We start from the raw sequence: 230,686 nt of genomic DNA on the forward strand, positions 1-230,686 counted from the left end.
AAATTAACCTTTGTATTGCCTTCCTAGTAAGTACACTTCACGACTTCTCGCCCTTGAAGCATCTGGTTTACGAGTAATGACACTAGCAAATTCTGACTTCATCGATTTCAAATAATCATCGAATCCTTCTCCTTGAAAAACCTTTACAAGAAAGTTTCCTCCAGGACGTAATACTATTGTTGCCATTTCAAGCGCCAACTCGACAAGGTACATAGCTTGTGGTTGATCTGATGCAGTATTACCACTCATATTGGGGGCCATATCTGAAATTACAAGATCAGCTTTCATATCTCCTATTTCAGATAGAATCTCTTCGTATACGTCTTGCTCAGTAAAATCCCCCTGTACAAAGCGCACGCCAGGCAAAGGAGCCATTTCCAAAATGTCTGACGCGACAATAGTACCATTATCACCAATTAATTTCGCGGCGACTTGAGACCACCCTCCTGGAGCCGCACCAAGGTCAACGACTTTCATTCCCGGTTTGATCAACTTATCTTTTTCATTAATTTCCAACAACTTGAAACTCGCACGGGAGCGATAGCCATCTTGCTGGGATTTCTTTACATATTGATCGTCGAAATGCTCTTTCATCCAACGTTCACTACTTTTTGATCTTGCCACTATTTCATAATACCTAAATTAGTTTATATTCCGCTATAATATCCCGTAACCTCGAAAGCCTCCAATAAAGAGGATCAACTAATATGAGAAATTTTAACTATGAGTTTAACAAACGTACAAAAAAAGCAATATCGCTTAATTGGCCATGCTCTTAATCCAGTTGTAATGATTGCTGGTAATGGCTTAACAGAAAATGTCTTAACTGAAATCGACCGAGCTTTAGAAGACCACGAACTAATTAAGGTACGTTATAGCATAGCCGACCGAGAAATGCGTGATGAATTGATTGCTGAAACAAGCAAAATCATGAAATGTGAAATTGTTCAAACCATTGGTAAAGTGGCTCTTCTGTATCGAGCGGCGTTAAAAGCCAATCCAAAGCTGTCTAATCTACTAAGATAGTAGATTAAGCTTAGAAATCCCTGAAGACCTTGTTTTCTAAAAACAAGGTTTTTTTATCCGCCTCCCTAAACTCGTTACCTAACCGACCGTTAACCTTGTATCCTCCTATCAAGTAGGCATCGCGTTATGATCTTCATTGACCCCTTGAGCAAACTGCATACCCGAAAAGAGTTAAAACATTCGCTCCGTCACAATAATGGGAAAAATACACAAATAAGCAGAGACAAAGTTGATCTAAGTGACGACGCTAATTATCTTAATGAATTTAGCCTATCATCAGACGGAGTTTACTCTCTCACGGCCGAAATGAGCTGCACAGTACTCATTCTTCAAGCGGCAATTAAGGCTATATGCGGGAAAGAGCTACTGATACGATCCATTCAGGAAATCAACCTACCCTCAAAAGAATGGCAATTAATCGTCCAACCTCCACCTATTGAAAAAAAGAGTACGGAAGCACTCTATTCCGATAAACACCCAGAAAAAGACTCTGACCCATTTAGCTATAAATTGCTGATTCCTGTGCTAAGTAAGGACGATAAACGACATGAGTTTCAATTAGCTTTAGGGTGCAACCGGTTGTTTGCCAAAAAACATGATTGGCCCATTCCGCCAAAAAAAATCACGGCCGACTCCGTCTCTGCCCCATACTCCTCTCATTTTATTGCGCAATTGGCGGCGTCCATAATATTTGAGTTTGACGACGATGGCGAACCGGATCAATTAAAAGAATTACAACCCAATACCTACAGCAACAACAAGCGATCCACTTCAACGAACGAATTTGAAACCGCAGGGCTACGGATTTGGCTGGAGACACAAAACAACATGACATTATATATTTTAGGGGACACTAATTTGGGCGCTATTTTTGTGGACAACATTGCGCCTCAACCGCAAGAGACACACAAAGAAGAAAACACGATAGCAAAGCACACTACTGCTCATCATTTAGATATTGAAGTATAAATTCATTTCTACAGGGGAGTAGATCGTTTTTTTCGACACATAAAAAAACCTTAAAATAAAAATATTTTAAGGTTTATGCTTACATAGAGACTAAGAGAAAGTCTAAATACTGAAACTCGCACCACAACCACACGTAGTGGTCGCATTCGGGTTTTGAACCGTAAAACGAGACCCTTCTAAATTTTCTTTATAGTCCACTTCAGACCCTACCAAATACTGAAAGCTCAACGGATCAACAACCATAATCACACCGTCTTTAGTTACTGTCGTATCATCTTCTTGGAACGCATCATCAAATGTAAAGCCGTATTGAAACCCAGAACAACCACCACCAGTTACATAGACACGCAACATAAGCTTGTCGTTTTCTTCTTCTTCAATTAAAGCCTTGAGTTTTGCCGCCGCAGCAGAGGTAAACTCAAAAGGCTCAGCTGATTGCACATCACTCATTTCTACTACCACAATCGTTACCTAATCCGTTTTACTAGAATAAGCCAATCTTATCCTAGTAATTTAGTCAAGTATAGAGTCTGCAGCCAATATCAGAAATAGATACATCAATTCCTAGTGCTCGCGGGTTGCCCTAAAGCGCACATCAGGCCATTTTTCTTCAGCCATCATTAGATTTACCCGAGTCGGAGCGAGATACGTTAAATGCCCGCCACCATCAATCGCTAAGTTGTCATAACATTTACGTTTAAACTCTTCGAACTTTTTAGGGTCATCGCACTCAACCCAACGAGCCGTATTGACATTAACGGCTTCGTAAATGCATTCGACCTTGTATTCATCCTTCAAACGATAAGACACAACTTCAAACTGCAGTTGACCCACAGCCCCGACAATAAGCTCATTATTGCGTTGTGGCATAAACAGCTGAGTAGACCCTTCTTCAGAAAGTTGCTGCAGACCTTTCTGCAACGCTTTCATCTTTAATGGGTCCGTTAAACGAACACGACGATAAAGCTCCGGCGCAAAATGTGGAATTCCCGTAAACTTTAAATCTTCACCTTCGGTGAAAGTGTCACCTATTTGGATCGTACCGTGATTATGCAATCCAATAATATCACCAGACCACGCCTCATCAACACTGTCTCGGTCTCCTGCTGTAAAAGAAACCGCATCGGTGACTTTTACATCTTTACCTAAACGGTTATGGCGCATTTTCATGCCTTTACGATAAGAACCTGAACAAATTCGCATAAAGGCCACTCGATCTCGATGCTTCGGATCCATATTGGCTTGAATTTTGAAAATGAAACCAGAAAAAGACTCTTCTCTTGACTCAACATGGCGAGTCAAGGTGTCTCGCCCCATTGGGGAAGGAGCCCATTCAACAAAACCGTCTAACATCTCACGGATGCCAAAATTTGATAAGGCGGTACCAAAAAAGACAGGAGTAATACGACCCGCCAAATACTCATCTAGATCAAACTCATGACTGGCACCCCGTACTAACTCGATTTCATCAACAAAATCGTCGTATAAGTCCCCTAAATGTTCACGCGCTTCGTCTGTATCCAGTCCATTAATCTGAATATCATCCGTCAGAGTGTGACCACGACCTCGGACAAAGACATGTATCGTGTCTGTATAAAGGTTATAGACCCCTTTAAAAAAGTCACTCATGCCTATTGGCCATGTAATAGGTGCCGCTTTAATCTTTAATACTTCTTCTACCTCATCCAATAAATCAATAGGATCTCGAATATCTCGGTCCATCTTGTTAATGAAGGTCAGAATTGGCGTATCACGTAAACGACATACATCCATCAATTTGATGGTTCGATCCTCTACACCCTTCGCCCCGTCAATCACCATCAATACCGAGTCTACCGCTGTTAAGGTTCTATAGGTATCTTCCGAAAAGTCTTCGTGTCCGGGTGTATCCAATAAGTTAACAATTCGATCTTTATAAGGAAACTGCATCACAGAAGACGTAATGGAAATTCCCCGCTGCTGTTCCATTGTCATCCAGTCAGATGTCGCGTGCTTATCCCCTTTACGACCTTTTACCGAGCCAGCGGTTTGAATTAACTGACCGAGCAACAACAGTTTTTCGGTAATAGTGGTTTTACCCGCATCAGGGTGAGAAATGATAGCGAAGGTACGTCGTTGTTCGACTTCCTTTAAAAACTCGGCATTAGACATGAATAGGTATCTTCTGTTGATCAGGGTGGCTTCTCAGCGCAACCTTCTAGTATTAAATTTGAATAATGCTATTTTCGCCGATCTTGAGGAGATACACAATCTAAGTCTGAATCAAACAAGCGATTTGTTTTTTTGACGGTAGGACAGAACAAAAAAAACCACTTTCTAAAAAAACGGCGCTAACCTCTAATATAGGTTAACGCCGTTTAAATTTCGACTACATCATCAATGCCTTAAGAATTGAACTACCATTTAAACTGATTTACTTGCTCGGTCAACTGAGAAGACAAAAGCATCAGCTCTTTGCTCGTTTCCATTATTTCTTTAGTGCTTTGCCCTGTTGCATCAGAGATATCACTAATTTCTAATGTTTGCTTACTGATATCTTTTGATGCTTCTGACTGCTGCTGTGTTGCATTGGCAATCTCAACATTCATACTTACAATTTTATTAACGGAATCACTGACAGCATTTAATGAATCCGTCACCTCTAGGTTTTTTGTCACAATGCTTTTCGCCTGCTGAGATCCTTTGTTCATTGATTCTGTGGCTTCTTTTACCTTCACCACCAGAGATTGAATCATGGTTTCAATTTCAACAGTCGAGTTTTGAGTATTCTGAGCTAGAGTTCTGACTTCATCCGCCACTACAGAAAAACCACGCCCTTCATCTCCCGCTCTTGCGGCTTCAATTGCCGCATTCAATGCGAGTAAGTTTGTTTGGTCCGCTATACTTTTAATAACATCTAGAATATTAACTATGTTGGCCGTGCCTTCCTGAACCTCATCAATTAACCGCTTTGACCCTTCTATATTTTCAGACAAGTCGTCCACATAATTAACAGCATCACGCACAGATAAGGAACACTCATCCACCAGTTTTTTAGACACATCAGATGCTTCAGATACAGCGGCCGTATTATTTGAAACGTCCTCGATAGAAGACGACATCTCGATCATAGCCGTAGCAACTTGATCCGTAGCATTATGTTGCCTAATCATATTTTGATTAGTTTGTTCTGTAATAACAGCTAATTTTTCAGATGATAGGTTTTGTTTTATCGCCGACTCTGCAATATGCTCTATCATAGCTTTTAACTTACTAACCATATCTTGCATTGACTGCTGTAGGAGACCCAGTTCATTATGCTGAGTTACTGATATCGATGTTGTCAAATCGCCACTGGCAACGAGTTGAGCCGCTTTCGAAGATTTTACAATAGGTTGGCTGATGCTTTTGGCAATCAAAAGAGCGCACAAGATAATCGCAAGCATAACACCAATTACCAGAACGATAGAGATCTTGATTAATTGATTCGCTGCTGCAAACGCCTCAGACTCATCAATTTCGGCAATAACAGCCCAGCTAAATTCCCCTACTTTTATTGTCGTAAAAGAAGACAACACAGAATTGCCATTGTAATCTGTAATGAGGCGATTATCCGATTCACCTTCAAAAGCCCATTTTACGGCATCAGTATCTACTGCATTCTTGTCAGCAAATGAAGCGATCACAGAGTGATTCTTAGGATCAAGAAAGGAGTCAGAGCGCATTAATTTATCTTCTCCAACTAAGTAGGTTTCACCAGACTCTCCCATACCGTCTCGTTGCTGCATAAGAGCATTTACTTTATCCAAAGGAAACTGTAACGCAACATACCCTATGTGCTCGCCATTCCCAGCAAGCATTTTTGCCATCATAAACCCAGCTGGCTCATTGTTCGATGGCGGATAAGGTGTAAAATCACTTACCACAACCGCCGCAGAGGAGGCTTTTTTTGCTTTCGTAAAAGCCTCCCCCATACTGGTTCCGGCCAATGCGGATGACGGTATGTTTATTCCTAGATCAGACTCTTTCGCTGCCGTAAAAATAATATCCCCATTCAAATTAATAAAGAAAAGGTCATACCAATGATTGATTTTATTTACCTCTATAAAGCGCGTAGCGTGCTTTTTTTCCGCTACTAGCCACCCTTTTCCAGAAAGACCAGATTGAGTAAAAGCGGCATCAAAGTCTAGAAAGCTTTCAAGGGCATATGGATCATTTTGCAAAACCATCAAGCTGGATTTTAAAGAGGAGAGGTAATTAGACAATTCTAATTTTTTGATTTCTCGAATCGATTCCAGTTGATTGTAGGCTTTTTCTTCAAACGCTTTACTGGAAATATTAAGATTGATAAAGGCAAAAACTAACAAAGGAATAAGGGACAGCGCTAAAAAAGCAACAATTAACTTTTGATTTAATTTCGTAAACTAAGGCATCATACGTGCACTCCAGCTTCAAGAGAAATAATAACCACAACATTCATTGGGTTAATTTCAGAAAAATAGTACAAATAAGTAACTGAAACTGCACCACAGAAAACCGGAAAATTACAAAAGGACACAAAAAGGACACAAAAACCCCAAAATAAAATAGGTAATGTATACATAATACAAAAAACAGAATAAATTAACAGGATAACATGCAAGTTTTTAATAAAAAAACAGAGACTGTCTCCGTTTTAATTCAATAAAAGACTATTTTTTTAACGCTTTTTCTCTGCTATTTTAGCACCTCCTCATAAAGGGCACTTTAAGCAAGAAGGAAGAGAGGCATGTTTTGGACTCTTAAGGCACACTTTTAAACGGTAAAACGTGCCTTAAGAAAGGAGAAGGTCTGACTATTTCCAAATCGCTTTATAGTACTCGCGATAGTTATTGTCTGGATCAAACGTATCTTGCTCACCACCGTTGAATTTTATATTTTCTGGAGTAACAAGATAAACTGGGGTAGAAAAACCACTGTCTTTCACACCAGAGAAAGCACGATTCAGCTCATCAATAATTTGCCATCCATGGAGATTTAAAGGCTCAGGTACCGTTCCGGTTTGATTAAAGTTAGTACGAATACGCGCATACGCTGATTGACTGCCATCTCCGGCGGATAGATTGCGCGGTAGCTGCTCCATTGGTAAGCCAGAAGAGTTCAAAGACGAACCAATATAATCAAAATACAAGTCGTTAATCCCTAACGAATGCGTCCATTTGCCTTGATTACGTTGCAATAAAGAGGTTGTTAACTGCGGCATACGAGTAGAGGTATCCGAAAGCGGCGTGTCTTCTACTGAAATTAATGTGCAGCCAGCGCATTTTTCAATGAGTTTAGCCATGGCATCGGATTTGGCAATCGCGACTTCATAGGCTGAATCCGTAAAAATGACCACCCCTGCTTTACCATCTGATTCAGCAATGGCTGCTAACGCCGCTATTTCTGCAACGTCATCAGCATCGGTTGTAATGTTAGTAAACATATTTTTCTCTGGGATTGGCCCTGGCTTAGGAGCAGAATGCCAGCCGACAATCTTAATACCCAAAGAGGTTGCGGTCTCTAACGCGGCGGATTGTTCTTTAACATCAAATCCACCTAAAACGATACCATCTGGTTTCAGTGCCATGGCTTGATTAAATACGGACGTACGACCAGAAACGGTTCCTTGTCCATCTAAAACGCGCACATTCCAACCAATAAACGCCGCCGCTTCTTCAACACCATTACTTACACCCAATACCCCGCCATTTCTCATGTCCGATGCTAAAAAAACCACGGTTTTATTTGTAACCGCTTTAGGCCCAGTAGTTGGACCATCCCATTCACTGTTATGAATGGTTGCCGCTTTTACTTTTGCTTTAGCCATAGCGACAAAGTCATCGGCCTCAGAAGCATAACTAGACGCCGCCATTAAAACAGACAGAGAAATCGCACTGTATTTCAGAACCGACATATACTTTTTCATCACAACCTCATGTATTTTTTATCATTTTAAAACAGATGAATTTCACCCTTACGCTTAGGTATTTTAAGCGGTGCTAACTATCCTCTTGTTTGAGGAGCCTTTTTATTTTACCGCCTCTACGTTGCGCATATCCGGCAATACCAATTGATATCAATAAGGTTGCACCATTAAATAAAGGCTCAATATAAAAAGCCCCTCCGAGCTGCTGAATACCAGAGATCCCAACCGCTAAAATTGCTACCCCAATAATGGTGCCCAACACATTAACTCGACCGGGGCGAATGGTAGTCGACCCAAGAAATGCACCCACTAAGGCAGGCAATAAAAACTCTAAACCAACGTTAGCTTGCCCAATACGCAACTTAGCGGCCAAAATAACACCGGCTAATGCCGTCAATAGTCCAGAGGTAATAAAGGCGCCAATAACGTATTTACGTGATGGAATACCATTGAGATCAGCCGCTCTAGGGTTCGCACCTATCGCATACAAACAACGCCCTAAAGGCAACCTTTCAGTAACAACCCAAAGTAAAACAGCAATTCCTAGCACATAAAAGGCCGGGGCGGGCAAACCAAAAATAAATGAATTTGAAATAGCATAAAAATCCGCTTCAAGAGATCCAATTACCTGACGACCACCAGTATACCAAAGCGCTACAGAATAAATGACAGTACCCGTACCAAGGGTTGCTATAAAAGAATCAATTTTGGCCATTTCAACCAGCAGCCCATTTAAAAGCCCGAATACCATGCCACAAATCAAAACCACACAAACCGCCATTTGCCAACTCATGCCAAACTTTGTTTGCAGACTAATAGCCAGAATATGCCAAAGCACAATGCCATAACCAACCGTTAGGTCTATTTTACCCGTCAACATAGGCACCATTGCCGCTAATGCTAAAATTGCAATAATGGATTTGTCACTTAGAATGGATCTCAAATTCAATAAAGTTGGAAATGTTTCCGGCAGCAATACGGAAAAAAACACAATTAACAACAGAGTTAATATTGGCAAACCATACACAGGGAGAAAACGGCCAATATGCGATAAGAGGCCACTTTTTAACTGCGATTTATCATTATAATCAGGCTCTAGTGCCGTCGATTTAATTGAAGTACTCATTCTATGCTCTCTATTAATTATTTTTTTTACCATGTCGCCAATAAGAAATGAAAACGCATGGTTAGCGACCATCAGCCGAAGCGGCTTTCAACATATTGGCAAACGTAATTTCATCAGACGTCAGTTCTTTGTGAATCTTCCCTTTACTAAAGACATAACAGCGATTACAAATTTTCTCTACTTCCTCAAAATCCGTTGAAACGATAATGACTGTGAGTCCTTTTCGCACAGCTTCTTTCAATAAATCATAAATTTCAGACTTTGCTCCAACATCGACACCTGCTGTTGGCTCGTCCAGTATTAATATTTTTTTGTTTAAATTTAACCAACGAGCCACAATCACTTTTTGTTGATTGCCACCACTGAGATTCTCAACGGCTTGTTGAGGATCATTTGGGCGCACATCAAATCGTTCAATCAGATCCATTGAGTACGATTTTTCCTTTTGGAGAGCATTCATAGAAAAAAAAGACGCTAGACCTAAAAGAGGATTAAGGAAGAGGTTTTCTTGAACTGACATAGACATCGCCAAGTTTTCAGATCGCTCTCCAGCGACATAACCAATCCCGGCCTTAATCGCATCGAGTGGCGACTCTAATGACAATGTTTCGCCTTCGAGGAGCAATTCTCCAGCGAAAGCAGGGTAATCACCGAAAAGCGTTTTTCCAACTTCACCTTGACCGCCACCACGCAAGCCGATTAAACCAAGAATTTCCCCTTTTTTAACGTTAAAAGAAATTGGGCCAATATGGCCCGCTTCAAATTGTGTGGCTTGTAGAATTATGGGCGCCGTTTGATTAACCTGTAGACGCTTAAATGCTTTCTGTTCTGCGCCGACAATCATTTCTACTAACTCTTTCTCCTGCACTCCCTGAGTATCACACTTCTCTACCAGAAAACCGTCTCTCATAATAACCATGCTATCAGAAATCTCCATGACTTCGTCGAGCCGATGAGATACATAAATCATTCCGACGCCTTGTTTTCGAAGGTCTCTAATAACTTCAAATAAACGCGCTACATCAGAGGCAGGGAGGCTGGCCGTAGGCTCATCTAAAACGAGTATTTTGGCCTTACAATAAACGGCTCTAGCAATGGCTATCAAAGATTGCTCAGAGCGAGATAAACGGAAAACACGAGTACGTGGATCAATGTCTGCCTTGACCATCGCTAAAGCGTCGGCCGCTCTTGCATTTGTTGCCTTCCAGTCAATTAAACCGACTCTTTTACAATACCCCATAGACAGTGCCATATTTTCCGCAACGGTCATCCAATCCACGAGCCCTAAATCTTGGTGAATAAAGGCGATTTCGTGATTCTGACGCGCTTTCTTGCTAAGAGAATCGCCTTGATAACGAATTCCCCCTGAATCTTCTTGATAAACGCCTGCCAATATTTTGATTAACGTCGATTTTCCTGCACCATTTTCACCTAAAAGTGCCACCACAGAATGCGAGCCTACATTAAAGGAAACGTCATTCACGGCAATGGTATTACCAAATTTCTTAGTAATATTACGAAACTGTAGTAATGTTTCGTCTGACTCTATCGGCTCACTTTTGATCGCCATAGAAAACCCCAATAATATTATGTTGATGAGTTCAAAATATAGATAACTTACTAAAGCACCGGCTTATTAGTGAAGAAGTACTTTTCAGGTCGGCCAGTGCTGATCAATACTCAATACCGCCAACTTGATTCTCAGTATCAACATACCTTTATATGTTGGGGATTTCACTGAAAGCGTCACAGCATTCAGCTTGCTCCAGTTCATACACCTGAATAGTTCATTCCATAAAAATAGCGGCGCCTTGCCGCTATCGACCCAATCGATTGCAACGAAGCGTTAAACAACGCTCATTTCGATCATGACTAAGTGAATAAAACTAAGTTACGCCATATGATACCCTAACCCTATAGCGGGATAGTACCTAACCTGAGCGTTATCATTCTATTAACACGCTCTTACGTATGTTTATACTGTTTGGTTTATCTGTATATAAAAATTAATTAATATTTGTGTTTCTGACTTATTTTAGTAAACCAGAAAAATAGTATTAATCTTCTAGAAGTATCAAGGAATGACCATGTGATTACATCACATTCAAGTGTGATATTAGATACGAAAAAGCCCATCTTTCAGCTCAAACTGCAAGATGGGCTTTTTCACCTAAAAGGCGAAATTAACCTGCGGGATGTTTAGACAAGTCCATTGAGTCTTCACCCATTTCTTTCCACTTACGCAGTTCTTCTTCACTGGCCTTTGGAGAGAATAAACCAAACTGAGCATATAAGATGCCCAACACAGGAGAGATCCAGCAAGCAAAAGCTAGAGGAATGTACATTAAGTTTTCAATATTCCCTTCAGCAATTCCTAGCCCTAATGCACTGATAACAAAAGCGCCACCCGCATTCCATGGGATTAATGGTGAAATCAGTGTTCCACCTTCTTCAATGGCACGCGAAAGGTTCAGCGTTGAATATTTCATACCACGATAAACGGGCGCATACATACGACCAGGCAAGGCAATAGATAAGTACGGATCGCCTGCCACTAGGTTTGTCGAAATAGAAGTACAAACCGCGGCGGTTTGGACACCTTTGAAACTTTTAACCTTAGACATAATTGACGCAATGATTGTTTCTAAACAACCCGTTCTTTCGAGTGCGCCACCAAAACCGAGGGCAATTAGTACAAGTGAAATAGTCCACATCATAGACTGAATACCACCACGATTTAGCAGACTGTCAATTTCAGATACACCAGTACTGATTGAGTAACCACTGTTCGCATACGTTAGTACATCATGCACACCGCTGCCTTGAGTGATCATAGCGGTTACACCACCAGCAATGACGCCGGCAAATAGTGAAGGAATTGGTGGCATACGTTTAACAGCGAGAAGAATAACCAATAACGCTGGCAATAATAACCAAGCCGATATTGTAAAATTATCTTGTAGTGTTGTTGTTATTGTATTGATTTTAGAAAATGAAACATCGTCACTGGCAATGAAACTAAAGCCAGCAAGAAGATACACAACAAACGCGATCAACATAGAAGGGACCGTTGTCGGTAACATATTCTTGATATGGGAGAAAACATCCGTACCCGTTACCGCAGGCGCTAAGTTAGTGGTATCAGACAAAGGCGAAATTTTATCACCGAAAAAGGCACCCGATACAACCGCTCCAGCCGTCCAATACATCGGAATATCGAAACCGGCGCCAATTCCCATCAAGGCTAAACCTACCGTACCAACCGTACCCCAAGATGTTCCAAGAGATAAAGAAACCACCGCACACAATACCATAGCCGCGGCTAAAAATATTTCAGGAGAGAGTATGGTTAGACCATAATAAATTAAGGTAGGAACGGTACCACTTGCAATCCAGACACCAACAATCATACCCACACAAATTAATACGGAGACAGATGGTAATGAGATATGAATAACGTGGAAAATACCCTCTTCAATGTCTTTCCACTTAAAACCTAACTTGATACCAACAAGAGACGTAATGGCCAAACCAATGGCTAGAGGAACATGTGGAGTGAAATCTCCGAAATAAAAAATTTGTACGCCTAATACAAATAATGTGAGTACAACTGGGACCAATGCCAAGGTTAGGCTTGGTCTACTGGTCTCGCTTATTCTCTTCGTTTCTGTCATTTTTTTTCCTTAGATGATGGCTCTTAAAAAGCATGACGGCAACGATCGTCATATTAAGAGATTCGCTCATTTATTAAATGAAATTGGTAAAACAACCCCATGTATTATCACAAACACCGAATACCTAGGCTGTTTTAGCAATACGCTTAATTCACCTTTATAGTTCTAACAGGATGCACCGAAGAGGTCTCAAACAGGTCGTAATAGATTGTATAAACATTGTGAATACTTAGAACGCGCCACAAAATGAGCGCAAAGAAAGGAAGGTACAAACAAAAAAAGGCAAAACAGAAAAGAGATGCTGCCCTGCCATTAAAACAAAGATCGCCCGATTTTAACGGGGTTATCCTCAGTGGTAACGCAATAACAGCCGTGCTTTCAGTAAATTTCAAAAAAAAGTAACTCGCTACAAAAATAAAGGCGCTCGTTAATGATTTTTAACACTCTGCGCCTGCTCGAAAGAATTGATTAATTTTTAACGATTGCTTATAAAATAGGCTCTGGTTAGACTCAGTGATAAATAAAAACAACATTTCATTTACAAGATAGTTACAACATTAATAAACTGTTGCCAATCTGATTGAAAGCAGCGGTTATGTTTTCTATATTTACTTGCTATAGTCGAATTGCCTACAAAACTCATACATAAGAAAATAAAGGTTACATGCAAGAGCTTACCTTAGATGCCAAAATACTCGTTGTAGATGACTCTATCATTACAAGAGAAACACTCGTTAGCTACTTTGAACAGGAGGGCTATCAAGTCACCGCTGTTGAAACGGCTGAAGAGGCAGAGAAGATATTACAACACAAGCAATTTGACCTTATTCTACTTGACATACGACTTCCTGGAAAAGATGGCTTAACCCTCACAAGAGAGCTACGGACTCAGTCTGAAATTGGCATTATCCTTGTTACCGGTAAGCAGGACGATATTGACCGTATTATTGGTTTGGAATGTGGCGCTGATGAATACGTTGTAAAACCCTTCAACCCACGTGAAATACTGGCTCGTTGCAAAAACTTAATTCGGCGTGTTAAGAAAATTCGTAAGAATAGTAAAAATGTGGCGCAACCAATATTACGTGATGTTGGAACTTGGCAATTAGATAACGCACGTCGCGCTTTACAGCAAGAAAACACAGACTCCATACAACTTACCGAAGGTGAATTTCAATTACTTTCTACCTTTATTGACCATGCAGAATCGCCGCTAACCCGAGATCAGTTAATGAACAGGTTGAAAAATCGAGCCTGGAATGCAACGGACAGAAGCATTGATGTTCTTGTTGGTCGAATTAGACGAAAATTGGCGCAAGACCCGCACTGTCCAAACCTGATCATTACCGTTCATGGTATCGGCTACCTGTACTCACCTAACAATACTGAGCGTTTTGTCGAGTGAATGTCTCCATTTCAGCTAAACACCTTTTAATCGGTCTACTACTAATAGGTTCTTTTTGCTCTTATACACATGCGAATGAACGGCCTACTATTACGGTTTGTGGTAGTCCAGCCTACCCCCCTATCTCTTGGATAGAGGAAGGTCATATTATTGGTTTAGCTCCCATGTTAGTCGAGAGCATGATCACGTCATTAGGCTACCCAATCAATACTGAGCAAGACAGTAACTGGAGTCGTTGTTTAAAAGAAGTCGAGCTTGGTAATATTGATATGGTTGTCGCCGCCTATCAAACAGAACGACGCAAAGAGTTTATGCAGTATCTAGCCGAGCCCATTGTCATCGAGCCCATTACGCTCTATTACAATAAGAAGAACCCAATTCCATCCGTTCAATGGGAAGACTTAAAAGGGCTCAAAGTAGGCATCCTTTTTAGCGACAGTTTTGGAGACATTGTCGATCAAAAAATACGCGAATATTTACGCATTGAATTTGTCTCTACAGGCGTTCAAAACATTCAAAAACTCGCCATACAACGCATTGATCTTATGCCTTTAGGGGCCATTGGAGGCGTTTTACAAGTTAAGAAATTAGGCTTTGAAAATGAAATTACAAGCTTACCCACACCCATTGTCTCTGATTATTGGCATGTTGGCATCTCAAAACGATCCCCTTTGATAAAGCACGTAGATCAACTGAATAACGCATTGATAGCCCTGAAGAAAGCGCAGGCTGTCGAGCTCGGCATCGATAAATTCACCAAACGTTATATTAATAGTGACCTCAGCCGTAAACCTACCGAGACGGCACCTTAACCTGGGGGTTCACCTATGAAAATCAAGCTATCTACTTTATGCAACTTTTCACTTTTTGGTATAAGGCACTCTCACCCCCTAGCCGCTCGAATTTTACTTACTCTACTTTTGTTTAGCACTCTACTGGCTATCTTTTTAACGTCGATACAGGTTTACAGTGATTATCGTAAAGAAACGGCCAATTTAACCCGCCAAACCGATTACATAGCCTCTTCACATTTAGATGGCATTCGCAAAAGTTTATGGGATCTAAATCATGAACAAATTAAACTACAGCTAAAAGGCATACTCAACTTTTCAAATGTCGAAACCGTCTCTTTGCATTCCAACCACTGGGACGCAGACATTGTTGTTGGTAACACGAAAGTATTAGAAAAAGAAAATTCTTCCGGTACCGTATTCCCTATTTATTATCCGAATAGAGGACAGCAGGACAGATTACTAGGGCAACTGACGGTTTATTATGACTTACAAGCAATCAAAACAGGGCTATTTCACAAAGCCATTCAGATTGGGTTATATCAAGTATTGATGGTCCTCATTACGGGATTAATGTTACTGGTCATTGTGCACTTGATGGTAACTCGCCACCTTGAATTTATGGCGCTTTATACTCGTCAGGTCAGTACAGGAAACTTAACAAAACCTTTGGAGTTGCCTTTTAGAAAATCTAACAGCAGTACCCCACCTGACGAAATTGATGAAGTGGTTTACTCCATAAATCAAATGAGACAAGCTATTTTGGAAGACATTTCCCACAGAGATAAGATCCAAGAAGAATTACGCTATCACCGTGACCAATTGCAAAAACGCATTCAAAAACGTACTCAAAGCCTGCAAAACGCCAAAGAAAAAGCCGAAATGGCGAACCAAGCCAAGAGTCAATTTCTCGCTACCATGAGTCATGAAATCAAAACGCCGTTAAACGGTATTTTAGGGATGGTTGAATTATTAAGTAGGGATACAAAACTGACTCAAGACCACCTCAAAAAACTCGATTCAATATACCAATCTGGCGAAGCCCTACTTTCTATATTAAACGGGCTATTAGATTACGCCCGCTTAGAAGAAAAATCGTATTCACCTGAAATCAGCCTGTTTTCAGTGAAGAATGTCGTACAATCAAGTTGCTTACTCTTCTCAGCCAAAGCGGAACAACAAGGTAGCGTAATTCATTATGATCTAGACGAAAAACTTGCCTATAACTATTTAGGAAGTGACAGTTCACTTCGTCAAATTCTCGCCAATCTTATCTCAAACGCCATTAAATTTACCCAAGATGGTCTTATTACCATTACGGTCAAAGTCGATAAACAGCGGGCTGAAGAGAGCATCGAACACATTTATATTGAAGTAAAAGATACTGGTATTGGCATTGCTGAGTCTTATTTAGAAAGAGTGTTTGAGCGTTTTAGTCAAGCCGATGATAGCATTACCCGAGTATATGGTGGCACCGGCCTAGGCTTGGCTATCACCAAAGGCTTAGTTGAAGCTATGAAAGGCAAAATTGGCGTTAGAAACAATGAAGATAAAGGCTGCTTATTCTGGTTTAACATCCCTTTGCAACCAAAAGAAAAAACCGCCGTAGATAACCAAAAGGAAGATTCGTTAAGTAGCCAATCGAGATTGGCCTCTCGCCCATTAAACATTTTAATCGTTGAAGATACGCCTATAAACGTGGAAATAATGATGGAGCTGATGACAACGGACGGCCATAACGTAGATCTGGCCGAAGACGGTCAAGTCGCGATCACGATGGGAGAAAATAAGCGTTACGACCTTATTTTATTGGATATACATTTACCAAAATTTAGTGGTTATGACGTGGCTAATCATATAAAAAACACACCTTCAATAAACAAAGAAACGCCAATAGTGGCATTGACCGCCAATGTAAATTCAAATAGTCTAAAAAAATGTTTGTCCGCAGGCATGTCTGCCGTCGTTCCTAAACCCTTTAATATGGCGCTTTTCTATCAAGTGATTGAAAAACACGTTTTCCAACAAGAAGACAATGAGTGCTTGTCTTTTCCTATTAAAGACAAGCAACTTTCTTTAATAGATGACCCACTGTTGCAGTCACACAAAACCGCTCTTGGAGCACAACGACTCACTAGACTGATTAATTTATTTAAAGAAAACAGCCTATTGTCTATTGCGCAACTGCAGACTGAATTGGCTAATCAAGACAGTTACGAAATTGGGGAAGAAGCCCACCGTTTCGCCAGCAATGCCGAGTCTATTGGCGCTATTATAGTGGCCGAAAAACTCAGAGAGATTGAATTGGCCTGCGAATCCAATCAAGCCATACCGGAAGTAGCGTCATTAATTGTCGATCTTTTGGAAGTGCACCGAGTAACACTTGATAAATTAGAGGATTACACGAACTAATTAACGCTTTAAAGCTAAGCCTGACCAACGTTCCCAGCGAGATCGCTTTACTTATCCATTTTACAGACGATCGCGTTTTTCATTTAGTCAATAATGCTAATGACACTTCATTTACCTTTTATTATTTTACGAGACACTGTATGCGTTTATTTTTTCACGCACTTTTTTTATTGTCGCTGCTTTCAGTACCTACCCTATTCTCATTACCTATCTATGCATTTGAAAAAGAAGACATCATTATCGTCTCTGGTGACCGTAATTACCCACCCTACGAGTTTATAAATGAAGATGGAGAACCGGATGGGTATAACACCGAACTAACACGGGCTATTGCTGAAGTAATGAGCATGGAGGTGGTTATTAAATTGGGGGACTGGAATCAAAAGCGTTTAAAGCTAGAAGACGGAACGGTGGATGTATTACAAGGTATCGCTCAGTCAAAACAACGCAGCAAAACGTACCAGTTCTCACCACCCCATGCCATCATTCACCAATCTATTTTCACCCGTAAAGGTAATCCTAAAATCACTCAATTTTCGGATCTAAAAGGAAAAGAAATTATTGTTCAAAAAAGCGGGGTTGCTCATGATTATTTACGGCAAGAGGGCGCCACCTCTCCCCTTATTTTGGTTGATACCCATGCGGCCGCCTTACGTTTATTAGCTTCAGGCAAGCACGATTACGCTATTGTGGCTAATTTACCCGGCATGTATGTAGGCCGAGAATTGGCGCTGTCAAACATCATCCCTGTCGGTAAGCCTTTTGGGGCCCAGCATTATGGGTATGCTGTCTTAAAAGGTAATGACGAGTTACTTGCACAGTTTAGCGAGGGTTTGGCCATACTTATTAATACAGGGCGCCAGCAAGCCATCTATGACAAGTGGTTAGGCCCTTTAGAAAACGCTGGCACATTGTGGAAAACCATAGGGCAAATCACGGCCGTTATTTCCATTTTATTATGTGTCATTCTTGGTGGCATCGTGATTTGGAATAGAATGCTGACCCAACAAGTTAACCGCCGAACTGAAGAATTAAAACTGCAACAACAGCAACTTGTACAAGCAGACAAAATGACCTCTCTTGGCATATTAGTCGCAGGAGTGGCTCATGAAATAAACAACCCAATCAGTTTGTTATTACTCAATTTGCCCGTCATAAAAGAGACCTACCAAGACATCGAAGAAATACTAGAAGAACATTATCAAGTTCATGGAGAATTCTATGTGGGTGGTCTGGAATACAGCCGTATGCGTGAAGAGTTACCTTTAATGCTAGATGATATGCAAGCAGGCACGTCCAGAGTGCGACGCATCGTAGATGATTTAAGGGATTTTTCTCGGCACGAGCCAGGTCGTCAGGATGATGCGGTAGATCTAAACAACGTTGTTTCCACCGCGGTTAGATTAGTGGACAATATCATTAAAAAACACAGTGATTGTGTTGAGATTGATTACGCCAGTGACCTCCCAACCTTTAAGGGGAATGCGCAACGCATAGAGCAAGTTATTATCAATTTAATTGTCAATGCTTGCCAAGCACTAGCGAATAAAAATAAAGGCATTAGTATAAAAACGTCTTATAATCAAAAAGATGAACTGCTGCAATTCATTATTATTGACAGTGGATGCGGCATAGAGCTCGATAACTTATCACGCCTAAGTGACCCTTTTTTCACAACTCGACGAGAACAAGGTGGAACAGGGCTGGGGCTATCAGTATCAGCACGAATAGTTGAGGAACACAAAGGTCGTTTAACTTATCAATCTTCTTTGGGCATAGGCACTCAAGCCACACTGTCTCTTCCTGTTACTAAGGCAACCAATGAACGCTAATCGCAACCCAAGCTTCGGCATTTTATTAATTGATGATGAACCCCCCTTTTTACGTAGTTTAAGTATTGCATTAGAGCGTGGTGCCGGCTTTAACCATATTTATCGCTGCGAAGACAGTCGCGACGCCATGGAGATCATTGAACAAGAACCAATTGGTCTGGTCTTGTTGGATTTAACTATGCCACACCTTTCCGGAGAGGAATTGCTGCAGAAAATTGTCCAAGAGCACCCAGAAGTGGGTGTTATTATTGTCAGCGGATTAAATCAATTAGAAACTGCCGTCCAATGCATTCGCCTCGGTGCCTACGATTATTTTGTCAAAACAACAGAAGAAGATCGTTTAATTAAAGGCATTTGTCGCGCGGTACATATGCAGGAAATGCGACAAGAAAATCAGGAAATGCGCAAACGCTTTTTATCCGATACCTTGGAGCGACCAGACGTTTTTGCGAATATTATTACGCAAAATAAGGGCATGCGTTCCGTTTTCCAATATCTTGAATCCGTATCAAATAGCAGCCAACCCGTGTTAATTTGTGGTGAAAGCGGCGTTGGTAAAGAACAAATAGCTCAAGCTATTCATACATTAAGTAATCGTTCAGGTAATCTTATTAGTGTTAATGTGGCGGGCTTAGATGATAATGTCTTTGCCGATACGTTATTTGGTCACAGTAAAGGCGCCTTTACTGGTGCCGATAAAGCCAGATCTGGCATGATTGAACAAGCCACCAATGGCACACTATTTTTAGATGAGATTGGCGACCTCAGCCTTACGTCACAAGTCAAACTGTTAAGACTCTTGCAAGAAGGAGAATACTACCCTTTAGGCAGCGATCGCCCAAAACGAATACGCGCTCGCGTTATTGTGGCAACGCATCAAAATCTAGAAAAAAAACTTAAAACAGGCGAATTTCGAAAAGACCTCTATTACCGTTTACGTATCCACCAAGTTGAGATTCCTTCTCTACGACACCGAAAAGATGATATCCCTTTACTGCTTGAGTATTTCTTAACGGAGGCTTCTGCTGAATTGGGAAAAAATAAACCCACCATTCCTAAGGAGCTCGTTCCCCTACTAGCCAACTATTCTTTTCCTGGAAACATAAGAGAATTAAAAGCGCTGGCCTACGATGCCATAAGTCAACACCAATCGAAGATTTTGTCCATGGAGGTATTCCGTCGTGTTATCGACCCAAGTAAACAAATTGACATTGCTGACGCCGATAAAACCACGTTGTTTAAAAGTGACCAACCACTTCCGACGTTGCAAGAAGTCGGCGATTTATTAATCGAAGCGGCGATGGACAGAGCCCAAGGAAATCAATCTCTCGCTTCTCGTTTATTAGGTATATCTCAACCCGCTCTTAGCAAACGGCTAAAAAAGAAGCTAAACGAACCCCTATAACTTTTGGCACGTCATAACTATAGTAATAGTTACTTATCTTATTGAAAAATAACTACTTTAAATTAATTGCACACCATTTTCTATTCCTTTTGTTATACCCATTCAACCTCTTAAGAATAAAGTAAAACCTTATTATTCAATAACTTAAATCCAATAACAACTCTGGCACTACTATTGCTATGTTAATACTCAACTTACGTACCAAAACAAGTAGTAGCGTACTGGAATGAATTCAAAACGTACTGACAGGGGACACTCTGCAGTACGTTTTGAACCTCAGACATAGAGTTCAACATCAAAAACGTCAAGGTTAATGTCAGCCTATAACCTAGGTTTTCAGACAATCTTCAAAAAATAAAACTAAAAAATAGAAAAAAGGAAATCGTTCATGACCAATGAAACAAAAACCAATTTTTGGAGTGGTCTCGCGCTCTGGAAAAAAATCTTAATCGGTATGGTACTCGGCGTCATTGTTGGCTCTATCATGGGGCCAAGCGCTGAAATACTAAAGCCGATTGGCACTCTTTTCATCAATGCCATTAAAATGCTCATCGTACCACTGGTGTTTTGCTCTCTAATTGTGGGCATAACCTCCATGAAAGATACCAGCAAAATGGGAAGAATTGGTCTGAAAGCCATTGTTTTGTATCTAGGGACAACCGCGGTGGCCATCACTATTGGATTGACGTTAGCCAATATTTTTCTCCCTGGCGTAGGCTTAAACATGACGATAACGGACCCAAATGCCGTTGGTAAAGAAGCGCCGGCGTTAGTTCAAACCTTGCTAAACATGATCCCAAAAAACCCAATTAATGCTTTGGCTTCTGGTAATATTTTACAAATTATCATCTTTGCTTTGGGTCTAGGCATTGCACTCACACTATGTGGTGAAAAAGGCGAGCCAGCCATCAAGGTGTTTGAAAGTTTAGCTGAGGCCATGTACAAGCTAACTGAAATCGTTATGAAGCTTGCGCCTTACGGGGTATTCGGCTTAATGGCTTGGGTGGCTGGTAAGTACGGTATGGACATTCTATTACCTCTAATCAAAGTTATCACAGCGGTATATATTGGTTGTTTATTGCATGTATTGGTTTTCTATACTGGCATGATCAGCGTTATTGGCCGTTTAAATCCAATCATCTATCTAAAAGGTTTGATTAACCCCGCCGCGGTTGCATTCACAACGACAAGCAGCTCCGGCACATTACCGGCTACGATTAAGGCATCGCGCGAAGAGATGGGTGTCTCCAAAGGCATTTCCAGCTTTGTTTTGCCTCTTGGAGCAACCATCAATATGGATGGTACGGCCTTGTATCAAGGAGTGTGTGCTTTGTTCATTGCTCAGGCATTCGGTATTGATTTAGAGTTCTCCGACTATATTGTCATTATCCTTACCTCAACTCTTGCTTCTGTCGGTACAGCTGGCGTACCAGGAGCAGGATTAATTATGCTGTCTCTTGTTTTAACGACCGTAGGCTTGCCGCTAGAAGGTTTGGCTATCGTGGCTGGTATTGACCGTATTTTAGATATGGCCCGAACCAGCGTGAACGTTTGCGGTGACTTGATGGTTACTGTACTGGTGGGTAAAAGTGAAAATGAATTAGATGAGTCTATTTATAATAAAACAGCTTAATAAATAGACTTTGACACTCTAACACGACCCCCCCCTATTGCTCAAAACGCAATAGGGGATTTTTTAATTCATTAAGCTTATGGTACTCACCGCTAGCAGGGCACCCTTAACCAAATTGGTTCTCGCCTGTAAACAATAAGCTCGCTCCTCATTCTTGATTAAATCGCGTACTCAACGTACCGTTAGCCTACTTTAATTAGCTTAATGTTTTTCGTAGGAGACAATGAATGACCTATTTTGTCGGCGCTTATGCTTCTTCACCATCAGGTGAATCATGGAACCCCGAATTAGAAGCGGAATTTTATTCCAAGCTCAAACAAGAACCGAATATAAAAGGTTTAGAGCACCCTTTTCTTGGTTCTTTACATCCTTATGACGACACTTGGTTCCTCGAAAACATAGACCCTACCTGGAACTTCGTTTTTACCTGCATTCCAGGCACAATGAATGAACTGGGGAAAAACCCAGAGTTTGGACTCGCCTCCACCTCCGAGTCAGGTCGTTTGGCCGCACTGGCGTTTCTAGAAAAAGCCAGAGTTGCCATAAAACAGCTTAATTCTCATCTAGGTAGGCAAGCCGTAACCGCTATTCAAATACACTCTGCACCAAAGCAACCGGAGGGAACCTCCTCAAAGTCGGCTTTTCAAACTTCGTTGGACGCGCTTTTAGCGTGGGACTGGGATGGTGCAAAAGTGGTTGTTGAGCATTGTGATACTCTCCTAGATGAGCACCCACCTGCAAAAGGCTTCTTATCGCTTGCAGAAGAAGCCAGCGCCATAATAACCGCAAACCGTACCGCTCACAGGAATAATCTCAAAAACAGTGTGGGAATGGTGATTAATTGGGGAAGATCCGTTATTGAAACACGCCACCCTGAAGGCGCAATACAGCATATACACTACCTTAATGAAAAAAGATTACTCTGCGGTATTATGTTCTCTGGTGTTTCAGATAAAGAGTCAGAATTCGGCGTATGGCAAGACTCTCATATGCCACCAACGGCCGCGACCGAGCACGCTAAAGGCGAGTCTGACTCACTGATGTCAGCCGAAGAAATCCATAAATGTTTACGAACCGCAAAGGCCAAAGAAAACAAAGAACTTATTTTAGGTATTAAATTAGGCATTCGCCCTAGCGCAGCGTCGATTGAAGATCGCATTGCTTATAACGCAAATGCACTCTCCATTTTAGATGATTTTTTTACTAAATAACTTATTAGAGACCTTTAGAGGATAAAAGCGGTATAAGGGCTTAATTTATACACAAAAACAGGCGAACCTAATTAAAAAACAGCAACACGCGTTTTTGTGGATAGTTTGCAAAAACGAAGAGTAGAGATCGACTGGCGACCCTATTTGGTCACATCATAGCCATATAAAGGGTCTAATTTAGACGACACAAGGGAGGGTAAAGCCTTTGATGCCATATTAATCATGTTTAAGCGTATACGGCCTAACGCTCCCCCTTTCATGTGGTATAAATCCGCATTGTCTCGAGACATAGCTTGGACTTTACTGGCTCGAGGTAAGCGTACAAGCGTATACCGTTTTAACGCGTGCTGGACACGCTGTTGATCTTGCATATTGGTGGAAGACAGCTCTTTCGCTAAGACATAAGCATCTTCTAAGGCCATGGCAGCCCCTTGTGCCATAAAAGGCAACATTGGGTGGCAAGCATCACCTAATAACACCACCCGCTTTAAGTGCCACTTAGCTAATGGTTCGCGACCAAAAAGCCCCCATAAGAAAGTTTCCTCTACCGATTCTAATAATTGAGTCACTTCAGGATGCCAACCAGAAAAGGCGCGCTTTAAATGCTCCGCATCGCCTTGGGTATTCCAAGATTCAGAAGCCCATTCTTTTCGCTCTTCAACGGCCACAAAGTTAATGAGCTTCCCTCCACGTAAATAGTAGGTGACTAAATGACGTCCAGGTCCAACCCAAACCGTTGCATCCGGTTTAATCAGATGCGGTGGCAACTTATCCGTGGGGACAACGCCTCTCCAGGCCACTTGCCCGGTAAAAACAGGGGCGTTTACATCATGGTTAAAATCGTCAACGGTTTGCAGTTGAGCAAGTACGTTCGAACGTATTCCATCAGCACCAATCAGAAGGGACGCCGAATCAGTCGTACCATCTTCCAAAGTAATCCTTACCTGATGATCGTCTTGGGTGAAACTGATTAACCTCGAATTAAGTCGTATATCAACACCAATGTCAGTCGCTGCATCCAAAAGAAGTGCATGTAAATCCGCTCGATGCAAATGTAAATAAGGCGATTGATAGCGCTGTTCTGCGACTTTTCCTAATTCTGCCTTTAAAAAATACGAGCCTTTTTGGTAGTGTCTCAGTACCGCATTTTGTGGCACAAAAGCCACCTTGTTTACCTGTTCACTAAGTCCTAATGCTTCTAAGACTTTCATTGCATTTGGGCTCATTTGCAGTCCGGCACCTACTTCACCTAATTGAGATGACTGTTCAAATACCTGCACGGAAAACCCTCGCTGAGCGAAGGACAAAGCCGCACACAAGCCACCAATACCGGCACCCGCAATTACAATCTTTTGTTTCATTAATGGACCTTTTTGTTAAAAAACAGTGAAGATAACGCAAGGAAATATAAACGATACCTACAATAAAAGAATGTTTCGGATCAAAAAAAATTCATTTTTTTTGATCCGAAACATTCTTATGATACGTATTTTCAAGGCATGTAGATTAGCGAAAGCATGGTTTACAACCTATCATTATAAGAGAATAAATCATTTTTAAGAGCACTGAAGTGCACTCTTTCCTAGTTAATCAAAGGTAATTTATGAACAGTCCAAAGCCTAATAACGATCCTAATGATCTTTTTATCTACAAAGTCTTACTTGCACAAGCCCCCATGCTTTTTGTAAGTGGATTAGTTGGAGAAAAGTTATTCATTTTTTCCAGTATATGTGCGTTGGCCACACTACTGCTTACACAAATAAGCTATAGCATGTTTAAAAACACCACAACATTTAGCTTTATTGCCGCATTTTTGATGATGCTCACTTCGGCCGCGTTAATACAATCTCAAATGGGAATGATAGAAGCCCACTTTCATATCTTTGTCACCATGGTTGTTTTTCTAGTGTATCAAAAATGGCAGCCGCTCGTTATTAGCTTGATTACCGTGGCCATACATCATGTTGCCTTTATGATATTACAAAGCAACCATGTGTCTATCGGCGATATGCCAATTATGTTGTTGCCTTACGCTGATCATAGTATGGCCGTTGTTATGGTTCATGCTGCCTTTGCGGCTATGGAGACTGGCACTTTGATCTTTATGGCTCAGCAGATGCGCCAAAGTTCATCCGCAAATAGTAACATAGCGAACGCCATACAAAAGATTTCTGCAGACAATGATTTAACGGTCCGCATCAAAGACCCTAAAACAGAAATTGAATCTGTATTTAATACCTTCATTCTGCAGTTATCGGCCTTGTTTAAAGATTATCAAAACATAGCATTTAAATTGACAGAGGCCAGCCATGTGGTTTTCTCTATTGGGGAGCAAGCAAACCTAAAATCCCAAGAAAGCATTGTGGCGTCCCATAAAATGGCTAATACAGCCAACGATATTACTGAAATTATGAACGACGTATCCGTCAGTATTCATCAAACGTCACTGGAAGCCGCAGAGGTAGAAACGTCTACATTAAATGACAGTACACAAGCCCTTAAAATCATGGATGATATGCAATCTTTGGAAAAGGATACCATTAGTATTGCCGCCTCGTTAAATGAACTCACTACTGATGTTGGCTCAATAACAACACTACTTCAGTCGATCAGAGGCATATCAGAGCAAACTAATTTATTGGCCTTGAATGCCGCTATCGAAGCCGCTAGAGCTGGGGAGACAGGACGCGGGTTTGCCGTTGTCGCAGATGAAGTTCGCACGCTTGCAAAACGTTCGAGTGAATCCACAGACGAAATAGAAAAGGTCCTTGATAGATTAAATTTAAGTGCCAAAAAAACAGTGGAATCAATGGAGTCTGGTAAACACAGAACATCCTCTAATGTACTCAACACCAAATCCATATCAGATGGGCTAGTCGAACGCTCACAACAAGTCAGTAAAGTAGCCCATCAGAGTCAAAAAGCATCTCAAGAGACCAAAGATCAAGAAACCTCTCTTAAGACAATCTCTGATCAGCTCAGAGAAAATGCCGAAGCAACAAATGCTATGGCCTTAACCATGGAAAAATTGGCCCAAACGTCTAAAGATATTCTATTAGTAACAGAAGAATACCAACATAAGTCCGCTGTCTATAAAGTCTAACGAGCTCGTTTAGGAAGGTGAATGCCGCTCACCTTCCTATTGTTTACTCGATCCCATTTGTTAAATGTGCTACTTTCCTGCCCCTTTTGCAAAAAGTCGTTAGTTACTGATTATCGGCTGTACTTTTTAGGAACCCAAACATGATCACTGGTTTAGACTACGGGACCTCTAACTGCGCTCTTTCAGCCCGTCAAAAAAACTCAGCCGAGGGCTCTAAGATCGCCCTAGTACCACTAGAAAATAGCAAACATTTTATTCCTTCAACGCTTTATGCACTTGAAAGGGAGCTTATTGTTGAGTCTGTTGCGAAGAACATACAAAGAAAGGAAACCCAGCAACATTTTATCAACCATCGCCGTAATCAATTAGCACAAGCTAATCGTGTTCGTTTAACCCATGATATTGCCACCAATGAGCAAGCTTTATTTTTTGGCCGAGAGGCCTTTTCACACTATTTAGAGCAGCCGGATGAAGGCTATTTTGTTAAATCCCCCAAATCCTTCCTCGGAAGCAGTGGCTTTCGCCCACAGTTTATTGAATTTTTCGAAGACATTGTTACCGCGATGATGCAGAACATAAAAGACAAAGCGGAAGCGCATTTGGGTGCGGCCTTAACCAACACCGTTATTGGCCGTCCAGTTAATTTCCAAGGCATCAACTCTGAAAACAGTAATGCTCAAGCTCTGTCTATCCTAACAACAGCGGCCAAGCGTGCAGGATACAAAGAAGTCGAATTCCTCTATGAGCCCATTGCCGCCGGGTTTGCCTTTGAAGAACAGTTAACACAAGACAAAACGGTACTGGTTATCGATATTGGTGGCGGTACGTCGGACTGTGCCATGGTGAGAATGGGACCAAGCTATCGTAAGAAAACAGATCGTTCAGAGGATTTTTTAAGCCATACGGGTGAACGAGTTGGTGGTAATGACTTAGACATACAACTCGCAGGAAAAAACTTTATGCCATTATTTGGCATGGAGTCGGAACTGAAAAATGGTTTACCTATGCCGACACAGATTTTTTGGAATGCCGTCACAACGAACGATGTCAGTGCTCAGGCTCACTTTAACAGTTTGCCCACCGAGATGAGTTTAGAGCAAATGTTACGAGATACAAAGGAGCCTAAATTACTCAATCGGCTACGGCTTTTACGTGATAATAAGCAAAACTTCCAACTGGTTCGCGATGCAGAACAATGCAAAATTGCCCTATCTAATGCATTGAACAACCAAGTGGATCTCAGTTACATAGAAAAAGACTTGTTTTGTACGGTATCAAGAGACGACTACCAAAAAGCCATTCAACCACCTTTGTCAAAAATGATGTCCTTAATGACTCAAGCCGTAAAAGACGCGGGGGAAACACCGGATGTGGTCTTTGTTACTGGAGGATCGGCTCAATCTCCTATTATACGCGATGCCATTAAGCAGACATTGGGTGATGTAGACATTTTAGATGGTGATCATTTTGGCAGTGTGGCGGCCGGTTTGGGGGTCTGGGCTGAGCGCATTTTTGCCTAATATGAAAAGAAGTGGCGCTAATGACAAAAAAAGCGAAGTCTACAACCTTTGTTGTAGACTTCGGGAAGGTTGAGTCCTAAAGCGAAATCCTAGAAAAAAAATACCGCTATCCAAGTATAAAGGCAGAGTAAAACACTGATAAACACCGCCGCAGATCCCGTGTCTTTTGCTAACCCTGACAAGGGATGAAAATCAAGTCCAATACGATCAACCGTTGCTTCAATCGCCGTATTAACTAATTCCATTAACAGTACCAACATCAATGAAAAGATAAGAAAAATCCTCTCAAGTTTGGCAACATCCGCAATCAGTGCAATAGGAACCAGTATCAAAGCTAAAATCACCTCTTGCCTAAAAGCCGCTTCGTATAAAACATTATGTCGCAACCCTTTCCAGGAATACCCAGCCGCAAATAAGATTCGCTTAAGACCCGTGTGTTTCGTTATTTTCATGCGTTGAATACCTTAAACTAGGAATAAAAGATCTGATACGAGTGAGACGCTCAGAATTCAGCAAGAGAGCAATGCTGTAAGCCATAAGCCAAGAAAAAATCATGCTCACTAAAGTGTGACTTAAAAAGTGGTGACCAATCAGCATTTTATAGCCCCCCATCAGCCAACCGATCGTTAAAGCACACCCTATGGCTTGAATACGTCCTTTTCTCGTCCTCGCGAGAAAAAAGAGTGACACTAAAGCAAACCCGCCACTGGCATGAGCGGCCGGAAAACAGCGTTGCGCTTGAGTTGGTTTTACCCCTTCAGGATAAGCCTCAAATACAACCACATATGGCACGTTCCCACCATAGTTTGTTAACTGATAAGGACAGGCTACATTACTGATATCTTTAGCAAAAGCGACAGCTAATGGGATGAATACCAAGGATAAAAAGACAACCATTAAGCCAGTAAATCTTACTTTTACCCAAGTTTTATTTCTAAAAAACAACAATAAAATCAATATGGTAAGTGCAAAAAGCACCAAAGACGCTTTCACTCCATCATAAAACACCAAATGCGCAATACTGGTTTTGTCTAGTATCAGAACCCAATGCTTCTCTGAAAAATTATATAAGGCATTCTGCACAACGACATCAAGCGATGTTGTTTCAAATATCATCATGGTTAACAATAATAAAAGAAGCGTGTAGATCACTGGTTTTATAGAAAGGGTCATGGTTAGCCTTCCCCGCCACTGAGCTTGATTAAAGCGGTTTCAGACGCTGGAGGCAGTGTCGTTTCTAAATGGAAAAAGGTCAGCAAGGTATCAAATAACGCATCGTGAGAATTAGCTTGCTGCGCCAGTATCTGTGTTTTCTCTAAATCTAGAGACGTCAACTGACCTGTCCACAACAACATTGGCACATGCGTTTGTGTCTCTGGAGCAAACGCATAGGGTAAGCCGTGTAGATAAACACCCGCTTCCCCTAAGGATTCGCCATGATCGCTCACATACAACATGCTGGTATCAAAAGTGGCATTGGCTTTCAATAATTCAATCACCTTTGACAAAAAATAATCGGTATAACGAATGCTGTTATCGTAAGAGTTCATCACTTCTTGGTTTGAGCATTGAGCCAATTCTGGAGTATTACAAGTAGGCTGAAAGTGAGTAAACTCTTCTGGATAGCGTTTAAAGTAAGCAGGGCCATGACTGCCCATTTGATGCAGAACAATCATAATATCGCCCGATTCTTGATCGATATACTCTTGTAAACCGTCAAGCATACCAAGGTCTCGACACTCTATGTCGCATTGAGTATTCACATCATTGGAATGGAAATCTTGATAAGTCACTCGTAATGCTGCGCCTTTTGAGTCTGAATTATTATCTCGCCATAAAACACTGACATCAGCCTCTTGCAGCAAATCCAACACATTTTCCGTTCTTCTCGTGGTTTTTACATCAAGGCCTTCTCTACCTTGATAAGCAAACATGCAAGGAACCGAAACGGCTGTAGAGGTTCCACAAGAAGAAATGTTAGGGAAATTAATTAATCCTGGTTCTTTGGCGGTAAACTCATTGGTTAAACGATCATAACCATTTAAGGAAAAATGATCAGCACGGGCCGTTTCACCAACAACCATAATAACTAAGCGTCGGTTGTTCCAACGGCTGTCAGGTATTTTTGCTGTTGCTTTTGTATTTAATAAAATGAGTTCTTTGCTTTCTGGCGTTTTGAACATGTCACTAACATAGCGAATACTGGCATAAATGGGATAACTTGGGTTTACGTAATAACGAACGGATTTATGCTCTCTAAAGAAGCTGGCAAACTGCGTACTGTTTGACACTATGCTCAACCCTGAAATAACAAAGGCTAAGAGAGCTAATAAGGCTAAACGAAGAACTTTTTGTAGTCTGCCTTCTTTTTTTACAGTAACGATCAAGATAAACAAGCTAGGTAATACCGCAAAAAACAGTAGCCTTAGTAGCAGACCCGAAGTAACCATATCAAAGGCTTCCGCTGTATTGGTTTCGAGTGTGTTGCGTATCATATCCGAATCAATAACAGTGCCAAAGGTATCGGTAAAATAAGCGGACAATGTAGCGACAAAAATAAAGCCGATGCTGACTATTTTGACGGGAATGACTAAACTAAAAAGGGTCATTAATAAGACTAAAAGCGCAAATAAAAGCACACTTACCGAGGTGATAAATCCAAGGTTATCACCAAGAGAGTATAAGGCTGTCACCTTAGTGAAAAAAACCACATTCGCCGTGATAGCAATAAACAAAGCGACGATAATCAGCACCGCGTAACGCGGTAAATTTAGTTTAGGTAATGTCATTTTATGAGTCATTTTCTGTGTGACCACTCAGTTCATTGAAAGTGCAGCAAATGTACTGAAAACACAGTTAAACCCCTGTTAGGTAAATGTTAAGAAAGTGTTAAATGAAAAATAACGGTAAACTAAACTCGCTAAACGGATTGACGTAGCCCTAAATAGACCAAAGACTCGATAAACATGGGAGAGTGTGTTGCGAATATTAATTGTCGAAGATAACCAGGATATTTTGGAAAATATCTATGAGTATTTTGAACCTCTTGGCTATACCCTGGACAGCGCATTAAATGGGTTGAACGGGTTATCACTGGCGATAGAAAACAGTTACGATGTGATCATATTGGATATTATGTTGCCACGACTCGATGGGCTTCAATTATGCCAACGATTGCGTCAAGAACTTATGTTAAACACGCCTATTATTATGCTAACGGCAAAAGATACCATTGAGGATAAAGTAAAAGGACTCAGGCATGGTGCCGATGACTACTTAATAAAACCCTTCTCTCTTATCGAGTTAGAAGCGCGTTTACAAGCATTAAGTCGACGGGGTTCTAATGCCTATTCAAAGCCACCTTTGACTCTAGGAACCCTGGAATTTGATCCTCAAACATTAGCGTTAACACGAGAAAGCACTCCGCTCCAACTTAAACCCATTGGTTATAAAATCTTAGCCATCTTGATGAAAGACTCACCAAAAGTCTTTACCAGAAAAGAATTGGAATACAAACTTTGGGGAGACTCACCGCCTGATAGTGATGCTTTAAGAACACACATTCATACCATGCGCCAAGTGATCGATAAACCTTTCAGTACCCAAATGATTAAAACCGTCCAAGGTATTGGCTATTGCATGGTATCGACAAATGAGTAAATCCTTAACATTAAAAAATCGAATTTCCTTATCCTATATAAGTTTATCCATTCTAATTTGTATGGTCTTTATTACCATTTTTCGCTTTTCAGAAAGCGTTATTGAAGAATATCTAATCTATCCGCAACTGACTTTTGAGCTCGAGCGATTTATCCACAGTCAAGACAGTACGACTATTGTGCCCCCAGGTATGTCTTTTTACAGTGAAGACAAGATACCTGAGCCATTAAAACAGCTTCAACCACAAAAAAATCTTCAAGAAATGCAAATAGAAGGCAAAGAAGTCTCCATTGTTGTGTCTAAATTCAACAATCAAATTTTCATGGTAGTGGATAATGAATCCATTTTTGAAGGTCTAGAGGAAGCCATTGCCACAACGTTGATGTTAGCGTCTTTCTTTTCAATTCTAATCGCTTGGCTGTTTAGTAAATTCTCGACTCAATCCGTGATCGCCCCACTTTCGCTCATGGTAAAAGAGATAGAAAGCGATTCGGAAAGACTTCATTTTTCGATTACTTCTACGGATGAAATTGGCACTCTGGCACGTGCGATTGAAGAGAGAAACGCCAGACTACAAGATTTTTTAGAACGTGAACGTGTTTTTAGCAGTGATACCAGCCATGAGCTAAGAACGCCTCTGACGGTCATTTTAGGGGCAACAGAAGTACTTTCAGCCAATTTAGCCGATCAACCTAAATTACTTAAAACGGTGAACCGGATCAGGAGAACCACTCTCGATACTACTGAGCAAGTCTCTGCACTCTTGTTACTTTCTCGATCCCCCGAACGATTACTCTTTTCCAAGATAGACGTAAGCACGCTTATTAAAGAACAAGTTAATCAATGTGAACCGCTTTTAAAAAACAAACCAGTCTCGCTGATTACAGACATTCAAGAGGCCGTAGAAATACACTCTCAAGCAGAGCTTATTAGCATAGTATTAAGAAATTTATTGAGAAACGCGTGTCAACATACAGAGCAAGGTAACATTACAATCAGGTTAACCAAAAACACGCTAATTGTTGAAGACACTGGCCGTGGCATAGGTGCCGAAAACCAAGCGCTGCTTTTTAATCGAAGCCGCAACGCGAACAGTCAAACAGGATACGGTTTTGGCCTCAGTATCGTTAAACGCATTATCGATCAACTAAACTGGAACATTCAGTTCGACACGCCAGATCAAGGTGGCAGCCGCTTTATTGTGTTTTTCCATGATTCAAACAAATTACCGTTATAAAAAAGCAAGACAATCTGGGTAATACTGGTCGAAAGTAGAGCAATCAGGTATGCTGCACGCCCACTAAGAAGCAAATGCCATTGGTGGATTATTATTCTTCCTTTGATATGAGATTACCCTATGAGTTTTGCCTCTTTGGGCTTAAGTGCCCCCCTCCTAAAAGCCATTGAAAAACAAGGGTATACTACCCCCACTCCAATTCAACAACAGGCGATCCCGGCTGTTTTAGAAGGACGAGATGTGATGGCCGCTGCACAGACAGGGACAGGCAAAACGGCGGGCTTTACATTGCCTCTCCTAGAACGGCTTGCTAACAAGGCGCCGGTAGAGGGCAACCAAGTACGTTGCTTAGTATTAACCCCCACGCGCGAATTAGCCGCTCAAGTCAGTGAAAGCATTGCCACTTATGGAGCAAACTTACCCCTTCGTTCGGCCGTTGTTTTCGGTGGCGTTAAGATTAATCCTCAGATAGCATTAATGCGTCGAGGTGTGGATATTTTGGTGGCCACACCTGGTCGTCTGTTAGATTTGTACAATCAAAATGCCGTAAAATTTAACAATCTCGAAATACTCGTCTTGGATGAAGCCGACCGTATGCTCGACATGGGTTTTATTAACGACATCAAAAAAGTCTTAAAAGTCTTGCCAAAGAAACGTCAAAATTTACTTTTCTCAGCCACCTTTTCAGACGACATTCGTACTTTGGCCAAAGGCTTGGTAAATGACCCTGTCGAGATTTCAGTAACACCAAGAAACGCCACAGCAAACACAGTCAAGCAATGGATTCATTGCGTAGACAAAAAAGAAAAAGGCGACCTACTCGTTCAGCTTATTAAAGACAATAAGTGGCATCAAGTGCTGGTATTTACACGCACAAAACATGGTGCCAACAAGCTCACAAAACAGCTTAACGAAGCCGGCATCACCGCCGCCGCTATTCATGGTAACAAGAGTCAGGGAGCTCGCACTAAGGCTTTGGCCGAATTCAAACAAAACGTGACTCGTATTCTTGTGGCAACCGATATTGCGGCCCGCGGTTTGGATATCGAACAATTACCGCAGGTGGTTAACTTTGATTTACCGAATGTAGCAGAAGATTATGTGCATCGTATTGGCCGTACTGGCCGTGCTGGAGCAAGTGGTCATGCGGTATCACTCGTTGCGGCCGATGAGGTAGATCAGTTAATTGCCATTGAGCGTCTCATTCAGAAAGTATTAGAGCGCCGTCACATCGATGGTTTCGAAGCCAATCACATGGTTCCTATTACGACTTTAGATTCACGCCCGATGAAGGCAAAGAAACCCAGTCGCGGTGGACAGAATAACGTGTCAGCCCCTGTCTCTCGTAACAAAGGTCGAGGCCGTGGAGGCAATGGCAGCAACCTTCCAAGAGCCAATAAGTCAGAAAATAAAGGTGGCAAAGAGAATCGCTCACCAGCCAAGCCAGCCGTCTCTGCAACCAAAGACGGTCTTCGTAGCCAACCTATGTCACCGAGACGACGACCAGCAAACAAAGCCAGTTAATCTGCAATAAAAAACATCATCTCGTCTTTAAGTAAGCACAAAAAAACGTCAGCTGCGTCCTTCAGGTCTGACGTTTTTAGTGCTTTTACGTCTTATACAGAAACCCTCATTCAAGACTCTAAGGCCATTTTTACAGCATGATGAGCATGGATAGCGGTTGTATCATACAGAGGAATGGTCGTATGCTCTTGCTGTATTAATAACGCAATTTCAGTACAGCCCAAAATAATAGCTTGCGCGCCTTGATCGGATAAATCTTGGATCACCTCTAAATACACCTTGCGAGACAGCTCATTAATTTTCCCTAAGCACAGCTCTTGGTAAATAATCTCATGTACTGAGTCTCTTTGAATTTGGTTTGGCACCACTAGATCAATACCGTATTTTTGCTGCATCCTACCTTTATAAAAGGCCTCTTCCATTGTAAAACGAGTGCCCAACAAGCCCACTTTATCAACACCTGCTTGCTTCAGCTGAGTGGCGGTAGCATCAACAATATGAATCACAGGAAGACGAACAGCCGCCTGAATTTCAGTATAGAGTTTATGCATGGTATTGGTACAAATTAGAATAAAATCCACTCCAGCCACTTCAAGCCGACGCGCCGCATCGATTAAAATGGCCGCCGCTTCATCCCATTGATGAGTACGCTGTAACACTTCTATTTCAGCAAAGTCCACACTGTAAAGGCAGATCTTAGCGGAATGAAGCCCACCCAGTGCCGACTTCACACCCTGATTAAGCAAACTGTAATAACTCGCAGTGGACTCCCAGCTCATTCCACCAATAAGACCAATCGTTTTCATTTCTGCTTCCTCTATCCTGCCGTATTTAGTGTCATAAAGAATGATAAAGAGTATAAATCTCAGACAGCCGAAAAATAGAGACACCCAAGAGAATTAAAAACATACAGATTGTCTGCCCACGAGGCTCTATTAGAGAAGCACGGCTTCCAAATCAACGTATTCCAGCATTACTCCGCCCAAAACCATTCCCCCGTTTCTTCAATCAACAGATTGTCTTTCTGTTTAACAATAAACGTACCCGCTTCGTACACATAATAGTTAAAATCGTCTTTTTCAAAGTAGTAACCTAAAAAACGACATGGTGTCACACCGTCTTTACAAGGCTGATGCAGACTTTCACCTACTAGAGCTAAACGGTAGCCTGATCGCTTTGAAAGCCCTTCAAAGTGGGCATGATTACAGCTCACGTTACCTTCTTCACAACGAGTTTCAACTCGAATACGGTAATTTTCTGTCTCAAGCACATCCGCACTCAAAAGCACAGGTAGCCCAAAGGCGCACAATCCCAGTAAATATTTCATAATCAATCGTCTTTTATAAGAAAAAACACAAAGCCCACACAAAAATTAGCTATAATTGTCGATTATACGATCAACGTAAACATAAAAATGCAACGACAGGGTTCAAATGATAAACAGTATTAATATTCTTTTTGAGATTCCTCAAAACGCCAATCAATTTGTCTACGGAACCCTTGACCCATTAATGGTCATTATTTCAATTCTTATGTCTATTTTTGCGTCCTATGTCGGATTCAATGTGGCCCGCCTAGCCGAATTAACTAAGTCTTCTCAACGTCGTCATTTTTTACTGTTTTCTGGCAGTCTAGCGTTAGCTGTCGGTGTTTGGTCTATGCATTTTATTGGGATGCTAGCCTTCAACCTCGGAACTCATGTGCATTACGACCCTGTTATCACGGTTGTTTCTTTTATACCGGCTTTAATGGCGTCCTGGATTACTCTTAATATCCTAATGGAAAATAAAATTAAGCGTAACACCTTGCTGATTGGTGGAATATTGGTTGGTTCAGGAATAGGGTCTATGCATTATATCGGCATGGCGGCCATGGAAATGATGATGACTCTTCATTATGACCTAACTATTTTTTGTGTATCCATAGTAGTGGCCGTTGTATTAGCGATGCTCTCTCTTTGGATACGCTTTGGTTTGGATAGATTAAATTTTTGTCATTTCACGCCGACTCACACTATGATTATAGCCAGTATCGTGATGGGTATCGCCATTTCCGGTATGCATTATACTGGTATGTACGCCGCTCGTTTCACTATTCCCGATGGGATGGAACTTCTTCCGCCTGATAACCGTGTTTCATTACTTTTAGGGTTAGGCATTGCCGTTATAACATCCGTTGTCATTGGCTTTGTTAGTATGATGAACATGATGTTTCGTTATCAAGATATTTCTCTTGAAGCAAAAGCCAATGAAAGCCACTTAAAAGCCATCACAAATACCTCTATTGATGGTGTTATGACACTCAATTCCCAGGGGGCTATTTTAGATACAAACCATGTGATGAGCTCATTATTTGGTTGGTCAAAAGAAGAATTTTTAAGCAAAAACATTTCTGACATAGTACCCACTCTTTTCCCCAAAAACGATAATAATGAGTTAATCACGCCTCTCACTGAAGCAAAAAATATCATTATGAGCCAAGAGTATGATGTTATGGCCACTCAAAAAAGTGGCCATAACATAGACATACGCTTAGTCATTAGTCATGTAGTGATACGCGGAACAGATACGTATGTAGCCTTTTTGGCGGACATAAGTGAACGCACTAAAATGCAATCCGAGTTACAAGCAAACGAGGAAAAATTTCGCTCTCTTGTCAGTAACCTACCAGGAATCGTTTTTCGTTGTAAGAATACCCGCAATAACCAGATGTTGTTCATCAGTGACGCCATTGAAAAAGTGACTGGATATGAATCTAAAGAGTTTATCTCGTCTAATTTTCGTCATAAGTTCATTGATTTATTGCATCCTGATGATGCCGATTGTTTTTTAAAAAAAATAATTAAAGACGCCCAAGCTTACTCTCTTGAATATCGAATTATCACTAAGGATGGGGAAGTGAAGTGGTTACTAGAGCACAGCCGAAAAGTAAAAAAGAAAGACTCTAATGACTTTTATATTGACGGCTTCATCATGGACATATCTGAACGCAAACTAATGGAACAAGAGCTTCGGTTTTCTAAAGAACAAGCGGAACAAGCCGCCGCATCACGATCTGCATTTTTAGCCAATATGAGCCATGAAATCCGTACGCCAATGAATGCCATTATTGGGTTTAGTGACTTTTTGTTAGATGGTGACACCAATTTGGAAAAGCAGCATGAATACGTGCAAACCATTAACAAATCCGCTCGTTCGCTTTTGCACTTATTAAACGATGTTCTCGATAGTGCCAAGTTAGATAAGGGTAAAATGGATCTAGAATGGAAAACCTTTTCTTTAATTGAAGAAATAGATACCGTGATTTCAACTCTCTGGCTACAGGCCCACAATAAAGGTTTACATATTGACTTAAAACTCGATAAAAACCTGGCCCCTTACTATTGGGGAGCGCCTGATAGAATCCGACAAATTCTAACCAACATTATAGGAAACTCAATTAAATTCACTGAAAAAGGCGAAGTGTCATTAAAGGTTGAGGTGAAAAGCACTGACGACCATATTATTTTCGCCATCAAAGATTCAGGCATTGGGATGTCACCAGAGCAGGTAAATCGTATCTTTGACGCCTTTACCCAAGCTGACGCGTCTATGAATCGAAAATTTGGTGGTACGGGGTTAGGCACCACCATTAGTAAACAATTGATCGAACTTATGGGCGGTTCAATAAATGTCTCAAGTCAATTAGGCGTCGGTTCCGAGTTTATTTTATCCATCCCACTTAAACCATCGGAAAAAACCCTTTCGATAGATAAAAAAGTAACCATTTCATTACCCCCATTAAAGGTTTTGGTGGTTGATGATATACAACAAAATATAGACCTACTGCGCATTTTATTAGAACGAGACGGCCATACGGTAACCACCGCTTCAAATGGAAAAGAGGCATTAGTTCAAATGGATCTAACTGAACCACAACTTGTCCTGATGGACATTCAAATGCCGATTATGGATGGGTTAACAACCGCAAAAACAAGACGACAAAAAGAAGCCACTGAAGGCTTAACTCAGATTCCTATTATTGCCCTGACAGCAGGCGTTTTAACAAAGGACAAAGACGAAGCCTACAAAGCTGGAATGAATGGATTTAGCCATAAACCCGTTGATTTCGCACTCTTAAAATACGAAATGGCTGATGTACTAGGAATTGATTATTCGCAAGTCGTTGAACCCACACACGAGAAGTCACTCGACAATGTCTTGATTGATGAAGAAAAAGGCATTCTTCTTTGGGGAGACAAAGAGCGCTATTACGGAGAATTAGAGGCTTTTGTCACGACCCAGTCCAACGCTATAGAGAGTATAAAATTATTCATACATGAAGAGATACCTGATTGGCCGAAAATCATGCAAATAGCACACTCCTTAAAAGGCGTCTCAGGTAATTTAGCTCTACCATCGCTAATGAATCTGTTTTCCAAGTTAGAAACGCGTTGTAAAGAGCAAAAATTTAATGACTTAGAGAGCACTCATTCTTTGCTGATGAATCAACTGGAAAAACTTGCAGAGAATGTTCACTCTTACAAAAATAATCCGAAACCACATTCTCATGAGAACAATACGAATGTGAATCAAGATAATAATGAGGACTTTTTGATGGTTATAGAGTCATTATTAGAATTAATATCTCACAATGAATATAATGATCAACTATTAAACGATTTAGCTGAATCCGCCCCGATTGGTCAAGAAAAGAACATAAAGATAGTAATGAGCGCTATTGATGACTTTGAATTTGCAGCGGCGGCAGACAAACTTAAAGAAATAAAAGAGTATTATGTCAAACAGTAAACTCATTCACTCATCTAGCATTCCAGATGGGACACCGAAAATACTCATTGTAGATGATGAGCCTACAAACCTGCGCGTTCTTAGGCACATATTGAATGATGATTACCGCTTATTTTTCGCCAAAAATGGTGTTGAAGCATTGCGCCTTGTTGAGTCTGAGAAACCCAATTTAATCTTGCTCGATGTGATGATGCCTGAAATGACTGGGTATGATGTCTGCGCTTATTTGAAGCAATCGAATGATACAAAACACATCCCTATTATTTTTGTTTCCGCTCTCAATGAAGAATCAGATGAAGAAAAAGGCTTTGAACTTGGTGCTGTGGATTACATCACTAAACCGGTCGCACCAGCCCTAGTCAAAGCACGTGTAAAAACGCATTTATCGCTTGTTCAATCCGATGAATTAAAACGCACTCGATTACAAGTCATTCAACGTTTAGGAAAAGCGTCTGAATATAAAGATAATGAAACGGGCCAACACGTTATTCGCATGAGCCTCTATGCAAAAGAACTGTCGCTTGAATTCGGCTTATCGAAATTTCAGGCCGATAAAATACTCAATGCATCACCTATGCATGATATTGGAAAGATAGGCATTCCTGACCACATTTTGTTAAAGCCAGGTAAACTGACAGTAGAAGAATTTGAGGTGATGAAACAGCACCCTCATATTGGTGAAGCGATTCTTGGAGAGTCGGATTCTGAGCTCATTGAATTAGCAAAGTCGATTGCTATTAGCCACCATGAGAAATGGGACGGCACAGGCTACCCCTATGGATTATCTGGTGAAGATATTCCCCTTGAAGGGCGTATCGTTGCTATCGCCGATGTATTTGATGCACTTACAACCGTTCGACCATATAAGCGAGCCTGGACAGTGAAGGAAGCAACCGATTATATTTACTCTCAAAGTGGCAAGCACTTCGACCCAAATTTAGTTGAATGCCTTCCCCGTGTTCTAGACACTTTTATGACTATTATGGAGGAGTGGGGAGAGGATTCATAAAACCCATTTAGAAAGCCCTCTGTTGTTGACTAGAATGACGCATAAAGCCTTACAATACCTGATGCGGCCGACATATCACCCACAATCCAAATCTGTTCAAAGGAATGACTTTCAGGTACATCAATATGATGTTGTAATGCTACGATTTGGTCTGATGTCCAAGCAGGATGGGCATTTCTAATGACCAGCCATACGCGTTCACTTTGATATTGCTTTTTAGCCTTATTAGCCAAAATACGGTTCAACGCGCTTAATAATCGATCGTCAGCAGGAATACTGTCTAACGCTTTTAATGATTCACGAGTGCTGTCTGTCAGCTCTCTCCCTAAGATCATCATGGCTTCGGCTTCACTACCGTATAGATGGGCTATTTCTAGATCTAAACGGCGGCCTTCATATTCACAAGAAACATCAGGACGAATCGGTCTATTATGCCAAATATGGCGAATTTCCTTCCCTGTATCGTGCTCATAACAACGCATAAACAGCTTAGCCGCCTCATGTTCTAAACGAATTTTTTCAGCTTCGCTACCGGATAGAGTCACTTTATACTTCCCCTTTCAGTCACTTAGTTTGGATCTAGCCACACACTTTAAACCTAGCACTGCCAAGGATTAACATGACAATCGATTCTTCCGAGCTGAAGGCATTACCTCAATTAATGCATCACTCAGTATTCATTCATTTACAGCACGGTTTATACATAGTGCTATGGTACTCGCACTGGTTTTGAAATGGCTCTTCCTGTTGCATCAAAGAAAGGGTTTGGCTTGCTTTTACCTAACACTTTCCATATAAGTAATTTTCGCATCATACGAAAAAAAATGCGCTTTTCTGACAACTTACCTGCCATCGCTTTTGGCAAAGGTTGTTCTAAACCTGTTTCAAACACATTGCCCATAATAGGGCCAATAATGGCATTTACATCCTGATCGTCTGCAATAAAAGAAGGCAATAAACCCACTAAAGGAATCTTAGCACTCGCCGTATTGCCAATCGGTGTATTACAACAATTTGTGTACCAACGATATGCCCCTTTATCGGTTAACTTTAAGGATTTAACTTGATCAATGCCTTGTTCAATAGTGACGTACGCTGGCGCTATTTGAAAAATATCGCTGCCACCAAATGCGTTTAATAAATCTGAGTTCAAGTGATGTGCGAATTTTTGACAACTTTGGCAATAGCACACCAACCGATTGCCTTTCCTCAGATTAATGCCATGAACCCGCCCGGTCACTTTTCCACATCCACATTGCAATAATAGTTCTTTCATATTTTACTCGCTGTTTAGTAAGTGAATTTTTTATCGACTATTAATACTTACTGTTAGATCCAAAGTCTTACTCTAGATGCAGAGTTCATTAAGCAAAGACAGCCGCAAAATTCTGTAACTCAGCAAGATGACTTGGTTTATTTTTTAAAATAATGTCTTCATGGATTTTTAAAATCACACACTTAAGCATGTCTGTATTATTTTTGAAGCCATGCTCTTTAGACAAAGACGCCATCTCATTCAGGCTGCTCTGACTTACTTTCATGGAAAGCCTCTTAGAAGATCGTGCTTTCGCAAAATCGTAATGCAATAGGCTTGATAGATTCTTCACACCGTAACGCTGTGAATTTAAAGCATGTAAATAGTATAGGATCAACGCTTTGCCAAAACTCTCTGGTAAAGCGGGATTAATCCGATGAGAAGCAAACAATAAAATGTCTAAATAATGAGCCGGTAAGCGGACATCCACAGAGTATCGAGACGCATCATAGTCCGATTTTATTTTCACCGCGGTTTGAGCGGGCACATTCAATGCTTTATCACAGCTATTACACACAGCCACTAATACTTTTTTACTGACTTGATCCCCCAAGCGAACATCTTTTAGTTTATAGCTTGCTTGAGAAAAACCACAATTAGAACACTCTACCTCTTGTTGATCATCTTCTTTCACTATCTTCACAGTTCAGCTCCATTAAAATGATTAAAAAGTTTGTCTCGCTATCGGTTTAAAATGGCCATGTTAACCGACTAAAACGACTGTGTTTCTATTCACTTACAAACCGCCAGAAGCATCAATAAAAGTACCGGTCACAAATGAGGATTTCTCACTGGCTAACCATAATATCGCTTCCGCGATTTCAATCGCTTGTCCCCCTCTTTGTAACGGTATGTTCGATTTTAGCCGATCGACTCTATCCGCCTCCCCACCACTAGCATGCATGTCTGTGTAAATTAACCCAGGTCGAACAGCATTCACTCGAATACCATCGGCGGCTACTTCCATGGCCAAACCTCGGGTCATAGAGTCCATCGCCCCTTTCGAGGCCGCGTAATCAATATATTCGTTAGGAGAACCCGTTTGCGCGGCTTTAGAAGACACATTCACAATAGAGCCTCCTTTTCCACCTAGCGACTGAGACATCCGCTTTATGGCCTGTTGTGAACATAAAAAACTGCTCATAACATTGGTTCGTAATACATCCAGAAAGCGCGCCTCTGAAATTCCATCAAAACGTGATTGAGTCCGCAAAATACCGGCGTTATTTACTAATACCGTTAAAGCACCCCACTTTTGGTCTACCTGATCGAATAGGCGCTCAACATCACTTGAATTGGAAACATCGGCTTGTACTGTAAGACACTCACCACCAGCGTCTCGTATCGATTGCTTAACCTGATCCGCGGCTGTTCTATTTGAATGATAATTAATACATACAGCGTACCCATTCTGTGCAAACAATTTTGCCGTGGCCGCACCAATACCTCGACTACCACCCGTAATAACAACCACTTTTTGATCTTTCATAGACCAATTCCTTCCTTTTATGTAGATAGCATTTTGTAGATGAATTTAATTACTTCGCAAAATACACAACCTGATATATGATGCGCGTCATCCATTTCTCTAGTGACAACCCAATATGTCTTTTAATGCGTTATATACCGATTTATCAAGTTATTATGATCTGATGTGTGCAGACATTGATTATCACCAACAAAGCATCAGTATTAAAAGACTGCACTCACTCTTTGGCAACAAAGGTAATCGACATCTCGACCTTGCCTGCGGAACAGGTCCACATGTAAAGTATTTTTCTGACTTTGATTATCAAAGCAGTGGATTAGATATTAATCAACCCATGCTTGATATTGCAACTCTACGTTGCCCACAATCTCACTTTAGCTTACAAGACATGTGCCACTTTAAAACAGAAGCACCGCTAGACCTAATTACCTGCTTTCTTTATTCGATTCATTACAGTGGCAATACACTGAGATTAAAAGAGTGCATTGAAAACACTCATGCGGCTCTGACGGCAGGAGGCGTATTTTGCTTTAATGCCGTTGATAAAGACAAAATTGATAATCTATCTTTTGTAAAGCATAGTGTGCAACAAGGCGAAGACTTTTTTACCTTTGCTTCAAAGTGGTATTACAAGGGAGAAGGTGATGCACAAACATTAGATGTGAGAATAGAAAAAACCAACCAGGGTCAAACTCAATATTGGCAAGACTCCCACCCTATGGTTGCCATTAGTTTTGAGCAACTAACGACGTTATTAGCGCCCTATTTCGACGTGCAAATTTTTGAACATGACTACGAAAAAATCATTCCTTGGAATGGGGGTTCTGGCAATGCCATTTTTACCTGTATCAAACGATAACGCGCTTTCTACAATTGGCGGGTTGAAACCACTGGATGCCGAAGGCGCGTTTAGGCCGTTTAATTCGTTATTTCGTTATTTCGTTATTTCGTTATGATATCAAGGTGACATGCTTTACTGACGCATCAAAAAATTTCGCTCTTACTTTTTCATAATCATCGTGACTAAAGAAATCATTCGACCGATCTTCAGAAGGAAAAGCCAAAACAAAAACGCGATTAATGGGTGTTCCAGATTCATTCATTAAGGTGTCCGATACCTTAAAATCATAACGAAAAAAACCACCGTATTCTTTTAATAACGCACTTATTCCGTCACGATATTGCTGATACAAGGCGTTATCAGACACAAACAGACCAACACAATGCTCGAACATAATCTCTTTCCTTTTAAGTTCCATTTTACGATTAACTATGGCGAATCAAAATAGACCCAACCAGGATTCACTTCGTTACAATACCGGTTAAAATTGCCTATCAAATACCGTCACATTTTCGGGAATTTGAAACCAGTCTTGTTTTTCACTAACCCAAATATGAACGGTTGGCTGGATAATACTGGTATCGGATAAATTCGACGGTTTTAACTTAATTTTCTCAGGTTCAGCCGGATTAAAATGGTATATACGGTTACCGCACGTTGGGCAAAATTTAGCTGAACTCACATTGCCGCTATCAGATGATCGACTCCATTCTTGCATCTCGCCTTCAAACTCAATGGTATTGGCATCCACCATCGCCGTGAGACTAAAGGCACTGGTCGAAAGCTTTTGACACGCTTTGCAATGACAAGCGGCAATTAAGTTTGGCGCGGACAAAAGAGTGTATTTAACACCGCCACATTGACAAGATCCACTTATAGGGTATGGCATTTTCTTCTCCTATTTTATTCTTAGTTTACATAATTCGTTCCATAAAAACACTGTTTGGATCTAACGTGTAATCGGCAAAAGGACCACAATAAGTAAATCCATTTTTTAGATATAGACTGCGCGCAGGTTTAAAAAAATCCATTGAACCTGTTTCCAAACTCAATTTTTTATATTGTCTTTGTTGTGCCACATTCAGAACATAAGCAAGCAAATGTGAAGCCACGCCTTGATTACGCGCTTTTTCACTGGTTCTCATTGACTTCAGTTCGGCGTGATCTGAATCAAGCTCCTTCATCGCGATACAACCAACGACGTTACCATCAATTTCGGCGGCCCAAAAGGAAATAGAGTGATGCTTAAGGGATTCTGGATCAAGGGCGTGCACGCTTTCGGCAGGCGATGTCGCGTACATGTCAGCCAGATGTTCGTCTAATAGTGCTAATACCCCACCGTTTTCTAAATTATCAAGAGAAATAGACAACACGTTATGTATCTCCTTAAAATCACAGCTATCTAGTTTTGTTTAGTAGGAGTAAAACCTGTTAGATCCAAAGGATAAGACTGTCCTAGCCAACTGGCTCCTTGCGTATGATCTACATAATCATCCCCCGTTAATGGGTGCAAAAAGACATCGATGTCACCACGATTCAACATCAACCAAGGGATAAAATCACCAAACGTCTCGGCGGCAAAAGAAAGCTGACAACTCCATAATGGATGAGGACCAACAGGACGTTGATGAAAACGGCCTACTTTTATAGGAAATGTCTCTAACGCGGCCTCAGCTATCTTCATTGCCGCTCCCATACTAGTGGCATCATTAAAATAAAGGTGAGCATGATAAGCCACAATATTACTACTCGGTATTGAAGACATAAATACTTTCTCTGTTACTCATTCGTAAATAGGTAATACGTTATTCAATCAGAATACCCTATTCAGCCCTCTTATTTAAGACACTTTAATCAGCTCTTCTTTGCCAGAGGCAATGTCTTCAATTAACACCGCATCTTGATTACAAAAAGGTTGAGTGTTCAAACACGTTGGCGGTAACGCTTCTTCTTGAATGGGTTCAACTTTCGTTAACTCAGCTACGTGATACTGCAAGACAACCACCGCCAACAGGCCAAACACAACAGTCCCCACGGCTTGTCCGTAGAGCACACCAACAGCACCGAACCAGTCAGATCCTAAATAGACAAAAGGTAGGGTACCGATCGTCGCTCTTCCTATACTTAAGACAGTCGAATAAAGCGGTTTACCTAAATTATTAAAAGAGGTATTGGCGACAAATATAGCCCCATTAAAAATATACGAGATAGCAATATAAGTACAAAAAGCACGTACTATGAGGGTAGCATCTCCCTGCAACCCAAACCCTTGAATAATATAGTCTTGTAATAGGTACAATAAAATACAGACCAGTACGGTATAAACCGTCGTCACTATAAAAGAGTTTCTTAAGGTCTCTTTTACTCTGTCTACTCGTTCGGCGCCTAGGTTTTGCCCTAAAATCGGTCCCACGGCCCCAGATAATGCAAAAATCACCGCAAAACAAACAGGAATTAATCGACCAATCACCGCAAATCCTGCAACGAAGTCTTCTCCAAATTGAGCAATACTGGTGGTCACAATGGCATTGGCAATTGGCGTCGCCGTATTGGTTAAAATAGCAGGTACTGCAATTTTCAAAATAGCAGAAATGTGATCTAACCATAGATTGAAATTTGGAAGTTTTACTAAATTATGGTACTTAATCAAAGGGTAAAGCGAGAAAAACAAAACAGCGAAGCGAGCAAACACCGACGCCAAAGCCGCTCCCTCCACATTCCAATTAAACCCAAAAATAAAAATTGGATCTAAGATGGCGTTAACAATGCCGCCAGATAAGGTCGCCCACATAGAACGCTTTGCATCACCAGCAGACCGTAATCCAGCCCCTGCCACCATAGCCACGGCCAAGAAAGGACCACTAGGCAAAAGGATATGTAAGTAGGCTTGAGCTCTTTCGGCCGCTACGCCTTGAGCACCAATCAATGACAAAAGTTCAGGCGTAAAAACATACATAAACAAGGTAAACATCAAGCTAATCGCAAAGGCTGTCACCATAACACTGCCACTGATCAACCTAGCCTGATCAAACTGTCCCGAACCAATGGCCTTTGACGTCAATGCGCCCATCGCAATGGACGTCCCAATGGAAACCGATGTCGAAAAAAACAATAACGTTCCCGCAAAACCGACAGCAGCGGCCAATTCAATTTGACCTAACATACTGATAAAAAGCATGTCGATTAAGTCCACAACAAACAAGGCCATCAAACCAATGGAGCCAGATCCAGACATCACCAAAATATGGCGCATCGTTGAACCTTCAACAAACTTAGCCTTTTGCACTTTTTTCCTCCTCCAAAAATTGACTTCAGTTAACCTTGACGAACGTATCGACAAAAGCATAACAGACTATTATGGCAACTGAATTTAGAACAGGTCATAAAATTAGATGGGATTAATAGAAAAATTTGATATGACACCACGCGCAGTAGACAGCGTGGCTCAAGAACCGTAAAAAAACAACGACCGTTACGTTCTGTAATACACTCGCTAGCACACCAAATAAGGTAATGTGCTAGCAAACAACTCCCCGTTAATTCCTAGAACTAGAATCTAGAATAATGCGCTCGACCCATTTCGCTAATGACAATACATGCTTGTCCTCACCGTTAGCGGCCGTCAGCATAACACCAATAGAGTTCCCTTTGTGTTGATAAGGTAGCGATACACTACAACCATCCAGTACATTGGCTAATGTCGTATTGCGCAAACACAATAAATTAATACGATCATAGTCTTCATTGTTCACAAGATCATCCAATTTAGGCGGAAGCACAGCGACGGTTGGCAGCAAAAACACACAATTATTGGCTTCCTCTTGGTAACGCTGTATTAAACTCTCTCTTTGTTTACAGGTTTCTAAAAATTGAGATTGGTCAATTGTCGACGCTCTCTTTAAACGTGAAGCAACTCTTGGGTCGAGTGCGTTCAGATCGACTTGGTAATGTTTAGAATAGTATTCCATCGCCTCAAACGCCGAAAATTGCCACACTGGAAGGGTTTTATACTCGTCCAAAAATGGCAGCGCTTTTTCTTCAACGCACACACCTGGCGTCTTTTTTAGCACATCAACAATGGCCATAAAGGCCTGTTTTACTTCCTCATCCAATTGATCCAAACCAAAATTAGTTGGAATAACAAAATGTGCCACTTCAGCAACGGGGGTCTCTGCCTCATTATTAGCTAAAACGCCCCAAGCTAATTCGCATTCTGCTACCGTATGAGCAATGGGTCCTACACTGTCTAAACAGTCGGATAAAGGCCGTACACCTTGCCGGGAAACGCTACTTTGGGTTGGTTTAAAACCTGTGACGCCACAAAATGCGGCCGGAATACGTAATGAACCACCAGTATCCGTCCCTAAAGCCACATCCGCTATGCCCAACGCAACAGAAACCGCCCCGCCACTGGTTGACCCTCCAGCAATACGCGCTTCATTCTGATAAAGAGGCGACATTGGCGTCCCATAATGTGGGTTCAAACCTAACCCAGAGTACGCCAGTTCAGTCATGTTAGTATGACCAATAAAATACGCCCCAGCCTTGCGTAATGCCTTAACCGCTTCAGCATCTTCCGATGCGGGTTCAGTTGCTTCTAAAAAAATGGACCCAGCTCTGGTTTTATACCCCTTCACGTCAACTAAATCTTTAATAGAAACGATCGCATTCTTTAGCGACCCCTCCCGGTTATCGTTTACCGCTATCGATTCCTCAGAATTAAATAATTCAGTAAAAACCCTCTCTCCTTGGCTCTGTATCAAGTGCTCTGATTTTATTAATTGGTCAGTTAAATCACGCTGATTCCAAGGAAATTTTATCGTTTCTGTCATGATTAGATTCTCGTAAAAGAAGACGTTTAGTCCTATTTATTTTACCGCTGGCAGCTCAACAGTATGATACTCAGACTCAATAGTACGTTGTAAAACCGGATCATGCAGAGACATTCGAAACTTAGGTGTTTTGCGCACACCACCAATGGCTGCAAATGTACCACACAACATGGCGTTGTTGTCTTTCAAGCTAGCCTTTTTAATGGGGCCATTAGCCGAAGGAAATGTTGAGAACATTGCATTACCAACATTTAAATTGGACTGGTTTTGTAGCGTAAATGAAATCACGCCTCATCCATCTAAGTCACCGATTATGTCTTTTTCACGCCTTTCGCGGCCTTATCATGATTTGATATCAGAACTAATGCATCGATACGGTTCTGTAGGACAAATTTTTCCCTCAACGTCTCTTTCGACCAGCTTTGAAATGATTGCCTCAGGCATTGGCATTGGCGCGCTCCCAACCCAACTTGCACAACGATTTATTAATGACAAACGTATTAAAAAGTTTGATCCTGGATGGACACCAAAAGATATGCTTTTTACTGCCTCTTATTTAAATGACCCACGCTCAGAAATCACGCATAAAGCCGCCATACTAGCAGAGGAGATTGCAGTTCAATACGCAAAAATAAAGATAGAAGTGGATAAAAGGGAGTAAGCACGTAAAAAATCACTCAAAGAAGAGTGATTTTGCAATCAATGGCGTTTAAATAGACTCTTATTTAGAGTAGATTTTTGCCGTGCCAACGGCCTCAGACGCAGTATCCACACTGTATAGCGTATTCACACCTTGAGTAAGAGCAGCCTGCGCTGTAATAGCGTTATTTTGCTGTCCTGTCGTTGCATTATGAGCCGCATTAGATAACGCCTGGCTGGTGGCAATCATAAAGTTACCTGTCGCAGTGGCAGGAGCATCTCCAAGTACTTTTGTATTTACTTGGGAAACTGAATCGGTAATTTGAGCATTTACAGCTGTTGGAAAAGCCATACAGGGCCTCCTTTATCGTATATAAATAATGCGTTCCAATCATTTCACTTGAATAAAACATCTTTTAACGCCATGCTGAATCCATAGATTTACTCTAGTTTATTTTTCTAAAAATGACAATTATAAGGTCATTCTATAACGTAACGGCTTTTTCGCTCTCTTTGAATTCAAGTCTTTTCGTTAGATAAAAAATCAACTTAACAAAATATTTTAGGATAATTAAAGCTTAACCAAACCAGTTCGCCATGAAAATGCCATTTATTCTAAATCGACTCTATCGAAATTTGCTCACAAGTATTAAAATCAGCGCAAATTCCCAATCCCTTAACTAAGGATCTTTCATGACTCTGTCGACCGGCCAGTCAACTAATGTCGTAGTTGTTAGCAACTCTTCCGATAATCCATTTGCAATTGATGTTGCTTACGCAATGGGTCAACACGAGGACATCGCTGATTTAATCAGCATGAAGCAATTCATGAACTCTGAATTTTGCCCTCGTTTTATCTCCGACGAAACCGATTTCGATAATATTGGCCGTAAATTAAAAGGCAAATCTGTCATTATCGTCAGTACTGGTAGTCATGTAAAAAGCCGCCAAGAACTGGCCATGACCAACCTGATCATTGCCCGCGCTGCAAAAGAAAACGGTGCGGCGCGCGTTATTCTGGTAGAACCTGATTTATTCTACAGTGCCCAAGACCGTGGTCCCCATAAAAGTCTAGGTGAGACCAGTTTTGAGCGTGATATTAATGACGTTAAGAAATTTGATGGTCAGCCTTTCACCGCTAAGCTTTACGCTCAAATGCTCAAGTTATCGGGTGTGGACACAGTGATGACCATCCACAATCATTCTGACTCCGTACAAAAAATGTTTACTGAAGTATTTGAAGGCGACTTCCATAACCTAATCCCTTATGAGATTTACGCACATTATTTACTGAACTCAAATATTTTAAACTACGGTGACGATGGTGAAGGCTTGGTGTTGTGCGCACCAGACAAAGGCGCACGTGATTTTGTTAAACAAATGTTCAAAACACTGGGGCTAAGCAAAGCAAAATTCATCATGCTAGACAAGGATCGTACCGCTGAGCGTAAAGTCGAGATCACGCTACACAAAGAAAGCGAACACACATTCGACGGTCTAGACGGTGCCAGTATTGTGTTGTTTGACGACATGGTTCGTACCGGCTCTACTGTCGTCAAATCCTGCCAGTTCCTGCAGCAAATTAACCCAGAACGCATGGTATTTGCCGTATCTCACTTTTATGCAAGTGATGAAGGTCGTGAGCGTATGGCGCATCCTGCGATTGGAGAAATTTTAACACTCAACACTCTACCAACTATTTTAAACCGTGATGAGCAAGGCCGTCTGCGTAAAAAAATGGTGGTGTTAAAGGTAGAGAAGTGGCTTGCTCAAGAATTGTGTGAAATTCTTGGTTTACCGCAGTCAGAAGAAGAAAACCCCTACAAGATTGATATGTCTTCTAAGAACCCTCGCTTTAAACGCAAAATCTGGTTCAGTGAAGAACTACACGAACTAAAAGAAGGTAAATAGGCTTTTCCCCACGATCCAATACAAAATTAGGTCGAATATAAGCAAAAGCACGATAATAAAAGGAACGCCGAGGCGTTCCTTTTATTATTCAACGACAAGAACCAGTCGCGAGACATTATTTTCCCATCAAATCCGCTTTTATAATGTAAAGACGATTCGCATCAACGGTGTTTTTATCTAACATTTTTTGCTCTAACCGACCTTTAGTGGACCAAGTGGCAAAATCGTCATCATTTAACACACCTAAATGATGCTCATCAATCACCCAAAGCCCTTCCATTTTGTCATGAGGGTAAGCCACTTCTTTGACCATGTCGGCCACCAGCACTTTACTCACCGGTTTGATGCCTTTCTTAGCCAATGCATCCCAGCCATTATTCTGAGCGTATTGCTCTAACGTCAAGCCATCAATCATCAAACCGTGGCTCGCATCACGCTTGATAGACGCCGACAAAGCCACAGTCGAAAGGGGTGTGCCTGTACTCAAATCAAAACGATATACCTGCTTTTGCACATTTGGATTCGCTTTAACCTTGCCCAGAGGTCCACCAAACAAGAAACCACCATCACGCTCAATAACCAGAAACTCATGTTCATTCAATGTCGCTAATTCAGAGTTGGAGTTTTGCGCTTTTTCCTGACGATATAAATATTGCTCAGTGTGTCCGTTTCTTAAGTTCACTGTCACAATACGGGTTAAATCGCCTTTTTGTGCCGCTTTATCGGGGTTTTTCATGGTGGATTGCATAATACCCACTAGGGTACTTTCATCCGGCGTAATGGCTAAGCCCTCCATACCACGGTTAGCGCGACGGTGCTGAAATACGGCTGGCAAATGATAGACATTACGCTCATCCTGTTGAAACGCATTAATCCGACCGATCTCAACACCCTTTTTATCAAAATGCACCATGTGTGGACCATATTCATCACTGATCCAAAAACTGCCGTCTTTTAACGCAACCAGCCCCTCCCCATCTAAGCCGTAATCATCTAACTTGATTGGGTTAGTCTCTTTGTTATACGGTTTACTCGCATCCATCAAAACGGGCTCTCCGTTTGCGTGGTAAGGCGTTTCACCAGTACCACCCAGTGCTGACGTGTTGGGTAAACCAGAAATCAAGCCACCTTCTGGGGTTTTAAGTAAGATACTTTTCACCATAGAAACATCGCCATTACTCGCAACTTCAAACAAGCCAATTCGTGGTGTGTAAGCGGCAACTGGAAAACTCTTACCTTTACCGTAATCCCCAGTGTAATTGGCATTAGGGCCGCGATCCGTCAAAGCATAAAATTGATTGGCTTTATTTGGATTGGCTGTCATGGCCGACCCATAACCTCCATTACGAATTTCGAAGGGCTTATTGGTCTTTGCATCAATCAGGTCATTACGTAAAACACGATAAGGTAAAACACGGCCCTGCTTCGAAAATGACGCCGTAAATTGTGTATTATCTTTGCCAACACTGGTTACTGTTGCCTGATCCATTTTAGCTGAATTGCTTACGCAACCGGATAAAACACCCGCTGAAATCAAACTCACAATCAAAACTTTATTCATCATTATCTCGCTCTTACGTGTTTTTAATGAAATAGCAGATACGCATGTCATTACCTTAAAGAGCCTAAGTGACAATTGGGTGACAGCTTAGTGACAGAGAAATGACACGTTGGCCATGCCATCTGACAATGCAGGATACGTGTCTGTTTTATAAAAAAGAAATCGAGAATTATTTGATGTGATGGTTCAATTTTTCTTCATTTCCTTGCGTTATATCAACCCCCACTTTTCAATACCATGCCACACTGATTCGCTTAAACAGACACCAAATAGGATGAATACCATGAGTAGCACTTTCTATATTCCAGCCGTCAACATAATGGGTGAAGGCGCGCTGAACGATGCCATTAAGCAAATCAAAAACCTCGGTTTTAAACAAGCTCTGATCGTATCCGACCCAGGAATGACCTCACTGGGCATGGTTGCCAAAGTCGACTCGTTACTAAAAGAACAAGGGGTAAACAGTCTTATTTATGATGGTGTTCAACCCAATCCGACCATTGACAACGTGAACGCAGGCTTAGAGGTATTGCATACGCATCAATGCGACTGTGTCATCTCATTAGGCGGTGGGTCAGTCCATGACTGCGCGAAAGGCATTGCTCTTGTTGCAACCAATGGCGGACACATCAGTGACTATGAAGGAGTAGATGTTTCTAACAAACCGCAACGGCCGTTAATCTGCATCAACACAACCGCTGGAACCGCGTCTGAAATGACACGATTCTGTATTATCACGGATCAAGAGCGCCACATTAAAATGGCCATTGTCGATCAAAATGTCACACCCATTTTATCCGTTAATGACCCAATGCTCATGACAGGCATGCCAGCGTCTCTTACCGCGGCAACCGGTATGGATGCACTGACTCACGCAATCGAAGCCTATGTTTCGATTGCCGCCGATCCGATAACCGATGCCTGTGCGATCAAAGCCATTGAACTTATTCGTGATAACCTGCGAGAAGCCGTTCGGGATGGTGCCAACATGGAAGCCCGTGAAAAAATGGCCTATGCTCAGTTTTTAGCGGGCATGGCATTTAACAATGCGTCTTTGGGTTACGTGCACGCAATGGCCCACCAGTTAGGTGGCTTTTATGATTTTCCCCATGGCGTCTGCAACGCCGTACTGTTACCACATGTTCAACGCTATAATTCACAAGTGGCCGCCCCTCGCTTAAAAGACATAGGTAAAGCCCTTGGCGCTGATGTCACTGGATTAAATGATCAAGCTGGTGCTAATGCGGCGATAGTGGCAATTGTACAATTATCTCAGGACGTAAATATTCCATCTGGTTTAAGTGAATTAGGCGCAAAAGAAGATGACTTCTCAACATTAGCAAGCAATGCCATGAAAGATGCCTGTGGCTTTACTAACCCAATACAACCTACTCACGAAGATGTAATGGGGATTTTTAAAGCGGCGATGTAGTCATCCCGCTGACCACAAAACGTTGTAAAACACCTGGAAGCATGAAAAGCTAAGTTTGGGTTTACACTTGGCTTTTCATGCTTAATAAAGCAAACAATGGGTGGGTTAACGACCTCAGCATAAAGAGCATTCGTGTTACGGCTTCCATCTATACCTTTCTCTTCTTCACCAATCATCAGGTCAAATAGCATGTAGAAATTATTCCCTTGGCTAGAGTCAATCAAGTAATTCACTTACACATTTTGTGACTAGGTAATGCATTTAATGTCCGCTTTCGGACATTGTGACCTAATACTGCAATAAATACGTCACATAATACCCAGGTAAATTCATGACTGGTTCGTTAGGAGAAGCCCCATGAGGGATTGGCTATATCGTTGGCATTACGCCGCGACGGATGGAATAAGAAAAATACGACAACATAAGTTCTGGCTTGCGATATTGCTTTGCCTTTTTATTAGCTTACTCACTCTCAACCTTGCACAAGGAGAGCGAAAGCCACAAGACCATTGGGTATGGGTAGATATTATAGGCGAAGGTGCCACTTCAATTTGTATTGTCATTTGGTTGTTGTTGGTACTTTCAATACGCTCCTCTGGCCTAGTGACCAACTGGTTTGCGATGGGGTTTATCGGTATTTTTGCCTCTGCCTTTCAGGGCTTTCTTGATAAGTGGCTGTACTTACCTTCAACGGCGGTCTGGGACAACTGGGTTGAATCTTTCCCCATGGGTTTATTGGCCTTAACCATGGCCCTTTGGCTGTGGCGTAAAGAACAACATCAAATAGATCTGAACTTAACCAGGCGACAAGCCATTTATAAAAACCCCTTTCCGCTCGATTCGATTACCAATTTATCCAACACAACACATTTAAGCACTCAGCTCAAGGAGGCCTATGAAAAAGGTCCCATCAATTGGAAACGTCACGCTTTAATTCTGTTAGATGTCGTGCCTTTTTCATACATAAGCTATCGGCATGGGGGGCGAGAAGCGGAGCGTTTTTTGATGACCATCAGCGAACTCATCACGCTCACACTACGCAGACACGATGTCTTATGCCATCTAGCAGAAGATAGGTTTGCCATCGTATTAAAGAATGTCGATCGACCACACGCACAACGACTGGCATTGGAACTAGAAGCGCTGATTAACCAATTTCGTTACCGCATTGAAGGCATGGATGACAGCATAGCCGTTGGGGCTTCGATGACTATGGTGATGGCTGAGCAGGGTTCTGATTTACCAGAAACACTGCTAAATAAAGCGACAGCGGCGTTATCGAGACAACACGATTCCGTCTTTTCAAATACGCTCAGCTAACCCATGGAAAGCGATTGAGGGGGTCAGCGACTCTCCAAAAAAATGAAAAGCGTATCACACCCGTTATCCAAGGCTTCTGTCTGCAAGACGCTATTTGCTTCGATGGGCTTGTTCTACCAACCAATCAAAAAATAAGGCCGCCGCACTATGCAACTCAGTGCCGGATTTACGTACTATATAAAAAGATTCACTGGCTTCTATATTACGTCCAAGTGGCGCAATAAGCTTGCCTTCGGCTAACAAGCCTTCCACCATAGAAGAACGAGCGAGAGCAACGCCTTGAGCTAATTCAGCCATTCTCAACGTCGATACCAAAGTATCAAATTGCATGCCTTTAGAAGAATCAATCGACGCCACTCCCATGATGTTCAACCAATACCCCCATCCCTCTTCATAACCTAAAACATGCAACAAAGAATGATTTACCAAATCCGCCGGAGTTGAGAGTGGCGTAAATTCCAATAGCTCGGGTGAACATACAGGAACCAACGCATCCCAAGTTAAACGCTGGGCAATCAAGCCAGGCCACCCACCATGACCCCAACGAATTTCCATATCGTCTTCGCCATCAACCTCTTGCATCCAAATATTGCTTACATAGCGCAGATCTAAATGAGGATAAATCGCCGTGAAATCCGCTAATTTTGGCGCCAGCCAATGGGAAAAAAACGACAAACTACCACGCACTTTAATGGTTTGTTTGTTATGTTCACTAAAAATTTCATTGGTGCCCACCGCTAAGCGCGAGATCGCATCTTTTACCACTGGGAAATACGATCGGCCTTCTTCCGTTAAACTCAATCCACGGGGTAAGCGTTTAAAAAGAGAAACACCTAAATGACTCTCTAATAAACGTATTTGTTGACTAACCGCGCCTTGAGTAAGACACAACTCCTCAGCAGCATGAGTAAAATTCAGACAGCGTGCCGATACCGCAAAGGTATGCAGCCAATTAAGAGGAGGGAGGGATTTATTATTCATCATGAGAACCAAAGGTAAGCCTTAACTCAGGGTAGCCAAGGCTTACCAGTGCTAAAGCACTTGACCCAAAAATCGTTGTAATCGAGGGTTATCGGACTCAAAGAATTGCTCCGGCGTTTCTTCAAAAACCAATTCGCCGTCTTCCATAAAGACGACTCGATCCGCTACTTCGCGAGCGAACCCCATTTCGTGGGTGACCACCACCATGGTCATTCCATCATTTGCCAGACTTTTCATGACGTCCAGCACTTCCCCCACCATCTCAGGATCAAGCGCACTGGTTGGTTCATCAAACAACATGATTTTAGGCATCATAGCTAAGGCTCTCGCGATCGCCACTCGTTGCTGCTGACCACCTGACAAATGAGAAGGGTAATTATTCATGCGCTCGGCTAAGCCTACTTTTTTAAGTAGAGTACGACCCTCCTCTTCAGCCACAGCACGGGATTTTTTTAACACTTTAATCGGTGACAGGGCGACATTTCCCAACGCCGTTTTATGAGGAAACAGATTAAAGGATTGAAACACCATGCCCACTTCTTCGCGGACTTTATTTATGTTGGTTTTTCGATCCGTGAGGCTGACTTCGTCAATCAGAATAGTGCCTCCAGAAATGGTTTCCAATTGATTCAAGGTACGTAGAAAAGTTGATTTTCCCGAGCCACTTGGCCCAATAATGACAACCACTTCGCCGCGATTGATGTCTAAGGAAACGTCCTTTAACGCATGACACCCATTTGGGTAAATTTTCTCAATATTACGAGCTTTAATGATGCTCAAATCGGTCGCATTAGTCACTAGCGGATAACCTCTTTTCAAGACGCTGAATAGCCCAAGATAAGGCCCCAGTTAATACCAAATACATAAGTGCAACAGCAAACCAAACTTCAAACGGAGCAAAGGTAGAGCTGACAACTTCACGGCCAGCTTTTGTTAAGTCTGTAATAGAAATAACCGACACCAAAGACGAATCTTTTATTAAGTTAATAAACTGTCCAGCCATTGGAGGCAAAGTGCGCTTAAACGCTTGGGGCAGAATAACATTGACCATAGCTTGCACATAATTCATCCCCAGACTACGAGCCGCTTCCATTTGACCCGGTCCAATTGATTGGATACCAGCGCGAACAATTTCAGCAATATAGGCGCCCGTAAATACGGCCAACGCAGCCACACCGGCGGTAAAACGGTCAAGCTCAAATACCGTTCCTATAAAAAAGTAAAAGATAAAGATTTGAACTAATAAAGGTGTTCCTCGAATCAACTCAATGTAAGTGATAGACAAATAACGTAATACTGGATTACTTGAAATACGCGCCAGACCCGTAAACAAGCCAATAACGACAGCAAACACCAAAGACACCACAGACAATTTCAGTGTCATTATCAGGCCCCATGTTAATGGCCCAATATTCCAATTTTCGATTTCTGCGAGCACATCGCCTTCAAACACTAAGTCCCCATCATTAATCATTAATTGATCAAATTTCTTTAACACAAAGGGATCGTCGCCGTAGTCAGAAATGACCGTTAGCGTCTTTTTATCAATGGAAGCCGTGCCATCAAAAGGAGCACGTATCGTGTCCGCTTCGGTATTAATAATGTACTGGGGAATGCGTTCCCAACGCCATGTGTAATCAATGCTTTTACTAGCGGCATAAACCCCAAAACCAAGCCCTATGATTATGAGAACAAAGACCGCTTTCCAAGCAAGCAAATGAGATTGTTTTTCCATCTATGATAGGTTCCCCGTAATGTGCTTTTCTAATGTATTCAGAGGAAAACCTTAACAGGCTTAACTAGAATAGGATGTTTTATCTAATGCCGCACGTCCCTGTGCGGCTTTGTCTAGTCATTCAATAACAGACGATTACTGTACGTTTTTAATCCAAGAGTCACTTACAAACCATTTGTTATAAAGCTTATCGTAAGTGCCATCGCCCTTAATTTGAGCAAGATAATTATTCAAGAAGTTCATAAAATCAGGGTCCCCTTTACGAATCGCAAATCCCAATGGTTCGTATGTAAAGGACTCATCCAAATGCACTATTTTGTCTGCATTTTGAGAAGAATAAATGGCATTATAAGGTAAGTCATAGATGAAGGCGTCCGCATTGCCGTTCACCACTTCAAGAACCGCCTCAGACTCAGTTTCAAACAAATTTAATTTTGCTTTACTCATGTATTTCTTAGTCGCGTAATCAGACGTTGCTCCTAGCTTAGTCGTAATAGTGTATTTACCATCGTTTAGGTCACGGTAGTTTTTCACTGTTCCTTCTAACTTAGGGTTCAATAGGATCGTTTGTCCAACCACAATGTAGGGGTCCGTAAAGTTCACTTTTAAATTGCGTTCTGGTGTGATGGTCATACCAGAAATAATGATATCGCATTTAGCCGTTAACAAAGCCGGAATAATACCATCCCAAGCGGTATTACGAAGGTCAACTTTGACCCCCATCGCTTTCGCCATTGTTTTCGCAATATCGACATCAAAACCAACAAGGTTGCCTTTCTTGTCGCGCATATCAAACGGCATATAACCGGCTTCTAAACACACTTGCAGTTCGCCACGATTTAAAATCTCATTTAAAGTCGATTTTTCCCACAAGTTATTATCCGATGCTGATACGGTTGCCGTACCTAACAAAGCCGCTAGGCCGAGTAAGACTTTTTTCATTTTTATGTCCCCAGTTTTGAGTAAAAACAAATCCACGTTCTTCACGCTTCTTATCAAAATGTCATTTTCTGGCACCGAATAATACATGAGTTAATGAAAACAGTCCTTAGAGAAAGACAATAGAGGCTCTCTTTTTAGCTGACTAAAAGGACACATTTACTCAATACTTTAGCATTATACGCCCACCGCTTTATGACAGCACTTATTAACAAATTCAAACGCTTGCTTCAGATCAGAAATTAAATCTTCTGTATCTTCAATTCCCACTGAAATTCGCACCAATCCTTCAGAAATCCCCAAAGCCAAACGCTCTTCAAGGGTATTTTCTACATGACTTGTGGTTCTTGCTGGTCCATATATAGTTTCTACCGCGCCCAAGTTTCCAGCGCAATGAGCGTATCGTAATTGCGGTAATAAGGTTTTCACTGTGTCCATGCCACCGATAAGCACAAAGCTCAACATAGAACCAAATCCATGCATTTGCTCACAAGCAATGTGATGATTTGGATGGTCTGGTAAGCCAGGATAATTCACCGCTTCAACCATAGGCTCAGTTAATAAATACTCCGCTATCGCCTTGGCACTTATTTGCTGCTGACGAATCCTTAAGGCCAACGTTTTCATACCGCGAATAATTAAATAGGCTGAGAAAGGATCAAGCGATGCGCCATTAATTTCTCGATAATGGCGTACTTTTTCCATCAAGTTTTCTGCACCACACACCAAACCTCCCATGGCATCGGCATGACCACTTAAAAATTTCGTCGCACTATGAACCACAATATCCACACCCAAGGCCAATGGGCTTTGATTTAACGGTGTAGCAAAAGTGTTGTCGGCAATGACCAGAGCACCTACTTTTTTCGCCGCTGAGACTAGGCGCTTAATATCAACAATTTTTAAGCTTGGGTTAGTGGGCGTTTCTAAATAAAGGACATCACAGCCTTTAGCGATTTCATCTTCTATCTGTTCGTGACTGTGCGTTTCGCACAAGGTGACACGGACGCCCATGCGAGGTAAGAACTCTTCAAAGACTTTATTCGTACCACCGTAACTGTCTTTAGTAGACACCACTCGACAACCATTAGATAAAAAAGTGTACAACACACTACTGATGGCGGCCATGCCTGTACTAAATGCCACGGCAGACTCGGTATTTTCCAAACCACAGATTTTGGATTCAAGGGTTTCAACCGTTGGGTTGCTCATCCGACTATAAATAAAACCTGGAGCCGCACCTAACGCCACATCGTACCATTCATCGATATCTTGGTAACCATAAGCGGCACTGGCGACGATTGGGGTCTGAGTCGCTCTGTAAGGGTGGGCCGTTTGCTCTCCACTCCAGACCGCTTTCGTTCCTTCTCCAACATGATTCAATGGCATTACACCCAGATTTTTATTCATTCTTTTTACTCATTATTAAATGGCTTAATAACCAATACAAACACAGATTAAGTTCCACTATAGCCAAAGGCTGAAATAGAAAGAAATCATAATATCAAGGAGTAAGGTACGATTATTTTAATGGCTAAGAGAACGGAATAATGATTTATACTAGGGAGATAGGATTTTTCTTTTTGCCTTAGGAGACTCAATGAAGCCCACCTCTTTGGCTAACAATACGGTCGATAAAAACAGGCTAGGTGTTTTTCGCTACAGTCGTCGAGCGATCAGCTTGGTATGGCAAACCTCGCCAGCCCTAACAATAGGATTGGCGATTGCCACATTCATTGCCGGTGTTTTGAGCCGATTCAGAGGTTCTATTATTTCAGAGGTTCTATTATTTCAGAGGTTCTATTATTAATGAAAACGACCTGTCACACGGTTACGTCCTGAGTGTTTAGACTCATACATAGCAAGATCAGCACGCTGAAACACTTCACTTTGAGTCATAGTATGCTCCCAATTAGAGACACCAACGGAAATAGTAATGCAATTACCAATTTGAGGAATCACTTCTTGCTCGACACTCATTCTTATTTTTTCGGCTAGATCCATTGCAAAAAGCGGTTTTTTATTGGGTAAAATCACGATAAATTCCTCTCCCCCAGAACGAATTAACACACCTTCATTCTTTACTTGCTTCTCTACTATTCGAGTCAGTGCTTGCAATACTTCATCGCCCACTCCATGACCGAATGCATCGTTTATTTTTTTAAAAAAATCAATATCAAAGAAAATTACACTAAAAGGCGTTATTTGATCTATTAAGCCCGTTACTAACTCATCCATCCCGCGCCGATTCATCAACCCAGTCAGGGCGTCTTTTTTTCTATCTTCATCAAATCGAGATACTTTATCATTCAAAAAATCAATTTCCTGACGAACCGCTTTTTTCAACAAATACGCCTCATAAAACCAGGCCTTAATTTGAATACCCCGATCACGGCTTGTCGTACTTCGGGCTAATTGACGAAGCGGTTGAGCAATAAAATATGACAATAGGAGAATCAGTACCAGAATAACGATTTGCCCTGGAATGGCTTGCTTGATCACCAACCATAGTTGCCTATCTAACTCTTTCAAAACACTAGCTCGTGGGCTTTGAGCAACAACCCCCCACCCGGCCTCTTTAATATATGAATAGCCACTGACCATGGCCACACCTTTAGAGTTGATGACTTCCAATGCACCACTCTCCCCCTCTATAACTCGATTAATAACGGTATTATTCGTTACTTTTTCTCCTATTCGTTCGGCGACAGGGTGATAAATCAAATCTTTTTTTGGTGATACAACGTAAACATATGAACCATCCATATAGCTGTGTTCTGACAATAAGCGAGCCAGTAGCCGATTTTCGTGCAAATAAATAGTGCCTAATACATTCCCAAGATGCTCTCCAGCTTTGTTCAATATCGGGTGAGATAAAGCCACTAAAGCGGTGCCTGTTGGGCCGATAATGGGGCCAATAAATTGAACCTTATTGCCTTCAAGTTGTTGCAGAATAGGGGCACCTAAACGACGACCTTGTAGCCCTATTTTTTTGGGGGAAATAGAAAGAACCACGCCATTTTTATCTAGAATAGAAACCGAATTAAACCCTTGGCTCATGATTCTGATTTGATCTAACTCTCTTTGCAGCTCAGTAGAGTCAGGCTCGTTAGATTCTATAAAAGGAGCGATTATGTCAGCACTAATAATCAGTTGAGATTTCGCATTTTCTAAAAAAATCTCTGTCATATGAGCCAGTTTCTTCGCATAAACTCGGTTAGCTTCAAGAGACGCGTCGATCAGGAGATTCTTTTGAACTTGGTAGGTTGAATAAGACCCATTCCAAATGGTAAACAAGACACCAGAAAGGCAAAGAGAAACAATCAGAAACCGAAGTGATAACATAATACTAGCGCCCTATTCCTATCTCAATGCCTATTCCTATCTCAATGTAAGCACATTGAATCAAACGTGTTTCCCCTCAGCTAACTTAAAAATTGTTATCGGGAAATATTTAATTTTGATACAACAAGGCATTTTAGCAGAAATATAAAACAATTGAGTCCTACATTTTACGAAAACACAATGGAATGGACGTTTAATAGAGAAAGATAACTCGATCAAGTAATGGATGCTCTGTATTAATACCGCCACCTCTGCTAGCGATTATCGATCCAGATCAGCTTAGTATTACTCGTCATAGCATAAAATAAAAAAATAGCTCTCGTTCTGGGAAACCAGAGCTATTTTTTAGAGACACTATCCAACAAATACCCTAAGAAAGATTCGCTATCAAGGCGTGTTACCCGAAAGCACAAGGTTTTCCACCTGCCCTAACCCAATTCTCAATTGATCATCACCACAGTAACCTTTCAGAATAATCCGGTCACCGTCTTCAACAAACGTACGTTGTTCACCATTGCTTAAGGTAATAGGATTTTTTCCACCCGTCGTAAGTTCAAGAAGAGATCCCGATTCATCAAGATGTGGGCCTGACTGAGTACCACTACCAAACAAGTCCCCCGGTTTAAGGTCACAACCATTCACGGTATGATGAGCCACCATTTGTGCAATGGTCCAATACGAGTCTTTAAAGTTACTTTTTGACAGGCGTTCTGCAGGCTGATTGTCCGCACGCATTTTGGCCGTTTCTATCCAAACCTCTAACTTAATATCGATCGCGCCTTTGGCTCTATTCATTTTAGAGTCTAGGTAATCAAGCGGTTGAGGGTCTTCAGAGTCTCGTTTCCAATCACAACGGTAAGGTTCTAGCGCCGCCATTGGAACCACCCAGGGGCTGAGACTGGAAAAGAAATTTTTCGACAAAAATGGCCCCAAAGGTTGGTATTCCCATGCCTGAATATCACGAGCAGACCAGTCGTTAAACATCGACACACCGAAAACATGCTGTTCGGCGTCAGCCATTGAGATAGACGTTCCTAACGGGTTGCCTTGGCCAATAAAAATGCCCAACTCCAACTCATAATCAAGGCGTTTACAGAGTTCCAATACTGGTCGCTCGGCGTTAGGTGCTTTTAATTGACCGGCTGGACGCTTAAATGCTTCGCCCGAGACTCGAATGGAAGACGCCCGACCATGGTAGCCAATCGGCACCCACTTGTAGTTTGGCAATAATGGATTATCGGGGCGAAACAAAGACCCGACTCGAGTGGCATGGTGCACTGACGTATAGAAATCGGTGTAATCTCCTATTTCGCAAGGCAGATTAAAAACAACCTCAGACTGATCAACCAAGCAAGGCTCCACCTTATCTTGGAAATCACGGTTGCTCAGCAATTCCGTCAAACGAAGACGCAATGCATTCCAGTGTGCATACCCTAATCCCATTAATGGATTAAGAGTACTGTGCTTGACGGCGTCACGTAAGCTTGGATCGAATTGATCAAACAATCCGGCTTCTTCCAGAGCATTAAGGTTGGCAATTTTGTCGCCTATGCCAACCCCAATATGCTGCGGTTGATCTGCGCAGGAAAAGACAGCATAGGGCAAATTCACTAAGGGAAATTCACAGCCTGCAATATTCGCACTCGGCAACCAACTGTTAACGTGATTAGTATTCACAGAACATCTCCTTAAAGCAGCTTTGTTTAGTATTCATCATAGTTTAATTCACTTACTGTTGAGCATCCGCTTGAGCTTCTGGCACGGCTTGCTTAAATGCGTCTAGCGCAAGACAGTTAGCCTCGATACGACACAGTTTTGGGTAGTCGGTTACATCGAGATGAAAACGACGAGCGTTATACATCTGAGGAATCAGACAGATATCCGCAATCGATGGCGTATTACCATAACAAAATCCATCGTCTTCAACCATTAACGCCAATGCGTCTAAGCCTTCACGTACCCAATGTTGATACCAAGAGTTAACCGCTTGATCATCTAAGCCCACGCTTGTACGCAGGTATTGTAGAACACGCAGATTGTTAATCGGATGCGTTTCACAAGCCATTACTTGCGCCATGGCACGAGCTTTAGCTCGAGCAAAAGGTTCTGTAGGTAGCAAAGGCGCATCAGGGTAACACTCATTAATGTACTCGATGATGGCCAAAGATTGGGTTAATACGCCTTCTTCACATTGCCAACTTGGTACTAAACCTTGGGTATTTAATGACTTATAGACAGCGGAATGTTGCTCACCGCCACCCTTAACCAAGTGAACGTAAGAGGTGTCATACGGCAAGCCCTTTAGAGCAAGCGCAATTCTGACTCGATAAGAGGCAGAAGAACGCCAATAGGAATAAAGTGTCCCCACACTCTCCATAACGCTGTCCTTACGCATTGGTTTCGATGACGCCACGAGCCACTTGATCGCGCTCTATGGATTCAAACAAGGCCTTAAAGTTACCTTCCCCAAAACCGTCATCGCCTTTGCGTTGAATAAATTCGAAGAATACAGGGCCCAATTGATTAGTGGAGAATATTTGCAGTAATAATCGTGGAGAGCCGTCGGTGGTTCCATCTAGCAAAATACCGCGCGTTTTTAGCGCATCTACCGGCTCTCCATGCCCAGGAAGCCGCTCTTCCAACATGTCATAATAGGTCTCAGGCGGCGCCGTCATCAGCTCGATACCGCTGGCACGCAAAGAATCAACGCTGGCCATTAAGTCGTCTGTGCGCAATGCGATATGCTGAATGCCTTCGCCATTGAATGACATCAGGAACTCTTCGATTTGACCCGAGCCACCAGCCGCTTCTTCGTTTAACGGAATACGAATTTTCCCATCAGGCGCCGTCATCGCACGTGACGTTAAACCCGTATATTCTCCCTTAATATCGAAAAAACGAATTTCACGAAAATTAAACAGGGTTTCATAGAAGTTGCCCCAATAAGCCATACGACCTCGGTAAACATTGTGAGTCAGATGATCAATCTCATAAAAGCCATGTCCAACAGGCTTTTTATCAACATCAGGCAAAAACTCGAAATCAATATCATAGATAGATAAATCATCATCGTAACGGTCAATCAAATAAATCGGTGCGCCACCAATGCCTTTGATGGCTGGCAGTCTAAGCTCCATAGGCCCAGTGGGAATATCCATTGGCTTAGCGCCTTTAGAAAGAACATACTGATACGCTTTTTGAGCATTTTTTACACGAAATCCCATGCCTGCCGCCGCATTACCGTGTTCCTGACCAAAATAATAGGCTTCGCTACCTTGTTCTTTATTTAAGATAAAGTTGATACCGCCTTGGCGATACAGTTCAACGTCTTTCGAACGGTGTTTCGCAACTAATTCAAACCCCATAATCTGAAAAACTTGCGCTATTTGTTCCGGGTTTGGCCCTGCAAATTCAACAAACTCAAAACCATTTAATCCAACTGGGTTTTCAAATAAATCAGCCATGTCTGTATTCCTATTTATATATTTAATTTAGTCATAATGTATTTTTGGCATTTTTTATCTAGCTGAAGGCGGTGGAATTGCGATCCCCCGAACACTTCGGGACCAGTGGAGAGCAATGGATAATTGTAAACGAGCACAAGAGTGATTACCCATTATGCTTGCCCACTTTTGTTGTTTGACTGTTTGGTCTCTGACCTATCAAAATTGGCAGGCTGAATGCCTTTCCAACAATCGACATACTCTTTTTGACGTTCATCAGCGTTCTCCGCAAAGTGAGTGATTCGCTGAGGTGCGCTGGTTTCAAACATAAACGCCAGCGTTCCAGATAATTTATGAGGGGACAACTCAGACACGGAAGCGTTTGAAAATGCCTCATAGTCAGGACCGTGTGGCGAACCGGCATTATGAAGACTGGCACCGCCAGGTAAAAAGCCATTTGGCTTGGCATCGTATGCGCCGTAAATCAACCCCATAAACTCAGCCATCACATTACGATGATACCAAGGTGGTCGAAAGGTATTTTCAGCTACCAACCAACGATCACCAAACACCACAACATCAATGTTCGCCACGCCTGCGGTTTGGCTGGGAGAGGTCAGTACTGTAAAAATCGATGGGTCAGGATGATCATAGCTAATTGAGCCAAGAGTATTAAAGCGCCTCAAATCATATCGATAAGGCGCGTGATTACCATGCCAACCTAAAACATCGAATGGCGAATGCTGAAGCGTGAATTCACGAAAACGCCCTTCTCTCTTTTCAATCACCCAAGTAGCGGTTTGTTGCTCTAGATAACTTGCCGTTGGGTATTCGAAATCACGCTCATTCGCTAGCCCATTAGCGCCAATGGCACCACGGCTTGGCAGTTCAAACGGTGATCCATAATTTTCTAATAAATAAATTTGGGTCGTGTTTTCTGTACTGAATTCAACAAATGCCGAACGTGGAATTACGCCTAGAGAGCCAACCCCAATCTCCAATACCCCATATTCCGTCCGCAATGTGATAGAAGCGCTTATAGGCATCACTAACATTTCGGCATCATGGTTTTGTAGCACTGGCTGTTGTGGTTGGTCATTAGGCTCATGAAGCGTGGCAATACTCGCCGACATACCAATTTGGGCCCCCGCAGAACCAGCGACCGTCAAGGTGCGAACCGATTCAACCCAATGTCCCTTTGTAGCCGCTAATGGATTCCATCTAAGCGGGTCAAAGGCGATTTGCGTATGGTGATCGTCGGATTGAGACACCCAATTATCGAACGTCACCAATTTGCCCTCTTCTCGATGCGCAACGCTAGGTCGAATACGGTACATCCAGCTACGCAGGTTATGTCCTTGGGGGGCGGTGAACGCTGAACCACTTATCTGTTCTGCATATAGACCAAATGCGCAGCGCTGAGGACTGTTTTGTCCAGTAGGCAAAACACCGGCTAACGTCTCGGTCGAATGATAATTTCTAAATCCGCTGAGATAAGACATGATTAAAACCAAAATAATAAGTTGAAAAGGCATAAAATCATTTCAAATGAAATGAGTCAAGTCATTTCATTTGAAATGAAATAAATAATCCCCCCTGTAATGGTTGATTTTTTTTATAGGTTGCTGGTGAGTAAAGCTTTAAACTATGGCTTAGCACTCTACTTTCATCAATCAGTGTTGTAATTATTTTATGCGTTTAAGGGCAAAAAATGTTTGATCTTAATAATTTCGTTCCCTATCGCCTTAATCAGGCCGCTCAGCAAACGTCCGAAGCCTTGGCTCGTAAATATAGAAATCAATATGGTTTAACCGTCCCCGAATGGCGTGTGCTGGCTCACTTAGGTAAATATGACAAGCTCTCAGTAAGAGATTTGGAAAAAGCCATCGGTTTAGACCGAGTCGCCGCTTCCCGCGCGGGGGCCAGTCTTCACAATAAAGGCTGGGTGCAGAAAATAGCCAATGAACAAGATCGTCGCTTAGTCGAATTTTCCCTGACCAGCATCGGTCGAGAGCACTATAAGGAAGTGGTCGTCCTCGCCACCTCAACAGAAGAATTACTGCTAAAAGACTTAAGTAAATCGGACCAGAAAAAACTGCTAGAACTGCTTTGCAAAGTAGAAGAAACCGCCAAAAAAATCACCTAACAATTTTGACCTTGATCCTGAATATAATCCGAAAAATCCAATATTATCAATACGTTGCCGGGATAAATCAAACAAAAAGTAGGTTGTGCATTAGCGCAACAATAATCAGCAATATCAACGTATTGTCGGCCTGAAGACCGACCTACAGGACGCAACAATAGTCAGTAATATTAACGTCTTGTCGGGCTGAAGGCGAGACCTACCCTAAAAGAGAAAAGACGAAGATATTTTGGTGACTCAAGAAAGTTTCAGTGCCCTGTAGTAGATTTTTCGAGTTAAAGCCGAGACGTTTATAAACGTCCCGGCTTTTGATCTTTACTTATCTGCTGTTCTAGCGTTAGGTCCTGGGCAGGCTCATTTGCAACCACAGCCATCATGCCCATCACTCAGTTCTTGCCAATTTTTCAATTTACTGGTGCCGCCGATACCTGAGTTGAAGCTGTTGGTTGGGTCGGTTTTTTGATAAAACTCGCGCAAGGCCGGTTTAGCAAGATACTCATGGCCGACGTTATGCTCGGCGGGGTATTCTGCGCCCCGGGCATCGTAGCTGGATAGAATCTGTTGCTTCACCGCTTTGGCATCAGCGCCTTTTTTCATAATGTAGTTTTGATGCATAACATGACAGAAGAAATGTCCGTAATACATTTTGACAGCGACTTTGTCTTCAATGTCTTTTGGCAGCTCTTCAAACCAATCACGTTCATTACGCGGAAACGCCACGTCAATCGTCATGATAGAACCCAAGTCTTTTTTGTTCATAACGTGATAGCGCGTCAATGCCCCGCCAGTCACAAAACGATGCAAAATGGCTTGATCGGCTTCTCGTTTGGTACAAGCAAAAAAATCACCTTCGTTGTCTTTAAAGAAGTTCTCTAAATAGGCTTGTGCTTCAGCCACTCCCTCATTGCTGGTTTCGACAATCCAATGATGTTCGTATTTTTCACGAAAATCTTCCATGCGTTTTGGTAGATGATTCGGGAAAAGCTGACTTGCGTATTGCATCATGATGTCGGAAAACTTACTTGGCATGAACTTGAATTTACCAGCCCATCTGTCCACAGTGCGTTTCAGGGCAAACATTTTAGGAATGTATTTGGTCCCCAGTTTGTCGATCACTAAGTAGCTGTCTTTGCCGTATTTTTTGCTGATGTCGTAACTGCTACTGTGCATGTATTCACCCGATACTGGTAAATGCGTAAAGGTTGACAACATATCCCGGCGCATCTGCTCCATCACGGCTGGATCATTGGTTCCAATGTAGAAAACTTGATATTTATCAGGGATAGGAAAGGTATCGATTCGCACAGCAAATACCGCCAGTTTACCCGCACAACCAGAAGCTTCGTATAAACGGCGTGGATCGTTATTAAAACGTGACGGCGTATCGGCATCCACATCTCGTATGCGTTCATGGTATTCATTGTCTGAACCACGCTTGTCTGGAGAGTGAACGTCTTTTTCTTGATAGGTTTTGTTTTGCAGATTGGAGAGAATTTCTTCTGGGTCCGTACCCAATTCAATGCCTAAATTGTTCACTAGTTGCAGTTCACCATCGTGGGTAACTTGAGCAAACAAAGACATTTCGGTGTATGCAGGGCCCCGCTGAACCAAAGCACCACCAGAGTTGTTGCAGACACCGCCTACGATTGACGCGCCAATGCAAGAAGACCCAATAACTGAGTGCGGTTCGCGCCCATAAGGTTTTAGCGTATCTTCAAGTCCAAACAAGGTGCTGCCAGCGAAACCAATAATTTGCTTGCCTTGATCAAGCAGCTGAATGTCATCGATGCGCATGGTACTAATAATAACAATTGGACGATCATAATCGGCCCCATTTGGCGTGGACCCTCCCGTCAGGCCAGTATTGGCGGCTTGCATAATGACAATGACATCGGCTTTTACACAAGCTTGAAGTACTTGCCAAATTTCAACCAAGCGGCCTGGACGGACAACCGCATACGCCTTACCACCACCAAGGCGAAACCCCTGACTGTAAGGTTGCGTTTTGTCTTCATCTGTTAAGGTATATTGATTTCCGACTATGGTTTTTAATTCATCGGCCAAATCTAGGTTGAAACGGGACGTTGTCATAAAAATACTTCGCGCTCTGTGGAGAGAAAAAACAATTATACTCGACTTAGTTGAAGGTAAAAAACCCAAAAAAGAGAGTTTTTACGACTCTCCTTCTCAGTATTTGTCTGTTTGTCATGCGAAAATGTCTGGCGACCAATGAATCAACCAGACTTGTCTCGATTTTTACTCCACAGCGATGTAAACATCCACACTGCTCTCACTGGTATAACATTCAAAATCCACACTAAACGCTCTGGCATGAGGGCAAGTTGCATCGGCAAAGTAATGCCAAATCTGCCCCCATACCTCAATCACAGCCTGAGGCATGTCACCTTCTGCGGAAAAAACCAAGTAGTCACCAGCTGGAATGAAAACGTGTTCAAGGGCAGAATCGGATTCCACCATGTCAGTCTCAGCACCCACAAGTACGGTAAAGTCACCCGAATGGTCCGATTCATATTGATGATAAACACCATATAAACACGCACCTTGTTCATATTTCACGGCGGCTTTTTGTGAAAAGGTCTGATGTAACTCGCCAATCTTTGCTGTCTCGGCCTGCATTTCCTTTGCGTTATTCGTACGAATGCTTAAACCGGTTAAGCGCTTTTCCACTAAGGCAATCTGTTTCACTGTATTCTCCAAAATAGGTATATCGGTTAATAAGGATCGGTTAACTGGCACCCACTCACTGTATCGATAATAATGCCATTTTATGACACATTAAAAATACGAACCGATTTAATACAGAAAAGTACGTTATTCAACTAAACTAGACTCCCCATTTAAACGCCAAAGAGTGAAGCACTATGCCGACAAAAATGAAGTACTTGATAGCTCTGTTATTAAGCATGCCTTTTATGTCCACAAATTTGATCGCGAATGACACGTTACATGAGGCGAATAAAGCGGCTTTTTTTGCGACCATCGCAGCGAATGATAAAGCGTCCAAATTAGTCGCGCTTCCACGCCATTTAAAAATTGAATATTTAAGCGCAACCTTACTCGGCTCACCTTATGTCGATGGTAGCTTAGGTGAGGGCGACCAAGGAAAGTACGATAAAGACCCTCTTGTACGCTTTGATGTGTTTGATTGTACAACGTATGTTGAAGCCGTACTTGCTGGGGCTATATCAACGTCACCCGATGAATTTATGCAAAACTTAATCAAACTTCGCTATAAAGCGGGAGACGTCTCTTTTGTTACTCGAAACCATTTTCCAAGTCTCGACTGGATCCCCAATAACAAAAGTCACTTAATGGATATTACCGACCAGATCGCTGGTAAGTTCGTGAAAATAGCAAACACTGTGATTGATAAACCGGCTTGGTATGAAAAAATGACGGTGGATCGATTGTCGTGTCCAGACGAGACATCAATAACATGCAACGCCTTGCTGCAACAATTGCAAGCGGAAGGCAAAACGTTTCGCCCCGAAACCGTTGCTACGCCTTATGTTCCTCTCACGGCACTCTATCTCAATAATAAAACAGCAAACCTCGCATTATTAGATAGAATCCCATCTGGCAGCGTGATCAATATGGTTCGACCCAATTGGGACATCAAAAAATGGATCGGCACAAACATGAATATTTCCCATCAGTCCATTGCGATTCGTCATGGTGACACTCTCTTTCTTCGCCATGCGAGCCAGACTCATAAAAGAGTCATAGACGTTCATTTTCTGGAGTACTTCTCCGAGTATGACGAAACGTCATCTTTGAAAGGCTTCAATGTTCAGGCTTTAAACTAATTCTAAATTCACACCTACGGTCCCATTCTACACTCTTGATTGAAAGACTCCCTATCATCTGAAAAGATCCTTATTGCAGTCGGTAGAAGTTAATCAAACGGTCTCATCTATAAAGCCAAAATAGCGGTCTTGACTCTTTTATCTTGATGCTTCTTAATAATATGACATATTTTTAGTTTTATTAGGTATTAATGATTTTCTCTAATAATTTCGATAACGCAACGGTAGTGGGTTTAATCGCCAGCGCCATTCGAAGAGACATTTCGTTTGGAGAGCTTTCACCTGATACACGGTTAAAAATTGAAGAACTTAGGATTCGTTATGGTGGTTCCAGTCATTCTTTACGCGAAGCACTGACGCTTCTAAGCAGTCAAGGACTGGTTGAGGCTAACGCCCAGCGCGGCTTTAGGGTGTCCTCAGCGACGGAAGAAGACTTAAAAGATATTATCCAGTTCCGTTGGGAGATCGAAAAGTTAGGTCTGGAATGGTCATTAAAAAATGGCGACGTTAAATGGCAAGGCAAAGTCATCGCCGCAAGTCATGTTCTTTCCAAAGCTCAAGAAAGAGTGATTGTGTCGCCGATAGACGCCGCTCTAGAATGGGATGAAGCCAATAGAGCCTTTCATATTAGCCTTATGGGGGCCTCTGATTCACCTAGACTCATCACCACACAAGCACAATTATATGACCAATCTCGTCGCTTTATTTTAAGAGCGCTGAGAGAAAACCAGCTCAACTTCCTCTCAATAGCGGAGAATCAAAGCCATTTGGTTCAGGCTATTTTAAACGGAGATCAAGAGGCCGCACTGACATGCTTGCGTCTTGACATTGAGGGCAACCTTGCTCATGTAATTAAAGATAACTAACACGGCCTTCTTTTTAAAGGTCTACACAAACAGTCAATAATAATAACAAGGAAAAACGCAATGCAAAAAACACCTAAAATAGCGACCTTAAAATTCATGACATTAGTAGGCAGTGCGGCCGCTTCTATAATGATCTCTCTCCCCTCTTATGCCGATGACACCAAAATCAATGTTGGAGCATTGCGTTTTACCAGCCATGCAGCCAGTTTTGTGGCGTTTGAGCGCGGATATTTTAAAGACGAAGGTTTAGATGTTGATTTTAAGTTTTTTCAAGCCGCTCAACCAATGGCGGTTGGTGTCGCCTCTAAAGATATTGATTATGCTGTTACAGCCATTTCTGGAGGATTAATATCATTAGCCGAAAAAGGCGCTATCAAAGTGATTGGCGGAGCCTTAATAGAAGAAAAAGGCATTGATGGTCAGAAAATTGTCGTGTCAGACAAGGCCTTTAACGCGGGTATTACCAGCCCAGATAAATTAGATGGCAAATCTTTTGCTATTACTCAAGCAGGCTCCTCTTTCCATTACATGGGCGCTAAAATGGCCGCTCAAGAAGGCATTCAGCTTACCTATAAGCCTCTGCAAAAAGTCGGTACCATAATAGGGGCACTAAAATCAGGCCAAATCGATGGTTGGTCTATCGTGCCGCACATAGCAAAACCGCTTGATGCTGGTGGCGCCGTACACATTATAGGTAATGTGGCTGATTACATCCCTAACTATCAAGTAACAACCGTTTTCACATCAGCCGATCATGCCGCGAAAGAGCAAGCAACCACAAAAGCCTTTTTAAGAGCATTTTCAAAAGGTGCGTCCGACTTCAATAAAGCACTGGTTGATAAAACCGCAGGCGAAGCCGCCGCAGAAGATATGATTAAGCTAGTACATAAATACGTTTACGCAGATCGCCCTTATGAAAAAGCCGCTCCAAGTATTCGTAATGGCGCCATGCGCATTAGTCCTAATGCATCGTTAAATATAGAGTCAGTGAAAGACCAATTAGATTGGTTTAAATCTGAAAAATTAATCAAAGATAGCATTACCCTTGATACATTAGTCGATACATCCTACTTGCCATAAAATCGTTGTGTGGCAAGTTGCGCCATTGCCTTGCCACAGTCTAAGTACATTGTAACAACTTACGATTGCGCAAACATCGTCGGCATTTTGCTGCAATTTTATTTAAGAAAAAGGTAAGGTATGGATCTTAGTCTTAACAGTATTGGCCATCAGTATGGCAACATGGAAATTATGCGTGATATCAACCTCGATATCCCTGCTGGAAAAATTGTCTGTATTGTTGGCCCTTCAGGCTGTGGAAAATCTACGTTATTACGTATTATTGGAGGGCTTGAGAAAGCCACTTCTGGAGAAGTAATTCAAATCGGAGATCCTCCGTCTGAAAGCATTAACCCTTTAACCTATATCTTTCAAGATTTTGCTTTACTGCCATGGAGAACCGTTGAGGGGAATATCAGCTTGGTACTCGAAGATCATGGTATAAATGGAAGCAAAGCCGAGGCGATTATTACCGATGTCCTGGCTCGTACGAAATTAACCGATTTTCGTAAGGCGTACCCCAAACAACTGTCTGGAGGAATGAAGCAACGAGTCGCTATTTCTCGTGCTTTAGCCGTAAAACCTGCCGTAATGTTGATGGATGAGCCTCTTTCTGCTCTCGACAGTCAGACACGAGAATTATTGATGGATGATCTAATCAATCTATGGACTCGTGAGCCCTTTACCGCTGTCTATGTCACGCATAATTTAAATGAAGCCGTTAGATTAGGTCACTCTATCGTCGTTTTGTCACGTCGCCCAGGCAAGATTCGCGAGATAGTTGATATAACAACACCTTTAGCGGATCGTAAATTAGGTGATATTGAACTAGAACGCCAACAAGAACATCTGTGGAACCTCATGAGAGAAGAAGCCGCCGAAGCCGATAAGGAGTTAATTAATGTCTAATCACGATCAGGTCCCAATTCAAAAAGCGATCGTTTTTCGTGGCGGTGGCTTTGCTCCCAAATCTAAAAAATGGCTTGGTTTTGTGGTTTTTTTTGTTCTTATTAGCGTTATCGAAGTAGGTACGAGAGTTGGTTTTATCAGTAACCTGACGCTCCCTCGCCCTTCAGATGTATTTACTACTTTTGTTGAGTTATGGGACAGCGGTTTGCTTTGGGATCATCTCATTCCATCCATTACTCGCCTTTTTGTGGGCGCATCACTGGGCGCATCGCTAGGTATTGCCGTTGGTATATTAATTGGTTTATTTTCACTGGCTCGAGGAAGCCTTGTACCAGTAATAGCCGCCATCTTCCCCATTCCCAAAATAGCGCTATTACCACTCTTTGTTATCTGGTTTGGTATTGATGAAACGTCAAAATACGCTTTAATCGCCTTTGGTACTTTTACGCCAACAGTCGTAGCAACCTATGGCGCGGTTGATAATGTTGATAGATCACTGATTCGTATGGGGCAAAGCTTTTCGCTTTCCTGGTTTTCAATCGTCACAAAGATAGTGTTACCGGGGGCCATGCCAGGTATTTTATCAGGGCTCAGAGTCAGCCTCGCCATCGCTATTATTTTATTAGTTGCCGCTGAAATGCTTGGTGCCGAATATGGTATTGGTGCTTACATTTTAGAAGCGGGCTCTCTGTATAATTTAGAGCGTTTATTTGTCGGTGTGGCCATTCTCTCCATTCTTGGCGTCAGTGTCAGTGCCGTCATTGGAATGATAGAAAATAGGTTATTAAATTGGCGGATATAGCACCCAAACCTCAATAATAACGCATTAGATACAGTAAAAGATTAGGAACCGAAATGACAATTGATTTGCACACGGTTGCAGGCGTCACAATACAAAAGAAACACAGGGCAACTTGCCATTGTGGGAGTGTTGAGTTCGAGCTCAACTTACCAAATGGGCTTATTGATTTAAGACGCTGCAATTGTTCATTATGTCGCCGAAAAGGCATCATTTCGGCTTCCATTCCTCTGTCATCTATTAACATTATAAAAGGCGAAGAGACCTTAACGCTTTATCAATTTAACACCAAAACCGCAAAACATTATTTCTGCAGCCGATGCGGTATTTATACCCATCATCAACGCCGATCCGATGCCTCTCAGTACGGATTTAATGTTGCCTGTTTAGAGGAAATAAACCCTTTAGACATACCTAATATCCCAACATCTGACGGCATAAATCACCCTTCAGACCGATAATGGCTCGGTGATATTCATTTCCTTTAAATAGAAATGTAAATTCGCTCGTTAATCTACATCCTATTATCTAAAACGCCCCTACTCTTATGCTTTTTTACAGTGGATAAAAGAACGCCACTTATAATAAAACGAACCAAATAGTTATCTTTTATTGAGAGTCGAATTAAGTCGAGCTAAACTGCTCTCATGTAGATGGATGTAAGAACAACGCGTCATCTTAATTATGACAATTACCTATTGGAACGCTGTTCGGAGCCACTATGCTACCTACTTTTCGCTGGATCAATTTGATCGTTCTCGCGCTCGTTTTCTGTGTCGGTTGCGCCGCTATCGCACGCATGGATTTGAACGAACTATACGGTGAAGAGACACCAACCAATCGCACAGCCAGCATTATGGAAATGCAATCCAGTTCAGAGTTTGAACAAGCGAATGCGGTCATTGAAAGCCGCTGCGTTGTATGCCATGCCTGTTATGACGCGCCTTGTCAGCTAAAAATGACATCAAGCCATGGTATCGAACGAGGTGCAAACAAAGTCAAAGTTTATGCAGGTTCTCGCCTTGTTGCTGAGAAACCGAATAGATTATTTGTTGACGCATTTGACACCGAAGAGTGGCGCGAACGCGGGTTCTTTCCCATGTTAAATGAGAGAGAACAAACACCAGAAGCCAATACTCAAGCGTCGGTTTTAGCCAAGATGTTACAGCTTAAGCAACAACATCCATTACCAGAAAATACCTTACTAAATGATCAATTTGATGTGAGCTTAAACCGAACTCAAGAATGTCCCGCCATAGAAGAATTTGATCAATACGCGAAAGAGCAGCCTCTTGCTGGTATGCCTTACGGATTACCAGGGTTATTACCTCAAGAGCATGACAGAGTGATTAACTGGATTAAAAATGGTGCAAAGATGCCAGTCGATGTGCCGCTTTCTAAGGCTCAAAAAATTGAGGTCAATAAGTTAGAGCGCTTTCTAAACGCCGATGACTTAAAGATGCGTTTAAGTGCACGCTATATCTATGAGCACTTATTTACCTCGCACTTGTATTTTAGCGAGTTAGCCGAGCCCAATACTCAACCACAATTTTATAACCTAGTGCGCTCTAAAACGCCGCCAGGGCAACCTATTCAGGTCATTGCTTCACGCCGTCCTTTTGATGATCCACAAGTCAAACGAGTCTACTATCGCCTACAGCCCGTCATATCAACTATAGTCAATAAAACCCATCAACCTTATGCCATTCATGATGACCTTGTTGGTAAATGGCAGCAATGGTTTATAGAGGCCGAGTACCAAATCGATACGTTACCAAGCTACGAACCAAAGGTGGCGGCTAACCCATTAACCGCCTTTACCCAATTACCTGTTAACGCTCGCTATCGTTTTATGCTAGAACGAGCTGAAAACACCATTATGGGCTACATCAAGGGTCCTGTTTGTCGAGGACAAGTAGCGTTAAACGTCATCAATGATCATTTTTGGGTGGTTTTCTTAAAACCTGAAATAGCTGATTCGCCGGATGTAGAAGCCTTTTACCGATCGCAAAAAGACAACTTAAGCCTACCGGCGGAACAAGATAGCAACGCATTTGCTCTTAACTGGATTCAATATGCGGAAAACCAAGGTGACTACCTTAAAGCCCGGCATCGCTTTTTGAACAAGACATTTAGAGACAACCGGCACCTACAAATAGAAGGAATTTGGGATGGGGATGGCGAAAATACCAATGCCAGCCTAACCGTATTTCGTCACTTTGATAACGCAACGGTCGTCAAAGGCCTAGTCGGTGAGTCACCAAAAACAACCTGGGTTATTGATTATGTCTTGCTTGAACGCATTCATTATCTACTTGTCGCGGGGTTCGATGTTTACGGTAACTATGGACATCAACTGTTAACCCGCTTATACATGGACTTTTTGCGCATGGAAGGAGAATCCAATTTTTTAGCCTTGCTGCCACCTGAAACTCGCCGTACTGAAGCAAAAAACTGGTATCAAAAATCCAGTCAGGAACTGAAGGACTTTATGAACGACTACGCCTTCTCTTTTGAGCAACAGGCCAGCATCCACTTCACAACACATAACCCTAAGCAAGAACTCTATGACAAACTCAACCAGTATTTGGAGCCGGTACAACCGAAAAGTCATGAGCTTACTAGCAGCGAGCTCAGCCCTGAAAATCAAGCGATCTTAGCCGAACTCGGCAAGATTAAGGGTAAAACCGCTAGCATTTTGCCAGAAATCACCATGATCATGGTAGAAACTGGAGAAGGAGACAGGGCGGACATTTTTACCTTGATACGCAACAGCGCGCATTTCAATGTAAACAGCTTATTTGATGAAGAAGACAACCGTGATAAACCGAATGACAACATGACGCTGGTGCATGGCCCATTAGGCAGCTACCCAGATGTCTTTTGGCACCTTGATGCAGCAGAACTTAAACAGCTGGTTAACACTGTTAAGCACGTTTCTACAGAAGAAGATTACGCCGTCCTACTGAATCAATTTGGTGTAAGACGAACACAAGCTGATTTTTGGGCATTTAGCGATCGCTTTAATGCTATATTCCAACAACACAACCCCATTGACGGTGGTTGGCTGGATTATAATCGCTTAGAGAATCGTTGAGATAAATGAGGAATGGCTTAACTTCATAAAATTAACAAAAGGGTCAACTGGTCTATCTGACGAAGTGGCTAATTAAAAAGGCTATAACGCATCTCCTTTACTGATAGGCAAATATAAAAACCAGTAAAGGGGACATTAAAAAACGTCTTTATCAGTCGTTTTTCATCTCGTCGTCATTGTTTTGAGCGTCTTCGTCTGGTCGCTCTTTTTCTTCAATATCATGCGGTATACGTTGCGCGGGTAAAGCGAGTATTTCCAAGTAAAAAGAAGGCCATTCTTGGCGTTCAGCAGAGCTGATTTTTTCATTAATTTGGCCGACGCGAATAATCTCAGCACTTTCAACGGTTTGACCAAATTTGCAGTCAAAGCCCCAATAATCCGCCTGTTCAGGTAAAGACTTATTACGTTCTCTTTTTAAATACTTTTTAACATCGCTTTTCGCCGCTTCAATGAGTCGAGGGTAAGCTATTTTTGGATGAGATAATTCAAATGTTTTTTTCATTAGTTTCCTAGAAAATAGAGGATAAGGACGTGATATCACACATTCCTGTTGGCGTGCATAATAACGGATCACGCCGTATGCAGCCATGAATAAGTAGACAAATAACTCAAATAAATCCATGTCAAACTTCGGTAAAGCATAGATACCAAAAAACGTTACAGCCTATTACCCTAAACTTTGCCCAACTTCTAAATAATACGGTAATTCTATAACCTTTTTTTCAATGGGTGCGCCATTTAAACGAGCAATCATTTGTATCGCGGCTTGGCGACCAATTTCTTCACGGGGGGTCACTACTGTCGCTAACCTTGGAATCATCGCTTTCGTAATATCGTGTCCATGGAAACCCGCAATCGACATCTGTTCTGGAACCGCAATTCCTTGACGTTGGCATTCATAAAGGGCACCAATAGCCAAATCATCGTTCGTACAAAACAATCCGTCTGTTTGAGGGTTTTCATGTATTGCATTAAGAAGTAATTTAGCTCCCATAGTGAAAGAGGACGCATCAACTGTTTGCATCGATTTTGGTTGTAAATTGGCATTCAGCATGGCCGTTTCATAACCTCGTATCTTCTGCTGAGTTCGTTCGTCCATCCGAGCCGCTAGATAAACAATATGGGTTCGTCCTTTTTTTATCATCAACTCCGTCATCTCTCTCGCGGCGGCTTCATTGTTAATACCAATTGCTTGTTCCATCGGTGGCAGCACAGAATCCATGATTTCAATTACAGGTACGCCGGCGACAGATAACATCTTACGGACTCGTTCAGTGTGAACACTTTCCGATAAAATTAATCCATCAACATTATAGGAAAGCAGGGTCGCTATACGGCTTTCTTCAGCTAATGGACTGTATCCGTAATGCGCCAACATAGTTTGGTAACCTGAAGGCTCTAACTCCGTTTCGATACCGCGAATCACTTCTGCAAAAACTTGGTTAGTCAAAGAAGGAACTAACACACCAATCGCATGACTTTTCGAATTAGAAAGAATATCAGGCGCTCTATTAGGGATGTAACCCAACTCTTCTACTGCGGACTCAATAACGCTACGAAGTTGTGCGGATACTTGTTTCGGGTCACGAAGATAACGACTAACCGTCATCTTCGTAACCCCAACTTTATCAGCCACATTTTGCAGGGTTGGGCGCTTATTTTTCTTTGTTGTCATGAACTTAACCGGAAAAAACGACAATATTCAAGTTACCACAAAGCAACGAGTTAAAGTAGTATTTCAGTACGCTCATCACTTTGCTATGAAGTTTAAAAGTATTAAATTAAAGATGTATCGACTCTTAGATAAGAATGGGCATCAAACAGGCGCACTAACCCCTTGCACGCTAAAAGCGTTTTTTTTAATACTAACACCCACCAGCCTATATTCTGTATCGGGACAGCTTAAGATCAAATGTTGCCCCGTCACAATCAGATCAATACCCCTGAATCATTTTTGTTAGAATTAAGCATCTAGCTCTCTCATGTGCTTATCATTATGGTCATTTAGCAGACGAATAATGTTATTCACAATGGCGTTTGGCTCCGGCTCAATACTCACGATATACGCTTCTTCATTGGTCGGTTCGACGAGCGTTTCAAACTGACTGTTTAGCATAGATTTGCCATTAAAATAATGACCATCTCTCTGCTGATGTCGACGCCATATAAGATCAAAATCGCCTTTCAAATACACCAACCTCAACGCATCGTTGCCTTTTTTTAACGTTGCCCTATAAGCTGGAGTGAGACCTGAACAAGCAACAATTAAAGCCTTATGCTCTTGGATTAACGTGTTCAGTTTTAATAACCAACCTTCTCTGTCTTCATCATTCAAAGGTTGACCTTGACGCATTTTTTCTACGTTCGCAGGAGGATGAAAGTCATCACCATCAAAAAAAGGAACATTAAGTTGATTCGCTAATTGACTGCCAATCAAAGATTTCCCAGAACCCGATACGCCTAAAATTACAACTTTCATTGCCGGATTAACATCCATATCTACTTCCACCATAACGCCAAACTAGGGAATAATATCACCAAGGTCAGTACCACTATTTGTAACCCTATAAAGGGCAACAAGGCACTGAATATCTCACCCAAACTGATGTCTTTTGGTGCAACGGATTTTAAATAAAATGCGGCAGGACCGAACGGAGGAGAGAGGAAAGACACTTGCATATTTAGACAAAATACAACGCCAAACCAAATAGGATCTAAACCAAGACCGGTGATAATTGGTACGAAAATTGGCATCGTTAATAATGCAACACCAACCCAATCTAGAAACATCCCAAGGACGAGCAGAATCACCATCATGATCAAAATGGTTGTCATAACGTCTCCGCCACTCAGAGATAAGATCAATTGCTCAACGAAATCAATACCACCCATAAGATTGTAGACACCGACTAATGCCGTTGCGCCAATACCAATCCAAATAATCATACCGCAAGTACGCATAGTCGCTATGGCACTTTCTTTAAGCATCTCAGCACTGAGTTCACCACGAATCCAAGCACTGATACCAATCCCAACAACACCTAACGCAGACGCTTCGGTAACGGAAGCGATACCACTGTATATACTGCCTAAAACAACCAAGACTGACAGTAATGGGAAAAATAAGGCTTTAAAAAACTTAGGCGGCTCTTCCATTGCTAACTCTTCGTCTGTTGGCAAGGGTGCATAACTTGGATTTAAGCGACATAAGACTAATACATAGATCATGTATAACAGCGCCAATAACAATGCGGGAACAAAAGAAGCTTTGAAAAGGTCCCCTATAGAAACGCTGGCCGTCAGTCCGTAAATAATTAACACTATACTAGGTGGTAACATGGTGCCAAGAGCGCCACCAGCACAGGTCGTACCGATCGCGAGTTTACGGTTATACCCAAGACGTAACATTTGTGGTAATGCCAAGATGCCTAAAAGGACGGTCTCGCCACCAATGACGCCTGACATGGAAGCCAACACAACGGCCACCAAAAGCGTTTGTACGGCCACCCCGCCTCGTACCTTTCGGCCGACAACTCGCATAGCATCAAAAAGGTCTTTAGCGATACCTGAACGATCCAATAAGGCCGCCATTAACACAAACATCGGCACGGCTAAAAAGACATAACTACCAACAAAACCATAAATTCGACTGGTTATCAAAGGCAGCACATCAACACCAAACCAGCCGATGGCAAACACCATAGCCACTAAACAAGTTGAAAAAGCCAACTGCATGCCTGTTAATAACAGTAAAATCATTGCGGCTAACATGGCTAAACTGGCGTAGCCAATTCCTAAAAACGTAAGATCAAACATATTACAGCTTCCTAATTTTAATTATTTCGGCCTTTATATGCAGAAGAAATTGCACAAACATTAGGCAGGCAGTAAACAAGATCAGCGCCTTTATATAGGCTGGAAAAGAAGGGTTCCAAGCGGATCCTGACGTTTCTAGGTGAATGTCTCCAAGGGGGGAGAACCAAGCACTCGATACCATGCGGTAAGACGCAAAAATTAACATTGCAGACATTAATAATCCCATCAGGTGATGGAACATATTTAAATAATGTCGAGTTCGTTGTGAGACAATGTCATACACTAGTACGACTCGAACATGCTTATCTGTAGCCAATGCATAGGCGCCACCAAAAACAAATAATGCCCCGCCAACAAAGGAAGCCGTTTCATGCACCCAACTTGTCGGGGCATTAAATGCATAACGCATTAAGACTTCAAAGAATGAAATGGCCACAGTAAAAATAAACAATAAGCTGAGTACATTACCGACTTTATAAATCATCGAATCCAGAGAATTCAAAGTAGGTTCATCCTGCTCATTTAAATGGTTATCGTTCTTCATGAAAAAGAGTCCGAACTAATTGCGGAAGTAAAACAGGGGCGTACCCCTGTTACTTAAAAGGAAATGACTTACAACAAGCCGTTGTCTTCAAGGTATTTCGTTAAAGAATCATACACTTTCTTCGCATTATCTGAGCGCGTTGAAACCACTTCCCATTGACCACGGGCAATAGCACGAAACTTTTTACGTTCTTCAGCAGACCAGTCATGGATCGTAATATTTGGATTAGCCATCGCTTCTTTTACCGCCGCTTGATCCGCAATACGTAATTGAGTGGTTATATCTTGAGCAAAGTCGCGTACTGACATGGTAAGAATGGCTTGCAAGTCTTCCGGTAATGCATCCCATTTTTTCTGGCTCATAGAGACATCAATTAATGGCAATGAATGGAATCCAGGTTGAACAGGATGCGTCGCAATATCATGCATCCCTGATTTATGGTTCGTCGAGAAAACAGTGTAATCTGCCGCATCGATAACGCCTTTACTTAATCCTGTGAATACCTCAGACCCAGGTAGATTTACAGGAGACGCGCCCGCCGCACTAAACACTTGTTGAACTAAGCCTTCTGGTGCTCGTAACTTCAGCCCTTTAAGGTCTTCCACTCCATTTAAAGGTACTTTTGATACGAAAGATTCAACACCTGTCGTTGATCCTCCAATAAATTTCACGCCATAAGGGGCATACAGTTCATTCATCAACTCATAACCACCACCATAATTAATATATTGCAGCAGTTGTGACGTATCAGACCATGCTCCAACCGTATTACCAATCAGGCCAAACGCGGGGTCTTTTCCAGAAAAATAGCTTGTTGCCGTAATATGACCATCTAAAATCCCCATTTTTATGCCATCAAGTGTTTCTGTATGCTTAAAAACACTGTTAACAGGCATTAATTTAATACTGATTCTGCCACCCGTTAAACTACCAATTCGGTCGGCCCAATCTTTTTGGACTTGAAAGTTTTTGTCTCCAGCTGGGTCAGATGATTGAAATTTAAAATTGTAATCCGCTGCCAATGCACTTGAACATACGACAGTTGCGACACTAGAAACGATAAAAGTTTTAAGATTCATATTAAGCACTCACTATATATTATTTTTTTAAAAGCGATTTGTTACCGGTAACAGATGCAAATGTTACCGGTAACTATTGTAATTTGTCAACGCTCTTCAACAAAGTTTAAACAATAAGGTAATCACCTGTATTGTGAATAGGACGGCCCATCTCTTAATTAAAGTCGACAGATTAAAACCTTGGTTATTACAACGCATTGATTATAAAACAAATAGTTAACCTTATTGACCTCAACAGTCACATCAACTGAATTCAAGTAAACCACTAGGGCAACCTATAAGACTTTTACGTAATTACTCAACATCCGACTAAACTCATCATAAAGTCTATTGTAATAATTCTCATTTCGTTACAATCTTGCTCCCATTTCATTGCATCAACTCTCGACGAGCGCTATCGATCTGATCGTTTCATATTTAAGCGAGTCAATAGTTAACAATCGGCAATGGGGTAATAGTTAGTTAGTGGTCACTCATTCATTTTGATTGTTTCTCAACCACTAAATTGAATCGAATAAATGGAGTTCTACATTATGGTTATCCAACTTTTCCCTCTTTGGGCTGTTGTGCTTTCAGTACTTGCTTTTTTCCAACCCGAATTTTTTGTCGGTTTGAAAACCCAAATTGTTCCATTACTCACTGTCATCATGCTAGCAATGGGCCTTACTCTAAGCCCCACTGACTTCAAACAAGTATTGAAGAACGGTAAAGCGGTTGGTGTGGGCGTTATTTTACAGTTTTTGGTGATGCCTATGGCCGCTTTTGGTGTGGCTTTCGCTTTTGGTTTTGACACTGAACTTACCGTTGGAATGCTGCTTGTTGGTAGCGTTGCGGGTGGTACCTCCTCGAATGTTATGTGTTACCTAGCGAAAGGAGATACGGCCTTGTCTATTTCCATGACAGCCATTTCAACCTTAATTGGCGTCTTATTAACGCCTTTACTTGTCTCTATGATGATAGGCCAAAGTGTTGATGTTCCTGTCGCAGGCATGCTGATGAGCTTATTTAAAATTGTTCTGTTGCCCGTTGCTGCAGGCGTTTTGATCAATACCTTCTTTTCAAAATTTGTCCGTAAAGCCGAACCTGTCTTTCCATATATTTCAATGTTCGCCATTGTCTTGATCATTGCCATTGTCGTGGCCTTAAGCGCGTCTAAAATTGTGCAAGTAGGTCTGATCGTCGCAGCGGCGGTAATATTGCATAATATGATTGGGTTGGTATTAGGATACTGGGTAACCTACTTACTGGGCTTTGATGCACGCGTATGCCGCACTATAGCCTTTGAAGTAGGATTACAAAATTCCGGTTTAGCCGCTGCTTTAGCGGTTAAATTTTTCACTCCAATGGCCGCTCTGCCAGGCACTATTTTTAGCGTATGGCACAACATTTCAGGCTCGTTATTAGCAAGCTATTGGAGTCGTCGCCCAGTAAATAAAGACAACGCTAAATAGACATCGTAGACTCATAAAAAAGGGAGGCTTTATGCCATCCCTTTTTTATGGATACAAGATCCAATAAAAGTTTCTATATGCACTTTATTGGGCAAAGAGTATCTAATTACGACAAAATATGACACTTTTATGACAGAAACTAACCCATTCCCTTCTAATATCAAATGAGTATGCTATTAAATAGAGCACTCTCAATCGTATTTTAATAAAACCATAATAATTAATATAAAAGAGGAATATATGAATAAGTTAAGTAAAGCGCTTATCACCGGAACCATCATGGCCAGCATACCGATGACATCGGTCGCGGCCGAAATTAAAAACGTCATCTTAATGATAGGTGATGGTATGGGCCCACAGCAGATTGGCCTACTTGAAAGTTATGCTCAATATGCGCCAAATTCTATTTATAAAGGCCGTTCAACGTCTTTACATCAATTGGCTAAAGACGGTGTTATTGGATCCTCTCTGACTAACCCTACCGACGCTATCGTTGTTGACTCCGCGTGTTCGGCGACTCAACTTTCCACAGGAGTGTATTCTGGCTCAGAAGTCATTGGTATTGATGCTGATGGCAATCATGTTGAAACCATTCTGGAAAAAGCAAAGCGCCTTGGTAAAGCCACTGGACTCGTGTCTGATACTCGACTTACTCATGCGACACCGGCCGCTTTCGCAGCGCATCAACCGCATCGTTCTCTTGAAAACGAGATTGCAGTAGATATGTTAGAAACCGGTGTAGACGTGATGCTGTCCGGTGGACTTCGTTACTTCATACCTAAATCAACAAACGATAAAGGCGATACGTACAACGAATTAACGGACCTGACAGAAGGCAGTGTTTATCTAAAATCAAAACGTAACGATGAGCGTAATCTGTTGAATGAAGCTCAAAACGCTGGATATGGTCTCGCCTTTAACCGCACTCAACTTAATGCACAATCTGGTGATAAGCTACTGGGGCTATTTGCTTATTCTGGTATGGCAGATGGTATCGAATATCGCAAGACTAAAAACTCTGAAGAGCGTACTCAACCAAGCCTTCAAGAAATGACAGAAAAAGCACTCTCCGTTTTAGAAAAAGACGAAGAGGGATTTTTCTTGATGGTAGAAGGAGGCCAAATCGACTGGGCGGGTCATTCAAATGATGCAGGCACAATGTTGAATGAGCTCGTTAAATTTGATGAAGCCATTGGTAGTGTATACAAATGGGCCGCGGGTCGTGACGACACGCTTATCATTGTTACAGCCGATCATGAGACAGGATCTTTTGGCTTTAGCTACTCTTCGGCTAACCTACCAGACGGGCAAAAACGCGCCGGAGAAGCCTTTGAAAAACAAGATTATAAGCCCAATTTCAACTTTGGTAGTTTCAATATTCTAGACGGTTTATACAATCAAAATTTGAGTTTCTACTCAATGACAAGCGAGTTTGAAAAACTGGATAAAGCCCAACAAACACCCGCAGCGTTAATGGAGATTGTCAATGCGAACTCTGAGTTCAAAATTAACGAAGAACAAGCCGAGCACATTTTAACAGATAAAGAAAATCCTTATCATGCCCATGACCACTCTTATCTATCTGCAGAACAAGTGCCTGCGATTACGGATTTTGATGCCTTTTTTCCTTACAACGACCGAGGTAACATAATGGGTCGTGAAATGGCGACAGATCAAAACATCGTATGGGGTACGGGAACTCACACAGCCACGCCCGTCAATGTTTTCGCGTGGGGTCCTGCAAGTAAAATATTGCCCGTTTCTTCTATCATGCATCACTCCGAATTGGGGCAATACATGAAGAACCAAATCAATTAGTCACAATTGAATTGATTTACTGAGCCTTCGTTCTTATAAATGTGAAGGCTCAGCGTTCTCGTGACCAAATTAAACAGAAAAATACTCTTTCAGGTTCACTCCATCCAACATTACTCGAACACTTTTTTCAATAAATCTGTAGTACGAGCAACAGGGTTTTGACGAATTTTCTTTTCCTCCGCCGCCAGCATAGTGAACAAACCATTCAACGCTTCTTCAGTCACATAGTGATTAAGATTAACATCCAGTTTATCGCCAATAAGAGGAATATCTTTGGCTTTTGTCACTAAGACATTATAGTAACGAGTTGCATCAACTTGCTCTAAAGAGTCCACTACCGTTGGTTGAAACAAAGACCTCAGTTTTTCGCTGGTCTTCTCTTTGAAATACTCTGTTGCCGCGCCATCAGATCCCGAATAAATCTTTTGTGCATCGTCAAAGCTCATTTCTTTAATGGCAGAAACAATTAACGCCGTCGCTTCTGGAGCCGCTTTTTCAGCCGCTCTGTTCATACTTTCTTCAAAGTCATTTACCTGACCTTCTAAACCGTACTTTTTAAGTAATGAAGACGCTTTTTCGACACTGTCAGGTAATGGAATGCGGATGTTTTGATTATTAAGATACCCCCCTGGCTGACTGATTTCTTCAATTGCTCGACGGCTACCGACTTCTAACGCTTCTTTCAAACCCTCTATTAGCGTATCACTACTTAAGTTAGATGTTTTTCCAGAGGCCGTGGTTTTTTCCTCTGCCGTTGTGCCTACCGCCTTATCAAGTACTTTTTGTACATCTTCATCTTGTACCGCTTCTTTAAGCTTATCCGCCCACCCAGCATAGATATTAGAAGAAGAGATTGAAGCCAATAGAAGTGACGCTAAAAGATAGTTTTTTTTCATTTCATTCATTCCATGTTTAGTAATAGTGTAAAGCATATCAGACAAGTAAGAATGACGCTTATGTATGTACTCTTATTTAGCACTTACTAAAGGTAAAAATATATGTAAAAATCCCCAGTAACTCATTCATAATATGGAATAAAAATGACTTTTACTCGTTCAACTATGGCTATTGCCGTCGCCAGTACCTTAGTCGCCTGCTCTGCCCCACAAGTAGACAATACCCCAAAACAACCCACCTCGGTATTAACGGCCAAATTTACTATGAATGGATTGTACCTTCCTGACCATAAAGGAACCCAAACCGTTTATACCCGTGAGAATATGCGAGCAATCGACCAAGAAGCTAAATTCGATAGCTTTTATATGCGTTGGGCAAACTACGATCAATCTTTCATATTCCGTATGGAAGACAAATTATTGTGGGATGTTAATCATGACAAGGAAACGTATCGAGAGTGCCCTATAAGTGGCTGCAATGATGTGTTTGCAGAGTTCATGGCAAAAACTCAAGACGCATCAGAAGAAGAGGAAGAGTATGAAACCTACGAAGAAAAAGGTTGTGCAGTAGAACTGGCCACCAATAAGTTTGACGTTGTTGCTACAAATAAAACACGTAAAATTGGCGGTTTACCCGCACAAGAATACACCGCTCGCTGGACCACTGAGTTTAAAGACAGTAAAGGTAAAGTTGATCTAAATTTACTTCAATTTGTCTTCTGGACAACCGTACCAACGGCTGAAATGCAAAATGCCTGGAAGGTTCACGAAAAAGCCACTGATAACTACCTTGACGCAGTAGGTGATAATAACCCTTTAGTTCGCTTACTTGGCAGAGAAGGTTATAAAGCAATTAGCGCATTCAGTGGCGATGTAGAAAAAAGCGATGCATCTCAATTTAATAGCATCACCAAAAAGCTGTCGACTATCGAAGGGTATCCACTTTCAATCAAACTTGAGTGGTTCCAAAACAGTGAAGCGTGTGCTGTGGTTAAAAAGAAACGATCTGATGAAGCAATTGATTTATCGCAAGGCATTGGCAACGCAGCATCGACTTTCTTTGGGAATATGATTAAAGATGGTGCGGATAAAGTCGTTGATGACGTAGTAGCAGATTGGAAGAAAGAGGCGCGCGTTCGTTATATATACGAAGTGACTTCCGTTTCTGAAAAAATGATCAAAGACACAACATTCGAAGTCCCTAACGATTACACTCTTGAAGACAGACAGTAACAAAAGAAGACGTTCAGCTTAGCTCACATTTTGCTGTAATGACTCTCTGTTTATTGAATAATAAAGGGGCGGCCAAGTAAACTAGGTCGCCCCTTTATTATTCCAGTCAGATACACCATATAGCCGCATTACATTCACTATTCACTATTCACTATTCACTATTCACTATTCACTATTGTCAAAATACTCTTCTATTGTTGATGCGGCAGAAGAAAAATCAAGTCGATCTATTTGTATTTGAAGTTCTGATAAAAGTGGATTGTATTTAGTTGAATCCACTCTATTCAGATCGTTAAATACGTTAATTGCCTTCATGTTGGACGCTTTTAAAAGAAGCTTAAGTTCTTTTAGATTAATTAAAAATTCACTTTCATTGATGCTATGTTTTTTGTTTGTGGGGGCTATCACTTCATTTTGCTTGATATACATTTCAATTTCTTCAATTGTAGTTTGATACACTAGATTTAGCTCATGTAGGTCCACGCTATGAATCAACAAAGCACCCGCTTTAACGTCAGCTTCAATTTTTTTCAGCTTGTCTACAAAACGATCTGTACCAACCGTTGATGCCATCCCCCTAAATGTATGAAGGAGTGAAGAGAACGCCTCACTATCATTAGCATCCAATGTATCCATAAGCTGAGCCCATAATGTGGGCGCTGTTTGCAAATACCCAGCAAGCGCTTTGTTATAAAGCCCTTCATTTCCGCCAAATCTTTTAAGACTCCCTTCGGTATTTAAGACAGGGTTTTCTACTATTGGGAGGTTCGATGTGCTTTCAATAGCCGTTAAATTGACTGGCGTCAAAAAGGCTTCCTGCTTGATCAAGGTATAAATTTGTTTGATAAGGTCATCTGCATCGAATGGTTTGCTAACGTGCGCATTCATGCCCGCCTCAAAAGCCTCTTTTTTATCGGAATCCAAAGCATTAGCGGTCATAGCAATGATAGGAATAGTGGGTAAATGATTGCCCTTACGAATTTCTTTGGTAGCCGTATAGCCATCCATTACAGGCATTTGAACGTCCATTAATATAATATCAAACCTTATCGAACTGCTTTCGTTTAAAAGTTTGATCGCCTCCAGGCCATTAGATGCAATCAGCACCATTGCCCCTTCTGCCTCAAGAATTTCTTTAGCCACCAATTGGTTAATGGCGTTATCTTCTACTAAAAGGATAGTTAACTCTTCTAATAACCTGTGTTTCGAGAAGAACTCTGGAGAGACAACCAGCTCGTTCGGCGTGCTCTCTAAATAACGATCTTCCAAAATCGATGCCGTTAGAGGCTTACTGAGAATAGAGTTGACCACTTTTTCTCCATTATGGGTATACTTTATATCTGTACTGCCTCCATAAGCGGTGACAACAAATATCTTCCCACTGAACACATTCTCTCCAAGCTCTTTTATTTTAAGAATGGTATCCCATCCACTCATTCCAGGCATTTTCCAATCCATTAAGATTAGATCAAATGGTTTATCTGAAGCCGCAAAATGTTCAATCATTGTCAGCGCCTCGACACCACTGGATGCTAACGCGGGTTGCCAACCAATGGTATCAATTACATGAGATATCGCTTCTAATGATTCTTCTCGATCATCCACTACTAGAACGTTTACATTCTTACTCGTTTTCTTGTAGGATTTTGTTAGGTGACTGTCAGCATAAGGCACTTTAATAAAGAAAGTTGTACCAACATTCACTTCACTATCACAAGATATACTCCCCCCCATAAGCTTAAGTAACTTTTGCGTAATAACGAGTCCTAGTCCTGTTCCACCATACTCCCTCACGATAGACGCTTCTGCTTGTGAGAAGGGTTCGAATATCTTTTCTTGTTTCTCTTTTGGAATCCCTATTCCAGTATCAGAGACAAGGATAGTTAAACAGTTTAAATCGTTAATGTCCGCCATCAGCTTGACACTAACGACTCCAGAGTGAGTAAACTTAATGGAATTACCGACCAGGTTGACGATGATTTGCTGAAGCCTAAGCGAATCAAGTGTGACATAGGATGGCAGTTTTGGATCAAGGTCAATGACCAGCTCTACGTCTTTGTCTTTGATATTGGGAGACAAAACAGTCATCACATTTTCAACCAAATCGGATAAACAGAATGGGTGCGGGTCGATTTCAAGTTTGCCGGCTTCTACTTTAGAAAAATCAAGAATATCATTGAGAATGTGCAGTAACGATTTTGCAGCCGAACTAGATTTACTCACATAATCAAGCTGTTTTGATGTTAATTCAGTCCTGCGGAGTAATTCTAGTAAACCAATAATAGCGCTCATCGGTGTTCTTATTTCATGACTCATATTCGCTACAAATTCAGACTTCATTTGATTGGCTTGATCCGAGACTTCTTTTGCGGTTTTTAAAGCCTGTTCGTATCTCATTTGGTCGCTAATGTCTTTGTTAACACCGACCATAGTAATGGAGGTGTCAATTAGATTTGTCTCAACGGTTGCCGTTGCCTGTATGGTTTTTCGTATGCCTTTTTGCGTCATTATATCAAATATAAGATCTGTGCCATTGCCTTCTTCGGCAAATCGCTTGAAGTGCTCTACCGCTCGCTCACGATCCTCATCAACCACCATACTAACCCACTGTTCAAATTCAATGTTGGCTCCTAGTTCAACATCATAGATGTCAAACATAATCGGGTTCCAAGTGATGCTATTTGTTGATGTATTCCAACTCCATATTCCAATGTCCGCGACTTCAGATGCTTTGGTAAGCTGATCCTTTAATACTTCAAGCTTATTTTTATGATTAATGATTTCTGTGATATTGGTTGCCATTCCAAGATAGCCATTAATTTCTCCATTAGCGTCATGCAAGGAGGTAACAGACAAATACACAGGTATTTTACTGCCTGACTTTGCGACATAAGTCCATTCATGTTCGTTTTTTAGCCCTCTAAATGATTTCGCAATAAACACATCAAAGCCAGGTTTGATGTCTTCTTTTAGCTCTTTAGTAAGATCAACGGAACGCTGTATCACTTCCGATTCCAGATGAAATAATTGTGGCGTCTCTTTACCAACTACCTCACTGGAAGAGTACCCTAAATACATTTCAGCAGCGGGGTTAAAAAGGGTGATAACGCCATGAATATCGGTAGCAATAACAATATGTGCGGCATTGTTTAAAATAGCCGTTTGAAGACCATAAGATTCTTGAAGCTCTAGCGTTCTTTCTGCGACTTGCTGCTCTAGCGTGTGGTTGAGTTCTTCAAGTTCGTCCGCTACCTGTTTTTTCTCTGTGATGTCTCGAATGATTTTAGAAACACCAATGATTTTTCCAGATTCATTTTTGATTGGTGAGGCCGATACAGAGACATGTATTAACCTATCGTTTTTTGCCTTTCGAACACTTTCAAAAGCCTTAACCTGCCCACCAAGTCGCAGCGTTTGCCTTATGTTTATTTCTTCTTGAACATTATCACTCGTATGAACAATATCTTTAATAGATTGACCAAGTACATCCTTTTTAGAAAAGCCAAACATTTGACCGGCACTCGGGTTCCAATCGGTAATTTTTCCATCCATCGTGATAGCGATAATGGCGTCTTGACTGCCTTCAACAATCGAACTGTTTCTTGCCTTTTCTAAAACCAGCTCAGTTTGGCTTTTTATACTTTTTCTGTATAAGGTGAAAAGTATTAAAAATATGGCCACACTAATAATAAAGATAAAAAAAGCATAAAAAGTATTCGTAATGGCGTTTAACCAAATAGTATTTTTTGATTCTATAATCCTTATGGTTACAGAATTTTTACCTTTCATTAATGGCAAGCTAACCAGTCCAGAGATTGACTCTTTTGGAGACACTAAAAGTGAGGTATTACTCTTTGAGGTATTACTCTTTGAGCTGTTGTTGATATAGTCATTCCAATTGATTCCATCGCCCAACTCAAAATCAAAAGCCACTGTGGAATCTGGATGATATAAGAATTGTTCATTGTCATTTAAGACAAACATATTCATTGTCTTTGGTAAATCAGCCACTAAATCTTCAAATAGAGGCGTTATTGATTTGTTAATAATAATAAAACCAAACAAATCACTTGTATCTGTGTATACCTTAACGGCTAATCGTATTGTTGGGTTATGGGGAATTTGTATCTTTCCAAGCTCTCTATTGAGTGTAATATCTGAAACAAAAATTCCGTCTACTTCGGCTGATATAATGTCTTTAAAGTAGTCTCTGTCACCTTTTTTTTGCAATACAGGCTCAGGGGTAATACGTGCTCCTGAAACCGTTCTATCAACACGAACTAATTCTCTGCCCCCATTCTCAAGACCGATGTATCGGACTTGGTATATGTCATCATGAGAAAGTACATAGCTTTTAAAAATTTCACCTAATCTGGATTTCCAGACGTGTAATGAACTTTGGTCTAAAGGATCAATTCCATCATTTTTGTGCGCCCTAATAATACCTTGTACAGGTGGGACCGATTGCATGAATGTAAGATCGCTCGAAACCTCATTAAGCTTTGTAGACAACATCTGAGCGTTGGACTGCGCTCGGGTTTGTAATGAGCTGATCGCTTCTTGCTCTAAACGCTTATAGTTGGTCTGGTAGGTAATATATGTAATGGCAGATAACAATAAAACGATGCCCAAAATAGTAACCTGCCAGTGGTATTTAAACTTCATAATCACCCACTTTCCCTAACGATATGACGACTTTAAGTTAAACATAAGTTAGTCTAAACTTGACATTTAAACAAATGAATAACAATTATAGTTTATAATCAGATTGCTGTCGCAGAATAGCATTACTAAACAACGAATTGTAGAAACCCACTATTATTGATTATAGTGGGTTGACAGGCATCGCCAACCATACCGTGACGCCACACTAAATTTATTGCTTTAAAGGACAAAACAGGATGTTTAATTCAAATCATCGTGCATTACCCTCTATTCTTCTTATAGACGATGTCCCTTCCAATTTACAAGTCCTCTACGATGCTGTGGAAGGGTTTGGAGACATCTATTTTGCGACGGATGGACAAAGTGCAATCAAAAAAGCAATTGAGTGCATACCAGACGTCATTTTGTTGGATATTGAATTGCCAGATATGAATGGCTATGAAGTGCTCCACCAACTGAGACAAATACCAGAACTGCAAGAATCGTCGGTCATATTTGTCACTGGCCACAGTGATAATGTACATGAACTAAGAGCGCTTGAATCTGGTGGCGTCGATTTTATACAAAAACCTATCGATATCTCGATTACCAGAGCGAGAGTTGAAACACAGTTAACACTAAAAAAACAAAAAGATAAAATTGCTAAATCGGCAGAAGATTTATCACTACTGGTTAATGCCTTGCCTGCTTTCATCGCTTATTGGGATAAAGATGACAAAAATGTTTTTTGTAATGATATAGAGGGTCGTTGGTTTGGAATCTCTGCTTCAGAAATGCTTGATCTTGGACTTACAGATGTGATGCCTGACAATGTTCATGATGATATCCAGGCCAACATTAATAGAGCCTTCCAAGGAGAAAAAATAAATATAGATGTTAGCTTATCTTCTATTCAATCATCTAGTACCTTTGGTCAATTATCGATTATACCTCGCTCAGGAATGGACAGGGATCTGGGCTTTTTAATGCTTATAACCGACATAACATCAAGAAAAATGGCTGAACAGGCGCTACATGATGAAAAAGAGCGCATTCGAGTTACCCTCAATTCAATTGGTGATGCTGTTATTGCGACGGATATAAATGGTTTTGTGACTTTTTTGAATCCCATTGCAGAAAGCATGACAGGGTATTCATTAGAGCACGCCAGAGGTAAAGAGATCGAAACGATTATGCCTTTGATTGATTTGGAATCTGGAATGACGCTTAAAAACCCAATAAGAATCGCTTTAGAAGAAGAACGCATTGTTGGAATGGCATTAAATTGTGTTTTACAACACTCACAAGGAATAGGCGTTGAAGTCGAAGATTCCGCCGCCCCAATACGTGATCATAAAGGCGACATAACGGGCGCCATTATTGTCTTCCATGACGTTAGTGAAGCAAGAGCAATGGCCATAAAAATGACGCATCTTGCTCAACATGATGCTTTGACAAACTTACCTAATCGATTGCTTTTGAGCGATCGTGCGCAACAGGCTATAAAGCAAGTTGAGGGGTCAACGAAAAAAGCCGCTTTAATGATCTTTGATATTGATAATTTTAAAAGCATCAATGAGCTTTTAGGGCATGAGGGTGGTGATCGTTTGTTGCAGCAAATTGCAAATCACCTGCAGACCATTTTAAAACCGGATGAGACCCTATTTCGACAAGGAGGCAATACATTTATTTTGTTGCTCTCAAACTTAGACAGTACGATTCAAATAATGCGCTGTATTAGCAAACTGCAAAAAGCATTTAATAACAATTGGAGAGTCAAGGAAAATGACTTCACACTTACCATTAGCGCTGGAATTTCAATTTACTCAGAAGACAGTTTTAATATCGACGAACTTTATCGTCATGCTGATACCGCATTGTTTACCGCGAAACAGTCCGGAAAAAATAAAATTCTTTTTTACAGTCAAGAGTTTGAGAAAAAGCTTCTGCTAGAGCAAGAATTGGAAAAATCATTAAAAAATCCGAGTTCTGATAGTCATTTTGAGGTTTTCTACCAACCTAAATTGAACGTATACACGAATAAAATTGTGGGTGCCGAAGCACTCGTAAGATGGAGAAATGCTAAAGGCGATCTCGTTTTCCCAAACGATTTTATCCCGTTGGCAGAAGAAACAGGACTGATCATTCCATTGGGAGAGAAGGTTCTTTTTCAAGCATGTAAACAAGCCGCGCTATGGTATCAAGAGGGTTTTAAAATACAAATTGCGGTGAATGTATCTTTAGTTCAATTTGAGGATCAAGATTTTTTAAGTACCGTAAAACACGTTTTACATGAGACAAAGCTTAAACCAGAATTACTCGAGTTAGAGCTAACAGAAAGCGTTCTTGCCAAAGATGTTGGTCATGCTAGATCACTTATTAGCAATATCAAGAAGCTTGGCGTTGCCATTGCGCTTGATGATTTTGGAACAGGTTATTCCAGTTTATCTTATCTTAAAGACTTCAAAATAGATGTTTTAAAAATAGACCAAAGCTTTATTCGAGATATGTTCAAAAGTGCGTCAAATAAAGTCATTATAGCGGCCATCATACAAATGGCAAAAGGCTTACAACTTAAGTTAATTGCAGAAGGCGTCGAAACGAAAGAACACTCTGAACAATTAGCCGAAATGGGCTGCGAGATTATGCAAGGCTATTTATACAGTAAGCCAATCCCAGTGCAAGATTTCAATGCGCTTTTGGCGCTTAAAAATAATGAAGAAATAGCGCCTCTTTCAGTTTGACGCATTATTCCTATTCTTAAAAGTGGCACTTTATAGTAAATATTCTTTTATTTTTATTAAGTAACAATATTATGCCTTGGGGAACGATAAGAGTTCTATGCGCCTTAAACGACGTCTAAAACTAACCATATTCTATAAACACCCACTAACAATGCATGCCTCGCGCCAAAATAAACTTTTAGACAATTTATCCTTTAATGAGCACTTCTTTTCAAACTACGGCCTCTTGGCTCATCTCCTTCCTGCAAAACAATGTCGGAATGAAGAAATGCGGCCGCTTCGGCTGAGTCTTTTACTTTGATCGAACTGCGTTCTAACATGTCGAACTCAAATTCGGTTAAGACACTTTGTCTTACACCAAGATCACGCCACGGCGAAAAAGCGTTACACTCTTTAGATATTCCACGAGCCAAAGCCAAAGCATCCAATAGAGCTTGATTCGCTCCTTGTCCTTTAAAAGGACTCATCGGATGGGCCGCATCACCAATCAAGGTTACTTGCGCGCCTTTTTGTAGCCGCTCGGCCGTTAGCAATTCTCTATCATAAACCGGGTAACCAGAAATTTGAGCGTCCGAAGTAGCAGACAATATTTGAGGGATAGGATCATGCCACTGAGTTCGGCGACACGCTTCCTCTTTGAGCGCTTTAACACCTTGAGCACTTAAGTATTTTGCGTCTTCTTCTGCCATAGGAAAACTCAGTTGCCACATTACAGAATTCGCATCAAAAGGCATAATATAAATTCTTTCATTGCCATTGGCCGTTTGAAAGACGGTCGCTGAATCAAGTAATTCACTTTTAACATGGTCTAGAGCCGCTAAAGGACAAATTCCTAAGATGACAATGCACCCCAAGTAACGCAGAGGCGTCTCTTCTTCTCCAATTAACAGTCTACGAACCGAGCTACGAATGCCATCGGCCCCAACAAGAATATCGGCTCGGGCCTGCTTTTCCACACCATTAACCAGAAAACTAAGGCCGACGCCTTTAGATTCGCCTTCCGTAAAGTTCACTAATTGATGATTCCATTGAACAAGATCATCTCCGCCCAGTTGTTCTAATAAGGCCAAACGTAATGACTGACGAGCGATGTGAACATTCGTTCGTTTAGGTGTCGTTCTACTATCAGACGGAACCCACTTCCTAATCCCCCACTCACCGATCACCCTACCTTCTGTTGTATGCACCACATGCCTTGTTGATATCACACCATCATCGAGAGAGAAAATCCCTAACCCTTCAATGGCTTTACTCGCTTGCTGCAACGTCAGTCCGTATCCCTGGGAACGAGCGTCGAAGCCACTGTCTCGCTCATAAAGAGTAAAAGGAATGCCTCGATGCCGACAGGCTACAGCCAAAGCAACACCACCTATCCCACCACCAACAATAGCAACATGAGGATAGTTTTCTTTATCCGCCTGAGGAGCGCTATCTGACACAAGCAATCCGGAACCGGCACAATTAGGACACGAGTCAAGATGCCCTTTCGGTCGAACTGGGGCGACCCCTTCTCCCTTTGATTTTTCAAATGCCTCTAATTCTCTTTGATAATTAAGCCGAGCCTTTTTACGAATTCGTTTGCTTTTTTTCCCCCTTCCTTGGCATTGCAGACACACAGTCCAGCTGGTTGCTTTATTGTTCAACTTGTTAGGTTCCTATCTACTTTACGAGATCATTACTGCTTTTTATAAAAGAAAAGCAAATGCGGTATTTAGAGCGGTATATCTTAGCGAGATTAAAAATTCAATCATAATAAAAAATGGCCACTTTATAAAAATGGCCATTACGCAATTAAAAATCAAAAATTTACAGAGTATTTATTCCGTACGGAATCGAGCCACCATAGAATGCAGCTCTTTACTCAACTGATCCTGTTTCTGACAAAGTTCTGCCACATCACCCGATATGCTCGAAACACGATGCGCGGATTCACTAATGGCACTGATATTATCGTTCACACCTTCCGTTACCGCACGCTGCTCTTCTGCTGATGCAGCCGTTTGCATTGTCATATCACGCATCTGCTTCACAACGTCTTCTATTTGCTCAAATGAATCCAGAGCTTGATCTGATAGTGAAATCGCACTCTCAGACTCCGCTAAACTGGTTACCATAGAATCTGAAGCCTGATTCGTTTTATTCGCTAACAATCCCAAAATACGACTGATTTGTTCAGTTGATTCCTGCGTTCGCCCTGCTAACGTCCGTACTTCATCTGCAACAACAGCAAACCCTCTGCCTTGCTCCCCTGCGCGAGCCGCTTCTATGGCCGCATTCAACGCCAATAAGTTAGTTTGTTCCGCAATACCCTGAATAGTCGATAGTATTTGATTAATATTACTGGTTTCTTGTTGCAGTTCAGTAATAATCTGATTCGACGCCTTCAGACGCACACCTAAACGGTTTACCCCTTCTGCACTGTCCTTAAGCAAGGATTTACCCGCTATCGTCGTTTTCAATCCTTTCTCAGAAAATTCTGCTGAGTTAGCACAACTTTCGGCCGCTTCATTAGAAGCAATCAACATTTGTTGTCCTGCTTCGGCAATCAATTCAATCGATTGCAACTGAGTGGTTGAGGATTGAGCCACTTCACTCGCTTTCAATGACGTTTCCGCCGCGATCTGATCAATATGAGAGCTAGACTGTTTTATACCGAGAATCAATTTGCAGGTAGACTCAATAAACTGATTAAACCAATTCGACAAGGTCCCAGTTTCATCATTGGTATTGATATCAATTTTAGAGGTCAGGTCACCCTCACCTTCTGCTAAAGTACGTAAATGACTCGAAACCGATTCGATTGGGGTAATCAAACTTTTCGCCATTAAGAAAGCCACAAGACCAAATACAATTAACAGTAATACACACACAATGGCGGTGGTTTGAACCAACTCTACTGTACTTGAGTAAATCTCGGAAGCAGGCATTAATCCAACAAACTTCCATTTCAAGTTTGGAGAGGTATACACGTTCGCATAATAAGACTCGCCATCAAGGTCAAAACCAAGGATACCCTCAGTCGTATTCGCAATCTGTTGATACGCGTCACTTGTTACTTCAGCTATTTTTTTGAAGTTATTTTCAGGGTAAAGCGCATCCACCAAGATTGTACCGGTATTTTCGATGACCATAATGCTGCCAGAGGTGCCTAACTTAGTTTTATTTGCCATTTCAGTCAGGGTTTTAATAGACACATCAACCGCAACAACACCATTGACAATATTACCTTTTTTATAGGTTCTTACGGCTGAGACATAAACAGCATCATCAGGTTCCCAATAATAGGCATCACGCAAGGTCACCTTTCCCGGCGTTTCCATAGCCCTTGAATACCAACCTCGTTTTTTAGGATGCCATTCAGCGTATTCATACGTCCCTGGCCACTCTAAATAGCCGTCACCCTCATCTCCCATATAGACATAAACAAAATTTGGATTGTTCTTTCCTATGTCTTCAAATAGGTTAAATGCGCTTTCTTCCCAACCGCCATTTTTCTTAGCAACTAAGCTAGGTGCTTTGCCTTTTGCTTCAAAATAAGTGGTTAATGGCGTCGCATCCGTCGTGGTAACGGCCTCACTGTCGCCAATAAAACCCACTACATACTTAATATCATTGATAAATTGATCAAATGATTTTTCGACAGCGCCTAAAGTTTGTCCACTATTTTGAGAGAAACTGTTAAGCGCTTGGTCAGATGCCATAAAGGCGGTGATTGAACTAACAATCAAGACAGGAAGTAACGTAGCAATAGAAAAGGCAAGAAGTAATTTTGTTTTAATTCTCATAGAGTTTTATCCAAAAAGTTAATAAATAACCATGACAGTAATTTTTTAAATAAAAACGAGAATCAATAGTACCAATAAGATTCATTTGACATTGAGTCATATTTTGTCTTTTGATACATTAATATAAATCGTTTGAGTTTTGCCTCTCCTTGGGTTTATTTAGTTAATAAAATACTGTCTATGGCAAGTATAATCTATAAATCAAAAAAAAACGTACTTGAAAATATTTAAATTCATCGAATTAAACATTACTTATGATTCAAGAGTGGTTTCCATTAATACACACTGTGTATTTCGTTTTCTTGTCTGTTAGGTAGGCACTCTAATTGGTCTATATTCTTCTCTTGTTGATTACATCAAGTCCAAAGAAAGAAATAGTCGAGTTGTATTTGAGTTGATCGAAGGCGAGCGATGAACCAGCCCCCCGCCAGTATTATTTGGCCAGCCCTCTCCTTTTAACAAAGCAACATCACCACAATTCACTTGTTGAATCATTGCTTTTTCTTGAATCAAACCTGATGACTCATCCGCGACACCTTTGCTTGCATGACCCAACTTGCTACGCTCTACACTTGCGTGTTCTAACCATTGGGTTGCGGGGCCATTATAGGTGGTTACCAAACGACAAGTCACATTATCAACATGAAATCGAGGGCATGTAGCAGAATGTGATGTAGCCAGTCGTAACCCCACTTTCTTCGTATCAAATAAACAGCAGAATATATCCACTAATTCTGCAATGTCCTCAATCAAACTGATGTGATTTGCCGTAGTAGGTAATCTAGATAACAATATCTTCTCAGCACCTTCAGGCGTAACCACCTCCATAATATTAAGGGATTTCCCCGACTCAATTAACGACTGAATAGAAGAACCAATCTCAGTTGATAATAACCGTTGCCAAACAAATAGGTTGACGTTTTCCTGATAAATAGCCGTCATATCCGCAAGGTCGTTAGAATAAACGGGGGAACGATCTAAGTCCGCAAACGCAATGGCCGTATTCATGCAAGCCCCACTGTATTCCGCAAACACAACTTTGGACATTTATTATTAACAACAAAGAAAAGAAGCGTTTTCCTGATCTTAACTGGTTCGAGTACGACACAAATGGAAAGCTTAATAATTAAAGACATCATAACACCCTCAAAAAAGATATGTTATAATATAACACACAAATACAAAAGATAAAGACGATTCACAACGATTTATATGTCAATCTAATATAGAAATAGCAGGCTATGTAATAACGGAAAAGTTCAAACCTTATGAAACTTTCCGTTACCATTATTTGAATATTAGACATTATTTGAGCTCTTCGTCCTTGTTTCAACAAAACAATTTAGCTCAGCAATAGAACGAACGACATACACAGACTTGTTTTCTGATATACCCTCTACATATTGTAAGAAATTGTCATTCCAAAACTTTGGACACAGTTTTAACACTTTATAACTTTCTAAAGAGCCTTTTAAAACTGAACTTCCGTCCGGCCAACCTTCTGGTTTAACAAACATTCCTTTAAGAAGTCTTTTCGTTACCAACCAATAACTCAAAGCATAAGGTAAATCTATATAAACTAATGTATCCGCGGCTTCGAGTCGTTTATTAAAAGAACCCATTGGGCCGAAACCATCTATTATCCACCTTTCAAAAGAAAGTATGTTTGAATGCTCGTTATCAAATACTTTCCGGTCAACCAAATCACCGTTTTTTTTATAGAGAATTGAGTCAAGTTGATACAATGGTATCCCTGTCGCTATTGACAACTGTTTGCTTAAAGTCGATTTGCCACTACCAGGTTTACCAAAAACCGCTATTTTTTTCATACTACCTCCTTTGATTAAGATTCACCCATGAGGCAGAAAGAAAAAACCCGCCTCTTGGGCGGGCTTGACAATTTTAGACGCATCAAAACCCCACCATCCCTAAGGAATGATGATAATTCGATCTATTTTCTGAGAAAATATTATATTCATAAATTTATATTTATAGATGATCTAAATATTGTCAACAATAAAGTATGGCCAATTGACATCAAAAAAACAATGAATTAACCTTGATATTAATTCAGCTCAAAAAGGATTTATTTAGTTGAATTAAAAATCACTTTCCATTTAAGAATCATAAAAAAACTGAGCGCTTAGCGGCTCGAACTCAAGGGCATTCAAGAGTGAATAGCCTTACACCTGTAAGATAAAATATTAAGGATAATTAACTATGTCACGTCTTTATAAAAACTCAATTGCTCTAAGTTATACTTCAATTAGACATATCGCTTTTGGCGGTGGCGGTGGCGGTAGTACACATGGGAAAAATGGATCTCATAATGTTTATAGTAACAATACTAGTAATATGACCCATAGCTATGGATGGAGGTCAGACCGAACGAGATTAGATAACAACGCTAATGATGAATGCATTGATGATGCTGTGAAATCAGGTATAACAGCAGGCATAATATCTAAGAGACCAGATATTGGCTTAGCAACAGGTGCTGTTGATTATGTGACCTGTCGCGTAATGGATTAGTCGTTAGGCCAAGAGGTGTTGCTATTTCCTAGCAACACCTCTTGAACTGAACAATAACTCTCTTGGTTTTAAATAATGAATATACAAGAAATCATAATGGAATATTATTACATACCACCTATTTTAATGATGTGGATTCTAAAAAATAAGAACGATCACTACAAAACGCTATTTTCTATTACTTATTCTATATTGTTTTATAGTTACTCTGATAACATCAAATTAACACTGCTTATATTTATCTTTTCTTTTTCTGTCGTTTTTGAATTTAAATTCAAAAACGTCTATTACTATTTTAAAAGACATTTCACCTAACTGTATTAAAGAAAAAATACACAGCAAACGCATCAACGGATGCCATGCCCTAAGTTCAGGATTAAACTAAAGGGTAATAAGGTGTATCAAACAAACAGACCTGCTGACTTCTGACCCTTGGTCTAACGTATTCCTCATCCTTGAGTTTTGTTTTTCGAGTGTAGACTGTGATCAGAGAGACGTCATTAATTCGCTGTCTTAGACTGCCGTTATCCAGTTATAACCATAACGTCTTATCTCTATAAAGGTAGAGAGTGAGTGCTGTTATTGGCTCTTTCTATAGAGATAAATAAGCGTATTTAATCACTATTAAACGCGGCTTTTCCGATAGCATTCAAATCATCCCATTGAAAGCGCCCCTGCCAATCGGCTTCATAATGCTCTTCAGGAAAGTCATCTGGTGAGCGTCCGAGCTTAAAATATTCAGCACACTGCCTGGCATAACGACGATTTTTTTCACAAGAGGGTGTTGCGGGAATATACATTACATTCCCCCAACCTTGTTGATTTTCAACTGGATCCACTCCGTGGATCATATCACAATGCCACCAAACCGAATCGCCCGCTTGCAAATCTGGAATCAACGCTTTCGCTCGCAACAAAAGGCTATGCCATTTTTTATCAATAGGCAGCACTTTACGTGGAGACACACCACATAAACTCTCCTCCGGTACATCATCAAGTAACGGTCGAATCAACAGATAGGCCATAGCGCTTGGCACAGGCACTGTAAACAACACACCTTGGTCTTGTTTAATATCACTCAGTGCCGTCCAACCTTGGAAAGTACGAAATGCCGAGCACTTGGTGGTCCCACTTTCGTACTCATTTACTTCAGGTCGATATGCCGCGTCCCAAGGATCATAAAGATCAAAATCGCCATTCAGAAGGTGCCGAAATACTTTCTGGTAAGCCGGTAATAACCAACGTTCTAAGGCACCAGAATCCGTGTGTGGGCCCAGTCCATTCGATGTGGTCCCTGGTGGGCGACGACGAACTCTATCCGGATAAATGCAGTTTACTTTTGGATCAAACCACACTTTACCTGCTGATTCTGCTTTCCAAAATCCATTTAAAAAGACTTGAACCTGCTGCATGCGTTTACTTTGGTTTGCTTCCATCTGCGGTTTTGACCAGTAAATAGGAAAAATCTCCGGACGTGACGCAGACAGTGTGCTAAAGAAGTCATCTCCAGGCCCTCGATACTGATTGTCAAAATCGTTGTCTTCGATATAACTTACTAAATCTTGATCCCACTGCGTTGCCATTTCTTCAGAAAAATGCTGACGAACAACTAAGCAGCCACGTTTTTTGATCCGTGATAAGACCTCAAGGCTTACTGAATTTGTCTCAATACTCTTATAGTCCACTTCAGGCCAAGGGTTCATGCCTGCTTTTAACTCGGCTTCGATAGTATCAATCTCCATTTCTAGGTGAGCAATAATGCGATCCATTAACCCAGAAACATCACCAATACTTTGTTTCCAATAATTTTTTGTAGCGAGAACAGCCTCAACAACATCTTCGGGGAGTGTATTTTTTATTTGTGAATTGGACATCATGACCCTCTTAAGCATTAAAATTAAATAAGTAAGGTTTCCTAACTTGTTTTTCCAGAGTAATCTTGAGTGCCGTTTTTGTAAAGTCATTTTGGCATAATAAACGCATTTACGACCCGTTTAGGTTAAGGGAATTTAAAGTGAAACCAGCTCAATCTCATAAACCCAGTAGTCTGGCGGCCGCAACTGAACGCGCCTTTTTCCAATGCTTAAGAAAGCATGGAACACTTTCTAGAGCCAATATTGCTCAATTAACGGGGATCTCTAAACCAACAACTTCCGAAGCCGCACAAAGGTTGTTGGTTAAAAATGTCATTGTAAGATCGTCAACTCCCGACACCAGCTCAAAACGACCTGCGATTTTATACAAGATAAATCCATTTTTTGGATGCACACTCGCTATCGCATTAGAAGAACGCTCTAGTCAGCTGCAATTACAAGATTTTCAAGGTGAGGTACTTATCAGAAAAGAGCTTAACTATTCAAATAGTCGCTCAAAACCTGAATTTTTAGCTGATTTATACCATTCAATCGATACCATCAAAGCGCAATTTGATCACCCTCTTCGGTCAATAGGCTTATCCATTGCCGCACCTATCCATCCAAAAAGCGGAACAGTAATTGATTTACCCCACCCCCCTTTCCCATTAGCACAAGGCATTAACCTTTATGAGATGTTGCAACGGCATTACCAATGCGATGTTGCCATAGACAATGATGTAAATTGGGCAACATTGGCCGAAAATCACGACCGCAATTTAAATGATTTTATGTATGTCTACCTCGGGCGAGGCATCGGCAGCGGCTTATTTTTTGAGCATAAACTCATTCGTGGAGCAAACGGTCTAGCAGGAGAGATTGGCTATCTTAAAAATGAGGCGGGGAAAACCCTATTGGAAAGCGATTACAATCATGCTTTTTATCAACGGGCTATAACCAATCAAATTAACACGCAAGATCCTGCTTTGGCCGCCATTCACCATGCTCTTAGCACCCTCTGTCAACTAACGGATCCTCACACGATCGTGCTTGGTGGCCCTCTATCTGCCATACCTGAAATAACAAAATCAACCCAAGAGCATTTTAGTCAAGAGCGACCTAATTGCCAGGTTACCCAAAGTCATTACAGCCACTTAGGGCCTCTGATCGGCGCCGCTCAAGGCGCTCACCAGTTATCACTCTCTAGACTGAATTTAATTGATGATAACTCAGACTCTTTCGACATGGGGTTCTCGTCTTTCAAAAACGAGTAGCAAATGATTACTCATCACCGCATAAGCTCGAATATCGATAGAGAAGATCTGAGCATCACCATCGATAACCAAAGGCATTCCATCTATGTTCTGTATTATTTTGTTATATTATTTAACGTCAAATACAACACTCTTCGCGACACATTTCCTACCCTCTATTGTTAGATTAACCGTAGCCTCTTTATTCATGTACGCAGGCCCTTTCATGTGTGAAGCAAGAGGCGGGTCTATCGTTAGCGTCTTGTCACAACGTTCAAATAGACTTTTTTGGGTGATATTCCCTGCGTTTAACTTAAACATAATCATGCGAGAAGAATACAAACGAGCCACAAGGACGTTTATCGTACCTTCAAATTGATAGGCGTTATATTCAGCTATTTTGTTCTGCCTTGCTTGTTCTAGCTCTTTTTTACTTGCCAGTACCTCAACGTCAGTAAATTTGCACCATCTGGCAGAGCCGCCAGTACTTGTGAGTTTAACTAGTTGACCATTTAATAACTTTAGCTTCGAACCTGCATGCTGCTCAAAAAACACCTTGGCCTCATTGATTGAAAAATGCTTATCAAGAAAATACCCCCTGCAGTTTGCTGTCCCCGCGTCTTCCTTTTCAAGAAAATTCAATTGAATAGGTAAAGGGCGTTTCACATCAAAAACACCTAAACTCAGAGGGCGATCGACTTTAAATTGGTAACTCTGCTCCGCAACAAACTCAGGAGCAGACCATGTTTTTTCATCCTTTAGCACCCCTTGAATATCCCCGATGCTCTCTCTAGTAAGAGTGGATGTGGCACCACCTGCAAAGGTAGAAAAACTGAGAAGAGCTGACACAAACAATAACATCATCTTAAACATTTATTACTCCATATAAATTAGTCATAGATTACATTAAACTACCTTCCACAGGTTAAAAGTTTAACCCTGTAGCGGCATAACAAGGCTGTAAAATCATTCATTCTCAGCCCATTGAATTAATATAAACCCACAATATTTTAACTAGATCCAGGTTTCAATAAGTGATTTTATGTTCAACAGCAGATTGATGTTATTGAACCGTAGGTGATGTCGCCGTCATGATGAACACTCTAGGTAACAATGCAGCCCAACAACGAGCTAACGATATTAATGATGTCATCGCGACACCAGAATGTTCGGAGCTCAACATAGTTTTTGAGGAATCTGCAAACTTTACTCGAACAGAAGGCAACGATATAATTGCTGACTGCAGGTATCATATTTGATGCAGTAATCGCCAATAATGATGAAATCACCATTCGAGCAATGAAAGCAGGCGATCTCGATGCGACAGCTCAAGGTAAAGAAGCAATGCAAACTCGGCTTAAGCTGATGAAAGGTGAAGAGGTCGATTAAAAAGTGTGGATTCCTTTTGAACTCGTCACGTCAAGCACTATGTACGAGTACATCAAGCTTAGCTAGTTTTCGATTTGTTCGCTTCCTCGAACACACATTGGCTTCGCGCGTCAAAAAAAAAGTGCGGTTTTTTATTTTTACTAAGCCTTTCTCCACTTATTAATTCTATCTTTCCACTTACTACCTATAACTAAAGAGCAATAAAATGAGCGAAATATGGAATGGATTCACTCTTTATCAACCTCGAAGCATCGGCTAAGGTTATGTTGGTTGTGAAACGCTTGCTCAGAATGCGATCATTTTTGATCACTGATAATAAAAACATTAACCAAGTCAACGCCATCAGCTGATGGACAACACAGAGGCCTATAATGAAAAAAACAACAATTACGTTACTAGCAGCACTATCCCTTTCTTCCACTTTAAGCTTTGCCGCTTACCCAAATAAAGATGTCCAAGGCATCATTCAATGGGGTGCAGGTGGTTCCACTGACACGGTTATGCGTTCGATCTCTCCTCATGTTGAGAAAGAACTAGGCACAGACCTCATTCTAACGAACAAAACTGGCGGCGTTGGTGCGATAGCAACGAAATACGTAAACGCAAAAAAAGCCGACGGTTACACCCTTCTAATGGGCGCTGAAAACCCTCAGATGTACAAAATTTTGGGACTTTCAGACATCGATTACAGCGACATGATCGCTATCAACGTATTGGCACGTGGTACACCAATCATCGTGGCAAACAACGACGCGCCTTTTAACACTATGTCTGAGTTAATTGAATACACAAAAGCGCATCCAGGCGAAGTGAAATTTGGTTCGACTGGTGCAGGTGGTCTAACGTCTATTGTGACAGCCATGCTGGATTCCCAGGTGAAACTGGATTACATAAGTATTCCATACAATGGTGATGGCCCAGCATTAACAGCATTACAAGGTGGCGCTATTGATGTAATGCCTGCCGTATTAGGCGCAACAATCGAGCAAATCAAAGCTGGCCGAATGAAAGCCATCAGCTTGGTTGATGTTGAGTCTAACAAGTTACTGCCAAACCTTGCACCAATCACCGACACATTGCCAGGCATGAAATCTTACCTACCATGGGGGCCTTTCTTTGGCATATTCGCCAAAAAAGGAACGCCTGATGACGCCGTTGAAAAATTGCAAGCGGCATTCCAAAAAGCCGCTTACAACAAAGACTTCATCGATCTAATGCAAAAACGCGGTTTCACTATAATGAATATTTCGGGCGAAGAAGCGGATTACTTCCTAGAAGCTTACCGCTCAACGTCATCATGGTTAGTACACGACGCAGGCTTTAGTAAGTTTTCCCCTGAAGAGTTTGGTATCCGTAAACCATAAGAATACCGTTCTTCACTTTATCTAGACGCGCCTTACTTTACGGTGAGCGCGTCACATTTTTTGTTTTATCTGGAGTTTTAATGTCCAGTCAGTCCCCTTTAATAAAAACCAGAAAGCCAGGCGAACTCTTATTTTGTTTTCTGCTTGTGATGGGCAGTACCTACCTATTTTGGCAAGCCTATAATATTTCTGGTCTCAGCTCGTTAAGTTCTCCTGGTGCTTTCCCACTTGCTGCGGCCGCTGTCATGGTATTGGCGTCTTGTGTGGCTTTTTTGAATACCTTGAAGTCACCAGCAGCCGAAGGCGTTAGGTTCGTTTATCACTGTTTCCCTCCTGTCATCGCTATCATCATGGCCTTAATATTGGTCTACTCCATTGTGCTCGACAGCTTAGGGTTCATTCTTTCCAGTTTTGCCTTTCTGTTCATCTCTATCCAATTTTTGTATCGACGTAGCGTTCTCACGACACTCACCATTACACTGCTGTCACTGATTGTCGTTTACATTGTGTTCCGTCTCGTGTTTCAGGTTGTCTTGCCAGAAGGCATCGTTCCCGAGCGTGAAATTCTGTCCGTTATAGAATCTTTGTGGAGATAGCCATTTTATGGATGCTTTAAATTATTTCGCCATGTCTTGGCTGTCACCTGAACTGCTGGGGCTAACGGCTCTTGGTACTTTTTTAGGTATTTATGTTGGCGCTATTCCCGGCTTATCGGTCACTATGGCCGTGTCTATTCTTATTTCGTTTACCTTTTCTTGGGACGTCAATTACGCGTTGTGCTTAATGGTCGGCGTCTATATGGGCGGCGTTTATGGTGGGTCTCGTACTGCCATTCTCCTCAACATCCCGGGGGCACCTTCTGCGATTGCCACGGCATTGGATGGGTATCCGTTGGCGAAAAAAGGCTTAGCCGGTGAAGCAATTGGATTGTCTACCGTGATGTCTGTTGTCGGCGGTTTTGTTGGTATTATTGTGCTTGCGCTTTCTGCACCAACGATCAGCGAGTTTGCCATCACCTTTCAACCACGTGATTACATGATGTTAGGTGTGTTAGGCATTATGCTGGTAGGGTCTTTATCTGGCAGCAGTCTAGCAAGAGGCGTTTTTGCTGGAGCATTAGGTCTGTTGATCGGCACGGTGGGTTTGGACCCTATGACAGCCGAGGAGCGCTTTACTTATGGCGTGGTTGAGCTGTGGGACGGTATCAATCCGGTTGCCGTCATGATCGGTATGTTTGGTATTTCAGAGGCCTTACATCAGTTACACAACATGAATAAAGCCGTGGTGAAACAGAAGATATCTCGCATCATTCCCAAATGGTCTGACGTGAAAAAATACATGCCGTTGAGCCTGCAAACGTCTTTTATTGGCGTCATCGTGGGGGCATTACCGGGCACAGGTGGTGACATTGCTTCACTGATGGCGTATGACCACGCAAAACGTGTCACCAAGAACCCAAAAGTGCCTTTTGGGGAAGGAGCAAAAGAAGGCTTAATTGCGCCAGAAGCAGCCAACAACGCCGCGGTGGGTGGCGCTTATATTCCAATGCTTACGCTGGGTATTCCGGGCGACGCGGTAACCGCGGTCTTCATTGGTGCTTTGTTTATTCATGGCTTAAACCCTGGACCTTTATTGCTGGTTGAACAACCCCATATGTTCTGGTTTACCGTTGGCAACCTAACACTGGCCAACATTTTCGTACTCATTTTTGGCCTAACAGGCATCAAGCTGTTTTCTAAAATTGTGGAGTGTCCAAAAGGGATATTGATTCCGCTTATTTTCCTATTGTCTATTGTGGGGGCTTATGCAATCAATAATTCCGTCACAGACATTTGGTGGATGCTGGCATTTGGGGTGTTTGGCTATTTCATGCGTCTTTACGCCTTCCCTGTTGGCCCTGTAATTTTAGGGGTTATTTTGAGTTCACTAACAGATGAAAACTGGCGACGTGCTATTTTGTCTGAACGTGGCAGCGTAGGTGATTTGTTTATCAATTTATTCCACAGCCCTCTTTCCACTGTTCTCTTTAGTGTGATTGTGCTGATCCTGTTTACTCAGTCTCCAATTTGGACGAAATGGCTAAGAGACAAAATTTTCCACCCTTCTCATTAATCCAGAACAATCTTGCCATGGACGGCATGACCGCTTCCCTTTCTTTTTAAGAACTCTCCACACGCCTGAACGCCCCACCATTCTAAATTCGCCATCATTTTTCCCATTACCCGCAAAAATGTCTCAAAATGAGGCAAACACACTCATAAATATTGGGCTTTCCAGCTGTCCGTAACAATACGAAGCCGAAGTGTGGATGCTAAAATGCGAGTTAAAACGAACGTCGTGGGTAATGGGTCTTTTATCACATACATCCAACATGGCCAAACGGGGCTAGAGAAGTAATTTTAGACTCAGCAAAAAACAGCTATTAGGCTGATTTTCTGCCGCAGATTTGACGTCCAGAATGGTACTACGAGCCACCAAGTCACCTGCAGAAGAGCGTGGATTATTTGATGATACAATAACAGATTAAGCCCTTTTAAACGGTATGCTCAAGCACCCCATCTTAATGAATCGCTCCATAATTTTCTCGCCAAACGGCGTTAAACTCTGTAGACCAAGTGAGTATGTGCTCAATTTACTCGATCAATGGCGAAAAGACCCCTATTACAAAGAAGAGGGTGCAGTGGTTATAGATGAACACGAAAATAGAGCGTTATAAATAAAAAAGCCGGAGGAAGTTGCCTTCCTCCGGCATAATTTCCTCACAAAAGGGCACACTTAAAATACCTCTTCCCCCGCCATGACAATGATCTATTTTTTCTCTTGGCGCGCCTGTGAGGCAAGACGGACAAATGCATTCACTTCACCATATCGACTGTAATCACCGACTCGTTGTACCACCTCAAAAAAGACGCCATGCATTTCTTCCGTATAGAAATGGAAGAATTCACCTTCATCGTTTTGGTCATACATGATGTTGTGCGACTGCAATTTTCTGATCACCTCTGAAGACAAACTAAAGCGCGCTTCAATGTCTCGATAATAGTTTTGTGGAATCGGCAATTGCTTTTCACTGTCAATATTTTTCGCCGCGGCAAAAATATTATCACAAGCAAACGCAATCTGGTGAACCCCAGAACCCTTCGACTTTTGTATAAAACGTTGAGCAGATGCACTGCGTGCATTGGTCATATTCAAAGGGATACGCACGCGCTTGTCTTTACTTAATGCCGTCCGACTTACCACCAAACCATGGATATCGGGCAAGTCTTGGCTGGCGTCGATGTCAAAACCAAACAAAGATTTATAAAAGAAAGAAGCCGACAGGAAATCCGTGTTGGACACGGTTTGACCAATGTGATCAAAACGGGTCAGACCAACGCCAGTTTCCCCTTGAACACCTTGCACAGGGACAAAATCGACATCAAAAAATCGAGCTGAAGCGTCCGCTGAAACAAGGTAAACAAGGCTATCACCAATACCACGAAGTGCCGGAATATTTAACTCACCTGGGCCTGCTTGATTGTCAAAACGATCAACTTTGTATCGATCTGCCAACAGCAAAGTGGCTTTCACATCCTCAGACGCAAACGCCATAGCGCACACAGACACGCCGTGTTTTTGGAAGTATTCATGAGCCTGGCTTTTTGTTTCACGGTTCAATATCAAATTAATATTGCCCTGGCGCATCAAACTGACATTTTTAGAGCGATGTTTGTGCGTTTCATGGAACCCTAATTGTGCCAACGTATTGATCAAGGTTTCGCCACCTTCACCTTCAATCGCGAACTCCAGAAACTCAACGTCATGGACTTGTGGCGCAACAACCGGTGCGGCTTTTTCTTCACGCTTACTGACAGTTTGGTCATCAAGCCAAATCAATGACCGCATGCCATCAATGGCTTTTTCTAACGGAGAAGACGAACGGAACTCGTCGTTGAAAATCTCATGAGACAAATAGTCATCAAAGCCTTTTTCTTTCAAAACTTGTAAAAAATCGACGACTGGCATGTCACCTTGCCCGGGGAAACAGCGAAAGTGTCGACTGTATTGCAACACGTCCATTTGCAGACTGGGCGCATCGGCCACCTGTACTAACGCAATCTTATTCAAAGGAATGTCATCACGCAAAACATCTAAGGTGTTGCCTCGAGAAAACATGTGGAAGGTGTCTAAGATAATACCCAAATTAGGGTGGTCGACTCGTTTTACCAAGTCCCAAGCATCTTCGTAATCGGCAATATGGTAACCCCATGCCAATGCTTCGTAACCCAGCATGATGCCTTCTTTTTTCGCTATGTCCGCAAGAGCGAACAAATCGGCGGCGCACACATCACGATCCGCAGACGAGTATGGTTGAACATTACTGCAAAACAACAACCGATTCGTACCCAACTCATGCGCCACATCAATCTTGTGTTGAAGCATTTTGGCCTTTTGAGAACGCATAGGTTCAGGCATCCCTTCCATATCACGGAAGGGCTGTAAGGCTATAATCTCGAGTCCCAAGTCTTGCGCCATTCGACGCGCATCTCTTGGAGTACCATCAAACTGGGTTAAGTCGTTTTCAAAGATTTCTACTCCTTGAAAACCGGCTTTTGCCGCCGCTTCAAATTTTTCTCTTAGCGTACCAGATAGGGTAACGGTTGCGAGTGCTGTTTTCATTTTTACGCCTTTGATGTCTGCATTCCATAACGAAAATGATATACGAGGAACAAACCTGCTTTTTGCTCCTATATTTACTATTATTGATGCTAGCACAAGATTTTTGCCTTAAGAGCCACTTCAAGAATGAAATAACGCACTAAAAATATATCGAAAAAGGAATGCATAACCTCTTTTAAAAAGTACGTCATAGGAGTGTAATATAGGAAAATAATTCCCTTATTAGCGTTTGTAACAAACCTGATTCCTTAGTGTTTCTTACTTAGTGGCTGATTACCTAATAGACAATTAGCAGCAACTGAAACCATGCGTGCACGATGGGAGACTTCTTATGTTAGAAAACCGTATTAAATATCGCCACCTTCAATGCTTTTTAGAAGTTACTCGCCAAGGTAGTGTTGTACGTGCCGCCGATGTACTAGCACTAACTCAGCCAGCCGTATCCAAAAAGCTTAAAGAATTAGAAGACATTCTGGGCGTACGATTATTAGAGCGCAGCAAGAAAGGCGTGGAACTCACCCCTTTTGGCAATGTGTTTTTAGAGCACGCCAGTACCAGTGTGGCCGCGTTGCGAGAAGGCACCGAGCGTGTTGCTCAAGCACAGCAAAAAGGCTTCAGTCGAATCAGCATTGGGGTATTACCCACCGTCGCGACCAGTATTTTGCCAGAATCCGTGAAACGTTTTCGCATGGGGGGGGTCGATGTTCGGCTGCATTTGGTCTCTGGTCCTAACGCATTACTAATGAGTCAATTGCGTGTAGGTGAACTCGACTTGGTGGTTGGTCGATTAGGCGTTCCCGAAGCCATGTCAGGACTATCTTTTCAGCACCTATATTCGGAGCAAGTGGCGTTCACCGTTCGACCCAATCACCCTTTATTGGCGAAGGCGAATTTTCAGATCAGTGACATTGCGGATTACACGGTTCTTTATCCACCCAAAGGCTCCATTACTGCACCATACGTGGACCGCTTTTTATTGTCCCAAGGGGTGGGAACCTTGACCGACCGAATCGACACCGTATCCGATTCATTTGGCAAGGAGTTCATACGTAACAACGATGCCGTCTGGATCATTTCTCGTGGTGTTGTCGCACGAGAAATCGCCGATGGTGAATTAGATGAGCTGCCAATTGATACCAAAGAAACTCTAGGTGCCGTTGGACTCACCACTCGGGCCGACTCCATACCCTCGATGGCATTAAAGCTCTTTATTAATGCGATTAGGGATACGGCACAGACTTTGGACAGTTATTATAAACCTGTGGATCATCATAAAGATGACCCTGTTATTTGAGCATTCAGTAAATAACAACCGTGATAGGACGCTCACATGTTGACCATTGTTGCCACCACCACCCCCATATTCATTATGATCTTATTGGGTTATTTTGCCGTTCGGATCAACCTAGTTCCTGGTGAAACGATTGCAGGCATGGCAAAAATCGTCATGTATTTTACGCTTCCCGCCTTGATATTCAGCACTTTGGCGAGAATGGAATTCGATCAAGTCATCATTCCGAGTTACATCGCTACCTACGCCACTGGCTCACTATTAGCGCTGTTTATAGGCATGTTCATTAGCTCAAAAATCATGAAGCGCCCTTTAATCGAAAGTACATTAAAAGGCGCAGGGATGGCCTGTTCCAACTCGGCCTTCTTTGCTTACCCTGTTATGTTACTCGCCTTTAGTGACCCACCAACGGCCGCTTTTGCCATGGCGCTGATCGTAGAAAACCTATTCGTTTTACCGATTATCTTTATTATTCTGGAAATCAGTTCATCCAGCGGGCAGGGCTTAAACCCTCTCAGCATGCTCTATACGGTTGTGAAAAGACTGGTTAAGAATCCGTTGATCTTGGCCGTCACAGGAGGCGTATTAGCATCGACATTTCATTTAAAACTGCCAGATGTAATCGACCGTGTATTAGTGATGCTGTCCGGCGCATCCGCTACGCTTGCACTGATTGTACTTGGAGGGTCTCTCGTAGGAACCAGCCTGACCGGCAATATCAAAGACATTTGTTTTGTCACTACAGGTAAGCTAGTACTGCATCCATTGATGATTGCTGTCGTGGCGTTCTTTATGCCTGAAATGGACCGCAACCTTTTGCTCGGAGGCATCTTGATTGCGGCCGTACCTATGATGAGCATCTACCCTATTATTGGCAGCCAATATGGATTCCGCTCGCTTTGTGCAAGTATTTTATTGGTCACCACATTAGTGTCATTCGTTACACTCGCTGTTATTTTGTCTTTGATGGGATTAAGTTAGCCCCTCAACAATCACCGTCAAGATTACGCTTTCAGTTTATGCACTAAGCCTTGAATGCCTAACACATACCCTTGTACGCCCATACCAACCACAATGCCCACTGCAGAAGAACCCATGGCGAGCATCTCTAAGCCTCGCATCATGAACGCCTGCCCACGAAACGGGCAACGATGTAAGGCCAACGCCTGATAGCAGATATAGCGCTCTATACCGAATAGGTAATGCGTTTAGTTTCAGCGTTTCGCCTGGTGGCCGTTTTCCAGTCACAATATCGGAACGAAGCGATTTGTCAACAGATTGTCCAACCAACTTACCATCATCTGGGTTCATCGAAGAAAAATCTCGGAGTCATGGCGTTTTTATAGTAATACCCAAACTAAAAGACGCCATTAGGCCTTTTCTCACTTATTCTATGGTTTATTCGCCTTCCTACAATCCCTAGATCAATGAACTAACGACATCGTATTTTTCACAAAACTGATCCCAAACTGGCTGTACATCCGTGACGTTCTGACCAGTAAAAATTTCAAAAGCATCAATACCTTGATAAAAAAACAAATCAAAACCGGATACAATGTGCAGGCCCTTGTTTTTAGCCTCTATTAAAAATTCAGTATCCATTGGAGTATAAACCGCATCAAAGGCCCATTTTTGCCTTTGAATGAGCTTTGCAGCCAAAGGCATACCTGGGCTTTTCAAGTGACCAACTGGTGTGCAATTAACCAAACCATCCGCTTCTTCTGCGGCGGCCGCTATGTCTTCTTTCGCAACAACGCGTGCTTTATAACCCGCTTTATTAATAGCATCAACTAAAGATTGTGCGATGTGTTCGCTTAAATCGGTGACCAACACTTCTGTCGCCCCCACTTCAAACAAAGCAAAACCAATCGCGCGCCCTACTCCACCAGCGCCAATTATCAATACTTTACCTGCTGGCACATTTCCAGCGCGGGCATGTCCCATTCGGCTTTTATAGCCACGAATAAAGCCGGTGTAATCTGTATTAAAAGCACACACTTTTCCGTCTTTTAGTAATAAGGTATTACTCGCGCCAACCTTTTTAACCGCGTCGTTTACTTCATCCGCACTATCGATAGCCATTTGCTTATAAGGGAAGGTTACATTAACGCCAACGAAACCCAAGGCGCGAATTTCAGCAAGCTTGGCCTTAAAAGACTCGGCCGTATCGTCTTCTGGCACTTGCAACTGATAATCCACCGATAACTGATTTAACTCTCCTAACATGGCATGTAAAGAAGGAGAGCGGGAAGACGCAATAGCCTGACCAATAAGACCTAGATTTAACATTGTAATTGCCTCCAATGTATTCCAAAAAAGAATGTCATAACAAAAATAATTGAGTGATAAAGAAAAAAACGCGGCCTTTATCAGGAATAGAGAAAGCGTATACCAAAACGCGTGTTTTGTAGTATGACAATTTGACATGTATTTTGACTGGAAAAATCATATCAGTATGACAACTCGATAAAGCCCAGCGCTAAATGGCATCGCTCATGGCGAACAAGTGTAAACCTTGAACATCGACACCCTGTTGGAACCGTGCCTGTCTTTACTTTTTCTAAATGTCCAGAGTAATTGAAATTGTGCACAGGGCTCTGTGGTTGGTTTTTTTAGGTTCCAAGAAAGGGTTTCTGATTCTAAAGAAGCCTGTAGGGGGGAGTCCCGACCTAACATTTCATGCTCTAACATCAGGTTATTCTTCATCAAAAGAACCTGATAAGAGACACAAAGCCTTTGTTTCGTCGGCGCTGACGACGACAGTGACGCAAGCCGAAAAGGCGAAGGCTTTTTACTTTATATACGGCTTAATAGAGTTGTCGGGGTGAATTCCGATCTCTTTTAACGCCCCTATACGTCAAATGACGTATACCTCTGCGTCAATCAGCGAATACCTTAATACTTCATTTTTCTCAATACTGAACGGGCTTACTTATATAGAGGCGCCGCTGTTTGATTGAGTTCATTCATGATGAGTCAGTGCCGCTTATTCAGTCCATTTTTCTTAATTAAAAGGTACAACACGATGAAAATGAAAACGCTTGTTGCTTCAATTGCTTTAGCGGGTGCGACTTTGGTTACCTTTAATGTTAACGCAGCCGATACCATTAAGGTGGGTGTCCTGCATTCTCTTTCTGGCACCATGGCGATCAGTGAGACCACACTGAAAGACACCGTATTAATGATGGTGGCCGAGCAAAATAAACAAGGTGGTTTGCTTGGCAAGGATTTAGAAGCGGTTGTGGTTGACCCGGCATCAAACTGGCCTTTATTTGCGGAGAAAGGGCGTGAACTTCTGACACAAGATAAAGTGGACGTCATTTTTGGTAGCTGGACGTCGGTTTCTCGTAAATCCGTTTTACCTGTACTAGAAGAGCTAAACGGGTTGATGTTTTACCCAGTACAGTATGAAGGCGAAGAGTCTTCGAAAAACGTGTTCTACACAGGTGCGGCGCCAAACCAACAGGCGATCCCTGCGGTAAATTATCTAAAAGACGATCTTGAAGTAGAGCGTTGGGTGCTAGCGGGAACCGATTACGTTTACCCACGTACCACCAATAAAATTCTAGAAGCCTATTTGAAAGCCAATGGTGTCGCAGACGAAGACATCATGATCAACTACACACCTTTCGGTCATTCTGATTGGCAGTCCATTGTCTCGGACATCAAAAAATTCGGCAGCGAAGGTAAGAAAACCGCGGTGGTTTCCACTATAAACGGCGACGCTAACGTGCCTTTCTATAAAGAGTTAGGTAACCAAGGCATTTCTGCAGAAGACATTCCAGTAGTCGCTTTCTCTGTCGGTGAAGAAGAGTTATCCGGATTGGATACCGGTCCACTTGTGGGTCATTTAGCCGCTTGGAACTACTTCCAAAGCGTTGAAAGTGATGCGAACTCAGAGTTTATTACCCAATGGAAAGCCTTCACTAAAAACCCAGACCGCGTCACAAATGACCCAATGGAAGCGACCTATATCGGTTTCAAAATGTGGGTGAATGCGGTTAAACAAGCAGGCACAACGGATGTCGATGCGGTTGAGCAAGCGATGATAGGTCAAGAAACAAGCAACCTAACAGGCGGCATGGCCGTAATGAACAAAAACCACCATTTAAGCAAACCTGTATTGATCGGTGAAATCCAAGACGACGGTCAATTTGAAGTGGTTTGGGAAACCGATGGCGTGGTTCCAGGTGATGCTTGGTCAGACTTTTTACCAGGTTCAATGGACTTAATCTCGGATTGGACGGCACCGATCAAATGCGGTAACTACAATACCAAAACAAAAGCCTGTTCTGGTCAGAACTACTAAGGCCTGAACGACTCAGGTAGATCTTTCCAAAATCTGAACGATTAGGAAACCCTCCTATCCTCCCAGATAGTTACGGCGGCTCGATTGATGAGCCGCGTTTTTTCTCCTTTGTTTTACCAGTTTTAGCCTATGTATTGTTTAACTTATGTTCGATTCCACAACGATACAAAGCGTTAAGAGGAGTATTTTCTTGAAAAATCTTATTCTCTTTTGCTGTTGTTTGTTTTCTTTATTAAGCCTGTCAAGCCACGCCAAAAGCACACAATTACCCCCATCTGACGCCATAGCAGTACGTGATGGATTACTGATGGATCTCACCAAAGCCAGTCTAAAAAAGTCGATGCCGATATTGGAAAAAATTGAACAGATCAGTGACGAAGAAATGTTACCGGTTTTTACGACGCTATTAGAAGGCGATTTATACTACGTTAAAAGTGATCGATCTCTGGTACAAAAGCGTTCCATTGATGGTAAAACATCATTTGCGCCTTTCCCTTTTCTAAATCGATCAGAAAATCAGCAAACGTCTGAATTAACGTCGAAAAAGGTAAAGAAAATCAAAGTAAACAATGCTCTGCGAAAATATTTACGCGGAGCCATTGCTCGCATCCAATTGTCATCAAAAGACAGTAGCAAACGCCAATCGTCTGTCCGTTCACTCTTAAGTTCATTAGATGAGAGCACAGTCAATCGTATTCATCAGCTCAGGGAAATAGAAACCGATGCCGGTGTAAAAGACATGATGGATCTCGCACTGGATGTATACAGCGCCGAAAACGCGTCTGAAGTGGAACAGGTCGCTGCAATTCGTCGATTAGCAAACAGCTTAGAGAACGACGTACGTAATCTACTGACGCAATTGACAAAAGACGACCAAGCACCCGCGGTAAAAAGTGCGGCACTGACGGCGCTAAAATCCATTGATCAACAAGTGAATCGCTATGCGTTAGTGGATCAATTGTTTTTTGGATTAAGTTTGGGGTCGGTTCTTTTACTCGCTTCTATTGGTTTAGCGATTACCTTTGGTGTCATGGGTGTCATTAATATGGCGCACGGCGAGATGATTATGCTCGGTGCTTACACAACTTACGTTGTCCAGTTATTGATGCCAAACCACATTGATTATTCAATTTGGGTGGCGATTCCCGCCGCCTTCTTAGTATCAGGTCTAATGGGCGTCATCATTGAGCGTGGAGTGATTCGTCACTTACACGGCCGCCCTTTAGAAACGTTACTTGCGACGTTCGGGATCAGCTTAATTCTACAACAACTTGTGCGCAGTATTTTCTCTCCATTGAACCGTCAAGTATCCACACCGAGTTGGATGAGTGGCTCAGTAGAAATTAATCCCGTACTGTCTTTGACCTTAAATCGTCTTTATATTCTGGCGTTTGCCCTCTTGGTGTTTTTTGCCTTGCTGTTTATCTTAAAGAAAACCTCTTTAGGTTTGAACGTGCGAGCTGTTTCGCAAAACCGCAATATGGCCCGCGCTATGGGTGTAAAAACCGCTTGGGTAGATGCCATGACCTTTGGTTTAGGCTCCGGTATCGCAGGAATTGCCGGCGTGGCATTAAGTCAGCTCACCAATGTAGGGCCAAACTTGGGTCAAGCGTACATCATCGACTCCTTTATGGTGGTGGTATTTGGGGGTGTCGGTAACCTTTTTGGTACCTTGGTAGCGGCGTTCTCACTCGGCATTGCAACTAAGTTTTTAGAGCCCGTTACAGGGGCCGTGTTGGCGGCCATCGCCGTCTTAGTCTTTATTATCCTCTTTATCCAGAAACGTCCCAAAGGGCTCTTTCCACAAAAAGGGAGGGCAGCAGAATGAATAACCCTATGTCATTTAATTCAGCTCCATCTAGTTCCGCATCGCCTGACTCATTAAACCAAGGGTTGGCAAAAGAAGCGAGTTCAAGCCGTGCCTTTGGCAAACACACGGCGCCTTTTGTTATTTTGCTTTTGGTGATAACTCTATTGGCTTCAGCGGCTAATTTACTTCTACCTGAAAGCTCTTCCCTGTATGTAAGTACGTACAGCATTACTTTATTAGGCAAGTATTTATGCTACGCCATGCTGGCCTTAGCGGTCGATATTATTTGGGGGTACTGTGGTATTTTGAGCTTGGGACATGGCGCATTTTTTGCTCTTGGCGGTTATGCCATGGGCATGTATTTAATGCGTCAAATTGGTGATCGTGGTGTTTACGGTAATCCTCTTCTGCCAGATTTTATGGTCTTTCTTGATTGGAAAGAACTGCCGTGGTTCTGGCTCGGTATGGATCAATTTTGGTTTGCCATGATTATGGCGGTCTTTGTTCCCGGCGTCTTGGCGTTTGTATTTGGCTGGTTGGCCTTTCGTTCTCGTGTCACTGGAGTGTACTTATCCATTATGACTCAGGCCTTAACCTATGCCCTATTGCTCTCCTTCTTCCGCAATGAGATGGGCTTTGGGGGAAACAATGGCTTAACCGATTTTAAAGAGATTCTTGGCTTTGATCTGCAATCGGATGCCACCCGTGTCAGTCTGTTTGTGATTACCGCGATTACGCTAAGTCTGGTGTTCGTATCCAGCCATTTCATTCTTAAGTCTCGTTTGGGCAAAGTAGTATTAGCCGTAAGAGATGGAGAATCCAGGGCGCGTTTTCTGGGCTACCGCACTCAAAATTACAAAGTATGGTTGTTTGTCTATTCCGCCGTCATCGCTGGTATTGCTGGTGCTTTATACGTACCGCAAGTCGGCATCATCAATCCGGGAGAATTCTCTCCAATCAACTCAATTGAGATTGTTATTTGGGTCGCCGTTGGTGGTCGTGGCACCTTAATAGGGGCCATTATCGGCGCGCTTTTAGTGAATTACGCCAAAACCCGTTTTACGGCCATCATGCCAGAAGCATGGTTGTTTGCTTTAGGGGCCATGTTTGTCTTAGTCACCTTGTATTTACCGAAAGGCTTGATGGGATTGTACGATCAACTTAAAGCAAAGTATCGATCATCTACTCAACCACCAGCCAGTAGCCCTGACGACCGCTCGATACACAAGGAGTCAAATCAATGAGCCTTTTAGAATCCACTCGCAATACGTTACGTCGTGATCAAGTGTGGTCTTTTTTAACGCCACCAGAAAAGCAAGTCAACGTTGATAAAGACATGATCCTGTATGTAGAAGATTTAAGCGTGAGCTTTGATGGTTTCAAAGCCCTAAATAACTTAAACCTCTACATTAATGACGGCGAACTAAGGTGTTTGATTGGTGCCAATGGTGCAGGAAAAACCACCTTAATGGACGTGATTACAGGTAAAACAGCGTGTGATACAGGGTCTGTTTTCTTTGGGCAGAACATCGACCTATTAACCAAAGACGAAGCCGAAATTGCCCAATTAGGGATAGGTCGAAAGTTCCAAAAACCCACCGTATTTGAAAAACAAACGGTCTTCAGTAATTTAGAGTTATCGTTAAAGTCCGACAAAGGTGTCCTACCGACTCTTTGGGCGACACTCACCCCAACGCAGTTGGATAGAATTGACGAAGTACTCACTACCATAGGCTTAAAAAAACAGTGCTTTATGTTAGCCGGTGCTTTATCTCACGGTCAGAAGCAATGGTTAGAAATCGGCATGTTACTGGCCGCTGAACCAAGACTCTTGCTGATTGATGAGCCAGTGGCTGGCATGACAGCCCAAGAAACGGAGCGTACCGCCGAACTTCTGACGTCTTTAGCCGGCGATCACACTGTGATAGTAGTGGAACACGATATGGAATTTGTTCGCAGCCTCGCACGCACCGTTACAGTGCTTCATCAAGGATCTGTGCTCGCTGAAGGAACAATGGATCAAATTCAAAACCACCCTGACGTTATTGACGTGTATCTTGGAGAGGACGCTAGCCTCACCTCATCCACTAAAACGGGAGAATCTTATTTATGATTTCACTTAATAAAGTTAACCAATTATACGGTGGAACACAGATATTATGGGACTTAGATTTGCAAATTGAGCCCGGTTCCATCACCTGTATTATGGGACGAAATGGCGTAGGTAAAACCACTTTATTAAAATGCTTAATGGGATTGCTACCCATAAAAAGTGGAGAAATTCTTTTTAATAACAGCAAGTTACATAAAAAAAGTGCCGAGTCGCGTGCTTACTCAGGTTTAGGCTACGTTCCCCAAGGTCGAGACATCTTCCCTTTACTCACAGTAGAAGAAAACCTACGTATTGGACTGCCAGTTCGAAAAGACGGAGCAAAACAGATTCCTGAAAAAATATTCGCGCTTTTTCCTGTGTTGGAAGAGATGTTGCATAGAAGAGGAGGAGACCTATCTGGAGGTCAGCAACAGCAGTTAGCCATTGGTCGAGCGTTGGTACTAGAACCGAGCGTTTTAATACTGGACGAACCAAATGAAGGCATACAACCCAATATAGTAAAACAAATTGGCGATGTCATTTTAAAGCTGAATCAAGAAGAAGGCTTAACCGTCATCCTAGTAGAGCAAAAACTGGGGTTTGCCCGTCGAGTCGGTCAATCTTTTCGATTAATGGAGAAAGGCCGTGTTGTTGCCGCCGACCAGATGGAGAACCTAACCGATGATTTAATTCGTCATTATCTGGCCGTCTAACTGGATGCTAACTTACCCAAAAATAGCCCAGAACGTAGCACTGGAATAATGACCGCGAGTGTCTGTTTTTGATCAACAGATACCTCGCAAAAAATGCGTTTAAAAGGTATCCATGAATAATAAAAACAGCCTTGCTTATACTGAAGAGCAAACCAATAACCAAAACCCGACAACGCATGCGCCTGCACACTGGCATGCGTTTTTAACCATGGGGTTTGCACAGACTCGCCGAGGCGTCGCGCTCAAAACCTGTGAACATAAAGGCCCTCTTTATGTGCAAAAACCTTTTTACCCTGAAGGCCAAGACAGAGCGCATATTTACCTTCTTCACCCCCCCGGTGGCTTGGTTTCGGGCGACAGGTTAACCATTACCAGTAATCAACAAGACGACACGAACGTGCTGATCACCACCCCTGGTGCGGGACGAGTCTACAAAGCAAGAGCCGATAAAAGCTTGCAACATCAAGTAGTGCAACTCAACATAGGTGAACACAGCCAGTTAGAATGGCTACCACAAGAAACCTTACTCTACCCCGAAGCACAAACGAAACTAGACACTCATATTAATCTGGCCGAAGGCGCTAAATTCATTGGTTGGGAAGTCACCTGTTTTGGATTGACGGCCAGCGAACAGCCCTTTGAGCAAGGTCAAGTCAGCCAATGCATCCAAATCAAACGCCATCAACGCTTAGTACTAAAAGAACGCTTATTCATTAACGACACCAACCGCCACTTGCTAACGTCTGCCTCAGGGTTAAGGCAACACACTGTCAATGGCTTTATGGTTGCCGGTCCTTTCGCCGATGAGAATGAAGAGAAAAAAGGTGTCGATAAGGAACCTACAGCGTTAATTGAATTACTCAGGCAAGCCTCCAATAAGTACGATCAACAAGGCGTGACTGGTATTAGTTTTGTCAGTGGCTTTATCGTCATTCGTTTATTAGGGCCAGATTCGGAGCAAGCAAAACGTGCTTTTACCCAATATTGGACATTAATTCGCCCAGCGTTATTGGGCATTCCTGTTTGTCAGCCCCGAATTTGGGCCACCTAAGCGATAAGAATTAACCCCATACTAGAGACATGAACACATTGTTTGCACCTTATTGAAACAATGCTATCTAACCGATTAGAGGACGATTTAATGGAACTATTACCAAGAGAAAAAGACAAACTGTTGGTCTTTACTGCCGCCCTACTTGCGGAGCGTCGTTTAAACCGTGGCTTAAAACTCAATTACCCAGAAGCCATGGCTTACATCACCATGGAGATTATAGAAGGGGCTCGTGATGGTAAAACTGTCGCCGAATTAATGAGTTATGGAAAAACGCTTTTAACAGAAGAGCAGGTAATGGACGGCGTCGTTGAATTGATCCACGAAGTACAGGTAGAAGCCACCTTTCCTGACGGTACAAAACTGGTCACTGTCCATAACCCAATCAATTAACCCTTAAGGAGTAACCCTATGTCTTCCTCTATTTCAGTAAAAAAAGGTGACGGTATGGTTCCTGGGGAAATTCAGGTAGCCGATGGCGACATTCATCTAAACTCAGGGCGTCCAACAGTCCGAGTACGAGTAGAAAACACCGGGGACCGGCCTGTTCAGATCGGTTCTCACTATCATTTTTATGAGGTCAACCCAGCACTGTCTTTTGACCGTGACATCACCAAAGGCTTTCGCTTAAATATTGCTTCAGGAACGGCCGTGCGCTTTGAACCAGGTCAAGGTCGTGAAGTCGAGCTGGTCGCTTATGCAGGAAAAAGAGAGATCTACGGTTTTCGCGGTGAGGTAATGGGACCTCTTGAGGAGAGCGCAACGCAAGAAAGCACGAGCCCCGACACGCCAACCAGCCAGGTAAAAATGGATAGACTCAGTTATGCACAGATGTTTGGTCCAACCGTTGGCGACAAAGTGCGCTTGGGAAACACAGATTTGTGGATTCAAGTTGAAAACGATTTCACCCAATACGGCGACGAAGTGAAATTTGGTGGTGGCAAAGTCATCCGTGACGGAATGGGACAAAGCCAACTGGACAACCACACTTCGGTGGATTTAGTCATTACCAATGCGTTAATCCTAGATCACTGGGGCATTGTTAAAGCCGATGTCGGCGTCAAAGCAGGCCGTATTTTTAAAATAGGCAAAGCCGGTAACCCAGACATTCAAGACAGTATCGACATTGTAATCGGTCCCGGCACGGAAGTGATCGCTGGAGAAGGTTCAATTCTGACCGCTGGCGGCATTGATGCACACATTCATTTTATTTGCCCACAGCAAATTGAAGAAGCTCTAACGTCTGGAGTGACCACTATGATCGGCGGAGGCACAGGCCCAGCCACCGGTACCAATGCCACCACTTGCACTCCCGGGCCTTGGTACATGGGTAAGATGATGCAAGCCACGGATGCCATGCCGATGAACTTAGGTTTTCTGGGTAAAGGGAACGCCAGTCAACCGGCTTCTTTAATAGAGCAATTGGAAGCGGGTGCGTGCGGTTTGAAGCTGCACGAAGATTGGGGTACAACACCAGCTTCAATCGATACTTGCCTCAGTGTCGCGGAGAAATACGACGTTCAAGTCGCAATTCATACGGATACCTTAAATGAATCAGGCTTTGTGGACGACACCATAGGCGCATTCAAAAACCGCACCATTCATACTTATCACACAGAAGGCGCAGGAGGGGGGCATGCACCGGATATCATACGAGCTTGTGGTTTCCCTAATATCCTACCGTCATCGACCAACCCCACTCGTCCATACACCCACAATACGGTGGATGAACATTTAGATATGTTGATGGTTTGTCACCATTTAGACAGCAACATTCCAGAAGACGTGGCGTTTGCAGACTCACGTATTCGCAAAGAAACCATTGCAGCAGAAGACATTTTCCATGACCGTGGTGCGTTCAGTATGATTTCATCCGATTCGCAAGCCATGGGACGCGTGGGTGAAGTGGTGACTCGCACATGGCAAACGGCCCATAAGATGAAGCAACAATTTGGCCTACTAGCAGAAGACCAAGAGCGCGGTGCTGATAATTTTCGTGCCCGCCGCTACATGGCTAAATACACCATCAATCCAGCCATCGCTCATGGTATTTCCCATGAAGTTGGTTCGATCGAAGCAGGAAAACTAGCCGATTTGGTTCTCTGGAAACCGGCCTTTTTTGGCGTAAAACCGTCTCTTATTATTAAGGGTGGCATGATTGCTAATGCCCCAATGGGCGACCCAAATGCTTCCATTCCAACACCCCAACCCGTGCATTATCGCCCCATGTTTGGTTCCTTTGGTAAGGCATCGGCAAAAACCTCTGTGACCTTTGTGTCGCAAGCGGCATTGGATAACAAGGTTGGCGAAGCATTGGGATTAGATCGAACCTTGGTGGCGTGTAAGAATACCCGCAACATAGGTAAGGCCGATATGATTTTAAACGATTGGCAGCCGGACATTACCGTTGACCCGCAAACTTACGAGGTCAGAGCCGATGGTGAATTGCTCACGTGCGAACCCGCAGAAGTGCTTCCATTAGCGCAGCTCTACTGCTTATTTTAACCCGTGACTTTCTAACAACTGAAAACGAATTTGGACACCCATATGATTGATATATACGAACGTTTAGGTACTCACTGCCATGAAACTGTCTACACCAGCGTCACCCTTACCCATGAGCAACGAGACCGTGGACGCTTAAAATTAACTGGCGCCAACGGTGAAGAAGTTAGAGTATTCCTTGAGCGCGGCAAACCACTTCTTGTTGGCGAATACTTACTATCAAACTGCGGAAAGTATATTAAGATTGAAGGCGCTGTTGAAGAGGTTGTACAAGCTAGCTGTGAGGACTGGGTCACTTTTTCTAAAGCCTGCTACCACCTGGGCAATAGACATGTAAAGATTTCAGTTGGTGAACGTTCACTAACAATTACTCCCGATCACGTTCTAGAAGAAATGCTGGTCTTATTAGGGTTAACGGTTAGCCATGTAAAAGCCGTTTTTATTCCTGAATCTGGAGCCTATAGCCATGGCCACAACCATCATTAACGCTATGACAACAGAAAACGATTTCAGTTTATTGCGTCTGATGCAATTAAGTAGTGTTAGCTTGCCTGTGGGTGGCTTTTCCTTTTCCCAAGGTTTGGAGTACGCCATTGATACTGGCTGGATTAAAAACGCCGTTCAAGTCGCCAATTGGGTTGAAACACAAATGACGGAGTCGCTTGCTCATCTCGACCTGCCTGTTTTGAAATTGGCGATGACGGCCTTGTCTCAAGCAGACCAGGTTGCCATGCCATTATCACAGTGCAATGATTTGATTTTGGCTTGCCGTGAAACCAAAGAGCTCAAGTTGACCGACACCGCCATGGGTGAAGCCCTCTCTAGACTGTTACGCAGCTTGGCGATCCCTTTGCCTTTTGCTAAAAATGAAGACGTTAGTTTCGTTATTGTCTTTGCCGTGGCGGCGCATTACTGGCGTATTCCCTTTCATAAAACGGCCCTAGGTTTTAGTTGGTCTTGGCTCGAAAACCAAATTGCGGCGGCCACTAAGTTAGTTCCGCTAGGACAAACACAAGCCCAACAGTTACTCGGCCAGTTGCAAACCTCAATCCCCATGGCCATTAACGTCGCAGAAACGGTGTCAACAGAAAACATAGGCGCAGGGCTTCCGGCGGTAGCCATTGCCAGTGCGCGTCATGAAACGCAATATTCACGACTGTTTCGCTCTTAATCCTAAGCCAAATAAACAGTCTCTTTATGGTTCATTATTTACACGCTTTTATACAGGAAACCTATTATGAAAAAACAAACTTTACGCATCGGTGTTGGCGGCCCAGTTGGATCAGGTAAAACCGCTCTACTGCGCTCTTTGTGTGCGGCCATGCGCCACCACTATGATATTGCCGTAGTAACAAACGACATTTACACTCAAGAAGATGCAAAATTCCTAACCCAGCACCAAGCCTTAGATGAAGACCGCATTCTTGGCGTTGAAACTGGGGGTTGCCCTCATACTGCCATACGTGAAGACGCGTCAATGAATTTAGCGGCTATCGATCAACTGATTGAGCGTCACGGTGAATTGGATGTGGTCTTTGTCGAAAGTGGTGGCGACAACCTAAGCGCAACCTTTAGCCCTGAGCTATCCGATTTTACCATTTATGTGATCGATGTTTCCGCTGGCGATAAAATCCCTCGTAAGGGTGGACCGGGTATCACTAAATCAGATCTATTGATTATTAATAAGACCGATTTGGCCCCTTTGGTGGGCGCCTCCTTAGATGTCATGGATAGAGATGCGAAGATGATGCGTGGGGACCGTCCTTTTATTTTCTCTAACTTGAAAAAAGCACAAGGCTTAGATGAAATCATTCAACTTATCATCAAAGAGGGTATGCTAGAATCGAAAAACATTCCGCCAGCTCTAGCGGTGGTTTAAGGCATTAATTTACTGTATTAGCTCAATATTATTAGAGCTAAACTTCACTCATTTTTACTTTTTGTTGATAAATAACATGGAGAATCCTATGACACACCAAAACTCACTCCGCGCTTTACTCATAGCAGGAGCATTGATGTCAGCGCCTGTGGCGCTTGCTCACCCAGGTCACACTGAAAGCGGCCTTTTGTCTGGGTTTGCTCATCCTTTTATGGGATTAGATCACTTAATTGTGATGTTGGCGGTTGGTTTGTGGGCCGCTCGTTTAGGTAGCAAAGCTGTGTTTACGGTACCCGCCGCGTTTGTTGGCACTATGATTTTAGGCTGTCTTTTAGTGGTAGCCGGCTTGGGCGTTCCGTTTGTTGAGCAAGGTATTGTGCTTTCGGTGATTTTCTTAGGCCTTGTATTAGCGGCCGCATCCAGGTTTTCTACGCCGATTTGCAGCGCATTGGTAGCCGCGTTTGCCTTCTTCCATGGTGCCGCTCATGGGGTTGAAATGCCAATGGACGTTCATGGATCCATGTATGTTGCTGGCTTCGCCGCCGCATCGATTGTCTTACATTTTGTTGGCATCGTCTTAAGTAAAGCACTCAGTATTATCGTTTCTCCTACACATAACCAATGGGTTACTCGCATTGCTGGTGGTGTTATTGCCGTCACGGGATTAAGCATGGCGATTGCGTAACCCCGCTTTTATACGAAATAAGAACGCCATCTAATAACGCCCATGACGTTGTGTTCATTCCAACGTAACATCATGGGCTTTTTAGTCTCTATAATGTTTATAATGCCAGTGATCGTCCGAACAAGATCATGGGGTAGTTAAAGAAGGCGTGAATACGCCCTCTTGCTTAAGACTGAACCTTCATCAAATTGACTCAAGAGGAGGCTAAATGAAAGGTCCCAATCCAAATAACAAAGAACCAATGGCGGGATTTCCACAAGTCGGTTATCTGAAAAATTTTATTAACCGAGATAACATTATCGTCGGCGACTATACGTATTACGACGATCCAAAAGGGCCAGAACGCTTCGAAAGCAACGTGCTTTATCATTTTGATTTCATTGGCGATAAACTCATTATCGGCAAATTCTGCGCTATTGCGAAAGACGTCACATTCATCATGAATGGTGCGAACCATGCCAACGCCGGTTTTTCAACGTATCCGTTTTACATCTTTGGCCATGGTTGGGAAAAAGCCGCACCTAAAGCGGGTGACTTTCCCTACAAGGGCGATACGAATATAGGGAACGATGTGTGGATTGGCTACGACGCCACCATCATGCCCGGCGTACAAATCGGCAACGGTGCCATCATCGCCAGTAAATCTGTGGTGACATCCGATGTGCCAGCTTACAGCGTGGTCGGTGGCAATCCTGCCAAGCTCATCAAATACCGATTTGACGAACAAACCATTCAAGCGTTACAAGACATTGCATGGTGGAACTGGCGTGCCGAGAAAATCACTCAACACTTAGACGCCATTGTTGGTGCTGATTTGAGCCGATTACAATTAATAAATGAAGAATCCTGAATAAAATTCACGCAAAAAAAATGCGCCATATTAGGCGCATTTTCCTAACTTATTGTGTCATTACGACACCTTCATAAACGGATAATCTGTATACCCTTTTTCACCTTGAGTATAAAAGGTGGATTGGTCTGGCTGGTTTAATGCGACTCCCTGCTTCACTCTCTCAACAAAATCAGGGTTAGCTAAAATTCCTGTGCCAAACGCCACACTGTCAGCTTGATTGCCATCAATCACTTGGCTCGCTTCTTCAGGGCTGTACCCCATATTCACCATGAGATGACCTTTGTAAGCCGTTCGAGCGACACTGATCACATCAGCCTGCTGTAGACCAAAGAAGTCCGCACGCATAAGATGCAAATAAGCCAAATTATAAGTACTCAATGTTTCAGACAGGTATCGAATAAGGCCAACTGGATCACTGTCTTTCATGCCATTAAAACTGTTTAAAGGCGAAAGGCGAACACCAACTCGGCCAGAACCCATTACCTCAGTTACGGCTTCAATTACTTCCATCAAGAAGCGGGCTCTATTTTCAAATGATCCGCCATATTCATCGGTACGCTGATTGGCACTATCACGTAAAAATTGGTCGATTAAATACCCGTTGGCCGCATGAATTTCAACCCCATCAAAACCAGCCGCTTTAGCATTAACCGCCGCTTGTCGGAAATCACCAACAATGGCTTTAATTTCATTTACGCTCAGTGAGCGTGGCACTGTGTAAGGTTTTTTGCCTTCGGGTGTATGAGTTTCATCTTCAATGGCGATAGCACTTGGAGCAACGGCGTCTTTTCCATTATTTAACAATGGATGAGCGGCACGACCTGCATGCCAAATTTGCATAAAAATACGACCACCAGCCTTGTGAACGGCCTCAGTCGTTAATTTCCAGCCTGCAACTTGTTCTTGCGAATATACACCGGGGTCGTCACCAAAAGACGAGGTTCCTTCTGTCACCATAGTACACTCAGTAATTAACAAGCCAGTGCTTGCTCGCTGAGCATAGTATTCGGCCATTAATGCATTCGGTTGATGGTTTGGCGCACGAGTCCGCGTTAGAGGAGCCATTACAAAACGGTTGGGCAGCTCGATATCGCCCAATTGGACAGGATTAAACAGTGCATTTTCAGTGGTGCTCATTGGTCACTCCTACAAAATATGAATCTCAAAGATGCGTATTTGATAAGGCTAGGTTTTTTGAATTCAAGCAAGTGCACTTTTATTGCTTTAATTGATCTAAATTGGTCATTTTTTTAATCTATGAAAAGACAAATACCGTGCGTGTATTTTAGCCGGTGGAGAGCCATTGCAGACCTGGTAAGCACGCTCTTTAAGGTTCGCATTTCCTCTAAAGAAGAAAAGGGAAATGCGAACTCGCTAAACCAGTTTCTAAACGCACTCTATGTATCCATAAATTCAGATAATATGTCAGCACTATTATGCTTAACCAGCCGTGTAACCACCATCCACAACCAGTTCCGCGCCTGTCATATAAGACGCCGCATCGCTGGCAAGAAACAATACAGGCCCCGCAATTTCGGCCGGCGTTGCTAATCGTCCCATGGGGATTGCTTGAATAGTGGACTCGACAAACTCGTCCTTTAAATCACCTAATGCTTTTAAAGCGGTAGATACAAGGTTTGTGTCCGTATAGCCTGGATGAATTGAGTTAATGCGTATAGGTAAACCTTGACGAGCACAGTCTATGGCAGCGGCTTTGGTCATTATTCTAACGCCTCCCTTGGTTGCGCAATACGCCGCTAACCTAGGCTCACCAATAATACCGGCAATGGACGAATTATTAATAATAACGCCTCCCTTCTCCTTCATCACACCGATAGCCGCTTGCATACCAAAAAATACGCCATCAAGGTTTAACGCATTCACCGCACGCCACTGCTCAATAGAGGTTTCTTCGATCAAAAGAAATTCCGCACTGCCCGCATTATTAAAAAGCACATCAAGCTGTCCATGACGCTGAACGATGTCTTCCATAACGCTTTTCCATAAAGGTAAATCTGTCACATCTTGATGTTGTATGTCTATTTTCAATCCCTCTTTCAGATGGTGAGAAAAAACCTCATGCAAACCTTCAAGGTTGATATCCGCCGCAACAACAGTCGCGCCTTCAAGAGCGAACTGCTCTGCTACAGCCAACCCAATACCGCTCGCCGCGCCCGTTACCAACACCACTTTCCCTTCAAAACGTTTCATTTTTTTTCCTTGTCATTATTTTTATGAAGAATCAAAAAGGACCCTTTTAAAAGCATCCTTAGGAATCACTCACTTAAAATAGATTGTTTTGAACGAAAATCAATCATAAACACCAAACTAAAGAACAGAGTAGGATTAACTGTAACCAGGTTGTCCCCTTAGAAAGCCTTTTGACACCTTATAGGAATTACACCGAGTGAGTGATCAAGGTAAATTACTTCTACCTTTTAAAATCGGCTTTGACGCTTGCAATAGCAGGCGCTTTTTGTATTAAGGCGTCATTTTTTAACGCCACCACCATAAACTGAGCGAAGTCGATTCGACGCGTTATATTATGAGCAATTCGACTATCACCAACATGTTCCGCCCAAATGGGTAGGCCTTCACTTTCCCCCTCTTCCAAGTCACTGCCGCGAACAACAGTCCAATTTCGATTACTGGCAAAAATCAATTCGGTTGCTCTAACTTGATCTTGTAGATCAGCAAACCGGAGCCAACGAGCCAATTTATCAAAAACATAAAAAACGGTTTTTTGAACCCCAGAATAACGATCTTTACCATCGTATGAGATATGCCATCCGCAAGAAAAAATAATCCTAGCGTCTCTAGGTGCAAAATCCAATACCGCTTGAGCAGTACCACTGGCGTAATTATTACACCCCCAAGGAGCTAAAACGGTGAGTACACCATCCACTTCAGGTAATAACGCTTCTAAAGCGCGTCTATCATTCGTGTAGGCGGCCACAATACGAATTTCATCTTTAAAATGAGACAATTTTTCGATACTTTGTGGGCGACAAACCGCCGTGACTTTATAACCAGATTCCAACAAGTGTAAAATCATATATTGCCCAAGTTTTCCTGAGCCACCAATCACCGCAATATGTTGCTTCCACATGTCCACCCCCTTACACTGTTCTATTTTACATAGCGATATAGTGTAATTAACTTAAATCGAGGGTATAAGCCGCTATAATTAACTAGAGGATATGCAAAAATGTATATCAAGCGAGAATCATGAAAATAGACTGGAATTACGCTCGAGCCTTTTTAACCGCTTCTGAAGAGGGTTCTTTCTCAAAAGCCGCCTTAAAATTGGGCCTTACTCAACCCACATTAAGTCGCCAAATAGCCGCGTTAGAAAAAGACTTAAACTTAACGCTGTTCGAACGGTTAACAACGGGATTGGTACTGACTCCAACAGGCAAAAACTTACTGACCCACGTCAAAGCGATGAATGCATCAGCACAACAATTCTCCTTAGCTGTAACAGGAATGTCAGAGGAACTAGAAGGGATAGTATCCATTTCAGTCTGTGAAACAGACGCGTTATTTCGTATGCCGAACATCATCGAGCATTTACGCTTGCAAGCGCCTCATATCGCTTTGGATGTCATTGTGAGTAATCAAGTTAGCGACATAAAAAAAAGAGAAGCGGATATTGCTATACGAAGCTTCCGTCCTGATGATCCAGATTTAATTGTACGTAAGCTAGGTGATGAACCTATCTGGCTTTATGGTACGCCAAGTTTGGTTGAAAGCTATGGTTCCCCAAGTAACCCAAGCGACGTCTCAGAAATCCATATTTTAGGGTTTGATCGATCGAATAGACTTATAGACCGGCTTACTCAGCAAGGCTGGAACGTAAGCGAACGTCATTTCCCTATTGTCACTTCTTTTCAGGGGTTGCAATGGCAGCTAGCAAAAAAGGGACTCGGGTTGTGTTTATTACCTGAAAAAATAGGAGACGCTGAAACAAGTTTAGTCAGGGCATTTGAACCGTTAGGTCCAATTGTTACCATTCCTCTTTGGATTGTTACACACAGAGAGTTGCACACCAACTTACGAATTCGAAAAGTATTTGACTTACTTGTTGCTGGCTTCAATCTCACCTAACTCACCTTATTTTATGAGGATAAAGTTTTGACCTCACCTATCGAACCTGACTAATTAAGCCAATTAATCAGCGATAAAAAAATTCGATATGAACTTAATCCAAACACAATGCTATTTAAAATATGGCGTAATCAAATTAACAAGTTGCTTCTTACGGCCCTTGGGACTCGATTATTAAGTCGCTCGTTCATTAAAAAAACCGTTCTATATTGAGCAATACCATTGAAAACATTCAATAAAACCATTTTCATTTTCATTATCTTTAACTTCAACCATATTCTTTCTCACGAGTCACTATAATAGTTAATATGATTAACATTAGCTGAAAATTCATAAATAAAGTTTAATGTATTTACTGTAAAATTTAGAAAATAATAAGCTATTATAAATTATTATAAAAAGAGGAACACACTATGAATAAAGTAAAAGTTTTTGCAACCTCAGTCCTACTCAGTATATCAACCATTTTACCGGCCCAGACTGTTGAACTTACTACGATGAATTGGCTTCCTTATTATGGTGATAGTCTAGAACGTGGAGGATTTGTTACAGCACTTGTTGAAGAGGCACTATCCGCATCGGGATATGAAAGTGCTATTGAATTTACTTCATGGGAAATGGCCCTTGAAAACGCGAAAAAAGGGCAAAAAGACGCCATTGTTGGCGGTTATTATTCAGAACAACGCACTCAAGATTATTACTATTCATTACCGATATACACTGTATTGATGGGGTTAATAAAAACACCTAATACACCTGAGGAATACTATGATTCCTTTGAATCTATAGATAAATACAAGATTGGTAAACTTAAAGGCTCAGTCATAGGCGAGTCATTTGATAATTATACATTTAATAATCTAATGGAATACACAGAAGTCGCAGACGCGGTTAAAGCCTTAAATAGTGGTGAAATTAATCTTTATGCAGACAATTTGGCGGTTGCTAAAGAAGCCGCTAAGAAAATTGGCATCGATAGTGCACAACTCCAAATACTAATTCCACCTCTAGAAGAAAACGCACTTTATTTACTTATTTCAAAAGCAATCCCTAATGCAGAAAAGTTACGTGATGATTTTAACAAAGGACTTTTGAGTATTCAGAGTTCAGGTAAATACGATGAAATATTAGCACAATTCGATCAAAAATAATTCACCGACTTGAATTCTTATAAAAAACTAAGCCTGGATTTCTCAAACTTATTTTCTTACATTAAGTAGAAAATCCTAGGCTTTAGCTTTATCTCATTATTAAATGGCATGCGCTTTTTATAAAGCTTTCTTTAAATTTAGTATAACCTCAATAAACTTATATTTTTCAATACATTAGTCTAAAAAGACATTTTTTAAAAATGAAAATTTTCCTCTATTACAAATATTTTATGGTTTTTCTCAGCAACTTGCTTTAAAAATAGACTACATACGCAAGAGATAGTGGAAGTTTCATGTATCAATCATCAAGGATATTGTTAACTAGCTGCATTAATATTTCTTTATTAATCATTTTTGCAAGTGCCGTTTTTTTTCTAGGCAATGCTTGGCAACAGCATAAAGTGTACGTCGTCAGTGAAAAAGAAAAGGAGCTTTATTTTTCCCAAGTGGAAGGCTATCTTGAAGGTGTTACCTCTTTTCTTTCTTCTGTAGCAGCAAATTATACAGGTGAATGCCCCCGAGATTTTGTACGACTAATGCGCAAAGAATTATTTAACACACCGGGAGCCATTGAATTTGGCGTAATCCAAAAAGAAGGTGATCACGGGGCAGTTGCCTGTAATTCATGGGGCGATATAGATAGAATTCACGTTAGAGAGCCATCCCCACATAAAGGCTTTTTAATGACTGGCCCTCACACAATCAATTCATTAGAAATGCCTATTTTTGTTATTAAAAAAACGGTCAATGATTTTGAATATAATGTCATCATCAAGAAAAGCAGTGTGGATATATTCTCAAACGCGCAATCCGGTCTTATCATTTCTAACTCAGAAGAAATACAAGATCATCTTTATCGATATTCTGAAGTTATTAGTAATTTAGCTTATATTGAATCTCCATCTTCTTTAAAAAAAGTTTATAACCTCTACTTCATTCCAATTACCTTACTTTTATCCATTATTGCTTACTTTTTAGTCACGCCTAAATTAGTCAAAGCAATCGAAAAAATCATCTTAAGACGGAGAATAGAACAGCATTATTATCATAATGAGTACCAACCAATTATTGATACCAAAACGGGCCAAGTGTTCTCAATTGAAGTGCTGCTCAGAAGTAAGGATGATACAGCAACCATTGATACTATTACCAAAATGAAACACCTAGATCTGAGTATTGAACATACTCTATTTCAGATCGTCCAAGTCGAATCAAGTTTCAGGGAAGACTTTATTAAAAAAAATAGCTTTCAAATTAATATCTCCAGCTGCCATCTCGAAAGCCTCTATTTTGTCGAGCGCTTACAACAACTCAATCATCCAATTTGTCATAACTTAATTCTTGAAGTAACAGAAGATGAGAACTTAATGATAAAAAAACAGACCATTAAAAAGCATATGGAAATACTCAAGCGTCAAGGCTGCCGTTTTGCAATTGATGATTTTGGAATGGAGTACGCCGGGCTAGGGTATGTCTCTGAGTTTGATTTTGATATTGTCAAAACAGATAAAATTTTTATGGATCACACTCATAAAAACACGGCTATTCTAAAATCCATCATTGCGTTTTGTAATGAGCTTGGAATCCACTGTATTGCTGAAGGCATTGAAACAGAAGAAGACAAGAAAAAAACCATTGAAATTGGCATTCATTTACAGCAAGGTTGGTACCACGCTCGTCCTATGAGTACTGAAAATATCGTCTTGTATAAGTAAAAAATGATGTTTATTTGCCCGTTTATCTTTACAGATTAAAGAGTGACCCGTCATGTTACGCATTACTTCCTATGAGATTCAAGTCGTCAATATTCACTGTCACGTTCTCTACCTTCATCCTAATTGATTATAACGTGAGTTCAATGTACTGTATGGTCTTGTAAAGTAAAGGTTTATCGAGAATAAAACACAGCATTACCAGTGTAAAAATAGATCATTTTCTGGTTAGCCTAATTTCTCTGATTACGTCTATTTGAATATTTAAACAGTACTATATAACGCCTTTGAGCCTATTCAAAACCCATTATACAATGAGAAAATATGGACATAATAACCTGGCTGTCTTTAATCGCCATTTGCGTCATGGGGGCCATTTCACCAGGTCCAAGCTTAGCCGTAATACTCCGAGTTTCCATTTCTCAATCTCCCTTGCATGGCGTAGTTGCCGCCTTGGCTCACGGTTTAGGTATTGGATTTTGGGCGTTTTTGACGTTACAAGGCCTGGCTTTACTGATTGAACAACATCAGACGGCATTTTCTATTCTTACCTTATTGGGTGGACTTTATTTAGTCTGGCTTGGTATCAAATCCATACGTTATGCGGGTAAATCAGAAGAAACTAAAATAGAAGCCATCAAATCTTCCTATTGGGAATCCGTCCGTGACGGTTTAATGATTGCCTTAATGAACCCCAAAGCTGCACTTTTTTTCCTGGCTTTATTTAGCCAATTGATTAATGGTGAAATGACCCCTCTAATAAAAGTCCAAGTCTGGATGACCGTAGTGACAATTGATAGTCTTTGGTATATTTTGGTGGCGCTATTACTTGCGGGTGGGCCTGTTTTACCTTGGCTACGGAAAAATTTAATTTGGGTAGACAGAACAATGGGAGGATTATTGATGGTGATAGGTTTAAAAGTCATTATCGGTTAATGGCTTTGCCAATATCACCTCATAAAAAACCTCTTAGGTTTAATAAATCACTGATATTCATAAACAAAATAACCTATAAATACAAGAACGACAGTCAGTCTAGATCTACTCTCAGGTTAACAATAAGGCGTCCGTAAATGAGTGAAATCCCCTTCGTTCTGTTAGCATTTTTTGTGTTAGGCAGCTACGTACAAACCATCACCGGTTTTGCCTTTGGCTTAGTCGTCATGAGTGCAGCGGCTTTATTTTCTCTAGTATCTCTTGAGGTAGCGGCCTTTTCTGTTAGCGTATTGAGTTTGCTGAATTGTGTAACGGGGTTGGCGGGAGGCTTATGGCGGCAGGTGAATAGAAAGATATTATTCGCCTTCTTTTTAAGCAGTATTCCGGCAACCGTTTTTGGCGTTTATCTGCTTGGTAGCTTGGATGATGATGCCTTGCACTGGTTACAATTAATGCTAGGGCTTACCATCATACTAGCCTGTGGTATGAGCTTACTTAAACCGAAAAAAAACGAATCCCACTCACCATCATGGGCCTTTTTCCTTTGTGGCGGCTTTGCCGGGATTTTGGGGGGCTTATTTGCAACGGCTGGCCCACCAATATCTTATTTAATGTATCGGCAGCCCGTATCTCTGAACGTAATCAGGGCGTCATTACTGGGGATCTTTGTGTTTTCTTGTTTATCTCGAATTGGTATAACCACGCTAGCAGGTCAAGTAACCATGGAGATGATATGGCTAAGTGCGTTAGGGCTGCCTTGCGTCTTTATAACCACCTTATTGGCAAAACGTTATCCTCCAAATGTCTCACCTGAAGTGATTAAACGTGTTGCCATGGTTTTACTGCTTTTATCTGGGGTCAGTCTGGCACTAAAAGCCATTTTTTAAGTGTGTATTAGGCCAAAAAACCAGCGCTTTTTTATATTATAAACCTTTCTTATATCGATCGCTCATTTGCTTTTGAGTTTCTATTTATCCATCTAGCTCCTCTGCACTGTCATCGCACCATCGTATGTTGGTCGATTGAAGTAATCAGGATTGTCATTCATCATTACGGGGGTCACACATCCAATAAAAAATAATCAAGTTAAGAAGGTAACTGTGCGTTCCAGCACTGTTGATAGGCTTTCACTAATACTGTTAAGTCAGGCTTACAAACAGCACGACTTAAACGACCTTTAAGCTTCAAACTTTTATTTGATAAGAGGGCCGCACCAGCGGATGTACCTGTTACATCACGAGAGGCATAGATTTCACTCTCTTTCCTAAGGCTAGCCAAAATCGATAAAAAATGGGCATTTTTACTGAATGCACCTTCAATAATGACAGTATCACTAGCCCGAGTAAGGGAGAGGCAATAGTCCGTCATTAAAGCAACATAAACATCCGCCAAAGCCGACTGTTGCGCTGAAGTTAATATTGTGGCCTCTGGTAAAATACGACCCACATTCTGAGCAAAAGGACCTCCGCCTTTAGCATACGAAGGCATGGCCATAATCTGTTTGTCCAGTATAAAAACGATGTCATCCATTGTTGCTGGTGTATCGCTTCTCAAGGCTTCCCATTCACGCCCCCCCATAAAACGGATGGTTGGTGTGGCTCGCCCAAGAGCATCCACATTAGCTAACATATCTTTATTTTCATCTAAACTTTCCAGTTTACCATTCACCGTGGCTATCACAGTCCAAGTACCACTGGAAATAACCGTCAACGTTTCTTTGGGTTGACCTAGATAAGGAACTAAAGAAGCATTGCTATCGTGTATGCCATTAAAAATCACACATTCTTTTGGTAACCCTAGCAATTGGGCTAATTCAGGACGAATTTCCCCTAACTTCGCGCCCGTTTCCAGTACCGGTGGAAATAAATTAGTCCAACCTTGCTCATTACTCATTGTAGAGTAATGACAAGTAGTTGGATTCCATAGGTCGGTATGGCAACCTAACGACGTTACTTCTGCCACCTTATTTCCCGATAACTTGAATCCCCAGTATTGAGGATACAGTAACAAACTGGACACTTGAAAAAACTCGTGAGGATACGTTTTTTGCAGCCAAAACAATTGTTTCCCGAGATTTAAACCTTGAGGCAGCAAAGGACTAAAGGTTTCGTTAAATTCTGGACGAGCCGCCTTGTAAGACTCCGTACAATCATCAACGCCTGTAAATTCATAATCTAAAATAGGCATGGCAAGATCGTCACCAGACATACAGGCAACCGTCGCTCCATGAGTGGTAATCGCAATACTAGAAATGTAATACACCAGAGCCAAACGAGAAAGTTCTGTTTGGATCCAAGCCCAAATACCATCATGATCAATATGCGGATACAATCCAGTGTTTATAACTTGATTAACTCGCTTAGCCACTTTTAACAATTGCCCTGTTTGAGCGTCCATTAAGCAAATTTTTATATTTGTTTTGCCTATATCTAAAACGGCCACAACGTGTATTTTCACCGTTTCCTCAACATTAAATCGAAAAACTTCAGTGAGCTGAGTAGATAAAGGCTCAAAGGACGCTTCTTTGGTCTCCATAATGTCGGCCATATGCTCCCACCATCGTTGCATGACAGGATCATCAGAAAGAGCGGATCTATCTAAGTCTTCCGCATCAAACGTGGCATACAAGCGGTTGTTTCGTTCATCTAAATAAATGAAATAGTTTTTAATACCATGTAACCTTAAGTGGTCCGCTAATTCTGACCATAACTCATCATGACGTTTTTTGTATTCTGAAGCACAACCTTCATTCAAATACATAACGGATGCGTATTTCATGAAAGCCTCATCCTTTTAACTTTATACCGTTTGATTAAGACCGGTAAACTCACGACAAACATAAGCATTAAGCCAACGATAATGGTCATCACAATACCCGGAATATTCAATAACCCCATACCAAACGTTACCATTCCCATCAGTACGACCGCTAATACAACGCCACAAATCGTGCCACTGCCTCCCAAGATACTAACGCCACCTAAAACCACCATAGTAATAATACTCAATTCCCAACCCATAGCGATACTTGGACGAGTACTTCCAAGACGTGAAGTTAACAAAACGGCTGCGATACCCGACATAACACCGACTAATATAAATAAAACCAGCCTATGACGATCAACGTTGATACCAGAATAATAAGACGCCGTTGGATTATTTCCTATGGCAAAGGTATAACGACCAAATACAGTACGATGAAGTAACCAATAAAAGACTAAAGAAAAAACTAAAAAAACCATAAATTCAAACGAAAGTACCCAATACACATACCCCTGACCAAAGTAATCAAAGCCATCGGGGTATTCCTTTATAACGGTATCTCCCAAAATGATATAGCTAATACCACGGAACAAACTCATGGTGCCAATCGTTACCACAATAGATGGAATATTAAATCTGGTAACCAATATCCCATTAACAGACCCACATGCGGCCCCCACAAAAATACCTGCGATCACAACCAGATATAATGGTGCCCCCATTTGAGCAACCATCCCCATCATGGTGCTCGATAGCGAGATAATCGCGGCCACTGAAATATCAATTTCACGTGCAATGATTAACATTGCCATTGGTAAAGCAATTAGGGCCTTTTCAGTAAAGTTGAACGTGGCGTCGGATAAGTTCCAAGGATCTAGAAAATAAGGCGACAAAAACGAGTTCATGACGCACACGCCTAATAGGATCAAAATGAGAAATGTTTCCCAACGAAATAATTTATTCAATTTGCCAACAGGTAGAAAATCAGGGACGTTGTTCTTTGTTATTGTATTCATTTCATACCTCTCATTAAGAATTGGAAAAGCGATTAGGATCAGTAACTTTACGAAGAATGATACGGCCCTTTTTAATACCAGAACGAGAATTAGCAATCACGGCGATAATAATCACGGCACCCGAAATCGCCATTTGCCAAAATGGAGATACGCCAATAATAGGTAAAGCATTATTAACAATGCCGATAAACATGGCACCTGCGAGCACACCAAACACCGTTCCCATACCTCCCATAATACTGACTCCGCCAATAACACAAGCGGCAACAACTTGCAGTTCAAATCCATTAGCAACATCCACATAAGCGACAGCAAAACGAGATATCCATAGATAACCACATAGCCCAGCCAGCATGCCTGACACTACAAACGCATAAAACTGTACCTTTCCAACATTAACACCGGAGTAAAATGCGGCCGTTGGATTACCACCAGCTGAATAAAACGTCCTTCCCCAGACGGTGAAACGTAATGTAAGTAGCATCAAAATCAAAAACAATACGGCTAACCATCCGAGCACTGGAACTGATCCAAGTTCGGCTCGAGGAAAAGCAATAAATTCAGGAGACATCTGATGCGAGTTAATCCAATTACCATCAGAGAGTAAGAAGGTCATCCCACGGAAAACACTCATGGTACCCAAGGTAATCACGATAGAGGGCACTTTTAGTAACCACACAAATAATCCATTAATCGAACCCAATACGGCACCAATCAATAGTGATAAAACAATAATAAACACCATTGGCAGCTCGGGATTCGACTCGTTAACCATAGCAACAACCATGCCTGTAAAGGCCACATTAGCGGCAACAGACAAATCAATACAGCGGGTAATAATGACCAGCATTTGACCAAGCGCTAGAATAATTAAGATAGAGGTGTCATTAAATACATTAATAACATTCGCTACGCTTATAAAAGTAGGGTTAAGCAGGCCAACACAGAAAAACAAAATCACAACAACGACGCCTAATACCCCTTCTCGAGAACGTAAAAATGACTTAATCATACCTCTGCTCCTCCTGTAGCCATCGAAACCACTAGTTCAGGAGTGGCATCTTCTCTAGAGACTTCACCAACCATTCGGCCTTCACTCATAACTAAAATACGATCTGACATACCTAATACTTCCGGTAATTCTGATGAAACCATAACCACAGAAAGTCCCAGCTGCACTAATTCTGACATAAATTCATGCACGGCCGACTTAGAGCCAATGTCAATGCCTTTGGTTGGTTCATCCAGAATAATGACCTTTGGACCCGTGGCCAACCACTTTGCGATAACGATTTTTTGTTGATTACCACCCGACAGGTTACCTACAGGCTCGTTCCAACTAGAAGTTTTTACCTGCAGGCGCGTACCATATTGACGTGATAATTCCAGCTCCGCCTCACTATTTAACTGACCTCCTTTAGTAATCTTAAACATTTGCGGTAAGCTAATATTTTGGTAAATCGGCAATTCTAGTACCACACCTTGCTTCTGACGCTCTTCTGGTACATACACAATGCCATTGGCAATCGCTTCTTTAGGCGAGTTTATCGACACCCTTTGACTACCCACTTTAACCTCTCCAGTTATATTTTGGCTGGTACCAAACAGAGCCTGCATAACTTCTGTACGACCTGAACCTACTAACCCATAGAGACCTAAAATTTCGCCCGTTTTTACATGAAAACTTATGTCATGAAATTCAGTTGGATGAGAGAGACCTTTCACATCTAAGACCGTATCGCCAATTTCAGCCTCTTGTTTTGGATAGGTTGCTTTAATACTTCGCGCTACCATCATTTCAACTAACTGCTCTTCATTTGTATCGGAAATCAATCCTTCCCCAATATAATGACCATCACGAAATACCGTGTAATTGTCAGCAATACGGAAAATTTCATCAAATTTATGAGTAATAAAGAGAATGGCTTTACCATCTTGTTTAAGTTTGTCTATTAAATCGTACAACTCTTGAATTTCATGGTGGGAAAGGGCCGCTGTGGGCTCATCAAGAACCACTACCTTAGCGTCAATGGACAAAGCTCGGGCAATCGCTACCATATGCTTTTGACCAATACTTAGCTCCCCCAAATTATCTTTTGGGTTAATATTGGCATTTATAGAGGTTAAAATTGATTGGGCATCGATCGCCATACGCTTCCAGTCGATAGCCAACATATTTCTACGAGGATAATTCCCTAAAAAAATATTCTCCGCTACGGTCAAATTATCAAACAAAACCGTTTCTTGATGAATGGCCGTAATACCGAGTTGATGAGAGTCCTGCGGAGAGCTAAATTGTATAGGGGCACCATTAAATAAAATGGTGCCCTCATCAGGCTGATAAATGCCCGTCATAGTCTTTACAAGGGTTGATTTTCCTGCGCCGTTTTCACCAATCAAAGCCGTTACTTTGCCGGGATAAAGGTTCAGATTCACCTGGTTTAAGGCTTTTACGCCTGGGAAAATTTTACTCACGCCTTGTAAGCTGAAGATTGGAGTGCCTTCGATCATAAGCTTGGCTCTTATTGTTTTTTTATCGCTAGAAATAGAAGTATTAATACACGCGTTTCACTAATTGGGAGAGGTGAGTCTGCTCACTCACCTCTCCCAATGAATTTACGGCTTAGAAAACAGAAGAAAATGCATCCACATTAGAGGCATCGTAAACAAAAGGATCAGACATAGCACCGTCTCCACTTTCATCCAGTTTTAATTCACCCATACGACCCATTGGTACAGCGGTTTTAGTGTGATTTCCTTTAACCAAATTGTACGCCACCATAGTGGCAGAATAACCTAAGTCGATAGGGTTCCAGATAGCAAAATTGTGTACAGCTCCGCTATGAACATGACCAGCTAACTCCGAAGGTAACCCTAAGCCTGTAACAAATACTTTGCCAACTAACCCAAGGTCTGTCACCGCTTGTGCTGCGGCTAGAATCCCTACGGTTGTTGGAGCAACAATAACGTCTAGATCAGGGTGATTTTTAATCAATGCGACGGCTTCACGAAAGCTCTTATCAGCTAAATCGTCACCATATACAGTATCAACCAGTTTCAGGTTTGAAAACTCAGGCAGGGATTTTTTCATTTCATCAATCCAAATGTTTTGATTGGTCGATGTAGGGGTTGCACTTAAGATAGCAAAAGTGCCAGAGGACTTACCTTTTTGAACAACGGCATCCGCTGCCAATTTGACGTTCATACGCCCAATCAAACGGTTGCTAGAAGGATTAAGATGCACTTGACGACCCTTTTTACCCACACCTGAATCCCAAGAAATGACTTTAATACCTCGTTGTTGAGCTTTTTTAAGGGAAGGAACAAGGGCATCGGTATCATTGGCAGACACCGCAATGGCGTCGACACGCTGTGCGATCAAGGAATTGATGATTTCAATTTGACCTTCTGCCGTAGTGGACGTTGGGCCCGTATAAATAATTTCAACATCACCGAGTTCTTTCTTAGCCTCTTCAGCACCACGATGCGCGGCTTCAAAGAAACCAATACCCAAGGCTTTAACTAATAAAGCAACACGTACTTCATCAGCTGCAAACGAATGTGATGCGACTAATGTAGAACAAGCTAGAACCAGTGATTTTACTAGAGTACTTTTCATTATTATCTCCAAGAGTGCGTCCATCACCAACGGTTGCTTAAGGCAATATTGTGGATCTGAGCCGCATATTATTGTTTTTGTTGTCCTGCAATGATTAAGCGACAGCCTGCCGTCTCAATCATATCTTTACTCTTGTTATCAATACCGTCATCTGTGATCACGATATCTATGTGTGACAAGGGACAAATGATCATACTTGATCGGTTTTGAAACTTAGTACTATCAACCAAAAGCACCCGCTGATCTGCTCGATTAATAAATTTCATTACCGCTTGTACAATCTGTGGATCCGTCTCCATCACACCATGAGAATTAACACCATAAGCACTGATGAACAGCATATCTGCAAAAATGTGAGTCGTTATATCAGTCGGGTAAGGGCTCAGGATAATATTTTGCTCCCGATGGATTTTACCGCTTGGCACTGTCACACTGCATTTGCTCTTCTTCACTAATTGATCAGCAATAACGAATGAGTTAGTAAACACCTGCAGCTTCATATTGCGCATGTGTTCAGCCATAGCTGAAGTAGTCGTTCCTCCGCTGATCATAATGGACATTTTATCTGTCAAAAGATCCGTCGCGGCTTTAGCGATACTACGCTTTACATCTGTGTTCAGAGTTTGACTCACAGAGTAAGGCCGTCCAACTAAGCTTGCATCTGAAGGAGGATTAAGCGATTCCGCTCCACCTCGTACTCTTCTTAACAAACCTTTCTTGTCTAACAATGCAATGTCCCTACGAACTGTTGCTTCTGACGCTCCTAGCATTTCTACCAAGGAAGAGACAGTTACAACAGGACGCGAATCCACTTCAGACAAGATCACTCTATGCCTCTCAATCTCGTGCATAAATAATCCTCACAGTTTAATATAATTGTTTTTCAATCATCTTCAAGCACTTTTTGAAATAAAATGTTTGAAAATGATTGAATATGATCTAGTATATTTGCTATCAATCATTCTAACCCGCTGATTGCTCATAACAAATATAAAATAATTTTCTCCTAATCCTAATTAAGGATTGTGAGACACACAGAGGTTAACAATGTCTAACAGTAGCGCCATTCCAAACCGTTGGGACAATGCCACCGCAGAGTCCATGACGGAGCCTGAAAAACTTCAATATCGATCAAACTTGCTTGGTTCTGATATGAGAGTGACCAATTATGGTGGAGGCAACACCTCCGCAAAAATACAAATGACAGACCCTCTGTCAGGTAACCAAGTCGATGTCCTCTGGGTAAAAGGCTCTGGCGGCGACATTGGTTCTATGGGTCTTGATGGTTTTGCCACCTTATACATGGAAAAACTTAACGCCCTACTTCCTTTATATCGAGGCCTTGAATTTGAAGATGAAATGGTTGGTTACCTACCTCATTGTACGTTTAATTTAAACGCACGGGCGGCCAGTATTGATACGCCACTTCACGCCTACCTTCCTTATAAGCACGCGGATCATTTACATCCTGACTCTGTCATTGCCATTGCGGCAAGCAAAAACAGTCGTGAATTGACTGAAGAAATTTTCGGAAAGGACATTGGTTGGTTACCTTGGCGTCGTCCAGGCTTTCAGCTAGGCCAAGATCTTCACAAAATAGCCACTGAAAACCCTCACTTAAAAGGTGTGGTGTTAGAAAATCACGGCTTATTTACTTGGGCAGATGACTGTAAAGATTGCTACTTATTGTCTCTAGAAGTCATCAATAAAGCACAGGCATGGTTAGAAAAAAACAGCACGGGTAAGACCATTTTCGGAGGTGAAAAACACACCTCTCTACCCGCAAGTAAACGCGCTCAAGTTGCCGCTCAACTCATGCCGATTATTCGTGGAAAAACCAGTTTAACTCAACGTCAAATTGGCCACTTCAACCAATCAGAAGAAGTCATGCAATTTGTAAACTCCCATGACCTTGAACGTTTGGCACAATTAGGCACATCTTGTCCTGACCATTTCCTACGCACAAAGATTCGTCCCTTCGTAGTGAATTACAATCCGGAAACAGACAACTTGGATGAAGTAATTGCCTCTCTTAATGACGCACTAGAAGAGTATCGAAAAGATTATCGCGCCTACTACGACCGCTGCAAGAGAGAAAATAGTCCAGCACTACGCGATCCTAACGCCGTCATTTACCTCATTCCAGGGGTTGGGATGCTGTCATTTGCTAAAGACAAAGCGACGGCTCGCATTGCTGGAGAATTTTATGTCAATGCCATCAATGTGATGCGTGGTGCCGACACTGTCAGTGAATACATAGGTTTACCCGAGCAAGAAGCTTTCGGTATCGAATACTGGTTGTTAGAAGAAGCTAAACTACAACGCATGCCTAAACCTAAATCTTTAGCGGGACGTATTGCTGTAGTAACGGGTGGCGCGGGTGGTATTGGCTTAGCCACGGCACGTCGTATGGCACAAGAAGGAGCCAACATTGTTCTATTGGACATTGATACGGAAGCCTTGCAAAATGCCCATGAAAAAATAGCAAAAAAATACGGTAACGACTCTGTGTCGAGCATCAAAATGGACGTCACTAACGAGACCGATGTGTGCAATGCAATTCATCATTGTGCCCTCGCATTTGGAGGAGTAGACATCGTTATTTCCAACGCAGGGATTGCCTCTTCTGCACCAATTGAAGATACTTCTTTAGCACTCTGGAATAAGAATCAAGAGATTTTGTCTACGGGTTATTTCCTCGTTGCTCGTGAAGCCTTTGCTTTACTTAAAAAGCAAGAAATGGGGGGAACTATGGTGTTCGTTGCCAGTAAAAATGGTCTCGTCGCATCGGCTAATGCCAGTGCATACTGTGTCGCCAAAGCAGCAGAGATTCAATTGGCTCGCTGTGTTGCTCTGGAAGGTGCGCCGCTAGGTATTCGTTCCAATGTAGTCAACCCTGACGCCGTTTTGCGTGGTTCAAAAATTTGGACGGGGAAATGGAAAGAAGAACGAGCTAGCGCTTATAAAATGTCTACTGATGATCTAGAAGAACATTACCGTCAACGTAGTATGTTGAAATTAAACGTATTTCCGGAAGACATTGCCGAAGCAATCTACTTTTTTGCTTCAGATCTATCATCTAAGTCAACAGGCAACATCCTCAATGTGGATGCAGGACATGCGCCTTCTTTTACTCGATAACAAGAACAATATAGGTAACAAACATGACTCAACTTATTGATCAAGATTTATTACAAAACCAAAACGCTATCCATGAAACTGGAGTGAACAGCGACTATCAAGCTCTCGGAGAGAAACTGGATCGTGCAGGTATTAACATTGCCGATATATTAGAGCAAGCCAAAGACTTTACTATTGCGGTACCGTCTTGGGGAGTGGGGACAGGAGGTACTCGTTTTGCCCGCTTCCCAGGAAAAGGGGAACCACGCAATATTTTTGAAAAACTGGATGATTGTTCAGTCATTCAGCAACTTTCTCAAGCAACTCCGGCTGTGTCGTTGCATATTCCCTGGGACAAACCAAAAGACCCCAATGAGCTACGCCAGTATGCGGAACAATATGGTCTGCATTTCGATGCGATGAATTCCAATACCTTCCAGGATCAAGTCGGTCAGGAAGCTTCATATAAATTTGGTAGCTTAACCCATACGTCTAAAGCCATTCGAGAACAAGCAATTGCCCATAATATTGAAGTGGTCGAACTCGGAGAGAAATTAGGCTCAAAAGCGCTAACCGTGTGGGTAGGTGATGGTTCCAATTTCCCAGGGCAACAGCACTTCAAAAACAGTTTTTCTCATTATATAGATAGCATTAAAGAAGTTTATGCCTCATTGCCAGATGATTGGAATATGTTACTCGAACACAAAATTTTCGAACCGGCCTTCTATTCAACAGTGATACAAGATTGGGGAAGCAGCTACCTTGCCGCTAAAGAGACAGGCGAACGTTGCTTATCACTCGTCGATCTAGGTCATCATGCGCCTAACGTTAACATTGAAATGATTGTTAGCCGTTTAGCTCAATTCGGAAAACTTGGTGGTTTCCATTTTAATGATAGTAAGTATGGTGATGATGACTTAGACAGCGGCTCTATCAATCCTTATCAGTTATTTCTCATCTTTAATGAACTTACAGACATTCGAGCCCAAGATTCATCTTACAGCCCGTTCTATATGTTGGACCAATCACACAACGTTACGGACCCTATAGAAAGTTTAATGTACAGTGCCGCAGAAGTTCAACGTGCCTTTATAAAAAGCCTTTTGGTAAACCGTTCTGCTCTCACCGAATATCAAGAAGCAAACGACCCTATGATGGCTCAGTCCAGCTTGAAACAAGCTTATAACCTCGATGTTGAGCCTATCTTGCAAATAGCTCGTTTACAAACAGGTGGCGCCATCGACCCTGTCAGCTGCTACCGAGCCAGTAATTATCGTGCCACCGTGGCGAAAGCTCGCCCTGCCGATCCAAATAATACTGGGTCGGGCATTATATAGTCTATTACCCCCTCAAAAAGCTCAGTATTTTGCTGAGTTTTTTGAGCCTTATTAACTCAATTAAAAAAAGCCGATGCTTACCACGATAAACCCCAAGAACGCCAAACGGCCTTTAATGCCGCTCATTTCGCTAACTAATTAGATCAACGAATAACCTTCCTACTTTTCAAAGATTCCTTTTTAGACTAAATTGTTTTTTTAAATCGTTTGGTTTTTTGTAGAGTTAATAACATCCATCCGCTTTTTTACGTTTCATCAACATCTTCAAAATTTTTCTTACAAGAAGCTCTCATTTACTTTTGGGTTTCCACTGGAGCATTCAATCAATAATCGCTGGTCTTAAGCCTTTCTGCCCATTTACCATTATGGTATTGCTGACATTTTTCTTCCGTGTCATAGGTAATATGACTGTCTATTTTCTTTAAGACAACGTCGATTTCAAAGAGTTTTTTCTGGATTAAATGCGCTAGTTCTTGCTGCTGAGTCACCATAAAACGATCAAGGTGATCGTTTGTATCAAATATGCAGACAACGTTTAAACTATTCGGAAAATGTGAATAATCGACAAGGTGTGTTAGCCATTGAAAACCGGAGAAGGATTTTAGCGACGCCTCACACACTTCAGTTAATGCCATTCTAATTTGATTTTCTCGCTTTTTATCTGTCTTTCTCATTATGTCTCCTCTCTTCAATCCTAATGAACAGGCTTAGTAACACAGTCCATTTGATCGGCACAAAATACTCTAATCTAATCCTTGTGACTTTCTTTCTGTTCGACACTCATAGGAGCTCATTTCAAATTCTCGACAAATCCAAGGACGATTCTCGTAAATGGAACACATCAACGTGTCGCGGTCTAAAGCGGAACACCAGCCATCCTCTAGACGCAACATGGTTTCCCCCCCCCACTCATCAAAAGCAATGTGCTTTTCAGGAACGCCAGTGTCAGTAATTATCATCACTTCTAGGCGACAACAGCAGGCTTGACAGTTTGAGCAAGTAATTTCACCATCCGATACGTCTTTGATTTGAATGCTCATAACCATCACCAATGTAATTAAGGGCGCATTTTATCTTATGCAGTGTCATAAAAGGGATAAATGCATCAATCTATTCTAACTTAATATGCCAGGTTTAAGTCGTGACGCCCCGAGCCTTATCTGTTGTCTGATTAAACTTATCGTTGATCACAAGTGCGAGTAGAATAATTGACGCACCCATTCCGAGACGAAGAATGTCCGCATCACGATTCCAAAAAATGACGTTAACTAAAATACCGGCAGGAATTAATAAATTATTAGCGACCGCCAACGCGCCCACATTGACAAGTGTTGCGCCTTTGTTCCAAGCAAAATACCCTAAACCGGAAGCAACAATACCAAGGTAAGTTAAGACAACCCATTGGAAGTTTGTAGAAGGCAGCTTTTCAGGGTTGCCTAAGGCGAGATAGCAGGGAATGACAACCGCCAAAGCGCCAATAAAAAACCAACCAAAGACCGTTCTTTGCGGTAAGTCTGGACGCTCTTTCGCAATCACTCTTTTGTATCCAACCTGACCCGCAGCAAAGCAAATATTGGCCCCTTGTACGATAAGAAAGCCTTTGACAAATCCTTCATCAATCCCCTGATAACGAATAGATATCGCACCAACAACCGCAAGTAAGGCACTGATAATAAAGCCAATATTTAATCGACGATCCAGCAAATCATTTAGTAACGTAATATAAATTGGCGTCATCACCGTAAAGAGTAAGACTTCAGGTACCGACAAATATAAAAAGGACTGATAATAAAAACCGTACATAATCCCCAGCTGGAAAGCACCACATACCATTAGCTTTAAAGCGATTTTGAGTTCAATTTGACGTAATTTTAAGAAAGGCAAGAAAACAAGGGTCGCGAGTGAAACGCGCATTAACACAGAGAACCAGGCATCAACTTGTCCAGCTAAATAGACCCCGATTAGACTAAAAGAAAACGCCCATAAAAAAGTGACAGCAACCAGTATTAACATGATAACCCATTCCATTTTAGTAAAATTTCGCAAAGTGTACCTGCTAATCTAGGACAGGTACATTAGTTTACTTAAAATATAAAATAGGTTTACTAATGACCCAATAATAACAGCTTCGCATTGGTATCACCTCGCTCAACGCCTATCATCACACAGCTTAGTATGTCATTTTTCTCATGCCAGCTTGGCACGAATACGAGCAACAGGTCGTTCATCAATTAGAATATGAATGGCTGCCGTTAACATGGCAATGATGCAGGCCATCCACCAAACAACATCATAGGATCCTGTGGCATCATAGAGATAACCGCCTAGCCAAACACCACTAAAAGAGCCCAATTGATGGCTTAAAAACACAATACCATACAAGGTCCCCATGTATTTAAGCCCAAACATTTGAGCAACCAGTCCAGACGTGGGAGGGACTGTTGCCAACCATAACAAGCCCGTTATGATAGAAAAAACGTACACATTCATTGCCGTCATAGGCAACAGCATAAAAGCCGCAATGGAAATGGCTCTAAGAGCATAAATATAGGTCAGCAGCATTTTTTTAGAATATTTACCAGACCAAGAGCCCGATAATAAACAGCCAAAAATATTAAACAAACCAATTAACGATAAACTGGCTACGGCAACCGTTTCATTAAAACCTTGATCTGTTAAATAAGCGGGCATATGCACTGTAATAAACGCCAATTGAAAACCACATACAAAAAAACCAATCACGAGCCACCAATAGTGAGCATGCTGACTCGCTTCTCTTAGTGCTTCTGACATAGTTTGAGTGTCGGCGTTTTCATGTACCTGTTGTTCTGCCTGAGCGCCCCTAAACGCCGAGGCTAACAACACCATAAGTAACGCAGATACCGCCATTAACAATAAAGCATTGCTCCAGCCGTAGCTGGCAATAAAACTCTGGGCAACTGGAATGACTAACAATTGTCCGGCCGAGCCTGCCGCCGACCCTAAACCAAGAGCAAACGCCCGTTTTTCGACACTCACCATTTTTGCAATGGCCGGTAAAACAACCCCAAAGCCAGTAGCCGCAATGCCCATTCCCATTAATAGACCTGCGCCGACATGAAGTCCAAATACGCCTTCCGCATTGGCCGTGACAAATAAGCCAAATGCATATACCAAGGAACCAATGACAACTGTTTTTACCGTACCATACCGATCAGAAAATGCGCCTGCAATAGGCTGAAATAGCCCCCAACATAAATTTTGCAACGCTAAAGAGAAGGCAAACACTTCACGCCCATACTGGAACTCTGCGGAAATAGGAGCCATAAAAAAGCCCATAGAAGAACGCAAACCAAAATTCAGCGCTAATAGAATACAAGCAAACGCAATGGTGAAACTAACCAGTTTTACTGGGGTCGACATATTCTGTCCTTATACATACCAAGATAGAGAATCATCAATTAAATCACCCCCAGAGACGAGGCATGAAAAGTCATAGTCAGAAGCGCAAGACTAGCACGTTAAAGCCTGTGATTTCGATCAAAATCAAACCGGTAGAATGATAATTTAGCGCCATCAGAAATCACAGGGGATTCCTCAATGCATAAAATTAAAAAGCAGAGCTCAGTTTTCCTTTTTGAAACCACGTTTTTCAATCTATAACAGGGAAATAAAATTTGATTATAGAAATACTTAATTGTCTAATTCAAAACGATGATTTATCACAAAAAAACTCATGCCACAGCAAACGAAGTAAGCCGCCCGCTGAAATTGAGGTAAATGAATCAAAAAACACACAAAGCTACTGTCAATAAATGTGCGTAAAATACAGCCTTCCCTGCACATTTCATCCTTTAAATTCTTAATTGGTGTGAATAAAACCAAAATAAAGTAACAACCGCGGAAGCCATACCCAAAGACTATTTTTACAATAAAACTTAGGCAATAATCACTCCATCGAAACGCAACAGCGGTTCACAAACTTATTAAATTTAAACAGTTCTGGAGATGTATTATGAACACATTAACTAAAGCAACATTGGCTCTTTTGACTTCTTCTGCTATCGCTACTTCTGCTTTTGCCGCAACGGGCTCTTCTGATGATTCCGCTTACGAAACGTATCGTAATAACATCTCAAGTGTAGAAGCACTATCCAATACACTTGATGCGAAAGGCATTGAATACAACGCTGAAGTAAATCTAGAAGGTGCGAATACATTTGCCAAAAAAGCCGAAGCTTACAGCGATAAACATGAAGAATTGCAAACGATCTTTAATGCCGCGCATTTCGCGAACTAATTGATCGCTTAGTTCTCCCTTTTCCAAGGTTCCTTTTTTAAGCCAGACTCGTTCTGGCTTTTTTTTGTCTATTTATTGACCTTATTTAGATAAAACACCGTTTTATTTGGCGTAACCATTTTACCTTAAACGAAAAAAAGTCAGCGTATTTACTGTGACTCAATAAACACCCTGACTTGCTAATGCATAAACTATTTTGATAAAGAATGTAGACCTAACGTTCAGTCCCTGAGGTTAATCCAGTAAAAAGGTTTTCGAAGGATCCACTAAAATATGGTCCTTCATTCCTTCTCTTCCAAGCAGCATAAGATAGGTCATATCGGCTCGGTTGGTTAAGGTCACTTCAATCGGCCAGATGCGATCACCCATTTTTAGAGGCGTCTTAATCACAAAGCGTTTTTCGGAATTACCATTTGAGGATTTAATACTGCGGATATCATGTAATGCCGATTCACAGTGAATGACAGTCTCAACGTTGTATACATCAGGGTGAATATCAAATTTTACCCAAGTTTTCCCTTCTTTAGTAAATTTTTTAACATTATCCACATGCAAAGAAGAGGTTTTCGCCCCCGTATCTACCCTAACTTGTAAATCTGTTATGCCAAGATCTGGCAAAGCACAGGTCTCAAGGCTACCCACAATTAACTTTTCGCTCATGGCATATCTACCCTAAAATATGAAAAAGAAATTAGCCTTTACCTTTTGTTTTAGTATTATTTGGCTTGGCATTTGCCTCGATGAATTCAATGATTAAATCACCCACATCTTTACCTGTTGCTACTTCAATCCCTTCTAACCCGGGTGACGAGTTAACTTCCATAACAACCGGCCCATTTTTGGATTGTAAGATATCCACTCCACAGATATTTAGACCCATCACTTTGGCGGCATTAACAGCCGTAGCGCGTTCTTCTTTGCTCAATCGCACAAGCTTAGCCGTTCCTCCTCGATGTAAGTTAGAACGGAACTCGCCTTCTGCCCCTTGACGTTTCATCGCGGCCACAACTTTTCCACCAACAACAAAGCAACGAATATCAGCACCACTGGCTTCTTCAATAAACTCTTGCACAAGAATATTGGCTTTTAATCCCATAAACGCTTCAATGATACTTTCGGCCGCTTTGTCGGTATCGGCTAGCACAACACCAATACCTTGGGTACCTTCTAACAATTTAATAACGACAGGAGCGCCACCAACATTTTTAATCAAATCTTTAATATTGTCCGGTTTATTAGCAAAGCCCGTTCTTGGCAAACCAACATCTTTACGAGACAACAATTGTAATGCTCTTAACTTATCTCGTGAGCGACTGATAGCAACCGATTCATTAACACAAAACGTCCCCATCATCTCAAATTGACGAACAACCGCCGTACCATAAAAAGTGATGGACGCGCCGATACGTGGAATCACAGCATCATAATAAGGTAATTCTTCCCCATGATAGCGCACGGTTGGTCGACTTTTAGAAATATCCATATAACAATGTAAGGTGTCAATAATATCGACCTGATGGCCTCGAGCTTCGCCCGCTTCTTTAAGACGTCGAGTGGAATATAGGTTTTCATTTCTTGATAAGACAGCAATCTTCATTATATTTTCCGGGTAGTGAGACTTAAAAAAGTAAAGGAAACTGGCAGGCGCCAATGTCCGCACAAGGTAAAGTGAACGTATCTTTAAGTAAAGCACAATCTCTTCATAACATACGCTAAATCAGATTTTTAATTGTTAATTGTTAATTGTTAATTGTTAATTGTTAATTAAAAGGTGTCGCACAGATCTGGCTTGTGACCGCGGTCAAAGTCGTGTAACCATTACTGTCTAAAATAGAAATAGGATAACGTTATGATTAGCTCAGAGTTTTTAATGACGTCTTTGGTGCTGGTTCTCATGCCAGGAACCGGTGTTTTATATACTATTTCAGCCAGTTTATTTGGTGGCAAGAAATCCAGTCTTTTTGCGGCGTTAGGCTGTACTATCGGGATAGTCCCCTCTCTCATTGCCAGTATTTTAGGTCTGGCCGTTGTACTGAATACCAGCGCACAGGCGTTCCAAATAATGAAATTCGTTGGTGTGGCTTATTTATTGTACTTAGCATGGTCCATGCTAAAATCAACTGGAGCATTGATCATTAAAGAAAATGGTGTGCAGAAAAGCCTTTATCAGGTGGCTTTTAAAGGATTTTTAATCAATATTCTAAATCCAAAGTTAACGGCTTTCTTTTTAGCCTTTTTACCTCAATTTATCCCAAATAACGCATTAAATCCAACAGTCAATATGCTCCTTCTCGGTTCGATTTTTATGCTAATGACCTTTCTGGTATTTATTCTTTACGGTATTTTAGCCACTCGAGTTCGGCATTACATTATACATTCCGAAAAAATAAGCACGATGTTACAGCGTATTTTCGCAGGCAGTTTTGCGCTACTCGGATTGAAACTCGCTTTAACAGAGCAAAAGTGACATGATCAAAGGCCTGATATATCCTTATAAAAAATAAGGCCTTTTGCATTTTTCACTAGGTATTCTTTTGTTCATTCCCTATAATTGGCGCTCAATAGTCTTCTTATCTCTTATATACGGACGTTCTAAAAGGTGACATTCCGCTTTCATAGTATTCAGCAAAGTAAGACAGAAAAATCCGTCTTAATTAGTCTATGCTCGGTTTTACTCATTTATTTCGCGCCTTTCTTTTGGCAAATTTGCTCGTCTTTAGTTAATCCTTATTCTTTTGATTCGTCTCATCTCCAGTCTCATAAAACCAAAAGCTACATTGCTGTTGGTCATGACCACCATCATTACTCTGAGCGAGCTTTCGCTTTAGATGAGCCGCAGATAACGTTCGGCTCTAGGTCACAAATTAATTTATTTGAAACCTGTGGCTATTGTTCATTACTTTTCCATCTCAATTGGATAGACGTAAAACCGTTTGAGCTCATTGCTTTGGCTAAACCCAGTTACCCTATTTTGCAACTGGCGACATTAACCGCAAGCATCCCATCTCGATATACTCCACTCAGACCTCGCGCGCCTCCTCAACCTATTTAATCAATACAAATTTACACGGTTTACTCTCCACTTCTTTTACTTCTTTACGAAATGAAGTGGTGCTTTATTACTCGAAAATACGCGACTAGAGACACCCTTTAGCAAATGCGCTTGGGTTGCTTTTTAGTCTATTTTCTATGGTTGAGAATTTTCATGTCTACACAACATAACCTCAAAAAAACGGACTCTTCGTCCAACGCCTTGTTACAACTGATTACTCGTTTGCATTTTTACGTCGGCCTTTTTGTTGGGCCTTTTATCTTCGTTGCGGCTCTGACAGGTGTTTTATATATTATTACCCCTCAGTTAGAGAGTGCGATTTATAAAGATGCCTTGACGACTCAAACGACTGGCGAATACAAAACACTTACGGCACAAATAGCGGCCGCAAAGTCAAACCTTGAAACAGAACTGAAACTCTTTGCGGTTCGTCCAGCCCCTGAGCAAGGGGATACAACACGCATCATGTTTCTTGACCCTACCGCAGGACTATCCGGTGCAAGAGCCCTTTTCATAGATCCAGTGACACTAGAGTTAAAAGGCAATTTGGCCGTTTATGGTACCAGCGGTATTTTACCCTTTCGCACGACGATTGATTACTTACACCGTCAATTATTACTCGGAGAGTTTGGTCGTTATTACAGTGAATTAGCGGCGTCATGGTTATGGTTTGCCGCTTTAGGCGGGGTGTTCTTATGGATAAAAGGCGGCAAGAAAAACAAGGCTGAATTTGCTTCTCGTACCGCTCTTTTAGCAAAACGTAGACGTCATGGTCAATTGGGCTTGGTCATTTTTATCGGCTTACTTTTTGTTTCTGCCACAGGATTAACTTGGTCAAAATGGGCTGGTGGCAACATTAGCGAAGTGCGTAAAGTACTTGGCTGGGTTACCCCTTCCGTTTCACTTTCGTTAACCGCTGAAAAAGTCACCATGGATGAACACGCCGAGCACAATCATCATTCTGGACACGCTACAGAGTCTCAACCCCCTGTTGAGAATGATCAATTATTTGATCAAGTATTGGCCTCTGCAAGAGCGGCCGGAATCGATGCCGCTAAACTGGAAATCAAGCCACCAAAGAGCGCTGATAAGGCGTGGTTTGTTCGTGAGATTGATCGCTCTTGGCCTTCTCAAGTCGACAGTGTCGCGGTAGATCCACGCAATATGACCGTCATCAGCCGTTCAGACTTTGAAACCTTTCCTATCGTGGCCAAACTCATTCGCTGGGGAATTGATGCTCACATGGGGATTTTGTTCGGAGTGGCCAATCAAATAGTATTAACTGTCTTTGGCTTATCCCTATGCTTGATGATCCTCTGGGGCTATAAAATGTGGTGGATGCGTCGCCCAGCCGCCGGACAAACAGCAAAACCCTTAATGCAAGCGTGGAGTAAGATGACAGCTTTTGGAAAGGTTACCTCTGTCGTCATCGCCCTATTTCTTAGTATTTGTTTACCTGTGATGGGCGTCAGCTTACTTGTTTTTCTGATAATTGATGCATGGCGCTGGAAGCCATTATCACATTAACCCTATGGGTAATGTGTAACAAAACATGGCCCATATAACTGTCGGGTATGTTCGCTCTTTCCCTTTTGAAAAAACGGTCCTGTTGAGCGGACATACTGCCGTTTAACGGCCTAAAAATGGGACCATTGAAGATATGACACCGCTCAAACTACCGATAAAATGGGCGTTCCTAGTATTGGCGGGCATGGCTCTATTGGTACGACAATTGGTGATTACGTGATGGTCTATAAACTAAAAAGTCGTTAACAAACATAAGAGTGGCTTTCGTTACTGCAACGGCGGTCATAAATCCAATAAAAAGTTCGGTGTGAGCTGAACTTTTTATCTTTCCCACTTATACCTTTACTGAATAATAAAATTGAAATTAAAGCTAATTTGTTATAACGTTTGGTCACTACCACATCACTAATTGTTATTGGTTTTATTGCCAGTATTTATCTATCATCTGCGTCTTTCATCCCCAACATCAAAAGTGGCGGGGCTAATTTACCTCTGGAACCCGCAGACAATATGACTTCTAAATCTCCTTTGGCACTACTGCCATTATTACTTTTTCTTGCTCTTTTCGTAGGTAGCGGTCTTTGGTATCAATCTCAAGGGGTAGACTTCGCTTTTTATCAGATATCCGCACCTGTGGCTATTTTACCCGCCATTGCTTTGGCCATACTACTGGGCAAAGGTCAGTTTGAGAAACGCATTGACACCTTTATTCAGGGTGTTGGTGATAACACCATTATTACCATGATCTTGATTTATCTCTTAGCCGGTGCATTTGCTAGCGTCGCTAAGAGTGTTGGCGGTGTGGATGCGACCGTTAACTTTGGCTTAAGCATAGTACCACCGTCATTGTTATTACCTGGTCTGTTTGTCATAACGGCATTTGTTGCTACGTCTATGGGAACCTCTATGGGCACTATTGCGGCCATAGCCCCCATTGCCATTGGTGTTTCGGAAGCCGCAGATCTACCTCTGTTATTAACAGTAGGTACTGTCATAGGCGGCGCTATGTTCGGTGATAATCTATCCATTATTTCAGACACAACCATCGCCGCAACCCGAACCCAAGGATGCGATATGCGCGATAAGTTCCGCATGAACTTTAAAATTGCCTTACCGGCTGCCTGCATTACTTTAGTTTGGTTGTTCTTTCAAAGCAGTCATGCTCAGATTACCGACATTAAAGAGTACGAACTCATTCGCGTTTTGCCTTATGTGGCCGTATTAGGTTTAGCCGTCGCGGGTGTTAATGTCATTTTGGTCTTGTTCAGTGGCATCGTGTTAGCTGGACTAATTGGTTTAACGATGCAAGCAGATTATTCTGTCGCTTCTTGGTCTTCAGATATTTACGCTGGCTATACTGGCATGCAGGAAATTTTAATTCTCTCTTTATTCATCGGAGGGCTGGGCGCACTAATGAAGTCACAAGGTGGCCTGAATTGGTTGGTGACTTGTATCGAGCGTATTGCGAGCACGTTCGGCGCCAAAGAAGGCTCTACAAGAGCAGGAGAGTTGAGCATAAGTGCTTCTGTGGCATTAACCAATCTTTGCACCGCCAACAACACCATTTCAATTCTAATAAACGGTTCGGTTGCTAAAGACATCGCCGAACGATACAAGGTTGACCCGAAGCGCAGTGCCAGCCTATTGGATATTTTTTCTTGTGTAGTACAAGGCATTTTGCCATATGGTGCGCAAATATTATTAGCCTCATCTTTGGCAAAAGTATCGCCGTTAGAACTAGTTGGTTACGTTCAATACAGCTGGTTATTAGCCGTAGCGGCTTTACTATCCATTGTAATTCGTTGGCCAAAAACAGCGTAATCACACTCAATAGCAACCTCATTTCTCTGAGGTTGTGATGTTCTAACAGACAGAGGATGTACGCAGAAAACAGGTTTTCATTTGGCAATGAAAGCCTGACTTTATGACCAAATTAATAAATTATTGGTTTAAATCAAGTAACTCAATCGACAAATTTTATACCTAGAATCGGAGTATCTAAGGATTATCCGACACCTAAATTCCACCAGCCTACACCTGATTTTTACTGGACATAAAGTTATCGCCAATCGTACTCATTACCCAACCCTCATGAGCTGTCGCTAGAAAAAGGCTGGCGACATCATTTCGTGTAGTGATCAAATACCTTCTCACCAGGCGATTCCATTCTGTTTATTTTCTGGAAAATTACGATTTAACAGTCATTAATTACGTTTTTATTCAATTTAATAGCTTAAGTCGCTGTTTCTCCTTGCACCTTTGAACGAATCTTTGGAAAATTCCCCACCGTAAATACAAGTTCTTAAAAATGATCCGTTACTGTGGGTAATGATGATTAATTTCTTACGTTAATGCCTCGCATTCTGTATTTACACGCTGTTTATTCCTTCTATTAATTAATTGAGAGATTTATGCAAGAGAAACACTCTATTCATGGCTTTTGGGCGAGCCGATGGATCTTTATCTTAGCCGCCGTAGGTTCCGCCGTAGGGCTAGGTAATATTTGGAAATTTCCGTACATCACAGGTGAAAACGGAGGGGGGGCTTTTGTCCTCGTTTACCTAGTGTGTATTTTATGTGTTGGTGTTCCTATCATGATGTCAGAGGTTTTTATTGGTCGCCGCGCCCGTAAAAGCCCAATAAATGCGCTGCATGATATCGCTGAAGAGTCAGGCAAAACGACAAACTGGTCTTTGGTCGGTATGATGGGCATGCTCTCCGGCGTGATGATTTTTTCTTTCTATTCTGTGGTCGCTGGCTGGGTTCTCCACTATATTGCCGAAATGGCAAAAGGCACGTTTGTCGGTATTTCATCTGATGCCGCCGGAGCAACCTTTGATCAGCTGCTTGCCAGTCCAGGTACCATGTTATTCTGGCACACCCTTTTCGCTATTATGACCACCATCATTGTGATTGGCGGTGTTAACAAGGGCTTAGAGCGTGCGACTCGCATTATGATGCCAGCCTTGTTTGTGTTGTTAATCATCCTACTCATTTATGCAATGACCTTAGAGGGATTCTCTCAAGGGTGGGACTTTATGTTTCACTTTGACCCTTCTGAGTTGTCTTGGGATGCTGTTTTAGTCGCCCTTGGTCATTCGTTCTTTACCTTATCCCTAGGTATGGGGACCATTATGGCTTATGGTGCCTACATGCCAAAAAAAGCGTCTGTAACGGGTACGGTATTCGCTATTGCTGCACTTGATACTGTCGTTGCTCTTGTGGCTGGGTTGGCCATTTTTCCAATCATTTTCACCAATGGGATGGATCCAAGTGCAGGCCCGGGCTTAATGTTTGTGAGCTTACCTGTCGCTTTTGGCCAAATGCCAGGAGGTCAACTTTTTGGCTTGTTATTCTTTGTTCTCGTTGGTGTAGCCGCTTGGACATCGGCTATTTCACTGTTAGAACCTACGGTTGCATTCTTAGTAGAAAAGTTCAAACTAAGCCGTATAAAAGCCTCAGTTTCTTTAGGTTTACTGGTCTGGGCACTCGGTATCAGTTGTTTATTAGCTTTCAATGAATGGTCTGATTTTACACCTTTCGGCAAAAACATGTTTGATCTATTAGATTACGCAACCGCGAATATCATGCTGCCATTAGGTGGTATTTTTGTTTCTTTATTCGCTGGTTGGGCGGTACTGCCTAAATACAGTTTCGACGAGTTGGGCATTAGCGAAAAAGCGCACAGTGTGTGGTTGTTCGTATCACGTTTTATTGCCCCCATTGCGGTTTCTATCGTGTTTTACTTGAACCTGTAGTTCACTTTTAGACACCTAAGCAACAGCGTATAACGCCCTACTTTGATAGGGCGTTTTTTATGAATGGGTTAACGATTGAAAGGCACGCCAAATATCTGGGTACAAAAATCGATAACCACTTTCTTGCAAACGGTTTGGAATAACCTTCTGACCATCTAACACCAAGGTCGACATTTCTCCCATCATGGCGCTCATAACAAAGGCCGGTACTCTAAAAAAGCAAGGTCGCTTCAAAGAAGCGGCAAATTCTCGACTAAACTCATCGTTGGTTACAGGCTCTGGTGCCGTAAAGTTGTACACACCTGAGCACTCAGTATTATGAATAAGATAAACAATGCCTCGCAACATATCGTCTAGGTGTATCCATGACATATATTGTGTACCACTCCCAATCGGCCCACCTACTCCCAATTTAAAGGGTACCCGCATTTTTTCCAATGCACCGCCCTGCTTACTCAATACAATACCAGTTCGAATAATGCAGACACGGGTTTTCTCCGACTCAGCTTGCTGAGCAATGGATTCCCAACGCGCGCACAAGCGATGACTAAAATCATCATGTGTGGCCACAAAATCTTCATCAATAACATGCTCACCTTGCTTGCCATAGAAACCAATCGCAGAACCACTAATAAAGAGGTTAGGAGGGTTGCTCCCTGCTTTCAGTAGATCAACCAGCTTTTGGGTAAGACTCCATCGACTGCTTTCTATCCGTTTTTTTTGCGAATCAGACCAACGCTTATTGGCGATGGGTTCGCCTGCAAGATTGATCACAATGTCAAATTCATCCAGATTATTAAACGCATCCAGATCAGTAATATAACGGTGTTCATCACCCAGCTTGTTTTTGGTTTGCGTCACATTACGAGTTAATACTGTGATGTCGTCATCATGCCGTTGCGCAATGAAATGAGAGCCTATTAACCCAGAACCGCCTGTAATCAGTACTTTCATGACGTAGTCTCCTAAATGTGAAGTGGTCCATTTGTACTCTTTCTATTCGTTAAATACGTAAATCTAAGGCGGGTGGTTCACAAAGAGGGAAAAAGACGTGTTAAAAGCGAAATAGAGTGAAGATCAACGATAGCCTGAACGTTATCTGAAAAGTCATCCATACTCAGGCTACCGGTGCTAAGCTAAGCGTTATTTATGGTCAGCACGGCCAGCGAATTTACGCTCTTCAACGTTGACTTTGATTTTATCACCCGTAGAAATGTGCTCTGGCACCTGGATAGTCACACCTGTTGATAATTTAGCAGGCTTATTACGTGACGTTGCAGACGCCCCCTTAATAGAAGGATCTGTCTCAATCACTTCCAACTCAACATTGGTTGGTAAATCAAGCGCAACAGGAGCGTCGTCTACCAACACAACTTGAATCCCTGCCGTTTCTTCATTGATAAACAGCACTTCGTCCTCTATAGCTTGCTTATTTAAGCTATAAGGCGTGTAATCTTCGTTATCCATGAAGACATATTCATCCCCATCAACATAAGAAAACATCGCTTGTCTGCGTATCAAATCCGCTAGATTCAACATCTCAGAGTCTTTAAAGGTCTCATCCAGCTTGTGACCAGTGACCACATCGTACATGCGCATACGGTAAAGACTGCCACCCGCTCGGCCTTGAGGAACAGAACGGTCAATGTCTTTCACTATGTAGGTTTTACCATTGTATTCAACCGCGGCATTTTTTTTAATTTCACTGGCTTTAGGCATTTTCTCTTCCTGAATGTTCGTTTGTTATTAATCTGTTTACTAAAAATAGGTTGTGGAATACGTTTTTTGCATCCTATAGCAGGAACCCAAAACCAGCAAGATATCTTTAATCAATAACGGTTTTTTCTGACTTAAAGACACAAAAAAGCCAACGCTAGGTTGGCTTTTAATGGTCATGTATTTGTCCCGTCCTGAAATGTGTTTACGGCATTAGCCTTTTTTAAATTCAGGGATAATATGACGGCCGTAGTTGGCGATGATTTCTTCTTCGTCACCACTGTCTAAGTAGATGTTAAACTGTGTAGTACCTACGGCTTCTAGGTCTTTGATTTTGGCAATGTGATCTTCAACAGTGCCCAGTACACAGAAACTTTTCACAATGTCTTCGGTGATAAAGTCTAGGTACGGGTTATCACTTTGACCGTGTTTAGAGTAATCGTAACCACGACGTTTCTCGATGTAATCCGTTAGACTACGAGGCACCAAGCCAGATTCACTGCCGTATTTTTCGACAATATCGGCCACATGGTTACCCACCATCGCTGGGAACCATTTAGTGTGTTCAATACAATAGTCCATATCACCAAAATACGCAGGGGCCGCCGCTTGGATTTTAAAGTTCGACATATCTCGACCAATGGCTTCACCAGCACTGATGGTTTGGTCTTTGAACCATTTAACCAAATCAGGGTCGCCAATTTGTAGAATCAAACCATCACCCACTTCACCCGCTGTGGCTAATGCTTTTGGTCCGTACGCGCCAATCCAAACAGGCAATTCGTACCCATTTGCCCATGGAAACTTCACTGGAGAAGCACATTCGCCGTATTCCACTTCTTCACCACGTACCATGGCTTTGACTTTTTGAGTGAATTCCGCCAAACGTGCCAACGTTGCTGGTTTTTTGCCCATAACGCGCATGGATGAATCACCACGACCTAAACCAATATCAAATCGACCATTACTTTGTGCCGCTAAACTGGCGTATAAGCTGGCCGCTAATGACCAGTCACGAATATTTGGGTTGGTTACACAAGGACCAAATCGCATGGTTTTTGTGTGTTCCATACACATGGCCATTGCGACAAAAGATTCACGCCATAAAATGTGTGAATCATAAAACCAGCAGTAATCAAAACCTGCGGCTTCAGCTTGGCGCACTAAGTTACGAGCGCGATCAGGGCTTACAAAACCTTTAAACGTAATACCAAATTCCATGATTGTTTCCTCAACTATTTTTATATCGTCTTTTTTTTAGAGAAAATGGTTAAGTCATAATGTCACAGGGACGTTATTCATTAATCATTTAGCTTGTTCCAATTGTGTTATTTTGCTTTGTTTCTACTCTGTATCAATGAGCATTTTCCGGTGGACAGATACGAATTCCCGCATGGCTAAAGGGAACGTCCTTGGATATATTCAGACGGATTAAGATCGGCGTAAGAGCCTCTATGCAGCGAGCGCTTTCCGCTAAACCGGCGTTATACGCTTTTGTACCCATTTTTTCGCACAGAGAAATAACGCGTTTTTTCGCTTCCAAGTCATTACCGCAAACTAAAATATCGCAGTTAATTGGACGTGATAGATCGTTTAAAGTGATGGCGGAAACATTGTGTAATGCTCCGACCACATTAATCGAATCCCCTAAAAGGAGTTGTGCCGACTCTGTCACAGAGCCCGCTGGTGGCATAGCAACGGCTTTAGGGTTTCCTGGCGCTAAAGGTACGACGATATCCACCAAGGTTTTCCCTTCTAAAAAGGGAGCAAGTGCCGTTAACGTCGCATCGTGTCCACTATAAGGAACCGATAGAATAACCAAGTCATCAGACGCCTTCGTTGCGTCTTCCATGCTCAAACCCGTAATGTCTGCATCATGGCCCTTTTCTTTTAAGGTTGCGACTAACTCTTGCGCGGCAATCTGCGCTTTTTCGGCATCACGTGATCCCAAAACAACGCTGACTCCGGCTTGCGCTAAACGCAATGCTAACCCTTTACCCTGCGGCCCTGTGCCACCAATAATAGATACTTTCATTTAAATAAATCCTCATTATGTGAACGAATAAGATCCCGACTGCTGCTGTCGGTTTTGGGCCAAGATAGACCACGAAATACAATTACCGGTGCTTTAGCGCTTTTCTCCATTAAGAGACCAGACGCCGCGGCTAACTCATCAGCAAATGCTGGGGCGGTAACACTGAGAGGACGACCAAAAGCATCTTCTTCCCCTAGCATGTGCATTACCCCAGGCACATTCGCTAAGCCAATGGCCACATTGGTTTGTCCAAGGCGCCAAGGACGCCCAAACGTGTCGCTAATGATAATTCCTAGATTGCACGCAAAATGCGCTTCCAATGCCAAACACAGTTGTTGGGCACTTTTATCTGGGTTGTCCGGCAGTAAAATCAATTGTCCAGGATGGTCAGCATTCGACTCATCGACCGCGGCATTGGCACAGATATAGCCATTCTTATGTTCAGCGATTAAAGTGCCTTCCTCTTGGTCTGGACGTTTTACCGCACGTACAATCCGTTTTGACTGTGAGAGTATTACTTCAACTTTTCGAGGGTCTTTATTCACCGTTTTGGCCAATTCAATAGCGTCTTGGCTAGGCGTAATCTGATCCAGATAGGCGCATGCCCCTTCTGATTTTGATACCACTTTATGGGCAATCACTAAAATATCGCCTTCGATTAATAGCTGGTTATTCAGTCGTAACGTGTCAATAATGGATTGAGCTAAATCGTCCCCTGCTTGAAAATCAGGTAATCCTGAGAGTCGAAACATAGTCATTGAATCAGGCATAACGCGTCTCCTTAAATAAAGCGCTGTGCAAAGGTAGACGCCATTCCTTAAATAAATCTGGACGTTGCTGAATGGCCTTCTCTAAATCATGACTTAGGTCGATGTCCAGAGATAAATGGGGCAATTGCAAACAGTCGCAGGTGATCGCATTGGCTACGGCGTTTGCTTGATGCATCTGTGCCGAGTGATGGCCATACATGAAATCAATCGCATCCGGTGGTGACGTCAAAAGCGCATTAGTGCCACCATCTTTAGCTAATGCAATCACCACTTGGGCGTTTTCTGAGGCTTGTAAAAGCGCCGTAATTTCCATTTGATCTAAAACAGCAATATCGCTAGGAATGATGAGTTGTTGAGAAAAACCGGCTTGTTTGACCCAAGTACAGGCTCGATTCAAGGCGCCATTCAATCCCTGACGACCATCATCAAACAAAGTATGAGCATCATAGGTTTCAGCTAACGCCAATACAGACCTTGATTCACTGACCACTAGGGTTTCTAACTGTGGAAAATGTCGTTGAAAAAAAGCCAATGTTTTTTTGAATAACGCCAACGCCAAGCTTTCTCTTTCTGCATTAGAAAGATGGGCCGATAGTCGCTGCTTGGCTCTTTTAGGCGATTTCATCGGGATAACTATACAAGGCTGAGTCATTTAAGCCGCCCTCACGTTTCGATGCGCTAAGGCAAATTCAATGACTTTGCTAAGCAGTTGTGCTTTTTCCGCCGTGGAGCTCATCAAGGTCGGCGTCACCAGTACATCCACCCCTTGAGTTTCTAACCATGTGGCATCCATACTGTCTTGATCATCAATCACAAAACCATTAAGTAAACCGGCATAACACTCATAAACTCCTTTTGAATCATTGGTTTTCCCCATGCTTGTAAGCATTTTATCGGCCGGCCCTTTAATGGTTTTGCCACCGATTAAGGGAGAGACAGCGATAACGTAAGCGTTACTTTTTTCAATGGCGTCTTTAATACCCGGTACGGCCAAAATGGCACCAATGCTGACGATAGGGTTACTAGGAGCAAGCAAAATCACATCACTTTTTTCAATCTGCGATAAGGACTCAGAGGTCGCTTTAGCGATCGAAGCGCCCTCATATTCAACGGCATTGACGGTAGGTTGACAGCGTTCACGAACAAAGTATTCTTGGAATGACAATGCACCTAAATTCGTTTTTACTCTGGTTTGAATAACATCATCTGTGGGTAATAAAATAGGCATAGTGATACCGTGTCTTTTTGCCAATCTATGTACAATATGACTCGGTCTTACGCCTTGTTTTCGAAGCTCGGTACGAAAAATGTGCGTCGCCAAGTCCAAATCCCCCAATGTCATCCACGTCTCTTGGCCTAATTTTTCTAACTCATTGAGCACTTGATGAGACTCGTTCTTTCTTCCCCAGCCTTGTTGACGATCTATTTGGTCACCAAGAGAGTAAATTAACGTATCAATATCCGGAGACACCCATAAACCATGAAACTCATCGTCATCGGCAATGTTACCGATGATGTGCGTTGAATCAGCATAAACACTGGCGGCTAAGCCTTCAGCGGCTTTCGCGCCACCCACACCACCGGCTAATAACGTTATGGCTAAATCTGACATTAGGCGACTCCCTGTATAGGAATAATCCGCTCGTTGCTGAGTCGTGTATCAAGGCCGTTATTTTCAAGGTGGCTCTGTCGTTGAGCCTTTTCGAGATTCTGATTCTCACAAGGATAAGTATGCACAGTCTCATATCGAGTATTACGTTGAATGGCATTTAAGCCTGCTCGATGTATATTCGACACCATGTCTTCTGGGAACACTTCTTGACCATGTGTTGCCCCAGCGGCACGAGAAATACTTTCGTTCATTAGGGTGCCACCAAGATCATTTGCACCAGAAAGCAGCATTTGAGTGGCCACTTCAGGCCCCATTTTTACCCAAGAAGCTTGAATATTATCGATATGACCTTGCAACATTAAGCGCGCAATGGCGTGCATTTTGAAATGCTCATCACGAGTGGGTCCTGGACGAACCTTATCTGGATTGTCATTAAATAAGCGCGTCTCGTAATGAATAAAACCCAAAGGAACAAATTCGGTGAAACCACCGGTCTCTTTTTGAATATCGCGTAATAACTCAAGATGCTTTGCCCAATGAACAGGTTGATCAACATGGCCATACATAATGGTGGAAGTGGTCGGCACACCGACAGAATGAGCGGCCTTAACAATGCGCACCCATTCCTCTGTTGTCAGTTTATTTTTGGTCAGTTGTTTACGTACCTCTGTGTCCAATATTTCCGCCGCTGTACCTGGCATAGAGCCTAAGCCAAGTGCTTTCAGTTCCGCTAAAAAGGCCTCTGGTTCAAGGCGTGCTTTCTTGCAGCCATACCAAATCTCAAAGGGCGAAAAAGCATGAATATGAATCTCGGGAACGCGCTTTTTCACGGCAACAATTAACTCCCGATAGTAATCGGCATTGATGTCAGGGTGCAATCCACCCTGAATACACACTTCCGTTGCACCTCGATTCCACGCTTCCTCAGCACGATCTGCGACTTGCTCAACCGTTAAAAATTCAGCTTCTTTATCTCCTTTCTCTTTGGCAAAGTTACAAAAACGACACCCCATGTAGCATACATTGGTAAAATTAATGTTACGGGTAATGACGAAGCTACCGGTATCGCCTACACGGTCTTTCCTTACCTGGTTTGCAACATCTAAAACGGCTTGTGCATCAACACCTTGTGTGTAAAACAACTCACAAGCATCAGACACGTTTAGCTCATTTCCTAGTAAAGATTTTTCCAAAATAGAGCGAATAGACTGACTTACGTTAGGGTGAAATAACTCTGTATTGTTTGACTTTAAACGAGTGGTTTTCATAGTGTCGCGCCTCCATGTATACCAATATTTTGTGCCGCATCTCGTTGAATCAGAGACGCCACTTTTTGCGTTAGCCCAGGTTCAAGGTAACGAGATTCCTGCTGTTGAAAACGAGAATAAATCGTCAGTCTTTCACTTAATCCGTAGCCCAACCCTTCACAAGCCTTAGCCACACTGTCTATTTGCGGCCACGCCCTTTCAGGGTTTATAAAATCTTTTGTGAGAGGAGAAATACCGCCCCAATCATTAATACCCGCACTGATGTAACTGCCATAATCCACTTCTAAATTCGGTGGTGCTTGAATGCTGACGTCATGGGGCAATATCAATCTAGCCACAGCAATCGTTCTTTTCATGTCGTCTAAATCTGGCTCTTGAAAACCTTCCATCGCCGTACCGGGTTTTGCGCGGAAATTTTGAATAATGACTTCTTGAATGTGACCATGGGCAAGGTGTCGTTCACGAATCGCCATCAAACTGTCTATTCGGTCTTCCCATGTTTCACCGATACCAATTAAAATTCCGGTGGTAAACGCAATATTCAAACGACCAGCTTGCTCGATCGTATCTAAACGGCGTTTAGGGGTTTTATCTGGACAAGCGTGATGCGCTTGCCCCTTTCTTAATAAATCAACAGAGACGTTTTCCAACATCATTCCCATACTAGCGGCCACCGGTTTTAGTTTTTTAAGCTCGTCATAGGACAGTGCTCCTGCATTGATATGCGGCAACAAACTGGTATGAGTCAAAACGCTTTCGCATTGATCATGTAAATAATCAAGCGTGTCGCTGTAGCCTAATGCGGCCAGCTTGTCTCGTGCTAGTTGATGACGTTCTTCCGGTCTTTCACCTAAGCTAAATAACGCTTCTTTACAGGCTAACGCTTCACCTTCGTACGCTGTTTTTAGTACTTCTTCTGGTGTCATGTAATGGGCATGAGGTGAATCTGGAGATTGTACAAAAGTGCAATATCCGCAACTGTCTCGACACATATTCGTCAGAGGTATAAATACTTTTTTGGAATAAGTTAGCTGTTTCCCCCACCATTCATCTCGAACTTGAGAGGATAATTGACATAACGAGAATAAGTCAGGTCCAGTGACAAATTTATAAGACTTGGCTTCTGCAACTGAAATCATATTCACTCCAAAAATACCGTTAAATTAAAAGTTTTACCATTTGGTATAAAATTAATATCACAGAGTTTGAATTGGAGTAAATTGTTTTTTTTGGGGATCGTCGTGCACCAAAAGAATCGTATAGAAAATTCACCTAACAATTTTCCTAATTGGAAAATCATTAAGTGAATGAAATATAATGACTTTTATATGAAATTTAATGCAAAAATAGAGGTGAGATAAGAGAAGTAAAAAAAATAATCATTAAAAAAACGCCCTGAAATTTATTTTTTCGCACCAAGTGCGCGCACAATAAACTCAGTGACCGCTTTTTCGGCTTTATCAAAGTCCGTATCGGTTAATTCTTTTTTACCTAACAAAATTTCAATTTGAATTGAAAAATCTGCATAAGTTTGAGTAGCAGCCCAAATAGTAAAAAACAAATACTCAGGGTCTATGTCATCAACTAATCCCTTATTTATCCACAACTTAACAAGCTCTACATCACGATCAAACTGCGGTTTCAAATGACTTATTAGGTACTCCTTAAGCACTGGCGCACCACTAATAATCTCGTGGGCGAACACTTTGGAGCCATTGGGGTACAGGCGAGAAATCTGCATTTTTTCATGCACATAACGACGGATCACGACTTCTGGTGTTTGCCCTTGTGTTTCAAAAACAGACAGCTTTTCAATCCATATATCCAGTATTTCTTTCAGCACTCTTTTATATAGTAAGTCTTTGTTTGGAAAGTAATAAATGAGGTTTTGCTTAGAAATTTTAGCCATTTCGGCAATGCGATCCATTGAAGATCCACTGAATCCTTTTGTCGCAAAAACGAATTCAGCCGACCGCAAAATGCGAGATTCCAGCATCTTTCTATTGGCTGATTTTTTTGTAGACGAACTATGTTTAGTGTTCAAACTTTACCTCAAATTATAAGACGCTGTTTTTGTTAACTTTTTTCAATTTAAAAGCGTTGTAAAAGTACCATATTTCAAGTTTTTTTTCGAGGTTATTTTATTTACAAAATCAAAAAACAAAGCATATTTATTGCAAACTGGCTTGCTTATTGCTTTTTTAAAATATAGATTTTAATGCCATCTAAAATTTAAGGTTAATTGATAAAACCCGAATTCGAGATGGTATTTTTTTAAATGTTATTTTTACCTTTTGGTAAATATTTAAATTGCAAATAATAATAAAACTGATTATACATATTGAACTGGAGAGCACGATGCAGGAACAACTACGTATAAATGAAAAGCGACTTTGGGACACATTAATGGAAATGGGCGAGATTGGTGGGACCGAAAAAGGCGGCTGTAACCGTCTTGCTGGTACCGATCTTGACAAACAATCTAGAGACCTTTTTGTCGAATGGTGCAAAACCGCTGGCTGTGAGATATCGATTGATAAGATTGGTAATATTTTTGCTCGTCGCCCTGGTAAATATAATGACTTACCCGCTGTCGGCACAGGAAGTCATTTAGACACTCAGCCAACAGGAGGAAAGTTTGACGGGGTATTTGGCGTTCTGTCTGGAGTCGAAGTTCTAAGAACCCTGCACGAAAACAACATTGAAACCCCAACGCCAATGGAATTTTCTGTTTGGACAAATGAAGAAGGTTCACGTTTTCAACCTGCCATGCAGGGATCGGGAACGTATGTTGGGCGCTTCGATCTTGAAACAGAGCTCAATAAAACCGATGTGAATGGCATTCGTTTGGGCGACGAATTAGAACGCATTGGCTATCTTGGCGATACCGAGTTAGGCAGCCGTCATATTGGCGCTTTTTTCGAGACACATATTGAACAAGGTCCAATCCTAGAAGACGAGAAAAAAATGATTGGGGTAGTACGTTTAGGACAAGGAATTCGCTGGTATAACATTGAAGTGGAAGGTCGCCCTTCTCATTCTGGTACTACACCGATGCACCTGCGAAAAGACGCTATGCTGGCCGCTTCTCTGATTGTTGCTGAAATGGAAAACATCGCACATCGTCATGAAAATGGATTGGGAACCGTCGGTTTTATGCAGGTGTATCCAAATTCTCGCAATACTATCCCTGGCAACATTAAATTCAGCGCCGATTTAAGAAACCCAGTTCCTGAAGTGCTACTCGAAATGCACAATGAGCTGCTCACCTTCTGTGAAAAAATCGCTTCCGAGCGTCATCTTAAAATCAATGTAGATCCATTCTGGTATTTCGCACCCGTCGAATTTAATGCGTCTGATGACGTCAAAGCCGCGGCCGAAAAACTTGGTTACAGTCACATGGACATTTATGCTGGAGCGGGTCATGACGCGTGTTACATGGCTGATTTAGTGCCTACTGGTATGATTTTTACGCCTTGCCTAAATGGCATCAGCCATAACGAAGCCGAATACAGTTCACCCGAAGAATGTGCCGCTGGCGCCAATGTGTTATTACACACAATGCTTGAAGCCAGCGAACGAATCTATCAGGAACACAGATCAAAATAATTATAAGAAGCTCAGTAAGAAAAGTAGTAAGCAATTGTCCATCAACGAATAACGCAATTCAAAAAAAATGAGCCGCGTAAAGTTAAAAACACAAGAGGTACACTATGAGCAGCAAGTCCGTTAAGAAAGGTGAATTCTATGAGTTAGAGGTGGGACAAGACCTCCGTCAAAGTCCCGCGTACAATGATGATCTGTCCCCCACGAAAGTAAGTGAGCGAACATGGAGCAAGTTAAACATTGCGGCTTTATGGGTGGGGATGGCGATTTGTGTTCCTACCTATACATTAGGCGGTGTGTTAACCGCTTATTTTGGTTTGTCTGTTATGGAAGCCCTTTTCACCATTTTGATAGCGAATGTTATCTTATTGGTTCCACTCACACTAAACGCCTACCCAGGAACCAAGTTTGGTATTCCTTTTCCGGTCTTATTACGTTCTTCATTCGGTATGGTTGGATCAAACATTCCTTGTTTAATTCGAGGTTTAGTCGCTTGTGGCTGGTTTGGTATACAAACCATGTTTGGTGGTTTGGCGATTCACCTTTTCTTTTCCGCTGTTTCCGATAGTTGGGCCAGTTTAGGCGGTGTTGGTGAAGTTATTGGCTTCTTCATTTTTTGGGTGTTGAACATGCTTGTGGTTATCCGCGGTTCCGAATCCATCAAATGGTTAGAAACGTTATCGGCGCCACTGTTGTTAATCGTTAGCTTTGGATTAATGTTCTGGGCTGGCGGCAAAATCTCTATTACAGAGGTGTTGGCAACGCCGGCAAATAGACCTGAAGACGCTGGTTTTTTCGGTTATTTTCTTGGTGGTTTAACCGCCATGGTGGGGTTCTGGGCAACGCTTTCTCTTAATATTCCAGATTTCAGCCGCTACGCGAAATCACAAAAAGATCAAATGATTGGGCAGATTATAGGCTTGCCATTAACCATGTTTTTCTTTGCGTCTTTAGGTGTTGTGCTAACAGCGGCTTCAACCACATTGGTAGGGGAAACCATTTCAGACCCTATTTCGTTGATCGGTAAAATTGATAGCCCTCTCTGGGTTGCCGCGGCCATGATATTAATTATCATTGCTACTTTATCGACCAATACGGCCGCCAATGTGGTTTCTCCAACCAATGATTTTCAAAACATTGCGCCAAAATACATCAACCATACACGTGGGGCTTTGTTAACTGGCTTAATCGGTATTTTACTGATGGGCTGGGAATTATTGAAAAAAATGGGCTGGTTAGAGTCTGATGTCAGTGTCGAAAGCATGTATTCAAATTGGCTTTTGGGCTATTCAAGTTTACTTGGACCGATAGCAGGCATCATGATTGTGGATTATTTCTTAATTAAACGTCAGCATTTAGACCTCGTTGCCTTGTATACCCCTAACAGTCTGTATCCTGCTTTTAATATGGCCGGTCTTGCCTCCTTTGCGATTCCAGTTGTGATTACTTTAATTTCCTTCGGTGTACCGGCTATTAGCTGGTTTTATAGCTATGGTTGGTTTACTGGGGCATTTACTGGGGCCATTGTGTATTACTTTTTGGCCAATTCTGCCGCTGTGACAGATAGCCAAACCCAAGCAACCTAGCAACACACGTGCCATTTTTGTGACAGCCCCCAAATGATAAAACGATGGGGGTCTGTCACTCTCAACGTGTCATTCTCTCTTTGTGGTGTGCTTCTAGTCTAAAACCCCATTGAGTCAATTAAACCATTCAAACCTTCAATCAAATAATAAGGATCAAATATGAGCTTATTAATTAAAGGTGGGACTATTGTTACCCACGAAGAATCCTATCAAGCAGACCTGTTGTGCGATGGTAACTTAATCGTTGAAATTGGAGAAAATTTAACGCCTCCAGAAGAAGCTGAGGTGTTAGACGCCACAGGCAAACTGATTATGCCTGGTGGAATTGATCCTCACACTCATATGCAATTACCCTTTATGGGAACCGTAGCAAAAGATGATTTTGCCTCTGGTACCGTTGCGGCGCTAGCTGGCGGAACCACCAGTATTATTGACTTTGTCATTCCTAGCCCTCAACAATCACTTTTAGAAGCCTACCATCAATGGCGTGATTGGGCGAAAAAGTCCCATTCAAACTACAGTTTTCATGTCGCGATTACTTGGTGGGATGACAGCGTGGGAGAAGAAATGGAAACGCTGGTCAAAGAGCATGGGGTAAATAGCTTTAAACATTTTATGGCCTATAAAAATGCCATTATGGCAACCGATGATATTTTAGTTTCCAGTTTTACTAAATGCTTAGAATTAGGCGCGATCCCAACAGTGCACGCTGAAAATGGTGAATTAGTGTATCACTTGCAAAACAAAATGGTTGCCCAAGGAATTACTGGACCGGAAGGACACCCTTTATCACGCCCTTCCTCTGTCGAAGGTGAAGCGGCTAATCGCGCGATCAGCATTGCAAACACATTAGGTGCACCTATTTATTTGGTCCATGTTTCTACAGAAGAAGCCGTGGATGCCATCCGCTATGCGAAAGATCATGGCCATACTGTCTTTGGAGAAGTACTTGCAGGGCATCTGACAGTAGACGACAGCGTTTATCAAAACACTGATTGGGAAACCGCCGCCGCTCATGTCATGAGCCCTCCATTTAGACCAAAACATCATCAGGACGCGCTTTGGAAAGGGGTGCAAGCCGGTACATTACAAACAACCGCGACTGATCACTGTGCTTTCTGTATTGAACAAAAATCCATGGGTAAAGACGATTTTTCTAAGATCCCTAATGGCACGGCTGGGGTTGAGGAACGCATGATGGTGATGTGGGAGAAAGGCGTCAATTCCGGCAAAATCACACCAAATGAATTTGTGGCGTTAACCTCGACTAATAGTGCAAAAATATTCAACCTTTATCCAAGTAAAGGCGCGATTAGAGTTGGAGCGGATGCGGATTTGGTCATCTGGAACCCTAATGCAAGCAAAACACTGTCTGCAAAAACGCATCAGTCTAATATCGAGCACAGTATCTTTGAGGGCATGACAATTAATGGCCTTCCTGAGACCACAATTTGTAACGGGAAGCTGGCGTGGCATGAAGGCAAGCTGCACTCGAAATCAGGCGAGGGTCAATATATAGATCGTCCTGCTTACGCGCCTTTTTATGAGGCCTTGACCAAACGCCAAGAATTAAACCAGCCTAAAGTCGTCGAGAGATAATCGATTCAACAGAAGCTTATTTAGTCATTAGCACGATACGATCTATAACAGCCTGTTTGTAGATCGTATCGTGTTTTCTCTATTTCATCGCATAATCTGCGCTAACGTTTTTCAGTGTGCCCGCCACAGCGGCCGATGAATCCATCACAGATGACCATTTCACGTGCCATCTATTTCTGTTTTTGCTTTCCCAAAATTTTTCATGAAAGTAAAATGCAACCGTATTAATAGCCGGTTCAATAATGGCGACTAGCCCACCAACCAATACACTGCCTGTTAATAAATAGGCTACGGTAAATGCAATCGAAAAATGCATAACCGCAAAAGTAATTGTCTTTTTCATACTAAACTCCCTCATTCCATCTTATTTATAGAGTTCGACTCAATTTGATCGTTACTCAGTGGCTAAAAATAGGATATAAGAGAATGGAATTTAGTTAAAATATATTAATTTAATCACTTTGATAGCTTTAGACATTTTTATCGATCTGCTTCAGTAAATGACGCACCCCATCAAATGGGTCTGAGAATATCACGGATGCCGACTCGTTCTCGGCTGTTGACTGATTTTCTTCCAGCCAAATAGACGCTCCGCAGATTACAAGCGGAATCGATATCTCTTGAAGTTGAGCTTTAATTAGAGATTTTTTTTGACCAAATGATTTATCAAGATGCGCAATAAAAGCGTCTGGTTGGATGCCTTTTATCAGCGGAAAGCTGTCTTCAATATTCTGTAATGAATCCAGTACAACCACATGACATCCCTTGTCTGAGCACCAAGCCGCCTGCAACCATACCCAAATACTAGAATCTTCTTCTAGACTGATTAATAAGACTTTTTTCTGAAATTTATTCTTACTTTTGGATACCAGTCGAGTATTAATACGCTGTTTCAATAGCGCAATAAAATAACTCAAAGCGGCGGATGTCTGAGCATTTTGCAAATGAGATAATACAGGAGACAACCAGTAGTGAATGACGACTTCAATCGGATACTGCGACAAATTTTGCTGAATAAGCGCATCAATCTTGTCTTCTTGAAATCGTTCAATTGCCATCAGCAAAGCCGATTGTTGCACCTGCCATTCATTAGAAGTACCGCTTTCCTGCTCAACACGGTTCGTCTCAACAGTATCCTGCTCAAGTAATGCACGCACCTTACTCACAGCAATGCCTTTATTAATCCAGCTCACAATGTCTTTAACACGTTGTACATCCATTTCAGAATAAAGTCTATGACCCTTTTCTGTCCTCACAGGCTTAAGTAGACCGTAGCGTCTTTCCCAGGCCCTTAATGTCACTGAGTTAATACCTGTTTTTAAAGACAGTTCTCGAATAGGGAAAAGCATTTCATTCACACTTCTTTCTCGCCCCGTGGGCAAACCTTTAGCCGTCATACAAATCATCACACATTTTATTGAGCATCTAATTCTATACAAAAAAAATATTTGTACAATAAATTTGATTTTCTTGTACAAACAGCTATATTGTAAAAGAAATAGTTATACAAAATTAAATTCCGTATAAATACAACCACCAACAATTGCAATAGGAAGCCAAAACCATGCTCAAGAAGCAAACGCCATCTTATTTAGAAACCGATATCGCCATCATTGGTGCTGGTATCGCCGGTGCTTTTTGTGCCTCCCTATTAACAACGGCCGGTAAACAGGTCACCTTGGTGGAAAAAAGCCGTGGCACTGGTGGTCGCAGCAGCAGTAAAAGATTAGCTGATAATTTAGGGTGTGATCTTGGCGCGCCTTTTTTCCACATCACCAATCCAACGCTAAAACCGCAGGTACAACAGTGGCTACAAGATAAGGTTGTGGCTGAGTGGTCAGAAGCAAACAAAGACGGTTTTCAGGCCTACGTTGGGATTCCAAAAATGAGCGCCATTACCCGTTATTTAATGGGTAAGGCAAACTTAATCAATAGCTGCCGCGTTCACCAAATAGAGAAAACCAGCCGTGGCTGGCTGTTACGAAATGAACAATACCAACCTATTCTGGTGTGTCGTCAGCTCATCATTACCGCACCAGCGGCACAAACATGCGCTTTGTTAGCAAGCCCTCACACTCCAGATAGCCTTTTAATTGAGAGCCATAAAGCCAGTGCCCTATGCCGTCCTCAATGGAGTGCCATGATAACAACAAAACCACAAGCCAATCACCTTGAAGCCGTAAAGGTCCTTCCGTTAATCGAACCTGACAATCATCCTATTATTGAACGAATTATTTACGACAGCGCGAAACCTAAGCGCTCTGATGACACATCTAATTGGGTGGTTCAAGCAAGACGAGACTGGAGTGAAAACCACGTTGACGCCGACAAAAACGTTATTTCAGAGCAACTCTCCAACGCTTTTTTTGAGATAACAGGGCAACAAGGCAACCCTATGTTATGCCAACGCTGGCTACTTGGTAGGCATTCACCTATCGCGGGAGATGCTTCACGCTGGATAGAGGAGCAACAAATAGGCCTAGCGGCCGATTGGCTCTGTCAAGGCGACATTGAAGGTGCGCTTTTGAGTGCAAAAGATCTGTGTGAACGCATTTGTGCTCTACACTAAATTCATCCATAAATTTTAATCGAACAATCATGACATGACTAGGTGACGACAATGAACTCGAAAAACACAATTAAAATGAAACAGATCGATGGCCAAGATCAACAAACCACTATTGCATCAAAACAACCTCAATTAGATTCCACAACGCCTAATATTAAAGTGGGCATTAGCTCTTGTTTATTAGGACAGAATGTTCGCTTTAATGGTGGTCATAGCCGCTCCACATTTTGCGATAATATTCTTAACCAACACTTTTCCTTTGAAACTTTCTGTCCTGAAATGGCCGCTGGCTTTGGTGCACCAAGACCAACATTAAGATTAGAAGGTGATCCAGATTCACCTCGTCTCGCCTATTCAAACAAACCTGGTTCTGACGTTACAAAAGAGTTTCTTGCACCCAGTGCAGATTATGTTGAAACCTTAGGTCATTTAGATGGTTATATTTTGATGAAAAAATCACCTAGCTGTGGAATGAGCCGTATCAAGGTCTACCAAGAGAGTGGGCACCCACACGCAAAGGCACGCTCTGGACTTTTCACTGAATTATTGCAAAAAAAATACCCTTACTTACCAATTGAAGAAGAAGCTCGATTGAATGATGCTAACCTAAGAGAAAACTTCATTTTAAGAGTTTACGCCCACCATGAATTTCGTCATTCAGTGGATGCGCAGCTGAGTATGAAAACGCTTATTGATTTCCATAGCCGCTATAAATACGTTGTTATGTCTCAATCTCAACCGGCTTATAAAGCGCTTGGCAAATTGCTCTCCGGAACAGAGGAAATGCCATTAAAACAAAGAAGAGATTGTTATTTTCGTACCTTTATGGAGGCATTAAGCAAACCGGCTAAACGCCGTAACCATTGCAATACACTAACCCATTTATTGGGCTACCTAAAACGCAGTGTAGAGAGTCATGTACGCCAAGACATTTTAGCCGTGATAGAACAATATGGGCGCGGTGAAGTCAACTTAACCACGCCAATCACCTTGTTGCAGCATTACTTGAAACACTACGGTAGCGAATACGCTCAGCAACAACGCTATATCACACCATACTACCCAGCTGAACTCGGCATTAGGAATCAAATTTAACCCTTAGAAGAAGTTGATTTCACTCTACTTTGATCAATAAAGGCATGTAAAATAGTATGAATACAAAGCAAGTGGTCTGGCTTCGAAATGATTTACGCATAAAAGATAACCCAGCTGTCTTTTATGCGTCTCAAAATGGTCTTGTTGAGGTCATTATTTCAGTCACCCCAGAGCAATGGATACATCATCAAGAATCCCCAGCAAAATTGGGGCTAAGAGCTGACCTGATAAAATTGGTTACGGCGCAATTTGCCGACTTAGGAATTCAAGTTACCTTGGTTGAAGCCGATCATTTTGCTGACTTGCCAGATAAAATTGTGGCATTCTGTCAATCTGTAAGCGCTCATGACCTTTGGTTTAATCAAGAGACGCCTTTAGATGAAAGGCGCCGTGATAATGATGTCAGTGTTTTATGTGAACAAAACAGTATCCAGACTCACGCCCAGTCTATCGACCTCATTGTCGCCAAACCCGTCTTTAGCCAACAAGGGACACCGTTTAAAGTGTTTACCCCTTTTTACAAGCGCTGGTTGCAAATATTGTCGACACAAGACCGTGCCCCCTTACCGGCTCCAGAAAAGCAAGGCGAAGCGATAGCCGTAATTGATTTTGATCCTACATGGCGTGGACCCTATCGAGAAGATTTATGGCCAGTGGATGGAGAAGCGACAAAACGACGGCTTTGGCAATTCTGTCATCATAAAGAAAGTTTTTATGATGAACAGAGAGATATTCCCTCTTTACCAGGAACCAGTACCCTGTCGCCTTACCTTAGCTTAGGCGCAATTGGACCAAGAGAATTGCTCTTTGCTATTGAGTACACGTGCGACCAAGCAGGTAGAGACTGGCGGGGCAGTATTTGGCTAAAAGAATTGGCCTGGCGCGACTTTTATCGCCAACTGCTCTTGCATTTCGATACGCTCAATATGTCAAAACCATTCAAACCCGAAACCGATAGGATTACTTGGAATAACCCAGAAGTCGGTTTTCAAGCTTGGTGTGATGGCAATACCGGCTTTCCTATTGTTGATGCCGCCATGAGACAACTGGCTCAAACAGGTTGGATGCATAATCGCTTAAGAATGATTACCGCCAGTTTTTTAACCAAGCTACTTTTTATTGATTGGCGCATTGGAGAGGCGTACTTTATGAACACCTTAATTGATGGTGAATTTGCCGCAAACAATGGTGGTTGGCAATGGAGTGCTTCTACCGGGTGCGATGCAGCACCTTATTTCCGTGTCTTTAACCCAACGAGACAATCTGAGCGGTTTGATCCTTCGGGCGATTTTATCCGACGTTTTGTACCAGAACTTCGATCACTGGATAATAAAGCCATTCATAATCCAAGCGACACTCAGCGCCTTGAGCTAAATTACCCAACCCCCATAATCGATTACAAATCGGCGAGGCAACATGCTATTTCAGCCTTTGCTCAACTTACCTCTAAACCCGCTCTGAATTAATCGTCCACTCAGTCTCAAAGCGCTTTTGGGCATGGTTCTATCCGCGCTTTCTGCTTATAGCTTTTTGTGTGTGTAAAAGAGGAAAGTAATCATTACACCTATAATAATTACTACTCTAATCAATATTTTGTTACGCCCCATTGCATTCATACATTCAAGCTGGCATTTAGTTGCACTTAAATAGTGCTGTAAAAATAGCAATATCCAGATAAGATTGATGATTACATTATTATACAACGCACTTTATTGAGAATTATTATGTCTGATCAATACATACAAGACGTGCTTATTAATCTTCGCCGCATTATCCGCGCAACCGATTTGCAATCGAAATGGATCTCCAAAACCTGTGGCCTAACTATCCCTCAAATTATGGTTTTACGCTCTATTGCCTCATTAGGAGACGTTACTGTTAAAAAGCTTTCAGACGATGTGTCCTTGTCACAAGCAACGGTTACCACCATATTAAACCGATTAGAAGATAAAAAACTGGTAGAAAGAGTCCGTTCAGAGGCGGATAAGCGTATTGTCCATGCACGTTTGACCGATAAAAGTGCGCATGTTTTGGAAGGCACGCCGCCACTAATGCATGAAAACTTCATACACTCTTTTACCGAGTTGGCTCCTTGGGAACAAACTCAAATACTGTCTTCGCTACAAAGAGTGGCTTCCATGATGGACGCGGATAAGCTCGATGCGTCTCCCTTACTCGACGTCAATGCCCCCTACTGACCTATAATTTTTGAGCAAACCCAATGAGAAAAAACCTAAGTTCTCAACATAACTTTACTAAATAGATTTGATATAACCTCTTGGACTATATAGACTGAAATTACTTTGAGAACTAAGTATTTTAGACATTATTATATAAAAGGATCACACATGCGTAATATTCTACTAATGACAGGCGCGTTATCTCTTGTCCCAACAGTCAGTTTTGCAGCCGATTGCGGTGATGTATCTATTGCTGATATGAACTGGAGTTCGGCCTCTTTAATGGCAAATGTAGATAAGTACATTTTAGAAAATGGTTTTGGCTGTGACGTCGATTTAATTCCTGGAGACACAATGCCGACAGGAACCTCGATGCTAGAGAAAAATGAACCCGATGTGGCTCCTGAAATGTGGGCTAATGCTTCGTTAGCCGCGTTGCAAAAAGGCATTGATGACAAACGTCTGCGTTTCTCTGTTGATTCCCTCTCTGATGGTGGCGAAGAAGGCTTTTGGGTACCAAAGTATATGGTCGAAAAATACCCTGAGTTGGCCACAATTGAAGGCGTTCGAAAACATCCTGAGTTATTTGAACATCCAGAAGACGATGAGCTGGGTGCTTTATACGGTTGCCCTGCTGGGTGGAACTGTCAAATCTCTACAGTGAATTTATTTCAAGCCCTAAAAATGGAAGACGCTGGCTTTGAAGTGATTGACCCGGGCTCTGCAGCCGGTTTGTCAGGGTCCATTGCCCGCGCTTACGAACGGGAACAGGGTTGGTTAGGTTATTATTGGGCACCTACGGCTATTTTAGGCAAGTATGAAATGGTAAAAGTAGACTTTGGCTCAGGCATAAATAAAGAACATTTTGTTGATTGCATCACTCAAGAAAATTGCTTAGACCCTAAACCGACAATGTACCCACCTTCTTTTGTAACCACGGTAACAACAGAAGATTTTGCCACACGTGAACCTCAAGCTTACGATTACTTCACTAAACGTGCTTTTACCAATAAAGACATGAATAAATTGCTTGCTTGGATGGAAGAAAACCAAGCCGATGGTGAAATCGCCGCTGAATACTTTATTGAGAATCATGAAGCCCTTTGGAGTAAATGGGTACCAGCAGACGTTGCGACAAAAATCAAAAATTCACTATAAAACGACATCATACACAATCGCATCTTCAAGGACAGAAAGTGTGATTGTGTCGTTACGTTCAACACTTTACGTTAATATTCAAATGATACACATGCTTACTTTTAAAAGGCTAAATACTTATGTCTGACTCTTCATGGCTCACCGAGTTTCCACAACTCGAACGCCGCGATTTAATCGATATTCGAAAATCTCTAGATGGCGCCTATCGATCTTTCTCTCGCGAATATGGTGAAACCATTGAGAACTTTTTTGATCCTTTGCTTTCATTCCTAATCTGGTTTGAAAAGTTGCTTATTAGTTCTCCTTGGTGGCTGGTCATCGCGGTTATTATTGCTATTGTTTATGCCGCCAGCCGTTCATGGAAGCTTTCTCTTGGAGTAATGGCCTCTTTGCTCGCCATTGGTTACTTTGGTATGTGGGAAGACACCATGAGAACCCTCAGTATTATTACCGTCTGTACTTTACTCTCTATTGGTATTGGTATTCCTATTGGCATCCTCATTTCTCGTTCTAATAAGGCACAGGCTATCGTCAATCCTATATTAGACATAATGCAAACCATGCCCGCTTTCGTTTATCTTATCCCTGTCGTCATGTTGCTCGGTATTGGTAAAATTCCAGGGGTTATTGCGGTTATCATTTATGCCATACCACCGGTAATTCGACTAACGAACTTAGGAATACGCTTGGTTAATGTAGAGACGTTAGAAGCCGCAACAGCCTATGGAGCAACGTCCACACAACGCTTATTTGGCGTCCAGTTACCACTCGCCCTGCCAACTATTATGGCGGGTATAAACCAAACCATTATGATGGCTCTCTCTATGGTTGTGGTTGCGTCTATGATTGGGGTCAAAGGGTTAGGCCAACCAGTTTTAAAATCCATTACCAATCAATATTTCACTTTAGGTCTACTGAACGGTTTGGCTATTGTTGCTTTAGCCATTATTTTCGATCGAGTATCTCAGACTTATGCAAAACGCTCTCAGAAACATTTAGAAGGTCATAACAATGGATAAGGTTCATGAAACACCTTTCATCGAAATATCGGGCCTTTATCAGATTTTTGGTAATACACCGAAAAAAATAATGCCGTTGGTAAATGCAGGTAAAAGCAAAGATGACATTTTGGCCGAAACAGGCCATACGGTTGGTCTAAAAGACATCAACTTAAATGTTCATCGCGGCGAAATTTTTGTCATAATGGGCTTATCAGGCTCAGGGAAATCGACCTTAATACGACACTTCAATCGCTTAATTGACCCTACAGAGGGGCAAATTAAAGTGGAGGGAGAAGATATTATGAAATTTTCTCTCAAAGAATTAACAGAGTTCAGACGTCATAAAATGTCAATGGTGTTCCAAAATTTTGGCCTAATGCCTCACCGAAATGTCATTGAAAATGTCTCTTATGGATTATCCGTACAAGGTATAGATAAAAAAGTTCGCTATAAGTCGGCTACTGAATGGCTAGAAACTGTTGGCTTAGCGGGATACGAAGAACAATATCCTGCACAACTTTCTGGTGGGCAACAACAACGAGTGGGGCTTGCTAGAGCGCTCTGTACAAACGCAGAAATACTCTTGATGGATGAAGCCTTTTCGGCACTAGACCCATTGATTCGTAGCGAGATGCAAGATCAATTGGTGCAGCTTCAAAATGAACTGCAAAAGACCATTATTTTTATCACGCATGATTTAGATGAAGCGTTAAGAATTGGAGATCGGATCGCCATCTTAAAAGATGGAGAGCTCATCCAAATTGGTACGCCGGTTGATATTCTTTTGAACCCGGCAGACGATTATGTGGAAGCCTTTGTAAAGGATGTTAATAGAGCGCGTGCCGTTCCAGTTAAAACAATTATGCAAAAAACAATACCTTTGGTTACAAGCCAGCGGTTCCAGGATGCATTACTTCAAATGGCATCAAACGATTATGCGTTTTATCAGTCATCTCATGGTTTTGAAGGCATCCTTTTAAAAGAGACACTTGAAGAAGCATTGAGTACGGCCCCTACGGGTTCTATACAAACTGAACATGTGCTTGCGAGCGCAACAGTGACGCCAAATACCCCCTTGGAGTTTGCTCTTCCAAAAGCGTTATTATCCCATTATGCATTACCTGTATTGGATAAAGACGGCAAACACCTAGGTGAGCTGAGCCAAAAAGTATTGGCGGACACATTAGACAATTCAGAGAAATCAGATTAATCTGAATTAAGGCTGGGTATTCATTAAGTATCCAGCCTTAAACCGACCATTACTTGTCGGACCAAACGGCGAACTCATTATTACTTGGGTCGATAAAGTGAAAACGTTTCCCTCCAGGAAAGACAAATGTATCCTGAACAATAACACCACCGTACTCTACAATTTTCATTTTCAATGAATCCAAATCATCACTGTATAAAACCACCAAGGCACTGCCATAATAAGTCAGTGATGACTTCTCCGATTTAAAAAAGCCGCCATCCAGTCCGGCATTTTTAAAGGCACTGTATTCAGTACCATAATCAACAAAGTCCCGCTCAAACACATTACGAAAGAATCGTTTCGTTTCCTCTAATTTTGAAGCGGGAAATTCCACGTAATTAATGTGATTGTTCTGCATATGGCTTTCCTGACACATAAAAGTGAGACAAAGTACTATCGCTAAACCAATATAAGTCATTCTAGTTAAACAGACGGTCAGTTTTTTTTCAATAAAAAAGCCGCTAACTTAACAAGCTAGCGGCTTTTAAAACAGGTCGTTATTATCTATTTATTAACAAAATAGTTAATAACGTAGGCCGGGAGGTCCGCTGCTGGTACCGTGATCTGCTCCATCGTATCTCGGTCACGAACCGTTACTGGCGCGCCTTCTTGTTCAATAGAATCAAAATCGACCGTGACACAGATAGGTGTACCGACTTCATCATGACGACGGTAGCCTTTACCAACATTGCCGGTGTTTTCATACAGAATACGACCAAGGCCAAGTTTTTGAAGTTTATTCTTAAGCTCTTTTGCCAAAGCAACAATTTCAGGCTTATTCTTTTTAAGCGGCATGATAGCTACTTTGATTGGCGCAAGATGAGGTTTGAATTTCAATACAATACGAGAAGAGCCATTCTCTAGTTCTTCTTCTGTGTACGCTTCTGTCATAATAGCAAGCAGACCACGATCCAAACCTGCTGATGGCTCGATACAGAATGGCACTTCCCATTTATTGGCTTCCAAATCACGTATCGCTAACTTAGAGGTTGAATGCTCATTTTTCTTAACGGTAGCCGATAAACCAAACTCTTCTTGGGCTTTAGTATGAGAACCTAAATCATAATCTGTACGGTTGGCAACCCCCTCTAGCTCTTCAAAACCATGTGGAAACTTGTATAAGATATCCACAGTTGATTTTGAATAATGTGCTAGGTCATCACCCGTTACGTATTCAAACTCAATATTTTCTTCTGTTAAGCCTTGATCTAACCACCATTGCTTACGCAACGCGACCCAAGTGTCATGCCATTTTTCATCTTCCCCTGGCTTACAGAAAAATTCCAATTCCATTTGTTCAAATTCACGCACACGGAAAATGAAATTGCGTGGCGTAATCTCGTTCCGGAAAGATTTACCTATTTGGGCAATACCAAATGGTAAAGCACGCGATGTTGAGTCAACCACATTTTTAAAGTTAGTGAAAATACCTTGAGCGGTCTCAGGACGAAGATAAGTATAAGACTCTTCATTCACCATTGGACCAACATTTGTCTTAAACATAAGATTAAAATCACGAGGTTCAGTAACATTGGTAGAACCACAATTATCACAGATCTTTATGTCTTTCATGTGGTCTGCACGCATGCGTGACTTACACTCATGGCAATCAACCATAGGATCAGTAAACGTATCTTCATGACCTGAGTATTTATAGACATGCTTATTTTGTATAATAGCCGCGTCTAGACCTTCAACGTCATCACGCTCATAGACCATTGAACGCCACCAAGCCGCCTTAATGTTGTTTTTCAACTCAACACCTAATGGACCATAATCGTAAGCCCCTTGCATACCACCATAAATCTCACTGCCTTGGAAAATAAATCCGCGACGTTTACAAAGGGAGACGAGTTCATCCATCGTTTTAGCTGGCATGTCTAAATATACCTCTAGCAATAAAAATTTTAGTTGTAAAAAGAGGTTAGGCCTCTTTTGAAGGCAACCATTGTACTCTGAGCCTGTATTTCACTCAATGGTCTAATTGTCGGCATTGCTGGGGTTAAAGAATAAAGTAAAGCACGCAAATAAATGATTCCGCTCTCTAAGCACTAGGAGGCCATCGTAAATTGGTTTTTCCCTTTTTGCTTAGATTCATACATCGCTTGATCTGCTTTGATAATAAGCTCGTCTAATGCCTGAGCATCATCAGGGTACATAACCCCACCAATGGACAAAGACACCGTTAAATCTCGCTGTAATGAGAAATACCCTGATTTAACCAATTTATCACCAAAATCCTCTAAGTCCTTTTTGGGTATATTTGGCAATATAATAATAAATTCATCTCCTCCATATCGAATGAGTTCTTGGCCTTCTTCAAGCCTTAATGAAAGTTTTGTCGCCACGGCTTTTAAGACAGTATCTCCATAAGAATGCCCGAGAACATCATTTACCTGTTTAAAGCCATCCAAATCAATAAACAGCATGCCAAATGATGCTGTATCTTCATTCGAATTGTTTTTCAACTGTTCAAAATACTGCGCTAACTGATTACGATTCCCAAAACCCGTCAGAAGATCTGTTTTGCTAATACGCTGATGCTGACGACTTTTATATACAAAATAGAAAACCATAAAAACGCTTAAAATAAGAGCGATGACCGCGGCAAAGATAATGATTTTTTGCTTTATTTCACGCTCTTCCGCATCATTTATTAAATATTCAAGCTCAATAAATAAAGTATTAATCGAAAGTTCAACATTGGTTCTTTTGAGACGCTCATTATATTCTTGCAGCTGCTGTGAATAATCGTTCAACACGTTAAGATGATCAAGCATGGTTTTAATGTCTTTTGCTAAAAACGGATGGCATTTTAAACAAACTGGATGATCTAAGCTTTTGAAATTAACCCCTTTATTTGTGGTTTTCTCAATCAGTTCATTTAACCAAAAATACTCTAACTCTCTTCGGTATTGATAAAGATCCTCTTTAATTTTAGGATTTTTTTCTGCCAGTTCATCAATTTCTTCTTTCACGTCTATAAATTTATACGCCAAAACTTCAATAGAAGAACGCACCTTAGCGAGTGTATCAAAGAGTTCATTTATTAAGGATTCTTTATTAGAAAATCGTTGCTTTAACTCATTGATTATTGAGGTACTTTCTTCATCATTAAAATTGCCTTCTAACTCGCCTAATGCAGACTTAAAGCGTTCAACTTTTAAATCAATTAAAACATAATGCTCTTGGTAGTAAGATTGGCTACGCAGTACTTCATAATTCAAACTGGAGTTGATTGTTTCTAAATGAGAGACGGCGAGTATAAGATCAGATCGATACTCTTTTTTTTCTAACAATATCCCTTCTATGATAAATAGTAGGTAGACAGCAGAGGCGACTAAAAAGGATACTGTTAGAATTTTTTTCATAAAATCATTCCATTAACTCAAGTATAGTGACGATCTAAAGAGATTTTCAAACCGATACTTTTCGTTATGTCCCTCTTTAAAAAACGGTAAATCACACACTATTTGGAATACGCTACCCTAGCACAATACTCAATTTATCAAGCCATTCCATGGAATTAGGCCGTTGCTATAAAACACTGTTTATTTAGTAAATGAATAGAATAGAAGAACACCTCTGTAGCATCACAATTCTATTTCTATTGCTTAAAAATTGGGTCATCCGCAGGCAGAACTTTTTGAATCCATAATGCCAACTTATGTTTCATACTCTGCAAATCTTCTTTATCTGGAGGCACAGGTACAATTAGCTTATCTAATACAAGTAATCTATACAAGGCTTCCACTTTTTGATTTGCCGACATCGTTGGTGAAAAGCCTGAATAGCCTCTTTTGGTCGCATAATTTTCCCCGATAGAAATTGCTTTTTTAACAAAAGCGGCCTCGTTTTTAATTTTTTTCATTATCTATAACCCCTTAACGTGTCACCGTAGTATGTTTAAAAATAACCAATCAGATTAAAATACTCTTGTCTTTCCTAGGAAAAGACAACGAAAAGCAGTAAATTAACGCCATTATTGATCGCACCACTTCCTTGCCGTTAGAAAAGAGAATCGCATGTCTACTTCTAAAAAATCTAAAAGCCTTACCATTTCAGAAGAACTGGTTACTTCTCTTAGCTACTCTATTATCCAAGGTGAATTAAAACAAGGGAGTAAAATTTCTGAAACAGAATTGGCACTTAGATATGGCGTTTCTAGAGGTCCCCTCAGAGAAGCCATTGTAACCTTAGAAGGGCTTGGATTGGTTACCCGAGCCGCCAATGTCGGCGCCAGAGTTGTCGAATTGAATACTGAGGATATGATACACACTTTTTCAGTGAGAGAGTCTCTTGAAGGGATGGCGGCAAGGTTAGCGGTCGACAATATTTCTGACAGCGAACTTCAAGAATTATATGAACTTCTCGACAAACATGAAGCTTACCTTACATCAAATAATGGCGACCATTATATTCATCAGGAAGGCAATTACGATTTTCACAATCGCATCATAAAAGCCAGCCGGAATCCGAAATTGATTACCCTATTAATTGATGAACTGTATTCTCTTGTAAGAATGTATCGACAGCAAACAGCCGAGTCTCGCCCAGACCCAAAGCAAGCCCTTAAAGAACACAGAAACATTTTAGACGCCATTGCCAATAAAGAAGCTGACTTAGCTGAACTTCTAATGCGCCGACATATCAGTCGATCTCGTCATGTTCTAGAAAAAGCATTAGCAAAACAAACCATTGCATACTGAAGGCAAGCGTTATCATTAGATCACCCCGTAATTGAAATGAGAATTATTTACATATAAGATGTCAAAATCATTTGTAACATGATCATTCGATCTAGAAAACGATGATGCCAAATTTGATGGATTGTATCTAATAAGGTTACTCAACTATGTTTTTTAAAAAAATGTCGCTTCCTCATCAATTAAGCTGGGGAGCCCTTTTTGCAATTTTAATAACAACCTCCGTACTTCTATTCAGCACAACTAAAATTTTCAATACGGTATTAAATAAAGTTGATCAAGAACATTTATTTGTAGAAAGCAACTTACTGGCAAAACAACTTGAAAGTGCCTATTACAGAACGGTTGATTTAACAGATAGCTACTCAAACCTCTTCATCAGTCAGTTTTCTTCTTTAGCCATTGACGACACAAAAACAATGAAAGTAGATAGACATGACAGCTCTATTGCTTATCTTGATGGAGAGGTTTTAAATTTAAACTATAAAAAAGTGGATGAGTTTACAAAAGCAACCAAGGCAGCGGCTACTGTTTTCATTAGAAACGGCGATGATTTTTTACGAATAACGACTTCCTTAAAAAAAGAAAATGGTGACAGAGCAATAGGCACATACTTAGGGAAAAAACACCCTGGATATCATGCACTACTATCAGGCAACACCTTTGAAGGCTCTGCGTCTCTTTTTGGAAAAAACTACCTAACAAAATATGTTCCTATACAAAAACAAGGTAGAACCATTGCCATTATTTTTATCGGTGTTAGTTATGATCATATTTTAGGAGACATATCTAAGGCCGTTGGTGATCTGAAATTTGGTAAATCAGGTTACCTTTTTATCGTCGATAATAAAAAGAATGAGGGGAATTTATTACTTCATCCTACTCAAGTAGGAAAGAATGTTTACTCTTTATTACCTGAATTTAAAACTCAATTTCAACAGATTTATCAAGAAGAACAAGGCTCATTTTATTATACTTCGAAAATTTCAGGCGTAGACAACAGAACAAGGGAATCGAAAGTTAACTTCCATCAGGTAAAAGGCTGGAACTGGGTCGTTGTCATGAAAAGCTACACAGATGACTTCCAAGAGACCATTATGGACGCTATTTTTGACCTCTCAATTATTAGTCTTATTGGCGCAACAATCCTCTCACTTTTCCTTTGGTTTATCATACGCTTTTCGTTAAAGCCTTTGGCAGAAATTACGGACAGTCTCCATCATTTTGGCGCAGGAGACCTGACGTTTAAATTTAACTCTCCTGAAATTAAAAACAGTCGTAACGAGGTTGATATACTTAAGAAGGACGTTATCGCCATGCGTGATAACCTAGTGACAGTCATTCAACAAATACTGAATTCGAGTACGCTTTTATCGAAAGCCAGCGTCTCTATTTCTGAGGCCAATACCCACCTGAAAGAGCAAGCCAAAACCAGCGGAGATGAATGCCTTCAGGTAGCTTCATCGATTGAGCAAATGACCGTATCTATTGAACAAGTCGCAAATAGCACTGTAGAAGTCTCTCAAGAAAGCATTCATGCAAAAATGATAGTACAAGAAGGCAATACCAGCATAACCCATGCAGAGGAGACCATTGGGGCGCTTGCTTCTGCATTTAAAGAAGCATCAGCGACGATCAAAGACGTAGAGTTAAGTAGCAAAAATATTGGCGATGTTGTTACTGTGATCAACGCGATAGCCGAACAAACCAATTTACTGGCTCTAAATGCCGCCATTGAAGCCGCTCGAGCTGGTGAACAAGGCAGAGGGTTTGCTGTCGTGGCCGATGAAGTCAGAGTACTTGCCCAACGTACACAACAGTCAACAGAAGAAATTCAAAACGTTGTTGATCAGTTACAGAAAAATAGCCTTATTGCGGTAGCAGAAATGGACCAAGGAACACAAAAGGTTTCTCAAAGTGTCGAAACGGTATGTCAATCAAGGGAGATTATCGATCAAATTCTCAACTCCATCACGGCTGTTGGAGATAGAATAGCTATGGTTGCATCAACAGCGGAGGAGCAAAGTGTTGCTACGATGCAAATAAGAGAAAGTTCGCACTCATTAAAAGAGTCCGCAAACATCACATTTGAGCTTGCTGAACAATCTCAGCTGCATAGCGATAACACCTTTGCTCTCGCTAAACAGTTACAAAAAGACTTAGCCATATTCAAATTACACTAAGGGCAACGGAAGCGTTTAAAAATAGCCTTTAGCGACCCAACCTAATCAAGGTATCATATACCTTGATTAGGAGATTTTATGCAGGCAATCCATCAACATCGTTATTTCTATATTTTAATTGGTCCAGTAGAAAAGCGTATCGAAACATTTAAGGCGCTTACCAAGAATTTCAATTCCCCTATTATTACCTGTTCCTCCCCCGACACTCTCCTATCAAAACAATCGGGAGGCACAGAGACAACAATCACTTATTATCCTTTCAAAAAGCTGCCATTGCTTTTAGGGGAAAGCCGTGAAGCCATCTTATTTGATGTTGAAGACGGTGTGTGCGCAAATGGATTAGCCATCGCTTCAGGTAGCGTGAAGGGCGGTGGCCTTTTTGCAATTGGCATTCCTGATACACCTGATTGGTTAACAAAAACCGACTTAGAACTTGCAAAATATCTCCCTTGGCCTTTAAAGCCAGAGTCTGAATTATCCTATTTTAAACAGTATTTTTTCGTCCAGCTCATGCAGAGAATGAATGATTTTTCTTTAGCAAAAGATCTTACTACACAACCAGAAAAGCAAGGCTGCACTTTATCTGTTATGCACTTATCAGCCACCAATAAGGCTTATCCGCCACTAGCAACCATAATGGATTGCTCTGAGTCTTTTTCACTGACACAGCAACAGCAGGATACTTTAGTTTTAACTCATACTCATTTGTCTAAACACAAAACAGCCATTGTCATCATGACAGCCCACCGAGGTCGAGGAAAATCAACTCTTCAAGGGATATTAGCAACGCAATTAGAAAATAGACAGTGGTCTATTGGCGTCACGGCTCCAAGAAAAGAGGCCATTAATACACTCGAATTACACTACAAAAAACATCAAGAGAAGGAAAAAAAGCTGCCTTTCTATTCTATTGATGAACTCGTTTTAACGCCTAGAACACTAGATTGCTTAATCGTCGATGAAGCGGCGGCTTTCCCTGTACCAACACTTGAAAAGCTGTTGACACTTTATCCACGTATTATTTTTTCCTCTACAGATCATGGTTATGAAATTGGTGGCAAAGGTTTTGGCATGCGCTTCATTAAACAGGTACAGCGTTCTAATATCGCTTTACTTGAGTGTCACTTAGATCAGCCAGTTCGTTGGAAAGTAAATGATCCTCTAGAACAATGGGTCGATCAAGTATTGTGTCTGTATCAAACACATGAAAAAACACCAACAGCACATAGCACCGACTTAAAGGAGGCCGCGTCACCCTTTAGTATGGGTCTCAATGAAACCCTTTCCATAAAGGGTGAAAACTGGTTAGAAAACACACATCTATTGATCGCTGGTTTCAACCTTCTAGTAAGCGCCCACTATCAAACATCCCCTAGCGATTTAAGATGGTTAATGGATGATCCAAGTGTGACTACTTGGCTTAAATTTGAGTCATCCCAACTTGTGTCTATTGCGGTCATTACTCAAGAAGGTCCAATTGACAACATCATGATAGAACCCATTCTTGAAGGAACCCGCAGACCAAGAGGTCACCTGCTACCGCAGTCACTTTTAGCTCATGAAGGTTGGCTATCCGCGGCCAAGTATCGTTATTGGCGAGTGAGTCGCATCGCTACAAAAGCAGAGCGACAGAACCTTGGCCGTGCTTCACAACTTTTAGATACAATAGAAAATGCAGCAAAACAGCAGCAGGTTGATATTCTTTGTACTAGCTTTTCAGCGCAACCAGAATTAATACATTTTTGGCAAAAAAATGGCTATCATATTGTGAGGCTCGGCACGGCCAAAGACCAATCCAGTGGCAGTTATTCTGTCATGATGGCGAAAGGTTTCTCTGAACGAGCTCAGCAAGATATAGAGAAATGGCATGTTGCTTTTCTAGATGGTTTTGTTATTACCGCTCTGATCAATACACAGACGTTACCCACTGCATTAATCATGGCTCTTTTTAGTAGCCATTTCCCCAAAAAAATACCCTCTCTTGCACTTTATTTAGAGAAAGACAAAAGAGATGTCATGCTCTTTATTAAAAAGCATCGTCCTCTTTCCAGCATTCAACCTCAATTAACCCGTACTATTATTGAGCTAATGAAAAACCAGCGCCTTACGATAACAAACCCAGATCACATTATGCTATGCGAACTGGCCTTAGGACGAACATCTGAACGTCAACATAGTTATTTATCTAAAAGACAGTTTATTGACACAATAAAAGTAAACCTACTAGATCTCATGAAATAGGCGATCCGTCACCCAAGAGAAGAGAAAAATGGGTGGAATATCACCCATAAATATAACCACCTTATTCACTCAACATTCAACCAACCTTTTGAAATAAATTTATTCCATTAAAAACAACAAGTTAAGATAAAATACAAAAGATGGCATCATTCGTGCTTTATACTACTTTGAAAATGTTTTTTCGATTTGCCAAACCACTATTTTCTCGATAGTAGGCAAAACAATAATAATGATGATCGAACTTGGAGCTATATAACAATGAAAAAAATAAGCCTTACTCTAACCACAGCAGCCTTAACTCTTGCCGCTGGTACTGTCTCAGCAAATTGCGATCCAGGTGAAGTGGTTGCAAAATTTAGCCACGTAACAGGTGGTACGACTCACCCTAAAGTGGTTGCGGCAAACAGTTTAGCGGAACGCGTAAATGCTGAAATGAATGGCAAAATGTGTGTTGAAGTTTATCCTAACTCAACCTTATTTGGTGATTCAAAAGAATTAGAAGCCTTATTATTAGGTGATGTACAGTTACTCGCGCCTTCTCTTTCCAAGTTCGGCTCTTATACTGAAAAATACGGTGTATTTGACCTTCCATTTATCTTTAAAGACATGGATGCAGCTATTCGTTTTACCAACTCAGATAATGGTAAAGCACTACTGACAGAAATGGATGAATATGCTGGCTTCGTTGGTTTAGGTTATTGGATGTCTGGTATGAAATATTTCTCAGCCAACAAAACACTCAACGTACCAAGCGATGCAGAAGGGTTAAAATTCCGTGTGCAAACGTCCGATGTAGCGAAACAAATGATTTCCGCTATGGGTGCATCACCTCAAGCAATGGCCTTTTCAGAAGTATACGGTGCATTGCAGACAGGTGTTGTTGATGGTCAAGAAAACACTTGGTCTAACATTTACACTAAAAAGTTTTTTGAAGTTCAAGAAAGCGTGACCGAAACCAACCACCAGTTATTGGCTTACTTGTTTATGACATCTTCTGATTTCCTTAAGAGTCTGGACAAAGACACGCGTGAACAATTCATGCAAATTGCGGATGAAGTTACCCAAGCGGCTAACTTGAATGTTAAAGCCGCTGAAGCCACTAACAGAGCAAACATTCTTAAAGCCGGCGGCACAATTATCGAATTGACCCCAGCTCAGCGCCAAGAATGGGTAGATACAATGAAGCCTGTGTGGAAACAGTTTGAAAAAGATATCGGTAAAGATTTGATTGACGCGGCGGCTGGCGCTTAATCAAACCGTTACCTTGGTAGGTCCCTCTGGGGCCTACCAATTCTGTCTATTCGATTACTTACTTATCACTCTTCCTTATTGAGCAAATGCCTCGGACTATCGAATCATCCTCATTCGTTCAGGAGACAAACCCATGACATATTGGCCTCACTTTTACTTACTTATTTTAATACTCATTATTTGGGGTCTTGAAAAAATCATTCCAAAGAAAATGGAACGACTTGAAGAGAACCTAATGATCATCATTATTGCTTCGATTATGGCCGTTTCTTTTGGGCAGGTTATAGCCCGTTACGGTTTTAACACGGGTTGGGATGCCGCTTTAGAATTTAATACAATCGCTTTTTCTTGGTTAGTACTTTTAGGAATGAGTTATGGGATTAAAACAGGTATCCATTTAGGTGTGGACATCGTTCTCAATGCCGTACCATCCCATGTGTCTAAATCCCTTTCTTTGTTTGGCGCGGCCGCAACCTGCCTTTACGGGCTTATATTACTAGACTCAACTTGGGTGGCATTACTTGGCATTGACGTTAATGGTGGCGCTCTCGAATACTGGTCCAAAATGTTTAAAATTGGCATAGGTTCTGATGAACTTCGTTACCCTGTTTTTGTTCAAGAAATGTTTGATTTAAGACCTAGGGTGCATCGCTGGATCGTCCTTATTGTGCTTCCTATTAGTTTAGCACTGCTGTCATACCGTTCTATACAGGCGTTTGTAGATATTCTCTCAGGCAAGCGTGCCATGCTCATCAGTGGGCATGAAGCACAAGACCTTGTTGAAGAACACAAAAACGTTATTAAAGATTAATGCAGTAAGGAGCTTATTGTGGAATCCATCATTTTATTTATGCTTGTATTAACCTTGCTGTTTATTGGCTTACCAGTCGGTATTTCACTTGGTTTATCATCGATATTATTTATTACTTTCTTTTCTCATGATTCATTATCATCCGTAGCAATCTCTTTATTCGGGGTTGGTAGCCATTACACACTACTTGCTATCCCATTTTTTATTATCGCTTCTTCTTATATGTCAACAGGTGGTGTGGCGAAACGATTGATTAACTTTGCCATAGCCAGCGTTGGGCATTTTCGAGGTGGCTTAGCGATGGCATCCGTCTTGGCTTGTATGATGTTCGCCGCTCTGTCAGGTTCTTCACCTGCCACTGTTGTGGCCATAGGTACCATTGCTATTGCGGGGATGCGTCAAGTGGGTTACTCAAAAGAGTTTGCTGCAGGCATCATTGCTAACGCAGGTACACTTGGTATTCTGATTCCTCCTTCTATCGTTATGGTTGTTTACGCCGCGGCAACAGACGTATCTGTTGGACGTATGTTCCTAGCAGGGGTCATTCCAGGTTTAATGGCGGGCGGTATGTTAATGCTCGCTATTTATGTCGTTGCACGCATCAAAGGTTTGCCGTCGGAAGAATGGAAAGGCTTTGGGGCCATTGTTCGTGGTGGTAAAGAGGCTGGCTGGGGATTATTCCTTATTGTGATCATCATGGGTGGTATCTACGGCGGTGTATTTACGCCTACAGAAGCCGCAGTGGTGGCGGCCGTTTACTCGATCTTTATTGCGTTATTTGTTTATCGTGATATGGGTCCATTAAAAGACACACCTTGGGTGGTTGAAACAGATTCAAAGGTAGCTAAAGTTGGCTTTAATGGATTAGTCTATGGCGTTTCATTCTTTTTAGTTTGGGAAATCCTATCTTTCTTTGCACTTTCTAATAGTGAAAACATCACCAGTGGAGACAGAGCGATTTGGGGACTGATTATGTCCATTACTATCTCTATCTTCTATGTGTTTATTAGAGGTAAAAATGTAGACGCTTCTATCCCAGCCTGCTTATTAGCTGGTATTCCAATCTGGGGACGCAACCTTAGTGTAATGGCTCGCAGTTTCTTTCCAGCCTTGTTTGGAGAAGAGTCTCGTAAGGTTATGTTTGAAGGGACGAAGACAACCATCATGCTGATGTTTATCATCGCTAATGCTTTCTTATTCGCTCATACCCTATCCGCTGAACGTATTCCTCAAATGATTACAGAGTGGATGCTTGGGGTTGGCTTCAACTGGTTTACCTTCCTAATTGCTGTCAATATTCTATTGTTAATTGGCGGACAATTCATGGAGCCTTCAGGGTTACTTGTTATTGTCGCTCCTGTTGTCTTCCCAATTGCAATGGAGTTAGGTGTTGACCCAATCCATTTAGGCATCATGATGGTAGTAAATATGGAAATTGGCATGATTACCCCACCAATAGGATTAAATCTATTTGTGACGTCAGGAATAACAGGGATGAGCTTAGCCAGTGTTGTTAAAGCGGCGATGCCTTTTGTTGCGGTATTAATGGTTTTCCTAATACTCGTTACGTATATCCCTGCACTATCAACCTTCCTACCTTATGCGATAATGGGGCCAGAAATCATCCATTAACCTAATTTAACAAAGGTTCATCAAAGCTCTACATAGGCATATAAAGCGCTATGTAGAGCTTTTTTTATGGATTTAAAGAGCGCCTAAAATCGTCTAACACCTCAAGCAATTTGGATTTAATAACGTCATCAATAGGTGTCATGCACAGTTGTTGTTGGCGGTAAGATATATAATCCGTTAAAGACAATGTTTTTAGTGTAACAGGAGGGATTGCATTGACGAGATCTACTATAATAAAAAAGGCATGCCAATCGACGAAGGCTAAAACTGTTGTTTGTGTGTAATCATCCGGCAAGGCATAACTCAGGGTTGTTATAAGATAGGGCTTTGTATCATTAGATGAACCAATCCAGTTGGCCGCTGCGTAATCGATAAGTCGAGCCCTACCATTTGGAGAAACAATTACATTCGAGGCTTTCACATCCCCATGTACAATGCCTTTTTTATGAAGCGTATCCAGTTCATAAAACAACGATTCTATAAATGGAATAACGTGAAACGCTATCCGTTTAGAGCGGCCTTTTGATTTCAGAAAATCAGACAGGCTTATACCATCAAGAAATTCAAGAAGCAGCAATGTTCTCCCTTCATGGAGATTGCGCCGAGATAGGAAACTCTCTCCTTCAGCCCTTCCTGTCCAAACGGCTTCTCGGCGGAGAAAGTAATCATCTCGTTGGCTCAGCCCCCATTTCAATTTATGTGACACATTATTAGCATAAGACAGTTTTGCGCTTCTCTTACTTAATAATAGAGCACCATCATAATGTGACAGAGCCAACCATTTATTTAGGTCAAACATTGATTACAAACGATCAGGTAAAGCGATTCCAGAAAAAAAGCTCGGAGAAAAAGGGTTATACTCAAGCTCTGATTTGATCAATAACGCCACACTACTCTCATTGTAATTGAAGTTAAGTAAGGCCTCTTTTGTTCCAAACTGACGAGAGCTACGCATCACATCCGCTACTCTAAACCAGTTCCAATAACCCGACACACTTTTACGATAGATACTGTTGTCTCGATCGACTAATTCAAGCGTGATTCTTTCATCTTGATTTGAAGGCGTAGGCCATTCTAATCGTTGCCATAAAGTTGGCCCATTAGTATAGCGAAATAACGTACTTTCACCATTTAGCGAAAAGCGAATCAAATTTGGAGTCATAGACTGTGCTCGAATGAAAAACTGTGTCGCCAATTCATTATTATTAAATAAAGTTGAGTGTATTTTTTGCCATTTTTGTTCAAAAATACGATAACTTGCATTTATTGAAAAGTGCTGACGAGGTAAAAAACCCTTAATCAATAACTCATTACTTTCTTTTGAAAAATATGGCTCATACCTTGTTGAAAAATCAATAAAGACGCTTTCATTACCAAAGAAGGCCTTAAAATCCAGTAAGTTAATATCATTATTGGATGCTTTATAAATAGGGTAACGCCCAGCCATTTTGGCCTTATAAAACTGCGTTACTTGCTGCCAATCACGGTTGATTAATCCACGGATGTCCTGTAATGCAAGCCGATTGATTACTCTCGCTTGCCCTTTTAACAATTCAGGCAATATAGAAACCGAATACCTAGACGACAAATTAGAAAGCTGCATTAAGGTATTACTGGCATCAACATTCTCTAATTGATCCAAAAAGTACTGACCTCTATCCTGCGCTTCATTGGACTGATTTACCCAAACTAATGTATTTTGTAACTGGGCTAATGCCATATTAAGACGCGTTTGTCCGGTTTCATCGATCGCAATAAGCTTGTGATAAGACAAGAATGGCGAGGCAATGGAAGCGGCAACTCGATTCGCCGTATCACTCTGATCCGACTCCAAACGTCCATTGACGACTGTGTTATTTTCTTCATTTTCCTCTGTTTTTTGCCCTGCTGATTCTTTAGAATCCACATCAAATCGAAGGTTAGTATTACGATCGATCACTTTATAAAAATAAATTAAAGGTGAAAATGCGTTATCCGCGGCCATGCTTATCTGTAACTTACTGTCACCCCAAGTCTCTATTGATGCCCATTCCACATTCGAAGAGAATTTTTTCCAATACGCTATGTAGTCATCAATAAATCGATCGCGTAATTGCTTATTAATTTTATTAATTTCCGCCTCACCATTAACTCTTCCCATAACCCCTTCGTAAGATTTAATCGCTTCACTCGCTAACTCAAAGCCCGTGCTGGTATAAAGGTCATGAAAACCAGACTCAGTGAATAAATATGGAATTAAATAACCTGAAAAATTCTCTTTGAATTTGAAAACCTGCTGATAAGAAGGGCCTAACTGCTCCCTAAAGTCGATACGTCTGGCAAAATGAGGGTTTTGTAGAATGTGTTGATATAATAGTTCGCTCATATCTTCGGATGTTAGCGTCGATTTTGCTAGACCAATAAGCTCTCTATCCGCAGGCATAGGAACGGCACTGGTGGTTAAGATATCGTAAGCGAGTTCTTCAAAGCGACTTAATAGTTGTTCATCACCGTTTCCCTCTTCCTTTAACGCGCCAATATAATAAGAGACTAAGGTATCAATATTGTTTCTCTGAGGGTCGTAGAGTATTTGCTCTACATTTAAAAGCTCTAACGTTTTTACCTTATCGTCTAACTTATTATAAACAAACAGATCTTTCATCAAATAATCGCGCATTAATGACAGTAAAACGCGATCTAACGCCGCATAATACTCACCTTTAACCTCATCACGAATACTCGAATCAGGGAGGATATCGGTTATATACCAAGGTGAAGGCTGCTGATATAAGAAATGTATTTGCCTTAATTCAGATAAACTAAAGACAGGTGATGCTAAATCGTCAGGAATAATCTCATTTGCTTGTAAGTTTTCCTTATATTCTTGAAGTTTCGCAATCGCTTGCTGGTCAAGCATTTGTTGATAATCAAAGTTCGATTTAAGGAGCACTACAAAAGCGACAAATAACGCCGTTAAGCCACCATAGACTAAGGTTTTTGTGACTCTAAATAAGGTTTCTTTCCTAACGTTGACCCCTACTAGATCAGACTCTAGAATAATACAGCGTCGTAATACATTTTTACCAAATAAGCTTAAACTACTTTTTGACGCGGTAGTATGCTTAAGCCTTTCATAGCCTAAATCAGAAGAGTGGACCATCGTAAGAATATCCGTTTGATTTTTCTCAGCCCCTGAATTGACGAAAAAATACCCTCTAAAACGTATGGGTTTGTCATCATAATGATGTTCTTCAAACGTCTGTGTTAAAAATTGCTCAATGTCCGTCTTCAACGCATTAATTTGAAAAATACCAGCCACTAAAGACTCTCGATATTCGGTATTAAGTTGTTTCTTCAAGAAAACAGTAATGCTGTTCGCTAGATTTCTTTGAATTTCATCAAAGGAATTTGCAAACCATGTCTTATCAAAACCGCTTTTATTCTCGACAGCCATCAAAGCCCCAAACGGTTTTTCACGCAGATTCTCATCTAACGTTGAAAAAATCTCACAGAAATCGGCCACTGCAGACAACTCACTGAATACAGAATAAACAGGTAACGACAAACCACAACTCTGGTCTAAGTATTTTATGGTGGTACGATAGCGTTTTGAGACATCGAATAATGACTTATCATCTGTTGACACCAGCTCAGATAACGAAAAAGAAGAGATGATCCCGTTCGCTACTTGGCGAGGACGTTTCTTTTTCAACAAAGTTAATAATTGGTCCAATTGAAAAGACAGTTGAGAGGCTTGCTTGGTTAAATGAATACTCACAATTACCGATGTTTCACTTACCCAGAAGCGGCAAATAGACGCCTGTATTTCAACATCATCCTCATTGTCCACCAACTCATAGCCCATCTGTTGTAATAACACAGACTGATTCTCATGACTTTGATCGGATATAAAGAAATACCAAGGCGTTCTATAAGGCGACGTTGTTCGCCTAGCTTGAGTTTTCCAAAGATGATTAAACCGTTCTGTAAAATGAAGTTTAGAGTAAGCCGCTCTTCTTATTTCTTCCTTATCTTCTTTGGGTTTTCTTTTTCTCCAGAGGTAAATAAAAGACATACAGGCCAATACGCTTACCACAATGACGCTAAAAAACCGCATGCTTAGCCATAATGTAGACTTTAAAGTCCATAAATCAAAATACCAAAACAAGCCCGAAGTCATAGCAACGATTAATAAGGTGATTAAGATAGTAGCAATGACGGCTCTATATTTTTTCATTGTTAAGTGCCTAAATTAAAAGTCTATAAATAAGTATATGGTCAATCATACCTGATGGTATTAACGGGTATTATGGCGGCTATAACATTAATCGCCGCTACGATTCTGCGGCCGTCCATAACGGGCCGCCGCCGCGTCCATTTCTTCTGGTGTACTTGTATAGGTATACTCGATTGACTGTGAGTTTTTCGCACTGTAATAAGTATCGGTAAAGGTTTCCAGTGAGGAAAAATCACTCGCTCTCAAAGGAAGGGTTGAATCGTACCAATAGGAAGTACCGCCTAAAACAACAAGGATCAATAACCCAAAGATAAGAAATTGCTGCCAGTATTTAACCGGTCGCTTAGGCTTAGTTAGCCTAAGCTGGCTACTATCTGGGGACATATTAATGCCATAACCATTCTTAGGTTCTACCATTAAATTTTTAGAAAATATTGTCGTTTCTAAACGCTGAACCAACCGATCAATTTGATGCGAGTTTGTTCCACGGAACTGACCTTGGAAACCCATTTTCAATAAAACATAAATTAACTCGATTAAATCGGCCAATAACACAGGTTGGGACAGTGCTCTTTCTGCCACAGCATAAAATTGCTCACCACCATTTTTAATACCGAACAATTCACTCACTAACGTTTGATTTTCCCAGCCGGACTCTTCTCCCCATTCACTATGAAGGATTTGCTCATCCAGCATAATACAGAATAGGAAGCAGGTTTTATCTGGTACAGAAGCAGGATAATCCAATAAAGATACTTTGTATTTTAAATCCGTTATCGCTCTTTTTAACCCATTACGAAATACAAACAAGTCGGTTGGGCATTGCATACGCCCAATAGAAACGGTTAAAGATAAAACCGCAGAGCAAGCACTTAAGATAGGATTATCAAAGTAAGCGTATTTCTGTAAGTCTTCCGTATACTGAGCATGGTTTTTTAATATGTGTGCCGTTTCAAGCAGTTCACCAGCCTCATCCGATGATTTTTGTGACGTCTTATTAGGCGGCTCTACGGCAACCGTTTCCTCATCAAGAAATTCATTCATTTGATCACCCTAGTGCATAAAGCATGATGTTTACATCAGATATCCGGCTATCTACATGTAACGCAATGGGTTCACGTTTATTTTTTATTTCATGCCAATACTCATGGCCTGTATCAATTTCAAAATAACAAACGTCCGCACGAGGTTTCAGTTCTGAGGGTGCGATTGGCAAGACGGTCAAAGGAATACCTGAAATACCATTGCGTACTAAATCGGCAATTTGACTGAGACCGCTCAAGGTACAAGCGCTTGAAAACACCTGCGATAACATGGCCGTTCCAACGGATGATTCAACCGCTAATACAAAACGCTTATTATCCATCATATGAATATTTGGAATGGACGTTCTTAATAATCGACGACGTTCGAATAAAGTCGTATCCCAGTTTACTTCTGTCACATTGTCGTTTTGAACCATTGACAATTGATCTCTCAATTCAGAAAAAACTTTGGAGAATAATGGCTTGAGGTTTTCCCTAACTAACTCTTCTGGTGGCTCTGCAACACATGGAACAAAGCTTTTTAATTCCGCTGAAAAACGAATTAAACCATCATATACCTCTTCCAAAACGGTTTCAGGACGATCAATTGTCAAATGCAACCAAGGTAACCAGCGATTCAATGCTTGTAGCCATAAATACTCTTTCATTAAGCTCTGCTCACTCTTACGGTCTTGCCCAACACCAATGCGTTGAACAACACTGTTAGCGCGCGCTTGAGTTAATGCATGCAATTCTTTCATTCTTTCTTTAAGCACCACAGAGGCGCCATATTGTAAACAAGCGGGTATATAGCTTTTTTCTAATAAGACGTCACCGCTTTCCCTCTTTTCCAGTATTTTTGCAATGGGGATAAGCGTCATTCCGGTGACTTCTTCGCCTTCCAAAATCAAGCGTACATTAGGTTCAGACAATGTTGTTTCTACAGAACTTTGACTAGCATCGCTGGAGTCATACAAATTAATCGGTACTTTTATGTAGCGCTTATTTTCAACAGCAGAACCATATTCATTCGCGCCTTCAATCGAAATAGGCAAAGCTAAGTAAATAACCTTTTCTAACGTTGAGTTAGGAATATCCAGAATAAGCTCTTGTGTATTTTCAAAGTAGGTACCGTCGGCAAATACGCCTTGACACTCAGTTACCGCTACTTTGCCTATTTTTAAACGTTGAGTATCAATTTCTAACTTTGACACCCCATACCGATGAGCACCCGTAGCTTGAGCGATATACTGCTCCATATAGTGGTGAAAATAGCGCTCTTGTTGTTGAAAGTGCTGAGGAGCAACAAACATCCCCTCGTTCCAAACGACTTTACGATGACGTCTCACGCTAAGCTCCTCAAAAAATTTTCCACCAAGCTGACTCAATCGGTTGGGTCAACTCTATTTTGGTGCTGGTTATACGAATAAACACTGGATGCTCATCTGGTTTTGCGACTAATCCAATAAATGATTTCGTTTCAGTACTTTCATAATTTGCAAATTCAGCAAGTACCGCGAGATAGCGTGCTTCCTGTTGAATATCTAAACTCAACGTTTGCTCGACTCCAGGCAACACCGGTGGCAAAGTAATGACATCGATTAATGACCCAGAAAGCACTTCTCTGTCTTTGTTGTATAAGCTCAAAAAGTCAGCATTTTTAAAGGGGCCTACTTCATTTAATTGGTAAACCCTTACTTTGACTGGTCGTGCTTTATCATCAGAATAAATATTAATGTCATCTGTTGGAATGACGTTGAAGTCCACTTTATAAGGCGCTAAAAAAGCAGGAGGATTAGAGCTGCACGCCACTAGAATGATCGTACTTATTACCAACAAAGTGACTCTTTTTACATTAATAAAAATCATTGTTTTCCTCTAAACTCTTCAAATAAGATGGAATAAAACTGGCGATAATATTCCCCTTTGCTTTGTTTACGGGAGAATTGTTTTTTATACAGTTTCCAATATTTTTTATCCTTAGAACCCCAGCCAGAAATATATTCGTTAAACTCTTGTTCTAAGAAATCCGGATTCAATTCATCAAGAAACTTATTTAATGACACCTCCAAACACGCCATTAACCTTTCATGGGCAATGGCGCTAGACAAGGCACTCTGCTGTTGCTCTACAATCTGTTTTAACCTTGCAACACTGTCTTGGAGTTCACTCACTTCTTGGGAATGATGAATACGCTGGATAGACTTTACCTGCGGATCGTATTCAAGTGACTCGATATCCTCTGAGCCATCAGCACGACGCCCCTTCATCACAATATCATCATCGGCGTCTTCAAAAGGATCGTAGCCAAACACGTCTTTATTCAATACATTATCGGTTGAAAAGTTCGAGCTTTGATTCGGCTGATTTGAAACGCTTTCGTAATCGGATTCCGTTTGCAAAAAGCCATCATTAAAGGCGGATTTCTCTGTTTCTAAGTTTTTAATATCAAAAAGGTTCGATTCATCTTCAGAGAAAGGGGAGACATTAGGTACCTCCAGATCATCGTCTTTAGAGGCAAACAAAGATTCAATGTCACTCACAAGCAGAGTATAAGCACCCATTTTAATATTATCGCCATCAGACAGTTCGTGCTTTCCCCCCTTCCCCAGAAGACGCCCATTCACAAAGACACCGTTCGTACTTCGATCAATAATCTGATAGATTTTCTTTGGTGTGAAGACAATTTCCGCATGCACTCTGGAGAGAGAACGATCGAAATCCGGTAATTGCACCGTACAGTCAAACGAACGACCAATGGTTCCGCCAGAGTTTGGAATAGTAATTTGTCGGCTAACCACCTGCTCATTCTCAGGTAATTCAACCAGTTGTAAACTAAGACTCATAATTTACTCTTTACCCATAATGATCAAAAACATAAGCGTAATGATTTATTGAAACGCTTTACAAACGTTGGGTTTTGTCTAATAAACCCTTTAGAAAAATGAACGGCCAAATCTTGAGTGCCTTGCTCTATACGTTTAAAATAGTCCATTGGAATGTTCTGTTCCTTCATAGCATGCTCAAAAACCAATTCATACTCTAGTGCTACATCCAACTCGCCTTGCAACAACATTTTTAGTAGGGCCGGTGCGTCTCTTGGTTTCTTTATGACGTTATAGCCCTGCTGCTTTAATGACAGCCATTTATTGGTATTAAATTTTGCGCCAAAACGTAGATTATATTTTGACGTTTCATCCGACATATTCGTCGTGACGTTGGGAGAAACAAATAAAGACAGTTTTTCTGAAACAACAGGCTCAGAAGGAACAGCGTAAGCGGCCCTTGATTTGCTTAAAGAGCCAGAAAAGTAACCGTGCATTTTACTCGTTTCTACCAATAACTGAGCTTTATCCCAACTCATAAACTGGATTTCATACGGCTGTCCTAAACGGCGCAGGGTACATTGTACACGCTCCACCGCAATACCACCGATATTACCTTTCTCATCGACAGACTGGTATGGTTCCCAGATCTGGGTGGCCAGATACAAGCGGTCTATCGCAAACGCCGAATTGACGCCAATGAGAGACATGGCTAATACCACTATTTTTTTAACCCATTGAGTAAAATGCACAATATTCCTCGTTTACGCGATGGTCAGCTGAAATTCACCCGTTGAAGAGACGGTTACGTTTACCTGAGTGATTGTTAGCCCCTCACTTAGGCGCTGAATACATTCTTCGGCTAACTTAGGCATCAAAGCACGATTAATGATCTGTTCAATAGCACGGCCGCCTGTTGTTGGATCGGTATTACGAGAGACGATAAATTCAATAAAAGTATCGTCCCATGTAAAAGTAGCTTTGTATTTTTCAGCCAGTTTTTTAGCAATACGATTCAAACTAATCACAGAGATTTTAGCTAATTCTTCAGAATTTAGCGGGTAATAAGGAACAATCGTCGTTCGTCCTAAGAAAGCCGGCTTAAAGAACGTTTGCAGTGCGGGTCGAATGCGTTCAACCAATTCTTGATTTTCAGGACGCTCATTCGTTTCTTCACAAATATCACAAATGGCTTGATCGGCTGCGTTTGAAGTCATGATTATAATGGTATTTTTAAAGTCGACTGTTCGACCTTCGCTATCTTTAATATGACCTTTATCGAATATCTGATAGAACAAATCATGCACACCTGGGTGGGCTTTTTCCATCTCATCCAATAACAGTACAGAGTACGGGTTACGTCTGATGGCTTCGGTCAACACGCCCCCTTCACCAAAGCCAACATAACCTGCAGGTGAGCCTAATAGCATTGAAATTTTGTGTTCTTCTTTAAACTCAGTCATATTGATAATGGTTAAGTTATCACCACCACCAAAGACTTGATCGGCCAATGCCATGGCCGTTTCCGTTTTACCGACGCCACTTGGGCCACACATTAAGAAGACCCCCACTGGTTTACGGTTATCCGTCAGTCCAGCTCTAGAAATTCGAATGCTTTTCGCCAATTCACTAATCGCCGTCTCTTGTCCGATAACGCGATTGTGTAAGGATTCCTCTAACGTTAGGAGCGCAGCGACTTCTTCTTTCACCATACTGCCTGCCGGAATACCAGTCCAGCTTGAAATAACGGCCGCAATAACACTTTCATCAACCATTGGGTAGACTAATGGTGTGTCTTCTTGAACGTCATCTAACTGATGTAGCAAGTCTTGTAACTGGGTTTGTTTTTCCTGATCGACCGCATCGTTTGCTTGCTGTTCTTGAATCTCATCACTCAGCACAACAATCTGTTTAACTAATGCCAATTCTTTTTGCCATTTGTCATTTAAGGCATCAAGCTCCAACTGACGTGTAGTAATGTTGTCGACCAAAGACTGTCTATCTTGAGAGAGGTCGCTTAATACCGCATCTTCCATTTTGAACGCATCGAGTTCACTGTTTAAGTAGCGGATTTTTTGCTCTAAATATTCAACACGTTCAGGTTTCGCGCCTTGCGTTAACGCAATACGAGCACAGGCGGTATCTAAAAGGCTGATCGCTTTATCGGGTAGTTGTCGTGAAGGTAAATAGCGAATAGACAAACTCACCGCCGCATCAAGAGCGTCTTCACGAATAAACACCTTATGATGTTTTTTCAGTGAAGCTGCCACACCTCGAAGCATTTGCATTGCATCAGCGGCATCAGGTTCTTCCACTTTGACAACTTGAAAACGACGCGTCAAAGCCGGGTCTTTTTCAAAGTATTTTTTATACTCAGCCCAAGTCGTCGCCGCGATGGACTTGAATTCACCTCGTGCCAAAGCGGGCTTCAACAAGTTAGCTGCATCGTTTTGTCCTGCCGCACCACCCGCACCGATAAGAGTATGGGCTTCATCGATAAAGACAATAATAGGTGTTTCAGAGCTTTTCACTTCATTAATAACGTCTTTCAACCGGTTTTCAAATTCCCCCTTAATGCTTGCGCCAGCCTGCAAAAGTCCTAAATCTAACGAATGTATTTCCACACCCTGTATAATCGGCGGAACTTCACCACTGGCAATGCGTAAAGCCAACCCTTCAACCACGGCCGTTTTACCCACCCCAGGCTCTCCGACTAATATCGGGTTGTTTTGACGTTTGCGGCATAAAATATCAATGGCCAAACGTACTTCCGCATTACGACCTGAAATAGGGTCTATTTTACCATCACGTGCTTGTTGCGTTAGATTAACGGTGTACTTATCAAGAGCACCTCCAGCAGAAGGCGTCACGTCGTTAGACGCTTGTTCGCCTGTCGAAGAACTCGTGGTTGGCTGTTTTAACTGACCAATCTTACTATTCAACGCTTCGATTGAAATGGACTGCAGACTATTGAGTTTAAGTTTTTGAATGCCAAATGCATCCGTTTGCAAGAGTGTTAACAATAAGTGTAAACATTGAATCCGGCTGTGCCCGAAATTCACCGATGCTTGCACCCAAGACTCTTCCATTAACTCACTTAATGCGCCACTAATTGTTGGCTGACCACTGGCACCTTTTGGCAAACGCTCAATGCGATTTGAGAGTTCGCCTACGAGAGTCGTTACGTCAACACTTTGACTCTTGAGAAATGAGCTAAAGTCTGGATCATTCAAGGCAATAACTTGCAATAACCAATGTTCAACTTCAATTGAGCTAACGGTTTGAGACATCGCGTCGCCCGCGGCCTGCTCCAGTGCATCTCTTAAGCTTGAATCTAACTTACCTACTAAATTTCCCAATTTTACGTATGACATAATAATCTCTCTGGTTACAGTAGAATTTTACGATATTCGTTTTGCTTTCTTTCAGGGGACAGACAATTTGCCTCTCCAAGCCTGAACCCGAGGTTACTCGAGGAAATAATTGGAGCATCGATGTACGCTCTTTTTACAAACAAATAAATTTTCACATCAACGACTTCCCTTAGATAAGCAGAGACCAGTTGACGAAAAGTCGCAGAAAAATGCGAATTCATAAGCAGGCTTAAATACTCTTTTCTACTTTTAGGCTGAATTCTAATTTCTAAAGCTTGATACAGTTGAGCGCCTTGTTTACCTAATAATAATCCTCCACCTAGTTGATTATTGCGACCTAACCTCTTCCCTAAATGACTCAAGCTTTGTGCCGGCATTCTATAAGTCGTACTGCCAATCACCCTCGAATCAACATCTACTTTAAAGTATTCACACAGCAGTTGATTCAACCCTTGAAGAGACCGGGTCTTCAACCCGAGAAGAAAGCTAAAGCGTAAAAAGCTCGAGTCTGTTTGATCTAAAAGACTGTTTGGCAAAGCGTATAACTGAGAAAGTGCTGTTTTCTGACTTAATCGCGTTAATGTTTTTCCTAATACAGCTTCTTGCTCTTCTCTTAATAATGCGTTTCTAGCCGTTAGTCCATTGGATAAAAGTTCAAAATATCGTTGATTAAACACATCTAAAAAAGACTGCAAAGATGAACTTTCATCGTGTAAGCTTCGCAACAATTCATGGTAAATGTAATCAGGAATAATACCTCGACAACCAGAAAGCGCTTCTAATCCCACAGTCACCTTGATGTTATGGGGTGCATTTTCAATCGCGACCACATCCGCATTATCACCTACAGGCATAGGGTCTGGATGGTATTCAATTCTTTTTGAAAGCGAGATTTGACGCAATAACCTAATGACCTGAACAAACTCAAACTGTTGTGCATTACAAGATAAAGTGTCCATTAGAGACATAATTGGCTCCCATGGGTTTTCTGAAATTCAATACTGGCTTTATCATTGCCAAAACGCGTCAGTCGTAGTTGGATAAAACGATCAAAGCTACAAAATTGCTTTAGGTATAAATTAAGAACTTCACCGAGTACAGCAATGTTGCCGGATAACATGCTGTCATCAAGCATAATTTCGACAACGGTACCCGATGCAAAAATGGACTGCTGATGAAGACTCATTGGCGCTACGGTATGCAAGTAAGATACTTGTTTAATAGCGTCAGCTTGAGGGCACAGCCTTTCAGGTGAGCACATTCGTAACGATTCTTGCAGAACCTTTATTGGATTATCCGATTGAGTTAGGCTGGAAAAATTCGCGTTTAATAGTGCAATAAACCGCCAATTTAATTGATTATCTAAATTAGGGTATTGTGGTGCTGTTGGCGTATTTAACAGCACTAATTCGCCAGGTAACTCAATGGATTCGAGCAATTCTATTGGATGGTTTGTCGATAACAAACACGGCAAACGTCCATTGCAAGCTTTTAACTGCATAGACAGTAGAACGCTATTTTGCGTTTGCGACGAATTTAAATAACTAAGAGATAACGACACCTTGCGCTGCCCCTTTTCATTCCAGGTTTGACGCGTTTGCCACTGTGCTTGAGAAGCATCAAACCAATATCCGCCTTCATAAAGAGGGCTTAGCTCTATTTCTCCAGTCGGCAAGACTTCATAGACTTTTTCTACCGAGACGACGGTCGTTTCATTTGTCGACTCGAGACCTGCGATAACTGGCACCGCTAATTGAGAAAAATTATAGGTTATCGGCTCCCCACGACATTCAAATAAGTTGATTGCAGGAACCGTATTTAAACTAAAAACCCGTCGATCAAATAAACGTAAATATTCAACGGGCAATTGTTTAATAAAAAAGTTAATGATTAAAGATCCGCTAGAGAAAGAAGCAAGCTCTTTACCAAGGTTTGCTATTCTGAAATAGGCGGCTTTATCAGGGTAAATAAAATAATCACGCAATAAATCAAAGCCACTTATATGGTTCCCGTATTTTGGCAACCATTGAAAGCTGGCATCAGAAATACGTGACATTAGCCGTGTGGGAGAAATTTCGATTTGTTCACCGTCCGGAGAAACGATTGAGATGACTTCTGTATTCAATAAAAGAAGATCAATTAATCCTTTTGAATTGTTTTCAAAACCACGAACGTAAAAATCAAAATGCTTAAGATTCAATTGATTAAAAAGCATCTCTGGTGACACTGATGAAAGTTCTATTTGAATAACCGAATCCGCCTGCTTCAAATTATTGGGCGTCAAAAAATTAAACGGGGCGGATTCTGCTCGAATGTGTTGAATGTAGTAAGGGTCAATTTGCAAATCAGAGACAGTCGAAAATAGACATTCTTCACCCCCTTTCAGCTCAGCCGAAAGTTGAGCTCCTTTTGGAAGAAAAACAGACTCAGCCAATTTTTCCAGGTCTTCATTCAGTGTGACAGGCGCATAACTCGGTGAGGTCTGCAAATAACCTGGATATAAGATATTAAACAAATCCTGCAAGAGCTCAGGTAGCTGTTCATCAAATTTTTTTTCGGTTTTCGCGGTTAACAAAGCCATGCCATCGATTAAACGACTAATATTAGGGTCTTCATTACTGCTTTGATTCAGCTTCAATGAATTCGCTTGTTCAGGATTAGACCGTGAAAACTCAGTTAAGGACTTCCGAACGTAAGCTAATTCTCTTTCAAAATACCGCATTAATTGATCAGACAACTTCTTGACCCTCTAGGTTCGCCACTTGATCTGACAAACTTATATTCGAATCAAATAGAAACACATGGTTTCCATTCGCTGTTTTTACTTTCGCCATTAGAGAAAAACAAATGACGTTTTTTAAAGGGTCACTTTCCTCAACAAAAACACTCACCTCACTCAGTCGAGGTTCAAATGAACGAACCCAAGACTCAACTGAACGCGCGAACTGGTCTTTATCCATTTGACTGGAAATACTGTAAGAACTGTCTAATCCAAAACGAATGTTAGACGCTTCAACCTCTTTAAACCCTTTGGCGAAAGTCATCATTGGCGCTTCTGAGTTCAATAAGGTGCTCAACTGATAGCGAATAGATTCAAGAACATCATCGCCACGGCTTTGTTCGTCTCGCAAAAAAGCGTTCCAAAAGATCACACTAATGCCCCACTGGACCGACTTGAATCACTACCTAAGTCTGTTGAGAGCATCATTTCCCCACAAACATGATCAAATTGATACTGAGGCTGAATCAATACATCACAAGAATATCGGCCTTTTTCTCCTTCTATTTCTTTTACTGTCACTGACCCTTTGCTAAGAGGGTATCTCGCTAAAGTGGCTTCATCGGCACTGGATAAATTACTTGAGTATCGGTCTAACCAGCGATTTAAATACTGCTCACATTCTTGTGCTGTTTGGAAATTACCGATCATTCCACGAATTTGAACTTTCAGATAATGGGCTATTCGACAAACCATTAACGTTGTTTGCAACTGAGCCATTACCATGTCGCTCTCTTCTGTTCCAGTTTTCCAGACAGAGTTATTCCCTCTGAAAAAATATTTATCCGTCATCACACTATGACAAAGCGGAATAAAGCCTTGCTCGGCATAAAACACGCCCATACTCGTGATGAATCTCACATCGGGGGTCGGAGTCAAGGTACTAAAAGAACCTATGTTATTTTTGGGTACATTAACCAAAGCACCTGAATATTGGTCCTGCCAACGAGACTTCATAAAACCAAACCAATTAATTCGATTAAATTCTCTCATTGTAATACTGGCAAATAGAAAGGCGGCACTTCCCCACAAGCCTTTTTCGGATTTAAGAGATTCATCAAATAGAAACGTTTTAGACGATTCTTTTGTATAACGATCTCTTAACTTAACCCGAGGCATTGCCATACCAAGATAACGAGCTTCAGGTAAGCCCCTTAAACGCTGCCAGGATGTAAATTCTGAACCCGATAAAATTTTCTCAACTCGTCTTGTATCGGATAACCAATCCGCTCCTTTCTCTCCAAAAAAGTCATCCGCAGGAGAAAAGATAAAGGGACATAAACATAGATCGCCCAATCCAGCTAATAGTTCAAGCGTATAAATATCATCGTAATCTTGATCAAGACTAAATGTCACCGCGTGGTCAACCAACAACATACCGAAAGGTTGGCCGCCCGATGTATTCAGCTCTCGATTACCAACCAAATTATACAAAAGCGTCCGTCGCAGAGAGATGGAGTTATTCATATTCTGGGATAGCGCTTCCCATGTTAAGTCCAAAATTCGAACTTTCACTTTATTGCCGTTTATCGGTAGATAGGCTAAAGAATACACGCCATTCCAAGTGGCTTCTAAAGACTGAAAGTCTGGGTGATGAATGATTTTTGAGACTTGTTGGGAGAGCTCTGCGTCAATCTTTGCGATCAAGTAATTTATCGACGCGATAAACGTACTTGCATTCGTTAACATGTCTTCGTTAAGTTCCGCTAGACAAGCCAGCGCACAAACTAGGTAGTCATCTTGATCTGAATCGAGTTGATTAAACTCATTTTGCAAAGACTCTTTAAACATTGTCATTCACACCCAAAACATTCAATCCAAAAGAAGCGTATAACTTAGCCTGGTATTTTCGTAACCATACGCACGGACGTTGTGAGTTCTTCCAATTGTAGCCACGGACGTAAATGCGCCACAGCGGAATAAGACCCAGGACGACCAGGTTGTTCAACAACGCTAATGGACGATTCACACAACGGTGTTTTAGAGCGCTCTGCGTTACCCGTCGCACCCGAGTTCGTGTATTGATCAATCCACGTTTGCAGGTTTTTCTGTAAATCAGGCGCTTCTAAGTTCGACCCTAGCATGTCACGGCCCATTACTTTCAGATAATGCGCAATGCGGCTACTGGCCATAATATAAGGAAGGCGAGCCGAAATAGCGGCGTTAGAGGTGGCATCAGGGTCTGTGTACACTTTCGGTTTTTGTGCCGTTTGACTACCAATAAAGACACCGTAATTGGTGTTTTTATAATGCACCAAAGGAAGGAAACCAAGATCACTTAATTCTTTTTCACGCTCATCGGTCAAGTTCACTTCAATTGGACACTGCTGCTGTAAATCACCCGCCAAAGATTTATACGTTAAATTAGGTAGGTTTTCTACTTTACCACCGTTATCCAAACCACGAATGGCGGTACACCAGCCAAAGGCCGTATGAGACTGGGTCATTTTAAGACCTAACTCAAATGCCGCATTAGACCAAACCAATTGAGAATTATTTTTTGGTAACGGGTTACCATCGGCGTCATTACTCAGTTCTTCAAAGTCAAAACTATTCGTTGACAATCCTTTTTTACCGTATGGTAAGCGTGCTAAGGTTTGTGGCAATGTTAAGCTGACATAACGCGCATCATCACTTTCTCTAAAGGCATTCCAAGAAGCATAAGAAGGAGAGTCAAAACCAGAAGCAACCGGTTTACCTTCGTTAAACGTTTCAAACGAGTTAAATTCGAACATTTCCGGATTAGCGGCCGCAATAAACGGAGCGTGACTTGCGGCGGCCGTTTCGCCCATATAACGCAGTAACGCAATGTCCTCGTCTTTATGGGAAAATTGGAAATCCCCCACTAACAACCCGTAAGGTTCACCACCAGCGGTACCAAATTCTTTTTGATATAACGCATCAAAAAGAGGACTTCTATCAACCGCGGGAGCATCTTCAAATTGATCTAGAAGCTCTTCTCTCTGGAAGTCGACCAATTTAATTTTAAGGCTGCGTCCAGTCTCACTTTCGCGCACCAGTTTGCCTAAACCACGCCAAGAACCTTCAAGCCGTCTGAATTCATCTTGTTGCATGATGGCAGAAAGTTGAATGGACATTTGCTTATCAATTTCTGCAATGGCATTTTCTATGGTTTTTGTAACGTTCTTATCCCAGACAACCGTTCCACTTAGAGCTTGTTCTGCAAGAACAGAGAACAGCTCTTTCGTTGTATCGGCTGGGGTTTGTGTCGTTGCCGCAATCGCGCGATCCAAAAAGCTAACGGAGCCTTCTTCAGCTTGCGCGGCTGTTTGAGTGTCTAATTCTGTACTCATTATTCGTCTCCTTTGGATTCTACGCCCAACTCACTTGAAAGCGCATTGATTGTATCCGCGCTTTGCAACACTTCTTTTAGTAGCTTTTCTAAATCTCGTGAACGATCCGCTTTAGACAATAATGTTTTTAGTTGTTGGCGTGTTTCAGCTAATTTTTTTAAAGGCTCAACATTTTCAACTAATGCATCCGGCTCAAAATCTTTCATTGAAGAGAATTTCAATGCGGCTTCAAATTGGCTTCCATCATCTGAAAGCGTGTTATCCACTTTCAGTTTCAGCTCTGGACCAACACGCTTCATCACTGTATCAAAGTTATCTTTATCAATTTGATAAAACGTTCTGTCTTCTAACTCTTCACGGTCTTCTTTATGCGCAGAGAAATCACCAATAACACCAACAACAAAAGGCAATTCTTTGTTCTCTAACGCCCCATTCGTTTCAACATCGTATGTGATGCTGACGCGGTTTTTACTTACGCGCTTATGCTGTGAATTTAAAGCCACGTTGAACCTCCTGAATATTTATTATTTATAAGTTAGCTTTAGAAACTAACTTCGCTGTTGGACAATCGAACTTAACTGTATCGCCTTTAGAGATCGTGCCATCTTGATCTTCATAGTAGTAAACTTGGGAGATAGATGTATAAACTAAAGAGAAGCTTTCATCAGGTAATCCACCGTCAAAACCTGAAACAGCATAATCACCTACACGAGCGCCTTCCAAAGTGATGATCAAATAAGGAACCACACCTTCACCACCACGATCCGGTTTAGTTAAAACAATTTCAATTGTTCTACCATCTTTGCCTGGAGCAAATAAGAACGTAGTAAGGTAAGGAGATGCACCATCAGAGGCGCGAGAAATACTAATAGGATTAGATGAAATAGTACCTGTATCCGCATTGTTTGCATTACCGATATTAACGGAGACACTTCTGGCGGCAGACCAGTTCATTGAATTAATTGCAAAAAAACCTTTTTTACCACCAATATCTTCAACTGTAGCCGCACCTTTAACATCGGTAAGACCATCAATTCTCATGAATATAGAAGCCATTTTGATTTCCTCATTTATTTAATTTAAATATCACATTATGTGACGCACCTGTTACTTACACACTACCATTGAAAACTTGCAACGCTACTAGCACTGTCATCCTGGCTAGACTCTGTTTCTTGGTTTACTGATGGAGGAGCCTCTTCCACAAAAGAAGACGGCTCATCAGAGTGAGACCCAACAACATCAGCCACTTTATTTGCCTCAACAGTCGCAGGTTGCGTCGTTACAGGAGAAAAGCCTGGTTGATCGTTAGGTTTATCTACTTTAATAGAACTCACATGATCGGCACTTTCCATGCCAGCTAACTGACTAATCCTATATTGAACCGATGCATCATCACCAACTAGCTCGTCTAATAACTCAGGTAATGACATAGACCCCCATCGAATGGCTCTTTTTAAAAGGAGATAGACTGGACTATGAGGCTCCGCTTTTAAGAAATAATCCGCTATTCTTTGTAACTCCACAAACGCTTGATCACGATTCATTTCGGAGCGGCTGTAATGTGTGGCAAGGGCGTGGGGCTCTCGCCCTGATTGTTCAGTTGGCACATCATTTTGGGCGGATTCAAGATTTTCAGATTGAGGTGACGTCTCACTGATCTCTTCAATAACAGCGGCTGGCTCATCTTTATCTAAAGGCCATTTAGCAAAACCATCCCCAACCATATATTTCATGGAGTTAATGATTTTTTCGACAATACTTTTAACAAATTTAAAGCTGACACCTTGGGCACCCACTTTTATACATTGATCAGAAATTGTACTTTCGATATTAACCAGAGCCTCATGGATTCGCCCTAATGCAAGAATTTGATCCGTAACCGCTTCTTTTTCGCTCGCTAAGGCCTGCATGGCTTTTTCTTTCAATTGTGACAAGGACCCATTTTTTTCGGCCGTAAAGTATTTTGCATAATCAATGTCATCGATTAACACTTGCATCTGCAAAGGCATGTATAAAAGTCCGCTTTCTGCCGTATCGCCAACCAATTGCAATAACGGCTTAATGCGACCTTCTGCCCATTCTTTTTGTTTTTCAGTATCGCTTTCCCCTTTCAGCTTACTCTCTGGCGCCTTAGGATGCAGCGACTCCCAAAAATGCGTGACAATGTAGTCAAACGTACTCAATGAGTTTGATAGGTTCTCAAGTGGTGTTTTAGTAAATAGCTGAGAAACGGCATGCCAAGATAAGATTTCGATGTCTTTAGAGATATTTTGTAAACAATCATGGCATTCATTGGATAAATTATCCCAATTTTCAGCATTCGCTAACACGAGTTCATTGTCGTTAATCGCATCGGGGTCCTCGACCAAACGTCGAAAAGAAGACTGAGCAATATTAAAAGCGTTTCGATAACCACGGTATACAGAGCGATTATCTTTGAGGTATTCACCACAAGGGCTGTCTTCTGAAATAGGTTCTATTAACGCATCTAACATACAGGCTTTCCTAAAAAATTCATTGCTTAACCGCCAATCATTACGGTTGGCAAACCCAGGACAATCGTCCCACCATGGGCCGTACTGTCTCCCATTCTTGCCGCAGGCATATTACCGATAAGAACCGTCGCACTGCCCTTAACAATAGAATCCGGTGGTCCAACACACACACACATATCGGTTAAACGAGCAGCAGGCAGCATTCCAATTAACACATTAGGGGCACCTGGACTAATGATAGGTCCACCGACATGAGGTATCGGAGGTAGCCCCGGAGTTAACATTGGACAAACATGCATATCCGTTAAACGTGCAGCAGGTGGCATAGTCTGTTCTCCTATCTCTTGATCATTCCAGGACCGCCATTTGCCAAGTCAAGAGCCATAGCAAACACCGATTTATAATAAGACGTATAGCTTTTCCACTCGGGTACCACGGCGGCCGTGTTAATTGCGCCGGCGGCCGCTTTGGAATATAAAAACGCCTTTGGAAAAACCACTGGTGCATCAATGGGCGCTAGGCTTCCACTTCCATTCCAGACAACGGCTTGTGATAACCAAAAAATAGCACTGGTGTTTTTAATCCGTTTTAACTTTTGCTCGATAGCACGCCTTTGACCTTCCTGTGGCTCTTTCACCCAGCGTTTACAATCCTGCAATAACTGCAACTCCAAAGGGGTCCAAACATCCTCTCTAATTTCTAATGCGTTAACAGTCCACCAAAGCACTTCTCTCATGGGTAAAGCATGACAATAGAAATGCGTTAAATCTAAAAACAGCGCTTTATCATATAAAACATCAATTACGTCTTTTGGGGCGTTGCCTTCATTTACCAAAGCCATCGCGTCTTCAGACAATTCAAAATGGCCAAATAACGTCTTACAATCTTGGAAAGGAATTTTTTTATACACTTAATTCACCATCACTATTGCGCCTTTAACCGTTGTTTGGCCACCTGCGGACAGTTCAGCCATTGCACTGCCTTTAACCGTCGCTTTCACATCGCCTTGCAGTGTTGCGTTTAAGCCCTTTGCTGAAAGTTCTGCACCCGCTTTCATCGTTAAGTTAATGCCTGCTGTAAAACTTATATTGCCATCCGATTTAAAGTTCATGGGGTTCGCTTTCAATGTAAAACTGCCACCTTTTAAGGTTAACGAGGTAGACCCGGTGATATTCACATTCGGACTGGATATATCAATTTTTGAGTCCGTCATCACTATCTGACTGCCACCGACCACTAACTTTAATTTGTCTGTGGCCGTGAGAGTGATGGTTTTACTTTTGTCAGAAATGGACTCTTTTGCATTCAATGAGTAGTCTTGATCGGACTTAAGAGTGATGTTTTCTTTTGTTGTTAATGAATAGTCAATTTCAGCCGTTTCGGTAATACTTTTCGTCACCGTGGTCTTCTTTTCTCCACCAACGGTTTCAGTATGATCATTCACAGTATCGTGAGAGAAATCTTTAGCGGCATGAAGATAAAAAGATTCGTTATCTTTTTTATCATCAAACCTCAACTCATTTGCCTCACCTTTTTGTTTTGTTATAAAACCAGTTTGTGTGGTGTTTGCCGTGGCATAAGGAGGTTTATGCTTACTGTTATAAACACTTGAAACAATAACAGGTTGATCAGGATCACCATTAATGAAACTCACTAAAACTTCATGGCCGGCTCTTGGTAGAAACTGAAAGCCATAGCCGTTACCCGCCATTGCTTGGGCCACGCGCACCCAACAACTTGTTTTATCGCCTGTTTCAGTGTCCCAGTGAAATTTAATTCTCACTCTTCCAAAGTCATCACACGCAGGCTCATCATCATTTTTACCTGAAACGACAGCGGTTTGCAGACCATGCAACACCGGCTTCTGTATTTCTTGCGGATAAAAAACATGGCTGTCTGGCACACAGACAAATTCATTTCGTCGACTTAATACATTACGCTCAGAGTGATCAAAAGTAGAGGTTAGCTCCGTAATAAGAAACGAACCTTCTTGATCCGTATCTGGGTGAGAATTCATTTTTAAATAATAACCCACGGCAAGTTCAAAAGAATCGGTCTCGCCATAAACAAGATCATGCTTACTTTCAACTTGCGCTTTTTGAATCGTCACTAAAGAAGCGGCTAGATCCGTGTATTTACCAGTTACACTTGCCGCAGGGTAGCGGTACTCTTTGAATTTAGTATTCCCAGAAACCGCATTAGCAACCGCTTTCGCTTTACTGGTAACCAACTTGGATTGGTTGTAATCAAAATTAGCAATTTCAAGGGACGCCGTATGGTAATTATTTTCATTTTGCCACTTTGAACACACGTCATAATCACCTGTTGGCGCGATAAAATGGTCTAACGTCACCAGTCCATCTTTAGAAAAAGGCTTTGAAGCATCTTGCAGATATAGCGTGGAGGCGTTCTTATCTTTACCATAATAAAAATGCACACCCTCTTCGGCTAATAAACGAGTCACAAAAGTTAAATCATTCTCCCCAAATTGAACACAATACTCTCTTTTGACCGCAGGCATACTTTTGACACTGTACTGTCCTTTGAAGCCAAGTTCATCGAATATTGAAGTAACAATCTCTTGTACCGTCTCTTCCTGAAATACGCGATGTTGTTTACTAAATTGGAGAAGCTTAATCCATGGTTCAATGACCAAAGACATACCAAAATAGGTGCTTTCAATCTGCTGGGTCATCGACTTAGAAGACGTTACATAGCCTTGAAAGACTCTATCCGCTAAACGGCCAGAGCCTAGAGAATTATAAATTTTGCAATCAACCTTCGTACCAATCCAATCATTCGCAGAACCAAGCGTTGTTAGTATCTGAGCTTCAATACGAGTAATACCGCTAATACTCTCTGTTACCCATAACTTTTCACAAACAAACTCATCCCCTGAACTGTTTACAAGCACTAGATTGCTGTTATCTGGATTAATTAGTTCATTCATAATTGGCTCTATACTGAAATCACCTTATTCACTGCTCTACGTCCGTTTGTTGCGGAACGTTTACCAAATCCGCAAAACGAATTAATTGTATAGGGGGATATTGGTCAATCGCTTTTGCCGTGGACATATTTATAGAAATCGAAAACTGACTTAATGCCGCGACTTCAAGCTCACCTGGCACCTTCCCCTCAACCAAAATCTTCTTCGCCTGACTGCCCGCGAATCGACCGACACGATAATATTTATTCGAAACAGAAATCAAAGCATTAGAGTTCGTCACCATGGAGTCATAAGCGCTCGCAACGGGCAGCTTATATTTCAACGCCGCCTCGGTAAACTGATCGGCATGATCTAAGTTATACGAACTTGAACCCACATAGACGACATCCACACCCTCTAAAGCTAAAGAGGACATAAGTTCATCAAATTGCTCTGGATAAGGTACGCCTTTATCATCAAGAACATACACTTCTTTAAAAAGTTCGAACTTCATTTCTTTAGACAGCGAGTCCAAATTTTGAGTATTTAAAATGGAATTTAATTCCGCCTCAGAATAAATAACCCCCACTTTATTGACTGGAAAATAATCTCTCATGGCTCTAATCTGAACTTCATCAGGAATTCTGTTGCGAATACCCGTAACCATTGCACGACCACTGTTTTCATATGAAGCCACAATATCAGCACCAATAGGATCCGCTACAATCATAAATAAAACGGGGATATCTCCTAGTTTAGTGCCAGAACCAAACTCCTCTATGGTTCCTATGACGCCTTTGCTGACACTGGTTCCCCATGTAACCACCAAGTCAGGTTGAAGCCTTTTTGCTTCTTCGACAAAGGCATTTAACCGACTTTTATTACGATTTGCATCGCGAACAATAATATTGGCGGAAACACCAGAGTCTTTGATATAACTTTGAAAACCTTCACAGGCTTCTTCACATCCTCGCCAAACCACCATAAAGATAGTTTTAGGCGTTACATTAGAATCCACTTCTGTTGTAGACGTATCCTCAGCGAATACACTCACCGAATAGAAACCACTTACCAAGCAAATGAGACCGAGCAACCATTGCTTCATTGACTTACCTCAACCATTTCATCTTTGGCGTTTCTAAGAAACAGCAACATCATCATCCCAGCAAGAACAATCCCAACACCAACAATCATCATAGTCTCACCGAAGTCATAGTAAGCCAATAAACTGGCCACAATGACCGGCCCAAGAACACTACCAATGCGTTCAGATGTTCTCAGAATACCTAAAACAGTTGTCCTACCTACTTCTGGGGTCGATTCAGCCGCTTCCAATGCAGATGCAATAAGAGGCGCTTTAAGAATAGAATGTGCGACCCCCATCAGGCCAACGGCAAGCAATACTTTATAGAAGGAAGCTTCACCGTAAAGGGAGATAAGAATGGCACCAGATAATAAAGTGCCTAAAACAACCAGCTCTTTCATTTTCTTAGTTTTATCAGCAATCCCTGAAGCAATAGGACTCAATGGAATAATGATCAAAGAGTAGATCATCATAATACGACCAATTTCTGATTGACTTGCCTCCAAAGAAACAAGATAAAGCGGAACCATAAAGTATAAAAAACCAGTCAAGACAATTTTTGCAGGAATGGCACAACACAAAACAATGGAGACAAACTTAATGTTCTTAGCCAATAGCCACAATCCAGACTGGCCGTTTGCAGCCACTTTTTTAGGCTCGCTATTAATTGATCCTGAAAACATTCTCCAAGCGAGAAGGCCAGAAAAAGTAGCCAGAACCGCAGAGATCAAGAAGACAGGCTGGTAACCTATTCTATCCGCAATAATGGCGCCAAGCGCCGTACCACACATAGTGGCCGTCATTAACACACCAACAAAAATGGCCATCCCTTTGGCTCTGTTTTCAGATGAAACCACGGCCGCTATATAGCTTTGACAGCTAATTGTAATCAGTGCATAGCCAAAAGCCGTAATGCCTCGAGAAATAACGATATCCATACTGTCTTGAGCAAAAGCACAGCCTAAATAACCAGCAATCGCGGGAATGAGCCCTAATAAGAACAATGGTTTTTGTCCCCATTTATCCACCCACTTCGCGGAAAATGGAGTCGATATGGCAATAACAAGCATAAAGACCGAAATAGGGAGGCCCAACATGACATCACGAGATATCCATTGGTTTGGCTCATAATACTCGGCCACAAAAAGAGGCATAAAGGACTTCTGTAATTCTTCTGCAAATGAGAAGACAAAGAGAGGAATACGAGCATCTAAAATATCGCCATTTTTCATACTCAACTTTGTTTGTAAATTAAATTTTTCCGCAATCTTTTGTAAGCGAGTTTTTACCTCAGAAGGTTCTGCATCTTCAGAATTGGAGCCAACAACCCGAGAAAAGGTCTTAGTAAACTTACCCTGTAAGTCACGAGAGTCTTCATTTAATTTAACGATAAAATGTCCGATTGATCCTTTTGTAGAAACCGATTCTTTTACTGAAAAATCCCCCTCTATTTGTCGTTTAAGAATGGTTTCCGATTCTTCGAGAGGCCCAGAGATATAAAACATGACCACAACCATAACCACTTCAAAACAGACTAATAAAACGGCCACAAGAACAATGGCAATATCGAAAAACATATCCGCCAACTGACTGCGAATAAAATTTGAGTTTAATCCAACAAATACGCCACCAGCTTTATTATCTTGATAATTGATGCCCATTTCATAAACATCTTTATTTTGAGTATCGCTTGATAAATCTGGAAAAAAGCTGAATAACTCTTTGCGGATCAATTCCAAACGATCTAATAAAGAAGCACCAAAATAATTAACCGTTGAGCTGTTTTCACTTATGTCTTTGGCACCACTCATATCGGCTACGTCACCAGCCGAATAAAGTAGTTTATCGTTTTCAGATAACACCGCGATAAAAGTCAGCTCGGGATATTTACTCAATGTTTCAGATAAATAGTCATCCATACCACGAATACGATCTATAGGAACACCAGAAGTAATAGCTAATTCAACGTCGTCATGAATGACTTGAGAAATGGCATTCGCTTTTTTTAAAATTTCCGGTTTAATCGAAAAATTAAACTCAACTAGGGTATAAGTCGCACTTAAAATTGACGCTAATAAAGCACTGATAACCGTCACCAAAATAACACGGCGGTTAATTAAGCCAGCCATACTTTTTGCTTTATTCATTGCTTACTACCTTTCGTCGCGGAAGAATCGTCTGCCAACCCTTGAACACTCTCTAACTCTTGAACAACTTTAATTTTCATCTTTTTGCTTTGCTCAATCTGATCAGCAAAAACAGAAGAAATACTCCCTTTTACGACTAAAGGTGTCGTTTCTTCACGCCCATCAGAATGCACCTGTATCAGCTTAATAATGTTGGTCACATCGCCAAAACCAAATTGAATGATAAGAAGAACAATCAACGCAAAAAATAAAAAAATAAAGACGGTCATTTCTAACAAATGCAACTGAACAAATGAATACACACCATAAAAAGACGCTTTATCATAAGTAATAACGACGCTGCCTATTAAATTATCAAAACCATCAAACAATCGCATACCGCTGTATAAATAAAGATCCACACTTAAGTTCCAATTTTTATCATTAGACTTCAATGCGCGTCGAACAACTTCACTATCAGGGAAAGGCAAACCAGAGGCTCGATTGGTAGAAAAGATGACATTACCTTTTAAATCAATAACATCAATACTGGAAACATTCTGATCTCGCTGCTTCGCTTTATCCATCAAATCGGACACATTATTTGCAGATTTTAGAGGAATTCCCAAACGATCGGCTTTTAAAATAGACGTTTCTAGAGAAGAGGAAATCACATCCAATTTAGAAGAAACAACATCCGACATCAAACTGTCGAATTTCATAAAATTCATTAAATATAGAAGGCTTAGTACTGAAATTAAAATCGTCCATACAGTAATTACAAGTCTAAGATGAACTTCAAAAAAAGCTTTCATAATAAAACCTTGAAAAGTGCAAATAGATTACCTAAATGGAATACTCAAAACACATAAAAACGCAAATAATTAGCAAGAATTAAGTACCATTTTATAACCATAGCTTATTTCAATTATTTTGGTAAGCCGTTAGAGAAATTATTCCTAGTTAATTAAAAAACACCTTTTTAATGTGTTATTTTTGTTACAGAAAAACAACACAACGACAAAATATCAATAACACTAAGTTACACTTAAAAGAAGTAACCGTCTTTTCACTTAAAAATATCTTTGTCTAAATCATACTTCCGCATTTTGTCGTATAAAGTTTTTCTCGGCAGACCCAATGCCTCCATGGTTGCTTTAATAGACCCTTTTTGACGCAAAAGCTCTTGTTCTAAAAGAATTTTTTCAAACCTTTCCATTTGATCAGGCAATGTCATCACACCAGGATTAGATTCATTGGTAATAATAGAATCAAACTCAAAAGAGCCACTTTCTCCCATTAGAATATACCGCTCAGCTAAATTTCTTAATTCACGGACATTCCCAGGCCAGTCGTATGTTAATAAACTGTGCATTCTCTCCGCCGATAAAGGCGTTGACTCTCGTTTATATTGAGCCGATGCAACTAGACAGAAATGCTGCCATAACAGTGGGATATCACTATTGCGCTCACGTAACGGCGGAATATCTACGCGCACAACATTTAAACGATAATATAAATCTTCTCTAAAACTTCCCGTTTCACTAAGTTGTTTTAAATCCACTTTTGTCGCTGCAAGGATTCTTAAATCTAAGTCAATTGGTTGGTTAGAGCCCAATCGCTCTACCTTTCTTTCTTCTAAAACGCGCAATAAACGAATCTGCATCCCCATAGGCATACTTTCTATTTCATCCAGAAATAGAGTGCCTCCATTGGAGTACTCTAGTTTTCCAATGCGCTGTGTTTTTGCGTCTGTGAAGGCGCCTTTTTCATGGCCAAACAATTCACTTTCCATCATGGACTCAGGAACAGCACCACAATTGATTGCCACAAAAGGAGATTTTCGACGAGAACTGTGCTCATGAATTGAACGTGCTACAAGCTCTTTCCCCGTTCCTGTTTCACCAAAGATCATAATATCTGCCGCCGTATCAGCAACATGAACCAGGACGCTTCTTAATTGATGAATGCCAGGAGTATTACCAATAATTCTAGGGCCAGGGGCATTCTGTGCCGCCAATTCAAGACGTAAATTTCTGTTTTCTAACAATAATTTACGTTTTTCCATCGCACGACGAACCACATCTAGAAACTCAGAGTTTGAAAAAGGCTTTTCAATAAAATCATAAACACCATTGCGAATGGCATTCACAGCCATACTAATATCACCATGTCCTGTGATTAAAATAACCGGTATCTCTGGGTCAATTTTTTTTATATCTTCAAATAGCGCTAGGCCACTTTGACCTGGTAAATTAATATCACTAACAACAACTCCCGGATAATCGGCTGAAACCATCTGCTGAACACCTTCCGTGCTAGCAAATTCATGTACTGCGAATTCATCCAACTCCAATGTTTGAGTAATGGCCATTCGCACCGAACGTTCATCATCGATTAAGATAACTTCGCCAGAATTAGACATAAAACACATTTCCTTTAGTTAAAGACAGACGGCAAAACGCCTCTTGCTTTATTGATTATTCAAGTTCATTTAACGATTGAGAATAGATCATTAACTCAACACAAAACTCTGCCCCTTCATTCACTGCTTTAGAAGCATAAATACGACCATTCATGGCTTCTATAATTCTTTGACTGATAGAAAGCCCTAATCCCAAACCAACGCCTTGCGGCTTAGAGGTATAAAAGGGTTCAAATAAATGCCTATTAGCTTCCTCTGATAACCCCAGACCGGAATCCTTGACCTTAATTAACACTCTTTGATTCGCGATGACATGCACATCAATTGAAATCGCAGGATCAGTCGCTGCATTTTCATTTACGGCATCAATGGCGTTTGATAATAAGTTCACTAATACCTGCTCTAAAAAAACCATATCGGCGGTTACAAAAATAGATCGCTCTTCTGGTAAGGATAGTTGAATATTATTTTCTTTAATCTGAGAGGCCATAATACTGGCGGCGGCTTGAATAGCATGATGTAAAGAAACCGCCCCTTGATTAACCTCTCCTTTTCGAGCAAAAACTTTAAAACGCGCAACAATATCGCCCATATGTCGTCCTAAGTGACTAATTTGCTGTAAATTGTTTTCAACAGCATTTAGGTTATTCCTGGCAAGAAACGTCAGTGCGTTATCAGAAAAGGCTCTAATCGCCGTTAAAGGCTGGTTTAACTCATGATTAATACCGGCACTTAATTGACCTAGAACAGCTAATTTTGCGGTTTGAATAAGCTCTCGCTGTGTTCGCTTATGCTCATCAATCTCTTTTCGTAATCGGCGGTTAGCCTCTTCTAGCTCAAAGGTTCTTTCTTTCACCCTATCTTCAAGTACGCTTCGTGACTGGGTAATCTCCTGCTCATAACGCTTTCTCTCAGTCATATCATGAAAAGTAACAAGGTATTTACGATGATTTGGCAACTCAATCGGACAAAGTGTCATTTCTACTGACTTATCAGCATCGCCTTCACACTTTAAAATGCCTTCTGTCGTAATAAAAGCTAACTCAGCATTACTTGGTTCAGCATCAAAGTGACGTTCAGCATGACTCTTAGATTCTTTTTGATACAAACTTTCGAGATCTTTGCCAATAAATGGTTTTAATGAATGGCCAACTAATGATTCAATCGCAGGGTTAAAAGACTCAATACGTTTATCATGATCCAGTGTTACCAGACCCGCTTGAGTATTCTGAATAATTTCACGAATGTACGCTTCATTATGGCGACTCATTTCATTTGCGACAGAACGCTCGCGTAACATGCGCCGACGTAAAAATGCCATCCCAGTGAGTAGTACCACTATGGTAATGCTGCCTAGAATTACCCCCCGCCAAAGAAAAACCTCTTCATTAATTTGAGTTAACGGTGACAGCAAAGCAATTTGAAAACCTAACAAACGAATAGGCCGACGCATCACCAAAAAGCTGCTGCGTTCAAATTGTTCGGTATTGTCGTAAGCCTCTTGTGCATCTAAAAAATCAATCAGTCTTGTACGCTCATCAAACTCTTTTACTAACAAGATAGGTAATTTTGTAAGCGATTGATTCTTATAACGCTTGCTATTAGCTATTCGCTCAAGCTCTTCATAAGACAATTCCTCCATGGTTTTGTATAACCAATCAGGGCGGGAGCTGCCGAATACAACTTGATCTGGATCCAACAACAGGAATTCATAGCCTTGATTAGAAAAACGCTGCTCAAAAGGTTCTAATTCGATTTTCACCACAGCAACGCCAACAACAGAGTCACCTTCATAAACAGGATAAGAAAAAAAGTAACCTCGTCGATTTGATGTGGTTCCTAGTGCATAATATCGTCCTGGACGGCCTGAAATAGCCTGTTGAAAGTAGGGCCTAAAGGAAAAATTCTGCCCCACAAAGCTGTCATGTTGATCATAATTTGAAGAGGATATAGTCAGTCCATTCTTATCTATAATGTAACTATTCGATGCTTCAGTAATACGATTAATCTGTTCTAGTTCACGATTTAATTGATTAATGTCTGACGCTAATCCATCACGTAACGCCTTTCGAACTCGATCATTTGATGCAAGCAAAGTCGGCATATGCTGATATTTAGTAATGGCATTCTCTAAAACGCCACCGAGTTGTGACAACTGCTCTGACGTTTTTAGTTGTAGCGCTTGCAATCGTTGCTGCTTTAAAAAATCACCACCACGCCAAATAATAGCGATGAGTAATAGTACGGTAATCGTAAAGAGCCAAGTGAAACGAACCTTTGAAACCTGGTGATTCAACAATTTAGTCAATAGACCCTCTCTTAAGCATCTAAGGCAGCAGATAGAATTTATGCACGATCGCCGGCAAACGGGATCACCTGATCAATATGCTCTATGTTACACAGCAACATAAGTAACCGGTCAACACCCAAAGCCACCCCAGAGCAATTAGGCA

The 230,686-nt window shown here is 41.6% G+C and carries 195 protein-coding genes (1 of these 195 only partly in view); 84 read left to right on the forward strand and 111 right to left on the reverse strand.

Annotation, left to right across the window (positions count from 1 at the left end):
* Positions 1-3: 3 nt before the first annotated feature.
* Positions 4-624: a 23S rRNA (uridine(2552)-2'-O)-methyltransferase RlmE gene (rlmE, locus tag IEZ33_RS16350; RefSeq protein ID WP_191601080.1), complete on the reverse strand. Its 621-nt coding sequence runs from the start codon at positions 622-624 to the stop codon at positions 4-6.
* A 99-nt stretch (positions 625-723) separates the two neighbouring features.
* On the opposite strand from rlmE, the gene IEZ33_RS16355 reads away from it, so the two are divergent.
* Positions 724-1,026 carry a YhbY family RNA-binding protein gene (locus IEZ33_RS16355; RefSeq protein ID WP_191601081.1) on the forward strand — a complete coding sequence of 101 codons (303 nt, stop codon included), beginning with the start codon at positions 724-726 and terminating at the stop codon, positions 1,024-1,026.
* Between the two features lie 126 nt (positions 1,027-1,152).
* Positions 1,153-1,995, forward strand: a complete 843-nt coding sequence (locus IEZ33_RS16360; RefSeq protein ID WP_191601082.1) for a hypothetical protein — start codon at positions 1,153-1,155, stop codon at positions 1,993-1,995.
* 102 nt (positions 1,996-2,097) lie between these two features.
* Here the strand turns inward: IEZ33_RS16360 and erpA are convergent, their stop codons facing one another.
* From erpA to nhaC, 7 genes are all read right to left on the reverse strand, one after another.
* Positions 2,098-2,445 (reverse strand): iron-sulfur cluster insertion protein ErpA, encoded by a 348-nt coding sequence (gene erpA / locus IEZ33_RS16365; RefSeq protein ID WP_191601083.1) that lies wholly within the window; start codon positions 2,443-2,445, stop codon positions 2,098-2,100.
* 114 nt (positions 2,446-2,559) lie between these two features.
* Positions 2,560-4,146 carry a peptide chain release factor 3 gene (locus IEZ33_RS16370; protein ID WP_191601084.1) on the reverse strand — a complete coding sequence of 529 codons (1,587 nt, stop codon included), beginning with the start codon at positions 4,144-4,146 and terminating at the stop codon, positions 2,560-2,562.
* A gap of 245 nt (positions 4,147-4,391) precedes the next feature.
* Positions 4,392-6,341 carry a methyl-accepting chemotaxis protein gene (locus IEZ33_RS16375; protein ID WP_206696868.1) on the reverse strand — a complete coding sequence of 650 codons (1,950 nt, stop codon included), beginning with the start codon at positions 6,339-6,341 and terminating at the stop codon, positions 4,392-4,394.
* 467 nt (positions 6,342-6,808) lie between these two features.
* On the reverse strand, positions 6,809-7,921 hold the full coding sequence (locus IEZ33_RS16380; protein WP_191601085.1) for a substrate-binding domain-containing protein: 1,113 nt from the start codon (positions 7,919-7,921) through the stop codon (positions 6,809-6,811).
* Positions 7,922-7,994: 73 nt separating this feature from the next.
* A complete protein-coding gene (locus IEZ33_RS16385; protein WP_191601086.1) occupies positions 7,995-9,047 on the reverse strand; it encodes an ABC transporter permease in 1,053 nt (350 codons plus the stop codon).
* A 61-nt stretch (positions 9,048-9,108) separates the two neighbouring features.
* Positions 9,109-10,617 (reverse strand): sugar ABC transporter ATP-binding protein, encoded by a 1,509-nt coding sequence (locus tag IEZ33_RS16390; protein WP_191601087.1) that lies wholly within the window; start codon positions 10,615-10,617, stop codon positions 9,109-9,111.
* A gap of 613 nt (positions 10,618-11,230) precedes the next feature.
* Positions 11,231-12,721, reverse strand: coding sequence for a Na+/H+ antiporter NhaC (nhaC, locus tag IEZ33_RS16395; RefSeq protein WP_191601088.1), 1,491 nt, complete (start codon positions 12,719-12,721; stop codon positions 11,231-11,233).
* A gap of 664 nt (positions 12,722-13,385) precedes the next feature.
* On the opposite strand from nhaC, the gene IEZ33_RS16400 reads away from it, so the two are divergent.
* The 7 genes from IEZ33_RS16400 (at position 13,386) to IEZ33_RS16430 (ending at position 23,410) form a co-directional block, all read left to right on the forward strand.
* Positions 13,386-14,126, forward strand: a complete 741-nt coding sequence (locus IEZ33_RS16400; protein WP_191601089.1) for a response regulator — start codon at positions 13,386-13,388, stop codon at positions 14,124-14,126.
* Entirely contained in the window at positions 14,123-14,938 is an 816-nt protein-coding gene (locus tag IEZ33_RS16405; protein ID WP_191601090.1) for a substrate-binding periplasmic protein, read from the forward strand. The genes IEZ33_RS16400 and IEZ33_RS16405 overlap by 4 nt, the downstream gene beginning before the upstream one ends.
* Before the next feature lie 15 nt (positions 14,939-14,953).
* Positions 14,954-17,329, forward strand: coding sequence for an ATP-binding protein (locus IEZ33_RS16410; protein ID WP_191601091.1), 2,376 nt, complete (start codon positions 14,954-14,956; stop codon positions 17,327-17,329).
* A gap of 140 nt (positions 17,330-17,469) precedes the next feature.
* On the forward strand, positions 17,470-19,161 hold the full coding sequence (locus IEZ33_RS16415) for a transporter substrate-binding domain-containing protein (RefSeq protein ID WP_191601092.1): 1,692 nt from the start codon (positions 17,470-17,472) through the stop codon (positions 19,159-19,161).
* Positions 19,151-20,566 carry a sigma-54-dependent transcriptional regulator gene (locus IEZ33_RS16420; RefSeq protein ID WP_191601093.1) on the forward strand — a complete coding sequence of 472 codons (1,416 nt, stop codon included), beginning with the start codon at positions 19,151-19,153 and terminating at the stop codon, positions 20,564-20,566. The genes IEZ33_RS16415 and IEZ33_RS16420 overlap by 11 nt, the downstream gene beginning before the upstream one ends.
* A 388-nt stretch (positions 20,567-20,954) precedes the next feature.
* A complete protein-coding gene (locus IEZ33_RS16425; protein WP_191601094.1) occupies positions 20,955-22,199 on the forward strand; it encodes a dicarboxylate/amino acid:cation symporter in 1,245 nt (414 codons plus the stop codon).
* A gap of 227 nt (positions 22,200-22,426) precedes the next feature.
* Entirely contained in the window at positions 22,427-23,410 is a 984-nt protein-coding gene (locus IEZ33_RS16430; protein WP_191601095.1) for a DUF4862 family protein, read from the forward strand.
* A 140-nt stretch (positions 23,411-23,550) separates the two neighbouring features.
* On the opposite strand, the gene IEZ33_RS16435 is transcribed toward IEZ33_RS16430, so the two are convergent.
* The gene (locus IEZ33_RS16435) at positions 23,551-24,771 is read right to left on the reverse strand and encodes an FAD-dependent monooxygenase (protein ID WP_191601096.1); all 1,221 of its coding nucleotides are present in this window, start codon (positions 24,769-24,771) and stop codon (positions 23,551-23,553) included.
* 242 nt (positions 24,772-25,013) lie between these two features.
* Between IEZ33_RS16435 and IEZ33_RS16440 the strand changes: the two genes are divergently transcribed.
* Positions 25,014-26,513 (forward strand): methyl-accepting chemotaxis protein, encoded by a 1,500-nt coding sequence (locus tag IEZ33_RS16440; RefSeq protein WP_191601097.1) that lies wholly within the window; start codon positions 25,014-25,016, stop codon positions 26,511-26,513.
* A gap of 140 nt (positions 26,514-26,653) precedes the next feature.
* The gene (yegD, locus tag IEZ33_RS16445) at positions 26,654-28,033 is read left to right on the forward strand and encodes a molecular chaperone (RefSeq protein WP_191601098.1); all 1,380 of its coding nucleotides are present in this window, start codon (positions 26,654-26,656) and stop codon (positions 28,031-28,033) included.
* A gap of 89 nt (positions 28,034-28,122) precedes the next feature.
* Here the strand turns inward: yegD and IEZ33_RS16450 are convergent, their stop codons facing one another.
* From IEZ33_RS16450 to IEZ33_RS16460, 3 genes are read right to left on the reverse strand one after another with little or no spacing between them, the layout of a single operon-like run.
* On the reverse strand, positions 28,123-28,485 hold the full coding sequence (locus tag IEZ33_RS16450) for a diacylglycerol kinase (RefSeq protein ID WP_191601099.1): 363 nt from the start codon (positions 28,483-28,485) through the stop codon (positions 28,123-28,125).
* Complete coding sequence (locus IEZ33_RS16455) at positions 28,457-29,206, reverse strand: phosphatase PAP2 family protein (RefSeq protein ID WP_191601100.1); 750 nt, start codon at positions 29,204-29,206, stop codon at positions 28,457-28,459. Before IEZ33_RS16455 ends, IEZ33_RS16450 begins: the two co-directional genes overlap by 29 nt.
* Before the next feature lie 2 nt (positions 29,207-29,208).
* Positions 29,209-30,822, reverse strand: coding sequence for a phosphoethanolamine transferase (locus tag IEZ33_RS16460; protein ID WP_191601101.1), 1,614 nt, complete (start codon positions 30,820-30,822; stop codon positions 29,209-29,211).
* A gap of 190 nt (positions 30,823-31,012) precedes the next feature.
* On the opposite strand from IEZ33_RS16460, the gene IEZ33_RS16465 reads away from it, so the two are divergent.
* The 3 genes from IEZ33_RS16465 (at position 31,013) to IEZ33_RS16475 (ending at position 34,454) form a co-directional block, all read left to right on the forward strand.
* Positions 31,013-31,693, forward strand: coding sequence for a response regulator transcription factor (locus IEZ33_RS16465; protein ID WP_191601102.1), 681 nt, complete (start codon positions 31,013-31,015; stop codon positions 31,691-31,693).
* A complete protein-coding gene (locus tag IEZ33_RS16470; protein ID WP_191601103.1) occupies positions 31,686-32,930 on the forward strand; it encodes a sensor histidine kinase in 1,245 nt (414 codons plus the stop codon). The genes IEZ33_RS16465 and IEZ33_RS16470 overlap by 8 nt, the downstream gene beginning before the upstream one ends.
* A 120-nt stretch (positions 32,931-33,050) precedes the next feature.
* Positions 33,051-34,454, forward strand: coding sequence for a DEAD/DEAH box helicase (locus IEZ33_RS16475; RefSeq protein WP_191601104.1), 1,404 nt, complete (start codon positions 33,051-33,053; stop codon positions 34,452-34,454).
* Positions 34,455-34,564: 110 nt separating this feature from the next.
* Here IEZ33_RS16475 and IEZ33_RS16480 read toward each other — a convergent pair whose 3' ends face one another.
* The gene (locus tag IEZ33_RS16480; protein ID WP_191601105.1) at positions 34,565-35,260 is read right to left on the reverse strand and encodes an aspartate/glutamate racemase family protein; all 696 of its coding nucleotides are present in this window, start codon (positions 35,258-35,260) and stop codon (positions 34,565-34,567) included.
* 167 nt (positions 35,261-35,427) lie between these two features.
* Positions 35,428-35,781, reverse strand: coding sequence for a hypothetical protein (locus IEZ33_RS16485; RefSeq protein WP_191601106.1), 354 nt, complete (start codon positions 35,779-35,781; stop codon positions 35,428-35,430).
* A gap of 106 nt (positions 35,782-35,887) precedes the next feature.
* Between IEZ33_RS16485 and IEZ33_RS16490 the strand changes: the two genes are divergently transcribed.
* Together IEZ33_RS16490 and IEZ33_RS16495 are read left to right on the forward strand one after the other, a co-directional pair.
* The gene (locus tag IEZ33_RS16490) at positions 35,888-39,244 is read left to right on the forward strand and encodes an MHYT domain-containing protein (protein ID WP_191601107.1); all 3,357 of its coding nucleotides are present in this window, start codon (positions 35,888-35,890) and stop codon (positions 39,242-39,244) included.
* A complete protein-coding gene (locus tag IEZ33_RS16495; protein WP_191601108.1) occupies positions 39,231-40,253 on the forward strand; it encodes a response regulator in 1,023 nt (340 codons plus the stop codon). The genes IEZ33_RS16490 and IEZ33_RS16495 overlap by 14 nt, the downstream gene beginning before the upstream one ends.
* A gap of 29 nt (positions 40,254-40,282) precedes the next feature.
* Here the strand turns inward: IEZ33_RS16495 and IEZ33_RS16500 are convergent, their stop codons facing one another.
* From IEZ33_RS16500 to IEZ33_RS16515, 4 genes are all read right to left on the reverse strand, one after another.
* On the reverse strand, positions 40,283-40,735 hold the full coding sequence (locus IEZ33_RS16500; protein ID WP_206696968.1) for a hypothetical protein: 453 nt from the start codon (positions 40,733-40,735) through the stop codon (positions 40,283-40,285).
* A gap of 227 nt (positions 40,736-40,962) precedes the next feature.
* Positions 40,963-41,529 (reverse strand): DUF6151 family protein, encoded by a 567-nt coding sequence (locus IEZ33_RS16505; RefSeq protein ID WP_191601110.1) that lies wholly within the window; start codon positions 41,527-41,529, stop codon positions 40,963-40,965.
* 88 nt (positions 41,530-41,617) lie between these two features.
* Positions 41,618-42,211 carry a hypothetical protein gene (locus tag IEZ33_RS16510; RefSeq protein ID WP_191601111.1) on the reverse strand — a complete coding sequence of 198 codons (594 nt, stop codon included), beginning with the start codon at positions 42,209-42,211 and terminating at the stop codon, positions 41,618-41,620.
* 93 nt (positions 42,212-42,304) lie between these two features.
* Positions 42,305-43,057 (reverse strand): SDR family oxidoreductase, encoded by a 753-nt coding sequence (locus IEZ33_RS16515; RefSeq protein ID WP_191601112.1) that lies wholly within the window; start codon positions 43,055-43,057, stop codon positions 42,305-42,307.
* 115 nt (positions 43,058-43,172) lie between these two features.
* Here IEZ33_RS16515 and IEZ33_RS16520 point away from each other — a divergent pair, with 115 nt between their 5' ends.
* Positions 43,173-43,916, forward strand: coding sequence for a class I SAM-dependent DNA methyltransferase (locus IEZ33_RS16520; RefSeq protein WP_191601113.1), 744 nt, complete (start codon positions 43,173-43,175; stop codon positions 43,914-43,916).
* Positions 43,917-44,007: 91 nt separating this feature from the next.
* On the opposite strand, the gene IEZ33_RS16525 is transcribed toward IEZ33_RS16520, so the two are convergent.
* From IEZ33_RS16525 to IEZ33_RS16555, 7 genes are all read right to left on the reverse strand, one after another.
* Positions 44,008-44,292, reverse strand: a complete 285-nt coding sequence (locus tag IEZ33_RS16525; RefSeq protein WP_206696869.1) for a DUF1330 domain-containing protein — start codon at positions 44,290-44,292, stop codon at positions 44,008-44,010.
* Between the two features lie 87 nt (positions 44,293-44,379).
* The gene (locus IEZ33_RS16530) at positions 44,380-44,787 is read right to left on the reverse strand and encodes a GFA family protein (RefSeq protein WP_191601114.1); all 408 of its coding nucleotides are present in this window, start codon (positions 44,785-44,787) and stop codon (positions 44,380-44,382) included.
* A 25-nt stretch (positions 44,788-44,812) separates the two neighbouring features.
* A complete protein-coding gene (locus IEZ33_RS16535; RefSeq protein WP_240009560.1) occupies positions 44,813-45,271 on the reverse strand; it encodes a GNAT family N-acetyltransferase in 459 nt (152 codons plus the stop codon).
* 29 nt (positions 45,272-45,300) lie between these two features.
* Complete coding sequence (locus IEZ33_RS16540; protein WP_191601115.1) at positions 45,301-45,663, reverse strand: DOPA 4,5-dioxygenase family protein; 363 nt, start codon at positions 45,661-45,663, stop codon at positions 45,301-45,303.
* Positions 45,664-45,738: 75 nt separating this feature from the next.
* The gene (locus tag IEZ33_RS16545; protein ID WP_240009561.1) at positions 45,739-47,184 is read right to left on the reverse strand and encodes an MATE family efflux transporter; all 1,446 of its coding nucleotides are present in this window, start codon (positions 47,182-47,184) and stop codon (positions 45,739-45,741) included.
* Between the two features lie 250 nt (positions 47,185-47,434).
* Positions 47,435-48,730: an amidase family protein gene (locus tag IEZ33_RS16550; protein WP_191601117.1), complete on the reverse strand. Its 1,296-nt coding sequence runs from the start codon at positions 48,728-48,730 to the stop codon at positions 47,435-47,437.
* 36 nt (positions 48,731-48,766) lie between these two features.
* Positions 48,767-49,018 carry a DUF2848 family protein gene (locus tag IEZ33_RS16555; protein ID WP_206696870.1) on the reverse strand — a complete coding sequence of 84 codons (252 nt, stop codon included), beginning with the start codon at positions 49,016-49,018 and terminating at the stop codon, positions 48,767-48,769.
* Between the two features lie 25 nt (positions 49,019-49,043).
* Between IEZ33_RS16555 and IEZ33_RS16560 the strand changes: the two genes are divergently transcribed.
* The gene (locus IEZ33_RS16560; protein WP_191601118.1) at positions 49,044-49,391 is read left to right on the forward strand and encodes a type 2 periplasmic-binding domain-containing protein; all 348 of its coding nucleotides are present in this window, start codon (positions 49,044-49,046) and stop codon (positions 49,389-49,391) included.
* Between the two features lie 60 nt (positions 49,392-49,451).
* Here the strand turns inward: IEZ33_RS16560 and IEZ33_RS16565 are convergent, their stop codons facing one another.
* Entirely contained in the window at positions 49,452-49,721 is a 270-nt protein-coding gene (locus tag IEZ33_RS16565; protein ID WP_191601119.1) for a RebB family R body protein, read from the reverse strand.
* A gap of 341 nt (positions 49,722-50,062) precedes the next feature.
* Here IEZ33_RS16565 and IEZ33_RS16570 point away from each other — a divergent pair, with 341 nt between their 5' ends.
* Positions 50,063-51,280 carry a ribose-phosphate diphosphokinase gene (locus IEZ33_RS16570; RefSeq protein ID WP_191601120.1) on the forward strand — a complete coding sequence of 406 codons (1,218 nt, stop codon included), beginning with the start codon at positions 50,063-50,065 and terminating at the stop codon, positions 51,278-51,280.
* Between the two features lie 115 nt (positions 51,281-51,395).
* On the opposite strand, the gene IEZ33_RS16575 is transcribed toward IEZ33_RS16570, so the two are convergent.
* Positions 51,396-52,844 (reverse strand): esterase-like activity of phytase family protein, encoded by a 1,449-nt coding sequence (locus IEZ33_RS16575; RefSeq protein WP_206696871.1) that lies wholly within the window; start codon positions 52,842-52,844, stop codon positions 51,396-51,398.
* A gap of 280 nt (positions 52,845-53,124) precedes the next feature.
* Between IEZ33_RS16575 and yiaY the strand changes: the two genes are divergently transcribed.
* The gene (yiaY, locus tag IEZ33_RS16580) at positions 53,125-54,273 is read left to right on the forward strand and encodes an L-threonine dehydrogenase (RefSeq protein ID WP_191601121.1); all 1,149 of its coding nucleotides are present in this window, start codon (positions 53,125-53,127) and stop codon (positions 54,271-54,273) included.
* A gap of 357 nt (positions 54,274-54,630) precedes the next feature.
* Positions 54,631-55,593 carry a diguanylate cyclase domain-containing protein gene (locus IEZ33_RS16585; RefSeq protein ID WP_191601122.1) on the forward strand — a complete coding sequence of 321 codons (963 nt, stop codon included), beginning with the start codon at positions 54,631-54,633 and terminating at the stop codon, positions 55,591-55,593.
* A gap of 90 nt (positions 55,594-55,683) precedes the next feature.
* Here IEZ33_RS16585 and IEZ33_RS16590 read toward each other — a convergent pair whose 3' ends face one another.
* The 5 genes from IEZ33_RS16590 to IEZ33_RS16610 form a co-directional block, all read right to left on the reverse strand.
* Entirely contained in the window at positions 55,684-56,574 is an 891-nt protein-coding gene (locus tag IEZ33_RS16590; RefSeq protein ID WP_191601123.1) for a LysR substrate-binding domain-containing protein, read from the reverse strand.
* Positions 56,575-56,625: 51 nt separating this feature from the next.
* On the reverse strand, positions 56,626-57,372 hold the full coding sequence (locus IEZ33_RS16595; protein WP_338040923.1) for an ATP-binding cassette domain-containing protein: 747 nt from the start codon (positions 57,370-57,372) through the stop codon (positions 56,626-56,628).
* A complete protein-coding gene (locus IEZ33_RS16600; protein ID WP_191601124.1) occupies positions 57,365-58,309 on the reverse strand; it encodes an amino acid ABC transporter permease in 945 nt (314 codons plus the stop codon). Before IEZ33_RS16600 ends, IEZ33_RS16595 begins: the two co-directional genes overlap by 8 nt.
* Before the next feature lie 135 nt (positions 58,310-58,444).
* Positions 58,445-59,251 carry a transporter substrate-binding domain-containing protein gene (locus tag IEZ33_RS16605; RefSeq protein ID WP_191601125.1) on the reverse strand — a complete coding sequence of 269 codons (807 nt, stop codon included), beginning with the start codon at positions 59,249-59,251 and terminating at the stop codon, positions 58,445-58,447.
* A gap of 174 nt (positions 59,252-59,425) precedes the next feature.
* A complete protein-coding gene (locus tag IEZ33_RS16610) occupies positions 59,426-60,658 on the reverse strand; it encodes a cystathionine gamma-synthase family protein (protein WP_191601126.1) in 1,233 nt (410 codons plus the stop codon).
* A 190-nt stretch (positions 60,659-60,848) separates the two neighbouring features.
* Here IEZ33_RS16610 and IEZ33_RS16615 point away from each other — a divergent pair, with 190 nt between their 5' ends.
* Positions 60,849-61,058, forward strand: a complete 210-nt coding sequence (locus IEZ33_RS16615) for a hypothetical protein (protein ID WP_191603721.1) — start codon at positions 60,849-60,851, stop codon at positions 61,056-61,058.
* Here IEZ33_RS16615 and IEZ33_RS16620 read toward each other — a convergent pair.
* The 5 genes from IEZ33_RS16620 to hmgA all read right to left on the reverse strand — a co-directional run bounded on the left by IEZ33_RS16620 (position 61,055) and on the right by hmgA (position 67,538).
* Positions 61,055-62,593 (reverse strand): sensor domain-containing diguanylate cyclase, encoded by a 1,539-nt coding sequence (locus tag IEZ33_RS16620; RefSeq protein ID WP_191601127.1) that lies wholly within the window; start codon positions 62,591-62,593, stop codon positions 61,055-61,057. The genes IEZ33_RS16615 and IEZ33_RS16620 overlap by 4 nt on opposite strands.
* Before the next feature lie 387 nt (positions 62,594-62,980).
* Positions 62,981-64,270, reverse strand: coding sequence for a fumarylacetoacetase (fahA, locus tag IEZ33_RS16625; protein ID WP_191601128.1), 1,290 nt, complete (start codon positions 64,268-64,270; stop codon positions 62,981-62,983).
* A gap of 52 nt (positions 64,271-64,322) precedes the next feature.
* The gene (maiA, locus tag IEZ33_RS16630) at positions 64,323-64,970 is read right to left on the reverse strand and encodes a maleylacetoacetate isomerase (RefSeq protein WP_191601129.1); all 648 of its coding nucleotides are present in this window, start codon (positions 64,968-64,970) and stop codon (positions 64,323-64,325) included.
* A 10-nt stretch (positions 64,971-64,980) separates the two neighbouring features.
* Positions 64,981-66,057, reverse strand: coding sequence for a 4-hydroxyphenylpyruvate dioxygenase (gene hppD, locus IEZ33_RS16635; RefSeq protein ID WP_191601130.1), 1,077 nt, complete (start codon positions 66,055-66,057; stop codon positions 64,981-64,983).
* A gap of 152 nt (positions 66,058-66,209) precedes the next feature.
* A complete protein-coding gene (gene hmgA / locus IEZ33_RS16640) occupies positions 66,210-67,538 on the reverse strand; it encodes a homogentisate 1,2-dioxygenase (protein ID WP_191601131.1) in 1,329 nt (442 codons plus the stop codon).
* A 209-nt stretch (positions 67,539-67,747) separates the two neighbouring features.
* On the opposite strand from hmgA, the gene IEZ33_RS16645 reads away from it, so the two are divergent.
* A complete protein-coding gene (locus IEZ33_RS16645; RefSeq protein WP_191601132.1) occupies positions 67,748-68,182 on the forward strand; it encodes a MarR family winged helix-turn-helix transcriptional regulator in 435 nt (144 codons plus the stop codon).
* A gap of 354 nt (positions 68,183-68,536) precedes the next feature.
* Here the strand turns inward: IEZ33_RS16645 and dld are convergent, their stop codons facing one another.
* Both dld and IEZ33_RS16655 read right to left on the reverse strand, forming a co-directional pair.
* Positions 68,537-70,273, reverse strand: a complete 1,737-nt coding sequence (gene dld / locus IEZ33_RS16650) for a D-lactate dehydrogenase (RefSeq protein ID WP_191601133.1) — start codon at positions 70,271-70,273, stop codon at positions 68,537-68,539.
* Positions 70,274-70,438: 165 nt separating this feature from the next.
* Positions 70,439-70,888 carry a GyrI-like domain-containing protein gene (locus IEZ33_RS16655; protein ID WP_191601134.1) on the reverse strand — a complete coding sequence of 150 codons (450 nt, stop codon included), beginning with the start codon at positions 70,886-70,888 and terminating at the stop codon, positions 70,439-70,441.
* Between the two features lie 176 nt (positions 70,889-71,064).
* Between IEZ33_RS16655 and IEZ33_RS16660 the strand changes: the two genes are divergently transcribed.
* The 7 genes from IEZ33_RS16660 (at position 71,065) to IEZ33_RS16690 (ending at position 78,739) form a co-directional block, all read left to right on the forward strand.
* Entirely contained in the window at positions 71,065-72,009 is a 945-nt protein-coding gene (locus tag IEZ33_RS16660) for an N-acetylmuramoyl-L-alanine amidase-like domain-containing protein (protein ID WP_240009562.1), read from the forward strand.
* A 191-nt stretch (positions 72,010-72,200) separates the two neighbouring features.
* A complete protein-coding gene (locus tag IEZ33_RS16665) occupies positions 72,201-72,875 on the forward strand; it encodes a GntR family transcriptional regulator (RefSeq protein ID WP_191601135.1) in 675 nt (224 codons plus the stop codon).
* Positions 72,876-72,935: 60 nt separating this feature from the next.
* On the forward strand, positions 72,936-73,955 hold the full coding sequence (locus IEZ33_RS16670; protein WP_191601136.1) for an ABC transporter substrate-binding protein: 1,020 nt from the start codon (positions 72,936-72,938) through the stop codon (positions 73,953-73,955).
* 120 nt (positions 73,956-74,075) lie between these two features.
* A complete protein-coding gene (locus IEZ33_RS16675; protein ID WP_191601137.1) occupies positions 74,076-74,843 on the forward strand; it encodes an ABC transporter ATP-binding protein in 768 nt (255 codons plus the stop codon).
* Complete coding sequence (locus tag IEZ33_RS16680) at positions 74,836-75,645, forward strand: ABC transporter permease (protein WP_191601138.1); 810 nt, start codon at positions 74,836-74,838, stop codon at positions 75,643-75,645. Before IEZ33_RS16675 ends, IEZ33_RS16680 begins: the two co-directional genes overlap by 8 nt.
* Before the next feature lie 53 nt (positions 75,646-75,698).
* On the forward strand, positions 75,699-76,103 hold the full coding sequence (locus tag IEZ33_RS16685; protein ID WP_191601139.1) for a GFA family protein: 405 nt from the start codon (positions 75,699-75,701) through the stop codon (positions 76,101-76,103).
* Between the two features lie 260 nt (positions 76,104-76,363).
* Positions 76,364-78,739, forward strand: coding sequence for a fatty acid cis/trans isomerase (locus tag IEZ33_RS16690; RefSeq protein WP_191601140.1), 2,376 nt, complete (start codon positions 76,364-76,366; stop codon positions 78,737-78,739).
* A 151-nt stretch (positions 78,740-78,890) separates the two neighbouring features.
* Here IEZ33_RS16690 and IEZ33_RS16695 read toward each other — a convergent pair whose 3' ends face one another.
* From IEZ33_RS16695 to IEZ33_RS16720, 6 genes are all read right to left on the reverse strand, one after another.
* Positions 78,891-79,241 (reverse strand): DUF6172 family protein, encoded by a 351-nt coding sequence (locus IEZ33_RS16695; RefSeq protein ID WP_191601141.1) that lies wholly within the window; start codon positions 79,239-79,241, stop codon positions 78,891-78,893.
* 165 nt (positions 79,242-79,406) lie between these two features.
* Positions 79,407-80,414, reverse strand: a complete 1,008-nt coding sequence (gntR, locus tag IEZ33_RS16700) for a gluconate operon transcriptional repressor GntR (RefSeq protein ID WP_191601142.1) — start codon at positions 80,412-80,414, stop codon at positions 79,407-79,409.
* Positions 80,415-80,702: 288 nt separating this feature from the next.
* On the reverse strand, positions 80,703-81,236 hold the full coding sequence (locus tag IEZ33_RS16705; protein WP_191601143.1) for a gluconokinase: 534 nt from the start codon (positions 81,234-81,236) through the stop codon (positions 80,703-80,705).
* Between the two features lie 2 nt (positions 81,237-81,238).
* Complete coding sequence (locus tag IEZ33_RS16710) at positions 81,239-82,555, reverse strand: TRAP transporter large permease (RefSeq protein WP_191601144.1); 1,317 nt, start codon at positions 82,553-82,555, stop codon at positions 81,239-81,241.
* A 1-nt stretch (position 82,556) separates the two neighbouring features.
* Positions 82,557-83,099, reverse strand: a complete 543-nt coding sequence (locus IEZ33_RS16715; protein WP_191601145.1) for a TRAP transporter small permease subunit — start codon at positions 83,097-83,099, stop codon at positions 82,557-82,559.
* Between the two features lie 68 nt (positions 83,100-83,167).
* Positions 83,168-84,178, reverse strand: a complete 1,011-nt coding sequence (locus IEZ33_RS16720) for a TRAP transporter substrate-binding protein (RefSeq protein WP_191601146.1) — start codon at positions 84,176-84,178, stop codon at positions 83,168-83,170.
* A gap of 533 nt (positions 84,179-84,711) precedes the next feature.
* Here IEZ33_RS16720 and IEZ33_RS16725 point away from each other — a divergent pair.
* Positions 84,712-85,629, forward strand: coding sequence for a bile acid:sodium symporter family protein (locus IEZ33_RS16725; RefSeq protein ID WP_191601147.1), 918 nt, complete (start codon positions 84,712-84,714; stop codon positions 85,627-85,629).
* Positions 85,630-85,869: 240 nt separating this feature from the next.
* Positions 85,870-87,447, forward strand: coding sequence for an alkaline phosphatase (locus IEZ33_RS16730; RefSeq protein WP_191601148.1), 1,578 nt, complete (start codon positions 85,870-85,872; stop codon positions 87,445-87,447).
* 110 nt (positions 87,448-87,557) lie between these two features.
* Here IEZ33_RS16730 and IEZ33_RS16735 read toward each other — a convergent pair whose 3' ends face one another.
* Positions 87,558-88,343 (reverse strand): DUF4197 domain-containing protein, encoded by a 786-nt coding sequence (locus tag IEZ33_RS16735; protein WP_191601149.1) that lies wholly within the window; start codon positions 88,341-88,343, stop codon positions 87,558-87,560.
* A 144-nt stretch (positions 88,344-88,487) separates the two neighbouring features.
* Between IEZ33_RS16735 and IEZ33_RS16740 the strand changes: the two genes are divergently transcribed.
* Positions 88,488-89,576, forward strand: coding sequence for a hypothetical protein (locus IEZ33_RS16740; protein WP_191601150.1), 1,089 nt, complete (start codon positions 88,488-88,490; stop codon positions 89,574-89,576).
* Between the two features lie 165 nt (positions 89,577-89,741).
* Here IEZ33_RS16740 and IEZ33_RS16745 read toward each other — a convergent pair whose 3' ends face one another.
* On the reverse strand, positions 89,742-94,241 hold the full coding sequence (locus IEZ33_RS16745) for a PAS domain S-box protein (protein ID WP_191601151.1): 4,500 nt from the start codon (positions 94,239-94,241) through the stop codon (positions 89,742-89,744).
* Positions 94,242-94,477: 236 nt separating this feature from the next.
* Between IEZ33_RS16745 and IEZ33_RS16750 the strand changes: the two genes are divergently transcribed.
* Positions 94,478-96,964: an EAL domain-containing protein gene (locus IEZ33_RS16750; protein ID WP_191601152.1), complete on the forward strand. Its 2,487-nt coding sequence runs from the start codon at positions 94,478-94,480 to the stop codon at positions 96,962-96,964.
* 194 nt (positions 96,965-97,158) lie between these two features.
* On the opposite strand, the gene IEZ33_RS16755 is transcribed toward IEZ33_RS16750, so the two are convergent.
* The 4 genes from IEZ33_RS16755 to IEZ33_RS16770 all read right to left on the reverse strand — a co-directional run bounded on the left by IEZ33_RS16755 (position 97,159) and on the right by IEZ33_RS16770 (position 102,578).
* On the reverse strand, positions 97,159-98,607 hold the full coding sequence (locus IEZ33_RS16755) for an FAD-dependent oxidoreductase (protein WP_191601153.1): 1,449 nt from the start codon (positions 98,605-98,607) through the stop codon (positions 97,159-97,161).
* A gap of 174 nt (positions 98,608-98,781) precedes the next feature.
* The gene (locus tag IEZ33_RS16760; RefSeq protein ID WP_191601154.1) at positions 98,782-100,749 is read right to left on the reverse strand and encodes a methyl-accepting chemotaxis protein; all 1,968 of its coding nucleotides are present in this window, start codon (positions 100,747-100,749) and stop codon (positions 98,782-98,784) included.
* A gap of 351 nt (positions 100,750-101,100) precedes the next feature.
* Complete coding sequence (locus IEZ33_RS16765) at positions 101,101-101,757, reverse strand: DUF1826 domain-containing protein (protein ID WP_191601155.1); 657 nt, start codon at positions 101,755-101,757, stop codon at positions 101,101-101,103.
* Positions 101,758-102,047: 290 nt separating this feature from the next.
* Positions 102,048-102,578 (reverse strand): P-loop NTPase family protein, encoded by a 531-nt coding sequence (locus tag IEZ33_RS16770; protein ID WP_191601156.1) that lies wholly within the window; start codon positions 102,576-102,578, stop codon positions 102,048-102,050.
* 391 nt (positions 102,579-102,969) lie between these two features.
* Here IEZ33_RS16770 and IEZ33_RS16775 point away from each other — a divergent pair, with 391 nt between their 5' ends.
* Positions 102,970-103,281, forward strand: a complete 312-nt coding sequence (locus IEZ33_RS16775; protein WP_191601157.1) for a hypothetical protein — start codon at positions 102,970-102,972, stop codon at positions 103,279-103,281.
* A 614-nt stretch (positions 103,282-103,895) separates the two neighbouring features.
* Here the strand turns inward: IEZ33_RS16775 and IEZ33_RS16780 are convergent.
* Positions 103,896-105,158: a YbiU family protein gene (locus IEZ33_RS16780; RefSeq protein ID WP_206696873.1), complete on the reverse strand. Its 1,263-nt coding sequence runs from the start codon at positions 105,156-105,158 to the stop codon at positions 103,896-103,898.
* 137 nt (positions 105,159-105,295) lie between these two features.
* Between IEZ33_RS16780 and IEZ33_RS16785 the strand changes: the two genes are divergently transcribed.
* The gene (locus IEZ33_RS16785; RefSeq protein ID WP_191601158.1) at positions 105,296-106,408 is read left to right on the forward strand and encodes an ROK family transcriptional regulator; all 1,113 of its coding nucleotides are present in this window, start codon (positions 105,296-105,298) and stop codon (positions 106,406-106,408) included.
* A 108-nt stretch (positions 106,409-106,516) separates the two neighbouring features.
* Here IEZ33_RS16785 and IEZ33_RS16790 read toward each other — a convergent pair whose 3' ends face one another.
* On the reverse strand, positions 106,517-107,260 hold the full coding sequence (locus IEZ33_RS16790) for a hypothetical protein (protein WP_191601159.1): 744 nt from the start codon (positions 107,258-107,260) through the stop codon (positions 106,517-106,519).
* Positions 107,261-107,620: 360 nt separating this feature from the next.
* On the opposite strand from IEZ33_RS16790, the gene IEZ33_RS16795 reads away from it, so the two are divergent.
* The 4 genes from IEZ33_RS16795 to IEZ33_RS16810 all read left to right on the forward strand — a co-directional run bounded on the left by IEZ33_RS16795 (position 107,621) and on the right by IEZ33_RS16810 (position 111,252).
* Positions 107,621-107,776 (forward strand): hypothetical protein, encoded by a 156-nt coding sequence (locus IEZ33_RS16795; protein ID WP_191601160.1) that lies wholly within the window; start codon positions 107,621-107,623, stop codon positions 107,774-107,776.
* Between the two features lie 371 nt (positions 107,777-108,147).
* The gene (locus IEZ33_RS16800; RefSeq protein WP_191601161.1) at positions 108,148-109,140 is read left to right on the forward strand and encodes a tripartite tricarboxylate transporter substrate binding protein; all 993 of its coding nucleotides are present in this window, start codon (positions 108,148-108,150) and stop codon (positions 109,138-109,140) included.
* Between the two features lie 80 nt (positions 109,141-109,220).
* Positions 109,221-109,736 carry a tripartite tricarboxylate transporter TctB family protein gene (locus tag IEZ33_RS16805; RefSeq protein ID WP_191601162.1) on the forward strand — a complete coding sequence of 172 codons (516 nt, stop codon included), beginning with the start codon at positions 109,221-109,223 and terminating at the stop codon, positions 109,734-109,736.
* 7 nt (positions 109,737-109,743) lie between these two features.
* A complete protein-coding gene (locus IEZ33_RS16810) occupies positions 109,744-111,252 on the forward strand; it encodes a tripartite tricarboxylate transporter permease (protein ID WP_191601163.1) in 1,509 nt (502 codons plus the stop codon).
* A 696-nt stretch (positions 111,253-111,948) separates the two neighbouring features.
* On the opposite strand, the gene IEZ33_RS16820 is transcribed toward IEZ33_RS16810, so the two are convergent.
* Positions 111,949-113,802 carry a bifunctional sugar phosphate isomerase/epimerase/4-hydroxyphenylpyruvate dioxygenase family protein gene (locus IEZ33_RS16820; protein ID WP_191601165.1) on the reverse strand — a complete coding sequence of 618 codons (1,854 nt, stop codon included), beginning with the start codon at positions 113,800-113,802 and terminating at the stop codon, positions 111,949-111,951.
* 331 nt (positions 113,803-114,133) lie between these two features.
* Here IEZ33_RS16820 and pcaQ point away from each other — a divergent pair, with 331 nt between their 5' ends.
* Both pcaQ and IEZ33_RS16830 read left to right on the forward strand, forming a co-directional pair.
* Complete coding sequence (gene pcaQ / locus IEZ33_RS16825) at positions 114,134-115,096, forward strand: pca operon transcription factor PcaQ (protein ID WP_191601166.1); 963 nt, start codon at positions 114,134-114,136, stop codon at positions 115,094-115,096.
* Positions 115,097-115,132: 36 nt separating this feature from the next.
* Complete coding sequence (locus tag IEZ33_RS16830) at positions 115,133-116,074, forward strand: AEC family transporter (RefSeq protein ID WP_191601167.1); 942 nt, start codon at positions 115,133-115,135, stop codon at positions 116,072-116,074.
* 438 nt (positions 116,075-116,512) lie between these two features.
* Here IEZ33_RS16830 and IEZ33_RS16840 read toward each other — a convergent pair whose 3' ends face one another.
* Positions 116,513-117,382 (reverse strand): shikimate dehydrogenase family protein, encoded by an 870-nt coding sequence (locus tag IEZ33_RS16840; RefSeq protein WP_191601168.1) that lies wholly within the window; start codon positions 117,380-117,382, stop codon positions 116,513-116,515.
* Between the two features lie 736 nt (positions 117,383-118,118).
* Between IEZ33_RS16840 and urtA the strand changes: the two genes are divergently transcribed.
* From urtA to IEZ33_RS16905, 13 genes are all read left to right on the forward strand, one after another.
* On the forward strand, positions 118,119-119,402 hold the full coding sequence (gene urtA / locus IEZ33_RS16845; protein ID WP_191601169.1) for an urea ABC transporter substrate-binding protein: 1,284 nt from the start codon (positions 118,119-118,121) through the stop codon (positions 119,400-119,402).
* A gap of 145 nt (positions 119,403-119,547) precedes the next feature.
* Positions 119,548-121,230, forward strand: a complete 1,683-nt coding sequence (urtB, locus tag IEZ33_RS16850; RefSeq protein WP_191601170.1) for an urea ABC transporter permease subunit UrtB — start codon at positions 119,548-119,550, stop codon at positions 121,228-121,230.
* Positions 121,227-122,456: an urea ABC transporter permease subunit UrtC gene (urtC, locus tag IEZ33_RS16855; protein ID WP_240009563.1), complete on the forward strand. Its 1,230-nt coding sequence runs from the start codon at positions 121,227-121,229 to the stop codon at positions 122,454-122,456. Before urtB ends, urtC begins: the two co-directional genes overlap by 4 nt.
* Positions 122,453-123,325, forward strand: coding sequence for an urea ABC transporter ATP-binding protein UrtD (urtD, locus tag IEZ33_RS16860; RefSeq protein ID WP_191601171.1), 873 nt, complete (start codon positions 122,453-122,455; stop codon positions 123,323-123,325). Before urtC ends, urtD begins: the two co-directional genes overlap by 4 nt.
* A complete protein-coding gene (gene urtE / locus IEZ33_RS16865) occupies positions 123,322-124,017 on the forward strand; it encodes an urea ABC transporter ATP-binding subunit UrtE (protein WP_191601172.1) in 696 nt (231 codons plus the stop codon). The genes urtD and urtE overlap by 4 nt, the downstream gene beginning before the upstream one ends.
* 112 nt (positions 124,018-124,129) lie before the next feature.
* Positions 124,130-125,068, forward strand: a complete 939-nt coding sequence (locus IEZ33_RS16870) for an urease accessory protein UreD (RefSeq protein ID WP_191601173.1) — start codon at positions 124,130-124,132, stop codon at positions 125,066-125,068.
* Positions 125,069-125,158: 90 nt separating this feature from the next.
* Entirely contained in the window at positions 125,159-125,461 is a 303-nt protein-coding gene (locus IEZ33_RS16875) for an urease subunit gamma (RefSeq protein WP_191601174.1), read from the forward strand.
* An 18-nt stretch (positions 125,462-125,479) separates the two neighbouring features.
* Complete coding sequence (gene ureC / locus IEZ33_RS16880; protein ID WP_420844866.1) at positions 125,480-127,573, forward strand: urease subunit alpha; 2,094 nt, start codon at positions 125,480-125,482, stop codon at positions 127,571-127,573.
* Positions 127,574-127,615: 42 nt separating this feature from the next.
* Complete coding sequence (locus tag IEZ33_RS16885) at positions 127,616-128,059, forward strand: urease accessory protein UreE (protein WP_191601175.1); 444 nt, start codon at positions 127,616-127,618, stop codon at positions 128,057-128,059.
* Entirely contained in the window at positions 128,040-128,744 is a 705-nt protein-coding gene (locus tag IEZ33_RS16890; protein WP_191601176.1) for an urease accessory protein UreF, read from the forward strand. The genes IEZ33_RS16885 and IEZ33_RS16890 overlap by 20 nt, the downstream gene beginning before the upstream one ends.
* A gap of 66 nt (positions 128,745-128,810) precedes the next feature.
* The gene (gene ureG / locus IEZ33_RS16895; protein WP_191601177.1) at positions 128,811-129,452 is read left to right on the forward strand and encodes an urease accessory protein UreG; all 642 of its coding nucleotides are present in this window, start codon (positions 128,811-128,813) and stop codon (positions 129,450-129,452) included.
* Positions 129,453-129,540: 88 nt separating this feature from the next.
* The gene (locus IEZ33_RS16900; RefSeq protein WP_191601178.1) at positions 129,541-130,137 is read left to right on the forward strand and encodes a HupE/UreJ family protein; all 597 of its coding nucleotides are present in this window, start codon (positions 129,541-129,543) and stop codon (positions 130,135-130,137) included.
* Between the two features lie 208 nt (positions 130,138-130,345).
* Complete coding sequence (locus tag IEZ33_RS16905; protein ID WP_191601179.1) at positions 130,346-130,987, forward strand: Vat family streptogramin A O-acetyltransferase; 642 nt, start codon at positions 130,346-130,348, stop codon at positions 130,985-130,987.
* Positions 130,988-131,047: 60 nt separating this feature from the next.
* On the opposite strand, the gene IEZ33_RS16910 is transcribed toward IEZ33_RS16905, so the two are convergent.
* The 3 genes from IEZ33_RS16910 to IEZ33_RS16920 form a co-directional block, all read right to left on the reverse strand.
* The gene (locus IEZ33_RS16910) at positions 131,048-132,127 is read right to left on the reverse strand and encodes an alkene reductase (RefSeq protein WP_191601180.1); all 1,080 of its coding nucleotides are present in this window, start codon (positions 132,125-132,127) and stop codon (positions 131,048-131,050) included.
* A 303-nt stretch (positions 132,128-132,430) separates the two neighbouring features.
* Positions 132,431-133,201 carry an SDR family NAD(P)-dependent oxidoreductase gene (locus IEZ33_RS16915; protein ID WP_191601181.1) on the reverse strand — a complete coding sequence of 257 codons (771 nt, stop codon included), beginning with the start codon at positions 133,199-133,201 and terminating at the stop codon, positions 132,431-132,433.
* A gap of 220 nt (positions 133,202-133,421) precedes the next feature.
* The gene (locus tag IEZ33_RS16920) at positions 133,422-134,099 is read right to left on the reverse strand and encodes an NAD(P)-dependent oxidoreductase (RefSeq protein WP_191601182.1); all 678 of its coding nucleotides are present in this window, start codon (positions 134,097-134,099) and stop codon (positions 133,422-133,424) included.
* Between the two features lie 119 nt (positions 134,100-134,218).
* On the opposite strand from IEZ33_RS16920, the gene IEZ33_RS16925 reads away from it, so the two are divergent.
* The 5 genes from IEZ33_RS16925 (at position 134,219) to IEZ33_RS16945 (ending at position 139,783) form a co-directional block, all read left to right on the forward strand.
* Entirely contained in the window at positions 134,219-135,097 is an 879-nt protein-coding gene (locus IEZ33_RS16925; RefSeq protein ID WP_191601183.1) for a LysR family transcriptional regulator, read from the forward strand.
* Positions 135,098-135,510: 413 nt separating this feature from the next.
* Positions 135,511-136,248: a substrate-binding periplasmic protein gene (locus IEZ33_RS16930; RefSeq protein WP_191601184.1), complete on the forward strand. Its 738-nt coding sequence runs from the start codon at positions 135,511-135,513 to the stop codon at positions 136,246-136,248.
* A 293-nt stretch (positions 136,249-136,541) separates the two neighbouring features.
* On the forward strand, positions 136,542-137,963 hold the full coding sequence (locus tag IEZ33_RS16935) for an EAL domain-containing protein (protein WP_191601185.1): 1,422 nt from the start codon (positions 136,542-136,544) through the stop codon (positions 137,961-137,963).
* Positions 137,964-138,284: 321 nt separating this feature from the next.
* Positions 138,285-138,896, forward strand: a complete 612-nt coding sequence (locus IEZ33_RS16940) for a LysE family translocator (protein ID WP_191601186.1) — start codon at positions 138,285-138,287, stop codon at positions 138,894-138,896.
* Positions 138,897-139,033: 137 nt separating this feature from the next.
* Positions 139,034-139,783 carry a sulfite exporter TauE/SafE family protein gene (locus tag IEZ33_RS16945; RefSeq protein WP_191601187.1) on the forward strand — a complete coding sequence of 250 codons (750 nt, stop codon included), beginning with the start codon at positions 139,034-139,036 and terminating at the stop codon, positions 139,781-139,783.
* A gap of 199 nt (positions 139,784-139,982) precedes the next feature.
* On the opposite strand, the gene IEZ33_RS16950 is transcribed toward IEZ33_RS16945, so the two are convergent.
* The 6 genes from IEZ33_RS16950 to IEZ33_RS16975 form a co-directional block, all read right to left on the reverse strand.
* Positions 139,983-141,674 carry an L-rhamnose mutarotase gene (locus IEZ33_RS16950; RefSeq protein ID WP_191601188.1) on the reverse strand — a complete coding sequence of 564 codons (1,692 nt, stop codon included), beginning with the start codon at positions 141,672-141,674 and terminating at the stop codon, positions 139,983-139,985.
* The gene (locus IEZ33_RS16955) at positions 141,671-142,675 is read right to left on the reverse strand and encodes an ABC transporter permease (protein ID WP_191601189.1); all 1,005 of its coding nucleotides are present in this window, start codon (positions 142,673-142,675) and stop codon (positions 141,671-141,673) included. Before IEZ33_RS16955 ends, IEZ33_RS16950 begins: the two co-directional genes overlap by 4 nt.
* Before the next feature lie 13 nt (positions 142,676-142,688).
* Positions 142,689-143,687 carry an ABC transporter permease gene (locus IEZ33_RS16960; RefSeq protein WP_191601190.1) on the reverse strand — a complete coding sequence of 333 codons (999 nt, stop codon included), beginning with the start codon at positions 143,685-143,687 and terminating at the stop codon, positions 142,689-142,691.
* Entirely contained in the window at positions 143,684-145,186 is a 1,503-nt protein-coding gene (locus IEZ33_RS16965) for a sugar ABC transporter ATP-binding protein (protein ID WP_191601191.1), read from the reverse strand. The genes IEZ33_RS16960 and IEZ33_RS16965 overlap by 4 nt, the downstream gene beginning before the upstream one ends.
* 112 nt (positions 145,187-145,298) lie before the next feature.
* Complete coding sequence (gene rhaS / locus IEZ33_RS16970) at positions 145,299-146,294, reverse strand: rhamnose ABC transporter substrate-binding protein (RefSeq protein ID WP_191601192.1); 996 nt, start codon at positions 146,292-146,294, stop codon at positions 145,299-145,301.
* Between the two features lie 68 nt (positions 146,295-146,362).
* Positions 146,363-147,145: a DeoR/GlpR family DNA-binding transcription regulator gene (locus IEZ33_RS16975; RefSeq protein ID WP_191601193.1), complete on the reverse strand. Its 783-nt coding sequence runs from the start codon at positions 147,143-147,145 to the stop codon at positions 146,363-146,365.
* Positions 147,146-147,341: 196 nt separating this feature from the next.
* Here IEZ33_RS16975 and IEZ33_RS16980 point away from each other — a divergent pair, with 196 nt between their 5' ends.
* Together IEZ33_RS16980 and rhaI are read left to right on the forward strand one after the other, a co-directional pair.
* Positions 147,342-149,435, forward strand: a complete 2,094-nt coding sequence (locus IEZ33_RS16980; RefSeq protein ID WP_191601194.1) for a bifunctional rhamnulose-1-phosphate aldolase/short-chain dehydrogenase — start codon at positions 147,342-147,344, stop codon at positions 149,433-149,435.
* A 23-nt stretch (positions 149,436-149,458) separates the two neighbouring features.
* Positions 149,459-150,751 carry an L-rhamnose catabolism isomerase gene (rhaI, locus tag IEZ33_RS16985; RefSeq protein WP_191601195.1) on the forward strand — a complete coding sequence of 431 codons (1,293 nt, stop codon included), beginning with the start codon at positions 149,459-149,461 and terminating at the stop codon, positions 150,749-150,751.
* Positions 150,752-151,074: 323 nt separating this feature from the next.
* Here the strand turns inward: rhaI and IEZ33_RS16990 are convergent, their stop codons facing one another.
* The 4 genes from IEZ33_RS16990 to IEZ33_RS17005 form a co-directional block, all read right to left on the reverse strand.
* Positions 151,075-151,425, reverse strand: coding sequence for a Fis family transcriptional regulator (locus IEZ33_RS16990; RefSeq protein ID WP_191601196.1), 351 nt, complete (start codon positions 151,423-151,425; stop codon positions 151,075-151,077).
* A gap of 69 nt (positions 151,426-151,494) precedes the next feature.
* Positions 151,495-151,791, reverse strand: coding sequence for a YkgJ family cysteine cluster protein (locus IEZ33_RS16995; RefSeq protein ID WP_191601197.1), 297 nt, complete (start codon positions 151,789-151,791; stop codon positions 151,495-151,497).
* Positions 151,792-151,885: 94 nt separating this feature from the next.
* Positions 151,886-152,764, reverse strand: a complete 879-nt coding sequence (locus IEZ33_RS17000; RefSeq protein WP_191601198.1) for a carboxylate/amino acid/amine transporter — start codon at positions 152,762-152,764, stop codon at positions 151,886-151,888.
* A gap of 174 nt (positions 152,765-152,938) precedes the next feature.
* Complete coding sequence (locus IEZ33_RS17005) at positions 152,939-154,153, reverse strand: MFS transporter (protein ID WP_191601199.1); 1,215 nt, start codon at positions 154,151-154,153, stop codon at positions 152,939-152,941.
* Positions 154,154-154,745: 592 nt separating this feature from the next.
* On the opposite strand from IEZ33_RS17005, the gene IEZ33_RS17010 reads away from it, so the two are divergent.
* Positions 154,746-155,030 carry a hypothetical protein gene (locus tag IEZ33_RS17010; RefSeq protein WP_191601200.1) on the forward strand — a complete coding sequence of 95 codons (285 nt, stop codon included), beginning with the start codon at positions 154,746-154,748 and terminating at the stop codon, positions 155,028-155,030.
* Positions 155,031-155,264: 234 nt separating this feature from the next.
* Here the strand turns inward: IEZ33_RS17010 and IEZ33_RS17015 are convergent, their stop codons facing one another.
* Positions 155,265-155,690: an ATP-dependent zinc protease family protein gene (locus tag IEZ33_RS17015; protein ID WP_191601201.1), complete on the reverse strand. Its 426-nt coding sequence runs from the start codon at positions 155,688-155,690 to the stop codon at positions 155,265-155,267.
* Between the two features lie 31 nt (positions 155,691-155,721).
* Entirely contained in the window at positions 155,722-156,627 is a 906-nt protein-coding gene (gene rimK / locus IEZ33_RS17020; RefSeq protein ID WP_191601202.1) for a 30S ribosomal protein S6--L-glutamate ligase, read from the reverse strand.
* Positions 156,628-156,879: 252 nt separating this feature from the next.
* Here rimK and IEZ33_RS17025 point away from each other — a divergent pair, with 252 nt between their 5' ends.
* From IEZ33_RS17025 to IEZ33_RS17045, 5 genes are all read left to right on the forward strand, one after another.
* Entirely contained in the window at positions 156,880-157,497 is a 618-nt protein-coding gene (locus IEZ33_RS17025) for a LysE family translocator (RefSeq protein ID WP_191601203.1), read from the forward strand.
* Between the two features lie 132 nt (positions 157,498-157,629).
* Positions 157,630-158,082: a DUF2946 domain-containing protein gene (locus tag IEZ33_RS17030; RefSeq protein WP_191601204.1), complete on the forward strand. Its 453-nt coding sequence runs from the start codon at positions 157,630-157,632 to the stop codon at positions 158,080-158,082.
* A 153-nt stretch (positions 158,083-158,235) separates the two neighbouring features.
* Positions 158,236-159,609 (forward strand): PepSY-associated TM helix domain-containing protein, encoded by a 1,374-nt coding sequence (locus IEZ33_RS17035; RefSeq protein ID WP_191601205.1) that lies wholly within the window; start codon positions 158,236-158,238, stop codon positions 159,607-159,609.
* Between the two features lie 510 nt (positions 159,610-160,119).
* Positions 160,120-161,430, forward strand: a complete 1,311-nt coding sequence (locus tag IEZ33_RS17040; RefSeq protein WP_191601206.1) for a Na+/H+ antiporter NhaC family protein — start codon at positions 160,120-160,122, stop codon at positions 161,428-161,430.
* Positions 161,431-162,020: 590 nt separating this feature from the next.
* A complete protein-coding gene (locus IEZ33_RS17045) occupies positions 162,021-163,367 on the forward strand; it encodes a sodium-dependent transporter (protein WP_191601207.1) in 1,347 nt (448 codons plus the stop codon).
* A 57-nt stretch (positions 163,368-163,424) separates the two neighbouring features.
* Here the strand turns inward: IEZ33_RS17045 and IEZ33_RS17050 are convergent, their stop codons facing one another.
* The 10 genes from IEZ33_RS17050 to IEZ33_RS17095 all read right to left on the reverse strand — a co-directional run bounded on the left by IEZ33_RS17050 (position 163,425) and on the right by IEZ33_RS17095 (position 172,812).
* A complete protein-coding gene (locus IEZ33_RS17050) occupies positions 163,425-164,321 on the reverse strand; it encodes a TIGR01777 family oxidoreductase (protein WP_191601208.1) in 897 nt (298 codons plus the stop codon).
* Positions 164,322-164,510: 189 nt separating this feature from the next.
* A complete protein-coding gene (gene efpL, locus IEZ33_RS17055) occupies positions 164,511-165,086 on the reverse strand; it encodes an elongation factor P-like protein EfpL (protein ID WP_191601209.1) in 576 nt (191 codons plus the stop codon).
* A 210-nt stretch (positions 165,087-165,296) separates the two neighbouring features.
* Positions 165,297-166,304, reverse strand: coding sequence for a TIGR03842 family LLM class F420-dependent oxidoreductase (locus tag IEZ33_RS17060; RefSeq protein WP_191601210.1), 1,008 nt, complete (start codon positions 166,302-166,304; stop codon positions 165,297-165,299).
* A gap of 133 nt (positions 166,305-166,437) precedes the next feature.
* Positions 166,438-167,118 carry an NADPH-dependent F420 reductase gene (gene npdG, locus IEZ33_RS17065; protein ID WP_191601211.1) on the reverse strand — a complete coding sequence of 227 codons (681 nt, stop codon included), beginning with the start codon at positions 167,116-167,118 and terminating at the stop codon, positions 166,438-166,440.
* Positions 167,115-167,888: a coenzyme F420-0:L-glutamate ligase gene (gene cofE / locus IEZ33_RS17070; protein WP_191601212.1), complete on the reverse strand. Its 774-nt coding sequence runs from the start codon at positions 167,886-167,888 to the stop codon at positions 167,115-167,117. The genes npdG and cofE overlap by 4 nt, the downstream gene beginning before the upstream one ends.
* The gene (gene cofC, locus IEZ33_RS17075) at positions 167,881-168,540 is read right to left on the reverse strand and encodes a 2-phospho-L-lactate guanylyltransferase (RefSeq protein ID WP_191601213.1); all 660 of its coding nucleotides are present in this window, start codon (positions 168,538-168,540) and stop codon (positions 167,881-167,883) included. Before cofC ends, cofE begins: the two co-directional genes overlap by 8 nt.
* Positions 168,541-169,500, reverse strand: coding sequence for a 2-phospho-L-lactate transferase (cofD, locus tag IEZ33_RS17080; protein ID WP_191601214.1), 960 nt, complete (start codon positions 169,498-169,500; stop codon positions 168,541-168,543).
* Positions 169,500-170,768, reverse strand: coding sequence for a 5-amino-6-(D-ribitylamino)uracil--L-tyrosine 4-hydroxyphenyl transferase CofH (gene cofH, locus IEZ33_RS17085; protein ID WP_191601215.1), 1,269 nt, complete (start codon positions 170,766-170,768; stop codon positions 169,500-169,502). The genes cofD and cofH overlap by 1 nt, the downstream gene beginning before the upstream one ends.
* A complete protein-coding gene (cofG, locus tag IEZ33_RS17090; RefSeq protein ID WP_191601216.1) occupies positions 170,765-171,907 on the reverse strand; it encodes a 7,8-didemethyl-8-hydroxy-5-deazariboflavin synthase CofG in 1,143 nt (380 codons plus the stop codon). Before cofG ends, cofH begins: the two co-directional genes overlap by 4 nt.
* A 263-nt stretch (positions 171,908-172,170) precedes the next feature.
* The gene (locus tag IEZ33_RS17095; protein WP_240009564.1) at positions 172,171-172,812 is read right to left on the reverse strand and encodes a TetR/AcrR family transcriptional regulator; all 642 of its coding nucleotides are present in this window, start codon (positions 172,810-172,812) and stop codon (positions 172,171-172,173) included.
* A gap of 314 nt (positions 172,813-173,126) precedes the next feature.
* On the opposite strand from IEZ33_RS17095, the gene IEZ33_RS17100 reads away from it, so the two are divergent.
* From IEZ33_RS17100 to hydA, 3 genes are all read left to right on the forward strand, one after another.
* The gene (locus tag IEZ33_RS17100; protein ID WP_191601217.1) at positions 173,127-174,377 is read left to right on the forward strand and encodes a Zn-dependent hydrolase; all 1,251 of its coding nucleotides are present in this window, start codon (positions 173,127-173,129) and stop codon (positions 174,375-174,377) included.
* 104 nt (positions 174,378-174,481) lie between these two features.
* Positions 174,482-175,960: an NCS1 family nucleobase:cation symporter-1 gene (locus tag IEZ33_RS17105; protein WP_191601218.1), complete on the forward strand. Its 1,479-nt coding sequence runs from the start codon at positions 174,482-174,484 to the stop codon at positions 175,958-175,960.
* 159 nt (positions 175,961-176,119) lie between these two features.
* Positions 176,120-177,559, forward strand: a complete 1,440-nt coding sequence (gene hydA / locus IEZ33_RS17110; RefSeq protein WP_191601219.1) for a dihydropyrimidinase — start codon at positions 176,120-176,122, stop codon at positions 177,557-177,559.
* 79 nt (positions 177,560-177,638) lie between these two features.
* Here the strand turns inward: hydA and IEZ33_RS17115 are convergent, their stop codons facing one another.
* Both IEZ33_RS17115 and IEZ33_RS17120 read right to left on the reverse strand, forming a co-directional pair.
* Positions 177,639-177,902, reverse strand: coding sequence for a DUF2061 domain-containing protein (locus IEZ33_RS17115; RefSeq protein WP_191601220.1), 264 nt, complete (start codon positions 177,900-177,902; stop codon positions 177,639-177,641).
* A gap of 127 nt (positions 177,903-178,029) precedes the next feature.
* A complete protein-coding gene (locus tag IEZ33_RS17120; RefSeq protein WP_191601221.1) occupies positions 178,030-178,956 on the reverse strand; it encodes a MerR family transcriptional regulator in 927 nt (308 codons plus the stop codon).
* Positions 178,957-179,123: 167 nt separating this feature from the next.
* Here IEZ33_RS17120 and IEZ33_RS17125 point away from each other — a divergent pair, with 167 nt between their 5' ends.
* The 7 genes from IEZ33_RS17125 to IEZ33_RS17155 all read left to right on the forward strand — a co-directional run bounded on the left by IEZ33_RS17125 (position 179,124) and on the right by IEZ33_RS17155 (position 186,772).
* On the forward strand, positions 179,124-180,128 hold the full coding sequence (locus tag IEZ33_RS17125) for an NAD(P)/FAD-dependent oxidoreductase (protein WP_191601222.1): 1,005 nt from the start codon (positions 179,124-179,126) through the stop codon (positions 180,126-180,128).
* A 51-nt stretch (positions 180,129-180,179) separates the two neighbouring features.
* Positions 180,180-181,223, forward strand: coding sequence for a YbgA family protein (locus tag IEZ33_RS17130; RefSeq protein ID WP_240009565.1), 1,044 nt, complete (start codon positions 180,180-180,182; stop codon positions 181,221-181,223).
* A gap of 56 nt (positions 181,224-181,279) precedes the next feature.
* Positions 181,280-182,689, forward strand: a complete 1,410-nt coding sequence (locus IEZ33_RS17135) for a cryptochrome/photolyase family protein (RefSeq protein ID WP_191601223.1) — start codon at positions 181,280-181,282, stop codon at positions 182,687-182,689.
* Between the two features lie 258 nt (positions 182,690-182,947).
* On the forward strand, positions 182,948-183,421 hold the full coding sequence (locus tag IEZ33_RS17140) for a MarR family winged helix-turn-helix transcriptional regulator (RefSeq protein WP_191601224.1): 474 nt from the start codon (positions 182,948-182,950) through the stop codon (positions 183,419-183,421).
* Positions 183,422-183,571: 150 nt separating this feature from the next.
* On the forward strand, positions 183,572-184,561 hold the full coding sequence (locus IEZ33_RS17145) for an ABC transporter substrate-binding protein (protein ID WP_191601225.1): 990 nt from the start codon (positions 183,572-183,574) through the stop codon (positions 184,559-184,561).
* Between the two features lie 119 nt (positions 184,562-184,680).
* Entirely contained in the window at positions 184,681-185,580 is a 900-nt protein-coding gene (locus tag IEZ33_RS17150) for an ABC transporter permease (RefSeq protein ID WP_191601226.1), read from the forward strand.
* Complete coding sequence (locus IEZ33_RS17155) at positions 185,573-186,772, forward strand: quaternary amine ABC transporter ATP-binding protein (RefSeq protein ID WP_191601227.1); 1,200 nt, start codon at positions 185,573-185,575, stop codon at positions 186,770-186,772. The genes IEZ33_RS17150 and IEZ33_RS17155 overlap by 8 nt, the downstream gene beginning before the upstream one ends.
* A 49-nt stretch (positions 186,773-186,821) precedes the next feature.
* Here IEZ33_RS17155 and IEZ33_RS17160 read toward each other — a convergent pair whose 3' ends face one another.
* The 4 genes from IEZ33_RS17160 to IEZ33_RS17175 all read right to left on the reverse strand — a co-directional run bounded on the left by IEZ33_RS17160 (position 186,822) and on the right by IEZ33_RS17175 (position 190,685).
* Positions 186,822-187,172 carry a VOC family protein gene (locus IEZ33_RS17160; RefSeq protein WP_191601228.1) on the reverse strand — a complete coding sequence of 117 codons (351 nt, stop codon included), beginning with the start codon at positions 187,170-187,172 and terminating at the stop codon, positions 186,822-186,824.
* Positions 187,173-187,318: 146 nt separating this feature from the next.
* Complete coding sequence (locus tag IEZ33_RS17165; protein WP_191601229.1) at positions 187,319-188,692, reverse strand: glycine--tRNA ligase; 1,374 nt, start codon at positions 188,690-188,692, stop codon at positions 187,319-187,321.
* Positions 188,693-188,865: 173 nt separating this feature from the next.
* Entirely contained in the window at positions 188,866-190,185 is a 1,320-nt protein-coding gene (locus IEZ33_RS17170) for a GGDEF domain-containing protein (protein WP_191601230.1), read from the reverse strand.
* Positions 190,186-190,421: 236 nt separating this feature from the next.
* A complete protein-coding gene (locus IEZ33_RS17175) occupies positions 190,422-190,685 on the reverse strand; it encodes a DUF5062 family protein (protein WP_191601231.1) in 264 nt (87 codons plus the stop codon).
* Between the two features lie 154 nt (positions 190,686-190,839).
* Here IEZ33_RS17175 and IEZ33_RS17180 point away from each other — a divergent pair, with 154 nt between their 5' ends.
* From IEZ33_RS17180 to IEZ33_RS17205, 6 genes are all read left to right on the forward strand, one after another.
* Positions 190,840-191,523 carry a GntR family transcriptional regulator gene (locus IEZ33_RS17180; protein WP_191601232.1) on the forward strand — a complete coding sequence of 228 codons (684 nt, stop codon included), beginning with the start codon at positions 190,840-190,842 and terminating at the stop codon, positions 191,521-191,523.
* Positions 191,524-191,669: 146 nt separating this feature from the next.
* The gene (locus tag IEZ33_RS17185) at positions 191,670-193,703 is read left to right on the forward strand and encodes a methyl-accepting chemotaxis protein (protein ID WP_191601233.1); all 2,034 of its coding nucleotides are present in this window, start codon (positions 191,670-191,672) and stop codon (positions 193,701-193,703) included.
* 78 nt (positions 193,704-193,781) lie between these two features.
* Positions 193,782-195,944, forward strand: a complete 2,163-nt coding sequence (locus IEZ33_RS17190) for a tRNA(Met) cytidine acetyltransferase TmcA domain-containing protein (RefSeq protein WP_191601234.1) — start codon at positions 193,782-193,784, stop codon at positions 195,942-195,944.
* Between the two features lie 258 nt (positions 195,945-196,202).
* Positions 196,203-197,195: a TRAP transporter substrate-binding protein gene (locus IEZ33_RS17195; RefSeq protein ID WP_191601235.1), complete on the forward strand. Its 993-nt coding sequence runs from the start codon at positions 196,203-196,205 to the stop codon at positions 197,193-197,195.
* Between the two features lie 133 nt (positions 197,196-197,328).
* Positions 197,329-198,006 carry a TRAP transporter small permease gene (locus tag IEZ33_RS17200; RefSeq protein WP_191601236.1) on the forward strand — a complete coding sequence of 226 codons (678 nt, stop codon included), beginning with the start codon at positions 197,329-197,331 and terminating at the stop codon, positions 198,004-198,006.
* 18 nt (positions 198,007-198,024) lie between these two features.
* Positions 198,025-199,638: a TRAP transporter large permease gene (locus tag IEZ33_RS17205; protein WP_191601237.1), complete on the forward strand. Its 1,614-nt coding sequence runs from the start codon at positions 198,025-198,027 to the stop codon at positions 199,636-199,638.
* 64 nt (positions 199,639-199,702) lie between these two features.
* On the opposite strand, the gene IEZ33_RS17210 is transcribed toward IEZ33_RS17205, so the two are convergent.
* From IEZ33_RS17210 to epmA, 25 genes are all read right to left on the reverse strand, one after another.
* Positions 199,703-200,437 (reverse strand): protein kinase domain-containing protein, encoded by a 735-nt coding sequence (locus IEZ33_RS17210; RefSeq protein ID WP_191601238.1) that lies wholly within the window; start codon positions 200,435-200,437, stop codon positions 199,703-199,705.
* Positions 200,438-200,440: 3 nt separating this feature from the next.
* Positions 200,441-203,854 carry a type VI secretion system membrane subunit TssM gene (tssM, locus tag IEZ33_RS17215; protein WP_191601239.1) on the reverse strand — a complete coding sequence of 1,138 codons (3,414 nt, stop codon included), beginning with the start codon at positions 203,852-203,854 and terminating at the stop codon, positions 200,441-200,443.
* Between the two features lie 87 nt (positions 203,855-203,941).
* Positions 203,942-204,898, reverse strand: coding sequence for a type IVB secretion system protein IcmH/DotU (gene icmH, locus IEZ33_RS17220; RefSeq protein ID WP_191601240.1), 957 nt, complete (start codon positions 204,896-204,898; stop codon positions 203,942-203,944).
* A 4-nt stretch (positions 204,899-204,902) separates the two neighbouring features.
* A complete protein-coding gene (gene tssK, locus IEZ33_RS17225; protein WP_191601241.1) occupies positions 204,903-206,228 on the reverse strand; it encodes a type VI secretion system baseplate subunit TssK in 1,326 nt (441 codons plus the stop codon).
* 10 nt (positions 206,229-206,238) lie between these two features.
* Positions 206,239-206,748 (reverse strand): type VI secretion system lipoprotein TssJ, encoded by a 510-nt coding sequence (gene tssJ / locus IEZ33_RS17230; RefSeq protein WP_191601242.1) that lies wholly within the window; start codon positions 206,746-206,748, stop codon positions 206,239-206,241.
* Positions 206,745-207,725: a type VI secretion system-associated FHA domain protein gene (locus IEZ33_RS17235; RefSeq protein ID WP_191601243.1), complete on the reverse strand. Its 981-nt coding sequence runs from the start codon at positions 207,723-207,725 to the stop codon at positions 206,745-206,747. The genes tssJ and IEZ33_RS17235 overlap by 4 nt, the downstream gene beginning before the upstream one ends.
* Positions 207,726-207,748: 23 nt before the next feature.
* Positions 207,749-208,456, reverse strand: a complete 708-nt coding sequence (locus IEZ33_RS17240) for a substrate-binding periplasmic protein (protein WP_240009566.1) — start codon at positions 208,454-208,456, stop codon at positions 207,749-207,751.
* 12 nt (positions 208,457-208,468) lie between these two features.
* The gene (gene tssH / locus IEZ33_RS17245) at positions 208,469-211,078 is read right to left on the reverse strand and encodes a type VI secretion system ATPase TssH (RefSeq protein WP_191601244.1); all 2,610 of its coding nucleotides are present in this window, start codon (positions 211,076-211,078) and stop codon (positions 208,469-208,471) included.
* Positions 211,079-211,092: 14 nt separating this feature from the next.
* Positions 211,093-212,046: a type VI secretion system baseplate subunit TssG gene (locus tag IEZ33_RS17250; RefSeq protein WP_191601245.1), complete on the reverse strand. Its 954-nt coding sequence runs from the start codon at positions 212,044-212,046 to the stop codon at positions 211,093-211,095.
* Complete coding sequence (gene tssF, locus IEZ33_RS17255; protein ID WP_191601246.1) at positions 212,037-213,815, reverse strand: type VI secretion system baseplate subunit TssF; 1,779 nt, start codon at positions 213,813-213,815, stop codon at positions 212,037-212,039. Before tssF ends, IEZ33_RS17250 begins: the two co-directional genes overlap by 10 nt.
* A complete protein-coding gene (tssE, locus tag IEZ33_RS17260) occupies positions 213,808-214,230 on the reverse strand; it encodes a type VI secretion system baseplate subunit TssE (protein ID WP_191601247.1) in 423 nt (140 codons plus the stop codon). Before tssE ends, tssF begins: the two co-directional genes overlap by 8 nt.
* On the reverse strand, positions 214,227-215,654 hold the full coding sequence (locus IEZ33_RS17265; RefSeq protein WP_206696874.1) for a type VI secretion system contractile sheath domain-containing protein: 1,428 nt from the start codon (positions 215,652-215,654) through the stop codon (positions 214,227-214,229). Before IEZ33_RS17265 ends, tssE begins: the two co-directional genes overlap by 4 nt.
* A 38-nt stretch (positions 215,655-215,692) precedes the next feature.
* Positions 215,693-217,171: a type VI secretion system contractile sheath large subunit gene (gene tssC / locus IEZ33_RS17270; RefSeq protein ID WP_191601248.1), complete on the reverse strand. Its 1,479-nt coding sequence runs from the start codon at positions 217,169-217,171 to the stop codon at positions 215,693-215,695.
* On the reverse strand, positions 217,171-217,674 hold the full coding sequence (gene tssB, locus IEZ33_RS17275) for a type VI secretion system contractile sheath small subunit (protein ID WP_191601249.1): 504 nt from the start codon (positions 217,672-217,674) through the stop codon (positions 217,171-217,173). Before tssB ends, tssC begins: the two co-directional genes overlap by 1 nt.
* A 25-nt stretch (positions 217,675-217,699) precedes the next feature.
* A complete protein-coding gene (locus tag IEZ33_RS17280) occupies positions 217,700-218,227 on the reverse strand; it encodes an Hcp family type VI secretion system effector (protein ID WP_191601250.1) in 528 nt (175 codons plus the stop codon).
* 62 nt (positions 218,228-218,289) lie between these two features.
* On the reverse strand, positions 218,290-219,669 hold the full coding sequence (locus IEZ33_RS17285) for a type VI secretion system protein TssA (RefSeq protein WP_191601251.1): 1,380 nt from the start codon (positions 219,667-219,669) through the stop codon (positions 218,290-218,292).
* Between the two features lie 26 nt (positions 219,670-219,695).
* The gene (locus tag IEZ33_RS17290) at positions 219,696-219,995 is read right to left on the reverse strand and encodes a PAAR domain-containing protein (protein ID WP_191601252.1); all 300 of its coding nucleotides are present in this window, start codon (positions 219,993-219,995) and stop codon (positions 219,696-219,698) included.
* Between the two features lie 11 nt (positions 219,996-220,006).
* Positions 220,007-220,579, reverse strand: coding sequence for a DUF6931 family protein (locus IEZ33_RS17295; protein ID WP_191601253.1), 573 nt, complete (start codon positions 220,577-220,579; stop codon positions 220,007-220,009).
* Entirely contained in the window at positions 220,580-222,619 is a 2,040-nt protein-coding gene (locus tag IEZ33_RS17300; protein ID WP_191601254.1) for a type VI secretion system Vgr family protein, read from the reverse strand.
* Positions 222,620-222,647: 28 nt separating this feature from the next.
* A complete protein-coding gene (locus IEZ33_RS17305; protein ID WP_191601255.1) occupies positions 222,648-223,703 on the reverse strand; it encodes an ABC transporter substrate-binding protein in 1,056 nt (351 codons plus the stop codon).
* A complete protein-coding gene (locus IEZ33_RS17310; RefSeq protein ID WP_191601256.1) occupies positions 223,700-225,829 on the reverse strand; it encodes an MFS transporter in 2,130 nt (709 codons plus the stop codon). The genes IEZ33_RS17305 and IEZ33_RS17310 overlap by 4 nt, the downstream gene beginning before the upstream one ends.
* Complete coding sequence (locus IEZ33_RS17315; protein WP_191601257.1) at positions 225,826-226,623, reverse strand: hypothetical protein; 798 nt, start codon at positions 226,621-226,623, stop codon at positions 225,826-225,828. Before IEZ33_RS17315 ends, IEZ33_RS17310 begins: the two co-directional genes overlap by 4 nt.
* Positions 226,624-226,877: 254 nt before the next feature.
* The gene (locus IEZ33_RS17320) at positions 226,878-228,233 is read right to left on the reverse strand and encodes a sigma-54-dependent transcriptional regulator (RefSeq protein ID WP_191601258.1); all 1,356 of its coding nucleotides are present in this window, start codon (positions 228,231-228,233) and stop codon (positions 226,878-226,880) included.
* Positions 228,234-228,288: 55 nt separating this feature from the next.
* Entirely contained in the window at positions 228,289-230,541 is a 2,253-nt protein-coding gene (locus tag IEZ33_RS17325) for an ATP-binding protein (RefSeq protein WP_191601259.1), read from the reverse strand.
* A gap of 38 nt (positions 230,542-230,579) precedes the next feature.
* On the reverse strand, positions 230,580-230,686 hold the end of the coding sequence (gene epmA / locus IEZ33_RS17330; protein ID WP_191601260.1) for an EF-P lysine aminoacylase EpmA. The gene runs 868 nt beyond the window's last position; the window shows 107 of its 975 coding nt (coding positions 869-975); its start codon lies off the right edge, out of view; it ends in the stop codon at positions 230,580-230,582.

The sequence above is a fragment of the Marinomonas algicola genome, assembly GCF_014805825.1.
Lineage (GTDB): Bacteria > Pseudomonadota > Gammaproteobacteria > Pseudomonadales > Marinomonadaceae > Marinomonas > Marinomonas algicola.

Bases quoted from the DNA above. Each gene is read 5' to 3' on its own strand.
- IEZ33_RS16355 (WP_191601081.1), top strand. From the start codon at position 724: ATGAGTTTAACAAACGTACAAAAAAAGCAATATCGCTTAATTGGCCAT.
- IEZ33_RS16360 (WP_191601082.1), top strand. From the start codon at position 1,153: ATGATCTTCATTGACCCCTTGAGCAAACTGCATACCCGAAAAGAGTTA.
- erpA (WP_191601083.1), bottom strand. From the start codon at position 2,445: ATGAGTGATGTGCAATCAGCTGAGCCTTTTGAGTTTACCTCTGCTGCG.
- IEZ33_RS16370 (WP_191601084.1), bottom strand. From the start codon at position 4,146: ATGTCTAATGCCGAGTTTTTAAAGGAAGTCGAACAACGACGTACCTTC.
- IEZ33_RS16380 (WP_191601085.1), bottom strand. From the start codon at position 7,921: ATGAAAAAGTATATGTCGGTTCTGAAATACAGTGCGATTTCTCTGTCT.
- IEZ33_RS16385 (WP_191601086.1), bottom strand. From the start codon at position 9,047: ATGAGTACTTCAATTAAATCGACGGCACTAGAGCCTGATTATAATGAT.
- IEZ33_RS16390 (WP_191601087.1), bottom strand. From the start codon at position 10,617: ATGGCGATCAAAAGTGAGCCGATAGAGTCAGACGAAACATTACTACAG.
- nhaC (WP_191601088.1), bottom strand. From the start codon at position 12,721: ATGACAGAAACGAAGAGAATAAGCGAGACCAGTAGACCAAGCCTAACC.
- IEZ33_RS16400 (WP_191601089.1), top strand. From the start codon at position 13,386: ATGCAAGAGCTTACCTTAGATGCCAAAATACTCGTTGTAGATGACTCT.
- IEZ33_RS16410 (WP_191601091.1), top strand. From the start codon at position 14,954: ATGAAAATCAAGCTATCTACTTTATGCAACTTTTCACTTTTTGGTATA.
- IEZ33_RS16415 (WP_191601092.1), top strand. From the start codon at position 17,470: ATGCGTTTATTTTTTCACGCACTTTTTTTATTGTCGCTGCTTTCAGTA.
- IEZ33_RS16420 (WP_191601093.1), top strand. From the start codon at position 19,151: ATGAACGCTAATCGCAACCCAAGCTTCGGCATTTTATTAATTGATGAT.
- IEZ33_RS16425 (WP_191601094.1), top strand. From the start codon at position 20,955: ATGACCAATGAAACAAAAACCAATTTTTGGAGTGGTCTCGCGCTCTGG.
- IEZ33_RS16430 (WP_191601095.1), top strand. From the start codon at position 22,427: ATGACCTATTTTGTCGGCGCTTATGCTTCTTCACCATCAGGTGAATCA.
- IEZ33_RS16435 (WP_191601096.1), bottom strand. From the start codon at position 24,771: ATGAAACAAAAGATTGTAATTGCGGGTGCCGGTATTGGTGGCTTGTGT.
- IEZ33_RS16440 (WP_191601097.1), top strand. From the start codon at position 25,014: ATGAACAGTCCAAAGCCTAATAACGATCCTAATGATCTTTTTATCTAC.
- yegD (WP_191601098.1), top strand. From the start codon at position 26,654: ATGATCACTGGTTTAGACTACGGGACCTCTAACTGCGCTCTTTCAGCC.
- IEZ33_RS16450 (WP_191601099.1), bottom strand. From the start codon at position 28,485: ATGAAAATAACGAAACACACGGGTCTTAAGCGAATCTTATTTGCGGCT.
- IEZ33_RS16455 (WP_191601100.1), bottom strand. From the start codon at position 29,206: ATGACCCTTTCTATAAAACCAGTGATCTACACGCTTCTTTTATTATTG.
- IEZ33_RS16460 (WP_191601101.1), bottom strand. From the start codon at position 30,822: ATGACATTACCTAAACTAAATTTACCGCGTTACGCGGTGCTGATTATC.
- IEZ33_RS16470 (WP_191601103.1), top strand. From the start codon at position 31,686: ATGAGTAAATCCTTAACATTAAAAAATCGAATTTCCTTATCCTATATA.
- IEZ33_RS16475 (WP_191601104.1), top strand. From the start codon at position 33,051: ATGAGTTTTGCCTCTTTGGGCTTAAGTGCCCCCCTCCTAAAAGCCATT.
- IEZ33_RS16480 (WP_191601105.1), bottom strand. From the start codon at position 35,260: ATGAAAACGATTGGTCTTATTGGTGGAATGAGCTGGGAGTCCACTGCG.
- IEZ33_RS16485 (WP_191601106.1), bottom strand. From the start codon at position 35,781: ATGAAATATTTACTGGGATTGTGCGCCTTTGGGCTACCTGTGCTTTTG.
- IEZ33_RS16490 (WP_191601107.1), top strand. From the start codon at position 35,888: ATGATAAACAGTATTAATATTCTTTTTGAGATTCCTCAAAACGCCAAT.
- IEZ33_RS16495 (WP_191601108.1), top strand. From the start codon at position 39,231: ATGTCAAACAGTAAACTCATTCACTCATCTAGCATTCCAGATGGGACA.
- IEZ33_RS16500 (WP_206696968.1), bottom strand. From the start codon at position 40,735: ATGCGTTGTTATGAGCACGATACAGGGAAGGAAATTCGCCATATTTGG.
- IEZ33_RS16505 (WP_191601110.1), bottom strand. From the start codon at position 41,529: ATGAAAGAACTATTATTGCAATGTGGATGTGGAAAAGTGACCGGGCGG.
- IEZ33_RS16515 (WP_191601112.1), bottom strand. From the start codon at position 43,057: ATGAAAGATCAAAAAGTGGTTGTTATTACGGGTGGTAGTCGAGGTATT.
- IEZ33_RS16520 (WP_191601113.1), top strand. From the start codon at position 43,173: ATGTCTTTTAATGCGTTATATACCGATTTATCAAGTTATTATGATCTG.
- IEZ33_RS16525 (WP_206696869.1), bottom strand. From the start codon at position 44,292: ATGTTCGAGCATTGTGTTGGTCTGTTTGTGTCTGATAACGCCTTGTAT.
- IEZ33_RS16530 (WP_191601114.1), bottom strand. From the start codon at position 44,787: ATGCCATACCCTATAAGTGGATCTTGTCAATGTGGCGGTGTTAAATAC.
- IEZ33_RS16540 (WP_191601115.1), bottom strand. From the start codon at position 45,663: ATGTCTTCAATACCGAGTAGTAATATTGTGGCTTATCATGCTCACCTT.
- IEZ33_RS16550 (WP_191601117.1), bottom strand. From the start codon at position 48,730: ATGACAGAAACGATAAAATTTCCTTGGAATCAGCGTGATTTAACTGAC.
- IEZ33_RS16560 (WP_191601118.1), top strand. From the start codon at position 49,044: ATGTCTTTTTCACGCCTTTCGCGGCCTTATCATGATTTGATATCAGAA.
- IEZ33_RS16565 (WP_191601119.1), bottom strand. From the start codon at position 49,721: ATGGCTTTTCCAACAGCTGTAAATGCTCAAATTACCGATTCAGTTTCC.
- IEZ33_RS16570 (WP_191601120.1), top strand. From the start codon at position 50,063: ATGACTCTGTCGACCGGCCAGTCAACTAATGTCGTAGTTGTTAGCAAC.
- IEZ33_RS16575 (WP_206696871.1), bottom strand. From the start codon at position 52,844: ATGATGAATAAAGTTTTGATTGTGAGTTTGATTTCAGCGGGTGTTTTA.
- yiaY (WP_191601121.1), top strand. From the start codon at position 53,125: ATGAGTAGCACTTTCTATATTCCAGCCGTCAACATAATGGGTGAAGGC.
- IEZ33_RS16585 (WP_191601122.1), top strand. From the start codon at position 54,631: ATGAGGGATTGGCTATATCGTTGGCATTACGCCGCGACGGATGGAATA.
- IEZ33_RS16590 (WP_191601123.1), bottom strand. From the start codon at position 56,574: ATGAATAATAAATCCCTCCCTCCTCTTAATTGGCTGCATACCTTTGCG.
- IEZ33_RS16600 (WP_191601124.1), bottom strand. From the start codon at position 58,309: ATGGAAAAACAATCTCATTTGCTTGCTTGGAAAGCGGTCTTTGTTCTC.
- IEZ33_RS16605 (WP_191601125.1), bottom strand. From the start codon at position 59,251: ATGAAAAAAGTCTTACTCGGCCTAGCGGCTTTGTTAGGTACGGCAACC.
- IEZ33_RS16610 (WP_191601126.1), bottom strand. From the start codon at position 60,658: ATGAATAAAAATCTGGGTGTAATGCCATTGAATCATGTTGGAGAAGGA.
- IEZ33_RS16615 (WP_191603721.1), top strand. From the start codon at position 60,849: ATGAAGCCCACCTCTTTGGCTAACAATACGGTCGATAAAAACAGGCTA.
- IEZ33_RS16620 (WP_191601127.1), bottom strand. From the start codon at position 62,593: ATGTTATCACTTCGGTTTCTGATTGTTTCTCTTTGCCTTTCTGGTGTC.
- maiA (WP_191601129.1), bottom strand. From the start codon at position 64,970: ATGGAGAGTGTGGGGACACTTTATTCCTATTGGCGTTCTTCTGCCTCT.
- hppD (WP_191601130.1), bottom strand. From the start codon at position 66,057: ATGGCTGATTTATTTGAAAACCCAGTTGGATTAAATGGTTTTGAGTTT.
- hmgA (WP_191601131.1), bottom strand. From the start codon at position 67,538: ATGTCTTATCTCAGCGGATTTAGAAATTATCATTCGACCGAGACGTTA.
- IEZ33_RS16645 (WP_191601132.1), top strand. From the start codon at position 67,748: ATGTTTGATCTTAATAATTTCGTTCCCTATCGCCTTAATCAGGCCGCT.
- dld (WP_191601133.1), bottom strand. From the start codon at position 70,273: ATGACAACGTCCCGTTTCAACCTAGATTTGGCCGATGAATTAAAAACC.
- IEZ33_RS16660 (WP_240009562.1), top strand. From the start codon at position 71,065: ATGCCGACAAAAATGAAGTACTTGATAGCTCTGTTATTAAGCATGCCT.
- IEZ33_RS16665 (WP_191601135.1), top strand. From the start codon at position 72,201: ATGATTTTCTCTAATAATTTCGATAACGCAACGGTAGTGGGTTTAATC.
- IEZ33_RS16670 (WP_191601136.1), top strand. From the start codon at position 72,936: ATGCAAAAAACACCTAAAATAGCGACCTTAAAATTCATGACATTAGTA.
- IEZ33_RS16675 (WP_191601137.1), top strand. From the start codon at position 74,076: ATGGATCTTAGTCTTAACAGTATTGGCCATCAGTATGGCAACATGGAA.
- IEZ33_RS16680 (WP_191601138.1), top strand. From the start codon at position 74,836: ATGTCTAATCACGATCAGGTCCCAATTCAAAAAGCGATCGTTTTTCGT.
- IEZ33_RS16685 (WP_191601139.1), top strand. From the start codon at position 75,699: ATGACAATTGATTTGCACACGGTTGCAGGCGTCACAATACAAAAGAAA.
- IEZ33_RS16690 (WP_191601140.1), top strand. From the start codon at position 76,364: ATGCTACCTACTTTTCGCTGGATCAATTTGATCGTTCTCGCGCTCGTT.
- IEZ33_RS16695 (WP_191601141.1), bottom strand. From the start codon at position 79,241: ATGAAAAAAACATTTGAATTATCTCATCCAAAAATAGCTTACCCTCGA.
- gntR (WP_191601142.1), bottom strand. From the start codon at position 80,414: ATGACAACAAAGAAAAATAAGCGCCCAACCCTGCAAAATGTGGCTGAT.
- IEZ33_RS16705 (WP_191601143.1), bottom strand. From the start codon at position 81,236: ATGGATGTTAATCCGGCAATGAAAGTTGTAATTTTAGGCGTATCGGGT.
- IEZ33_RS16710 (WP_191601144.1), bottom strand. From the start codon at position 82,555: ATGTTTGATCTTACGTTTTTAGGAATTGGCTACGCCAGTTTAGCCATG.
- IEZ33_RS16715 (WP_191601145.1), bottom strand. From the start codon at position 83,099: ATGAAGAACGATAACCATTTAAATGAGCAGGATGAACCTACTTTGAAT.
- IEZ33_RS16720 (WP_191601146.1), bottom strand. From the start codon at position 84,178: ATGAATCTTAAAACTTTTATCGTTTCTAGTGTCGCAACTGTCGTATGT.
- IEZ33_RS16725 (WP_191601147.1), top strand. From the start codon at position 84,712: ATGGTTATCCAACTTTTCCCTCTTTGGGCTGTTGTGCTTTCAGTACTT.
- IEZ33_RS16730 (WP_191601148.1), top strand. From the start codon at position 85,870: ATGAATAAGTTAAGTAAAGCGCTTATCACCGGAACCATCATGGCCAGC.
- IEZ33_RS16735 (WP_191601149.1), bottom strand. From the start codon at position 88,343: ATGAAAAAAAACTATCTTTTAGCGTCACTTCTATTGGCTTCAATCTCT.
- IEZ33_RS16740 (WP_191601150.1), top strand. From the start codon at position 88,488: ATGACTTTTACTCGTTCAACTATGGCTATTGCCGTCGCCAGTACCTTA.
- IEZ33_RS16745 (WP_191601151.1), bottom strand. From the start codon at position 94,241: ATGAAGTTTAAATACCACTGGCAGGTTACTATTTTGGGCATCGTTTTA.
- IEZ33_RS16750 (WP_191601152.1), top strand. From the start codon at position 94,478: ATGTTTAATTCAAATCATCGTGCATTACCCTCTATTCTTCTTATAGAC.
- IEZ33_RS16760 (WP_191601154.1), bottom strand. From the start codon at position 100,749: ATGAGAATTAAAACAAAATTACTTCTTGCCTTTTCTATTGCTACGTTA.
- IEZ33_RS16765 (WP_191601155.1), bottom strand. From the start codon at position 101,757: ATGAATACGGCCATTGCGTTTGCGGACTTAGATCGTTCCCCCGTTTAT.
- IEZ33_RS16770 (WP_191601156.1), bottom strand. From the start codon at position 102,578: ATGAAAAAAATAGCGGTTTTTGGTAAACCTGGTAGTGGCAAATCGACT.
- IEZ33_RS16775 (WP_191601157.1), top strand. From the start codon at position 102,970: ATGTCACGTCTTTATAAAAACTCAATTGCTCTAAGTTATACTTCAATT.
- IEZ33_RS16780 (WP_206696873.1), bottom strand. From the start codon at position 105,158: ATGATGTCCAATTCACAAATAAAAAATACACTCCCCGAAGATGTTGTT.
- IEZ33_RS16790 (WP_191601159.1), bottom strand. From the start codon at position 107,260: ATGTTTAAGATGATGTTATTGTTTGTGTCAGCTCTTCTCAGTTTTTCT.
- IEZ33_RS16800 (WP_191601161.1), top strand. From the start codon at position 108,148: ATGAAAAAAACAACAATTACGTTACTAGCAGCACTATCCCTTTCTTCC.
- IEZ33_RS16805 (WP_191601162.1), top strand. From the start codon at position 109,221: ATGTCCAGTCAGTCCCCTTTAATAAAAACCAGAAAGCCAGGCGAACTC.
- IEZ33_RS16810 (WP_191601163.1), top strand. From the start codon at position 109,744: ATGGATGCTTTAAATTATTTCGCCATGTCTTGGCTGTCACCTGAACTG.
- IEZ33_RS16820 (WP_191601165.1), bottom strand. From the start codon at position 113,802: ATGAAAACAGCACTCGCAACCGTTACCCTATCTGGTACGCTAAGAGAA.
- pcaQ (WP_191601166.1), top strand. From the start codon at position 114,134: ATGTTAGAAAACCGTATTAAATATCGCCACCTTCAATGCTTTTTAGAA.
- IEZ33_RS16830 (WP_191601167.1), top strand. From the start codon at position 115,133: ATGTTGACCATTGTTGCCACCACCACCCCCATATTCATTATGATCTTA.
- IEZ33_RS16840 (WP_191601168.1), bottom strand. From the start codon at position 117,382: ATGTTAAATCTAGGTCTTATTGGTCAGGCTATTGCGTCTTCCCGCTCT.
- urtA (WP_191601169.1), top strand. From the start codon at position 118,119: ATGAAAATGAAAACGCTTGTTGCTTCAATTGCTTTAGCGGGTGCGACT.
- urtB (WP_191601170.1), top strand. From the start codon at position 119,548: ATGTTCGATTCCACAACGATACAAAGCGTTAAGAGGAGTATTTTCTTG.
- urtC (WP_240009563.1), top strand. From the start codon at position 121,227: ATGAATAACCCTATGTCATTTAATTCAGCTCCATCTAGTTCCGCATCG.
- urtD (WP_191601171.1), top strand. From the start codon at position 122,453: ATGAGCCTTTTAGAATCCACTCGCAATACGTTACGTCGTGATCAAGTG.
- urtE (WP_191601172.1), top strand. From the start codon at position 123,322: ATGATTTCACTTAATAAAGTTAACCAATTATACGGTGGAACACAGATA.
- IEZ33_RS16870 (WP_191601173.1), top strand. From the start codon at position 124,130: ATGAATAATAAAAACAGCCTTGCTTATACTGAAGAGCAAACCAATAAC.
- IEZ33_RS16875 (WP_191601174.1), top strand. From the start codon at position 125,159: ATGGAACTATTACCAAGAGAAAAAGACAAACTGTTGGTCTTTACTGCC.
- ureC (WP_420844866.1), top strand. From the start codon at position 125,480: ATGTCTTCCTCTATTTCAGTAAAAAAAGGTGACGGTATGGTTCCTGGG.
- IEZ33_RS16885 (WP_191601175.1), top strand. From the start codon at position 127,616: ATGATTGATATATACGAACGTTTAGGTACTCACTGCCATGAAACTGTC.
- IEZ33_RS16890 (WP_191601176.1), top strand. From the start codon at position 128,040: ATGGCCACAACCATCATTAACGCTATGACAACAGAAAACGATTTCAGT.
- ureG (WP_191601177.1), top strand. From the start codon at position 128,811: ATGAAAAAACAAACTTTACGCATCGGTGTTGGCGGCCCAGTTGGATCA.
- IEZ33_RS16900 (WP_191601178.1), top strand. From the start codon at position 129,541: ATGACACACCAAAACTCACTCCGCGCTTTACTCATAGCAGGAGCATTG.
- IEZ33_RS16905 (WP_191601179.1), top strand. From the start codon at position 130,346: ATGAAAGGTCCCAATCCAAATAACAAAGAACCAATGGCGGGATTTCCA.
- IEZ33_RS16910 (WP_191601180.1), bottom strand. From the start codon at position 132,127: ATGAGCACCACTGAAAATGCACTGTTTAATCCTGTCCAATTGGGCGAT.
- IEZ33_RS16915 (WP_191601181.1), bottom strand. From the start codon at position 133,201: ATGAAACGTTTTGAAGGGAAAGTGGTGTTGGTAACGGGCGCGGCGAGC.
- IEZ33_RS16920 (WP_191601182.1), bottom strand. From the start codon at position 134,099: ATGTGGAAGCAACATATTGCGGTGATTGGTGGCTCAGGAAAACTTGGG.
- IEZ33_RS16925 (WP_191601183.1), top strand. From the start codon at position 134,219: ATGAAAATAGACTGGAATTACGCTCGAGCCTTTTTAACCGCTTCTGAA.
- IEZ33_RS16930 (WP_191601184.1), top strand. From the start codon at position 135,511: ATGAATAAAGTAAAAGTTTTTGCAACCTCAGTCCTACTCAGTATATCA.
- IEZ33_RS16935 (WP_191601185.1), top strand. From the start codon at position 136,542: ATGTATCAATCATCAAGGATATTGTTAACTAGCTGCATTAATATTTCT.
- IEZ33_RS16940 (WP_191601186.1), top strand. From the start codon at position 138,285: ATGGACATAATAACCTGGCTGTCTTTAATCGCCATTTGCGTCATGGGG.
- IEZ33_RS16945 (WP_191601187.1), top strand. From the start codon at position 139,034: ATGAGTGAAATCCCCTTCGTTCTGTTAGCATTTTTTGTGTTAGGCAGC.
- IEZ33_RS16950 (WP_191601188.1), bottom strand. From the start codon at position 141,674: ATGAAATACGCATCCGTTATGTATTTGAATGAAGGTTGTGCTTCAGAA.
- IEZ33_RS16955 (WP_191601189.1), bottom strand. From the start codon at position 142,675: ATGAATACAATAACAAAGAACAACGTCCCTGATTTTCTACCTGTTGGC.
- IEZ33_RS16960 (WP_191601190.1), bottom strand. From the start codon at position 143,687: ATGATTAAGTCATTTTTACGTTCTCGAGAAGGGGTATTAGGCGTCGTT.
- IEZ33_RS16965 (WP_191601191.1), bottom strand. From the start codon at position 145,186: ATGATCGAAGGCACTCCAATCTTCAGCTTACAAGGCGTGAGTAAAATT.
- rhaS (WP_191601192.1), bottom strand. From the start codon at position 146,294: ATGAAAAGTACTCTAGTAAAATCACTGGTTCTAGCTTGTTCTACATTA.
- IEZ33_RS16975 (WP_191601193.1), bottom strand. From the start codon at position 147,145: ATGCACGAGATTGAGAGGCATAGAGTGATCTTGTCTGAAGTGGATTCG.
- IEZ33_RS16980 (WP_191601194.1), top strand. From the start codon at position 147,342: ATGTCTAACAGTAGCGCCATTCCAAACCGTTGGGACAATGCCACCGCA.
- rhaI (WP_191601195.1), top strand. From the start codon at position 149,459: ATGACTCAACTTATTGATCAAGATTTATTACAAAACCAAAACGCTATC.
- IEZ33_RS16990 (WP_191601196.1), bottom strand. From the start codon at position 151,425: ATGAGAAAGACAGATAAAAAGCGAGAAAATCAAATTAGAATGGCATTA.
- IEZ33_RS16995 (WP_191601197.1), bottom strand. From the start codon at position 151,791: ATGAGCATTCAAATCAAAGACGTATCGGATGGTGAAATTACTTGCTCA.
- IEZ33_RS17000 (WP_191601198.1), bottom strand. From the start codon at position 152,764: ATGTTAATACTGGTTGCTGTCACTTTTTTATGGGCGTTTTCTTTTAGT.
- IEZ33_RS17005 (WP_191601199.1), bottom strand. From the start codon at position 154,153: ATGTCGACCCCAGTAAAACTGGTTAGTTTCACCATTGCGTTTGCTTGT.
- IEZ33_RS17010 (WP_191601200.1), top strand. From the start codon at position 154,746: ATGAACACATTAACTAAAGCAACATTGGCTCTTTTGACTTCTTCTGCT.
- IEZ33_RS17015 (WP_191601201.1), bottom strand. From the start codon at position 155,690: ATGAGCGAAAAGTTAATTGTGGGTAGCCTTGAGACCTGTGCTTTGCCA.
- rimK (WP_191601202.1), bottom strand. From the start codon at position 156,627: ATGAAGATTGCTGTCTTATCAAGAAATGAAAACCTATATTCCACTCGA.
- IEZ33_RS17025 (WP_191601203.1), top strand. From the start codon at position 156,880: ATGATTAGCTCAGAGTTTTTAATGACGTCTTTGGTGCTGGTTCTCATG.
- IEZ33_RS17035 (WP_191601205.1), top strand. From the start codon at position 158,236: ATGTCTACACAACATAACCTCAAAAAAACGGACTCTTCGTCCAACGCC.
- IEZ33_RS17040 (WP_191601206.1), top strand. From the start codon at position 160,120: ATGACTTCTAAATCTCCTTTGGCACTACTGCCATTATTACTTTTTCTT.
- IEZ33_RS17045 (WP_191601207.1), top strand. From the start codon at position 162,021: ATGCAAGAGAAACACTCTATTCATGGCTTTTGGGCGAGCCGATGGATC.
- IEZ33_RS17050 (WP_191601208.1), bottom strand. From the start codon at position 164,321: ATGAAAGTACTGATTACAGGCGGTTCTGGGTTAATAGGCTCTCATTTC.
- efpL (WP_191601209.1), bottom strand. From the start codon at position 165,086: ATGCCTAAAGCCAGTGAAATTAAAAAAAATGCCGCGGTTGAATACAAT.
- IEZ33_RS17060 (WP_191601210.1), bottom strand. From the start codon at position 166,304: ATGGAATTTGGTATTACGTTTAAAGGTTTTGTAAGCCCTGATCGCGCT.
- npdG (WP_191601211.1), bottom strand. From the start codon at position 167,118: ATGAAAGTATCTATTATTGGTGGCACAGGGCCGCAGGGTAAAGGGTTA.
- cofE (WP_191601212.1), bottom strand. From the start codon at position 167,888: ATGCCTGATTCAATGACTATGTTTCGACTCTCAGGATTACCTGATTTT.
- cofC (WP_191601213.1), bottom strand. From the start codon at position 168,540: ATGACTCAGCCTTGTATAGTTATCCCGATGAAATCGCCTAAAAGAGCC.
- cofD (WP_191601214.1), bottom strand. From the start codon at position 169,500: ATGTCAGATTTAGCCATAACGTTATTAGCCGGTGGTGTGGGTGGCGCG.
- cofH (WP_191601215.1), bottom strand. From the start codon at position 170,768: ATGAAAACCACTCGTTTAAAGTCAAACAATACAGAGTTATTTCACCCT.
- cofG (WP_191601216.1), bottom strand. From the start codon at position 171,907: ATGATTTCAGTTGCAGAAGCCAAGTCTTATAAATTTGTCACTGGACCT.
- IEZ33_RS17100 (WP_191601217.1), top strand. From the start codon at position 173,127: ATGCAGGAACAACTACGTATAAATGAAAAGCGACTTTGGGACACATTA.
- IEZ33_RS17105 (WP_191601218.1), top strand. From the start codon at position 174,482: ATGAGCAGCAAGTCCGTTAAGAAAGGTGAATTCTATGAGTTAGAGGTG.
- hydA (WP_191601219.1), top strand. From the start codon at position 176,120: ATGAGCTTATTAATTAAAGGTGGGACTATTGTTACCCACGAAGAATCC.
- IEZ33_RS17115 (WP_191601220.1), bottom strand. From the start codon at position 177,902: ATGAAAAAGACAATTACTTTTGCGGTTATGCATTTTTCGATTGCATTT.
- IEZ33_RS17120 (WP_191601221.1), bottom strand. From the start codon at position 178,956: ATGACGGCTAAAGGTTTGCCCACGGGGCGAGAAAGAAGTGTGAATGAA.
- IEZ33_RS17125 (WP_191601222.1), top strand. From the start codon at position 179,124: ATGCTCAAGAAGCAAACGCCATCTTATTTAGAAACCGATATCGCCATC.
- IEZ33_RS17130 (WP_240009565.1), top strand. From the start codon at position 180,180: ATGAACTCGAAAAACACAATTAAAATGAAACAGATCGATGGCCAAGAT.
- IEZ33_RS17135 (WP_191601223.1), top strand. From the start codon at position 181,280: ATGAATACAAAGCAAGTGGTCTGGCTTCGAAATGATTTACGCATAAAA.
- IEZ33_RS17140 (WP_191601224.1), top strand. From the start codon at position 182,948: ATGTCTGATCAATACATACAAGACGTGCTTATTAATCTTCGCCGCATT.
- IEZ33_RS17145 (WP_191601225.1), top strand. From the start codon at position 183,572: ATGCGTAATATTCTACTAATGACAGGCGCGTTATCTCTTGTCCCAACA.
- IEZ33_RS17150 (WP_191601226.1), top strand. From the start codon at position 184,681: ATGTCTGACTCTTCATGGCTCACCGAGTTTCCACAACTCGAACGCCGC.
- IEZ33_RS17155 (WP_191601227.1), top strand. From the start codon at position 185,573: ATGGATAAGGTTCATGAAACACCTTTCATCGAAATATCGGGCCTTTAT.
- IEZ33_RS17160 (WP_191601228.1), bottom strand. From the start codon at position 187,172: ATGCAGAACAATCACATTAATTACGTGGAATTTCCCGCTTCAAAATTA.
- IEZ33_RS17165 (WP_191601229.1), bottom strand. From the start codon at position 188,692: ATGCCAGCTAAAACGATGGATGAACTCGTCTCCCTTTGTAAACGTCGC.
- IEZ33_RS17170 (WP_191601230.1), bottom strand. From the start codon at position 190,185: ATGAAAAAAATTCTAACAGTATCCTTTTTAGTCGCCTCTGCTGTCTAC.
- IEZ33_RS17175 (WP_191601231.1), bottom strand. From the start codon at position 190,685: ATGAAAAAAATTAAAAACGAGGCCGCTTTTGTTAAAAAAGCAATTTCT.
- IEZ33_RS17180 (WP_191601232.1), top strand. From the start codon at position 190,840: ATGTCTACTTCTAAAAAATCTAAAAGCCTTACCATTTCAGAAGAACTG.
- IEZ33_RS17185 (WP_191601233.1), top strand. From the start codon at position 191,670: ATGTTTTTTAAAAAAATGTCGCTTCCTCATCAATTAAGCTGGGGAGCC.
- IEZ33_RS17190 (WP_191601234.1), top strand. From the start codon at position 193,782: ATGCAGGCAATCCATCAACATCGTTATTTCTATATTTTAATTGGTCCA.
- IEZ33_RS17195 (WP_191601235.1), top strand. From the start codon at position 196,203: ATGAAAAAAATAAGCCTTACTCTAACCACAGCAGCCTTAACTCTTGCC.
- IEZ33_RS17200 (WP_191601236.1), top strand. From the start codon at position 197,329: ATGACATATTGGCCTCACTTTTACTTACTTATTTTAATACTCATTATT.
- IEZ33_RS17210 (WP_191601238.1), bottom strand. From the start codon at position 200,437: ATGTTTGACCTAAATAAATGGTTGGCTCTGTCACATTATGATGGTGCT.
- tssM (WP_191601239.1), bottom strand. From the start codon at position 203,854: ATGAAAAAATATAGAGCCGTCATTGCTACTATCTTAATCACCTTATTA.
- icmH (WP_191601240.1), bottom strand. From the start codon at position 204,898: ATGAATGAATTTCTTGATGAGGAAACGGTTGCCGTAGAGCCGCCTAAT.
- tssJ (WP_191601242.1), bottom strand. From the start codon at position 206,748: ATGATTTTTATTAATGTAAAAAGAGTCACTTTGTTGGTAATAAGTACG.
- IEZ33_RS17235 (WP_191601243.1), bottom strand. From the start codon at position 207,725: ATGAGTCTTAGTTTACAACTGGTTGAATTACCTGAGAATGAGCAGGTG.
- tssH (WP_191601244.1), bottom strand. From the start codon at position 211,078: ATGTCATACGTAAAATTGGGAAATTTAGTAGGTAAGTTAGATTCAAGC.
- IEZ33_RS17250 (WP_191601245.1), bottom strand. From the start codon at position 212,046: ATGTCTCTAATGGACACTTTATCTTGTAATGCACAACAGTTTGAGTTT.
- IEZ33_RS17265 (WP_206696874.1), bottom strand. From the start codon at position 215,654: ATGACAATGTTTAAAGAGTCTTTGCAAAATGAGTTTAATCAACTCGAT.
- tssC (WP_191601248.1), bottom strand. From the start codon at position 217,171: ATGAGTACAGAATTAGACACTCAAACAGCCGCGCAAGCTGAAGAAGGC.
- IEZ33_RS17280 (WP_191601250.1), bottom strand. From the start codon at position 218,227: ATGGCTTCTATATTCATGAGAATTGATGGTCTTACCGATGTTAAAGGT.
- IEZ33_RS17285 (WP_191601251.1), bottom strand. From the start codon at position 219,669: ATGTTAGATGCGTTAATAGAACCTATTTCAGAAGACAGCCCTTGTGGT.
- IEZ33_RS17290 (WP_191601252.1), bottom strand. From the start codon at position 219,995: ATGCCACCTGCTGCACGTTTAACGGATATGCATGTTTGTCCAATGTTA.
- IEZ33_RS17300 (WP_191601254.1), bottom strand. From the start codon at position 222,619: ATGAATGAACTAATTAATCCAGATAACAGCAATCTAGTGCTTGTAAAC.
- IEZ33_RS17305 (WP_191601255.1), bottom strand. From the start codon at position 223,703: ATGAAGCAATGGTTGCTCGGTCTCATTTGCTTGGTAAGTGGTTTCTAT.
- IEZ33_RS17310 (WP_191601256.1), bottom strand. From the start codon at position 225,829: ATGAATAAAGCAAAAAGTATGGCTGGCTTAATTAACCGCCGTGTTATT.
- IEZ33_RS17315 (WP_191601257.1), bottom strand. From the start codon at position 226,623: ATGAAAGCTTTTTTTGAAGTTCATCTTAGACTTGTAATTACTGTATGG.
- IEZ33_RS17320 (WP_191601258.1), bottom strand. From the start codon at position 228,233: ATGTCTAATTCTGGCGAAGTTATCTTAATCGATGATGAACGTTCGGTG.